At 58.3% G+C, this 229,243-nt stretch carries 208 protein-coding genes, 5 tRNA genes, 3 rRNA genes and 3 pseudogenes (2 of these 219 running past the window's edge); 131 read left to right on the forward strand and 88 right to left on the reverse strand.

All coding sequences use genetic code 11. The annotated features are described in order from the left end of the window. The 6 genes from pqqB to ACJJU9_RS01850 form a co-directional block, all read right to left on the reverse strand. On the reverse strand, nt 1-466 hold the 5' portion of the coding sequence (gene pqqB / locus ACJJU9_RS01825) for a pyrroloquinoline quinone biosynthesis protein PqqB (RefSeq protein WP_048372265.1). 446 nt of this gene lie to the left of the window's left edge; 466 of the gene's 912 nt are visible here — the first part of the coding sequence; its start codon is at nt 464-466; its stop codon lies beyond the left edge, outside the window. A gap of 97 nt (nt 467-563) precedes the next feature. Next, nucleotides 564-638, reverse strand: a complete 75-nt coding sequence (gene pqqA, locus ACJJU9_RS01830) for a pyrroloquinoline quinone precursor peptide PqqA (RefSeq protein WP_003422658.1) — start codon at nt 636-638, stop codon at nt 564-566. 151 nt (nt 639-789) lie between these two features. After that, nucleotides 790-3,228 (reverse strand): pyrroloquinoline quinone biosynthesis protein PqqF, encoded by a 2,439-nt coding sequence (gene pqqF / locus ACJJU9_RS01835; protein ID WP_407729942.1) that lies wholly within the window; start codon nt 3,226-3,228, stop codon nt 790-792. 48 nt (nt 3,229-3,276) lie between these two features. Further along, nucleotides 3,277-4,071 (reverse strand): carbon-nitrogen hydrolase family protein, encoded by a 795-nt coding sequence (locus ACJJU9_RS01840; RefSeq protein WP_048384909.1) that lies wholly within the window; start codon nt 4,069-4,071, stop codon nt 3,277-3,279. Between the two features lie 116 nt (nt 4,072-4,187). Next, complete coding sequence (locus tag ACJJU9_RS01845; RefSeq protein ID WP_331367828.1) at nt 4,188-5,870, reverse strand: FAD-dependent oxidoreductase; 1,683 nt, start codon at nt 5,868-5,870, stop codon at nt 4,188-4,190. Nucleotides 5,871-6,041: 171 nt separating this feature from the next. Beyond that, nucleotides 6,042-6,494, reverse strand: coding sequence for an Lrp/AsnC family transcriptional regulator (locus ACJJU9_RS01850; protein ID WP_048372258.1), 453 nt, complete (start codon nt 6,492-6,494; stop codon nt 6,042-6,044). Between the two features lie 458 nt (nt 6,495-6,952). Here ACJJU9_RS01850 and ACJJU9_RS01855 point away from each other — a divergent pair, with 458 nt between their 5' ends. The 4 genes from ACJJU9_RS01855 to ACJJU9_RS01870 all read left to right on the forward strand — a co-directional run bounded on the left by ACJJU9_RS01855 (nt 6,953) and on the right by ACJJU9_RS01870 (nt 13,161). After that, entirely contained in the window at nt 6,953-9,577 is a 2,625-nt protein-coding gene (locus tag ACJJU9_RS01855) for a plasma-membrane proton-efflux P-type ATPase (RefSeq protein ID WP_273221289.1), read from the forward strand. Nucleotides 9,578-9,602: 25 nt separating this feature from the next. Then, nucleotides 9,603-10,430, forward strand: coding sequence for a polyphosphate kinase 2 family protein (locus ACJJU9_RS01860; protein ID WP_273221292.1), 828 nt, complete (start codon nt 9,603-9,605; stop codon nt 10,428-10,430). 166 nt (nt 10,431-10,596) lie between these two features. After that, nucleotides 10,597-11,823 (forward strand): SLC13 family permease, encoded by a 1,227-nt coding sequence (locus ACJJU9_RS01865; RefSeq protein WP_153331581.1) that lies wholly within the window; start codon nt 10,597-10,599, stop codon nt 11,821-11,823. A 654-nt stretch (nt 11,824-12,477) separates the two neighbouring features. After that, a complete protein-coding gene (locus ACJJU9_RS01870; protein ID WP_407729943.1) occupies nt 12,478-13,161 on the forward strand; it encodes a glycosyltransferase family 25 protein in 684 nt (227 codons plus the stop codon). Nucleotides 13,162-13,206: 45 nt separating this feature from the next. Here ACJJU9_RS01870 and ACJJU9_RS01875 read toward each other — a convergent pair. Next, a pseudogene (locus ACJJU9_RS01875) lies at nt 13,207-13,911 on the reverse strand (hypothetical protein); the annotation flags it as partial. Between ACJJU9_RS01875 and ACJJU9_RS01880 the strand changes: the two are divergent. Then, nucleotides 13,889-14,140: a hypothetical protein gene (locus tag ACJJU9_RS01880; RefSeq protein WP_407731038.1), complete on the forward strand. Its 252-nt coding sequence runs from the start codon at nt 13,889-13,891 to the stop codon at nt 14,138-14,140. The pseudogene ACJJU9_RS01875 and the gene ACJJU9_RS01880 sit on opposite strands and share 23 nt — an antisense overlap. A gap of 143 nt (nt 14,141-14,283) precedes the next feature. On the opposite strand, the gene ACJJU9_RS01885 is transcribed toward ACJJU9_RS01880, so the two are convergent. The 4 genes from ACJJU9_RS01885 to rpsU all read right to left on the reverse strand — a co-directional run bounded on the left by ACJJU9_RS01885 (nt 14,284) and on the right by rpsU (nt 19,084). Continuing rightward, nucleotides 14,284-14,360: transfer RNA gene (locus ACJJU9_RS01885), tRNA-Ile, on the reverse strand. A 164-nt stretch (nt 14,361-14,524) separates the two neighbouring features. After that, a complete protein-coding gene (gene rpoD, locus ACJJU9_RS01890; RefSeq protein WP_153331580.1) occupies nt 14,525-16,372 on the reverse strand; it encodes an RNA polymerase sigma factor RpoD in 1,848 nt (615 codons plus the stop codon). 67 nt (nt 16,373-16,439) lie between these two features. Next, nucleotides 16,440-18,395, reverse strand: a complete 1,956-nt coding sequence (gene dnaG / locus ACJJU9_RS01895; RefSeq protein ID WP_048372249.1) for a DNA primase — start codon at nt 18,393-18,395, stop codon at nt 16,440-16,442. Between the two features lie 473 nt (nt 18,396-18,868). Beyond that, a complete protein-coding gene (gene rpsU, locus ACJJU9_RS01900; protein WP_002551877.1) occupies nt 18,869-19,084 on the reverse strand; it encodes a 30S ribosomal protein S21 in 216 nt (71 codons plus the stop codon). 198 nt (nt 19,085-19,282) lie between these two features. Between rpsU and tsaD the strand changes: the two genes are divergently transcribed. Further along, nucleotides 19,283-20,308 carry a tRNA (adenosine(37)-N6)-threonylcarbamoyltransferase complex transferase subunit TsaD gene (tsaD, locus tag ACJJU9_RS01905; protein WP_048389613.1) on the forward strand — a complete coding sequence of 342 codons (1,026 nt, stop codon included), beginning with the start codon at nt 19,283-19,285 and terminating at the stop codon, nt 20,306-20,308. A gap of 4 nt (nt 20,309-20,312) precedes the next feature. On the opposite strand, the gene plsY is transcribed toward tsaD, so the two are convergent. Next, on the reverse strand, nt 20,313-20,882 hold the full coding sequence (plsY, locus tag ACJJU9_RS01910; RefSeq protein WP_048372243.1) for a glycerol-3-phosphate 1-O-acyltransferase PlsY: 570 nt from the start codon (nt 20,880-20,882) through the stop codon (nt 20,313-20,315). A 74-nt stretch (nt 20,883-20,956) separates the two neighbouring features. Here plsY and folB point away from each other — a divergent pair, with 74 nt between their 5' ends. Together folB and folK are read left to right on the forward strand one after the other, a co-directional pair. Further along, a complete protein-coding gene (folB, locus tag ACJJU9_RS01915) occupies nt 20,957-21,310 on the forward strand; it encodes a dihydroneopterin aldolase (protein WP_048372241.1) in 354 nt (117 codons plus the stop codon). After that, nucleotides 21,301-21,819, forward strand: a complete 519-nt coding sequence (gene folK / locus ACJJU9_RS01920) for a 2-amino-4-hydroxy-6-hydroxymethyldihydropteridine diphosphokinase (protein ID WP_153367688.1) — start codon at nt 21,301-21,303, stop codon at nt 21,817-21,819. Before folB ends, folK begins: the two co-directional genes overlap by 10 nt. Nucleotides 21,820-21,908: 89 nt before the next feature. Here folK and ACJJU9_RS01925 read toward each other — a convergent pair whose 3' ends face one another. The 11 genes from ACJJU9_RS01925 to ACJJU9_RS01975 all read right to left on the reverse strand — a co-directional run bounded on the left by ACJJU9_RS01925 (nt 21,909) and on the right by ACJJU9_RS01975 (nt 35,976). Then, nucleotides 21,909-23,138 (reverse strand): multifunctional CCA addition/repair protein, encoded by a 1,230-nt coding sequence (locus tag ACJJU9_RS01925; protein ID WP_407729944.1) that lies wholly within the window; start codon nt 23,136-23,138, stop codon nt 21,909-21,911. Nucleotides 23,139-23,199: 61 nt separating this feature from the next. Next, on the reverse strand, nt 23,200-24,762 hold the full coding sequence (locus tag ACJJU9_RS01930; RefSeq protein ID WP_048372235.1) for a SpoVR family protein: 1,563 nt from the start codon (nt 24,760-24,762) through the stop codon (nt 23,200-23,202). Continuing rightward, a complete protein-coding gene (locus ACJJU9_RS01935; RefSeq protein ID WP_048372234.1) occupies nt 24,759-26,033 on the reverse strand; it encodes a YeaH/YhbH family protein in 1,275 nt (424 codons plus the stop codon). The genes ACJJU9_RS01930 and ACJJU9_RS01935 overlap by 4 nt, the downstream gene beginning before the upstream one ends. A 103-nt stretch (nt 26,034-26,136) precedes the next feature. Next, on the reverse strand, nt 26,137-28,059 hold the full coding sequence (locus tag ACJJU9_RS01940) for a PrkA family serine protein kinase (RefSeq protein WP_048372233.1): 1,923 nt from the start codon (nt 28,057-28,059) through the stop codon (nt 26,137-26,139). Between the two features lie 311 nt (nt 28,060-28,370). Beyond that, nucleotides 28,371-28,688 carry a thiosulfate sulfurtransferase GlpE gene (glpE, locus tag ACJJU9_RS01945; protein ID WP_407729945.1) on the reverse strand — a complete coding sequence of 106 codons (318 nt, stop codon included), beginning with the start codon at nt 28,686-28,688 and terminating at the stop codon, nt 28,371-28,373. 33 nt (nt 28,689-28,721) lie between these two features. After that, on the reverse strand, nt 28,722-29,603 hold the full coding sequence (locus ACJJU9_RS01950) for a symmetrical bis(5'-nucleosyl)-tetraphosphatase (protein WP_153367682.1): 882 nt from the start codon (nt 29,601-29,603) through the stop codon (nt 28,722-28,724). Next, a complete protein-coding gene (gene apaG / locus ACJJU9_RS01955) occupies nt 29,603-29,983 on the reverse strand; it encodes a Co2+/Mg2+ efflux protein ApaG (protein ID WP_048372227.1) in 381 nt (126 codons plus the stop codon). Before apaG ends, ACJJU9_RS01950 begins: the two co-directional genes overlap by 1 nt. Before the next feature lie 123 nt (nt 29,984-30,106). Then, on the reverse strand, nt 30,107-30,925 hold the full coding sequence (gene rsmA, locus ACJJU9_RS01960) for a 16S rRNA (adenine(1518)-N(6)/adenine(1519)-N(6))-dimethyltransferase RsmA (RefSeq protein ID WP_048372225.1): 819 nt from the start codon (nt 30,923-30,925) through the stop codon (nt 30,107-30,109). Beyond that, nucleotides 30,922-31,911, reverse strand: a complete 990-nt coding sequence (pdxA, locus tag ACJJU9_RS01965; RefSeq protein ID WP_048372223.1) for a 4-hydroxythreonine-4-phosphate dehydrogenase PdxA — start codon at nt 31,909-31,911, stop codon at nt 30,922-30,924. Before pdxA ends, rsmA begins: the two co-directional genes overlap by 4 nt. Continuing rightward, nucleotides 31,908-33,245, reverse strand: coding sequence for a peptidylprolyl isomerase SurA (gene surA, locus ACJJU9_RS01970; RefSeq protein WP_407729946.1), 1,338 nt, complete (start codon nt 33,243-33,245; stop codon nt 31,908-31,910). The genes pdxA and surA overlap by 4 nt, the downstream gene beginning before the upstream one ends. Further along, on the reverse strand, nt 33,226-35,976 hold the full coding sequence (locus ACJJU9_RS01975; RefSeq protein WP_407729947.1) for an LPS-assembly protein LptD: 2,751 nt from the start codon (nt 35,974-35,976) through the stop codon (nt 33,226-33,228). The genes surA and ACJJU9_RS01975 overlap by 20 nt, the downstream gene beginning before the upstream one ends. A 132-nt stretch (nt 35,977-36,108) precedes the next feature. On the opposite strand from ACJJU9_RS01975, the gene ACJJU9_RS01980 reads away from it, so the two are divergent. The 3 genes from ACJJU9_RS01980 to ACJJU9_RS01990 are packed head-to-tail and all read left to right on the forward strand — an operon-like array spanning nt 36,109 to nt 38,571. Then, nucleotides 36,109-37,134, forward strand: coding sequence for an aminoglycoside phosphotransferase family protein (locus ACJJU9_RS01980; protein WP_407729948.1), 1,026 nt, complete (start codon nt 36,109-36,111; stop codon nt 37,132-37,134). Next, on the forward strand, nt 37,131-37,802 hold the full coding sequence (gene murU / locus ACJJU9_RS01985) for an N-acetylmuramate alpha-1-phosphate uridylyltransferase MurU (RefSeq protein ID WP_407729949.1): 672 nt from the start codon (nt 37,131-37,133) through the stop codon (nt 37,800-37,802). Before ACJJU9_RS01980 ends, murU begins: the two co-directional genes overlap by 4 nt. A gap of 1 nt (nt 37,803) precedes the next feature. Continuing rightward, on the forward strand, nt 37,804-38,571 hold the full coding sequence (locus ACJJU9_RS01990) for a TerB family tellurite resistance protein (protein WP_048389624.1): 768 nt from the start codon (nt 37,804-37,806) through the stop codon (nt 38,569-38,571). Here ACJJU9_RS01990 and ACJJU9_RS01995 read toward each other — a convergent pair. Further along, on the reverse strand, nt 38,568-39,560 hold the full coding sequence (locus ACJJU9_RS01995; RefSeq protein WP_407729950.1) for an alpha/beta hydrolase family protein: 993 nt from the start codon (nt 39,558-39,560) through the stop codon (nt 38,568-38,570). The genes ACJJU9_RS01990 and ACJJU9_RS01995 overlap by 4 nt on opposite strands. Before the next feature lie 54 nt (nt 39,561-39,614). On the opposite strand from ACJJU9_RS01995, the gene ACJJU9_RS02000 reads away from it, so the two are divergent. The 6 genes from ACJJU9_RS02000 to ACJJU9_RS02025 all read left to right on the forward strand — a co-directional run bounded on the left by ACJJU9_RS02000 (nt 39,615) and on the right by ACJJU9_RS02025 (nt 47,317). After that, nucleotides 39,615-42,026, forward strand: coding sequence for a PAS domain S-box protein (locus ACJJU9_RS02000; protein ID WP_407729951.1), 2,412 nt, complete (start codon nt 39,615-39,617; stop codon nt 42,024-42,026). 10 nt (nt 42,027-42,036) lie between these two features. Beyond that, nucleotides 42,037-42,666 carry a response regulator transcription factor gene (locus ACJJU9_RS02005; protein ID WP_048372210.1) on the forward strand — a complete coding sequence of 210 codons (630 nt, stop codon included), beginning with the start codon at nt 42,037-42,039 and terminating at the stop codon, nt 42,664-42,666. Between the two features lie 294 nt (nt 42,667-42,960). Continuing rightward, nucleotides 42,961-44,085 (forward strand): ABC transporter ATP-binding protein, encoded by a 1,125-nt coding sequence (locus ACJJU9_RS02010; protein WP_407729952.1) that lies wholly within the window; start codon nt 42,961-42,963, stop codon nt 44,083-44,085. A 40-nt stretch (nt 44,086-44,125) separates the two neighbouring features. Continuing rightward, a complete protein-coding gene (locus tag ACJJU9_RS02015; protein WP_314917086.1) occupies nt 44,126-45,166 on the forward strand; it encodes an ABC transporter substrate-binding protein in 1,041 nt (346 codons plus the stop codon). A gap of 68 nt (nt 45,167-45,234) precedes the next feature. Further along, nucleotides 45,235-46,482 carry an ABC transporter permease gene (locus ACJJU9_RS02020; RefSeq protein ID WP_048372205.1) on the forward strand — a complete coding sequence of 416 codons (1,248 nt, stop codon included), beginning with the start codon at nt 45,235-45,237 and terminating at the stop codon, nt 46,480-46,482. A gap of 10 nt (nt 46,483-46,492) precedes the next feature. Further along, nucleotides 46,493-47,317, forward strand: a complete 825-nt coding sequence (locus ACJJU9_RS02025) for an ABC transporter permease (RefSeq protein ID WP_048372203.1) — start codon at nt 46,493-46,495, stop codon at nt 47,315-47,317. Between the two features lie 3 nt (nt 47,318-47,320). Here the strand turns inward: ACJJU9_RS02025 and ACJJU9_RS02030 are convergent, their stop codons facing one another. After that, complete coding sequence (locus tag ACJJU9_RS02030; RefSeq protein WP_048372365.1) at nt 47,321-47,779, reverse strand: REP-associated tyrosine transposase; 459 nt, start codon at nt 47,777-47,779, stop codon at nt 47,321-47,323. 285 nt (nt 47,780-48,064) lie between these two features. Here ACJJU9_RS02030 and rpe point away from each other — a divergent pair, with 285 nt between their 5' ends. The 7 genes from rpe (at nt 48,065) to ACJJU9_RS02065 (ending at nt 54,335) form a co-directional block, all read left to right on the forward strand. Beyond that, nucleotides 48,065-48,739: a ribulose-phosphate 3-epimerase gene (gene rpe, locus ACJJU9_RS02035; RefSeq protein WP_048372202.1), complete on the forward strand. Its 675-nt coding sequence runs from the start codon at nt 48,065-48,067 to the stop codon at nt 48,737-48,739. After that, entirely contained in the window at nt 48,736-49,554 is an 819-nt protein-coding gene (locus tag ACJJU9_RS02040) for a phosphoglycolate phosphatase (RefSeq protein WP_153367675.1), read from the forward strand. Before rpe ends, ACJJU9_RS02040 begins: the two co-directional genes overlap by 4 nt. 69 nt (nt 49,555-49,623) lie before the next feature. Further along, nucleotides 49,624-51,111, forward strand: a complete 1,488-nt coding sequence (gene trpE, locus ACJJU9_RS02045) for an anthranilate synthase component I (protein ID WP_048389631.1) — start codon at nt 49,624-49,626, stop codon at nt 51,109-51,111. Nucleotides 51,112-51,122: 11 nt separating this feature from the next. After that, nucleotides 51,123-51,716 carry an aminodeoxychorismate/anthranilate synthase component II gene (locus tag ACJJU9_RS02050; RefSeq protein ID WP_048372197.1) on the forward strand — a complete coding sequence of 198 codons (594 nt, stop codon included), beginning with the start codon at nt 51,123-51,125 and terminating at the stop codon, nt 51,714-51,716. 9 nt (nt 51,717-51,725) lie between these two features. Beyond that, on the forward strand, nt 51,726-52,775 hold the full coding sequence (trpD, locus tag ACJJU9_RS02055) for an anthranilate phosphoribosyltransferase (protein ID WP_048372195.1): 1,050 nt from the start codon (nt 51,726-51,728) through the stop codon (nt 52,773-52,775). Then, nucleotides 52,772-53,608 (forward strand): indole-3-glycerol phosphate synthase TrpC, encoded by an 837-nt coding sequence (trpC, locus tag ACJJU9_RS02060; RefSeq protein WP_407729953.1) that lies wholly within the window; start codon nt 52,772-52,774, stop codon nt 53,606-53,608. The genes trpD and trpC overlap by 4 nt, the downstream gene beginning before the upstream one ends. 25 nt (nt 53,609-53,633) lie before the next feature. Next, nucleotides 53,634-54,335, forward strand: coding sequence for a lipoyl protein ligase domain-containing protein (locus ACJJU9_RS02065; RefSeq protein ID WP_153329206.1), 702 nt, complete (start codon nt 53,634-53,636; stop codon nt 54,333-54,335). Here ACJJU9_RS02065 and crp read toward each other — a convergent pair. Then, entirely contained in the window at nt 54,332-54,976 is a 645-nt protein-coding gene (gene crp / locus ACJJU9_RS02070; protein ID WP_048372190.1) for a cAMP-activated global transcriptional regulator CRP, read from the reverse strand. The genes ACJJU9_RS02065 and crp overlap by 4 nt on opposite strands. A 221-nt stretch (nt 54,977-55,197) precedes the next feature. Here crp and ACJJU9_RS02075 point away from each other — a divergent pair, with 221 nt between their 5' ends. Further along, complete coding sequence (locus ACJJU9_RS02075) at nt 55,198-55,620, forward strand: OsmC family protein (protein WP_048372189.1); 423 nt, start codon at nt 55,198-55,200, stop codon at nt 55,618-55,620. Between the two features lie 238 nt (nt 55,621-55,858). Then, on the forward strand, nt 55,859-56,650 hold the full coding sequence (gene speD, locus ACJJU9_RS02080; RefSeq protein WP_048372186.1) for an adenosylmethionine decarboxylase: 792 nt from the start codon (nt 55,859-55,861) through the stop codon (nt 56,648-56,650). Nucleotides 56,651-56,718: 68 nt separating this feature from the next. Here speD and coq7 read toward each other — a convergent pair whose 3' ends face one another. From coq7 to hemJ, 6 genes are all read right to left on the reverse strand, one after another. Further along, on the reverse strand, nt 56,719-57,366 hold the full coding sequence (coq7, locus tag ACJJU9_RS02085; RefSeq protein ID WP_048372185.1) for a 2-polyprenyl-3-methyl-6-methoxy-1,4-benzoquinone monooxygenase: 648 nt from the start codon (nt 57,364-57,366) through the stop codon (nt 56,719-56,721). Nucleotides 57,367-57,488: 122 nt separating this feature from the next. After that, nucleotides 57,489-57,827 carry a histidine triad nucleotide-binding protein gene (locus ACJJU9_RS02090; RefSeq protein ID WP_314917109.1) on the reverse strand — a complete coding sequence of 113 codons (339 nt, stop codon included), beginning with the start codon at nt 57,825-57,827 and terminating at the stop codon, nt 57,489-57,491. 66 nt (nt 57,828-57,893) lie between these two features. After that, nucleotides 57,894-58,682 carry an SDR family oxidoreductase gene (locus ACJJU9_RS02095; RefSeq protein WP_048372181.1) on the reverse strand — a complete coding sequence of 263 codons (789 nt, stop codon included), beginning with the start codon at nt 58,680-58,682 and terminating at the stop codon, nt 57,894-57,896. A gap of 76 nt (nt 58,683-58,758) precedes the next feature. Further along, nucleotides 58,759-59,277: a DUF805 domain-containing protein gene (locus ACJJU9_RS02100; RefSeq protein WP_153390950.1), complete on the reverse strand. Its 519-nt coding sequence runs from the start codon at nt 59,275-59,277 to the stop codon at nt 58,759-58,761. A 60-nt stretch (nt 59,278-59,337) separates the two neighbouring features. Further along, nucleotides 59,338-60,297 carry a nitronate monooxygenase family protein gene (locus tag ACJJU9_RS02105; RefSeq protein WP_048389636.1) on the reverse strand — a complete coding sequence of 320 codons (960 nt, stop codon included), beginning with the start codon at nt 60,295-60,297 and terminating at the stop codon, nt 59,338-59,340. A gap of 30 nt (nt 60,298-60,327) precedes the next feature. After that, a complete protein-coding gene (gene hemJ, locus ACJJU9_RS02110; RefSeq protein ID WP_048372176.1) occupies nt 60,328-60,753 on the reverse strand; it encodes a protoporphyrinogen oxidase HemJ in 426 nt (141 codons plus the stop codon). Between the two features lie 133 nt (nt 60,754-60,886). On the opposite strand from hemJ, the gene argC reads away from it, so the two are divergent. Then, nucleotides 60,887-61,921: an N-acetyl-gamma-glutamyl-phosphate reductase gene (gene argC / locus ACJJU9_RS02115; protein WP_048389637.1), complete on the forward strand. Its 1,035-nt coding sequence runs from the start codon at nt 60,887-60,889 to the stop codon at nt 61,919-61,921. Between the two features lie 147 nt (nt 61,922-62,068). Further along, nucleotides 62,069-62,419, forward strand: a complete 351-nt coding sequence (erpA, locus tag ACJJU9_RS02120) for an iron-sulfur cluster insertion protein ErpA (protein ID WP_048372172.1) — start codon at nt 62,069-62,071, stop codon at nt 62,417-62,419. Between the two features lie 61 nt (nt 62,420-62,480). Here erpA and ACJJU9_RS02125 read toward each other — a convergent pair whose 3' ends face one another. Both ACJJU9_RS02125 and ACJJU9_RS02130 read right to left on the reverse strand, forming a co-directional pair. Continuing rightward, complete coding sequence (locus ACJJU9_RS02125; protein ID WP_048389638.1) at nt 62,481-63,572, reverse strand: anhydro-N-acetylmuramic acid kinase; 1,092 nt, start codon at nt 63,570-63,572, stop codon at nt 62,481-62,483. 3 nt (nt 63,573-63,575) lie between these two features. Next, nucleotides 63,576-64,976, reverse strand: a complete 1,401-nt coding sequence (locus tag ACJJU9_RS02130; RefSeq protein ID WP_407729954.1) for a peptidoglycan DD-metalloendopeptidase family protein — start codon at nt 64,974-64,976, stop codon at nt 63,576-63,578. Nucleotides 64,977-65,188: 212 nt separating this feature from the next. Here ACJJU9_RS02130 and tyrS point away from each other — a divergent pair, with 212 nt between their 5' ends. The 53 genes from tyrS (at nt 65,189) to bfr (ending at nt 107,510) form a co-directional block, all read left to right on the forward strand. Continuing rightward, entirely contained in the window at nt 65,189-66,388 is a 1,200-nt protein-coding gene (gene tyrS, locus ACJJU9_RS02135; RefSeq protein WP_048389640.1) for a tyrosine--tRNA ligase, read from the forward strand. Between the two features lie 478 nt (nt 66,389-66,866). Continuing rightward, nucleotides 66,867-68,403: ribosomal RNA gene (locus ACJJU9_RS02140) — 16S ribosomal RNA — on the forward strand. A gap of 323 nt (nt 68,404-68,726) precedes the next feature. Further along, nucleotides 68,727-71,618 (forward strand): 23S ribosomal RNA (locus ACJJU9_RS02145). A 160-nt stretch (nt 71,619-71,778) separates the two neighbouring features. Continuing rightward, nucleotides 71,779-71,894 (forward strand): 5S ribosomal RNA (rrf, locus tag ACJJU9_RS02150). Together the 16S, 23S and 5S rRNA genes form the textbook arrangement of a ribosomal RNA operon. 196 nt (nt 71,895-72,090) lie before the next feature. Further along, nucleotides 72,091-73,038, forward strand: coding sequence for a bifunctional biotin--[acetyl-CoA-carboxylase] ligase/biotin operon repressor BirA (birA, locus tag ACJJU9_RS02155; RefSeq protein WP_407729955.1), 948 nt, complete (start codon nt 72,091-72,093; stop codon nt 73,036-73,038). Further along, a complete protein-coding gene (locus tag ACJJU9_RS02160) occupies nt 73,028-73,771 on the forward strand; it encodes a pantothenate kinase (protein WP_314917679.1) in 744 nt (247 codons plus the stop codon). The genes birA and ACJJU9_RS02160 overlap by 11 nt, the downstream gene beginning before the upstream one ends. A 7-nt stretch (nt 73,772-73,778) precedes the next feature. Then, nucleotides 73,779-74,258, forward strand: a complete 480-nt coding sequence (locus ACJJU9_RS02165) for a hypothetical protein (protein ID WP_407729956.1) — start codon at nt 73,779-73,781, stop codon at nt 74,256-74,258. 110 nt (nt 74,259-74,368) lie between these two features. Further along, a tRNA-Tyr gene (locus ACJJU9_RS02170) sits at nt 74,369-74,453 on the forward strand. A 24-nt stretch (nt 74,454-74,477) separates the two neighbouring features. Next, nucleotides 74,478-74,551 (forward strand) — tRNA-Gly (locus ACJJU9_RS02175). Between the two features lie 25 nt (nt 74,552-74,576). After that, nucleotides 74,577-74,652: transfer RNA gene (locus ACJJU9_RS02180), tRNA-Thr, on the forward strand. A 241-nt stretch (nt 74,653-74,893) separates the two neighbouring features. Continuing rightward, nucleotides 74,894-74,969: transfer RNA gene (locus tag ACJJU9_RS02185), tRNA-Trp, on the forward strand. Between the two features lie 45 nt (nt 74,970-75,014). Next, nucleotides 75,015-75,383, forward strand: coding sequence for a preprotein translocase subunit SecE (gene secE / locus ACJJU9_RS02190; protein ID WP_016779165.1), 369 nt, complete (start codon nt 75,015-75,017; stop codon nt 75,381-75,383). Nucleotides 75,384-75,392: 9 nt separating this feature from the next. Beyond that, nucleotides 75,393-75,926 carry a transcription termination/antitermination protein NusG gene (gene nusG / locus ACJJU9_RS02195; RefSeq protein WP_026014126.1) on the forward strand — a complete coding sequence of 178 codons (534 nt, stop codon included), beginning with the start codon at nt 75,393-75,395 and terminating at the stop codon, nt 75,924-75,926. 120 nt (nt 75,927-76,046) lie between these two features. Further along, nucleotides 76,047-76,478, forward strand: a complete 432-nt coding sequence (rplK, locus tag ACJJU9_RS02200) for a 50S ribosomal protein L11 (RefSeq protein ID WP_048362305.1) — start codon at nt 76,047-76,049, stop codon at nt 76,476-76,478. After that, complete coding sequence (gene rplA / locus ACJJU9_RS02205; protein ID WP_048373858.1) at nt 76,478-77,173, forward strand: 50S ribosomal protein L1; 696 nt, start codon at nt 76,478-76,480, stop codon at nt 77,171-77,173. Before rplK ends, rplA begins: the two co-directional genes overlap by 1 nt. Nucleotides 77,174-77,368: 195 nt before the next feature. Next, a complete protein-coding gene (gene rplJ, locus ACJJU9_RS02210; protein WP_048373856.1) occupies nt 77,369-77,869 on the forward strand; it encodes a 50S ribosomal protein L10 in 501 nt (166 codons plus the stop codon). An 80-nt stretch (nt 77,870-77,949) separates the two neighbouring features. Continuing rightward, nucleotides 77,950-78,315, forward strand: a complete 366-nt coding sequence (rplL, locus tag ACJJU9_RS02215) for a 50S ribosomal protein L7/L12 (protein WP_048373854.1) — start codon at nt 77,950-77,952, stop codon at nt 78,313-78,315. Between the two features lie 219 nt (nt 78,316-78,534). Then, entirely contained in the window at nt 78,535-82,608 is a 4,074-nt protein-coding gene (gene rpoB, locus ACJJU9_RS02220) for a DNA-directed RNA polymerase subunit beta (RefSeq protein ID WP_048373853.1), read from the forward strand. Between the two features lie 64 nt (nt 82,609-82,672). Next, on the forward strand, nt 82,673-86,872 hold the full coding sequence (rpoC, locus tag ACJJU9_RS02225) for a DNA-directed RNA polymerase subunit beta' (protein ID WP_048373851.1): 4,200 nt from the start codon (nt 82,673-82,675) through the stop codon (nt 86,870-86,872). A gap of 214 nt (nt 86,873-87,086) precedes the next feature. Further along, nucleotides 87,087-87,458, forward strand: coding sequence for a 30S ribosomal protein S12 (gene rpsL / locus ACJJU9_RS02230; RefSeq protein WP_002555494.1), 372 nt, complete (start codon nt 87,087-87,089; stop codon nt 87,456-87,458). A 124-nt stretch (nt 87,459-87,582) separates the two neighbouring features. Beyond that, nucleotides 87,583-88,053 carry a 30S ribosomal protein S7 gene (gene rpsG, locus ACJJU9_RS02235; protein WP_019409900.1) on the forward strand — a complete coding sequence of 157 codons (471 nt, stop codon included), beginning with the start codon at nt 87,583-87,585 and terminating at the stop codon, nt 88,051-88,053. 30 nt (nt 88,054-88,083) lie between these two features. Next, nucleotides 88,084-90,186, forward strand: coding sequence for an elongation factor G (gene fusA, locus ACJJU9_RS02240; protein ID WP_153367761.1), 2,103 nt, complete (start codon nt 88,084-88,086; stop codon nt 90,184-90,186). A 35-nt stretch (nt 90,187-90,221) separates the two neighbouring features. Further along, nucleotides 90,222-91,415, forward strand: a complete 1,194-nt coding sequence (gene tuf, locus ACJJU9_RS02245; protein ID WP_048373848.1) for an elongation factor Tu — start codon at nt 90,222-90,224, stop codon at nt 91,413-91,415. A 143-nt stretch (nt 91,416-91,558) separates the two neighbouring features. Continuing rightward, complete coding sequence (gene rpsJ / locus ACJJU9_RS02250; RefSeq protein ID WP_003186070.1) at nt 91,559-91,870, forward strand: 30S ribosomal protein S10; 312 nt, start codon at nt 91,559-91,561, stop codon at nt 91,868-91,870. An 81-nt stretch (nt 91,871-91,951) separates the two neighbouring features. Further along, the gene (rplC, locus tag ACJJU9_RS02255; RefSeq protein ID WP_019409902.1) at nt 91,952-92,587 is read left to right on the forward strand and encodes a 50S ribosomal protein L3; all 636 of its coding nucleotides are present in this window, start codon (nt 91,952-91,954) and stop codon (nt 92,585-92,587) included. 12 nt (nt 92,588-92,599) lie between these two features. After that, nucleotides 92,600-93,202 (forward strand): 50S ribosomal protein L4, encoded by a 603-nt coding sequence (rplD, locus tag ACJJU9_RS02260; protein WP_048373846.1) that lies wholly within the window; start codon nt 92,600-92,602, stop codon nt 93,200-93,202. Next, nucleotides 93,199-93,498 carry a 50S ribosomal protein L23 gene (rplW, locus tag ACJJU9_RS02265; protein WP_003444375.1) on the forward strand — a complete coding sequence of 100 codons (300 nt, stop codon included), beginning with the start codon at nt 93,199-93,201 and terminating at the stop codon, nt 93,496-93,498. Before rplD ends, rplW begins: the two co-directional genes overlap by 4 nt. Nucleotides 93,499-93,512: 14 nt before the next feature. Continuing rightward, nucleotides 93,513-94,337, forward strand: a complete 825-nt coding sequence (gene rplB, locus ACJJU9_RS02270; RefSeq protein ID WP_048373844.1) for a 50S ribosomal protein L2 — start codon at nt 93,513-93,515, stop codon at nt 94,335-94,337. A gap of 16 nt (nt 94,338-94,353) precedes the next feature. Then, on the forward strand, nt 94,354-94,629 hold the full coding sequence (rpsS, locus tag ACJJU9_RS02275; RefSeq protein ID WP_003232420.1) for a 30S ribosomal protein S19: 276 nt from the start codon (nt 94,354-94,356) through the stop codon (nt 94,627-94,629). Nucleotides 94,630-94,642: 13 nt separating this feature from the next. Next, entirely contained in the window at nt 94,643-94,975 is a 333-nt protein-coding gene (rplV, locus tag ACJJU9_RS02280) for a 50S ribosomal protein L22 (protein ID WP_003444373.1), read from the forward strand. A 13-nt stretch (nt 94,976-94,988) separates the two neighbouring features. Beyond that, nucleotides 94,989-95,675 carry a 30S ribosomal protein S3 gene (gene rpsC / locus ACJJU9_RS02285; protein ID WP_003176422.1) on the forward strand — a complete coding sequence of 229 codons (687 nt, stop codon included), beginning with the start codon at nt 94,989-94,991 and terminating at the stop codon, nt 95,673-95,675. Nucleotides 95,676-95,687: 12 nt separating this feature from the next. Further along, nucleotides 95,688-96,101, forward strand: coding sequence for a 50S ribosomal protein L16 (rplP, locus tag ACJJU9_RS02290; protein WP_019409905.1), 414 nt, complete (start codon nt 95,688-95,690; stop codon nt 96,099-96,101). Beyond that, nucleotides 96,101-96,292, forward strand: a complete 192-nt coding sequence (gene rpmC / locus ACJJU9_RS02295; RefSeq protein WP_003444371.1) for a 50S ribosomal protein L29 — start codon at nt 96,101-96,103, stop codon at nt 96,290-96,292. The genes rplP and rpmC overlap by 1 nt, the downstream gene beginning before the upstream one ends. A gap of 2 nt (nt 96,293-96,294) precedes the next feature. Beyond that, on the forward strand, nt 96,295-96,561 hold the full coding sequence (gene rpsQ / locus ACJJU9_RS02300; protein WP_003176419.1) for a 30S ribosomal protein S17: 267 nt from the start codon (nt 96,295-96,297) through the stop codon (nt 96,559-96,561). 23 nt (nt 96,562-96,584) lie between these two features. Then, the gene (gene rplN, locus ACJJU9_RS02305) at nt 96,585-96,953 is read left to right on the forward strand and encodes a 50S ribosomal protein L14 (protein WP_011063774.1); all 369 of its coding nucleotides are present in this window, start codon (nt 96,585-96,587) and stop codon (nt 96,951-96,953) included. Nucleotides 96,954-96,964: 11 nt separating this feature from the next. Next, a complete protein-coding gene (gene rplX, locus ACJJU9_RS02310) occupies nt 96,965-97,279 on the forward strand; it encodes a 50S ribosomal protein L24 (RefSeq protein WP_048373841.1) in 315 nt (104 codons plus the stop codon). A gap of 22 nt (nt 97,280-97,301) precedes the next feature. After that, nucleotides 97,302-97,841, forward strand: coding sequence for a 50S ribosomal protein L5 (gene rplE / locus ACJJU9_RS02315; RefSeq protein ID WP_003186044.1), 540 nt, complete (start codon nt 97,302-97,304; stop codon nt 97,839-97,841). 13 nt (nt 97,842-97,854) lie between these two features. Beyond that, nucleotides 97,855-98,160, forward strand: a complete 306-nt coding sequence (rpsN, locus tag ACJJU9_RS02320) for a 30S ribosomal protein S14 (protein WP_048373839.1) — start codon at nt 97,855-97,857, stop codon at nt 98,158-98,160. Between the two features lie 212 nt (nt 98,161-98,372). Further along, on the forward strand, nt 98,373-98,765 hold the full coding sequence (rpsH, locus tag ACJJU9_RS02325; protein ID WP_048373837.1) for a 30S ribosomal protein S8: 393 nt from the start codon (nt 98,373-98,375) through the stop codon (nt 98,763-98,765). Between the two features lie 12 nt (nt 98,766-98,777). Next, nucleotides 98,778-99,311, forward strand: a complete 534-nt coding sequence (rplF, locus tag ACJJU9_RS02330; protein ID WP_003176412.1) for a 50S ribosomal protein L6 — start codon at nt 98,778-98,780, stop codon at nt 99,309-99,311. A gap of 10 nt (nt 99,312-99,321) precedes the next feature. Then, nucleotides 99,322-99,672 (forward strand): 50S ribosomal protein L18, encoded by a 351-nt coding sequence (gene rplR / locus ACJJU9_RS02335; RefSeq protein WP_003444364.1) that lies wholly within the window; start codon nt 99,322-99,324, stop codon nt 99,670-99,672. Nucleotides 99,673-99,675: 3 nt separating this feature from the next. Further along, nucleotides 99,676-100,176 (forward strand): 30S ribosomal protein S5, encoded by a 501-nt coding sequence (gene rpsE, locus ACJJU9_RS02340; RefSeq protein WP_003186035.1) that lies wholly within the window; start codon nt 99,676-99,678, stop codon nt 100,174-100,176. A gap of 2 nt (nt 100,177-100,178) precedes the next feature. Next, nucleotides 100,179-100,355 carry a 50S ribosomal protein L30 gene (gene rpmD / locus ACJJU9_RS02345; protein WP_003176408.1) on the forward strand — a complete coding sequence of 59 codons (177 nt, stop codon included), beginning with the start codon at nt 100,179-100,181 and terminating at the stop codon, nt 100,353-100,355. A gap of 3 nt (nt 100,356-100,358) precedes the next feature. After that, nucleotides 100,359-100,796, forward strand: a complete 438-nt coding sequence (gene rplO / locus ACJJU9_RS02350) for a 50S ribosomal protein L15 (RefSeq protein WP_048373834.1) — start codon at nt 100,359-100,361, stop codon at nt 100,794-100,796. Next, the gene (gene secY, locus ACJJU9_RS02355; RefSeq protein WP_003444361.1) at nt 100,797-102,125 is read left to right on the forward strand and encodes a preprotein translocase subunit SecY; all 1,329 of its coding nucleotides are present in this window, start codon (nt 100,797-100,799) and stop codon (nt 102,123-102,125) included. 28 nt (nt 102,126-102,153) lie between these two features. After that, the gene (rpmJ, locus tag ACJJU9_RS02360; protein WP_002555468.1) at nt 102,154-102,270 is read left to right on the forward strand and encodes a 50S ribosomal protein L36; all 117 of its coding nucleotides are present in this window, start codon (nt 102,154-102,156) and stop codon (nt 102,268-102,270) included. A 129-nt stretch (nt 102,271-102,399) separates the two neighbouring features. After that, nucleotides 102,400-102,756: a 30S ribosomal protein S13 gene (rpsM, locus tag ACJJU9_RS02365; RefSeq protein WP_048373831.1), complete on the forward strand. Its 357-nt coding sequence runs from the start codon at nt 102,400-102,402 to the stop codon at nt 102,754-102,756. Nucleotides 102,757-102,786: 30 nt separating this feature from the next. Continuing rightward, a complete protein-coding gene (gene rpsK / locus ACJJU9_RS02370) occupies nt 102,787-103,176 on the forward strand; it encodes a 30S ribosomal protein S11 (protein WP_002555466.1) in 390 nt (129 codons plus the stop codon). Between the two features lie 18 nt (nt 103,177-103,194). Next, nucleotides 103,195-103,815, forward strand: coding sequence for a 30S ribosomal protein S4 (gene rpsD, locus ACJJU9_RS02375; RefSeq protein WP_003444359.1), 621 nt, complete (start codon nt 103,195-103,197; stop codon nt 103,813-103,815). Nucleotides 103,816-103,837: 22 nt separating this feature from the next. Continuing rightward, nucleotides 103,838-104,839: a DNA-directed RNA polymerase subunit alpha gene (locus tag ACJJU9_RS02380; protein WP_003176403.1), complete on the forward strand. Its 1,002-nt coding sequence runs from the start codon at nt 103,838-103,840 to the stop codon at nt 104,837-104,839. A 42-nt stretch (nt 104,840-104,881) separates the two neighbouring features. Then, nucleotides 104,882-105,268, forward strand: a complete 387-nt coding sequence (gene rplQ, locus ACJJU9_RS02385) for a 50S ribosomal protein L17 (protein WP_016779185.1) — start codon at nt 104,882-104,884, stop codon at nt 105,266-105,268. A 173-nt stretch (nt 105,269-105,441) separates the two neighbouring features. Next, complete coding sequence (locus ACJJU9_RS02390; protein ID WP_048373827.1) at nt 105,442-106,890, forward strand: catalase; 1,449 nt, start codon at nt 105,442-105,444, stop codon at nt 106,888-106,890. Nucleotides 106,891-107,045: 155 nt separating this feature from the next. Continuing rightward, nucleotides 107,046-107,510 (forward strand): bacterioferritin, encoded by a 465-nt coding sequence (gene bfr / locus ACJJU9_RS02395; protein ID WP_048373825.1) that lies wholly within the window; start codon nt 107,046-107,048, stop codon nt 107,508-107,510. A gap of 70 nt (nt 107,511-107,580) precedes the next feature. On the opposite strand, the gene uvrA is transcribed toward bfr, so the two are convergent. After that, the gene (gene uvrA, locus ACJJU9_RS02400) at nt 107,581-110,415 is read right to left on the reverse strand and encodes an excinuclease ABC subunit UvrA (protein WP_407729957.1); all 2,835 of its coding nucleotides are present in this window, start codon (nt 110,413-110,415) and stop codon (nt 107,581-107,583) included. Nucleotides 110,416-110,642: 227 nt separating this feature from the next. Here uvrA and ACJJU9_RS02405 point away from each other — a divergent pair, with 227 nt between their 5' ends. Continuing rightward, entirely contained in the window at nt 110,643-112,034 is a 1,392-nt protein-coding gene (locus tag ACJJU9_RS02405) for an MFS transporter (RefSeq protein WP_048373821.1), read from the forward strand. 9 nt (nt 112,035-112,043) lie between these two features. Next, nucleotides 112,044-112,565 (forward strand): single-stranded DNA-binding protein, encoded by a 522-nt coding sequence (locus ACJJU9_RS02410; RefSeq protein WP_048373818.1) that lies wholly within the window; start codon nt 112,044-112,046, stop codon nt 112,563-112,565. A 150-nt stretch (nt 112,566-112,715) separates the two neighbouring features. Here the strand turns inward: ACJJU9_RS02410 and ACJJU9_RS02415 are convergent, their stop codons facing one another. The 19 genes from ACJJU9_RS02415 to ACJJU9_RS02505 form a co-directional block, all read right to left on the reverse strand. After that, entirely contained in the window at nt 112,716-114,293 is a 1,578-nt protein-coding gene (locus ACJJU9_RS02415) for an aldehyde dehydrogenase (NADP(+)) (RefSeq protein WP_407729958.1), read from the reverse strand. 71 nt (nt 114,294-114,364) lie between these two features. After that, nucleotides 114,365-115,789, reverse strand: a complete 1,425-nt coding sequence (locus ACJJU9_RS02420; protein WP_407729959.1) for an FAD-binding oxidoreductase — start codon at nt 115,787-115,789, stop codon at nt 114,365-114,367. Next, complete coding sequence (locus tag ACJJU9_RS02425) at nt 115,786-116,328, reverse strand: permease (protein ID WP_407729960.1); 543 nt, start codon at nt 116,326-116,328, stop codon at nt 115,786-115,788. The genes ACJJU9_RS02420 and ACJJU9_RS02425 overlap by 4 nt, the downstream gene beginning before the upstream one ends. Before the next feature lie 47 nt (nt 116,329-116,375). Beyond that, the gene (locus tag ACJJU9_RS02430) at nt 116,376-117,467 is read right to left on the reverse strand and encodes an ABC transporter permease (RefSeq protein WP_407729961.1); all 1,092 of its coding nucleotides are present in this window, start codon (nt 117,465-117,467) and stop codon (nt 116,376-116,378) included. Next, complete coding sequence (locus tag ACJJU9_RS02435) at nt 117,460-118,455, reverse strand: ATP-binding cassette domain-containing protein (RefSeq protein WP_407729962.1); 996 nt, start codon at nt 118,453-118,455, stop codon at nt 117,460-117,462. The genes ACJJU9_RS02430 and ACJJU9_RS02435 overlap by 8 nt, the downstream gene beginning before the upstream one ends. A gap of 2 nt (nt 118,456-118,457) precedes the next feature. Further along, nucleotides 118,458-119,519 carry a TauD/TfdA family dioxygenase gene (locus tag ACJJU9_RS02440; RefSeq protein ID WP_407729963.1) on the reverse strand — a complete coding sequence of 354 codons (1,062 nt, stop codon included), beginning with the start codon at nt 119,517-119,519 and terminating at the stop codon, nt 118,458-118,460. A gap of 25 nt (nt 119,520-119,544) precedes the next feature. Continuing rightward, the gene (locus ACJJU9_RS02445; RefSeq protein WP_048373904.1) at nt 119,545-120,207 is read right to left on the reverse strand and encodes a class I SAM-dependent methyltransferase; all 663 of its coding nucleotides are present in this window, start codon (nt 120,205-120,207) and stop codon (nt 119,545-119,547) included. A gap of 77 nt (nt 120,208-120,284) precedes the next feature. Beyond that, the gene (locus tag ACJJU9_RS02450; protein ID WP_407729964.1) at nt 120,285-120,764 is read right to left on the reverse strand and encodes a citrate/2-methylcitrate synthase; all 480 of its coding nucleotides are present in this window, start codon (nt 120,762-120,764) and stop codon (nt 120,285-120,287) included. Next, nucleotides 120,719-123,283 (reverse strand): acyl-CoA dehydrogenase C-terminal domain-containing protein, encoded by a 2,565-nt coding sequence (locus ACJJU9_RS02455; RefSeq protein ID WP_407729965.1) that lies wholly within the window; start codon nt 123,281-123,283, stop codon nt 120,719-120,721. The genes ACJJU9_RS02450 and ACJJU9_RS02455 overlap by 46 nt, the downstream gene beginning before the upstream one ends. Nucleotides 123,284-123,318: 35 nt before the next feature. Then, nucleotides 123,319-124,314 (reverse strand): hypothetical protein, encoded by a 996-nt coding sequence (locus ACJJU9_RS02460; protein WP_407729966.1) that lies wholly within the window; start codon nt 124,312-124,314, stop codon nt 123,319-123,321. 4 nt (nt 124,315-124,318) lie between these two features. Continuing rightward, nucleotides 124,319-125,893 carry an acyl-CoA ligase (AMP-forming), exosortase A system-associated gene (locus ACJJU9_RS02465; protein ID WP_407729967.1) on the reverse strand — a complete coding sequence of 525 codons (1,575 nt, stop codon included), beginning with the start codon at nt 125,891-125,893 and terminating at the stop codon, nt 124,319-124,321. A 10-nt stretch (nt 125,894-125,903) separates the two neighbouring features. Then, nucleotides 125,904-127,079: a PLP-dependent decarboxylase gene (locus ACJJU9_RS02470; protein WP_407729968.1), complete on the reverse strand. Its 1,176-nt coding sequence runs from the start codon at nt 127,077-127,079 to the stop codon at nt 125,904-125,906. A gap of 1 nt (nt 127,080) precedes the next feature. Further along, nucleotides 127,081-128,058 carry a hypothetical protein gene (locus ACJJU9_RS02475; protein ID WP_407729969.1) on the reverse strand — a complete coding sequence of 326 codons (978 nt, stop codon included), beginning with the start codon at nt 128,056-128,058 and terminating at the stop codon, nt 127,081-127,083. A gap of 14 nt (nt 128,059-128,072) precedes the next feature. Further along, complete coding sequence (locus ACJJU9_RS02480) at nt 128,073-129,062, reverse strand: ferritin-like domain-containing protein (RefSeq protein ID WP_048373895.1); 990 nt, start codon at nt 129,060-129,062, stop codon at nt 128,073-128,075. Nucleotides 129,063-129,064: 2 nt separating this feature from the next. Continuing rightward, a complete protein-coding gene (locus ACJJU9_RS02485; protein WP_407729970.1) occupies nt 129,065-129,637 on the reverse strand; it encodes a hypothetical protein in 573 nt (190 codons plus the stop codon). After that, nucleotides 129,634-130,512 carry a hypothetical protein gene (locus ACJJU9_RS02490; protein WP_407729971.1) on the reverse strand — a complete coding sequence of 293 codons (879 nt, stop codon included), beginning with the start codon at nt 130,510-130,512 and terminating at the stop codon, nt 129,634-129,636. The genes ACJJU9_RS02485 and ACJJU9_RS02490 overlap by 4 nt, the downstream gene beginning before the upstream one ends. 31 nt (nt 130,513-130,543) lie before the next feature. Further along, nucleotides 130,544-130,795 carry an acyl carrier protein gene (locus tag ACJJU9_RS02495; RefSeq protein ID WP_048373891.1) on the reverse strand — a complete coding sequence of 84 codons (252 nt, stop codon included), beginning with the start codon at nt 130,793-130,795 and terminating at the stop codon, nt 130,544-130,546. A 27-nt stretch (nt 130,796-130,822) separates the two neighbouring features. Next, the gene (locus ACJJU9_RS02500) at nt 130,823-131,752 is read right to left on the reverse strand and encodes a hypothetical protein (RefSeq protein WP_407729972.1); all 930 of its coding nucleotides are present in this window, start codon (nt 131,750-131,752) and stop codon (nt 130,823-130,825) included. 229 nt (nt 131,753-131,981) lie between these two features. Further along, a complete protein-coding gene (locus tag ACJJU9_RS02505; protein WP_407729973.1) occupies nt 131,982-133,709 on the reverse strand; it encodes an AMP-binding protein in 1,728 nt (575 codons plus the stop codon). Nucleotides 133,710-134,376: 667 nt separating this feature from the next. Here ACJJU9_RS02505 and ACJJU9_RS02510 point away from each other — a divergent pair. The 3 genes from ACJJU9_RS02510 to ACJJU9_RS02520 all read left to right on the forward strand — a co-directional run bounded on the left by ACJJU9_RS02510 (nt 134,377) and on the right by ACJJU9_RS02520 (nt 138,443). Beyond that, nucleotides 134,377-136,491, forward strand: a complete 2,115-nt coding sequence (locus ACJJU9_RS02510; RefSeq protein ID WP_407729974.1) for a mechanosensitive ion channel family protein — start codon at nt 134,377-134,379, stop codon at nt 136,489-136,491. 145 nt (nt 136,492-136,636) lie between these two features. Further along, nucleotides 136,637-137,521: a sugar nucleotide-binding protein gene (locus tag ACJJU9_RS02515; RefSeq protein ID WP_123751644.1), complete on the forward strand. Its 885-nt coding sequence runs from the start codon at nt 136,637-136,639 to the stop codon at nt 137,519-137,521. Continuing rightward, nucleotides 137,514-138,443 carry an NAD-dependent epimerase/dehydratase family protein gene (locus tag ACJJU9_RS02520; protein ID WP_407729975.1) on the forward strand — a complete coding sequence of 310 codons (930 nt, stop codon included), beginning with the start codon at nt 137,514-137,516 and terminating at the stop codon, nt 138,441-138,443. The genes ACJJU9_RS02515 and ACJJU9_RS02520 overlap by 8 nt, the downstream gene beginning before the upstream one ends. Nucleotides 138,444-138,517: 74 nt before the next feature. On the opposite strand, the gene ACJJU9_RS02525 is transcribed toward ACJJU9_RS02520, so the two are convergent. From ACJJU9_RS02525 to ACJJU9_RS02545, 5 genes are all read right to left on the reverse strand, one after another. Continuing rightward, nucleotides 138,518-139,216, reverse strand: a complete 699-nt coding sequence (locus tag ACJJU9_RS02525) for an OmpW family protein (RefSeq protein ID WP_048373882.1) — start codon at nt 139,214-139,216, stop codon at nt 138,518-138,520. A gap of 120 nt (nt 139,217-139,336) precedes the next feature. After that, nucleotides 139,337-139,861, reverse strand: coding sequence for a DUF3299 domain-containing protein (locus ACJJU9_RS02530; RefSeq protein WP_153328488.1), 525 nt, complete (start codon nt 139,859-139,861; stop codon nt 139,337-139,339). 10 nt (nt 139,862-139,871) lie between these two features. Beyond that, on the reverse strand, nt 139,872-141,137 hold the full coding sequence (locus tag ACJJU9_RS02535; protein ID WP_407729976.1) for an ABC transporter permease: 1,266 nt from the start codon (nt 141,135-141,137) through the stop codon (nt 139,872-139,874). Nucleotide 141,138: 1 nt separating this feature from the next. Next, nucleotides 141,139-141,849, reverse strand: a complete 711-nt coding sequence (locus tag ACJJU9_RS02540; protein WP_048373878.1) for an ABC transporter ATP-binding protein — start codon at nt 141,847-141,849, stop codon at nt 141,139-141,141. Nucleotides 141,850-141,989: 140 nt separating this feature from the next. Then, nucleotides 141,990-142,547 (reverse strand): DUF2796 domain-containing protein, encoded by a 558-nt coding sequence (locus ACJJU9_RS02545; protein ID WP_407729977.1) that lies wholly within the window; start codon nt 142,545-142,547, stop codon nt 141,990-141,992. A gap of 131 nt (nt 142,548-142,678) precedes the next feature. Here ACJJU9_RS02545 and ACJJU9_RS02550 point away from each other — a divergent pair, with 131 nt between their 5' ends. After that, nucleotides 142,679-143,020, forward strand: coding sequence for a hypothetical protein (locus ACJJU9_RS02550; RefSeq protein ID WP_407729978.1), 342 nt, complete (start codon nt 142,679-142,681; stop codon nt 143,018-143,020). 99 nt (nt 143,021-143,119) lie between these two features. Here ACJJU9_RS02550 and trxA read toward each other — a convergent pair whose 3' ends face one another. The 3 genes from trxA to ACJJU9_RS02565 are packed head-to-tail and all read right to left on the reverse strand — an operon-like array spanning nt 143,120 to nt 145,162. Continuing rightward, nucleotides 143,120-143,995, reverse strand: a complete 876-nt coding sequence (gene trxA, locus ACJJU9_RS02555) for a thioredoxin (protein WP_407729979.1) — start codon at nt 143,993-143,995, stop codon at nt 143,120-143,122. 31 nt (nt 143,996-144,026) lie between these two features. After that, nucleotides 144,027-144,716, reverse strand: a complete 690-nt coding sequence (locus ACJJU9_RS02560) for a class I SAM-dependent methyltransferase (protein WP_407729980.1) — start codon at nt 144,714-144,716, stop codon at nt 144,027-144,029. Beyond that, the gene (locus tag ACJJU9_RS02565; protein ID WP_048367771.1) at nt 144,713-145,162 is read right to left on the reverse strand and encodes a YbaY family lipoprotein; all 450 of its coding nucleotides are present in this window, start codon (nt 145,160-145,162) and stop codon (nt 144,713-144,715) included. Before ACJJU9_RS02565 ends, ACJJU9_RS02560 begins: the two co-directional genes overlap by 4 nt. A gap of 194 nt (nt 145,163-145,356) precedes the next feature. Between ACJJU9_RS02565 and nrdR the strand changes: the two genes are divergently transcribed. From nrdR to ACJJU9_RS02620, 11 genes are all read left to right on the forward strand, one after another. Continuing rightward, nucleotides 145,357-145,821: a transcriptional regulator NrdR gene (nrdR, locus tag ACJJU9_RS02570; RefSeq protein ID WP_048367842.1), complete on the forward strand. Its 465-nt coding sequence runs from the start codon at nt 145,357-145,359 to the stop codon at nt 145,819-145,821. After that, nucleotides 145,818-146,951, forward strand: a complete 1,134-nt coding sequence (ribD, locus tag ACJJU9_RS02575) for a bifunctional diaminohydroxyphosphoribosylaminopyrimidine deaminase/5-amino-6-(5-phosphoribosylamino)uracil reductase RibD (RefSeq protein WP_173430600.1) — start codon at nt 145,818-145,820, stop codon at nt 146,949-146,951. The genes nrdR and ribD overlap by 4 nt, the downstream gene beginning before the upstream one ends. 47 nt (nt 146,952-146,998) lie before the next feature. Next, nucleotides 146,999-147,661 carry a riboflavin synthase gene (locus ACJJU9_RS02580; protein WP_048367769.1) on the forward strand — a complete coding sequence of 221 codons (663 nt, stop codon included), beginning with the start codon at nt 146,999-147,001 and terminating at the stop codon, nt 147,659-147,661. 16 nt (nt 147,662-147,677) lie between these two features. Next, nucleotides 147,678-148,769, forward strand: coding sequence for a bifunctional 3,4-dihydroxy-2-butanone-4-phosphate synthase/GTP cyclohydrolase II (gene ribBA, locus ACJJU9_RS02585; protein ID WP_048367768.1), 1,092 nt, complete (start codon nt 147,678-147,680; stop codon nt 148,767-148,769). 91 nt (nt 148,770-148,860) lie between these two features. Next, nucleotides 148,861-149,337, forward strand: coding sequence for a 6,7-dimethyl-8-ribityllumazine synthase (gene ribE / locus ACJJU9_RS02590; RefSeq protein ID WP_048367766.1), 477 nt, complete (start codon nt 148,861-148,863; stop codon nt 149,335-149,337). Next, a complete protein-coding gene (nusB, locus tag ACJJU9_RS02595) occupies nt 149,334-149,834 on the forward strand; it encodes a transcription antitermination factor NusB (RefSeq protein WP_273220771.1) in 501 nt (166 codons plus the stop codon). Before ribE ends, nusB begins: the two co-directional genes overlap by 4 nt. A gap of 15 nt (nt 149,835-149,849) precedes the next feature. Then, a complete protein-coding gene (gene thiL, locus ACJJU9_RS02600) occupies nt 149,850-150,809 on the forward strand; it encodes a thiamine-phosphate kinase (RefSeq protein ID WP_407729981.1) in 960 nt (319 codons plus the stop codon). 138 nt (nt 150,810-150,947) lie between these two features. After that, entirely contained in the window at nt 150,948-151,565 is a 618-nt protein-coding gene (ribA, locus tag ACJJU9_RS02605) for a GTP cyclohydrolase II (protein ID WP_278942266.1), read from the forward strand. Continuing rightward, on the forward strand, nt 151,562-152,356 hold the full coding sequence (locus tag ACJJU9_RS02610; protein WP_407729982.1) for a cobalamin-binding protein: 795 nt from the start codon (nt 151,562-151,564) through the stop codon (nt 152,354-152,356). The genes ribA and ACJJU9_RS02610 overlap by 4 nt, the downstream gene beginning before the upstream one ends. An 83-nt stretch (nt 152,357-152,439) precedes the next feature. Continuing rightward, the gene (locus ACJJU9_RS02615) at nt 152,440-152,748 is read left to right on the forward strand and encodes a transposase (RefSeq protein WP_076965378.1); all 309 of its coding nucleotides are present in this window, start codon (nt 152,440-152,442) and stop codon (nt 152,746-152,748) included. Between the two features lie 8 nt (nt 152,749-152,756). Next, nucleotides 152,757-153,587 (forward strand): IS3 family transposase, encoded by an 831-nt coding sequence (locus tag ACJJU9_RS02620; RefSeq protein ID WP_407730940.1) that lies wholly within the window; start codon nt 152,757-152,759, stop codon nt 153,585-153,587. A 406-nt stretch (nt 153,588-153,993) separates the two neighbouring features. Here the strand turns inward: ACJJU9_RS02620 and dxs are convergent, their stop codons facing one another. The 3 genes from dxs to ACJJU9_RS02635 all read right to left on the reverse strand — a co-directional run bounded on the left by dxs (nt 153,994) and on the right by ACJJU9_RS02635 (nt 157,151). Further along, entirely contained in the window at nt 153,994-155,892 is a 1,899-nt protein-coding gene (gene dxs / locus ACJJU9_RS02625) for a 1-deoxy-D-xylulose-5-phosphate synthase (RefSeq protein ID WP_048367758.1), read from the reverse strand. 132 nt (nt 155,893-156,024) lie between these two features. Then, entirely contained in the window at nt 156,025-156,912 is an 888-nt protein-coding gene (ispA, locus tag ACJJU9_RS02630) for a (2E,6E)-farnesyl diphosphate synthase (RefSeq protein WP_048367756.1), read from the reverse strand. Next, nucleotides 156,909-157,151: an exodeoxyribonuclease VII small subunit gene (locus ACJJU9_RS02635; protein WP_048367754.1), complete on the reverse strand. Its 243-nt coding sequence runs from the start codon at nt 157,149-157,151 to the stop codon at nt 156,909-156,911. The genes ispA and ACJJU9_RS02635 overlap by 4 nt, the downstream gene beginning before the upstream one ends. Before the next feature lie 409 nt (nt 157,152-157,560). Here ACJJU9_RS02635 and tssA point away from each other — a divergent pair, with 409 nt between their 5' ends. The 16 genes and pseudogenes from tssA to ACJJU9_RS02715 all read left to right on the forward strand — a co-directional run bounded on the left by tssA (nt 157,561) and on the right by ACJJU9_RS02715 (nt 177,707). Further along, nucleotides 157,561-159,111, forward strand: coding sequence for a type VI secretion system protein TssA (gene tssA / locus ACJJU9_RS02640; RefSeq protein WP_407729983.1), 1,551 nt, complete (start codon nt 157,561-157,563; stop codon nt 159,109-159,111). Nucleotides 159,112-159,145: 34 nt separating this feature from the next. Continuing rightward, the gene (gene tssB / locus ACJJU9_RS02645) at nt 159,146-159,652 is read left to right on the forward strand and encodes a type VI secretion system contractile sheath small subunit (protein ID WP_153330184.1); all 507 of its coding nucleotides are present in this window, start codon (nt 159,146-159,148) and stop codon (nt 159,650-159,652) included. A 28-nt stretch (nt 159,653-159,680) separates the two neighbouring features. Beyond that, nucleotides 159,681-161,156: pseudogene (tssC, locus tag ACJJU9_RS02650) on the forward strand (type VI secretion system contractile sheath large subunit). A 12-nt stretch (nt 161,157-161,168) separates the two neighbouring features. Continuing rightward, entirely contained in the window at nt 161,169-161,579 is a 411-nt protein-coding gene (gene tssE, locus ACJJU9_RS02655) for a type VI secretion system baseplate subunit TssE (RefSeq protein ID WP_153392147.1), read from the forward strand. A 73-nt stretch (nt 161,580-161,652) separates the two neighbouring features. Further along, complete coding sequence (tssF, locus tag ACJJU9_RS02660) at nt 161,653-163,434, forward strand: type VI secretion system baseplate subunit TssF (RefSeq protein WP_407729984.1); 1,782 nt, start codon at nt 161,653-161,655, stop codon at nt 163,432-163,434. Beyond that, complete coding sequence (gene tssG / locus ACJJU9_RS02665) at nt 163,398-164,402, forward strand: type VI secretion system baseplate subunit TssG (RefSeq protein WP_153330181.1); 1,005 nt, start codon at nt 163,398-163,400, stop codon at nt 164,400-164,402. Before tssF ends, tssG begins: the two co-directional genes overlap by 37 nt. Before the next feature lie 6 nt (nt 164,403-164,408). Then, nucleotides 164,409-167,015 (forward strand): type VI secretion system ATPase TssH, encoded by a 2,607-nt coding sequence (gene tssH / locus ACJJU9_RS02670; protein WP_407729985.1) that lies wholly within the window; start codon nt 164,409-164,411, stop codon nt 167,013-167,015. A 10-nt stretch (nt 167,016-167,025) separates the two neighbouring features. Next, nucleotides 167,026-168,534, forward strand: a complete 1,509-nt coding sequence (locus ACJJU9_RS02675) for a sigma-54 interaction domain-containing protein (RefSeq protein WP_407729986.1) — start codon at nt 167,026-167,028, stop codon at nt 168,532-168,534. Between the two features lie 37 nt (nt 168,535-168,571). After that, nucleotides 168,572-168,712: a hypothetical protein gene (locus ACJJU9_RS02680; RefSeq protein WP_048367741.1), complete on the forward strand. Its 141-nt coding sequence runs from the start codon at nt 168,572-168,574 to the stop codon at nt 168,710-168,712. Between the two features lie 17 nt (nt 168,713-168,729). Then, nucleotides 168,730-169,929, forward strand: coding sequence for a type VI secretion system-associated FHA domain protein TagH (tagH, locus tag ACJJU9_RS02685; RefSeq protein ID WP_407729987.1), 1,200 nt, complete (start codon nt 168,730-168,732; stop codon nt 169,927-169,929). A 5-nt stretch (nt 169,930-169,934) separates the two neighbouring features. Then, entirely contained in the window at nt 169,935-170,432 is a 498-nt protein-coding gene (gene tssJ, locus ACJJU9_RS02690; RefSeq protein WP_407729988.1) for a type VI secretion system lipoprotein TssJ, read from the forward strand. Nucleotides 170,433-170,434: 2 nt separating this feature from the next. Further along, a complete protein-coding gene (gene tssK, locus ACJJU9_RS02695; protein WP_350576820.1) occupies nt 170,435-171,766 on the forward strand; it encodes a type VI secretion system baseplate subunit TssK in 1,332 nt (443 codons plus the stop codon). 5 nt (nt 171,767-171,771) lie between these two features. Next, the gene (gene icmH / locus ACJJU9_RS02700; protein ID WP_407729989.1) at nt 171,772-172,641 is read left to right on the forward strand and encodes a type IVB secretion system protein IcmH/DotU; all 870 of its coding nucleotides are present in this window, start codon (nt 171,772-171,774) and stop codon (nt 172,639-172,641) included. A gap of 13 nt (nt 172,642-172,654) precedes the next feature. Then, on the forward strand, nt 172,655-176,137 hold the full coding sequence (tssM, locus tag ACJJU9_RS02705) for a type VI secretion system membrane subunit TssM (protein ID WP_407729990.1): 3,483 nt from the start codon (nt 172,655-172,657) through the stop codon (nt 176,135-176,137). Next, nucleotides 176,137-176,865: a PP2C family protein-serine/threonine phosphatase gene (locus ACJJU9_RS02710; protein WP_407729991.1), complete on the forward strand. Its 729-nt coding sequence runs from the start codon at nt 176,137-176,139 to the stop codon at nt 176,863-176,865. The genes tssM and ACJJU9_RS02710 overlap by 1 nt, the downstream gene beginning before the upstream one ends. Beyond that, a complete protein-coding gene (locus ACJJU9_RS02715; protein WP_407729992.1) occupies nt 176,862-177,707 on the forward strand; it encodes a serine/threonine-protein kinase in 846 nt (281 codons plus the stop codon). The genes ACJJU9_RS02710 and ACJJU9_RS02715 overlap by 4 nt, the downstream gene beginning before the upstream one ends. Before the next feature lie 127 nt (nt 177,708-177,834). On the opposite strand, the gene ACJJU9_RS02720 is transcribed toward ACJJU9_RS02715, so the two are convergent. Continuing rightward, nucleotides 177,835-180,543 (reverse strand): LuxR C-terminal-related transcriptional regulator, encoded by a 2,709-nt coding sequence (locus ACJJU9_RS02720; RefSeq protein ID WP_407729993.1) that lies wholly within the window; start codon nt 180,541-180,543, stop codon nt 177,835-177,837. Nucleotides 180,544-180,745: 202 nt separating this feature from the next. On the opposite strand from ACJJU9_RS02720, the gene ACJJU9_RS02725 reads away from it, so the two are divergent. The 6 genes from ACJJU9_RS02725 (at nt 180,746) to ACJJU9_RS02750 (ending at nt 187,053) form a co-directional block, all read left to right on the forward strand. Further along, nucleotides 180,746-181,708 (forward strand): thiamine pyrophosphate-dependent dehydrogenase E1 component subunit alpha, encoded by a 963-nt coding sequence (locus tag ACJJU9_RS02725; protein WP_048389391.1) that lies wholly within the window; start codon nt 180,746-180,748, stop codon nt 181,706-181,708. 11 nt (nt 181,709-181,719) lie between these two features. Continuing rightward, on the forward strand, nt 181,720-182,739 hold the full coding sequence (locus ACJJU9_RS02730; RefSeq protein ID WP_048367731.1) for an alpha-ketoacid dehydrogenase subunit beta: 1,020 nt from the start codon (nt 181,720-181,722) through the stop codon (nt 182,737-182,739). Between the two features lie 2 nt (nt 182,740-182,741). Beyond that, nucleotides 182,742-184,253: a 2-oxo acid dehydrogenase subunit E2 gene (locus tag ACJJU9_RS02735; RefSeq protein ID WP_407729994.1), complete on the forward strand. Its 1,512-nt coding sequence runs from the start codon at nt 182,742-182,744 to the stop codon at nt 184,251-184,253. A gap of 8 nt (nt 184,254-184,261) precedes the next feature. Then, entirely contained in the window at nt 184,262-185,659 is a 1,398-nt protein-coding gene (lpdA, locus tag ACJJU9_RS02740; RefSeq protein WP_407729995.1) for a dihydrolipoyl dehydrogenase, read from the forward strand. A 67-nt stretch (nt 185,660-185,726) separates the two neighbouring features. Beyond that, entirely contained in the window at nt 185,727-186,506 is a 780-nt protein-coding gene (locus ACJJU9_RS02745; protein WP_407729996.1) for an acetoin reductase, read from the forward strand. 280 nt (nt 186,507-186,786) lie between these two features. Then, nucleotides 186,787-187,053: a helix-turn-helix domain-containing protein gene (locus tag ACJJU9_RS02750; protein WP_123751672.1), complete on the forward strand. Its 267-nt coding sequence runs from the start codon at nt 186,787-186,789 to the stop codon at nt 187,051-187,053. Between the two features lie 153 nt (nt 187,054-187,206). On the opposite strand, the gene ACJJU9_RS02755 is transcribed toward ACJJU9_RS02750, so the two are convergent. The 10 genes from ACJJU9_RS02755 to ACJJU9_RS02800 all read right to left on the reverse strand — a co-directional run bounded on the left by ACJJU9_RS02755 (nt 187,207) and on the right by ACJJU9_RS02800 (nt 200,165). Continuing rightward, on the reverse strand, nt 187,207-187,557 hold the full coding sequence (locus ACJJU9_RS02755; RefSeq protein ID WP_048389395.1) for a DUF6124 family protein: 351 nt from the start codon (nt 187,555-187,557) through the stop codon (nt 187,207-187,209). A 534-nt stretch (nt 187,558-188,091) separates the two neighbouring features. Continuing rightward, entirely contained in the window at nt 188,092-188,442 is a 351-nt protein-coding gene (locus ACJJU9_RS02760; RefSeq protein ID WP_407729997.1) for a DUF6124 family protein, read from the reverse strand. Between the two features lie 448 nt (nt 188,443-188,890). Then, a complete protein-coding gene (gene betI / locus ACJJU9_RS02765; RefSeq protein ID WP_153332961.1) occupies nt 188,891-189,538 on the reverse strand; it encodes a transcriptional regulator BetI in 648 nt (215 codons plus the stop codon). A 139-nt stretch (nt 189,539-189,677) separates the two neighbouring features. Further along, entirely contained in the window at nt 189,678-191,123 is a 1,446-nt protein-coding gene (locus ACJJU9_RS02770) for a cytosine permease (protein ID WP_153336521.1), read from the reverse strand. Between the two features lie 65 nt (nt 191,124-191,188). Then, nucleotides 191,189-192,373 carry an iron-containing alcohol dehydrogenase gene (locus ACJJU9_RS02775; protein WP_407729998.1) on the reverse strand — a complete coding sequence of 395 codons (1,185 nt, stop codon included), beginning with the start codon at nt 192,371-192,373 and terminating at the stop codon, nt 191,189-191,191. A 10-nt stretch (nt 192,374-192,383) separates the two neighbouring features. Beyond that, complete coding sequence (locus ACJJU9_RS02780) at nt 192,384-193,880, reverse strand: aldehyde dehydrogenase family protein (protein ID WP_407729999.1); 1,497 nt, start codon at nt 193,878-193,880, stop codon at nt 192,384-192,386. 329 nt (nt 193,881-194,209) lie between these two features. Continuing rightward, entirely contained in the window at nt 194,210-195,856 is a 1,647-nt protein-coding gene (locus ACJJU9_RS02785) for a CapA family protein (RefSeq protein ID WP_407730000.1), read from the reverse strand. A 51-nt stretch (nt 195,857-195,907) separates the two neighbouring features. Continuing rightward, on the reverse strand, nt 195,908-196,990 hold the full coding sequence (locus ACJJU9_RS02790; RefSeq protein ID WP_407730001.1) for a M14 family metallopeptidase: 1,083 nt from the start codon (nt 196,988-196,990) through the stop codon (nt 195,908-195,910). Between the two features lie 44 nt (nt 196,991-197,034). Continuing rightward, nucleotides 197,035-198,327, reverse strand: a complete 1,293-nt coding sequence (locus ACJJU9_RS02795) for an MFS transporter (RefSeq protein WP_407730002.1) — start codon at nt 198,325-198,327, stop codon at nt 197,035-197,037. 26 nt (nt 198,328-198,353) lie between these two features. Further along, nucleotides 198,354-200,165 carry a DUF1302 domain-containing protein gene (locus tag ACJJU9_RS02800; RefSeq protein ID WP_407730003.1) on the reverse strand — a complete coding sequence of 604 codons (1,812 nt, stop codon included), beginning with the start codon at nt 200,163-200,165 and terminating at the stop codon, nt 198,354-198,356. A 329-nt stretch (nt 200,166-200,494) separates the two neighbouring features. Here ACJJU9_RS02800 and ACJJU9_RS02805 point away from each other — a divergent pair, with 329 nt between their 5' ends. After that, complete coding sequence (locus ACJJU9_RS02805; RefSeq protein ID WP_407730004.1) at nt 200,495-201,598, forward strand: GlxA family transcriptional regulator; 1,104 nt, start codon at nt 200,495-200,497, stop codon at nt 201,596-201,598. 229 nt (nt 201,599-201,827) lie between these two features. Then, a complete protein-coding gene (locus ACJJU9_RS02810) occupies nt 201,828-202,865 on the forward strand; it encodes a branched-chain amino acid aminotransferase (RefSeq protein WP_407730005.1) in 1,038 nt (345 codons plus the stop codon). Between the two features lie 84 nt (nt 202,866-202,949). On the opposite strand, the gene ACJJU9_RS02815 is transcribed toward ACJJU9_RS02810, so the two are convergent. Both ACJJU9_RS02815 and ACJJU9_RS02820 read right to left on the reverse strand, forming a co-directional pair. Then, a complete protein-coding gene (locus tag ACJJU9_RS02815; protein ID WP_407730006.1) occupies nt 202,950-204,038 on the reverse strand; it encodes a macro domain-containing protein in 1,089 nt (362 codons plus the stop codon). After that, a pseudogene (locus tag ACJJU9_RS02820) lies at nt 204,035-204,481 on the reverse strand (DUF4433 domain-containing protein); the annotation flags it as partial. The pseudogene ACJJU9_RS02820 and the gene ACJJU9_RS02815, both read right to left, overlap by 4 nt. A 226-nt stretch (nt 204,482-204,707) precedes the next feature. Between ACJJU9_RS02820 and ACJJU9_RS02825 the strand changes: the two are divergent. Next, nucleotides 204,708-205,784, forward strand: a complete 1,077-nt coding sequence (locus ACJJU9_RS02825) for a sigma-54 interaction domain-containing protein (protein WP_407730007.1) — start codon at nt 204,708-204,710, stop codon at nt 205,782-205,784. On the opposite strand, the gene ACJJU9_RS02830 is transcribed toward ACJJU9_RS02825, so the two are convergent. The 4 genes from ACJJU9_RS02830 to ACJJU9_RS02845 all read right to left on the reverse strand — a co-directional run bounded on the left by ACJJU9_RS02830 (nt 205,781) and on the right by ACJJU9_RS02845 (nt 211,355). Beyond that, nucleotides 205,781-206,896 carry an LLM class flavin-dependent oxidoreductase gene (locus tag ACJJU9_RS02830; protein WP_153328156.1) on the reverse strand — a complete coding sequence of 372 codons (1,116 nt, stop codon included), beginning with the start codon at nt 206,894-206,896 and terminating at the stop codon, nt 205,781-205,783. The two genes, ACJJU9_RS02825 and ACJJU9_RS02830, sit on opposite strands and share 4 nt — an antisense overlap. A 1-nt stretch (nt 206,897) precedes the next feature. Further along, a complete protein-coding gene (locus ACJJU9_RS02835) occupies nt 206,898-207,914 on the reverse strand; it encodes an LLM class flavin-dependent oxidoreductase (protein WP_407730008.1) in 1,017 nt (338 codons plus the stop codon). Next, entirely contained in the window at nt 207,904-208,857 is a 954-nt protein-coding gene (locus ACJJU9_RS02840) for an LLM class flavin-dependent oxidoreductase (protein WP_407730009.1), read from the reverse strand. The genes ACJJU9_RS02835 and ACJJU9_RS02840 overlap by 11 nt, the downstream gene beginning before the upstream one ends. Before the next feature lie 62 nt (nt 208,858-208,919). Beyond that, complete coding sequence (locus ACJJU9_RS02845; RefSeq protein ID WP_123751685.1) at nt 208,920-211,355, reverse strand: TonB-dependent siderophore receptor; 2,436 nt, start codon at nt 211,353-211,355, stop codon at nt 208,920-208,922. 370 nt (nt 211,356-211,725) lie between these two features. Between ACJJU9_RS02845 and ACJJU9_RS02850 the strand changes: the two genes are divergently transcribed. After that, nucleotides 211,726-212,718: a P1 family peptidase gene (locus tag ACJJU9_RS02850; RefSeq protein WP_407730010.1), complete on the forward strand. Its 993-nt coding sequence runs from the start codon at nt 211,726-211,728 to the stop codon at nt 212,716-212,718. A 73-nt stretch (nt 212,719-212,791) separates the two neighbouring features. Here ACJJU9_RS02850 and ACJJU9_RS02855 read toward each other — a convergent pair whose 3' ends face one another. Then, nucleotides 212,792-214,171 (reverse strand): tetratricopeptide repeat protein, encoded by a 1,380-nt coding sequence (locus ACJJU9_RS02855; protein WP_407730011.1) that lies wholly within the window; start codon nt 214,169-214,171, stop codon nt 212,792-212,794. Between the two features lie 275 nt (nt 214,172-214,446). Here ACJJU9_RS02855 and ACJJU9_RS02860 point away from each other — a divergent pair, with 275 nt between their 5' ends. The 6 genes from ACJJU9_RS02860 to ACJJU9_RS02885 are packed head-to-tail and all read left to right on the forward strand — an operon-like array spanning nt 214,447 to nt 221,574. After that, the gene (locus ACJJU9_RS02860) at nt 214,447-216,063 is read left to right on the forward strand and encodes an ABC transporter substrate-binding protein (protein ID WP_407730012.1); all 1,617 of its coding nucleotides are present in this window, start codon (nt 214,447-214,449) and stop codon (nt 216,061-216,063) included. Beyond that, nucleotides 216,060-217,052 (forward strand): ABC transporter permease, encoded by a 993-nt coding sequence (locus ACJJU9_RS02865; protein WP_048367699.1) that lies wholly within the window; start codon nt 216,060-216,062, stop codon nt 217,050-217,052. Before ACJJU9_RS02860 ends, ACJJU9_RS02865 begins: the two co-directional genes overlap by 4 nt. Continuing rightward, nucleotides 217,049-217,897, forward strand: coding sequence for an ABC transporter permease (locus tag ACJJU9_RS02870; RefSeq protein WP_153351381.1), 849 nt, complete (start codon nt 217,049-217,051; stop codon nt 217,895-217,897). The genes ACJJU9_RS02865 and ACJJU9_RS02870 overlap by 4 nt, the downstream gene beginning before the upstream one ends. Further along, nucleotides 217,894-219,519, forward strand: coding sequence for a dipeptide ABC transporter ATP-binding protein (locus tag ACJJU9_RS02875; protein WP_407730013.1), 1,626 nt, complete (start codon nt 217,894-217,896; stop codon nt 219,517-219,519). Before ACJJU9_RS02870 ends, ACJJU9_RS02875 begins: the two co-directional genes overlap by 4 nt. After that, the gene (locus ACJJU9_RS02880; RefSeq protein WP_407730014.1) at nt 219,516-220,739 is read left to right on the forward strand and encodes an LLM class flavin-dependent oxidoreductase; all 1,224 of its coding nucleotides are present in this window, start codon (nt 219,516-219,518) and stop codon (nt 220,737-220,739) included. Before ACJJU9_RS02875 ends, ACJJU9_RS02880 begins: the two co-directional genes overlap by 4 nt. Continuing rightward, entirely contained in the window at nt 220,726-221,574 is an 849-nt protein-coding gene (locus ACJJU9_RS02885; RefSeq protein WP_407730015.1) for an alpha/beta fold hydrolase, read from the forward strand. The genes ACJJU9_RS02880 and ACJJU9_RS02885 overlap by 14 nt, the downstream gene beginning before the upstream one ends. Before the next feature lie 77 nt (nt 221,575-221,651). On the opposite strand, the gene ACJJU9_RS02890 is transcribed toward ACJJU9_RS02885, so the two are convergent. Both ACJJU9_RS02890 and ACJJU9_RS02895 read right to left on the reverse strand, forming a co-directional pair. Beyond that, a complete protein-coding gene (locus ACJJU9_RS02890; RefSeq protein WP_407730016.1) occupies nt 221,652-222,311 on the reverse strand; it encodes an ATPase in 660 nt (219 codons plus the stop codon). 93 nt (nt 222,312-222,404) lie between these two features. Next, nucleotides 222,405-222,845 carry a carboxymuconolactone decarboxylase family protein gene (locus tag ACJJU9_RS02895; RefSeq protein WP_407730017.1) on the reverse strand — a complete coding sequence of 147 codons (441 nt, stop codon included), beginning with the start codon at nt 222,843-222,845 and terminating at the stop codon, nt 222,405-222,407. 110 nt (nt 222,846-222,955) lie between these two features. Between ACJJU9_RS02895 and ACJJU9_RS02900 the strand changes: the two genes are divergently transcribed. Beyond that, nucleotides 222,956-223,876, forward strand: coding sequence for a LysR family transcriptional regulator (locus ACJJU9_RS02900; protein WP_123751693.1), 921 nt, complete (start codon nt 222,956-222,958; stop codon nt 223,874-223,876). Nucleotides 223,877-223,925: 49 nt separating this feature from the next. Here the strand turns inward: ACJJU9_RS02900 and ACJJU9_RS02905 are convergent, their stop codons facing one another. The 3 genes in view from ACJJU9_RS02905 to ACJJU9_RS02915 are tightly spaced (at most 18 nt apart) and all read right to left on the reverse strand, a layout consistent with a single transcriptional unit that may run on beyond the window. Then, on the reverse strand, nt 223,926-225,365 hold the full coding sequence (locus ACJJU9_RS02905) for an efflux transporter outer membrane subunit (protein WP_407730018.1): 1,440 nt from the start codon (nt 225,363-225,365) through the stop codon (nt 223,926-223,928). Next, nucleotides 225,358-228,537, reverse strand: coding sequence for an efflux RND transporter permease subunit (locus ACJJU9_RS02910; protein ID WP_407730019.1), 3,180 nt, complete (start codon nt 228,535-228,537; stop codon nt 225,358-225,360). The genes ACJJU9_RS02905 and ACJJU9_RS02910 overlap by 8 nt, the downstream gene beginning before the upstream one ends. Before the next feature lie 18 nt (nt 228,538-228,555). Then, nucleotides 228,556-229,243, reverse strand: the 3' portion of a protein-coding gene (locus ACJJU9_RS02915; protein WP_123751696.1) for an efflux RND transporter periplasmic adaptor subunit. 467 nt of this gene lie beyond the right edge of the window; 688 of the gene's 1,155 nt are visible here — the last part of the coding sequence; its start codon lies beyond the right edge, outside the window; its stop codon occupies nt 228,556-228,558.

Here is a 229,243-nt window from a genome sequence, read left to right on the forward strand (position 1 = left end):
AACGCAGGTTCGGGCAGGCCGGGATGGTGAACGAGCCGTGCAGCTCGATGCGGTTCCAGTTCAGGCCGCCATTCCAGTGCTTGAGCATGTTGAACAGCGGGAAGCCGGTGCTCAGGTCTTCGTGGACCATGTCGGTGCACCACACCTCATGCGGGCAGCCTTCGCGCAGGCTCAGCAGGCCGGTGGTGTGGTCGATCTGGCTGTCCATCAAAATAATGGCGCTGATGCCGGTGTCACGCAGGGCGCGGCCCGGTTGCATCGGGGCGAAGCTCTGGAGTTGCGCGCGGATGTCGGGCGAGGTGTTGCACAGCACCCAGTTGACGCCATCGTCAGAGATCGCAATCGAGGATTGGGTGCGTGCTTTGGCGTTCAGGCTGCCATCGCGAAAACCCGCGCAGTTCACGCAGTTACAGTTCCACTGTGGAAAACCACCGCCGGCGGCGGAACCTAAAATCTGGACAAACATGGCGTGTTCTCTTGCAAATCTGAAAATAAAAACGCCCCGGCGAGCCGAGGCGTTGGGTTGCTCTGCTCAACTCTTGATAACCAAGAGCCGGGACAGATCAACGGCTTGCGAAGTACATGGTCACTTCAAAGCCAATACGCAGGTCGGTGTAAGCAGGTTTAGTCCACGACATAGGGTGTCTCCTTCAGCGGTTGGTGGGGTGTCTCTGGGTTAGTCCCTCTCCCGAAGGAGTGGTTCTGACAACTTGGACGGCTATGTTACTAAAATTGTCTGTTGCTGAGCGCTTCAATGTCGGAGAAAGCTCATTACGCGGTTGGTAAAAATCAGCTTTGTCCGAGAAAAAACGTTTCAGTTTCGGGCTGGGTAGCCAGGCACAGCCAAGCGCACTCAGGCTGATTAATCTGCTGAGCTGCCTGCAGTGTAGTCTGAGGATCCAGCCTTATAAGCGCGGTATAGAGCGCTTTCAAGTCGTCCGACGGGTGGCCACCCATTTTTGCTTGCCACAGCAGTTCGCTCGCTTGAGCCCCGCTCAATGACTCGGGCAAAAACTGCTGCGCCAAGGCGTCTCGCGCCTGGATGAAGGTTGTTTCATCCAGTGCCGTGATGAGCGTCGGCAATTGAGCCAGGAATGCGCGGATGTGCTCGAAGATGTCTGCCACGGGGGCGTGAGGCGATTGCACGCCGAACAGCAGGCCGGTTTGCCCATTGAGCTGGCGCAGCCCGCTGAACACCGCGTAGCCCAATTGCTGCTCAACCCGCAGCTGTTGATAGAACGGCGTGCTTGCCAACTGGGCGAGCAAACGCCATGCGGCCTCGGCCGCCAGATCACCGGCGGGTGCCGGGCAAAACAGCAGCACGGCGTGTTCACTGGAATCGCAGGGTTCTGTGACCCAGCGCCGTTGCGCCGAGTGCGCGGCCACTGGCAAGTGCGCGTCCGGCGTGCCGGGGGCTTTGTTCAAGGCGGCGCTGATCAAGGGCTGCGTGGCCGCAGGCAGGCCGAGCGCGAGGCCGTCCCAGCGTGCCCCCGCCCAGCCTTGGCTGGCATCGCTCAAGGTGGCGTCGGTGGCAGGCTGGCTGCATTGCGGCAGGCGTTTAAGTAACTGGCGAATCGGCATCAACGGCGCCGCTGGCGAGGTGCCCGGCGGTGCGTCCGGTGTTTCGAGGGCGCGCAAAGCGTGCTCCAGAATGGCGGGCATCGGCGTGTGCAAGCCCTGCATTTTCAGCTGCCAGTCATGGCCTGAAGCACTGCATGACAGTTCGACCCCGGCCTCGCGGGCATCCTGTTGCAGCGGGCGCAGGCGGTTCTCCAGTGCGAGCAGCAGGCTGTCGGCCGGGCTGGCCGGCAAGCGCCAGCGCAGGTAAACCGCGGCCTCGTGGCCGGTGGCGGGCAGGTCTGCGCTGAAGCTCATGGCCGAATGATCACGGCGGCTGCGCAAGCGGTCTTGGGCAAAGGTGCGCAAGCCCCGGTGAGCGCTGGTCTGGCCACGGATCAATCCCGCATTGGCTGGCTTTTCGGGGGCGCTCAAAAACGGGTTGGGCGGTGGCAACTGCCAGGCGTGTCCAGTGGCCGGTTGCACCGGTGGCAGCATCTGTTGCAGCAGACCTGCGAGCGCTGCTACGGCTTGATCTGACAACCCAGGCACACGTTGCTCACAATCAGCGCGGGCCAGTTCCAGCGCGCTGTTGACCTCCAGCTGACGCTGGCGCAGCCATTGGAATTCGTTGCGCAGGGCGGGATGGTGTTGCTGCGTGTTGAAATAGGCCAGCCAGTCGTAAAACGCGTCGCGCACGGGCGTGGCGTTTTGCGTCATGTTGCCCGCCGCGCTGAAGGCGATGTGCAGCAGCGCCTGGCCCTCGAACTGGTACAGCACTTCTGCTTTCAGGCCGGTGCACAGTTGCTGCTCGCGCAGGTAGGCGATAAGGCCTCCCGGCTTGTCGACATTGATCCAGCGGCACAAAAAGTCCAGCGCCGTGCTGGAGGCCTCGGGCAGTTGTTCGAAGGCGAACAGCAGGTTCAGATGCTGGCCGTCGAGTTGCTGGTACACGGTTTCGCCGTTTGGCAGCAAGGTCGGTGGGCGGGTTTGCGCCTTCACTGGGCCGGTGGCAAAGGGTTCGGTATAGCGCTCGGCCAGGGCTAGCAGTTCGGCTTCGGGCACCGGGCCGACCAGGCTCAGGCTGATGTTGCCGGCGTGATAAAACGTTCGGTAAAAATCGTGCAGGGCGTGCTGAAATGCAGGGCGCTGGATCGGCAGGCTGTAGCGATTACCGGCGTGAAAAGCCCGCAGCGGGTGGGACGGGTTCAGCGGCTGGAGCAATTCGAACTGGCGCCGGGCCGATGGCTCACGGGCCCAGGCGATAAATTCTGCGTGCAGCACTTCACGTTCGCGCAGTTGGTCTGCCGGGTTCATGCGTGGCTGAGCGAGCATGTCGCACAAACGCGCCAGGCCGCCTTCGAACGCGGCCACCGGCAGTTCAAAAAAGAAGTCGGTGTGGCGCTCGCTGGTGCGGGCGTTAACCTGGCCGCCGTGGCGTTGCACGTAGGCCATCAGGTTGTCGGCGGCGGGGTAGCGCTCGGTGCCGAGGAACAACAGGTGTTCGAGAAAGTGCGCGAGCCCCGGCCAGGCGGCTGGCACGTCGTGGCTGCCTGCGTGAACCCGTAAAAACGCCGCACAGCGCTTGAGGCGCGGCGCGTGGCGCAGTGAAAGAGTCAGGCCGTCAGTGAGGGTCAAACGGCGGGCTTGGGAGGGGTTCAGCGCAGACATGGGCATTTCCGGAACAGAGATGCCCACATGCTAGCGGATTACGGGCGATCAGCGTTTGCTCAGCGCGGTGTAAAGTTCGGGGCGGCGATCGGCCAGGTAGAAGTTGCCGGTACGGGCATCCTCCAATTGTTGGCTTTCAAGGGTGGCGGTAATCAGGGTTTCGTCCTGCTCGGCCACGGCGATTTGCTGGCCGTTGGGGGCGCTAATGCTACTTTGCCCGCAGTAATGGACGTTGCCTTCGTGCCCGCAATAGTTGGCGTAGGCCACATAGCACTGGTTTTCGAAGGCCCGGCTACGCACGGTCACCTCGGCGATAAAGTCGTACGGCGCCATATTGGCGGTGGGGACGACGATCAGCTCGGCCCCGGCGAGGGCCAGACGGCGGGTGTTTTCGGGGAATTCGAGGTCGTAGCAAATCAGCAGGCCGAGTTGCCAGCCATTCAGTTCGAATACCGGAAAGGCGTCCGGGCCGGGGCTGAACATGTCGCGATCGAGTTGGCCGAACAGATGGGTTTTGCGGTAGTTGCACAGGCTTTTGCCGTGGCTGTCGATCACCTGCACGCTGTTGTAGATGTGCCCGTCAAGGTCGCGCTCGGGGTAGCCGTAGGCAATCGCGATGCCGGTGGTTTGCGCCAGCTCGGCAATTTGCAGCGCGGCGTCGCCGTCAGAGGGCTGGGCCAGATCGGCCACCGCTTTGGCGCCAATGTTGTAGCCCGTGAGGAACATTTCGGGCAGGACCAGCAAGTCAATGTCCTGGGCTTGCGAAGCGATGGAAGCCAGGCGCTGGAGGTTGCCTGCCACGTCGAGTGGCAAGGGTTGGCATTGGTAAAGGGCGATGCGCATGGTGGCTCTCCTTATTCACTATCCCTGTGGGAGCGGGCTGGTTTTGCGGTCTTTTCAAGGTCAAAAGATCGCGAGGCGAGCTCGCTCCTACAGGGGGCAGCGGGGTTGCTTTGCGGTCAGTCCGGCAAGGCAATCGGGCCGATGTCTTTGAAGACATCGCCTGGGCCCGGGTTGTCGGCGTGGGTGCTGCCGCCGAAGTGGGTCATGATGCCCCAGACCGCGTTCAACGATGTTTGCACGGCGCCTTCAACCCAGGCCGGTGTCCATGAGACATCATCGCCGGCAATAAAAATCCCGCGCTGTTCGCCGGGCAGGTCTTGCTGCATGAAATGCGCGTACATGCGCTGGTTGTATCGGTAGTGACCCGGCAGCGCACCTTTGAAGGCACCGAGGAAATGCGGGTCGGCTTCCCACGACACGGTGATCGGATCACCGATGATGCGGCTGGCGATGTCGACCTTCGGGTAGATTTTTTTCAGCGAGTCGAGGGCCAGCTTGACGCGTTTTTCCACAGGGTGCGGGAGCATTTTCAGCGCATCGCTCATCCATGAGTACGACAGGCAAATCACCCCCGGCTTGTCGTCGCCGTTGTCGAACAGGTAGGTGCCACGGGTCAGGCGGTCGGTGAGGGTCATGCTCATGAGGTCGCGGCCGGTGTCCGGGTCTTTGTCTTTCCAGAACGGGCGGTCGACCATTACGAAGGTTTTTGACGACTGCATGTAACGGGTACGGTCCAGCGCCATCCATACTTTTTGTGAGAACAGCGATTCTTCGCAGTCGATTTGCGTGGTCAGCAACCAGCTTTGGCACGTCACCAACACGGCTTCGTGGGTGCGAGTGACGCCGAGGTTGTCGGTGACCGAAAACTGCCCGTCGGCGGCACGGGAAATGGCTTTGACCCCGGTGCGCGGCGCGCCGCGATGCAGCGAGCGCAGGCTGGTACCTTCAGGCCAATGGGCGCAGCGCTGCGGCACATGGCTCCAGATGCCCAGCGGCACTTGCTCGACGCCGCCCACCACGAGGTGCTGGTGGTCGTCGCAGTTGGTCATTACTACGCGGAAAATTTCCAGCATCGAGTTGGGGAAGTCCGAGTCCCACCCGCCGGTGCCAAACCCGACCTGACCAAACACTTCGCGGTGCTGGAAAGACAACTTGGCGAAGGCTTTGGAGGTGGCGACAAAGTCATAGAAGGTGCGGTCGTCCCACAACGGAACCAGGGTATTCCACAGCTCTTTCAGGCGCGGGACGTCGCGGTCGCGGATGGCTTGTTGTATATCTCCAAAGCGCGAGCCTTCCTCCAGCGCGTCTGCCCAGGCGTCAGCCACTTCCTGGAACAGGGCGGGTAGATCCGCCAGCTTTTGTGCGTAAAAGGTCTGGCCTTCGAGGTCGATGACGGTGCTGCCGGACGCGGGTGTCAGCGGGTTGGGGAACGGTTTGGTTTCCAGCCCCAGCTTGTCGACGTAATGGTAAAACGCGGTGGAAGACACCGGAAAACGCATGCCGCCCAACTCGGCAATCACCCCTTCGCTGCCCTCGAAGGCTTGCGAACGCAGGCGCCCGCCCATCTTCGACGCTTCATAAACCACGGGCTTGAGGCCCAGTTTCATCAACTCGTAAGCGGCCACCATGCCCGCCATCCCGGCGCCGACAATCGCCACCTCAGCGCCCAGCTTATTGGCCGGAATACTGCCCAGCCCGGCCGGGTGTTCGATCCAGTCATCAAAGGCAAAGGGGAAGTCGGGGCCGAAAATAGTGATCGGTTTTTTGCCGTCGGCAGGGTGGCGATTGTTCTTGTTCATGGCTGACCTTACTGGGCGACTCGCGTTACACGTGAGTATAGGAAAAGACAGTCGCCAGTTTAGGGAGCGCGGAACACGGTAATAAGACGCAAAGTGTCGTCGTTATGACATTTGTTTAGTCAATATGACGAATCTGGCTGACAGAGTGATGTGTGGCGCAGGCATAACGCCTTAGCCGCGGTCGACCTTGCTGCTGAGAATGATCGAAGTGGTGGTTTTTTCGACACCGTCGACGCTGCCGATCTGATCGAGCAACTGGTCCAGTTGCTCGGGGGATTCGCTGCGCAGCCAGGCCACGTAATCGAACTCGCCACTCACGGCGCACAACTGTTGCACCTGGGCCATGCTGCTCAGACGCCGCACCACCTCTTTGCCGGAGCGCGGCTGCACGGTAATCCCGACATAGGCTTGCAGCCCGCCATCCACCAGACGCTGGCTCAAACGCACGCCATAGCCGGTGATGACCCTGGTTTTTTCCAGCCGCGCCAGGCGCGACGTCACCGTGGTGCGCGCAATCCCCAACTGCCGCGCCAACATCGCCACACTCTCACGCGCATTAAGCTGCAAGGCCGCGATTAATTGGCGGTCAATGTCATCCAGTGCAGGCGGGTGGGTATCAGGCACAGGAAGGCTCCGGTGTGGGCAGGGTGGGGCAGGTAGGGTAAGGGACAGGCCGGGTCTTCTCAACCGGCAAAATCTGGCCCGGCAGTGTTGAAATTGATGAGCGTTGATCTACGCTTGCCCGAAGATGCGGGGCGTTACATGAAGTGTGACAATCTGACTATTATCATAAAAAATAATAGGTCTATCTAAAACAAGTTAAAAAACCAATCTATTTCGATACTTTGTAAAGATTGGATAAAAGTTAGTTGCGCCAGCGCTACGTTAAAGAAGTTGTTTAATAGTTGTTATTTAAGCAGGTCAGTCATTAATAGCCACTCTGCAGTCATGGATTATGCAGAGTGGCTTTATTATTAAGTGCGGACCTTAAGATGGATAGGTGAGTGCGCAACTTTATCGGGTTGCGGCACTGGAAGTTTGAGAGTGCTGAATTAGTTAGAGCCGTCTAAGAGGGTAAGGGAATGTCCGACATCACATTGGCAGGCGATGGGTCTACAAGCAGTGACCCGGTGAAAAAAGCTAGCTCGCCCAGTTCATCCAGCTCTTCTGACGCCAAGCCGGCGCGACTGGATGCTGAGGGTATCAAGAAAGAAATAAGCCAACTCAACAGTTCGCCAGATGGCCTTAGTTCGGCAACGGCCAAGAGCCTGCTTGAAAAGTATGGGCCGAACGCCATTGAGGCCAAAGAAGACAGTCGCTGGAAAAAGCTGCTCGGTTATTTCTGGGGGCCTATTCCATGGATGATTGAAATTGCGGCACTTATCTCGTTGGCGCGTCAGGACTGGCCAGACTTTATCGTGATTACCGGCCTGCTGCTTTATAACGCGGCTGTCGGTTTTTGGCAGGACAACAAAGCCGCCAGTGCACTGGCGGCGCTGAAGAAAGGTTTGGCACTTAAAGCCCACGCCAAGCGTGACGGGAAGTTGCAAACCATCGATGCGGCCGAACTGGTGCCGGGGGATGTGGTGACGGTGTCCGGTGGGGAGATTTTGCCCGCCGACTTGCTATTGATCGATGGCGCTTATTTGTCGGTGGATCAGGCGGCGTTAACGGGTGAGTCTTTACCTGTATCGAAGATGGTCGGTGACAGCGGTTATTCCGGCTCTATCGCGCGGCAAGGTTCGATGACCGGTATTGTCACGTCAACCGGTAACAATACGTTCTTTGGTCGCACAGCCAAGTTGGTGGCCAGTGCGGGGGCCAAGTCGCACGCTGAACAAGCGGTACTGCGTATCGGGGATTTCCTTATTATCCTCGCGGCCATTCTGGCGCTGATTCTGGTCGGCACGCAGTTGTACAAAGACATTGTTGTGCAAGGGCATTGGGCGTGGTCTGAAGCCGGTGATATTGCGCAGTTTGTGTTGGTGTTGCTGATCGCTTCGGTGCCGGTGGCCATGCCAGCGGTGATGTCCGTCACCATGGCGCTGGGGGCATTGGCGTTATCCAAACAAAAGGCCATTGTTTCGCGGTTGTCGGCCATTGAGGAACTGGCCGGGGTTGATGTGTTGTGCTCCGATAAAACCGGGACGCTGACGCAAAACCACCTGACCGTTGATAGCGCGATTCCTTTTGACCCTAAAACAACTCCCGATGAAGTGATTCTAGGCGCGGCGTTGGCGTGTCAGCCGGAAAGTACGGATGCCATTGACCAGGCTGTATTGAGTGCGCTGAAAGATAAAAAATCGCTGGATGGCTTTAAACAAGTCAGCTTCACGCCTTTTGACCCGGTCAATAAAAAGACCCTGGCGGTGGTGCAAGACGCTTCGCAAAAACAGACGTCCTATGCGAAAGGGGCGCCGCAAGTGATTGCCACGTTGTGCGGTATCAGTGAAACCTCCAGCGACGATCCGCGCTCCACGGCTTATTTCGGCAAAGTCAGCGAACTGGCCAGCCATGGCACGCGCGCACTCGGTGTTGCACGTTCGGATGATGGCGGCAAAACCTGGGACCTCCTGGGCTTGCTGGCCTTGCTCGATCCGCCACGCCCTGACGCTAAAGAAACCATTGCCCAGGCACGTGCGCTGGGCCTGTCGGTGAAGATGGTCACGGGCGATGACGTGGCGATTGGTTCCGAAATCTCCCGGCAACTGGGGCTTGGGACGCACTTGCTGGTTGCTGATCAGGTGTTCCCAAAAGATACGGACAACAACCATATTCCGATTGATGCGGCCCGTGCAGTTGAGGCGGCCGACGGGTTTGGACGCGTGTTCCCGGAGAACAAATACCAGATCGTTAAAGCGCTGCAAGAGCGTAATCACATTGTTGCAATGACAGGGGATGGTGTTAACGACGCCCCGGCCTTGAAACAAGCTGAATGCGGTATTGCGGTGTCGGGTGCAACAGACGCGGCAAGATCGGCCGCCGCGCTGATTTTGACAGCCCCGGGGTTATCCACGATTGTGAATGCCATTGAAGAAGCGCGGGCTATCTTCGAGCGCATTACCTCGTATGTGTACTACCGGATTGCGATGACGATTTGCATCATGTTTGTGGTGGTGCTGTCTTATTTGGTATTCGGCGTGCGTCCGTTGACCGCCATCATGATTGTGGTACTGGCGTTGCTGGATGATATTCCGATCATGACCATCGCCTATGACAACGTCAAAATAGCCAAGAAACCGGTGCGGTGGGATATGCACCGAATCATCATATTCTCTTCACTGATGGGGTTGATGGCACTGGCGCAGAGCTTTGGTCTTGTTCTGATCTCGATGTACTGGATGAACAACGCAGAACTGATGCATGTGTTTGCACTCGACCTGAGTCATCTACAGACCATGTTGTTCTTGCAGTTGGCAGCGGGCGGCCACTTGTTGCTGTTTGTGGTGCGTAACCGTAACAGCGTGTTCAAACCACCGTTCCCGTCGTTGCCGCTGTTGTTGGCGGTTATCGGTACACAGATTGTCGCGGTGTTTATTTGTGCCTTCGGTATTTTCGTCCCGGCTATTTCGTGGGAACTGATCGGCGTTGTCTGGGTGTACGTCCTTGTCTGGATGGTGATCATCGATATCGTGAAGTTGATCTACTTCTCCGTCGTCGACAAGCGTGAAAAACAAAGCGAAAACCTGACTAAAGCCATCGCATGACTAGGGAAGCCAGACTATGAGCCTTATGAGTAAGTTGATTGTTAAGCCAGGGTCAAAAATTCGCCTCGCTGACGTGGACCCTGACTTTCATGGTCCTTATAAATCGGAAAAGGATGCGCAAAAGCATCTTGATCAACAGTCCGCCAGCATCTCTGACCTGCAAAAGAAGCTCTATGCCGAGCGTAAACATTCCTTGCTGATTGTTTTGCAGGGCATTGATGCGGCCGGTAAAGATGGTACTTGCTGGCATGTGTTGCGTTCGATGAACCCGCAAGGCACCAATGTGCATGGTTTCAAGCAGCCGACAGCCGAAGAAAGCAGCCATGATTTTCTTTGGCGGGTGCATCCCCATGTACCGGCCGACGGCAACGTGGCGATTTTTAACCGTTCGCACTATGAAGACGTGCTTGTGCAGCGCGTGCACAAAATGGCGCCCGGCAAGGTCATTGAAAAGCGCTACGACTTGATCAATGCGTTTGAAAGCACCGTGCATTCGAATAACACGACGATCTTGAAGTTCTTCTTGTACATCTCGCCAGAGGAGCAGTTGAGAAGGTTTGAAGAGCGTCTGGATGATCCGATGCGGCAGTGGAAAATCAGCGAGGGTGACTATTCAGAGCGCGCCCTGTGGGACGACTACATCAAGGCGTATGAGGCGATGTTGAACAAATGTTCGACTGATCATGCGCCCTGGTATGTCATCCCGGCCAACCACAAGTGGTTCCGCAACCTGGCTGTCGGGAGCATTGTTGAGAAGACGCTCAAAGACATGAAGATGCAGTTGCCCAAACCTACGGTTGATCTCAAAGAAATCAGAAGGAAGTACCACCAGGCCAAGAAAGAAAAACTCTAAATCATTAGAGCGCCGCCCTGAAGGTTTTGAACGTTCAGGGCGGCGATGGCCAGGTCTGACATCTCATGGCGTTTCCTGTTGGTTGATCAGAGCAGGAAGCGCTATTGGCATTTAGCGGTTCACCTTATATCGGCCTGTGACGGGCTTCATTGCATTAGGCGTCGTTATGTACACAACCCTGCTCATTTTCTTCATGGTTTATTTGGTAATGGGTGTCGGTAAGCTGCCGGCATTTAACGTGGACAGAACGGGCGCTGCAGTCGTTGGCGCCCTGGCCATGATCGTAGCAGGAAGCCTTAGCCCGCAAGCCGCGTGGGATGCCATCGACTACCGCACCCTTGGGCTGTTGTTTGGCTTGATGGTGGTGTCGGGGGCGTTCACGGTCTCGGGGTTTTATGCCTGGGCTGCGGAGAAAGTCGCAACGCTGAAAATTACCCCGGTCGCGCTGTTGGCAGTCTTTATTGCCGTCAGTGCCGGGCTTTCGTCATTGCTGACCAATGACGTGGTGGTGTTGTCGATGACGCCGCTGCTGGTCAGCGTGGCGCTGGCACGGGGGCTTAACCCGGTGCCGTTTTTGCTGGCATTTTGTTTTGCGGCCAACTCCGGTGCCGCGGGCACTCTGATCGGCAGCCCGCAAAACATGATTGCGGCCCAAGCGCTTGATCTCTCGTTTAACGAATTCATGATTGCTGCAGGGGTGCCGGCGCTTTTATCGCTGCCGATCATCTGGTGCATCATCGCGTGGCAATACCGTGGCAAATGGACGCTGGAGCGTAAGACGGACAAAGCGGTTGTTCACCCTCCCGTACAGCTCGATAAAGTCGAAACGACCAAAGCCATCATCGTCGCCAGCGCCGTGATCATCGCCCTGGTGGCCGACATATGGCCGCGAGAACTGGTTGCCCTGGCCGGCGCGGGCATCCTGCTGGTCAACCGCAGCCTGGCTTCCAAAGACGTGCTCAAGCAAGTTGATGGCAACCTGTTGCTGCTGATTATCGGCTTGTTCATTTGCAACCAGGCACTCGCCAATACCGGACTGCCGCAATCGCTGTTTGACTGGCTGCGCCATGTGGGCATCGACGTTAACGACCCTATTTCGCTGTTTGTGGCCGGTTCATTGCTCAGTGATGTGGTCGGCAACAACCCGGCGGTCATGCTGCTTTCCCCATACCTGCACCCGGACAACAACGCGCAGTCGTTAGGTGCTGCAATTGCGTTGGGTACCGGATTTTCGAGCAACCTTATTATTTTCGGCAGCTTGGCCGGGATCATCGTCGTGGAACAGGCGGCGGGGTGCGGTATCAAGATCTCGTTCGGGTCATTCGCAAAGTCCGGGGTGCCGGTGACCTTGGTGACCTTGCTGATGGCGGGGCTGTGGATTGCGTTTTTGTGACGGGGAGGAGGGATTGCGGGGCTTCAGGGGCGGTCCTGCGGCCCGCATCGCAGCCTCGTGCCTCGGCAGCGACTACAGGGGAGTGGGGCGATGAGCTCTTTGTTAAGGGCACAAAAAAGCCGCGCAGTGCGCGGCTTTTAATGTGGTGGGCCCAGCAGGACTCGAACCTGCGACCAAGGGATTATGAGCCCGACTAAAAGTGCAGTGTTCATTATTTAAAACCAGCAAAATCAGGGTTTTTACTGGGTATTTGTTTATATGTGCAGAATAGAAATACCGGTAAATTGGACGGAAGTTGGACGGAAAAAAACCGAGGTACTGCACAACCTTTCAAAACCTTGTACTCAGTGCAATTGCCTCCGGCCTTACAAGACCCATATACGGCGCGGCTTAGCTACCTGATTGCACTACCCCATGGGTTTGCACAAAAACCCAACGCAAAGCCCGTCGGCGGGAGGGGGATAAGTGCTTTTTCTCCAAGAATTTTTATGGCGAAGCAAATTTTCTATCTCCAGCTCGCAAGTCCCGAATCAGGTCATCTCCCATCGTGGGTGGCTTTGCGCCATCATTTGTCGGACAATATTAAGATCCGATCCTGATACGTTAAGGATCCACAGGATGGGATATTGAATAAACGACGGAGCGGCATTTGGAATGTTAAAAAGCAAGGATCTAAGCCAACTGGATATTGACGGTGTTTTCTGTATAAGCCTTAAAGAACGTACAGACCGTCGTGAGTTGCTGGAAAAGGAATTCGAAGGAAGTGGTTTGCACATTGAGTTCCTGATAGTTGAACGTAACAACGAGAGCCCAGAGCGAGGCTGCTTCGAGTCTCATGTGACATGTGCAAAATTAGCGATTGAACGTAGCTATCGACGTGTGCTCATCCTTGAGGATGACGCAACATTGATGCAGTTCGAATCGGTCCAAGTACAACAGATAAACTCTTTCATGAGCCGTCATGATCCTGACCAATTTTACTTAGGGGCGAATCTCGGAAAGGTCTGGCTCACTTGGAATAAAGGGGTCGCACGGGTTCGCGCTAAGGGCACCCATGCTTACATCCTGTCCCGCAAGGGGTGCGAGCACTTGCTAAGTCATGCCCCCTACTCTGGTGTGGCAATTGACAAGGTGTACTCAAAGCACTTTAAAGCCTATATGTCCTTCCCGATGCTGAGCCAGCAACAGCCTGAAGAGGTAGTCGCAAGTGATGTACTTGCCGCCCGCTCAACCGACGGTACCTTCCCAGATGCCAAGTTCTGGAAGGAGAATTGGCGCAGGCAATACACTCAGGTATTTAAGAACATTGTGAAAACAGTGTTGTACCGTGATATGTAGGCAAAGAAAAACCCGCTTGTAGCGGGTTTTCTTTACTTGTCTAATTCACATTGTGATTGGTTTCAACTGCACTCCCAATGCCCTACTGGCAGTGCCTGCAGCTGCGAATGCGGCAGCGTTGTTAGGGGCTGGACTTGAGCTGTAGAGGTGGCCGGCCAACTGGCTGTTCATCTGTTCCACTAGGTCCAGCAGGTCACATAGCACCTGCAGCACATTGATCCCTTCCGATCCCAGCCAGGTCTTGGGCGCCTGCAGGCGCTGGCCATCCCCGGCCACGCTTTTGCGCAGCCCCTCGATCCGCTCTTGCATATCGCCACTGACGGTGGCGTTGTACTTATCCCCAACCACCAGATTCAGATCCCGGCCCGTGGCTTGGTGTAAATCATCCACAGCCGCTACGCTCATCGATCCGCCTGCTAGCAGTTTCACGGCGCCCATGGCTTCGATGGTTTTGACGCCGCCTACTGTCTCCTTTGAATGGTCGTCCACTTCTTGGATGTGGCTTTGATAGTGCTCCTGGTTGTCCAGGGCCTGGACTTCGCGATCGGCTGAAAAGTCCTGTATGCGACCGTCGGTTTGCCGCGACCAGTTGCCGTCGGCGTCCACGCGCTGCTGGGCGGTTTCGCTGTGCTGCCAGACTTGATCCCCTTTCGGCACTTTGGGCAGGCTCAGGCCGTGGGGCAGGATGGTCTGGATAAAGGGCTTGCTCGGCATGCCGTAGGCGAAGTTGACCACCACCATACTGCTTTCCCCGTACCAGCACCCGGACAACAACGCGCAGTCGTTAGGTGCTGCAATTGCGTTGGGTACCGGATTTTCGAGCAACCTTATTATTTTCGGCAGCTTGGCCGGGATCATCGTCGTGGAACAGGCGGCGGGGTGCGGTATCAAGATCTCGTTCGGGTCATTCGCGAAGTCCGGGGTGCCGGTGACCTTGGTGACCTTGCTGATGGCGGGGCTGTGGATTGCGTTTTTGTGACGGGGAGGAGGGATTGCGGGGCTTCAGGGGCGGTCCTGCGGCCCGCATCGCAGCCTCGTGCCTCGGCAGCGACTACAGGGGAGTGGGGCGATGAGCTCTTTGTTAAGGGCACAAAAAAGCCGCGCAATGCGCGGCTTTTAATGTGGTGGGCCCAGCAGGACTCGAACCTGCGACCAAGGGATTATGAGTCCCCTGCTCTAACCAACTGAGCTATAGGCCCTAAGTAAGCCGGGGATTATAACGATGGTTTCTTAGGAGTGCTATCCGAAAAATCTTAATTAGAGGTACGAAGAATTCTGCGTGCGAATTCTGTCGCATTTGAAGGCGTGCAGGCGCTGTATTGCCCACAAAGCAAAACCCCCGGCAGGGCCGGGGGTTTTGGGATCACTCGTCGAGGAAGGAGCGCAAGTGCTCGCTTCTCGTCGGGTGGCGCAGCTTACGCAGCGCTTTGGCTTCGATCTGACGAATCCGCTCACGGGTAACGTCGAACTGCTTACCAACCTCCTCAAGGGTATGGTCGGTATTCATGTCGATACCGAAACGCATGCGCAGTACTTTGGCTTCACGTGCCGTCAGGCCGCCGAGTACGTCGCGTGTCGCTTCTTTAAGGCTCTCAACGGTGGCTACATCGATTGGCGACTGCATGGTCGAGTCTTCGATGAAGTCGCCCAGATGGGAGTCTTCGTCATCACCGATCGGGGTTTCCATGGAGATCGGCTCTTTAGCGATCTTCAATACCTTGCGGATTTTGTCCTCAGGCATTTCCATGCGTTCGCCCAGCTCTTCCGGGGTCGGTTCACGGCCCATTTCCTGCAACATCTGGCGGGAAATACGGTTGAGCTTGTTGATCGTCTCGATCATGTGCACCGGAATACGGATGGTGCGGGCCTGGTCGGCGATCGAGCGAGTGATCGCCTGACGGATCCACCAGGTGGCATAAGTCGAGAATTTGTAGCCGCGGCGGTATTCAAACTTGTCTACCGCTTTCATCAAGCCGATGTTGCCTTCCTGGATCAGGTCGAGGAACTGCAAGCCACGGTTGGTGTACTTCTTGGCGATGGAGATCACCAGACGCAAGTTCGCTTCAACCATCTCTTTCTTCGCGCGGCGGGCCTTGGCCTCACCGATCGACATGCGACGGTTGATGTCCTTGATCTCAGCAACCGTCAAGCCGGTTTCTGCTTCCAGTGCCGACAGCTTTTGCTGGCAACGGATGATGTCCGGTTGCAGGCGGCCAATGGCTTCAGCGTATTTGCTTTTGCCTTTGGCCAGCGAATCGCTCCAGCTTTCGTCAACTTCGTTGCCCGGGAACAGGCGCAGGAAGTCGGCGCGTGGCATACGTGCATCACGTACGCACAGCTGCATGATGGCGCGTTCTTGTGCACGCAGACGCTCCAGGGCACTGCGAACACGCTCAACCAAACCTTCGAATTGCTTCGGAACCAGTTTGATCGGCATGAACAACTCAGCCAGGGCAACCAGTTCGATGATGGCTTGCTTGCTGTCGCGGCCGTGCTTTTTCAGCGCCTTGCGAGTGATTTCCATCTGATCAGAGACGGCACCAAAACGCTGGGCAGCAATGACCGGATCTGGACCGCTTTCAGCTTCTTCTTCATCGTCTGAAGATTCTGCGTCGTCATCGTCGCTGTCGTCGTCAGCTTTAGCAGCTTTGGCGTCGACAGGTGGCGGAACTTCTGCGGCAGGTGGCGTAATACCGTCGTCCGGGTCGATATAACCGCTCAGAACGTCGGACAGGCGGCCACCTTCGGTGGTGACGCGAGTGTACTCGGAGAGAATGTGGTCAACCGTGCCAGGGAAGTGCGCGATTGCGCTCATCACTTCACGGATGCCTTCTTCGATACGCTTGGCGATTTCGATTTCGCCTTCACGTGTCAGCAACTCTACCGTACCCATTTCACGCATATACATACGTACAGGGTCAGTCGTACGACCAATATCGGTCTCTACTGCCGCCAACGCTGCGGCTGCTTCTTCAGCAGCGGCTTCGTCGGTGTCAGCATCGGCCAACATAAGGGCGTCCGCATCCGGAGCACTCTCGTGTACGGGGATCCCCATGTCATTAATCATGCGGATGATGTCTTCCACTTGCTCCGGATCTGAAATATCTTCGGGCAGGTGGTCGTTGACCTCTGCGTAAGTCAGATACTTCTGCTCACGGCCGAGGGTGATCAACTCTTTGATACGAGACTGCTGTTGCGCTTTTCCGGACATAACACCCTATCCACTGAAGGTCTTGGCGGGCAAAAAACAAGCCGAGGATTATACCTTAGCTGTGACCTCACGCGCCAGTTGAGGTCGGGTTTGATGCAGGATTATTGCGACTCAAGAGGTCGCGTAACTGGTTTTTTTCCTCGGTACTAAGCTCGCCTTGACGTGCTTTTCGAAGAAGTTGCTCTAGATTTCGCTCACGTTGGCGTGCTGACAAGCTAGTTATGGTGTCGAAAAACTGTTGTTCAAGGTTGTCGGCGTCAATTAGCCATTCCTTTTCCAGCAATCGTTGTAACAATCGACCCTGCTCGGTGCCGTGCCAGCGCGACAGCAACTGAATAGAGCTTAGCTTAGGATTTTTCTGTACGGCTTCTACCAGAGCAATCAGTAGCTGATTATTGGTCTGGTCTTCTGCCGCAAAGTGCCCGGCGTCCTCAACTTTTTTTGCCAGTTGGGGATGGTGCAGCAGGGTGCGCAAGGCCGTTAGCGTGGGCGGTTCGACGCCGACGGGCACCCAGGCCTGCTCGCGCTCGGCACCGCGTTTGCCTTTTTTGTCCCAAGGTTTGTTTTCCCACTTTTTACCGCCAGCGCCAGGCTTTTTCGGGGTCCATTCCTGTTGGGGGATGTACACGTCCGGTTGCTGGAAGTCGCTGTAGTCGGGCATTGCGTCGTAATCAATGCCAGGGTCGTAAGCGGGTTGGGCCTGAGGTTTGACGGGCGCGCTTTGTGCCAGTTGGCTGACCATGTCGTGGGTCAGGCCGGTGATTTCGGTCAGGCGCTGACGCATCAGTGTGCGCAGGTTGGCGCCTGGCACTTTGTCGATCAGCGGTGCTGCCAGCGTGACCATGTGGGCTTTGCCCTCAAGCGACCGCGGGTCGGCTTCTTCGGTCAGTTGCTGGAAAAAGTAATCGGCCAGCGGTTGTGCGTGCTGATTGATGCGCGCCTTGAAGGCGTCGGTGCCTTCGGAGCGCACCAATGTGTCCGGGTCTTCGCCCTCGGGCAAAAACAGAAAGCGCGCACGGCGACCGTCCTGCAAGCACGAGAGGGTTGCTTCAAGGGCGCGCCAGGCAGCGTTGCGGCCAGCCTGATCGCCGTCAAAACAGAATAGAACGCTGGGCACCACGCGAAACAAGCGTTTCATGTGCTCTTCGCTGGTGGCGGTACCCAAGGTGGCGACGGCATTGCGCAGGCCTTGCTGGGCCAGCGCGATCACGTCCATGTAGCCTTCAACCACGATGATTTCATCGAGGCTGCGGTTGAATTTGCGTGCCTCAAACAGCCCGTAGAGTTCCTGGCCCTTGTGGAACACAGGGGTTTCCGGGGAGTTCAGGTATTTGGGTTTGTCGTCGCCGAGCACGCGGCCGCCGAACGCAATGATGCGGCCACGGCTGTCGCGGATCGGGAACATCACGCGGTCGCGAAAGCGGTCGTAGCGTTTGCCGGTCTCGGCGTTCTCCACCAGCAGCCCGGCGTCAATCATCGCCTTTTGCTGCAGTGTGTCGTTGCTCAAGTGCTTGAACAGGTTGTCCCAGCCGGGCGGGGCGAAACCGAGGCCAAAGTCGCGAGCGATTTCGCCGGTCAGGCCGCGGCCTTTGAGGTATTCGACGGCGACTTTTCGCGCAGGATGGCTCTTGAGCGCTTGCCGGTAAAAGTCGGCGGCAGCGGTCAGAAGCGGGTAGAGCGGTGAGTCGGTAGGTTGTCGTGGCTTGTGTGAGCGACCGCCTTCTTCTCGGGGGATCTCCATGCCGGCAGCTTTTGCCAGCTCTTCGACGGCCTGGGGGAAGTCCAGGTTGTCGTGGTCCATGATGAAGCCGAGGGCATTGCCGCCTGCGCCGCAGCCAAAGCAGTAATAAAACTGTTTGTCGGGGCTGACACTGAACGAGGGCGTTTTTTCTTTGTGAAACGGGCAGCAAGCCGTGTAGTTCTTGCCTGCTTTCTTCATTTGCACGCGCGAGCTGACGACATCGACGATATCGGTGCGGTTCAGAAGGTCGTCAATAAAGCTCTGGGGGATTAACCCGGCCATGGCGTTCTCGTCATCACGGAGCAGAAATTAACCCAGATGAGTGGCTTGGCATGATGGCGTGCACGCAGGTGCATGGCTCGATCGTGTGGCGTCTGCTCAGTCATTGTGGGGAAGTGTATCTGTCGAATCTCATCTGACTAGGGTTTTAATCAGTACGAATATGTTCGATAGGTGTTGCGCTCTGAGTCCGAATTGACCTGTGGTGGGTCTCGGGTGGCTCATAAGCAGGCACAGGAGAAGTACCTTGGGCTGATTATCTTGGGAGAATCAGGAAAAGTGTGCTCGTCGGTAGCCTTGTAAGGCTCGTCAGTAAAGACGTGCACCGCTGGTTGTTAAAACCAGGTCTGACGTGGTGTTACGCTTTGTCGCGGTCGCATCTGCGGCCTTGACGGTAGAGCATGTAACTTGCTGCAACTGCCTACGGCCCGGCTTTAGGCCGGGCTTGGCAGAAGCTTGCAACGAACGTCTGTGTATTAGTACAGACGAACGGCGCGGCGCTGCTCGCGCTGAACTTTCTTCGCGTGACGCTTAACAGCTGCTGCTGCTTTGCGCTTACGCTCAGAAGTCGGCTTCTCGTAAAATTCGCGGCTGCGAACTTCAGCCAGTACACCGGCTTTTTCGCAGGAGCGCTTGAAACGACGCAGAGCTACGTCGAAGGGTTCGTTCTCTTTTACTTTGACGGCTGGCATCCAGAGCTACCTTCATTCATTACCGGGGTCAACGTCCCAAGGCTAAATTGCGTTGTAAGACGTCGGTTTTTAAGGGTTGCGGATGTTAACCCCTCAACGCCCGGAATGCAAAGCCTCTGATCGAAAACCGCTGGTCGGGGGCGGGAGTGGCGACTATTATGCGCGCCTTCGAATTGAGCCTCAACAAGGCGTAAACCCATGCTAGTACTGGGATTAGAAACTTCCTGCGACGAAACCGGCGTCGCGCTATACGACAGTGAACGCGGGCTTTTGGCCGATGCGCTGTTCAGTCAGATCGACCTGCACCGCGCTTATGGCGGTGTGGTGCCGGAGCTTGCCTCGCGTGATCACGTCAAGCGCATGCTGCCCTTGATTCGTCAGGTGCTGGCTGAAGCCGATTGCGTGCCTACAGAGATTGACGCCATTGCCTACACGGCAGGGCCGGGACTGGTCGGGGCCTTGCTGGTCGGGGCTTCGTGTGCCCAAGCGCTGGCCTTTGCCTGGGGTATTCCTGCCCTTGGCGTGCACCACATGGAAGGCCATTTATTGGCCCCCATGCTGGAAGAGCAGCCACCAGAGTTCCCGTTCGTCGCTTTGTTGGTATCGGGCGGCCATACGCAACTGGTGCGTGTCGATGGCATCGGTCAATACGAGCTCTTGGGCGAGAGTCTGGATGATGCGGCGGGTGAAGCCTTCGACAAAACCGCCAAGATGATGGGGATGCGTTATCCGGGTGGCCCTGAGATCGCGCGGCTGGCTGCACAAGGGGTTGCCGGGCGTTTTGTGTTCCCGCGGCCGATGACTGATCGTCCGGGGCTGCAATTCAGTTTTAGCGGCCTTAAAACCTTCGCGCTGAATACTTGGCAGCGTTGTGTAGACGCGGGCGAGGATACGGAGCAGGCGCGTTGCGATATTTCGCTGGCGTTTCAGCAGGCCGTTGTCGAGACCCTGACCATCAAGTGCAAGCGTGCGCTGAAGGCTGCCGGGATGAAGCGTCTGGTCATTGCCGGTGGCGTGAGCGCGAACAAGGCGCTGCGTGAATCGCTCGAGAAAATGCTCGGCGAGATGAACGGTCAGGTGTACTACGCTCGCCCGGAGTTCTGCACCGATAATGGCGCGATGATTGCTTATGCCGGGTGTCAGCGTTTGCTGGCGGGCCAGCACGAAAGCCTGGCGATCAGCGTGCAGGCACGCTGGCCGATGGAGCAGTTGCCACCGCTGTAAGTGTTCAGAAATGCCGTTCGCGCCCAGCCATCAGGTCGCGTAGATTGCTGCGGTGCCGCCACACAATGAGCGTCGTCAGGGCGCTCATGGGCAGCAGCGCTGCAGGTTCTTGCCAGGCCAGCAAGGGCAGGGTGAGGGGGGCGGCAATCAGTGAGGCTAGCGAGCTCGTGCGGCTGAGCTGGAAGGTCAGCAGCCATGCGACAGCAGCCAGCAGCGCGGCGGGCGGATAAAGGCCCAGCAGCATGCCGGCAGCGGTGGCAACGCCCTTGCCGCCGCGAAAGCGGAAGTACAGTGGGTACATGTGCCCTACAACGGCGCAGGCGCCGATCCAGGCTTGTTGCTGGAGCGTGCAGCCCAGTTGATAGGCCAGCAATACCGGTAAAAGCCCTTTGCACAGATCGCCAAGCAAGGTCAGGATGGCGAGCTTTTTACCGGCCAGGCGCAACATGTTGGTTGCACCGGCATTGCCTGAGCCACTCATTCGCGGGTCGGGGTTTCCCGTCAGGCGGCTGAGCAAAATAGCGAAGGACATAGAACCAAGCAGGTAGGCGAGCATCGCCAGTAACCAAAACATGCTAACTATTCCGGGCAAGGACGCCCTGATTCTAACGGCGCATTGCGCCCTTGTCGTGCTGCGGAGAAGAGTGCTTGGACAGAGTGTTTATCGAAGGCCTGGAAGTTGACACCGTTATCGGTGCTTATGACTGGGAGCGCGGCATCCGTCAGTGCCTGCGGCTAGACCTGAGTTTTGCGTGGGATAACCGCCCGGCAGCGGCCGGAGACGACCTGACCCTGGCATTGGATTACGCCAGTGTGTCAGCGCGCATCCAGGCGTTTGCCGAGCAGGCTCAGTTCCAGCTGGTAGAAACATTTGCCGAGCGTTTGGCGCAGGTGCTGATGAGTGAATTCAATATTCCCTGGTTGCACCTCAAGCTGACCAAGCCCGGCGCCGTTGCGGCGGCCACAGGGGTGGGTGTGGAGATTGAGCGCGGATGCCGCTAACAGAGGTTTATCTCGGGCTCGGTAGCAATACCGAGCGTGAACGGCATTTGTGTGCCGGGCTGGACGCGCTTGCGGGCTTTTTAGTGGGCATGACGTGTTCGGCGGTGTTTGAAAGTCAGCCGGTGGGCATCAAAAGCGGGCCATTTTTCAATCTGGTGGTCGCGGCCAAAACCGATTTGCCACTGATGGAATTAAGCCGACGTTTGAAGTTGATTGAAGCGGATAACGGGCGTTATGCCCCGGATCGCAAAGGGCTGCCGCTGGATATTGACGTGTTGTTTTACGGCGATCTTAAGGGCGACTTTGAGTTCCTGACCTTGCCGCGAGCAGAAATTCTCAAGAATGCGTTTGTGCTTTGGCCGTTGTCGTTGATGGCGCCAGATAAGGTGCATCCGGTCGTGGGTAAAACCCTTGCCCAGATGTGGGCCGAAGCGCAGATCGACCAGGTATTGGCGCCTGTGGCGTTTGAGTGGCGGGGCGTGCAATTGACGCCGGCAGAGATGCTTTGATTTTGTAGGAGCAGCCGCTCGACGCTCGATTGCCTCGCGATCTTTTGATTGTTTAAAAGATCGCGAGGCAAGCTCGCTCCTACAGACGGTCAGTGTTTGGCGGCGTCTTTGTAGGCTTGCAGGGCCTTGAGCCGTTCGTGCTTGAGGGCTTCGCCCAGTTCGGGGCCTTTGAAGCCTTGTTCGATCAGCGGTTGTACGGTCACGCCTTGTGCTGCCAGGGCCGCGCCGCGCAGATAATCCGCCTGTGGGTAAGGGCGGTTTTCCAGGCCTAAACGCCCTCTGGCGTCCATTTCGCAGGCCACCACAAACTCCTCAAAACGCTGAGGGCGACGGTACACATCAAACCGCTGCAGCAACTCCAGCAATGTCGATGCCTTGAGCTCCAGGGCGCGATGGCCATGGGTGTGGTACTCGCCCACCAGCAGCGCCAGTTCCTGGCAATCTCTCGGTACTTTGTAGCGTTCGTTGACGGCTTTTATCAGACGCAGCCCTTTGTGCTCGTGGGCAATGTGTCGTGGCCACTGGCTTTCGGGTGTCAGCCCTTTGCCCAGGTCGTGCAGCAGGCAAGCCCAGCGCACGGTCAGCGGTTGGTGGTGCAAGGCGGCTTGTTCGAGCACGCTCAGCGTGTGCAGGCCGCTGTCGACTTCGGGGTGATGAACGGGAGGTTGTGGCACGCCAAACAAGGCGTTGACCTCTGGCAGCAGCACCTCAAGCGCGTCGCAACTGCGCAGCACTTCGATGAAAACCTGTGGGTGATCTTCCATGAGTGCGCGGGAGATTTCTTTCCAGCAACGCTCGGGCGTCAGGGCCTGCAGCTCGCCAGAGGCGGACAGTTGGCGCATGAGTTCCAGGGTCTCGGGAGCGATGCTGAAACCAAGCCCTGCATAACGGGCGGCAAAGCGGGCAACACGCAGGACTCGCAAGGGATCTTCGGCAAATGCGGTGGAAACGTGGCGCAGAATGCGTGCTTCTAAGTCTCGCTGGCCGTGGTACGGGTCGGTGATGTTGCCATCAGCGTCTTCGGCCATCGCATTGATGGTCAGGTCGCGGCGTATCAGGTCGTCTTCGAGGGTGACGTCGGGGCTGGCATGGAAGACAAAGCCACCATAGCCATGGCCGCTTTTGCGTTCGGTTCGGGCAAGTGCATATTCTTCCCCGGTTTTTGGGTGAAGAAACACCGGGAAGTCCGACCCTACCGGGCGATACCCTTTGGCGAGCATTTGCTCGGCAGTCGCACCCACCACCACCCAGTCGATGTCGGTGACGGGTTTGCCCAGCAAGCGGTCGCGCACCGCGCCGCCCACTTTATAGATCTTCATAAAAAGCCTCCGTTAGCGCGACAGGATAACCCGTGTGCCGCGTTAGCGGAGGCCGAAGTGGTTACAGGTGGACGGCGGACAAGTCCAGACGGCCGTAGTCGTTTTCACCATGCTCGCCTTTGGGCGGTACGTGCTGGACCTTCATGATCTGGTCGCCTTGCAGGGTCTCCAGATGGATATCGAAGCCCCACAGGCGGTGCAGGTGCTTGAGTACCTCGTCGGTGGAGTCGCCCAGTGGTTTGCGGTCATGTTGTTGATGGCGCAAGGTCAGGGAGCGGTCGCCGCGTCGATCAATGCTCCAGATCTGCACGTTGGGTTCACGATTGCCCAGGTTGTATTGCGCCGCCAGTGTTTCGCGGATGGTGCGATAACCGTTCTCGTCATGAATCGCAGGCACCAGCAGGTCGTCTTTTTGATCGTCGTCCATGATGCTGAAGAGCTTGAGGTCGCGAATGACCTTGGGCGACAGGTATTGCAGGATGAAGCTCTCGTCCTTGAAGCTGCTCATGGCAAATTTGATGCTGGTCAGCCAGTCGCTGCCTGCAAGGTCCGGGAACCAGCGCCGGTCTTCTTCGGTGGGGTGCTCGCACATGCGGCGGATGTCCTGGTACATCGCAAACCCCAGTGCATAGGGGTTGATCCCGCTGTAGTACGGGCTGTCAAAGCCTGGCTGGAAGACCACGCTGGTGTGCGAGGTCAGAAACTCCATCATGAAGCCATCGGTGACCAGCCCTTCGTCGTACAGGTCGTTCATCAGCGTGTAGTGCCAGAACGTGGCCCAGCCCTCGTTCATCACCTGGGTCTGGCGCTGCGGGTAAAAATACTGGGCGATTTTGCGCACAATGCGTACGACTTCGCGCTGCCAGGGTTCCAGCAGTGGCGCGTGTTTTTCAATGAAGTACAGGATGTTTTCCTGCGGCTCATCCGGGAAGCGGGCGTTGTCCTTTTCACTGGATTTGCCCACCCCTTTGGGGATGGTGCGCCACAGGTCGTTGATTTGCTTTTGCAGGTGCTCTTCGCGGTCTTTCTGGCGACGGCGTTCTTCTTCGGCAGAAATCGGATAGGGCCGTTTGTAGCGGTCCACGCCGTAGTTCATCAAGGCATGGCAGGAGTCGAGCAGGTCTTCGACGGCATCGATGCCGTGGCGTTCTTCGCACTGCATGATGTACTGCTTGGCGAACACCAGGTAGTCGATGATCGAGCTGGCATCGGTCCAGGTCCGGAACAGGTAGTTGCCCTTGAAGAAGCTGTTATGCCCGTAGCATGCGTGGGCCACGACCAGGGCTTGCATGCAGATGGTGTTTTCTTCCATCAGGTAGGCGATGCACGGATCGGAGTTGATCACGATTTCGTAGGCCAGCCCCATCTGCCCACGGCTGTAGGATTTCTCGGTACTCAAGAAGTGTTTGCCGTAGGACCAATGGTGGTAACCCAGCGGCATGCCGACGGACGCGTAGGCGTCCATCATTTGCTCAGCGGTAATCACCTCAATCTGGTTAGGGTAGGTGTCCAGCGCATAACGTTCCGCGAGGCGGCTGATTTCGCGGTCGTAAGCCTGGATCAGCTCAAAGGTCCACTCGGACCCTGTGGAAATGGGTTGGCGTTTATGCTCTTTGGCGGTCATGTGGCTAACCTGCGCTGGAAGAGTTCACGGAAGACCGGGTAGATATCGCCGGCCGAGACCAGTTGCTGTTGAGCGAACGTGTCGGGGAACGAATCTCTGATGCGCTCGTATTCGAACCAGAGCGCCTGATGCTCGCGCGGGGTGATCTCAACGTAAGTGTAGTACTGCACGAACGGCATGATCTGGTTGACCAGGATGTCGCGGCAAATAGGCGAGTCATCGTTCCAGTTGTCACCGTCCGAGGCCTGGGCCGCGTAGATGTTCCATTCATTGGCCGGATACCGCTCGGCCATGATCTCTTGCATCAGTTTGAGTGCGCTGGACACGATGGTGCCGCCGGTTTCCCGGGAATAGAAAAACTCCTCTTCATCGACCTCTCGGGCGCTGGTGTGATGGCGAATGAACACCACGTCAATCTTGTCGTAGTTCCGTTTCAGGAACAGGTACAAGAGGATGAAGAAACGCTTGGCGATGTCTTTGGTGGCCTGGGTCATGGACCCGGAAACGTCCATCAGGCAGAACATCACCGCCTTGGAGCTGGGGTTGGGTTGTTTGACCAGCAGGTTGTACTTGAGGTCGAACGTATCAAGGAACGGCACGCGGTGTATCCGCGCGCTGAGTTTCTCTATTTCGGCCTCGATGTCTTTGATATCGCCGAAGTTGTCTGGTTCTTCGCGTTTTAGCCGCTCAAGTTCAGCTTTGGCTTCTTTGAGTTTTGCCCGGCTGCTGCCGGACAGGGCAATGCGCCGTGCGTGGGCCGAACGCAGGGTGCGGATGATGTTGATGCGCGACGGGTTGCCTTCGTTGCTGATGCCCGCGCGCACGGTTTTGAAGGTGTCGGTGCCGGTCAGGTGGCGTTTGATCAGGTTCGGGAGTTCGAGGTCTTCGAACATGAATTCGAGGAACTCTTCCTGGGTGATCTGAAAGACGAATTCGTCCATGCCCTCACCGGAATTACCCGCTTTACCTGGACCGCCGCCCCCTCCGCCGCCCCCTTGCGGGCGCTGGATATGTTCGCCGCTGGTGAATTCCTTGTTGCCGGGGTGAACCGTGGTTTGCTTGCCACCACGACCGTGGTGAAGCACGGGCTCATCAATGTCGCGGCCCGGGATGCTGATTTGCTCGCCATGCTCCATGTCGGTGATGGAGCGATGGCCTACGGCCTCTTCGACCGCCTTTTTGATGTGGTCGCGGTAACGCCGCAGGAAACGCTGACGGTTTACCGTGCTTTTATTCTTGCCATTGAGGCGTCGGTCGATCACATAGCTCATAAGGCCCTCCGGGCAGCTTCAAGTTGTCAGCTGCAAGCTGCAAGTCGAAGCACAGCGCGTGTGTTTTCTTCTTGCAGCTTGAGGCTTGAGGCCTACAACTGCCTCACTGCGATTTTCTGACTCGCAGATACCACTCGGAGAGCAGTCGTACTTGTTTGTCGGTGTAGCCGCGTTCGACCATGCGGGTGACGAAGTCGTTGTGTTTTTGCTGGTCCTCTTTGCTCGCTTTGGCGTTGAAGCTGATAACCGGTAGCAAGTCCTCGGTGTTGGAGAACATTTTCTTCTCGATGACCACGCGCAGCTTCTCGTAGCTGAGCCAGGTCGGGTTTTTGCCATTGTTGTTGGCGCGGGCACGCAACACGAAGTTGACGATTTCGTTGCGGAAATCTTTCGGGTTGCTGATGCCGGCCGGTTTTTCGATTTTTTCCAGCTCTTCGTTGAGCGCTACGCGGTTGAGGATTTCGCCGGTTTCCGGGTCGCGGTACTCCTGGTCCTGAATCCAGAAGTCGGCGTACAGCACGTAGCGGTCGAAGATGTTTTGCCCGTACTCGCTGTAGGACTCCAGGTAAGCGGTCTGGATTTCCTTGCCGATGAACTCGATGTAGCGCGGTGCCAGGTATTCCTTGAGAAAGCGCAAATAACGCTCGCGGGTTTCCGCCGGGAACTGCTCTTGCTCGATCTGTTGCTCCAGCACATAGAGCAGGTGCACCGGGTTGGCAGCAATTTCGTGCGGGTCAAAGTTGAACACTTTGGAGAGGATTTTGAACGCGAAGCGGGTCGACAGACCGGTCATGCCTTCATCCACGCCCGCGCTGTCGCGGTACTCCTGAATCGACTTGGCTTTTGGGTCGGTGTCTTTGAGGTTCTCGCCGTCATAGACCCGCATCTTGGAGTAGATGTTGGAGTTCTCTGGCTCTTTGAGGCGCGACAGCACAGTGAACTGCGCAAGCATTTTCAGGGTGTCCGGCGCGCAATGGGCCTTGGCCAGCGAACTGTTGAACAACAGCTTGTCGTAGATTTTGACTTCGTCGCTGACGCGCAGGCAGTACGGGACTTTGACGATGTAAATCCGGTCGATGAACGCTTCGTTGTTCTTGTTGTTGCGGAAGGTGTGCCACTCCGATTCGTTGGAGTGAGCCAGCAGGATACCGTTGAACGGAATCGCGCCCAGCCCTTCGGTACTGTTGTAGTTGCCCTCTTGGGTGGCGGTGAGCAGAGGGTGGAGCACCTTGATCGGTGCCTTGAACATCTCAACGAATTCCATCAGGCCCTGGTTGGCCCGGCACAGTGCGCCCGAGTAGCTGTAGGCGTCGGCGTCGTTTTGCGGGAATTCTTCGAGTTTGCGGATATCGACCTTACCGACGAGGGCCGAAATGTCCTGGTTGTTCTCGTCACCGGGCTCGGTTTTGGCCACGCCGATCTGATTGAGGATCGAAGGGTAGAGTTTAACCACGCGGAACTGGCTGATATCACCACCGAATTCGGCCAGGCGTTTAGTCGCCCAAGGCGACATGATGGTGTTCAGGTAGCGTTTTTGGATGCCGAAGTCTTCTTCAAGAATCGCGCCGTCTTCGGTAGCGTTGAACAGCCCCAGCGGTGATTCAAAGACGGGTGAGCCCTTGATCGCATAGAACGGGACCTTCTCGATCAGTTCTTTGAGCTTTTCTGCCAGCGAAGACTTGCCGCCGCCCACCGGGCCGAGCAGGTAGAGAATTTGTTTTTTCTCTTCCAGGCCCTGCGCGGCATGGCGGAAGTACGACACGATCTGGTCAATGCACTCTTCCATTCCGTGGAAGTCGGCAAAGGCCGGATAGCGGCGAATCACTTTGTTCGAAAAAATGCGCGACAGGCGGGAGTTGGTTGAGGTGTCCAGTAGTTCCGGTTCACCGATGGCCATCAGCAGCCGTTCTGCAGCTGAGGCGTAAGCGCTTTTGTCTTGTTTGCACAGCTCAAGGTATTCCTGGAGCGTTAGCTCTTCTTGGCGTGTGGATTCAAAGCGTTGTTGGAAGTGGCTAAAAATACTCATGACGTCACCTCGCTCGATACGTGGAGCCGGCGATTGATCGGTCAGTTCGAGTGCTGGCATGCAGCAACGTTGCTGTTGCCGTGTACCCCCCAGGACACCATCAAGGCGCTTAACCCCTTGAAGTTACTACTGATGATCCATACACCGGTGTACCGGCTCTCCCCAGATTCGGATGGCCTGCGCTTAAGGATAGTTGGTAATCGGGGAGGTCAAGAAGAGATGCGCGAATAGTTGGCGCGACCGTTGGTCTGCAAGAGCGCCAGCCCGCTCAGGACGCGGGCTTGGGCGGATGAAAATATTTTTCGGGCTACTTATTCGGACGTTTCTGCGGGGTAGGTGGTGCGCCACAGTTCGAAGCCGCCATCGAGGCTGTAAACGTCAGAAAACCCTTGGCTGATCAGGTAAGCCGCTGCGCTTTGGCTGGAGTTGCCGTGGTAGCAGGTGACGATCAGCGGGGCGTCGAGGTCGGCTGCGCGGATGAAGTCAGCGATCGACTGGTTGTCCAGATGCTGTGAGCCGGTGATATGCAGGGCGGCATAGGTGGGCTGGTCGCGGATGTCGACGACAACAGCACCTTTTTCGCGCAAGGCTTGGGCTTGCTCTGGGGGAATGCGTTTGAATTCGGTCATGGGAGTTTCCTTTAGCCAGACAGCGCTTGCGAATCAGGGCGCGAGCGGCGGTTGCGAAGAGGGGGTTGGAGGGCAAAGCAGTTGAGGGGCCGGGTGCCCCTGCTCATCACAGTCGCAGCTCAGGCGCTGGCCGGTATCGACATTGAGCAAGGTCATCGCCCCGCCCCAGACGCAGCCGGTATCGAGTGCGAACACGCCAGGCTCAGAGCATTGGCCTTCAAGTGCCGCCCAGTGGCCAAAGATGATCTTGGTGTCCCGGGTTTTGCGTTCTTTGTAGCTGAACCATGGTGCAAAGCCCGGCGGCGCCGTACCCAGACCTTCTTTGCTCTTGAGGTCGAGTTTGCCGTCTCGGGTGCAAAAGCGCATGCGGGTGAAGTAGTTGGTGATGACCCGCAGGCGGGTGATACCGGTGAGGTCGCTGTCCCATTTGGCCGGATCGTTGCCGTACATGCCGTCCAGGAACGGCTTGATGAGGCTGTCATCGCGCAAGGCGTGTTCAACTTCACCGGCGTATTTTAGGGCTTTTTTCAGTGACCACTGCGGCGGTATCCCGGCGTGCACCAGCGCCGTATTGCGCTCGGCGTCGTAGTGCAGCAGCGGTTGCTGTCGCAGCCAGGTGAGCAGGTCATTGCAATCGGGCGCTTGCAGGATGTCGCGCAGCGTATCGCCCTTTTTCAGGCGTTCGATGTTGTAGGCAACCGCCAGCAGGTGCAGGTCGTGATTGCCCAGGACGCACACCACAGATTCGCGCATGCGGTAGAGAAAGCGCAGGGTTTCGAGTGATTCCGGGCCGCGGTTGATCAGGTCGCCCACCAGCCACAGTTTATCGTTGGCCGGGTCGAAGGCCACTTGCTCCAGCAGGCACTTGAGGGGCTGCAAGCACCCTTGCAGGTCACCCACGGCATAGACCGCCATCAGTGAAGCGCTCCAGGTACGGCCAGACGGAAGGGCTTGATGATAGCTTTGAACTGATGGCCGTCATTTGCCTGCATCAGGTAGCTGCCCTGCATGGTGCCCACTGTGGTGGTCAGCACCGAGCCGCTGCTGTACGTGTGTTGCTCGCCGGGCTCGATCAACGGCTGTTGCCCGACCACTCCGGCTCCGCGCACTTCTTCGACATGCCCGTCGCCATCGGTAATCACCCAATGCCGGGACAGCAGTTTGGCCGCCACGGTGCCTGTGTTGCTTACTGTAATGGTGTAGGCAAAGGCGTAGCGCTGATGCTCGGGTTGAGATTGTTCTGGCAGGTAACGCGTGACGACGCTGACGTCGATCACATAGCGGGGCTCATGCATGCGAGAGGCCTTACTGAAAAGCGCAGACAACGTTCGGAATAAAACAGCTGCCTGAGTCTAGGCTAGAGGGCGGGTGCCCGGCCAGAGGCTATGTCTGGTCCGGGCACCGTTTTTTCTCAGTAATCAGTCAGCAACGGGCGCGTTAGCCGCTTTTTCGCTGAGTGTGTCGGCCAGGCGCACGAAAGCGGCGAGGTCGAGTTGCTCCGGGCGCAAGCTGCCATCGACGCCGGCGGCTTCGATTTCGTCGTTGCTGAGCAAGGCTTTGAGGGTGTTACGCAGCGTTTTGCGGCGCTGGTTGAAAGCCTCACGTACCACGCGCTCCAGCAGGCGATGATCCTTGGCCGGGTGGGGCAGTACGTCGTGTGGCACCAGGCGGACAATCGCCGAGTCGACTTTTGGTGGCGGGTTGAAGGCGCCAGGGCCAACGTTGAACAGGTGTTCGACGCGGCAGTGGTACTGAACCATGATCGACAGGCGACCCCAGTCTCCGCCGCCAGGCCCTGCTGCCATGCGCTCAACCACTTCTTTTTGCAGCATGAAGTGCATGTCGCGGATCAGCTCGGCGTTTTTCAGCAGGTGAAAAATCAGCGGCGTGGAGATGTTATACGGCAGGTTGCCGACGACACGCAGTGTGCGTGGCGCAGCATTGAGCGTGGCGAAGTCAAACTTCAGCGCGTCGCCCTGGTGCAGGTTGAAGTTGCTCATGCCGGCAAATTGCTGATTCAGGATCGGGATCAGGTCTTTGTCCAGCTCGACAACGTCCAGTTGCCCGCCGCTGCTGAGGATGCCTTGGGTCAGTGCGCCCTGGCCCGGACCAATCTCCAGCAGGCGGTCGCCCGACTTGGCATTGATCGCGCGCAGGATGCGGTCGATAACGCCCGCATCGTGCAAGAAGTTTTGGCCAAAGCGCTTACGCGCCTTGTGTTGGTATTGCTCAGTCATAGTTGTGTCTCGGCCATCTGATAGGCGGTTTCCAGGGCGACTTGCAGACTGCCAGTGTCGATCTTGCCGCTGCCTGCCAGATCCAGGGCGGTGCCATGGTCGACAGACGTGCGGATGATCGGCAAGCCCAGGGTGATGTTGACGGCGGCGCCAAACCCTTTGTACTTGAGCACGGGCAGGCCTTGGTCGTGGTACATCGCCAGCACTGCATCGCAGTGCTCCAGATATTTGGGGGTAAACAGAGTGTCGGCAGGCAATGGGCCGCGCAGGTCCATGCCTTCGCTTCGCAGACGCTCCAGGGTGGGTTCGATGATGTCGATTTCTTCAAAGCCCAAGTGTCCGCCTTCACCGGCGTGGGGGTTGAGCCCGCACACCAGGATACGCGGTTGGGCGATGCCGAACTTGTGTTGCAGGTCGGCATGCAGAATTCGGGTTACCCGGGTTATGCGCTCAGGTGTGATTGCATCGGCCACCTGACGCAGCGGCAGGTGAGTGGTCACCAACGCGACGCGAAGCCCGCGCGTGGCAAGCATCATCACGACTTGCTCGGTGCCGGTCAGGTCTGCCAGAAATTCGGTGTGGCCAGAAAACGCGATGCCGCCTTCGTTGATCACGCCTTTGTGTACGGGCGCGGTGATCATGCCTGCAAAATCGCCTGCAACACAGCCAAGGGCTGCACGGGTCAGGGTTTGCAGTACGAACGGGGCGTTGGCTTTGTCCAATGTGCCTGCGGTGACAGGGGCATTGAGCGGCGTGTCCCAGACATAGAGGCTGCCTGCAGGTGCCGGTTGGTCGGGCCAGTTGTCCGGGCTGACGGGCAGCAAACTGACAGCCACGCCCAGTTGCGCGGCCCGCTCATGGAGCAGGTCGCGGCTGGTAATGGCAATCAGGGGATGTGGCTGGCGTTGCGAGGCGAGAAGCAGGCACAGGTCGGGACCTATGCCTGCCGGTTCGCCGGGTGTCAGTGCAAAACGCTGTGTTTTCACTGTGCTGGGTCTGCGCTCTCTGCCTGGTTGGTTGCGCCAGGGAGTTTGATTTCTACGTAGGCTTCGTCACGGATCTGACGCAGCCAGCTTTGCAGCTCTTCGTCGTACTTGCGGTTACGCAAGGCGTTCATGGCTTGCTGCTCGCGGGCCTGGGTGGTGCTGTCAGTGGAGCGACGGCCCAATACTTCCAGAACATGCCAGCCGTATTGAGTACGGAATGGCTTGGACAGGACGCCTTGTGGGGTTTCAGCCATGACTTCACGGAACTCCGGCACCAGCGCGTTCGGGTCGATCCAGTTCAGGTCGCCGCCGTTAAGGGCTGAACCTGGGTCTTCCGAATAGGTTTTGGCCAGGGTGGCAAAGTCTTCGCCCGACTGAATGCGGTCGTAGATTTTTTGTGCCAGTTCCTTGGTTTGCGCTTCCGTGCGGATTTCGCTTGGCTTGATCAGGATGTGACGAACATGAACTTCGTCGACCATCACGGTCTGGCCGCCGCGCTTGTCGAGCAGCTTGAGAATGATAAAGCCGCCAGGCGTGCGGACCGGAGGCGTAATGTCGCCTGTCGGCATGCTGCTCAGCATACGGTCGAACGGAGGTGGCAACTGGCCCGCTTTACGCCAGCCCATGTCGCCGCCATCCAGTGCGGTGTCGCTGCCGGAGCGGGCGATCGCCAGTTGGGCAAAGTCAGCACCTTGCTTGAGTTGCTTGTAGAGGTCTTCAGCCTTCTGGGCCGCCGCCTGGACAGCGCTTGAACTTGCGTTATCAGGCGTAGGGATCAGGATGTTGGCCAGGTGGTATTCCTCGGACAATTGCGCCTTGCCCAGGTCAGAGGCGAGGAAGTTTTTCACTTCCTGATCGGTCACCTGAATACGTTCGGCCACACGGCGTTGACGTACACGGCTGATGATCATTTCGCGGCGAACCTGCTCGCGCGCATCGTCATAGGACAGGCCGTCGTGGGCCAACGCCTGACGGAACTGATCAAGGGTCATGTTATTGCGCTGGGCAATGGTGCCGATGGCCTGGTTCAGTTCTTCTTCAGAGATACGAATGCCCGAACGCTCGCCGATCTGCAGTTGCAGGTTTTCGACAATCAGACGCTCAAGCACTTGTTGGTCCAGCACGCTGGCAGGGGGGACACCCTGCCCGCGCTTGGCGATGGTTTGCTGAACTTCGTGGACACGCTGGTCCAGCTGGCTCTGCATGATCACGTCGTTATCGACGATGGCCACCACCTTATCAAGGGGCTGAACTGCAGCGTGTGCCGCCGCAGTACCCAGGAACAATGCGCCCAATACTAGGGGGCGCAGACACTCAGAAAGCTTGATCTTCACGTTCACGATAACCTTGGATGCCTTTGTCGAGGAAGCTCTCTACTTTGGCGCCTGTAACGCCGCCGAGACCTTTCAGCACAATTTGAAGGAAGATCCCATGGTCGCCCTTTTCGTTTTGCGGGGCTTCTTGGGTGTATTCGTCGTTGGAAACCCAGTAGCGGCTGATCAGGCGCATTTTCCAGCAGCAGTTGTCGTACTCAAAGCCACCGAAGGCTTCCAGGGTACGGTTGCGGTTGTAATCGTACTGCCAGCGGCTGATGACGCTCCATTGCGGCACGAGCGGCCAGATCACCGAGAAGTCGTGCTGCTGGATTTTGTAGTAATCCTTGATGTAGCCAGGATCGCTCGGGGTCAGGTAGTCACCGCCAAACTGCCACTTACCGGTGTACTGGTTGTACACCACCTGGTCGTTGCGATAGCGATAACCCAGGTTGACGACCTTGTTCGGGTTGTCTTCTGGCTGGTAATGCATCATCGCGCTGCCAGAACGTGGGCTACGGGTTTCCGGGTCCCAGTTGTAGTCAGCAGTGGCACGCCAGTCGCGGTTGAAGCGGTAAGCGTATTCCAGTGCATAAGGGGACACACGTGACGTCGAGTCATCGCGATCGTCGCTCACGCCTGGTAACTGAACTTTGCGGTCTTTGAAGTAGTACGCCTGGCCAATGCTCACGCGTTGACGCTCAAAGCCGTTTTCTTCGATCCAGCGGCTGGTCAGGCCCAGCGACAGTTTGTTTTCGTCGCCGATGCGGTCAGAGCCGGTGAAGCGGTTGTCACGCCACAGCGAGGAGTAGCTGAAAGTACTTTCACCGGTGTCGAAAACAGGGATGTTCGCCTGGTCGCGCTCAGGCACATACAGGTAGAACGCCCTTGGTTCCAGAGTCTGACGGTAGTTGGTGCCGAACCAGTTGGTGTTGCGGTCGAAGTACAGGCCGCTGTCAACGCTGGCGATCGGTACGCTGCGGCTGACCGAGCTGTCGAACTTGTCGCCAGCCGTGACCATTTGCGTTTTGCCACGGCCATCAAGATCCAGGTCGTACTGGGTGTACGCGTACTTGAGGGTCGGGTTCACGAAGCCGTAGCTCGAAGTCATCGGCAACGACATGGCCGGCACGAGGTTCAGGCGTGTGCCGTTGGCGCGCGCCAGACCTTGTACGTTGTTATCCAGGCGCGGCGTGGTGACGCCGTATTCGTCGGTGTAGGTGCCGTTTTCCAGGTCGCGCTCAAACCGCACCAGTTCGGTGTTGTAGGAGAAGTTCACGCCACCCGGGTGATACGGCAAGCCACCATTGAAGGTGAGCTGTGGCATCTGGTTGTACGGCGTGACCTGGGTCACGGTCGCCAACTGGTAGGCGTGCACGTTCAGCTTGGCGGTAAAGTCATCGCCACGGTAGCTGACAGCCGCTTGCTGGTTCAGGTAGTCCTGGCTTTCGACGCCGACCTGATCACTTTGCAGATCCTGGAAGTAGTACGGATCGCTGATCTTGGTGTAGTCAACTTCGGTCAGCACGCGCGAATCAAGCCCGCCCTTGTGCTGCCAGTTGTACATGTAGCGGGTTTTTTCGTAGTCGGTCTGCAGCTTGCGATCGTCGTTGTCGTCGTTGAGGTACGCGGCACCGAACTGTCCTTCGCTGGACTCGGTCAGGTAGCGGAACTCACCTTCCATCAACAGACCGCGCTTGGTCATGTAGCGCGGGTACAACGTGGCATCGTAGTTGGGTGCCAGGTTGAAGTAGTACGGGGTCACGAGCGTAAAGCCGGTGTCGGAGCTGCTGCTGAAGGACGGCGGCAGGAAACCGGATTGACGGCGATCATCGATCGGGAAGTAAATGTACGGGGTGTAAAGGACAGGAATGTCTTTAACCCGCAGTGTCACGTTGGTTGCGGTACCGAAACCGGTGGCCGGGTTCAACGTGATGTTGTTGCCTTTGAGCTGCCAGGCGTTGCTGTTCGGTTCGCACGTGGTGTACGTACCGTCCTTGAGGCGGATGATCGCGTCTTCAGCACGTTTGGCGTAGAGCGCGCTGCCGCGAATACGCGACTTGTGCAACACGTACTCGGCGTTGTCGACCTTGGCGGCACCGGTGTCCAGCTGCACATCGGCGTGGTCGCCCACCAGCAGTGCACCGTTGTCACGCAGACGCACATTGCCGCTCAACTCGCCACGGCTCTCGGCCTGGTACAAGTTGGCTTCGTCAGCCTCGACCTGCATGCTGCCCTGGCGCATGACCACATCACCGGCCAGGGTCGCGATTTGCTCTTCCTGCTGGTAGCGGGAAGCTTTAGCGCCAATGAAGGTCGGCGAATCGCTTTTGCTGGTGGTGTCGCGCATGCCGGGACGCGTTGGCTCGATATAGGCGCCAGAGCAATACGGGCCGGTTTCAGCCAGTTGCGCCGGCGTGAGCTTGTCACGCGGGACCCAGTCAAGGTGGCTGTAGTCAGCACTGCGCGCCTTGAGGCCACGACCTTTGGCGGATGTCACCAGCGGGGTTTGCTCACCTTGCTCGCCCGACTCACCATTGGCTTGCGCCACGGTGCCGTTGTGCGACGGGCGTGGTGGCAATTGCGCAGTATTTGCTTTCGGCGCGCAATCCCAGCCACCCGAAGCCGATGCGGAACAGTCATACTGCTCCTCGGCAAATACGAATGGCACGGCTAGAGGTTGCATGGCCAGCAGACTGCCAGTTACCAGCAACGGAAATTTTTTACGAAACGCGGGGGATTTCAATGCCATCTTATTAGTCCGGGCTTCCTGCGTGCCATCAGCCCGCGGTGGGGGGACCGCACGCCTATCGATGGTCTGGAAAAGATTCTGGATAATAAAGCATGACCCGCTTGACGGCTAGCGCCGTCGGAGACCCTTGTAATGCCTGACCAAGATGTACGCTTGCAACACCTGAATGTTTGGCTTGATGAACAGTTGGACACCTTGTTCGAGAACGAGGGGTGGGGTCCCGTGCCCCCGGCCACATTGACTGCGGCCAGCAGTGACGCGAGTTTCCGACGCTACTTCCGATGGGAGGGCGAGGGCCGCAGTTTTATCGTGATGGACGCTCCGCCGCCCCAGGAAAACTGCCAACCTTTCGTCGAAATCGCAGATTTATTGCGTACCAGCTGGATAAATGTTCCAAAAATTTACGCTCAAGACCTGGAGCGCGGGTTCCTTTTGCTCAACGATCTGGGCAATAAAACCTTTTTGGACGTGATCAACAGCAGCAATGCCGATGAATTGTTCAAGGACGCCATCGAAGCCTTGCTGGCCTTCCAGCAATTGCCGATGACGGCCCCTTTGCCCAGCTATGACGTAGCCTTGCTGCGCCGCGAGCTTGAACTGTTCCCGGAGTGGTACGTGCGCCGGCATTTGGGCGTCGAGTTCACGGAGCAACAATTGGCGGCCTGGCAGCGTGTCAGCACGCTGTTGATCGACAGCGCACTGGCGCAGCCCCAAGTGCTGGTGCACCGCGACTTTATGCCGCGCAACCTGATGCTCAGTATTCCCAACCCCGGCGTGCTCGATTTTCAGGATGCCGTGTATGGCCCGGTGACCTATGACATCACCTGCCTGTTCAAGGACGCGTTCCTCAGTTGGCCCGAAGAGCGCGTGCGCGCCTGGCTGGAAGACTACTGGAAGCTGGCCTTGCCACTGGGCATTCCGGTGGGTGCCAATTTTGAAGAGTTCTTGCGGGCCAGTGATTTGATGGGCGTGCAGCGCCACTTGAAAGTGATCGGTATCTTTGCCCGTATCTGCCACCGTGATGGCAAACCCCGCTACTTGGCCGACGTACCGCGCTTCTTCTCTTATATAGAAGCGGTTCTGGCGCGCCGTCCTGAACTGGCTGAGCTGGGTGAATTGTTCGCCAGCCTGCCCCTGTCTGCCGAGGCCCGTGCATGAAAGCGATGATTTTGGCTGCGGGCAAAGGCGAACGCTTGCGGCCGTTAACCCTGCACACGCCCAAACCATTGATTCGCGCAGGTGGTGTGCCGTTGATTGAGTACCACCTGCGTGCACTGGCAGCGGCAGGTTTTACCGAGATCGTGATCAATCACGCCTGGCTCGGCCAGCAGATCGAAGACCATCTGGGCGATGGCGCACGCTTTGGCGTGAGCATTCAGTACTCCGCCGAAGGCGAGCCGCTGGAAACCGGTGGAGGCATTTTTAAAGCCTTGCCGCTGTTGGGCGATAAACCTTTTGTCGTGGTTAACGGCGACATCTGGGCCGATTACGACTTCGCCGGATTGCGCCAACCGCTGGCTGGGCAGGCGCATTTAGTGCTGGTGGACAACCCGGCGCATCATCCCGCCGGCGATTTCTCGCTGAGCGATGGCCACGTTCAGGACGCGCTGCCAGGTGCCGACACGTTGACTTACAGCGGGATTGCGGTCTTGAGCCCGACGCTGTTCGACGGCTCGACAGCGGGGGCATTCAAGCTGGCGCCTTTGCTGCGTACCGCCATGGCTGCAGGTGCGGTGACAGGCGAGCGCTTGCAGGGGCAGTGGGTGGATGTCGGCACACATGAACGGTTGGCAGAGGTTGAGTTGTTGATTAAGGGCAAACACTAAGATGCTGTGGCCAGGGACTCTGATCGGAGCCGGGGCTGGCTTTTTCATCGCCAGCATTCCGGGGGCCATGCTGGGCGCCTTGTTGGGGCAAGCCCTGGACCGGCGCTTGCAGCTTCACAGTTGGGCGCAATTGCGTGAGCGTCTGGGCGGCCGTCCGGCCTTGCGCAATGATGAGCTGCTGTTTGTTTTACTCGGTCGGCTGGCCAAGAGCGGCGGGCGGGTTGTGGATAAACATATCGAACAGGCGCGCCAGGAAATGCGCCAGCTCGACATGAACCCGGCCGCGCAGCAGCGCGCGATTGCCGCGTTTAATCGGGGCAAGTCCGGGCATGACTCGTTGCGCGGTTATCTGCTGCGCCTGCGGGCTCAGCCAGCGGCGGCCGAAGGCGTGCTGCGGGCCTGTTGGCGAATGATTGTGGCGGACGGTCGGGTTGACCCCAAAGAGCGAACATTGATTTTCCAGTGGGGCCGTTGGTTGGGCTGGCCCCCGCAACAAGTGCAGCTGCTGGGGGCCGATTACGAGCCGCAGAAAAAAACACCCGCGACCCGCGGCGGCACGTACCAGCAGGCGCTGGCCTTGCTTGGCGTGACCGCTAGCACCGACCCCGAGCACATCAAACGGGCTTACCGGCGTTTGCTCAGCCGTCACCACCCGGACAAAGTGGCGGGCGCCGGTGCAACCCCGGCGCAGGTGCGTGAGGCCACCGATAAAACCCGCGAGTTGCATCACGCGTATGCGTTGATCCGTGAGTACCGCGGTTTTCGTTAGTCCGGCTTGTCCACTGCCTTCGGGCTGAGCCAGCCGCGAACCCTGCGCAACAGTTGTTCCTGTTCAGCCTCGCGATTGCCGGCAATGGTGTCCAGGCCGATCTGGTTGAAATTTGAGCGATCCATGCGTTTGCTGGCGTGTAGCCGTAGCAAGGCGGCTTTGCGCATAAGCGGTTTGTCTTTGTAGAACACATCCAGAAGTTCAACCGAGAGCGCCGGGGCCAATACATTGATATCGGGTTCGACCTGAGCGGGTGACTGCGCCGACACCAGAATCAGCTTTTGCACCTGCTTGGGCTGCTTTTCGTTCAGGTAACGCGTTGCCCAATAAGCCCCCGTGCCGTGCCCGAGCAGCACAATACTGCGCATGTGTTGCTGTTGAGCGAAGGCAATGGCCGCGTCGATGCGGGCGAAAATGCGCTCGGCGTCAGCGTTGGTCAGCGCTTCCAGGGTTTGCTCGGGTTGCAGCTCGGTGTCCGAGTTCTCGGTACCGACACTGGCGGCCTGCTCGATGGGTTTGGCTGTGGTGCTGGCCTCTTTACTGCTACTGTTCGGCGCGGGCTCTGTAGGAATTTTCTCTGGTTCGGCCGCGCGCGGTTGGCTGGCTTCGCTGCGCAGGTCAGGCAAGCTCAGGCTCAGGCTGGCCCAGTTGGCGTCTGGCAGTTTGTTGCGCAATGGGCCTACGACCCGTGGCCAGTCGGCGTTTTCACCGGCACCGGGGACGATCACCACGACGCCGCTGGGGTCACTGCTGTTGGCCGGTTTCCAGAGCGCCAGAAAAGTATCCTGCGCGGCTTGCAGGTGTTGCTGCTCAGCGGCCGGCACTTGTCGTTCAAGTGCAGTGGCATCTTCCTGGCTGCGTTCAGGCAAGGGTTGACGCACCACGGGTGCGGGTTGCGCGGGTGTGGTGTCGGGAGCTGGCTCGGCCGCCAGGACCGGTAAGGCAGATGACAGGTACAACGCCGCCAACGCCAGGCGCAAAGAAGACATAAGTAATTCCAGGCCAGAAGTTATCCCGGCAGCGTAATGGGTGTGAGTGTTGCGATGAAGCGTTTTTGCTATCTGTTGGTTATCGGCTGGTTGTGGCTGCCCTTGATGGGGCACGCGGCGTCCATCCCGGCTGCGCAATTAAGTCCCGAGCAACAGCAATGGCTGGCGCAGCATAAAGCGCTGCGGGTCGGCCTGGTATTGCAGGCGCCTTATGCCACGTTTGACCAACGCTTGCAGCAGTTGTCCGGGGCCAATGTTGAGCTGATGAAATGGCTGGCGCAGAGCCTGGACATCGACCTGACCTGGCGCACCTACCCGGACCTTGAACAGTTGGAGAAGGCCGCACGTGAGGGGCAAATCGACATCGCGCCGGGGCTCAAGCAAACCCCGGCCGGGCTGCGCGTGTGGATTTTTTCTGACCCTTATATGCGGGTCCCGCAATTGTTGGTCGGTGAACGCAATGGCTCAGGTTCGGTAGACCTTGATCGCATCGACAGCAAAACCCGTGTGGCCGTGCGGATGCCCGGAGCCACGGCAGATTTTTTGCGCTCCAGTTATCCGGGGCTCAATCTGCAAGGCGTGCCGCTGGAGCGTCAGGCCCTGCAACTCTTGCTGAGTCAGCAAGCCACCTATGCGGTGATTGATGAAGCGCAACTGGCGCGGCTTTCTGCCGAGCCTGAGTTCACCGCCCTGGCGGTGGTTGGCGACATTGGCTTGCCGCAGCTTTTGCGGGTGGGTACGCGTCGGGACTTGCCCGAGCTGGCTGGCATCGTGGAGCGCGGGCTCCACGCGATTCCTGCACGGGACATGGAGCAACTGCACACGCGCTGGTTGCAGCCCAAGTTCGCGCGCTCAACCCATTCCCCCGGCTTCTGGCAAAACCTCGTGTTGCTGTTCGGGGCGCTGATGTTGGCCAGCATGGCCATTGTGGTGTGGCAGCGCCGCCAGCAGAGTGTTCTGGAGCAGGCGCTGTTGAAGGCCCGCGAAGACCTCGCCGAGGGGGCCGCCAGCGCCGAGGCCCTGCGCCTGACGCAGTTTTCCATCGACAAAAGCCCGGTGGGCATTTTATGGGTTAACTGGGACAGCCATGTCCGGTATGCCAATCAGGCGGCCGAAAGCATGTTGGGCTATTCGCCTGGCGCGGTGCTCGACCGACCATTGAGTGATTTCGAGCCGGGCCTGGACATGGACCGCTGGTTGAGCTTGTGGCGCCGCGCGCGGGGTAACGAGGACACGGCGCAGCGCATGGAAGCGATTTGCGTGCGGGCTGATGGCAGCGAGTTCCCGGCTGACGTGACGTTGAGTTTCCTGCGTTTTAAACAGGCCGAATACCTGGTGGTTTACCTGCATGACATCACCGAGCGCCGCCGCGTGCAGGCCGCGTTGCAAGAAAGTGATGCGCGCTTGCAAGGCATTGCGGCCAACGTGCCGGGGCTGGTGTTTCGACTGGAGCGCTCGTTGCTGACGGGCGAGTTGGACTTCCCTTATATCAGTGAAGGCAGCGAGAGCCTGGTGGGGTTTTCTCCGGCGACCTTACGCCGGCATGACGTCGGCCTGCGCAGCCTCGTGCACCCGGATGACAGAGCCGATTACCATCGAGTGCAGGACGTGGCCATAGACAGCGACAGCGACTGGTCGTGGCAAGGGCGGATTCTGACCCGCGAAGGGCTGCAACGCTGGGCCGAGATCAAAGCCATTACCCGCCGTCTTGAAGACGGTACGGTGGTCTGGGACGGGATTGTCTGGGACATCAGCGAGAGCAAGCGCATTGAGCTGGAACTGGACAGTTCACGCGGTCAGTTACGTGAGCTGTCGGCGCATCTGGAGAGCGTGCGCGAGGAAGAAAAGGCGCGAATAGCCCGCGAGGTTCATGATGAGCTGGGGCAAATGCTCACGGTGCTTAAACTCGAAACCTCTATGTGTGAGCTGGCGTATGCGGACCTTAATCCGGGGTTGCGCGAGCGGCTCAATAGCATGAAAAAACTCATCGCCCAGTTGTTCCAGCTCGTGCGTGATGTGGCCACGGCCTTGCGCCCGCCGATTCTGGATGCCGGGATCAGCTCGGCGATTGAATGGCAGGCTCGTCGTTTTGAAGCACGCTCGAATATCCCGTGTCTGGTACAAGTCCCTGAACAACTGCCGCCGTTGAGTGCGGCCAAGGAAGTGGGCCTGTTCCGGATTTTGCAGGAAGCCCTGACCAACGTGCTGCGCCACGCCGATGCGCAAACGGTTGAGTTGACCTTGCGTGTCGAAGGTCGGGAGTTGTGCCTGACCATCAGTGATGATGGCCGGGGCTTTGAGCCGACGGCCGGGCGGTCGACCTCCTTCGGCCTGGTGGGCATGCGCGAGCGCGTCCTGATGCTTGGCGGCACCCTGGACCTGCACAGCGAACCGGGCGAGGGCACTAACTTGGCGGTGCGCGTGCCATTGATTCAACGCCAGCCAGACCCAAGTGACTCTGAATAAGGAAGGACCTGTGATTCGTGTACTGGTAGCAGAAGATCACACCATCGTGCGTGAAGGCATCAAGCAATTGATCGGCCTGGCGAAAGACTTGTTGGTGGTGGGCGAGGCGAGCAATGGTGAGCAATTGCTTGAAACTTTGCGCCATGTGCCGTGTGAAGTGGTGCTGCTGGATATCTCCATGCCGGGGGTGAATGGGCTGGAGGCCATTCCGCGGATTCGTGCGTTGAACAACCCGCCGGTTATTTTGGTGTTGTCGATGCACGACGAAGCGCAAATGGCCGCCCGTGCCTTGAAGTTTGGCGCGGCGGGTTATGCCACCAAAGACAGCGACCCGGCACTGCTGTTGACCGCCATTCGCAAGGTGGCGGCGGGTGGGCGTTATATCGACCCGGAGCTGGCAGATCGCATGGTGTTTGAGGTGGGGCTGACGGATGAGCGGCCGCTGCACGCGTTGTTGTCCGAGCGCGAGTTTTCGGTGTTTGAGCGCCTGGCTCAAGGCGCGAACGTCAACGACATTGCCCAGCAACTGGCGCTGAGCAGCAAGACCATCAGCACCCATAAAGCGCGGCTGATGCAGAAGCTCAACGTCACTTCGCTGGCGGAGCTGGTGAAGTATGCGATGGAGCATAAGTTGATTTGAATCGTAGGAGCGAGCTTGCCTCGCGATTTTTAGAAGGCAAAAAAGATCGCGAGGCAAGCTCGCTCCTACAGTTTTTTTGGGAGTGCATATCTGTTTGCGACAGTTTTGTGACGGCTCTCAACGCAGGCGCTGGGCTGGGTGGCTGGGGGCGTTCTGTTTGCGACATCGCTATAGGGCAATCCCTACAAAAAGCCTTCCAGCCTGCTGATGTAAATCTCTCCTGCGCCCCGATTTCTGTGGGCTGGCACCTTCTTTAGTCTTGAACTACAGCAGTCCAAAACAAAAGGTGCGGTTATGAGTGAGGTCGGTGCAAGCGCTGGGGCGAGTGATGTATTGGTCAGCTTCCGTGGCGTGCAAAAGAGCTATGACGGCGAAAACCTGATCGTCAAAGATCTTAATCTGGATATTCGCAAAGGCGAGTTTCTGACCTTGCTCGGACCGTCCGGTTCGGGCAAAACCACCAGTCTGATGATGCTGGCCGGCTTTGAAACGCCGACCGCAGGCGAGATTTTGCTGGCCGGGCGGGCCATCAATAATGTGCCGCCGCACAAGCGCGACATCGGCATGGTGTTTCAGAACTACGCCTTGTTCCCGCACATGACTGTGGCTGAAAACCTCGGGTTTCCGTTGACGGTGCGCGGCCTTAACCGCACCGATGTCAGCGAGCGGGTGAAAAAAGTCCTCAGCATGGTCCAGCTCGAAGCGTTTGCGCAGCGTTATCCGGCGCAATTGTCGGGTGGCCAGCAGCAGCGTGTTGCCCTGGCGCGGGCGCTGGTGTTCGAACCGCAGTTGGTCCTGATGGACGAACCGCTGGGCGCACTGGACAAACAGCTGCGTGAACACATGCAGATGGAGATCAAGCACCTGCACCAACGCTTGGGCGTGACCGTGGTGTACGTGACCCATGACCAGGGCGAAGCGCTGACGATGTCGGACCGGGTGGCGGTGTTCCATCAGGGCGAGATCCAGCAAATTGCCCCGCCGCGCACCCTCTACGAAGAACCTAAAAACACCTTTGTGGCCAACTTTATTGGCGAGAACAACCGCCTCAGCGGCCGCCTGCACAGCCAGAACGGGGAGCGCTGCGTGGTCGAGTTGAGCCGTGGCGAGAAGGTGCAGGCGCTGGCCGTGAATGTGGGCCGTACGGGCGATCCGGTGACGCTGTCGATTCGTCCCGAGCGCATCACCCTCAAGGACGCGAGCGAGTCCTGCGCCAACCGTTTCTCGGGGCGTGTCGAAGAATTTATCTATCTGGGCGACCACGTCCGGGTTCGTCTGGAAGTCTGCGGCAAGACCGATTTCTTTGTGAAACAGCCGATTGCCGAGCTGGACCCCACCCTGGCCGTCGGTGACGTCGTGCCGCTGGGCTGGCAAGTCGAACATGTACGTGCGCTGGACCCTGTATTAGAGGCGAATTGATCGCCCGGCTTCACCCACCCTGCACAGCGGAGAACACACAATGCACAAGACTTTAAAGTTAACGGCTCTGAGCCTCGGCCTGATGTTTGCGGGCAGTGCGCTGGCCGCGACTGACCTGACCGTGGTGTCGTTTGGCGGCGCGAACAAGGCGGCGCAGGTCAAAGCGTTTTACCAGCCGTGGGAAACCAAGGGCGACGGCAAAATCATCGCCGGTGAGTACAACGGTGAAATGGCCAAAATCAAGGCCATGGTCGACACCAAAAGCATCTCTTGGGACCTGGTAGAAGTGGAGTCGCCAGAACTGGCCCGTGGTTGCGATGAAGACATGTTTGAAGCGTTGGACCCTGCACTGTTCGGCAACCCGGACCAGTACGTGAAAGGCGCAATCCAGACCTGCGGCGCGGGCTTCTTCGTGTGGTCAACGGTACTGGCTTACAACGCCGACAAACTGAAAACTGCGCCGACCAGTTGGGCGGATTTCTGGGACACGCAAAAATTCCCGGGCAAGCGCGGTTTGCGTAAAGGCGCCAAATACACCCTCGAATTTGCCTTGATGGCCGACGGCGTGGCGCCGAAAGATGTGTACACCGTGCTGGCGAGCAAGGACGGGCAGAACCGCGCCTTCAAAAAACTCGATGAGCTCAAGCCTAATATCCAATGGTGGGAAGCGGGTGCTCAGCCGCCGCAGTACCTGGCCTCTGGCGATGTGGTCATGAGCTCGGCGTACAACGGCCGGATCGCTGCGGTACAGAAAGAAAGCAATCTGAAGATCGTCTGGAATGGCGGCATTTATGACTTCGATGCGTGGGCCATCCCTAAAGGCCTGAGCAAGGCTAAAGCCGACGTGGCGAAGAAGTTCATGGCTTTCACCTTGCAGCCGCAACAGCAGAGCCTCTACTCGCAAAACATTGCGTACGGCCCGGCGAACAAAGAAGCCATGCCTTTGCTGCCTAAAGACGTGCAGGAAGACATGCCGACCGCCCCGCAAAACATCGTTAACCAGGTGCAAATCGACGTCAGCTTCTGGGCTGATAACGGTGAGCAACTGGAGCAGCGTTTCAACGCCTGGGCTGCCAAGTAAGCAGTACGCAACTGCGGCGTGGCTGATCCGGCCACGCCGCCATCGTTTAAAGATTTCCGGAGTTCGCCATGGCCATCGCCGTTCCCCTGAACGAGGTCTCCAACACGTCGTTGAAAAAACGCCTTAAGCGTGCCGAACGGGTTAATCGCTGGAAAGCGCAGGCCCTGATCGCACCGTTGGTTATTTTCTTGTTGCTGGTGTTCCTGGTGCCCATCGCGGCCCTGCTCTACAAAAGTGTCGGCAACCCGGAAGTGGTGGAAGGCCTGCCGCGTACAGTGGTGGCCGTGCACAGCTGGGACGGTAAGGGTTTGCCCGCTGAGCCGGTGTACCAGGCGTTGAGCGAAGACTTGGCCGAGGCCCGCAAGAATCAAGTGCTGGGTGATTTGTCCAAGCGTCTGAACATGGAATTGGCCGGCTACCGCAGCCTGCTGATGAAAACCGCCAAGGGCTTGCCGTTCAAGGCGCAGCCAGCGTCTTACAAAGACGCAATGGAAGGCCTGGACGAGCGCTGGGGCGACCCGGCTTATTGGCAGGCAATCAAGCGCAATACCTCAAGCGTTACCCCGTTTTACCTGCTGGCCTCGGTTGATCATCGTATCGACGACTTGGGTGAAATAGCCCCGGCCACTCCGGATCAGTCGATCTATCTGGACATTTTTGCGCGTACGTTCTGGATGGGTTTTGTCATCACGTGCATCTGCCTGGTGCTGGCGTATCCGCTGGCGTACCTGTTGGCCAACTTGCCGGCACGCAAAAGCAACCTGTTGATGATTCTGGTGCTGTTGCCGTTCTGGACGTCGGTGCTGGTACGGGTCGCTGCCTGGATTGTCTTGTTGCAATCGGGTGGCCTGATCAATAGCGGGCTAATGAGCCTGGGCATTATTGATAAGCCGCTGGAACTGGTGTTCAACCGCACCGGTGTCTACATCGCGATGGTGCACATCTTGTTGCCGTTCATGATTCTGCCGATCTACAGCGTGATGAAAGGCATTTCTCCGACCTATATGCGCGCTGCGATCTCACTCGGTTGCCATCCGTTTGCCAGTTTCTGGCGAGTGTATTTCCCACAGACCTATGCCGGTGTGGGCGCGGGTTGCTTGCTGGTGTTCATCATTGCGATTGGCTACTACATCACCCCGGCCTTGCTGGGCAGCCCGAACGATCAAATGGTCAGCTACTTCGTGGCGTTCTACACCAACACCAGCATCAACTGGGGTATGGCGACGGCATTGGGCGGCCTGCTGCTGTTGGCGACCGTGGTGCTTTATCTGATTTACAACTGGCTGGTAGGCGCAAGCCGCCTGCGCTTGAGCTAAGGAGACCGCCATGCTGAGTCCTTATATGTCGCCCATTGAGCGGGTGTGGTTTTACAGCTTGCGCATTCTGTGCGGGTTGATCCTGTTGTTTCTGATTTTGCCGGTGCTGGTGATCATCCCGTTGTCGTTCAACTCGGGCAGCTTTCTGGTGTATCCGTTGCAGGGCTTTTCGCTGCACTGGTACCAGGATTTCTTTGGCTCGGCGGAGTGGATGCGGGCCTTGAAAAACAGCGTAATCGTGGCGCCTGCCGCGACTGTGCTGGCCATGGTGTTTGGTACGTTGGCGGCCATTGGTCTGACCCGGGGGCACTTTCCGGGCAAGGCGCTGGTGATGGCCTTGGTCATCTCGCCGATGGTGGTGCCGGTGGTGATTATCGGTGTGGCCAGCTACTTGTTCTTTGCGCCACTGGGCCTGGGTAACAGCTACTTTTCATTGATCGTGGTGCACGCGGTGTTGGGTGTGCCGTTTGTGATCATCACCGTGTCGGCGACCTTGCAGGGCTTCAACCAGAACCTGGTACGTGCTGCGGCCAGCCTGGGGGCTTCGCCGCTGACGGCGTTCCGCCGGGTGACCTTGCCACTGATTGCACCGGGGGTAATTTCGGGGGCGTTGTTTGCCTTTGCGACCTCGTTTGATGAAGTGGTCGTGACCCTGTTTTTGGCCGGGCCCGAACAAGCGACCTTGCCACGGCAGATGTTCAGCGGCATCCGCGAAAACCTCAGCCCGACCATTGCCGCCGCGGCGACGTTGTTGATCGCCTTCTCGGTGGTGTTGCTGCTGACCCTGGAGTGGCTGCGCGGGCGCAGCGAAAAAATGCGCACGGCCCAGGCATAAGGGTTACATCCAGCACGCATCCCATAAGGGATAGTCCCCGATTCGTGTGGCCAGGCCCGCACGGATCGGGTTTTGTACGATGTAGCGGGCGGTTTCTTTGAGGTCATCTTCACGGCGCAATGCCCTGTCGTGATAACCCTTTTGCCATAGTCGACCGCTGGACTGGCTGGCGTTGTTAACGGTCACGCTGCTGCGTGACTTGATACGGCACATTAATTCGCCCAGTGTTTTGTTGTTCAGTTCGACTAACCAATGAAAATGGTCCGGCATCACGACCCATGCCTTTGATGTCACGATGCCTTCGTCATGGGCTTGTTTAAATTGATCGACTAAAAGCCTGCCTAACTGAAAGTCTTCAAAAACTGGACGTCGTTGATCAGTCACCGTGGTGAGAAGATACAGTCGTCCTGGTTCGCAGTAGCGGCCTTTTAATAGGCGATTGCTGGTATAGCAACGCGGCATTCCTTTGCCCTCGTCTAGGTCCGTGTTTTTTAAAACTAGCCGTTGGGCGTAGACGTAGCCGCCTTCTTTATTCGCAAGATATTGCTGGAAGGTCCTTTGGCCCTTATCGCAGCCTTCGGCAGCGACTACATAGGTATGTGCCCTGTAGTCGCTGCCGCAGGCTGCGATCGGGCGCGAAGCGGTCGTGAAGTTGGCTTTAGGCACCAATCATCACGGTGCGGTGGCGCTTCTTGGCAGGGCGTATACAATGCCCGCCACCGTGATTTGCTTATTAAAAGGTGCGTTATGCAGCCCTTCGCTATTGCCCCATCGATTCTCTCTGCCGATTTCGCCCGCCTGGGCGAGGAAGTCGACAATGTGCTCGCCGCGGGCGCTGATATCGTGCACTTCGATGTCATGGACAATCATTACGTCCCCAACCTGACCATCGGCCCGATGGTCTGCGCCGCGCTGCGCAAGTACGGCATCACCGCGCCTATCGATGCCCATTTGATGGTCAGCCCGGTCGACCGGATCATTGGCGACTTTATCGAAGCCGGGGCGACTTACATCACCTTCCACCCCGAAGCCACTCAGCACATTGACCGCTCTTTGCAGTTGATCCGCGAAGGCGGTTGCAAGGCGGGCCTGGTGTTTAACCCGGCCACGCCGCTGGACGTGCTCAAGTACGTGATGGACAAGGTCGACATGGTCTTGCTGATGAGCGTGAACCCGGGCTTCGGCGGGCAGAAGTTCATCCCCGGTACGTTAAACAAGCTGCGTGAAGCCCGTGCACTGATCGACGCTTCGGGCCGTGATATCCGCCTGGAAATCGATGGTGGCGTGAACGTCGGCAATATCCGTGAAATCGCTGAAGCCGGTGCAGACACCTTTGTCGCCGGCTCGGCCATTTTCAACACGCCGAACTACGAAGAAGTCATCCAGAAAATGCGCGCCGAGCTAGCGTTGGCGCGCCCATGAGCCGTTTTGAGCAGTCGCTTCAGGGGCCGCTGCCTAAACTGGTGATGTTCGATCTGGATGGAACCTTGATCGACTCGGTTCCAGATCTGGCCGTCGCCGTTGAGAGCATGCTGCTCAAACTGGGGCGCCCACCGGCGGGCATCGAGAACGTGCGGATGTGGGTCGGCAACGGTGCGCCGTTGCTGGTGCGTCGTGCGCTGGCGGGAAACATGGATGCCAAGGGCGTCGATGACGCCGAAGCCGAGCAGGCGCTGGAGATTTTTATGGAAGCCTACGCGGGCGGCCATGAACACACCAAGGTTTACCCGGGTGTACGCGAAAGCCTCAAGTGGCTGCAAAAGCGGGGCGTTGAGATGGCCCTGATTACCAACAAACCCGAGCGGTTTGTGGCGCCCCTGCTGGATGAGATGAAGCTGGGCCGGTTTTTTCGCTGGATTGTCGGCGGCGATACCATGCCGCAGAAAAAGCCGGACCCTGCAGCGCTGTTTTTTGTCATGAAAATGGCCGGTGTAACCCCGCAAGAGTCGCTGTTTGTCGGCGATTCACGCAATGACGTGCTGGCGGCCAAGGCCGCGGGTGTACGCTGTGTTGCGCTGAGTTACGGCTATAACCATGGCCGACCGATTGCCGAAGAGTCACCGGATGCAGTTATTGATAACCTGCAAGAGCTGATAGCCGGTTGCTTAGATTCGGCGCCTGAGATAACGTTGGGCGCTCCTGTTCACCCCTCTCAAAGAGATTCCATCGTGGTGGTCACTCGCAAACTCTGGATGAAAGTTATCAAGGCCCTGGCCCGTTGGCGTTGGCGCGCCTGACTTTTATCTGGCCGCAGATCCGGCACGTTTGCATACCTGACTGTTTTACCTCAGACCACGAGGCACCTCATGATCCGCGAAGAATTCCTGCGCTTGGCCGCTGCTGGCTACAACCGTATCCCGCTTGCACGTGAAACCCTTGCTGACTTCGACACGCCGCTGTCGATCTACCTGAAACTGGCTGACCAGCCCAACTCCTATCTGCTGGAGTCGGTGCAGGGCGGCGAGAAGTGGGGGCGTTATTCGATCATTGGTTTACCATGCCGCACGGTGTTGCGTGCCCATGAGCAACAGATCCGCATCACCCACGACGGTGTAGAAATCGAAGCTCACGAGGTTGAAGACCCGTTGGCTTTCGTTGAGGCCTTCAAAGCGCGTTACAACGTACCGACCATTGCCGGTCTGCCGCGTTTTAACGGCGGTCTGGTGGGTTATTTCGGCTACGACTGCGTGCGTTATGTCGAGAAGCGTTTGGGTAAATGCCCGAACCCGGACCCGCTGGGTGTGCCGGACATTTTGCTGATGGTGTCGGACGCTGTCGTGGTGTTCGATAACCTGGCCGGCAAGATGCACGCAATTGTGCTGGTGGATCCGTCTGAGGCTGATGCCTATGACCAGGGCCAGGCGCGTCTTGAGGCGTTGCTTGAGCAGTTGCGCCAACCGATTGCCCCGCGCCGTGGCCTGGATTTCACCCAGCAGCAAGCCGCTGATCCGGTGTTCCGTTCCAGCTTTACCCAGGCCGATTACGAAAAAGCCGTCGATACGATCAAGGACTACATCCTGGCGGGCGACTGCATGCAGGTTGTGCCGTCGCAGCGCATGTCGATCGACTTCAAGGCCGCGCCGATTGATCTGTACCGCGCGCTGCGTTGCTTCAACCCGACACCGTATATGTACTTCTTCAACTTTGGTGACTTCCACGTGGTGGGCAGTTCGCCGGAAGTGCTGGTGCGGGTGGAAGACAATCTGATTACCGTGCGCCCGATTGCCGGGACTCGCCCACGCGGCGCCACGGAAGAAGCGGACCTGGCGCTGGAAAAAGACCTGCTGGGGGATGACAAGGAAATTGCCGAGCATTTGATGCTGATTGACCTTGGGCGTAACGACACGGGGCGCGTCTCGGAAACCGGTTCGGTGAAGCTCACCGAGAAGATGGTGATCGAGCGTTACTCCAACGTGATGCACATTGTGTCTAACGTCACTGGCCAGCTCAAAAGCGGCCTGACCGCAATGGACGCGTTGCGCGCCATTTTGCCTGCGGGCACGTTGTCGGGTGCGCCGAAAATTCGCGCGATGGAGATCATCGACGAACTGGAACCAGTCAAGCGTGGCGTGTATGGCGGCGCAGTCGGTTATTTCGCCTGGAACGGCAACATGGACACGGCCATCGCGATTCGGACCGCCGTGATCAAAGATGGCGAATTGCATGTACAAGCCGGCGGCGGCATTGTCGCTGACTCGGTACCGGCCCTGGAGTGGGAAGAGACGCTGAATAAACGTCGCGCGATGTTTCGTGCCGTAGCGCTCGCTGAACAAACCCCCGCATCCGACGCCTGAGGAGCTTTGCCATGTTGCTGATGATCGACAATTACGACTCTTTTACTTACAACGTTGTGCAATACCTCGGCGAGTTGGGTGCCGAGGTCAAAGTGGTGCGCAACGACGAATTGACCGTGGCCCAGATCGAGGCGCTCAAGCCTGAGCGCATTGTGGTCTCGCCCGGCCCGTGCACGCCTAACGAGGCGGGCATTTCCCTTGAAGCGATCAAGTACTTTGCCGGTAAGCTGCCGATTCTGGGTGTGTGCCTGGGCCATCAGTCCATCGGCCAGGCCTTTGGCGGTGATGTGGTTCGCGCCCGGCAAGTGATGCACGGTAAAACCAGCCCGGTCTATCACCTGGACACGGGTGTATTCCAGGGCCTGAACAACCCGCTGACCGTGACGCGTTACCACTCGCTGGTGGTCAAGCGCGAAACCCTGCCGGAGTGCCTGGAGCTCACGGCCTGGACGCAACATGCCGATGGTTCGGTTGACGAGATCATGGGCCTGCGCCACAAAACGCTGAACATCGAAGGGGTGCAATTTCACCCGGAGTCGATTCTGACCGAGCAGGGCCACGAACTGTTCGCTAACTTCCTCAAACAAACTGGCGGCACGCGCTAAGGACTTCTTATGGATATCAAAACAGCCCTGAGCCGTATCGTCGGTCACCTTGATTTGAGCGAAGCCGAGATGCGCGATGTAATGCGCGACATCATGACCGGCAAATGTACCGAAGCGCAGATTGGCGCGTTCATGATGGGCATGCGCATGAAGAGCGAGAGCATCGACGAAATCGTCGGTGCCGTCACGGCCATGCGTGAGTTGGCGGACAAGGTCGAGCTCAATACCCTGGACGGCGTTGTAGATATCGTCGGCACCGGGGGCGATGGCGCTAACATTTTCAACGTCTCCACGGCGTCTGCCCTGGTGATTTCTGCTGCCGGTTGCACGGTGGCCAAACACGGTAACCGTGCGGTGTCGGGCAAGAGCGGCAGTGCCGACCTGCTCGAGGCCGCCGGGGTGTACCTGAACCTGACACCTGTTCAGGTGGCGCGTTGCATCGACAGCGTCGGCATTGGCTTTATGTTTGCCCAGTCCCATCACGGCGCCATGAAGCACGCGGCAGTCCCGCGTCGCGACCTGGGGCTGCGCACCCTGTTCAACATGCTTGGCCCGCTTACGAATCCGGCTGGTGTGTTGCATCAAGTGGTCGGGGTGTTCAACCAGGCGCTGTGCCGTCCGCTGGCTGAAGTGTTGCAGCGTCTGGGCAGCAAGCACGTGCTGGTGGTGCATTCGCAAGACGGTCTGGATGAGTTCAGCCTGGCCGCACCAACGTTTGTGGCTGAGCTGAAAAAGGGTGAAATCACTGAGTACTGGGTTCAGCCAGAAGACTTGGGTATAAAGAGCCAGAGTTTGTTTGGCCTGGTGGTGGATAGCCCGGCGCAATCATTGGAGTTGATCCGCGATGCCTTGGGCCGTCGCAAAACTGAGGCGGGCCAGAAGGCCGCTGAAATGATCGTACTCAATGCCGGCGCTGCGCTGTATGCCGCTGACCTTGCCTACACGCTCAAAGAGGGTGTGGCCTTGGCCCACGATGCGTTGCACACAGGTCTGGCGCGAGAAAAACTCGAAGAGCTGGGCGCCTTTACCGCGATCTTCAAGCAGGAGAATGAAGCATGAGTGTGCCTACCGTTCTGGAAAAAATTCTGGCGCGTAAAGTTCAAGAAGTTGCCGAGCGCAGCGCACGCGTGAGCCTGGCGGAGCTTGAAGGTCTGGCGGCTCAGGCAGATCCTGTACGCGGTTTTGCCAATGCATTGCTGGCCCAGGCCAAACTGAAGCAACCGGCGGTGATTGCCGAGATCAAAAAAGCATCGCCGAGCAAGGGCGTGATCCGTGAAGACTTTGTTCCGGCCGAGATTGCGCAGAGTTACGAAAAAGGCGGCGCTACGTGTTTGTCGGTGTTGACTGACGTTGATTACTTTCAGGGTGCTGATGTTTACCTGCAACAAGCACGTGCTGCGTGCAAGCTGCCGGTGATCCGCAAGGACTTCATGATCGATCCTTATCAGATCGTTGAAGCGCGCGCATTGGGGGCGGACTGCGTTTTGCTGATCGTCTCTGCGCTGGATGACGTGAAGATGGCCGAGCTGGCTGCCGTTGCCAAAAGCGTCAACCTGGATGTGCTGGTTGAAGTGCACGATGCCGATGAACTGGAGCGTGCCTTGAAGACCCTGGATACCCCGCTGGTGGGTATCAACAACCGCAATTTGCACACCTTTGAGGTCAGCCTGGAAACCACGCTGGACTTGTTGCCACGGGTGCCGCGAGATCGCTTGGTGGTAACCGAGAGCGGGATTCTCAACCGCGCCGACGTTGAGCTGATGGAAATCAGCGGGGTGTATTCGTTCCTCGTCGGAGAGGTGTTTATGCGCGCTGAACAGCCAGGCGCTGAGCTGCAACGTTTGTTTTTTCCGGAGCGTAGCGTGCACGTGACAGGCTCGACGCTGGACTAACCCTTTTTGTGTCAGGCAGGTCTCTATGGCGCTTATCCGGCAACTCACCGTCGAAGCAGGTCTTAAAGCCGAGCAGGATTTACTGGCCTCGGTGTGTGCTGGGAATGAGGAGGCGGGTTTGCTGTTATGGCAGCCTACTGACCGGGCGCTGGTGATGCCTCGGCGCTTGAGCCGGTCGGCCGGGTTTGATGAGGCCAGTGTTGAATTGGCCGCCAGTGGGTGGCCGATTCTGCTGCGTGAGACGGGCGGAGAGCCTGTTCCTCAATCGCCTTCTACGGTCAATATCGCGCTGGTGTATGCACCGCCCCGCAGCGAAGGCGATCACGGTCGTATCGAAACGGCCTATCGCCGCTTGTGTGACCCTATCTGTGATCTGTTGACGGCTTTGGGCGGCACGGCGTCTTTAGGCGAAGTCGAAGGCGCCTTTTGTGATGGCCGTTTTAACGTCAATCTCAATGCCCGCAAACTGGTTGGCACGGCTCAGCGCTGGCGCCAAAGCCAGGGCGGCCAACGGCCTGTAGGTCTGGTGCACGGTGCATTGCTGGTTGAGGATGAGCGTGAGTCGATGGTGGCTGCCGTCAATCGTTTCAATCAGCGCTGTGCGCTGGATCAACACTGCCTCGCTGACAGCCATATTGCCTTGCATGAAGTGTTTGCCGCGCCCGATTTCTTCGAGCGCCTGGGTGCCAGTTATCAACAGATTCTGGCGCCTCTGCTGCGCCCTTAGCGGGTGCCGTACACCACCATGGTTTTGCCTTTGACGCTGACCAGGTTTTGCTCTTCAAGACCTTTGAGCACACGGCCGACCATCTCACGTGAACAGCCGACAATTCTGCCGATTTCCTGACGCGTGATTTTGATCTGCATCCCGTCCGGGTGGGTCATGGCGTCGGGTTGTTTGCACAGGTCCAGCAGGCAGCGTGCGACTCTGCCGGTGACATCAAAGAACGCCAAGTCTCCCACCTTGCGGGTGGTATTACGCAGACGCTGAGCAATCTGGCCGCTCAGGGAGTAAAGAATCTCGGGTTCTTGTTGTGCGTACTCTCGGAACTTTACGTAGCTGATTTCTGCGACTTCACATTCAGTCTTGGCTCGAACCCAAGCGCTGCGGGGTTGTTCTTGCCCTGCCTGTTCAAACAAACCCAGCTCGCCAATGAAGTCGCCTGAGTTGAGGTAGGCAATGATCATCTCGCGCCCTTCGTCGTCCTCAATCAGGATGGTGACAGAGCCTTTGAGGATGAAAAACAGCGTGTGTGAGTGTTCGCCTGCGCAGATGATATTGCTCTTGGTTGGATAGCGTCTGCGTTGGCAATGAGTCAAAAATTTGTCGAGATTCTTGATCTTGGATAGAGGGGTAATAGCAACCATGGTTGTATCCCGAAAGCGTACACAGTAAGGGGCAGATCTAATTTTATATAGAGCGCTGGCTGGCTGGCGCCAGTGATTTGGCGCCAGCTTAACAGACAGATTCTGTATGGTTTGTAGATTTTTTATTATGGGCTGACGGATAAAGCCTTTGGTGCGGTGAGTCACCGCTTTCAGGCCCTGTGCTAAGCTGGCGCCCCTTTTAGAACAGTGGAGTCTGGGTGATGAAGGCACGCATTCAATGGGCTGGTGAAGCCATGTTTCTGGGCGAATCAGGGAGCGGCCATGTGGTTGTCATGGACGGCCCTCCTGAGAGTGGCGGTCGCAACCTGGGCGTACGGCCTATGGAAATGCTCCTGCTTGGGCTCGGTGGCTGCAGTAACTTTGATGTCGTCAGTATCCTTAAAAAGTCGCGTCAGCCGGTTGAAAGCTGTGAGGCTTTTCTGGAAGCGGAACGCGCCACTGAAGACCCAAAAGTGTTCACCAAAATTCACCTGCACTTTGTCGTCAAGGGCCGCGGCTTGAAAGAAGCTCAGGTCAAGCGTGCGATCGAGCTGTCTGCCGAGAAATATTGCTCGGCGTCGATCATGCTGGGCGCCGCAGGTGTAGCTATCAGCCACGACTATGAAATTGTTGAGCTAGGCTGAGCCGACATCCAATTTACATAAAAGCATTGCAGACTCTGGCGATCAGAAGCTGACGTCTGCATAATGCGCCACTTTTTTAAGGGCAGTAGCAGGGAATAACCCCGGCTCACGTCCGAACAAATAACCAAAATCGCCATCGCGAAGAGGTGTTAACCGTCCTACGCAGGTGCGTCCACGCACTTGACGGGCATGCTGGATCACGCGGCCGAGCCGCATCGACATAGAGAGTTTTATAACGGTGAAAAGCAAACTCAAGCTCCACGGGTTCAATAACCTGACAAAGACCTTGAGCTTCAACATCTATGACATCTGCTACGCGGAAACCCCGCAAGACCAGCAGGCATACGTTGAGTACATCAATCAAGAGTACGACGCAGAACGCCTGACGCAGATCCTCACAGATGTGGTCGATATCATTGGGGCCAATATCCTGAACATCGCTCGTCAGGATTACGATCCACAAGGCGCCAGCGTCACTATTCTGATTTCTGAGCAGCCGGTAACGCCTACCGAAAGCCAAATTGAAGAATCCCCTGGCCCGCTGCCAGAGACCATTTTGGGTCATCTCGACAAAAGTCATATCACGGTGCACACCTATCCAGAGATTCATCCTGTGGACGGTATTGCGACTTTCCGTGTGGATATTGACGTGTCGACGTGCGGCGTTATTTCACCGCTTAAAGCTCTCAACTATCTGATCCATCAGTTTGATTCGGATATCGTGACGGTCGACTATCGTGTGCGTGGTTTTACCCGTGACGTAGAAGGCAAAAAGCACTTTATCGATCACGAGATCAACTCGATCCAGAACTACCTCTCCGAAGACACCCGCGACGGTTACCAGATGACCGACGTGAACGTGTACCAGGAAAACCTGTTCCACACCAAGATGCTGCTCAAGAACTTCGAACTGGATAATTACCTGTTCGGCGACGCGACCAGCAATCTGTCGGTTGAACAACGTGCGCAGGTCACTGAGCGCGTGAAGCACGAAATGCTCGAAATCTTCTACGCCCGCAATATGGGGTAAGGCTTCGCGCAACAAAAAAAGGCGGCTACCGAGAGGTAACCGCCTTTTTTATGGCCCGCATGCCGGGATCAGATGCGATAGGTGCTTTTGGTCATGACTTTCGCCAGCAGGCTCATGCCAAATTTTACCGGCGCCGGGAAGCGGTAGCCGCCCGCATTCAATGCTGACTCGGCGTGTTGTTCTTCGTCGAGGCGCATCTGCTCGAGGATGGCGCGGGATTTTTCATCTTCGGCAGGCAGTTGCTCAAGGTGCTCGTTGAGGTGTTTGCACACTTGGTCTTCAGTCGCGGCAACAAAGCCGAGGCTGACTTTGTCACTGATCAGGCCGGCGACGGCACCAATGCCAAATGACATGCCGTAGAACAGCGGGTTGAGCACGCTGGTATGGCTGCCCAGTTGGTGGATACGGTGTTCGCACCAGGCCAAGTGGTCGATTTCTTCTTCAGCGGCATGTTCCATCGCTTCGCGCACGTGTGGCAATTTGGCGGTCAAGGCCTGCCCTTGGTACAGCGCTTGGGCGCATACCTCGCCGGTGTGGTTGATGCGCATCAGCCCGGCCACGTGGCGGGCGGTTTTTTCATCGAGCGGCTTTTCGGTCTTGACAATGGCCGGGGAAGGGCGATGCGGCTGACCACTGAAGGGCAGCAGGGTGCGCATGGCGGTATCGGCTTGCAACAGGAGACGGTCAATCGGCGAGTAGTGACGTTGGGTAGTCATGCTTACCTCCGGAAAAAATCACGGTGGCCAGTTTACCTCAAACGCGCAGGCAGGGTTTGCGTTGGATCATGCGTCGGCGTGGGAGCGGTGGCTCCCACGGTGTGTACGGTCGGGCAGGGCGATCAGCCCGGCGGCCAGTTCATCTGGCGTTGACCCAGAACGTGCATGTGAATGTGGTAAACCGTCTGGCCTCCATTTTCATTGCAGTTCATCACTACGCGAAAACCGTCTTCGCAGCCCAGCTCTTTGGCCAGGCGCTGCGCGGTAAACAGAATGTGCCCGGCCAGCGGTTTATCTTCTTCGGTCAGGTCATTGAGGGTGGCGATGTGTTTTTTTGGAATGACCAAAAAGTGAACCGGCGCTTGGGGGGCAATATCGTGAAAAGCCAGCACTTGATCATCCTCGTAGATGATATTGGCCGGTATTTCACGGTTGATGATTTTGGTGAACAGAGTATCCAAAGCGTTGTCTCCGTGAGTGAAGTCCGGTCTGAGTGTACTCACGGACACCGATTACGCCCAGTCTCGTTAACGCGGGCAGTAAGATTTGTTCACTGAGGCTGCGATTTTGCGGGTTAGCCAGCGAGAAAGCAGGCGTGGCATACGCGTGAGCCATCGGTTGCGCCAGCCGGGCATGATAATCGCCTTGTTCTTGTCGAGTGCGCGCACGGTGTAAAGAGCAACTTCTTCGGGGCTCAGGGCACTTTTATTACGTTTGACGGCTTCCGGGTTCATGTTTGCCGCGTCGAAAAAGCCGGTGCGGGTAACTCCGGGGCACAGCACCGAGACTTTGATGCCGGTTTTTTTCACTTCTTCGCGCAAGCCTTCGGAGAAATGCAGGACATACGCTTTACTCGCGAAGTAGGTGCTGAGCCACGGGCCGGGCTGGTAGGCGGCGATTGAGGAGACATTGAGGATTTGCCCGCCACCCTGCACGGCCATCATGTTGCCAATGGCATGGCACATGCGGGTCAGGGCCAGGATGTTGAGCTCGATCAGATCTTGCTCGGCGCTCCAGTCATGGGCGAGGAATGGCCCGCAAGTACCAATGCCGGCGCAGTTGATCAGCAGGTCGATTTGCCGGTCACCTTCCTCCAGCTCCAGCAAAAAGCCGGACAGGCGCAGGGGTTCGCCCAAGTCACAGGCGCGGAACAACACTTCGACACCAAAGCGCTGAGTCAACTCAAGCGCAATGCTTTCCAGTGCATCGCGCTGACGCGCTACAAGGATGAGGCTGCGCCCGCGGCGGGCAAGCGCTTCTGCCAGGGCCAGGCCAATGCCGCTGGAAGCACCAGTGATCAAAGCGTAACGGGTCATGTTTCTCTCCATCGCAACGGTACAGTCCGGTGACAATGATGTCCCTGGCGTTAACGCGTTCATTTAGCTGCGCAGTTTACAGGGTGTTGCTGGTGGCTGCGTTGATCAACGTTGCCATTAAGCCTAAAGCGAAGAGCGCCGCCATCACGAACAGGCTCAAACCGATGAAGAAAATGATGATCCACGCGCCGATGGTGACTGAGCGGCTGTTGGGCGGTGGCGGCGGGCCGTATTTGTTCGGGCCTTCTGTGCCGGGCATCAGGAGCATCATGACCGCGAGTACCAGGTTGGCCATCGGTACCAGATGAAGCAGCAACATCCAGGCGGACCAATTGAGGTCATGCAGGCGCTGGGCGCCAATTCTCAGGCTAATGAACGCATAAGCAATGGCCAGTGTTGCGCCGCAGGTAATACCCAATGTGGGTGAAACATTGACGGCCAGCAGTACCAATACCCCGGTCACGATAGCAATGAGGGTGATCACGGTGCTCCAGACCAAAAAACGCAAACGGCCGATGCGACCGTCGAACCCCAGAGGGTCCAGCGTGGCGAAAGGTGTTTCTGAGGGTGTATTGCCCAGGCTCGGTTCTGGCATGGAGGCTTCCTTGTCGGTGTGTCTTTAAAAAAGCCCGCCGGGTGGGCGGGCTTCGAGGTGTCAGTGTCGCGGCCAATGCTGGGCCAGTTGTGAGGTAAGGCTTAACGCTGTGCGGTACTCCTCGTCCATGCGGGTAATTAATTGCTCGGTTGTCGGGAGATCGGTGATTTCTCCTACACCCTGACCCGCGGACCATACGGTTTTCCAGGCTTTGGCTTCGTCGGTGAGCGGCTTGAGTTTTACTTCGCCTTGGGTTTTAAGGGCTGCCAGATCAAAACCTGCATTCTCAAGGCTTTGACGCATGAAACTGGCGGGTACGCCCGATACCGCAGCAGTGTGAATGATGTCGGCGGCATGGGAGGCCACTAGCATCTCTTTGTATGCGTCAGGGGCATGGCTTTCTTGGGTGCTGATAAAGCGTGTACCCAAGTAAGCGAGGTCTGCGCCCAGCACCTGAGCGGCCAAAATTTCGTGGCCGTGGTTGATGCAACCGGCCAGCAAAAGGGTTTTGTCGAAGAACTGACGAATTTCTGCCACCAGCGCGAGCGGGCTCCAGGTGCCGGCATGGCCACCAGCACCTGCCGCCACAGCAATCAGGCCATCAACGCCCGCTTCTGCGGCTTTTTCGGCATGGCGGCGGGTGGTTACATCGTGGAAAACCAGCCCGCCATAGCTGTGGACGGCATCAACGACCTCTTTTACCGCGCCCAGGCTGGTGATGACGATGGGCACTTTATGCTCGATGCAAATTGCCAGATCTGCCTGCAGCCGTGGGTTACTGTTGTGCACAATCAGGTTAACGGCGTAGGGCGCCGGATTGTCCAATGTCGTCAGCCCGGCTTCGATCTCTTCAAGCCAGGCTTTGAAACCAATGCTGTCACGTTGATTGAGCGCCGGAAAGCTGCCCACGATGCCATTGCGGCAACACGCCAGGACGAGTTGCGGGTTGGAAATCAGAAACATGGGCGCGGCAACTACCGGCAGGCGCAAGCGTTGATCCAGCAAGGCAGGCAGTGACATTGGATAACCTCAAGGTTGGGAGAGTTGAATTCAGAACGGTTTGACCACCACCAGGATGACGATGGCCAGCAGGAATAAAACAGGGACTTCGTTGAACCAGCGATAAAACACGTGGCTGCGAGTGTTCTCGCCACGGGCAAAGCGTTTTACCTGAGCGCCACACATGTGGTGATAACCGATCAGCAGAAACACCAGGGTCAGTTTGGCGTGCATCCACCCTTGGCTGAGAAAGCCCGGGGTCAGGTAGAGCAGCCAGCCGCCGAAGATCAGTGTGGCGATCATTGCGGGGCCCATGATGCCGCGATACAGCTTGCGTTCCATGAGGCTGAATCTTTCTTTGCTGACGGAATCTTCGCTTTGTGCGTGGTAAACAAAGAGGCGAGGCAGGTAAAACAGGCCTGCAAACCAACAGACGATGCTGATGATGTGGAAGGCTTTGATCCATAGATAAAGCATTTTTAGTTATTCCCAGGTTCACGGTAGATCAAATAGTAGTAGTAGAGCGTCTGAGAGTCACCTTGACGGTTGTCGCAGGGGCGCGGTGTCCCTATTATCGAGGGCTTTCCAGTGGGTTCGTTGAGGGCAGGTTATGGTCAAGGTCGGTATTGTCGGCGGCACGGGTTACACCGGTGTCGAATTACTGCGTTTGCTGGCACAGCATCCGCAAGCTGAAGTGGTTGCCATCACTTCTCGATCCGAGGCGGGCCTGCCAGTTGCCGATCTGTACCCGAACCTTCGCGGTCACTATGACGGCCTGGCGTTCAGCGTGCCGGACACTCAGACACTGGCGGCCTGCGATGTGGTGTTTTTCGCCACGCCTCACGGCGTTGCTCACGCACTGGCTGGCGAATTGCTGGCGGCTGGCACCAAGGTGATAGACCTGTCTGCAGACTTCCGCTTGCAGGACGCGGATGAATGGGCCAAGTGGTACGGTCAGCCGCACGGCGCGCCAGAGTTGTTGAAGGAAGCTGTTTATGGTTTGCCTGAGGTTAACCGCGAGCAAATCAAACAGGCCCGCCTGATTGCGGTGCCGGGTTGCTATCCAACGTCCGCACAGCTGGGCTTTTTGCCGTTGCTGGAAGCCGGGCTGGCTGATACCTCTGTGCTGATTGCTGACTGTAAGTCGGGTGTCAGCGGTGCCGGGCGCGGTGCCAGTGTTGGCTCGTTGTATGCCGAGACGTCCGAAAGCATGAAAGCCTATGCGGTAAAAGGGCATCGCCATTTGCCAGAAATTCGTCAGGGCCTGCGTCGTGCTGCGGGTAAAGACGTGGGTTTGACCTTTGTCCCACACCTGACGCCGATGATTCGCGGTATTCACTCCACGCTTTACGCCACTGTGGTTGATCGTTCGGTCGACTTGCAGGCGTTGTACGAAAAGCGTTACGCCAACGAGCCTTTTGTTGACGTGATGCCTGCCGGCAGCCACCCGGAAACCCGCAGTGTGCGCGGGGCGAACGTGTGCCGTATCGCGGTGCACCGCCCGCAGGACGGCGACTTGGTCGTGGTGTTGTCGGTTATTGATAACCTGGTTAAAGGGGCTTCTGGCCAAGCGGTGCAGAACATGAACATTCTGTTCGGTCTGGATGAGCGCCTGGGCTTGTCTCACGCCGGGATGTTGCCGTAAGAGCAGCTGTAAGCTTCACGTTGTGCGCAGCAAGCCTGTAGCTTGAAGCTTGCCGCTGCTCCCTTAATAGTTGACCGCTTTTCTAGGAGAAGCGGATAATGCGCTTCATCACGCATTATGGCGGCATAGCGCCGGGAGATAGTCAGCATGAGCGTCGAATCCTTCACCCCCACGGCTTTGCAATTCACCGAAGGTGCTGCGCACAAGGTGAAGAGCTTGGTCGATGAAGAGGGTAATGATCGTTTGAAGTTGCGCGTATTTGTAACGGGCGGCGGTTGTTCCGGTTTTCAGTATGGTTTTACTTTCGATGAAGACGTTGCCGACGATGACACCATCGTTGAGCGCGAAGGCGTAAGCCTGGTGGTCGATCCGATGAGCTTCCAGTACTTGGCAGGTGCCGAGGTGGATTATCAGGAAGGCCTGGAAGGTTCGCGCTTTGTCATCAAGAACCCGAATGCAACCACGACCTGTGGTTGCGGATCATCGTTCTCGATTTAATTGCGCAGTACCGGTTACACCCTTAACGCCGCGTCGAATCGCGGCGTTTTGCTGTCTGCGATCAGGCGGGGTATATAGCGCCCAGAACACGCAGGCCGCGTGCCCCGGTGACGCTTGGGCGGTTGGTGGGGATGTTTTCAAGGCAGCAGTGCGCAAGCCATGCAAAGGCCATCGCCTCAACCCAGTCTGGGTCAACGCCTTTGGCCTGGGTGCTGCTGACCTGTGTTTGCTCCAGTAACTGAGCGAGGCGGGCCATCAATGCACCGTTATGCGCGCCACCCCCGCAGACTAACAGTTCGCTGGTACGCGCTTGGGCTGCCTGCAGTGACTGCACGATAGTCTGCGCGGTGAGCTCCAGCAGGGTGGCCTGAACATCTTCTGCGGCAAAGGCGGGAAGCGCGCTCAGGTGATTCTGCAACCATGGGAGGTTAAACACCTCGCGGCCTGTACTCTTTGGGCCCTTTGTTAGGAAGAAAGGGTCACTCAGCAAGGTGCTAAGCAGAAGAGGGGCGACCTTGCCGCTGGCTGCCCATTGACCATTTCGGTCATAGAGTTCGTTGCGTTGCGTTTGTATCCAAGCATCCAGCAGAACATTCCCCGGGCCGCAGTCGAACCCTGCGACGGGGTTTTCAGGAGTAATCAGACTTAAATTGCTGAAGCCTCCTACGTTCAATACGGCCCGGTAGCCTACATCATCGGTAAACAAGGCTTCATGGAAGGCTGGAACCAGTGGCGCGCCTTGGCCGCCAGCGGCTACGTCGCGACGGCGGAAATCACTCACTACACAAATATTGGTGAGCTCTGCCAGCAAGGCAGGGTTACCGATCTGGACGGTGAAGCCTTGTGCGGGTTCGTGCCGGATCGTTTGGCCATGGCTGCCAATGGCGCGGATGGCATTGGGCGATAGCTGCTGCTGCTTGAGCAGGCTATTGATGCCCTGAGCGGCCAGTTCGACCCAATGGTTTTCAGCGATGGCACAACGGGCTATTTCGTCTGGTCCGCTGCTGCACAAGCCCAGTAGTTCACTGCGCAGTGCGTCTGGCATGGGCGTGTAGTGGGTGGCGAGCAGTTTAATGCTCGCTCCCAGCTCTATAAGTGCAATGTCCAGACCGTCCAGGCTGGTGCCGGACATTACGCCTATATAGAGGGCCATGGCTTAGCGCTTGCTCGAAGCCAGGAGAGTGGCTTTCTCTTGGTTCATGCGGGCCATCAACGGTTGGCTTTGTTGCAGGAAGCGGGTGCGCTCTGCTTTTGCGATCGGGTCGGCCATTGGCAGCTTTTGGCCAAGCGGATCTACGTGAACGCCATTGACCTGGAACTCGTAATGCAGGTGTGGGCCGGTGGAGAGGCCTGTTGTACCGATGTAACCAATCACTTGGCCTTGCTTCACTGTGCCACCGGTTTTAATGCCTTTGGCGAAGCCTTGCATGTGCCCGTACAGGGTGCGGTAAGTGTTGCCGTGCTGGATGATGACGGTGTTGCCGTAACCACCTTGGCGACCTGCAAGGAAGACTTTGCCATCGCCGGTTGCCTTGATCGGGGTGCCGCGCGGAGCCGCGTAATCGACGCCTTTGTGGGCGCGGATTTTGTTCAGGATGGGGTGCTTGCGGCCTGAAGAGAATCGCGAGCTGATACGGGCAAAATCAACCGGAGTACGGATGAATGCTTTGCGCATGCTGTTGCCGTCAGCGGTGTAGTAATTGCTGATGCCTTGCTTGTTGGTGTAGCGCACTGCGGTGTAGGTTTTGCCGCGGTTGGTAAAGCGGGCAGACAGGATGTTGCCGGTGCCGACGCTCTTGCCGTTAATCACTTTTTGCTCGTAGATGATTTCGAACTGGTCGCCAGGGTGGATGTCCTGGGCGAAGTCGATGTCGTAGCCGAACACCTTGGCCATTTGCATGGTCATGCTGTGCGGCAAGCCTGCGCGTTGGCCGGAGGCAGACAATGAGCTGGTGATAACGCCGTGTACGTAGGCGGATTTGAGAGTCGGTTGTGCGGTCACGCGGCGAAACGTGTAGCCCTTGGCACTTTTGGTGAGGGTAATGGTTTCAAGATCACTTACCTGGCTGTGCAGGTTGTTTAGCTGACCGTCAGGGCCCATTTCAAACTCAAGTTTCTGGCCGTGCTTGAGCTGGCTGAATTGCTTGGCTTGTTTGTCGCTGGCCAAAATTTCATGAACGGAGGACGCGGGCAGGCCTACTTTTTCGAATAAAGTAGACAGCGTATCGCCTTTGGTGACGACCACTTCACGATGGTTTGGGGCTTTGGGTTCTTCGACTTTGGCGGTGGCTTCGGGGGTGCTGTCTGGCTGTTCTATTTGAGCAAAAGGCGCTGGGGTAGCGTCGTTGGTCGTCTGGACCAGCTTTTCGCTGCCTTGGTCTTGCTTGAGTTGCTCGGCAGGGGTTTCCAGTTCGAGGCTCAGGGTTGTTCTTTTTGCTTCTACTTCGCTCGATGGGAAAACCAACAGGGCCAAGCTTAAAAGGGCGGCGATACCACTTGCGGCAAGCAGGTGGGTCTTCGGATAAAGCGGTGGCGCTTTAGGCGGTTGACTGGTCATAGATAGTTTGACTTTGAATAAAGGATGAATTGGAAAAGATGACTGACACGGTAAAGATGAAATAACTGTATAAAATATAACCAAATCACCCTTGAAGCAAGTCGACGAGCCTTTCCTGGGCGGATGGTCGCCATATGCCGGGCAGAACTTGTAATTAGTCTCTGATCTTGTATGGTTGGTTCCTTTTTGAATTTGAGCCTTACGGGTCTGATATGAAGTCGGTTGAAGAGCAGCTAGCGCTAATCAAGCGTGGTGCCGAAGAGGTGCTGGTCGAGTCTGAATTGGTCGAGAAACTCAAGCGCGGCCAGCCGTTGCGTATTAAGGCAGGTTTCGACCCGACGGCGCCGGATCTGCACTTGGGGCACACCGTACTTATTAATAAGCTGCGCCAGTTCCAGGATCTGGGGCATCAGGTGATTTTCCTTATTGGGGACTTCACCGGGATGATTGGCGATCCAAGTGGCAAGAGTGCTACGCGTCCTCCGCTGACGCGTGAGCAAGTACTCGATAATGCCGAGACTTATAAAACCCAAGTCTTCAAGATTCTTGATCCGGCCAAAACCGAGGTGGCGTTCAACTCCACCTGGATGGATCAAATGGGGCCTGCTGACTTTATCCGTCTGACGTCTCAATACACCGTTGCTCGTATGCTCGAGCGCGATGACTTCGACAAGCGCTACACCACCAACCAGCCAATCGCTATTCATGAGTTCCTTTATCCGTTGGTGCAAGGTTATGACTCTGTTGCTCTGAAGGCTGATGTTGAGCTGGGTGGTACTGACCAGAAGTTCAACTTGCTGATGGGGCGAGAGTTGCAGCGCGGCTACGGCCAGGAAGCTCAGTGCATCGTGACGATGCCGCTGCTTGAGGGGTTGGACGGTGTTAAGAAGATGTCCAAGTCTTTGGGTAACTACGTCGGGATCCAGGAAGCGCCGGGCGTGATGTATAGCAAGCTGGTTTCTATTCCGGATGCGTTGATGTGGCGTTACTTCGAATTGCTGAGCTTCCGTTCGATGGACGAAATCAATGCTTTGCGTGCTGATGTTGAGGCGGGGGCTAATCCGCGTGACATCAAGATCAAGCTGGCTGAAGAGATTGTGGCGCGCTTCCATGGTGAAGAGGCGGCAGCTAATGCTCATCGCGGTGCGGGTAACCGGATGAAGGATGGCGAGTTGCCGGATGACTTGCCTGAGATTGAACTCGTGTCGGCAGAAGACATGCCGATTGCGGCCGTCCTTAATAAAGCAGGCTTGGTGAAGAACTCTGCGGTTGCGCGGGATTTGCTGGGCTCGGGTGGTGTGCGTATAGATGGTGAGGTGGTTGATCGCTCCTATATATATGCAGTGGGTTCGACTCACGTTTGCCAGGCTGGCAAGAAGTCTTTTGCGCGAATTACGCTAAAAGCTGAATAAGTCTGAAATTAGTGCTGGACGGCGCATTTTATTAGCCTATAATGCGCCCACTTCCGGCGCAGTCGAAACGGAAAACTCCTTGAATATCAATGAGTTGGATTGTTTTGACGGTGCGAGCTTCAATTCATCGAAGCAGGAAATGAGGTGTTGACAGCAGCGTGTAACGCTGTAGAATTCGCCTCCCGCTAACGAGAGATCGAAAGCGCAAGTGGTTGATGTTACAGAGGAAACTTTGAAAACATCTTAAAATAACCGCTTGACAGCAACAGAGGCTGCTGTAGAATGCGCGCCTCGGTTGAGCGAAAGCTTAACCAACCGCTCTTTAACAACTGAATCAAGCAATTCGTGTGGGTGCTTGTGGAGTCAGACTGATAGTCAAAAAGATTATCAGCATCACAAGTTACTCCGCGAGAAATCAAAGATGTAACCAACGATTGCTGAGCCAAGTTTAGGGTTTCTTAAAAACCCAAAGATGTTTGAACTGAAGAGTTTGATCATGGCTCAGATTGAACGCTGGCGGCAGGCCTAACACATGCAAGTCGAGCGGTAGAGAGAAGCTTGCTTCTCTTGAGAGCGGCGGACGGGTGAGTAATACCTAGGAATCTGCCTGGTAGTGGGGGATAACGTTCGGAAACGGACGCTAATACCGCATACGTCCTACGGGAGAAAGCAGGGGACCTTCGGGCCTTGCGCTATCAGATGAGCCTAGGTCGGATTAGCTAGTTGGTGAGGTAATGGCTCACCAAGGCTACGATCCGTAACTGGTCTGAGAGGATGATCAGTCACACTGGAACTGAGACACGGTCCAGACTCCTACGGGAGGCAGCAGTGGGGAATATTGGACAATGGGCGAAAGCCTGATCCAGCCATGCCGCGTGTGTGAAGAAGGTCTTCGGATTGTAAAGCACTTTAAGTTGGGAGGAAGGGCAGTAAATTAATACTTTGCTGCTTTGACGTTACCGACAGAATAAGCACCGGCTAACTCTGTGCCAGCAGCCGCGGTAATACAGAGGGTGCAAGCGTTAATCGGAATTACTGGGCGTAAAGCGCGCGTAGGTGGTTTGTTAAGTTGAATGTGAAATCCCCGGGCTCAACCTGGGAACTGCATCCAAAACTGGCAAGCTAGAGTATGGTAGAGGGTAGTGGAATTTCCTGTGTAGCGGTGAAATGCGTAGATATAGGAAGGAACACCAGTGGCGAAGGCGACTACCTGGACTGATACTGACACTGAGGTGCGAAAGCGTGGGGAGCAAACAGGATTAGATACCCTGGTAGTCCACGCCGTAAACGATGTCAACTAGCCGTTGGGAGTCTTGAACTCTTAGTGGCGCAGCTAACGCATTAAGTTGACCGCCTGGGGAGTACGGCCGCAAGGTTAAAACTCAAATGAATTGACGGGGGCCCGCACAAGCGGTGGAGCATGTGGTTTAATTCGAAGCAACGCGAAGAACCTTACCAGGCCTTGACATCCAATGAACTTTCTAGAGATAGATTGGTGCCTTCGGGAACATTGAGACAGGTGCTGCATGGCTGTCGTCAGCTCGTGTCGTGAGATGTTGGGTTAAGTCCCGTAACGAGCGCAACCCTTGTCCTTAGTTACCAGCACGTAATGGTGGGCACTCTAAGGAGACTGCCGGTGACAAACCGGAGGAAGGTGGGGATGACGTCAAGTCATCATGGCCCTTACGGCCTGGGCTACACACGTGCTACAATGGTCGGTACAAAGGGTTGCCAAGCCGCGAGGTGGAGCTAATCCCATAAAACCGATCGTAGTCCGGATCGCAGTCTGCAACTCGACTGCGTGAAGTCGGAATCGCTAGTAATCGTGAATCAGAATGTCACGGTGAATACGTTCCCGGGCCTTGTACACACCGCCCGTCACACCATGGGAGTGGGTTGCACCAGAAGTAGCTAGTCTAACCTTCGGGAGGACGGTTACCACGGTGTGATTCATGACTGGGGTGAAGTCGTAACAAGGTAGCCGTAGGGGAACCTGCGGCTGGATCACCTCCTTAATCGACGACATCAGCTGCTCCATAAGTTCCCACACGAATTGCTTGATTCATTGTAGAAGACGATAACTGCAGAGTTACTCTGTGGTTTTTCTGTCGTAAAGCTTAGAAATGAGCATTCCATCAAATGATGGTGAATGTTGATTTCTGATCTTTTGATTAGATCGTTCTTTAAAAATTTGGGTATGTGATAGAAAGATAGACTGAATGACACTTTCACTGGTGTTTATTCAGGCTAAGGTAAAATTTGTGATTCTCTTAATTGAGTGTGCGAATTTTCGGCGAATGTTGTCTTCATAGTATAACCAGATTGCTTGGGGTTATATGGTCAAGTGAAGAAGCGCATACGGTGGATGCCTTGGCAGTCAGAGGCGATGAAAGACGTGGTAGCCTGCGAAAAGCTTCGGGGAGTCGGCAAACAGACTTTGATCCGGAGATGTCTGAATGGGGGAACCCACCTAACATAAGTTAGGTATCTTAAGCTGAATACATAGGCTTAAGAAGCGAACCAGGGGAACTGAAACATCTAAGTACCCTGAGGAAAAGAAATCAACCGAGATTCCCTTAGTAGTGGCGAGCGAACGGGGACCAGCCCTTAAGCTGTATTGATGTTAGCGGAACGCTCTGGAAAGTGCGGCCATAGTGGGTGATAGCCCTGTACGCGAAAACATCTTTGCAGTGAAATCGAGTAGGACGGAGCACGAGAAACTTTGTCTGAATATGGGGGGACCATCCTCCAAGGCTAAATACTACTGACTGACCGATAGTGAACTAGTACCGTGAGGGAAAGGCGAAAAGAACCCCGGAGAGGGGAGTGAAATAGATCCTGAAACCGTATGCGTACAAGCAGTGGGAGCCTACTTTGTTAGGTGACTGCGTACCTTTTGTATAATGGGTCAGCGACTTATTTTCAGTGGCAAGCTTAACCGAATAGGGGAGGCGTAGCGAAAGCGAGTCTTAATAGGGCGTCTAGTCGCTGGGAATAGACCCGAAACCGGGCGATCTATCCATGGGCAGGTTGAAGGTTGGGTAACACTAACTGGAGGACCGAACCGACTACCGTTGAAAAGTTAGCGGATGACCTGTGGATCGGAGTGAAAGGCTAATCAAGCTCGGAGATAGCTGGTTCTCCTCGAAAGCTATTTAGGTAGCGCCTCATGTATCACTGTAGGGGGTAGAGCACTGTTTCGGCTAGGGGGTCATCCCGACTTACCAAACCGATGCAAACTCCGAATACCTACAAGTGCCGAGCATGGGAGACACACGGCGGGTGCTAACGTCCGTCGTGAAAAGGGAAACAACCCAGACCGTCAGCTAAGGTCCCAAAGTTATGGTTAAGTGGGAAACGATGTGGGAAGGCTTAGACAGCTAGGAGGTTGGCTTAGAAGCAGCCACCCTTTAAAGAAAGCGTAATAGCTCACTAGTCGAGTCGGCCTGCGCGGAAGATTTAACGGGGCTCAAACCATACACCGAAGCTACGGGTATCACTTAGGTGATGCGGTAGAGGAGCGTTCTGTAAGCCTGTGAAGGTGAGTTGAGAAGCTTGCTGGAGGTATCAGAAGTGCGAATGCTGACATGAGTAACGACAATGGGTGTGAAAAACACCCACGCCGAAAGACCAAGGTTTCCTGCGCAACGTTAATCGACGCAGGGTTAGTCGGTCCCTAAGGCGAGGCTGAAAAGCGTAGTCGATGGAAAACAGGTTAATATTCCTGTACTTCTGGTTATTGCGATGGAGGGACGGAGAAGGCTAGGCCAGCTTGGCGTTGGTTGTCCAAGTTTAAGGTGGTAGGCTGGAATCTTAGGTAAATCCGGGATTCTAAGGCCGAGAGCTGATGACGAGTTGTCTTTTAGACAACGAAGTGGTTGATGCCATGCTTCCAAGAAAAGCTTCTAAGCTTCAGATAACCAGGAACCGTACCCCAAACCGACACAGGTGGTTGGGTAGAGAATACCAAGGCGCTTGAGAGAACTCGGGTGAAGGAACTAGGCAAAATGGCACCGTAACTTCGGGAGAAGGTGCGCCGATGAGGGTGAAGCATTTACTGCGTAAGCTCACGTCGGTCGAAGATACCAGGCCGCTGCGACTGTTTATTAAAAACACAGCACTCTGCAAACACGAAAGTGGACGTATAGGGTGTGACGCCTGCCCGGTGCCGGAAGGTTAATTGATGGGGTTAGCTAACGCGAAGCTCTTGATCGAAGCCCCGGTAAACGGCGGCCGTAACTATAACGGTCCTAAGGTAGCGAAATTCCTTGTCGGGTAAGTTCCGACCTGCACGAATGGCGTAACGATGGCGGCGCTGTCTCCACCCGAGACTCAGTGAAATTGAAATCGCTGTGAAGATGCAGTGTATCCGCGGCTAGACGGAAAGACCCCGTGAACCTTTACTATAGCTTTGCACTGGACTTTGAATTTGCTTGTGTAGGATAGGTGGGAGGCTTTGAAGCGTGAACGCCAGTTTGCGTGGAGCCATCCTTGAAATACCACCCTGGCAACTTTGAGGTTCTAACTCAGGTCCGTTATCCGGATCGAGGACAGTGTATGGTGGGTAGTTTGACTGGGGCGGTCTCCTCCTAAAGAGTAACGGAGGAGTACGAAGGTGCGCTCAGACCGGTCGGAAATCGGTCGTAGAGTATAAAGGCAAAAGCGCGCTTGACTGCGAGACAGACACGTCGAGCAGGTACGAAAGTAGGTCTTAGTGATCCGGTGGTTCTGTATGGAAGGGCCATCGCTCAACGGATAAAAGGTACTCCGGGGATAACAGGCTGATACCGCCCAAGAGTTCATATCGACGGCGGTGTTTGGCACCTCGATGTCGGCTCATCACATCCTGGGGCTGAAGCCGGTCCCAAGGGTATGGCTGTTCGCCATTTAAAGTGGTACGCGAGCTGGGTTTAGAACGTCGTGAGACAGTTCGGTCCCTATCTGCCGTGGACGTTTGAGATTTGAGAGGGGCTGCTCCTAGTACGAGAGGACCGGAGTGGACGAACCTCTGGTGTTCCGGTTGTCACGCCAGTGGCATTGCCGGGTAGCTATGTTCGGGAAAGATAACCGCTGAAAGCATCTAAGCGGGAAACTTGCCTCAAGATGAGATCTCACTGGAACCTTGAGTTCCCTAAAGGGCCGTCGAAGACTACGACGTTGATAGGTTGGGTGTGTAAGCGCTGTGAGGCGTTGAGCTAACCAATACTAATTGCCCGTGAGGCTTGACCATATAACACCCAAGCAATTTGAGTAGGCTTTGTAAGCAAAGCGACCAGATTGCGGTGTGTGAAGACGATACAAACCGAAAGTTTGCAACTCACAAAACACCGACTCTATTACATACCCATTCGCTGGAGCGTTACGTAAGTAACGACCTGGCTACCGAATTTCTTGACGACCATAGAGCATTGGAACCACCTGATCCCATCCCGAACTCAGTAGTGAAACGATGCATCGCCGATGGTAGTGTGGGGTTTCCCCATGTGAGAGTAGGTCATCGTCAAGATTAAATTCCAAAATCCCTGTCTGCTCACGCAGACGGGGATTTTGTTTTTGTGCTCGAAAAAACACTGTCGACGGGGCAAGGCGCGTTACAGCGTTGCGTTGCTTGTCAGTGTTGTACAGTCCTTCTCTTACAGGGTTTCTATGCAATAGCGTGGCTCGTCGTTATTATGCGTGCCTGATTGTGAGGCGTAACTTGCATGCTGACGTTGTTGAAGCTTCTTAAAGATGGTCGTTTTCATTCTGGGCAAGCGCTGGGTGCTGCGCTCGGCATAAGCCGTAGTGCGGTCTGGAAGCAGTTGCAGCGTTTGGAAGCTGACCTGAACCTGTCTATCCATAAAGTTCGTGGTCGTGGCTATCAATTGGCCGCGCCGCTTGAGCTTCTCGAACGCGATCAGCTCGCTGAAAGCCCTTATCCTGTTTTCATTCATGAGTCCCTGGATTCTACGAACGCAGAAGCTTTGCGCGAAATTTCGGGAGGAGCTCAGGCGCCTTTTGTAATTCTGGCCGAGCAGCAGAGCGCAGGTCGAGGACGCAGGGGGAGAAAGTGGATTAGCCCGTTTGCCGAAAATATTTATTACAGCCTGGTACTTCGAATTGATGGTGGCATGCGTCAGCTTGAAGGACTGAGTTTAATTGTCGGTCTGGCGGTTTTGAGTTCACTTCGTGAATTTGGGAGTTGCGATGCGGGTTTAAAGTGGCCCAACGATGTACTGGTGGGCAATAAAAAAATCGCCGGTATTCTGCTGGAGTTGGTGGGTGATCCAGCTGATGTGTGTCATGTCGTTATAGGCATCGGTATCAACGTTAATATGATGGTCGCCAGTGATGTCGATCAGTCCTGGACATCCGTTCGCTTGGAAGCGGGTCAGGCGATCAATCGGAACGAGCTGATTGTTGCCTTGGGTCGCAATTTGCAGGGTTATCTGATTCGCCACGAGGCTGAAGGATTTGCTGCTATTCAGGCAGAGTGGGAGTCCAATCATTTGTGGCAAGGGCGTGAGGTTACGTTGATTGCGGGTACACACACTGTTGATGGAGTGGTCGCTGGTGTGGATCAGCAGGGGGCATTGCGTCTTAACGTCGCGGGGCAGGAGAAGGTTTTTAGTGGTGGCGAGCTGAGCTTGAGGTTGCGCCATGATTCTTGAAATGGATTGCGGTAACAGTTTTATCAAGTGGCGAGTACTTGATAGCGATACTGTGGTCGACGGTGGCGTTGTAGATTCCGATGTTGGTCTCATAGCCGCGCTCTTGGCTAGCCCGTTGCTGCGCATCACGCGCTGCCGTTTAGTGAGTGTGCGCAGTGACGATGAAACTGCGAGTCTGGCTGCTCTTTTGTCGTCCACATTCTCGGTAGAAGTAGTGTGTGCAAGCCCGGCAAGAGTGATGGCGGGAGTAACGAACGGCTATGAGGACTTTGAGCGTCTAGGCTTGGACCGCTGGCTAGCCTTGATCGGCGCTTATGAGCTCTCCAGACGCGCCTGTCTTGTCCTGGATCTGGGGACTGCTGTCACAGCCGATTTTGTGGCTAAAGACGGTAAGCATTTGGGTGGGTTCATATGCCCTGGATTACCGTTAATGCGTAACGAGTTGCGCACGCATACCCGGCGAATCAGATATGACAATCTTTCGGCTGAGCAGGCGTTGTTGCGAAATAGCCCTGGACGGACGACTGTTGAAGCTGTGGAACGTGGCTGTCTAATGATGTTGCGCGGGTTTGTCCTGAGTCAGTTGCAATTGGCACGTGATTACTGGGGGGATGATTTCGAGGTGTTTCTCACGGGCGGTGATGCAGATCTCGTGGCTTGTGCTGTACCTGAGGGGCGCTTGGTGAAAGACCTTGTGTTCATAGGCTTGGCTGCAGCTTGTCCTATTTATTGAGGTTTCTATGCGCTGGTTGTTTCTGCTGCTGGTTGTATTAAATATTTTCTACTTTGTATGGAATCAGCAAGAGGCTCCTCTTAAAGCGAAGGAGGTTGTATCTCTATCGCTGTACAAAGGAAGCAAGCAGGAAATACAGCTGCTGAGTGAAACGCGAACGGGGCTTGTCCCTGTACAGTCTGGAGAAGGCGCGAGCAGTGATAAGGGTGTCTGCTTCTACCTGAGCGGGTTGATCCGCTCTGACGCTGAGGTCAAGATTAAAGAAAGTTTGTCAGATGCAGGCATAAAGAGTGGTTTGGATAGCCTGGAGGGTGCGGGCGCAGGTGATTTTGTCCTGGTCCTTTCTCCATCGGACAATGTGCAGGCTGTTGAAAAGGTTCTACAAAGTCTTCTCAATGAATTCAATGAGTTGAAATACGAAAAAAAGCAGTGCCAGGGGTTGCAGGCGTCCGATAGTTTGCATAGAATGGCGCCCGCTCCACAGTGAACACCGGGAACGGTTTTAAATGTGAAGTGAGTCATCAAGCTAACTTAATGATTTAATTGAGAAAAGCGGTTGACAAAGAGTTGGGATGCTGTAGAATCCAGCTCAGCTCAGGAGGGGTTCCCGAGCGGCCAAAGGGATCAGACTGTAAATCTGACGTCTACGACTTCGAAGGTTCGAATCCTTCCCCCTCCACCATATTTGCGCAAATCAGCATGATTTGCGGGTGTAGTTTAGTGGTAGAACCTCAGCCTTCCAAGCTGATGATGCGGGTTCGATTCCCGCCACCCGCTCCATTCGCGCTGGTTTCAATGGTGTTTTGCTCTTGTAGCTCAGTTGGTAGAGCACACCCTTGGTAAGGGTGAGGTCAGCGGTTCAAATCCGCTCAAGAGCTCCATATAAACAAGGCAGATATGAAAATATCTGCCTTTGTTTTAACGGGCTGAAAAGCTTGTCCGGAGTGTTTGCTGGTGGCGCTGTTGAGAGGTGTTGCTGCTCTGGTTGGCGATTGCTGTCGTTGGTGGCCTGCATTCTGCTGCTGACGTGTCGTTAGGTTTTGGGCTTGGCGATAAAGTAATTGCAAAGGTTGTTGAAAAGTCTCTCTCGGGTCTGCATAATCGGCGGCTCGATAATGTTTTAGGTCAGTAGCTCAATTGGCAGAGCGACGGTCTCCAAAACCGTAGGTTGGGGGTTCGATTCCCTCCTGACCTGCCAGATTCGCTCAATGCGTCTGGCTTTCTTTTCACAGGATCCTCTTTGATGACTCCCAAGGCTGAAGTTCAAGGCTCTCGCTTCGATCTCCTCAAGTGGCTAGTAGTGGTTGCCCTTGTGGTAGTTGGCGTTGTTGGGAATCAGTATTATTCTGGTTCGCCGATCCTGTATCGCGTCATTGCACTTCTTGTGATTGCTGCTGTTGCTGCCTACGTAGGTTTGCAAACCGCAAAAGGCAAGTCGTTTGCTGTCTTGGTAAAGGAAGCTCGTACTGAGATTCGTAAAGTCGTATGGCCGACTCGCCAAGAAACTACGCAGACTACGTTGATCGTAGTGGCTGTTGTTCTTGTTATGGCGTTGCTGTTGTGGGGTTTGGATTCCCTGCTCGGCTGGCTTGTTTCCTTGATTGTTGGCTAAGGGTGTCCCGTGGCTAAGCGTTGGTACGTAGTGCATGCTTATTCGGGTTACGAAAAGCATGTTATGCGCTCTTTGATTGAGCGTATTAAGCTGGCAGGCATGGAAGATGGCTTCGGCGAAATTCTGGTTCCCACTGAAGAAGTGGTTGAAATGCGTAATGGCCAGAAACGCAAAAGCGAACGCAAGTTCTTCCCTGGTTATGTGCTAGTCCAGATGGACATGAGCGAAGGTACTTGGCACTTGGTCAAGGATACCCCTCGTGTCATGGGATTCATCGGTGGTACTGCTGATAAGCCTGCACCGATTACAGACAAAGAGGCAGAAGCAATTCTGCGTCGCGTTGCTGATGGCAGCGACAAGCCCAAGCCGAAGACACTGTTCGAGCCGGGTGAAGTTGTTCGCGTCACCGACGGTCCGTTTGCCGACTTTAACGGCACGGTCGAAGAAGTTAACTACGAAAAGAGTCGCATCCAGGTGGCTGTGCTCATTTTCGGACGTTCCACTCCGGTGGAGCTAGAGTTTAGCCAGGTCGAAAAGGTCTAGCTGAACACGCATCCCAACCCCACGGCTTCGGTCGTGGGGTTTTGTCGTCACTGGGATAAACACGCAAGTAACCGGGGAGCCTTTTAAGTTAGGCGTCTGAACCCGTAATTGGAGTGCCTCATGGCCAAGAAGATTACCGCTTACATCAAGCTGCAAGTGAAGGCCGCTCAGGCCAATCCAAGCCCACCTGTTGGTCCAGCTTTGGGTCAGCACGGTGTGAACATCATGGAATTCTGCAAAGCTTTCAACGCCCGTACTCAGGGTATTGAGCCAGGCCTGCCGACTCCAGTGATCATCACTGTATACAGCGACCGTAGCTTCACATTCGAAACCAAGTCGACCCCTGCTTCGGTTCTGCTGAAGAAGGCTGCTGGTCTGACTAGCGGTTCGGCTCGCCCTAACACCGTTAAGGTTGGCACCGTTACCCGTGCTCAGCTGGAAGAAATCGCGAAAACCAAAAACGCGGATCTGACTGCAGCTGATTTGGATGCAGCCGTGCGTACCATCGCCGGTTCTGCTCGTAGCATGGGCCTTAACGTGGAGGGTGTGTAATGGCTAAGCTGACTAAGCGTCAAAAGGCAATCGCCGGTAAAATTGAAGCTGGCAAGTCTTACAACTTTGTAGACGCTGCTGCTCTGCTGGCTGAGCTGTCGACTGTTAAGTTCAGCGAGTCTTTCGACATCGCTGTTAACCTGGGCGTAGACCCACGTAAATCTGACCAGGTTGTTCGTAGCGCAACTGTGCTGCCACACGGCACTGGCAAGACTGTACGTGTAGCTGTGTTCACCCAGGGTCCAGCTGCTGAAGCTGCTTTGGCTGCTGGCGCTGATCGCGTTGGTATGGACGACCTGGCTGCCGAAATGAAAGGCGGCGACCTGAACTACGACGTAGTTATTGCTTCCCCGGACGCAATGCGTGTTGTAGGTCAGTTGGGTCAGATCCTCGGTCCACGTGGTCTGATGCCTAACCCTAAGGTTGGTACTGTAACTCCAGACGTAGCAACTGCGGTTAAGAACGCAAAAGCTGGTCAGGTTCGTTATCGCACCGACAAAAACGGTATCATCCACACTTCCGTTGGCAAGGTCGGTTTCGACGCTGTTCAACTGAAGGAAAACGTTGAAGCCCTGATCGCTGATTTGAAGCGTATCAAGCCAGCTTCCTCGAAAGGTATTTATGTTAAGCGCGTTACTCTGAGCACCACTATGGGCCCAGGCCTGGTCATCGACCAAGGTTCGTTGAACGCGTAAGACAAATTGGCGCAGCATGCTGCGCCAATGAAAGATTGGGGTCCCTGCCTGGCGGGGGCTATCCAAGACCGTAGGCGGCGCAAGTCTTAAACCTCAAGCCTACGCAGATGGTGCTCCCGGTTCCTTACCGAATCAGACACCAAAACGACATCCGACTCAGGTCAGATGAAACGGTAACAAGCAGGAGTTAAACCCGTGGCAATTAAACTCGAAGACAAGAAGGCCATCGTCGCTGAAGTCAACGAGGCTGCCAAAGTTGCCCTGTCTGCTGTTGTGGCTGATGCCCGCGGCGTGACAGTTGGCGCTATGACCGGACTCCGTAAAGAGGCTCGTGAAGCTGGCGTATACGTACGTGTTGTACGTAACACCCTGCTCAAGCGCGCTGTTGCTGACACTGAATACAGTGTTCTCAACGACGTGTTCACTGGCCCGACCTTGATCGCATTCTCCAACGAACACCCAGGCGCTGCTGCCCGTTTGTTCAAAGAGTTCGCTAAAGGTCAGGATAAGTTCGAGATCAAGGCAGCTGCGTTCGAGGGCAAGTACCTCGCAGCTAATCAGATCGACGTACTGGCAAGCCTGCCGACCCGTGACGAAGCAATTTCTCAGCTGATGAGCGTGATTCAAGGCGCTACCAGCAAATTGGCTCGTACTCTGGCGGCACTTCGCGACCAGAAAGAAGCAGCTGCAGCTTAAGGCTGAGCAACTCCTTTCAGCGTTTATTGTTTATTTCGATGGCCGCATAGGCTGTCACCCCAATACAGGAATTTATAGTCATGTCTCTGACTAACGAGCAAATCATCGAAGCAATCGGCGAGAAATCCGTTCTGGAAATCGTTGAGCTGATCAAAGCAATGGAAGAGAAGTTCGGCGTTTCGGCTGCTGCTGCTTCTGCTGGTCCTGCTGTTGCTGCTGCTGTCGTTGAAGAGCAAACTGAATTCAACGTCATGCTGCTGGAAGCTGGCGAGAAGAAAGTAAACGTGATCAAGGCTGTTCGTGAACTGACTGGTCTGGGCTTGAAAGAAGCCAAGGCAGTAGTTGACGGCGCTCCAGCAATGGTTCTGGAAGCTGTTGCTAAAGACGCAGCTGACAAAGCCAAAGCTGCTCTGGAAGAAGCAGGCGCTAAAGTCGAGCTGAAGTAAGCATCGACCTTGCGTCTCCAGCCCAAGCGTTAAGCTGAGGCTGATGGCTGGTGGCTCATGCCACCGGCCTTTTTCCGTTCTTGGCAGCCGACTGGGTTGGCGCCATAAACGAGCTGTAACCACCCTGTGCGGTGGAGCAAACCAAGGGGTTTGCACGATTTTCTGGCTGCTCCCGTCGGGAGAGGCCAAACAAGCAGGTGACCAAGCTGGGGAACGCTGATGGCTTACTCATATACTGAGAAAAAACGTATCCGCAAGGACTTTAGCAAGTTGCCGGACGTCATGGATGTGCCGTATCTCTTGGCAATCCAGCTGGATTCGTATCGTGAATTCTTGCAGGCGGGAGCGACTAAAGATCAGTTCCGCGACGTGGGCCTGCATGCGGCCTTCAAATCCGTTTTCCCGATCATCAGCTACTCCGGCAATGCTGCGCTGGAGTATGTCGGTTATCGCCTGGGCGAACCGGCATTTGATGTCAAAGAATGCGTGTTGCGCGGTGTGACTTACGCCGTACCTTTGCGGGTGAAGGTTCGTTTGATCATTTTCGACAAAGAATCGTCGAATAAAGCGATCAAGGACATCAAAGAGCAAGAAGTCTACATGGGTGAAATCCCCCTGATGACTGAAAACGGTACCTTCGTAATCAACGGTACCGAGCGTGTAATTGTTTCCCAGCTGCACCGTTCCCCGGGCGTGTTCTTTGACCACGACCGCGGCAAGACGCACAGCTCCGGTAAGCTGCTGTATTCCGCGCGTATCATTCCTTACCGTGGTTCGTGGTTGGACTTTGAGTTCGACCCTAAAGACTGCGTGTTCGTACGTATTGACCGTCGTCGCAAGCTGCCTGCGTCCGTATTGCTGCGCGCGCTCGGCTATAGCACTGAGCAAGTACTGGAAGCGTTCTACACCACTAACGTTTTCCACGTTCAAGGCGAAAGCATCAGCCTGGAACTGGTACCTCAGCGCCTGCGCGGTGAAATCGCGGCCATCGACATTACCGATGACAAAGGCAAGGTGATTGTTGAGCAGGGCCGTCGTATCACTGCTCGCCATATCAACCAGCTGGAAAAAGCCGGTATCAAAGAGCTTGTTATGCCTCTGGACTATGTCCTGGGTCGCACAACGGCCAAAGCTATCGTGCACCCGGCGACTGGCGAAATCATTGCTGAGTGCAACACCGAGCTGACCACTGAAATCCTGGCAAAAGTTGCCAAGAGCCAAGTCGTTCGCATCGAAACGTTGTACACCAACGATATCGACTGCGGTCCGTTCATTTCGGACACGCTGAAAATTGACTCCACCAGCAACCAACTGGAAGCGCTGGTTGAGATCTATCGCATGATGCGTCCTGGCGAGCCTCCAACCAAGGATGCTGCCGAGACTCTGTTCAACAACCTGTTCTTCAGCCCTGAGCGCTATGACCTGTCTGCGGTCGGCCGGATGAAGTTCAACCGTCGTATCGGTCGTACCGAAATCGAAGGTTCGGGCGTGTTGTGCAAAGAAGACATCGTCGCGGTACTGAAGACTCTGGTCGACATCCGTAACGGCAAAGGCATCGTCGATGACATCGACCACCTGGGTAACCGTCGTGTTCGCTGCGTAGGCGAAATGGCTGAAAACCAGTTCCGCGTTGGCCTGGTACGTGTTGAGCGTGCGGTCAAAGAGCGTCTGTCGATGGCTGAAAGCGAAGGCCTGATGCCGCAAGACTTGATCAACGCCAAGCCAGTGGCTGCGGCAGTGAAAGAGTTCTTCGGTTCCAGCCAGCTGTCCCAGTTCATGGACCAGAACAACCCGCTGTCCGAGATCACCCACAAGCGCCGTGTTTCTGCACTGGGCCCGGGCGGTCTGACGCGTGAGCGTGCCGGCTTTGAAGTTCGTGACGTACACCCGACTCACTACGGTCGTGTATGCCCGATTGAAACGCCAGAAGGTCCGAACATTGGTCTGATCAACTCCTTGGCTGCCTATGCGCGCACCAACCAGTACGGATTCCTCGAGAGTCCGTACCGTGTAGTGAAAGACGCGTTGGTTACCGACGAGATCGTGTTCCTTTCTGCTATTGAAGAAGCGGATCACGTTATCGCTCAGGCTTCGGCCACCATGAACGACCAGAAAGTCCTGGTTGATGAACTGGTAGCTGTTCGTCACTTGAACGAATTCACCGTTAAGGCGCCGGAAGACGTCACCTTGATGGACGTTTCGCCGAAACAGGTAGTTTCGGTTGCTGCGTCGCTGATTCCGTTCCTCGAGCACGACGACGCCAACCGTGCGTTGATGGGTTCGAACATGCAGCGTCAAGCTGTACCAACACTGCGCGCTGACAAGCCGCTGGTAGGTACTGGCATGGAGCGTAACGTAGCTCGTGACTCCGGCGTTTGCGTCGTGGCTCGTCGTGGCGGCGTTATTGATTCCGTCGATGCAAGCCGTATCGTGGTTCGTGTTGCTGATGATGAAGTTGAGACCGGCGAAGCTGGTGTTGATATCTACAACCTGACCAAATACACCCGCTCCAACCAGAACACCTGCATCAACCAGCGTCCGCTGGTGCGTAAAGGTGATCGGGTTCAGCGTAGCGACATCATGGCCGATGGTCCGTCCACCGATATGGGTGAATTGGCTCTGGGCCAGAACATGCGTATCGCCTTCATGGCATGGAACGGCTTCAACTTCGAAGACTCCATCTGCCTGTCGGAACGTGTTGTTCAAGAAGACCGTTTCACCACGATCCACATTCAGGAACTGACCTGTGTGGCCCGTGACACCAAGCTTGGCCCTGAAGAAATCACTGCAGACATCCCGAACGTGGGTGAAGCTGCACTGAACAAGCTGGACGAAGCCGGTATCGTTTACGTCGGCGCCGAAGTTGGCCCGGGCGACATCCTGGTAGGTAAGGTCACTCCGAAAGGCGAGACCCAGCTGACCCCGGAAGAAAAACTGCTGCGTGCAATCTTCGGTGAAAAAGCCAGCGACGTTAAAGACACCTCCCTACGCGTACCAACCGGTACCAAAGGTACTGTCATTGACGTACAAGTCTTCACTCGTGATGGCGTAGAGCGCGATGCTCGTGCCCTGTCGATCGAGAAGACTCAGCTGGACGAAATCCGCAAGGATCTGAACGAAGAGTTCCGCATTGTTGAAGGCGCTACTTTCGAACGTCTGCGCTCTGCCCTGGTCGGTCAAATTGCCGAAGGTGGTGCCGGTCTGAAGAAAGGCCAGGAAATCACCAATGAAGTCCTGGACGGTCTTGAGCACGGTCAGTGGTTCAAGCTGCGCATGGCTGAAGATGCTCTGAACGAGCAACTTGAGAAAGCTCAGGCTTACATCATCGATCGCCGTCGTCTGCTGGACGACAAGTTCGAAGACAAGAAGCGCAAACTGCAGCAGGGCGATGACCTGGCTCCAGGCGTGCTGAAAATCGTCAAGGTTTACCTGGCAATCCGTCGTCGCATCCAGCCGGGTGACAAGATGGCCGGTCGTCACGGTAACAAAGGTGTGGTCTCCGTGATCATGCCGGTTGAAGACATGCCGTACGATGCCAATGGCACCCCGGTTGATGTTGTCCTTAACCCGTTGGGCGTACCTTCGCGTATGAACGTTGGTCAGATTCTCGAAACCCACTTGGGCCTTGCAGCCAAAGGTTTGGGCGAGAAGATCAACCTCATGATTGAAGAACAGCGCAAGGTTGCTGACCTGCGTAAGTTCCTGCATGAGATCTACAACGAAATTGGCGGTCGTCAAGAAAGCCTGGATGACTTCTCTGATCAAGAAATCCTTGATCTGGCGAAGAACCTTCGCGGCGGTGTACCGATGGCTACCCCGGTGTTCGACGGTGCCAAAGAAAGCGAAATCAAGGCAATGCTTCGTTTGGCAGACTTGCCAGACAGCGGCCAGATGGTGCTGACTGATGGTCGTACCGGCAACAAGTTCGAGCGTCCGGTTACCGTTGGCTACATGTACATGCTGAAGCTGAACCACTTGGTAGACGACAAGATGCACGCTCGTTCTACTGGTTCTTACAGCCTGGTTACCCAACAGCCGTTGGGTGGTAAGGCGCAGTTCGGTGGTCAGCGTTTCGGGGAGATGGAGGTCTGGGCGCTGGAAGCTTACGGCGCGGCATACACTCTGCAAGAAATGCTCACAGTGAAGTCGGACGATGTGAACGGTCGTACCAAGATGTACAAAAACATCGTGGACGGCGATCACCGTATGGAGCCGGGCATGCCCGAGTCCTTCAACGTGTTGATCAAAGAAATTCGTTCCCTCGGCATCGATATCGATCTGGAAACCGAATAACACGTGACGCGAATCGAGAGCGGGGCTGCACTGCCCGCTCTCTGCTCCGCCAGGAGGAAAGGCCTTGAAAGACCTACTGAATTTGCTGAAAAACCAGGGTCAAGTCGAAGAGTTCGACGCCATCCGTATTGGATTGGCATCGCCTGAGATGATCCGCTCGTGGTCGTTCGGTGAAGTTAAAAAGCCGGAAACCATCAACTACCGTACGTTCAAGCCTGAGCGTGACGGCCTGTTCTGCGCCAAAATCTTTGGCCCGGTAAAGGATTACGAGTGCCTGTGCGGTAAGTACAAGCGCTTGAAGCACCGCGGTGTGATCTGTGAGAAGTGCGGCGTTGAAGTTGCACTGGCCAAGGTCCGCCGTGAGCGCATGGCTCACATTGAACTGGCTTCGCCAGTTGCCCATATCTGGTTCCTGAAATCGCTGCCGTCCCGTATCGGCTTGCTGATGGACATGACCCTGCGTGATATCGAACGCGTTCTCTACTTCGAGAGCTATGTTGTTATCGATCCAGGCATGACCACCCTTGAAAAAGGTCAGCTGCTGAACGACGAGCAGTATTTCGAAGCGCTGGAAGAGTTCGGCGACGACTTCGATGCCCGTATGGGTGCCGAGGCTGTGCGTGAGCTGCTGCACGCTATCGATCTGGAACACGAGATTGGCCGTCTGCGTGAAGAAATTCCGCAAACCAACTCCGAAACCAAAATCAAGAAGCTGTCCAAGCGCTTGAAGTTGATGGAAGCCTTCCTGGGCTCCGGCAACCTTCCTGAGTGGATGGTGCTGACCGTTCTGCCGGTTCTGCCGCCAGATCTGCGTCCGTTGGTTCCGTTGGACGGTGGTCGTTTCGCGACTTCCGACCTCAACGATCTGTATCGTCGAGTGATCAACCGTAACAACCGCTTGAAGCGCCTGCTTGATCTGTCCGCTCCGGACATCATCGTGCGTAACGAAAAGCGTATGTTGCAAGAAGCTGTCGACGCCTTGCTGGACAACGGTCGTCGTGGCCGCGCCATCACGGGTTCGAACAAGCGTCCTCTGAAATCCTTGGCTGACATGATCAAGGGTAAGCAAGGTCGTTTCCGTCAGAACTTGCTCGGTAAGCGTGTTGACTACTCGGGTCGTTCGGTAATTACCGTAGGTCCGACCCTGCGTCTGCACCAGTGCGGTCTGCCTAAAAAAATGGCACTCGAGCTGTTCAAGCCGTTCATCTTCGGCAAGCTGGAAATGCGTGGTCTTGCTACCACCATTAAAGCCGCCAAGAAAATGGTTGAGCGTGAGCTGCCAGAGGTTTGGGACGTTCTCGCTGAAGTAATCCGCGAACACCCGGTGCTCCTCAACCGTGCGCCAACGCTTCACCGTCTGGGTATTCAGGCATTTGAACCGGTACTGATCGAAGGTAAAGCTATCCAGCTGCACCCTCTGGTCTGTGCTGCGTACAACGCCGACTTCGACGGCGACCAGATGGCTGTACACGTACCGCTGACACTGGAAGCCCAGTTGGAAGCCCGTGCGTTGATGATGTCGACCAACAACATTCTGTCGCCAGCGAACGGTGAGCCAATCATCGTTCCTTCGCAGGACGTTGTATTGGGTCTGTACTACATGACCCGTGAAGCGATCAACGCCAAAGGCGAAGGTCGTGTATTCGCGGATCTGCAAGAAGTTGACCGTGTGTTCCGTGCCGGCGAAGCCGCACTGCACGCCAAGGTTAAAGTACGGATCACCGAAACCGTTAACGACCGTGATGGCGGCAGCGTGACCAACACCCGTATCGTCGACACCACTGTCGGCCGTGCGCTGTTGTTCCAGGTTGTTCCAAAAGGCCTGTCGTACGACGTCGTCAACTTGCCAATGAAGAAAAAGGCAATCTCCAAGCTGATCAACCAGTGCTACCGCGTGGTTGGTTTGAAAGAGACTGTGATCTTCGCTGACCAGTTGATGTACACCGGTTTCGCTTACTCGACTATTTCCGGCGTTTCGATCGGTGTTAACGACTTCGTTATCCCGGATGAAAAAGCGCGCATCATCGGTGCTGCTACCGACGAAGTGAAAGAAATCGAAAGCCAGTACGCCTCGGGCCTGGTAACACAGGGCGAGAAGTACAACAAAGTAATCGACCTTTGGTCGAAAGCTAACGATGAAGTTTCCAAGGCGATGATGTCGAACCTCTCGAAAGAGAAGGTTATCGACCGTCACGGTGATGAAGTTGAGCAAGAGTCGTTCAACTCCATGTACATGATGGCCGACTCCGGCGCACGGGGTTCTGCTGCGCAGATCCGTCAGCTGGCCGGTATGCGTGGTCTAATGGCCAAGCCGGACGGTTCCATCATCGAAACGCCGATTACTGCGAACTTCCGTGAAGGTTTGAGCGTACTTCAGTACTTCATCTCTACTCACGGTGCTCGTAAGGGTCTTGCGGATACGGCCTTGAAAACGGCTAACTCCGGTTACTTGACGCGTCGTCTGGTAGACGTAGCGCAGGATCTGGTAGTAACTGAAGTCGACTGCGGTACCGAACACGGTCTGCTGATGACTCCGCACATTGAAGGCGGCGACGTTGTAGAGCCGTTGGGTGAGCGCGTACTGGGCCGAGTAATCGCCCGTGACGTATTCAAGCCAGGTACTGATGAAGTTATCGTTCCTGCTGGCACCCTGGTTGACGAGAAGTGGGTTGAGTTCATCGAGCTGAACAGCATCGACGAAGTGATCGTACGTTCGCCAATCAGCTGCGAAACCCGTTTCGGTATCTGCGCCAAGTGCTACGGTCGCGATCTGGCTCGTGGTCACCAGGTGAACATCGGTGAAGCTGTCGGCGTAATCGCTGCTCAGTCGATCGGTGAGCCAGGTACACAGCTGACAATGCGTACGTTCCACATCGGTGGTGCGGCAAGCCGGACCTCTGCTGCTGACAGCGTTCAGGTGAAGAATGGCGGTACTGTCCGTCTTCACAACCTGAAGCACGTTGAGCGTGTAGATGGTTGCCTGGTAGCCGTATCGCGTTCGGGTGAGCTGGCAATCGCTGATGACTTCGGTCGTGAGCGTGAGCGTTACAAGCTGCCGTACGGTGCCGTAATTTCGGTTAAAGAAGGTGACAAGGTTGACGCTGGCTCGATCGTAGCCAAGTGGGATCCGCACACTCACCCAATCGTTACCGAAATGAAAGGTACCGTGACCTACGTGGGCATGGAAGAAGGCATCACGATCAAGCGTCAGACTGACGAATTGACCGGTATGACCAACATTGAAGTGCTTGACGCCAAAGACCGTCCAGCAGCCGGCAAAGAAATTCGCCCGGCCGTTAAGATGGTAGGTGTTGATGGTAAGGATCTGCTGTTGCCAGGTACCGACGTACCGGCCCAGTACTTCCTGCCAGCCAACGCATTGGTTGGTGTAGCGGATGGTGCGGAAATCGCGATCGGTGACGTTATCGCTCGTATTCCGCAAGAGACTTCGAAAACTCGAGACATCACCGGTGGTCTGCCACGCGTTGCTGACTTGTTCGAAGCGCGTCGTCCGAAAGAAGCCTCTATTTTGGCTGAAGTCAGCGGCACCATCGCGTTCGGTAAAGAAACCAAAGGCAAGCGCCGCCTGGTTATTACGCCGAACGACGGTACCGATCCGTACGAAGAGCTGATTCCAAAGTGGCGTCACCTGAACGTCTTCGAAGGCGAGCAAGTGAACCGCGGCGAAGTTATCTCCGACGGTCCAAGCGATCCACACGACATCCTGCGTTTGCTGGGTGTGAGTGCGCTGGCCAAGTACATCGTTAACGAGATTCAAGACGTTTACCGTCTGCAAGGCGTGAAGATCAACGATAAGCACATCGAGACCATCCTGCGTCAGATGTTGCGTAAAGTTGAAATTTCCGAGTCGGGTGATTCCTCCTTCATCAAGGGCGACCAGATGGAGCTGACGCAGGTACTGGTCGAAAACGAGCGCCTGGGTAACGAAGACAAATTTGTCTCCAAGTTCACTCGCGTTCTGTTGGGTATCACCAAAGCGTCGTTGTCGACTGAATCGTTCATCTCCGCGGCCTCTTTCCAAGAGACAACCCGCGTACTGACCGAAGCAGCGGTAACTGGCAAGCGCGACTACCTGCGCGGCCTGAAAGAAAACGTTGTCGTGGGTCGTTTGATCCCGGCAGGTACTGGTTTGGCCTACCACAGCGAGCGTAAGCGTCGCCGTGATGCAGACAAGCCATTGCGCGTAAGCGCCAGTGAAGTGGAAGCTGCACTGACCGAAGCGCTGAACTCTAGCGGTAACTGAGTTCTGCGATAAATAAGGGTAGGCCCCGGTCTTTCCGTTCATCGAATCAAGACAATTAGTCGAGCTTTGATGGGGGAGGGGTCGGGGCTTTGCCTTGACTGGGGGCAGGATCCTCTTTAGACTCTTGTACCCCTAAATTTGGCGGGGATTCGTTCCTGCCATTTTGCTTTTCTTGCAAGACAATAGCGTCGCAAGACAACAGTGGAGCTAGTAGATGGCAACTATCAACCAGCTGGTACGTCAGCCGCGTAAGCGTATCGTCGAGAAATCCGACGTACCTGCGCTGCAAAACTGCCCGCAACGTCGTGGCGTATGCACCCGTGTGTATACAACTACGCCGAAAAAACCTAACTCGGCACTGCGTAAAGTATGCCGTGTGCGCCTGACCAACGGTTTCGAGGTTTCCTCGTACATCGGTGGTGAAGGTCACAACCTGCAAGAACACAGCGTGGTACTGATCCGTGGCGGTCGTGTAAAAGACTTGCCAGGTGTTCGTTATCACACCGTTCGCGGCTCTTTGGATACTTCCGGCGTTAAAGGTCGTAACCAAGGTCGTTCGAAGTACGGTACCAAGAAGCCGAAGTAGTCTTCGGTCGCTGGTAAATAAATGCAGATTTCTTTTTTTCTGAGTCGATAAGAGTAAGGTCGGGCGTGCATCCACAGGGTGTAATGGTCCCGAGCTAACCTGAAGACCGTTTGAGGGCTTATCCATGCCAAGAAGACGCGTAGCAGCCAAGCGCGAAGTGCTTGACGATCCAAAATACGGAAGCCAAATCCTGGCCAAGTTCATGAACCACGTGATGGAAAGCGGTAAAAAAGCCGTTGCCGAGCGTATCGTTTATGGCGCGCTGGAAAAGGTTAAAGAACGTAAGAACGGCGATCCCCTGGAACTCTTCGAGAAAGCACTCGACGCCATCGCTCCGCTGGTCGAAGTGAAGTCGCGCCGTGTAGGCGGTGCTACTTACCAGGTTCCGGTCGAAGTTCGTCCTTCCCGTCGTAACGCTTTGGCAATGCGCTGGTTGGTAGACTTCGCACGTAAGCGTGGCGAAAAGTCTATGGCTTTGCGCTTGGCTGGCGAACTGCTGGACGCTGCTGAAGGCAAGGGCGCAGCAGTTAAGAAGCGTGAAGACGTGCACCGTATGGCTGAAGCTAACAAAGCTTTCTCGCACTACCGCTTCTAATTTCAGCGCTATTCACTTTGCGAGGGCTTTATGGCTCGTACTACACCGATTAACCGCTACCGTAACATTGGTATCTGTGCACACGTGGACGCGGGTAAAACCACGACTACTGAGCGGGTACTTTTTTACACTGGCAAAAGTCACAAGATGGGCGAGGTGCATGATGGCGCCGCGACCACAGACTGGATGGTGCAGGAGCAGGAGCGTGGTATTACCATTACTTCTGCTGCGATCACTACCTTTTGGCAGGGTTCTAACAAGCAGTACGATAACTACCGCTTCAACGTAATCGATACCCCGGGCCACGTAGACTTCACTATTGAAGTTGAGCGTTCCCTGCGTGTACTCGATGGCGCGGTTGTTGTGTTCTGCGGCACCTCGGGTGTTGAGCCTCAGTCCGAAACCGTATGGCGTCAAGCCAACAAGTACGGCGTTCCACGTCTTGTTTACGTAAACAAGATGGACCGTGCTGGTGCGAACTTCCTGCGCGTGATCGGTCAGATCAAAACTCGTCTGGGTCACACTCCGGTGCCTATCCAGTTGGCTATCGGTTCCGAAGACAACTTCCAGGGTCAGATCGATCTGATGTCCATGGAAGCGGTTTACTGGAGCGATGCTGACAAGGGTATGACTGCTCGTCGTGAAGCTATTCCTGCAGAACTGCAAGAGTTGGCTGAAGAGTGGCGCAGCAACATGGTTGAGGCTGCGGCTGAAGCCAGCGAAGAGCTGATGAACAAGTACCTGGAAGGTGAAGAACTCACCGTCGAGGAAATCAAAGCGGCTCTGCGTCAGCGTACTATCGCTGGTGAGATCGTTTTGGCTGTTTGCGGTTCTTCCTTCAAGAACAAGGGCGTTCCCCTGGTTCTCGACGCCGTGATCGACTACCTGCCGGCCCCGGTAGATATTCCTGCCATCAAGGGTACTGACCCGGATGACGAGACTATCGAGCTGGAGCGTCATGCAGACGACAACGAGCCGTTCTCGGCTCTGGCGTTCAAGATCGCGACAGACCCATTCGTGGGTACTTTGACCTTCGTCCGCGTTTACTCGGGCGTGTTGAACTCCGGTGACGGCGTAATCAACTCGGTTAAAGGCAAGAAAGAGCGCGTGGGTCGTATGGTGCAAATGCACGCTAACGCCCGCGAAGAGATCAAGGAAGTACGCGCTGGTGACATCGCGGCCTTGATCGGCATGAAGGACGTCACCACTGGTGAAACCTTGTGCAACGCTGACAAGCCAATCATCCTGGTTCGCATGGACTTCCCGGAGCCGGTTATTTCGGTTGCCGTTGAGCCAAAAACCAAGGATGACCAGGAAAAAATGGGTATTGCACTGGGCAAACTTGCTCAGGAAGACCCGTCTTTCCGCGTTAAAACTGATGAAGAGACTGGTCAGACGATCATCTCCGGCATGGGCGAATTGCACCTCGACATCCTGGTTGACCGGATGAAGCGTGAGTTCAACGTTGAAGCCAACATCGGTAAGCCTCAGGTTTCTTATCGTGAGCGCATCACGAAGAACTGTGAAATCGAAGGCAAGTTCGTTCGTCAGTCCGGCGGTCGTGGTCAGTTTGGTCACTGCTGGATCCGTTTTGCACCTGCTGACGAAGGTCAGGAAGGTCTGCAGTTCGTGAACGAAGTGGTAGGTGGTGTGGTTCCTAAGGAATACATCCCGGCTATCCAGAAGGGTATCGAAGAGCAGATGAAGAACGGTGTTGTTGCCGGCTATCCGCTGATCGGCCTGAAGGCTACCGTGTTTGATGGTTCTTACCACGACGTCGACTCCAACGAGATGGCGTTTAAGGTGGCTGCTTCCATGGCTACCAAGCAACTGGCCCAGAAGGGCGGTGGTGAGTTGCTTGAGCCGATCATGGCGGTAGAGGTTGTTACACCTGAAGACTATATGGGTGACGTGATGGGCGACTTGAACCGTCGTCGCGGCATGATCCAGGGTATGGAAGATACGGTCTCCGGCAAAGTTATTCGTGCTGAAGTTCCGTTGGGCGAGATGTTCGGTTATGCGACCGACGTTCGTTCCATGTCTCAGGGTCGCGCAAGCTACTCTATGGAATTCAAAAAATACGATACAGCGCCGTCGCACATCGTCGATGCTGTTACTAAAAAACAAGGCTGATTTAGTTCAGTCCTTTAGGCAAGGAGTTAATTGTCGTGGCTAAAGAAAAATTTGATCGTTCCCTACCGCACGTCAACGTTGGCACTATCGGTCACGTTGACCATGGTAAAACCACGCTGACCGCAGCTCTGACTCGTGTTTGCTCCGAAGTTTTCGGTTCTGCTCGTGTTGACTTCGACAAGATCGACAGCGCGCCAGAAGAAAAAGCTCGTGGTATCACCATCAACACTGCTCACGTTGAGTACAACTCGACTATTCGTCACTACGCTCACGTTGACTGCCCAGGTCACGCTGACTACGTGAAGAACATGATCACTGGTGCTGCCCAAATGGACGGCGCGATCCTGGTTTGTTCGGCCGCTGATGGTCCGATGCCACAAACTCGTGAGCACATCCTGCTGTCCCGTCAGGTAGGCGTTCCGTATATCGTGGTTTTCCTGAACAAGGCTGACCTGGTAGACGACGCTGAGCTGCTGGAACTGGTTGAGATGGAAGTGCGCGATCTGCTGAGCACTTACGACTTCCCAGGCGACGACACTCCGATCATCATCGGTTCTGCTCGTATGGCTCTGGAAGGTAACGACGAAAACGAAATGGGCACCACTGCCGTTCGTAAACTGGTTGAAACTCTGGATACCTACATCCCAGAACCAGTTCGTCTGACCGACAAGCCGTTCCTGATGCCAATCGAAGACGTATTCTCGATCTCTGGTCGCGGTACTGTTGTGACTGGTCGTATCGAGCGCGGTATCGTTCGCGTTCAAGATCCACTGGAAATCGTTGGTCTGCGTGACACAACTGTTACCACTTGCACCGGCGTTGAAATGTTCCGCAAACTGCTCGACGAAGGTCGTGCTGGCGAGAACTGCGGCGTTCTGCTGCGTGGTACCAAGCGTGACGACGTTGAGCGTGGTCAGGTTCTGGTTAAGCCAGGCACTGTTAAGCCTCACACCAAGTTCACCGCAGAAGTATACGTTCTGAGCAAAGAAGAAGGCGGCCGTCATACTCCGTTCTTCAAAGGCTACCGTCCACAGTTCTACTTCCGTACTACTGACGTGACTGGTAACTGCGAGCTGCCAGAAGGCGTTGAAATGGTAATGCCAGGTGATAACATTCAAATGACTGTTACCCTGATCAAAACCATCGCAATGGAAGATGGTCTGCGTTTCGCTATCCGTGAAGGCGGTCGTACCGTCGGCGCTGGCGTCGTAGCCAAAATCATCGAGTAATCGATGATTGCATGAAAAAGCCCCCGCTCAGCGGGGGCTTTTTTTATTGAGTTGACACCTAGTGGGGTCGTCTATAGAATTGCGCCTCCTTTAAACGGGCGTATTGCGCTCGGTGGGAACAGCAATCTGGAGTCTGAAATCCAATGCAAAATCAGCAAATCCGTATCAGGTTGAAGGCTTTTGACCATCGCCTGATCGACCAATCAACCCAGGAAATCGTGGAAACCGCGAAACGTACTGGTGCTCAAGTGCGTGGTCCAATTCCACTGCCTACCCGTAAAGAGCGGTTCACCGTTCTGGTCTCCCCGCACGTCAACAAAGACGCGCGTGACCAGTACGAGATCCGTACTCATAAGCGCGTTCTGGACATCGTTCAGCCAACGGATAAAACCGTTGATGCACTTATGAAGCTTGATCTTGCGGCCGGTGTGGAAGTGCAGATCAGCCTCGGCTAAGACTTGGGTCTTAGTCGTGTAACGCTCTGAAATGGGCGGCCATAGCGGGTGAAAGCCCCGTACACTCATGAGGTTTACAACATGACTATTGGTGTAGTCGGTCGTAAATGCGGTATGACCCGTATTTTCACCGAAGAAGGTGTCTCCATTCCGGTCACGGTCATTGAGATCGAGCCGAATCGCGTCACCCAGTTCAAAACTGAAGAAACCGATGGCTATCGTGCAGTGCAAGTCACTGTCGGCGAGCGTCGCGCTTCGCGTGTAACCGCTGCTCAGGCGGGTCACTTCGCCAAGGCAAACGTTGCTGCTGGTCGTACCGTGCTGGAATTCCGTCTTGAAGAAGGCGAGTACCAAGCTGGCGATCTGATCAACGCTGAAATCTTCGCTGCTGGTCAACTGGTTGATGTAACCGGTCAGTCCAAAGGTAAAGGCTTCCAGGGTACGATCAAGCGTTGGAATTTCCGTGGCCAAGATAACACTCACGGTAACTCCGTTTCCCACCGCGTCCCGGGCTCTATTGGCCAGTGCCAGACTCCTGGTCGTGTATTCAAGGGCAAAAAAATGTCCGGTCATATGGGCGCTGAGCGCGTGACCGTGCAGTCCCTCGAAGTAGTGCGCGTCGACGCTGAACGCAATCTGTTGTTGGTCAAGGGTGCTGTTCCTGGCGCTACTGGCGGCAACCTGGTTGTACGTCCAGCGGCCAAGGCTCGCGGTTAAGGGGAAGCTGACATGCAATTAAACGTAAATGACGCTCAGGCGATCGAAGTTTCCGAACTGACTTTCGGCGGCGAATTCAACGAGACGCTGGTTCACCAAGCAGTCGTGGCCTACATGGCCGGCGGCCGTCAAGGTAGCAAGCAGCAAAAGACCCGTTCTGATGTTCGTGGTGGCGGTAAGCGCCCTTGGCGTCAGAAAGGTACTGGCCGTGCTCGTGCTGGTACTATCCGTAGCCCAATCTGGCGTGGCGGCGGTACCACTTTCGCAGCTCGTCCACAGGATCACTCTCAGAAGCTCAACAAGAAGATGTACCGCGCAGCACTGCGCTCCATCCTTGCTGAACTCGTGCGTACTGATCGTCTGGTCGTGGTTCAGGACTTCGCTGTTGAAGCGCCAAAAACCAAAGATCTGCTGAACAAACTGAATGGCATGGGTCTGACTGACGTCCTGATCGTGTCCGAAGTTGTTGATCAGAACCTGTACCTGGCTGCTCGCAACCTGCCACACGTTGATGTACGTGACGTGCAAGGTTCCGATCCAGTTAGTCTGATCGCATACGACAAGGTGTTGATCACCGTGTCGGCCGTGAAGAAATTCGAGGAGCTGCTGGGATGAACCAGGAACGCGTATTTAAAGTTCTGCTTGGCCCGCACGTTTCCGAGAAGGCTACGGTTCTGGCAGACAAGAAAGGCCAGTTCGTTTTCAAGGTTGCTACAGACGCAACCAAGCTGGAAATCAAGAAGGCCGTCGAAAGCCTGTTCAGCGTGAAAGTTGAGCGTGTTACTACCCTGAACGTTCTGGGTAAGAGCAAGCGCACCGCTCGCGGCGTGGGCAAGCGTAATGACTGGAAGAAGGCAGTAATCTCCCTTCAGCCAGGCCAAGATCTCGATTTCAGCAGCAGTGCTGAGTAAGGAAGGGGTGCATCATGGCAATCGTTAAATGCAAACCGACTTCCCCTGGCCGCCGTCATGTGGTCAAGGTGGTCAACAAGGAGCTGCACAAAGGCGCTCCTCACGCACCGCTGCTCGAGAAAAAATCGAAGTCTGGTGGTCGTAACAACAATGGCCGCATTACCACGCGTCACATTGGTGGTGGTCATAAGCAGCATTACCGTATGGTCGACTTCCGTCGCAACGACAAAGATGGCATTCCAGCCACTGTTGAGCGTATCGAATACGATCCAAACCGTACTGCTCACATTGCTCTTATGCTGTACGCAGACGGCGAACGCCGTTACATCATCGCCCCTAAAGGCGTGAGCGCTGGTGACCAGCTGATCTCGGGTGCTTTGGCCCCGATCAAGCCAGGTAACTCGCTGCAACTGCGCAGCATTCCAGTAGGTAGCACCGTACACGGCATCGAATTGAAGCCAGGTAAAGGCGCGCAAATCGCTCGTTCCGCTGGTGCTTCGGCTCAGCTGGTAGCTCGCGAAGGTGTCTACGTGACCCTGCGTCTGCGTTCTGGTGAAATGCGTAAAGTATTGGCTGAATGCCGTGCAACGCTGGGCGAAGTCTCGAACTCCGAGCACAGCCTGCGTTCGCTGGGTAAAGCTGGTGCCAAACGCTGGCGTGGCGTTCGCCCAACCGTTCGTGGTGTTGCCATGAACCCGGTTGACCACCCACATGGTGGTGGTGAAGGTCGTACCTCTGGTGGTCGTCATCCGGTATCGCCATGGGGCTTCCCGACTAAGGGCGCGAAGACTCGTGGTAATAAGCGTACCGACAAAATGATCGTCCGTCGTCGCAAGTAAATAGAGGGATACGACAGTGCCACGTTCTCTGAAAAAAGGTCCTTTTATTGATCTTCACCTACTGAAGAAGATCGAAGTGGCGGCGGAAAAGAACGATCGCAAACCGGTGAAAACCTGGTCGCGTCGTTCGATGATCCTGCCACAAATGGTCGGTCTGACCATCGCTGTGCATAACGGTCGTCTGCATGTTCCAGTTCTCGTGAACGAAGACATGGTTGGCCATAAACTAGGCGAGTTTGCCGGTACCCGCACTTATCGTGGGCACGTGGCTGACAAGAAAGCCAAGCGTTAAGGGGTAAGGAACGATGGAAGTAGCCGCTAAGTTGTCGGGCGCTCGAATCTCCGCCCAGAAAGCCCGCTTGGTCGCCGACCAGATCCGCGGGAAGAAGGTGGGCGAAGCGCTCAACCTGTTGGCTTTCAGCAACAAGAAAGCCGCCGAGATCATCAAAAAAGTGCTGGAGTCGGCCGTAGCCAACGCCGAGCATAACGAAGGCGCTGACGTTGACGACCTGAAAGTCGCCACCGTTTTCGTCAACGAAGGGCGTTCGCTGAAGCGCATCATGCCGCGTGCCAAAGGCCGCGCTGATCGCATCGTCAAGCGGTCTTGCCATATCACTGTCAAGGTTGCTGACAAGTAACGGAGTCGAAGAGATGGGTCAGAAAGTACATCCCATTGGCATTCGCCTGGGAATCGTCAAGGAGCACACCTCCGTCTGGTACGCAGACGGCCGGACTTATGCGGACTACTTGTTCGCTGATCTGAAGGTGCGTGAATACCTCCAAGACAAACTAAAAAGCGCGTCCGTAAGCCGTATCGATATCCATCGTCCGGCCCAAACTGCACGCATCACCATCCACACCGCTCGTCCAGGTATCGTTATCGGGAAGAAAGGTGAAGATGTTGAGAAGCTGCGTCAGGACCTGACCAAGCAAATGGGTGTGCCTGTGCACATCAATATCGAAGAGATCCGCAAGCCGGAACTCGACGGTATGCTGGTTGCGCAGAGCGTAGCTCAGCAGCTGGAGCGTCGTGTAATGTTCCGTCGCGCGATGAAACGCGCTGTACAGAACGCTATGCGCATTGGTGCCAAAGGCATCAAAATCCAAGTGAGCGGTCGTCTCGGCGGTGCTGAAATCGCACGTACTGAATGGTATCGCGAAGGTCGTGTGCCATTGCACACCCTGCGTGCCGACATCGACTATGCCAACTACGAAGCTCACACCACTTACGGTGTGATCGGTGTAAAGGTTTGGATCTTCAAAGGCGAAGTAATCGGTGGTCGCCAAGAAGAGCTGAAGCCACAAGCACCAGCGCCTCGTAAAAAAGCTGCTAAGTAAGGGGTACGCAAAATGTTACAACCTAAGCGTACGAAGTTCCGCAAGCAAATGACTGGCCACAACCGTGGCTTGGCACTGCGCGGTAGCAAAGTCAGCTTCGGCGAGTATGCGCTGAAGTCTGTTGCTCGTGGTCGTCTCACCGCTCGTCAGATCGAATCAGCGCGTCGTGCACTGACCCGTCACGTTAAGCGTGGCGGCAAGATCTGGATCCGTGTATTCCCGGACAAGCCTATTTCCAAAAAGCCTCTCGAAGTTCGGATGGGTAAAGGTAAGGGTAACGTGGAGTACTGGGTTGCCCAGATTCAGCCAGGCAAAGTCCTGTATGAAATCGAGGGTGTTTCTGAAGAGCTGGCGCGTGAGGCTTTCGCCCTGGCTGCTGCAAAGCTGCCGCTCGCCACCTCCTTTGTTAAGCGGACGGTGATGTGATGAAAGCGAATGAACTTCGTGAAAAATCCGCACAGCAGCTGAACGAGCAACTGCTCGGCTTGCTGCGCGACCAGTTCAATCTGCGCATGCAGAAAGCAACTGGCCAGTTGGGGCAGTCGCATCTGCTCTCGCAAGTTAAGCGTGACATCGCTCGCGTGAAGACTGTGCTCAAACAGCAGGCAGGTAAGTAATCATGGCTGAAGCCGAAAAAACTGTCCGTACGCTGACTGGCCGTGTTGTCAGCGACAAGATGGACAAGACCATCACCGTTCTGATCGAACGTCGCGTTAAGCACCCGATCTACGGTAAATACGTTAAGCGTTCGACTAAGCTGCACGCGCACGACGAAACCAATCAGTGCCACATCGGCGACAAAGTCACTATTCGTGAAACTCGTCCGCTGGCCAAGACTAAGTCTTGGGCTCTGGTTGATGTTCTCGAACGCGCTGTGGAAGTCTAAGGACTAGGGGTCGGAGAAATTATATGATTCAGACTCAATCCATGCTCGATGTGGCCGATAACAGCGGCGCACGCCGTGTTATGTGCATCAAGGTGCTGGGTGGCTCCCATCGTCGTTACGCTGGTATCGGTGACATCATCAAAGTTACCGTCAAGGAAGCAATTCCTCGCGGTAAAGTGAAAAAAGGCCAAGTGATGACTGCTGTAGTAGTCCGCACTCGTCACGGCGTACGTCGTGCTGATGGCTCCATTATCCGCTTTGATGGCAACGCTGCTGTTCTTCTGAACAACAAGCAAGAGCCGATCGGCACCCGTATCTTTGGGCCAGTGACCCGTGAACTTCGCAACGAGAAGTTCATGAAGATCGTCTCGCTCGCCCCAGAAGTGCTGTAAGGAGATCCGACATGCAAAAGATTCGTCGTGACGACGAGATCATCGTGATCGCCGGCAAAGACAAAGGTAAGCGCGGTAAGGTGCTTAAGGTTCTCGCTAACAACCGTCTGGTTGTTGGTGGTCTGAACCTGGTTAAGCGTCATACCAAGCCTAACCCGATGTCGGGCGTGCAAGGCGGTATCGTCGAGAAAGAAGCTCCACTGGACGCTTCTAACGTGGCCATTTTCAACGGCGAAACCAACAAGGCTGACCGCGTTGGTTTCAAAGTAGAAGAAGGCAAAAAAATTCGTGTCTTCAAGTCGACCCAAAAAGCGGTTGATGCTTGAACACTGCTAGGTAGATGAGACCATGGCACGACTAAAAGAGATTTACCGGAAGGAAATCGCTCCGAAACTTAAGGAAGAACTTAAGCTTTCGAACGTGATGGAAGTTCCGCGCGTTACCAAAATCACCCTGAACATGGGCTTGGGCGAAGCGATCGGCGACAAAAAAGTCATCGAGCACGCAGTAGCTGATTTGGAAAAAATCACCGGTCAAAAAGTTGTTGTGACCTACGCTCGCAAATCCATCGCTGGCTTTAAAGTCCGTGAAGGTTGGCCGATCGGCGTCAAAGTAACTCTGCGCCGTGAGCGTATGTACGAATTCCTGGATCGTCTGCTGTCGATCTCCCTGCCTCGGGTTCGCGACTTCCGCGGCCTGAATGCCAAGTCCTTCGATGGTCGTGGCAACTACAGCATGGGCGTTAAAGAGCAGATCATTTTCCCGGAAATTGACTACGACAAAATCGATGCTCTTCGCGGTCTGGACATCACCCTGACCACCACTGCTCGGACGGATGACGAAGGTCGCGCATTGCTGCGTGCTTTCAAATTCCCGTTCCGCAACTGATTGGAGTAGGACCATGGCCAAGATGAGCATGAAAAACCGCGAGCTGAAGCGTCAGCTCACGGTTGCCAAGTTCGCCAAGAAGCGTGCTGAGCTGAAAGCTATCATCGTTGATCTGAACGCAAGTCCAGAAGCACGTTGGGAAGCTCAAATCGCTCTGCAGAAGCAGCCACGTGACGCAAGCGCTTCGCGCATGCGTAACCGCTGCCGCCTGACTGGTCGTCCGCACGGTGTTTACCGCAAGTTCGGCCTGGGCCGTAACAAATTGCGTGAAGCAGCAATGCGCGGTGACGTACCAGGTCTGGTTAAAGCTAGCTGGTAAGGCGTACCGACAAAGTTATCGCTGTCGGGGTCGCAAGATCCTGACAGCCGGTGACCTTGTACTTGAATCAAGCCCCTATTGGGGCTTGATTCATTTCTGGCGTGTGTCTAGAATGACCGGCTCGCCAGAGCCTGTGCTTTTTGAGCACAGAGTCACTCGGTGACAGTTGTAGCCGCAAGGCTAATTCTTTTTGTATCAGGAGCGTCTAGCCCATGAGTATGCAGGACCCGTTAGCGGACATGCTAACTCGAATCCGTAATGCCCAGATGGCTGAAAAGTCTGTCGTAAGCATGCCGTCTTCCACGTTGAAGGTAGCTGTAGCCAAAGTTCTGAAGGACGAAGGTTACATCGCGGATTTTCAGATCAGCAGCGAAATCAAACCACTGCTGTCTATCGAGCTGAAGTACTTCGAAGGCCGTCCGGTTATCGAAGAAGTTAAGCGCGTTAGCCGTCCAGGTCTGCGTCAGTACAAGTCCTCCGATGATCTGCCAAAAGTTCGTGGCGGCCTCGGTGTGTCCATCGTCTCCACCAACAAAGGTGTGATGACGGATCGTGCTGCGCGCGCTGCCGGTGTCGGCGGCGAAGTTCTTTGCACAGTGTTCTAAGGGGGGATAAGCATGTCACGCGTCGCTAAGAACCCCGTTAAGCTGCCAGCTGGTGTCGAAGTTAAATTCGCCGGCCAACAGCTTTCGGTGAAGGGTGCTAAAGGCACTCTAGAACTGAACATCCATTCGTCGGTTGAAATCGTTGAAGAAGCTGGTGAGCTGCGTTTCGCTGCTCGCAATGGCGATCAACAAACTCGCGCAATGGCTGGTACCACTCGTGCGTTGGTAAACAACATGGTCCAAGGCGTAAGCCAAGGCTTCGAGCGCAAGCTCCAGCTGGTAGGTGTTGGTTACAAAGCGCAAGCAAAAGGCACAGTGCTGAACCTGGCTCTTGGCTTCTCGCACCCAGTGGATTACGAACTGCCGGAAGGCATCACCGCTGAGACTCCTAGCCAGACCGATATCCTGATCAAGGGCATCGACAAGCAGCTGGTAGGTCAAGTGGCCGCTGAGATCCGCGACTTCCGTCCACCAGAGCCTTACAAAGGTAAAGGTGTGCGTTACGCGGACGAAGTCGTCCGCCGTAAAGAAGCCAAGAAGAAGTAGGGCCTAGCAAATGACCGACAAAAAAGTTACTCGACTGCGTCGCGCTCGCAAAGCACGTCTGAAAATGCACGAACTAGAAGTCGTGCGTCTCTGCGTGTTCCGCTCTTCGCAGCACATCTATGCCCAGGTCATCTCGGCCGACGGCAGCAAAGTCCTGGCAAGCGCCTCGACTTTGGACAAAGAACTGCGTGATGCTGCCACTGGCAACATCGACGCGGCCACAAAGGTTGGCCAGCTGGTCGCTACGCGTGCAAAAGCCGCTGGCGTCTCGCAGGTGGCTTTCGACCGCTCTGGCTTCAAGTACCACGGCCGCGTGAAAGCGCTGGCTGAGGCTGCTCGTGAAGCTGGGCTGGAGTTCTAAGTTATGTCAAATAACGACCAAAAGCGCGACGAAGGCTACATTGAGAAGCTGGTTCAAGTTAACCGCGTAGCCAAAACCGTTAAAGGCGGCCGTATCTTCACTTTCACCGCGTTGACCGTGGTTGGTGATGGTAAAGGGCGCGTTGGCTTCGGCCGTGGCAAGTCACGTGAAGTGCCTGCTGCGATCCAGAAGGCAATGGAAGCTGCTCGCCGCAACATGATTCAAGTTGACCTGAACGGCACAACTCTGCAGTACGCAATGAAGTCCGCTCACGGCGCTTCGAAGGTGTACATGCAGCCTGCTTCTGAAGGTACCGGTATCATCGCTGGCGGCGCTATGCGTGCTGTCCTCGAAGTTGCTGGCGTTCAGAACGTTCTGGCTAAGTGCTACGGCTCGACTAACCCGGTAAACGTGGTTCACGCCACTTTCAAAGGTTTGAAAGCTATGCAATCTCCTGAGTCCATCGCTGCTAAGCGTGGCAAAAGCGTCAAGGAGATCTTCTGATCATGGCTACCGTAAAAGTAACGCTGATCAAAAGCATGACCGGCCGCATCCCTAACCACAAACTGTGCGTTAAGGGTCTGGGTCTGCGTCGCATCGGTCACACTGTAGAAGTCCAGGATACTCCCGAGAATCGCGGGATGATCAACAAGGCTTACTACATGCTGCGTGTCGAGGGTTAATCGATGAAACTCAATGATCTGAGTCCAGCGCCGGGTTCCCGTCGCGAAAAGCATCGTCCGGGCCGTGGTATCGGTAGTGGTTTGGGTAAGACTGGTGGCCGTGGTCACAAAGGTCAAACTTCCCGCTCCGGTGGCACTATTGCTCCAGGCTTTGAAGGCGGTCAACAGCCGCTGCATCGTCGTCTGCCTAAGTTCGGTTTCGTTTCCCTGAAAGCTATGGATCGCGCAGAAGTGCGTCTGTCCGAGCTGGCTAAAGTGGAAGGCGACATCGTAACTCTGCAGACCCTGAAAGATGCCAACGTGATCAACGTCAACGTACTGCGTGTGAAAATCATGCTGTCCGGTGAAGTTACTCGCGCTGTCACAATCGGCAAGGGAATCGGCGCCACCAAAGGTGCGCGTTCGGCTATCGAAGCAGCTGGCGGCAAGTTCGAGGAATAAATGGCTAAGCAAGGTGCTCTCTCAGCGCTCAGCAAAGGCGGGTTATCCGAGCTCTGGGCTCGTCTGCGTTTTCTATTCCTGGCGATTATCGTCTACCGGATAGGCGCACACATTCCAGTTCCAGGCATTAACCCCGACCGGCTGGCGGACCTGTTTCGACAGAATGAGGGGACCATACTTAGCTTGTTCAACATGTTTTCCGGCGGTGCGCTGGAGCGGATGAGTATTTTTGCGCTGGGGATCATGCCGTACATTTCGGCATCGATCATCATGCAGCTTATGTCCGCTGTCAGCCCACAGCTGGAGCAGTTGAAGAAGGAAGGTGAAGCTGGTCGTCGCAAGATAAGCCAGTACACCCGCTACCTCACTGTCGCTCTCGCTCTCGTCCAGGCCATTGGCATGTCCATTGGTCTGGCAGGGCAGGGCGTAGCGTTCACTGGTGATCTAGGCTTCCATTTCGTTGCAGTAACCACATTTGTGGCAGGTGCAATGTTCATGATGTGGCTGGGTGAGCAGATTACTGAGCGTGGTGTTGGCAACGGTATCTCGATGTTGATTTTTTCGGGTATCGTCGCCGGTCTTCCGAGAGCAATTGGGCAGTCTTTTGAGTCTGCGCGTCAGGGCGATATCAATATCTTCGCCTTGGTTGCTATCGGTTTGCTGGCAGTAGCGATTATCGGTTTCGTGGTGTTCATTGAGCGTGGTCAGCGTCGTATTGCTGTTCACTACGCCAAGCGTCAGCAAGGCCGCAAGGTGTTTGCTGCGCAGACTAGCCACCTACCGCTGAAAGTGAATATGGCCGGTGTTATTCCGGCTATTTTTGCGAGCAGCATTTTGCTGTTCCCGGCTTCGCTGGGTGCCTGGTTCGGTCAGTCTGAAGGTATGGGCTGGTTGCAGGACATCTCGCAGTCGATCGCTCCTGGTCAGCCGTTGAATATTCTGCTGTTTAGTGCAGGGATTATTTTCTTCTGCTTCTTCTATACGGCGTTGATGTTCAATCCGAAAGACGTAGCGGAAAACCTGAAGAAGTCCGGTGCCTTTATTCCGGGTATCCGTCCAGGTGAGCAGTCGGCACGCTATATTGATGGCGTTTTGACTCGTTTGACTCTGTTCGGTGCTCTTTATATGACGGCCGTATGTCTGTTGCCCCAGTTCCTGGTGGTTGCGGCAAACGTTCCGTTCTACCTTGGCGGGACCTCGTTGCTGATCGTGGTCGTGGTTGTTATGGACTTTATGTCGCAAGTACAATCGCACCTCGTTTCGCACCAGTACGAATCCCTGATGAAGAAAGCCAACCTGAAGGGCTACGGCAGCGGCATGCTGCGCTGAAGTTCCCATAAGGTTAGAGGAGTTGGTGATGAAAGTTCGTGCATCGGTGAAAAAGCTGTGCCGTAACTGCAAGATTATTCGCCGCGAAGGTGTTGTTCGGGTAATTTGCAGCGCGGAACCACGTCACAAACAGCGCCAAGGCTGAGTGTGATCTGTTTGAAGCCCAGCAGCTAGTGCGCTGCTGGGTTGATTATTTGTTATTACAGCGATATTATCTCGCGCCCTATTTCTTGGCTTCCGGGGCGTAGGTAGCTGTCAATTGGAGTCCCACTGAATGGCCCGTATTGCAGGCGTTAACATTCCAGATAACAAGCACACTGTTATCTCGCTGACCTACATCTTTGGTGTTGGTCGCACTACTGCACAGAAAATCTGTGTGGATGCTGGTGTAAACCCAGCCGCTAAGATCAAGGATCTGAGCGACGAGCAGATTGAGTTGCTGCGTGGCGAAGTGGCAAAGTTCACCACTGAAGGTGACCTGCGTCGTGAAGTCAACATGAAAATCAAACGCTTGATGGACTTGGGCTGCTACCGCGGTCTGCGCCATCGTCGTGGTCTTCCAGTGCGCGGTCAGCGTACCAAGACCAACGCGCGTACTCGCAAAGGTCCGCGTAAGCCGATCCGCAAGTAATCGCACCAGCGAATCGACAGGAATTTAGTCATGGCAAAACCTGCTGCTCGTCCTCGTAAAAAAGTAAAAAAGACAGTGGTTGATGGCATCGCCCACATCCACGCGTCTTTCAACAACACAATCGTGACCATCACCGACCGTCAGGGTAACGCGCTTTCTTGGGCTACCTCCGGTGGTTCGGGTTTCCGCGGTTCTCGCAAGTCCACCCCGTTCGCTGCTCAAGTAGCTGCTGAACGTGCTGGTCAAGCTGCGCTGGAATATGGCCTGAAAAACCTTGACGTTAACGTTAAGGGCCCAGGTCCAGGTCGTGAGTCCGCTGTCCGTGCTTTGAACGGCTGTGGCTATAAGATCGCCAGCATCACCGACGTGACGCCAATCCCGCACAACGGGTGCCGTCCGCCGAAGAAGCGCCGCGTGTAATCCAGGAGACTGTAAAGAATGGCTCGTTACATTGGTCCAAAATGCAAACTGGCACGTCGTGAAGGCACTGATCTCTTCCTGAAGAGTGGTGTGCGCGCTATCGAATCGAAGTGCAATATTGAAGCTGCTCCAGGCATCCACGGCCAACGCCGCGGTCGCCAATCCGACTACGGCACCCAACTGCGTGAAAAGCAGAAGGTCCGTCGTATCTACGGCGTTCTCGAGCGTCAATTCAGCGGCTACTACAAACAAGCTGCTGGCAAGAAAGGCGCAACTGGCGAAAACCTGTTGCAACTGCTCGAATGCCGTCTGGATAACGTCGTATACCGTATGGGCTTCGGTTCTACTCGTGCCGAATCCCGTCAGTTGGTATCGCACAAGTCGATCAGCGTAAACGGTCAAACCGTTAACGTTCCGTCCTACCAGGTTCGTGCTGGTGACGTGGTCGCTATCCGCGAGAAAGCAAAGAACCAGCTTCGCATTGTCCAAGCTCTCGATCTGTGTGCCCAACGTGGCCGCGTAGAATGGGTAGAAGTAGACACTGAGAAGAAGTCGGGCGTTTTCAAGAACGTTCCAGCTCGCAGTGATCTGTCCGCCGACATCAACGAAAGCCTGATTGTCGAGCTCTACTCCAAGTAAGGGCTAGAAAATAGGTGCATCCATGCAGATTTCGGTAAATGAGTTCCTGACACCCCGCCACATTGATGTGCAGGTTGTCAGTCCAACCCGCGCTAAAATCACTCTCGAGCCTCTCGAGCGTGGTTTTGGCCACACCCTGGGCAACGCGCTGCGCCGCATCCTGTTGTCCTCAATGCCAGGCTGTGCAGTAGTCGAGGCCGAGATTGATGGTGTGCTCCACGAGTACAGCGCCATCGAAGGTGTACAGGAAGACGTAATTGAAATCCTGTTGAACCTTAAAGGTCTGGCTATCAAGCTGCACGGCCGTGACGAAGTTACGCTGACCTTGTCGAAGAAGGGTTCGGGGGTGGTTACCGCTGCCGATATTCAGCTGGATCATGATGTCGAGATCGTTAATCCCGATCACGTAATCGCCAACCTGGCGTCTAACGGCGCCTTGAACATGAAGCTCACCGTAGCTCGTGGTCGTGGTTATGAACCAGCCGACTCGCGTCAGAGCGATGAAGACGAAAGCCGCAGCATCGGTCGCTTGCAGCTCGACTCTTCGTTCAGCCCGGTTCGCCGTATCGCATACGTGGTGGAAAACGCCCGTGTCGAGCAGCGTACTAACCTGGACAAGTTGGTAATTGATCTGGAGACCAACGGTACACTGGATCCTGAAGAGGCTATCCGTCGTGCTGCAACCATCCTGCAACAGCAGTTGGCTGCATTCGTCGACCTCAAAGGTGACAGCGAGCCAGTGGTTATCGAACAGGAAGACGAGATCGATCCGATCCTGCTTCGTCCGGTTGACGATCTGGAACTGACCGTGCGTTCGGCCAACTGCCTTAAGGCGGAGAACATTTACTACATTGGTGACCTGATTCAGCGCACCGAAGTAGAACTGTTGAAGACTCCGAACCTGGGCAAGAAATCCTTGACCGAAATCAAGGACGTTCTGGCCTCCCGTGGTCTGTCCCTCGGCATGCGCCTCGACAACTGGCCGCCTGCAAGTCTTAAGAAGGACGACAAGGCGACTGCCTGATCGTCGTAATCACCGAACGTTGTGTTTGGTAAGGAATGAACCATGCGTCATCGTAAAAGTGGTCGTCACCTGAGCCGCACTAGCTCGCACCGCAAGGCTATGTTTCAAAACATGGCAGTGTCGCTGTTCGAGCACGAGCTGATCAAAACGACTCTGCCGAAAGCCAAAGAACTGCGTCGCGTTGCTGAGCCGCTGATTACTCTGGCCAAGATTGATTCTGTTGCTAACCGCCGTCTGGCTTTCGACCGTACTCGTTCGAAAGCTATGGTTGGTAAGCTGTTCAACGATCTGGGCAAGCGTTATGCAACTCGTGAGGGTGGCTACCTGCGCATCCTCAAGTGCGGTTTCCGCGCTGGCGACAACGCGCCTATGGCGTACGTCGAGTTGGTTGATCGTCCAGTTGGCGGTGAAGCTGTATCCGCTGAGTAAGACGTCAGTCTCTACAAAGAACCGGGCCTAGTGCCCGGTTTTTTGTGTCTGTTCGATTGTAAAAAGCTATTGAGTTCGACAATTTAATGCATTTGCCCACACAGGTATCGTGGTCAATACTCTTCCTCAGCCGATTAGCCGGCAGCATCAAGACTGACTGAGGAAGGATTAGCATGAGCCAGACCAAAACCCTGACGACCGCCAGCGGCGCCCCTGTTGCTGACAACCAGAACTCTCGTTCGGCTGGGCCTCGGGGCCCGTTGTTGCTCGATGACTTTCACCTGATCGAAAAACTCGCGCACTTCAACCGCGAAAATATTCCAGAACGTCGCGTGCACGCCAAAGGTTCGGCTGCCCATGGCACGTTCACACTGACCCGTGACATCAGCCAATACAGCAGCGCCAAGCTGTTTGACACCGTTGGCAAGCAAACCCCGACCTTCTTGCGCTTCTCAACCGTCGGCGGTGAACGTGGCTCTGCTGACACCGAGCGCGACCCGCGTGGTTTTGCCCTCAAGTTCTACACCGAAGAAGGCAACTGGGACATCGTGGGCAACAACACCCCGGTTTTCTTCATTCGTGATCCGCTGAAATTCCCTGACTTTATCCATACCCAAAAACGCTTACCGCAAAGCAACTTGAAAAGTGCGCAGATGAAGTGGGATTTCTGGTCGCATTCACCAGAATCGCTGCACCAGGTCACCATCCTGTTCTCGGACCGCGGCATTCCTGATGGCTACCGCCATATGCACGGTTTTGGCAGTCACACCTACAGCCTGATCAATGCGGCCGGTGAGCGTCATTGGGTTAAGTGGCATTACAAAACCAAGCAAGGCATCAAGAACTTGCCACCAGAAGAAGCCGCACGTCTGGCAGGTACTGACCCGGACTACGCCCAGCGCGACCTGTTCGAAGCCATCGAGCGTGGTGACTATCCGAAATGGCGTGTATGCATCCAGATCATGACCGAGGCCCAAGCGGCAACGCATCGCGATAACCCGTTTGATGTGACTAAAACCTGGTCGCAAAAAGAGTTCCCGTTGATCGAGATCGGCGAACTTGAGCTCAACCGCAACCCGCTCAACTACTTTGCAGAAGTTGAACAGGCAGCGTTTGGCCCAAGCAACATGATCCCGGGTGTAGGTCTCTCCCCTGATCGCATGCTCCAAGGCCGTGTATTCGCTTACGCGGATGCGCACCGCTACCGTGTCGGCACCAACCACCAGCACCTGCCCATCAACGCCCCGCGTGTGCCTGCGCACAACTATCAGCGTGACGGTTCGATGGCCTATGGCAACAATGGTGGTGCTGCGCCTAACTACGAACCCAACAGCTACGCTGACGCGCCCAAGCAGGCCCCGCAGTATGCTGAACCACCCTTGGCGCTCAGTGGCGCAGCAGACCGCTACGACCACCGTGAAGACACCGACTACTACAGCTACGCCGGTGCTCTGTTCCGCTTGATGAATGATGACCAGAAAGCCCTGCTCATCAACAACATCGCCGGTGCGATGGAAGGCGTGACCGACGACGTTGTTCAGCGTCAGTTGCAACACTTCCTCAAAGCAGACCCGGCCTACGGTCAAGGCGTTGCCAAAGCCTTGGGTGTAACGGTGAAGTAAGTCTAAGTGAGAAGCAGAACCGCCCTCAAATGGGCGGTTTTTGCGTTATTTAGACGTGTTTTCTGTGCAAATTAGCGTTTTTATTGCGATTGATCCGTGACCTCTCAGTCAGCTTGGTTCAAACTACAGCCTTTCAAGCAGGGAGATGTGGGGCGATGCTAGGGCACCCGGACGTAATCGATTACCTCAACACGTTGTTAACCGGCGAGCTGGCTGCACGTGACCAATATTTTGTCCATTCCCGTATGTACGAGGACTGGGGCTTCACCAAGTTGTACGAGCGTATCAACCACGAAATGGAAGAAGAGGCACAACACGCTGATGCGTTGATGCGCCGGATTCTCATGCTCGAGGGGACGCCACGCATGCGCCCGGACGATCTGGACGTCGGCACCACCGTGCCAGAGATGCTCGCCGCCGATTTGCGCCTGGAATACAAAGTGCGTGCTGCACTGTGCAAAGGCATCGAGTTGTGTGAGCTGCACAAAGACTACGTAAGCCGCGACATCCTGCGCATTCAGTTGGCAGACACCGAAGAAGACCACACCTACTGGCTGGAAAAACAGCTGGGCCTGATCAAGTCCATCGGTCTGCAGAACTACCTGCAATCGCAGTTCTGATCGGCAGTCTTCACGCCCAACAAAAAGCCCCTGTCATTTCGCAATGACAGGGGCTTTTTAATACCGCGATTTAAGCGCGGTCGCGGATCAGTAACGGCTTCAGGTAGAAGCCGGTGTGAGACTGGGTCATCTCAGCCACTGCTTCCGGCGTGCCGGTCGCAATGATCTGCCCACCTTTCGAGCCGCCTTCCGGGCCGAGGTCCACCAGCCAGTCTGCGGTTTTGATCACATCCAGGTTGTGCTCAATCACCACCACCGTGTTGCCGTGGTCGCGTAGCCTGTGCAGCACTTCCAGCAATTGCTTGATGTCCGCAAAGTGCAGGCCGGTAGTCGGCTCATCAAGGATGTACAGCGTTTTGCCGGTGTCGCGCTTGGACAGCTCGCGAGACAACTTGACCCGCTGTGCCTCACCGCCTGACAGCGTCGTGGCGGACTGCCCGAGCTTGATGTACGACAAACCTACGTCCATCAACGTTTGCAGCTTACGCGCCAGTGCAGGGACTGCATCGAAGAACTCACGCGCTTCTTCGATCGTCATCTCCAGCACTTCATGGATGCTCTTGCCCTTGTACTTGATCTCAAGGGTTTCGCGGTTATAGCGCTTGCTCTTGCAGACGTCGCACGGCACGTAGATATCCGGCAGAAAGTGCATTTCTACCTTGATAAGGCCATCGCCCTGACACGCCTCGCAGCGCCCGCCTTTCACGTTGAACGAGAAACGCCCCGGACCATAACCCCGCGAGCGAGATTCAGGCACACCCGAAAACAGCTCGCGGATCGGCGTAAACAGCCCGGTATAGGTTGCAGGGTTGGAACGCGGCGTCCGGCCAATCGGGCTTTGATCAATGTCGACGACTTTGTCCAGGTGCTCCAGCCCCTTGATGCTGTCATGGGCAGCAGGTTCCAGGGTGGTGGCGCCATTGAGTGCGGTGGCACTCAGCGGATACAGCGTGTTGTTGATCAGCGTCGATTTGCCCGACCCCGAAACACCGGTCACGCAGGTCAGAAGACCAATCGGGATCTCAAGATCGACGTTGCGCAAGTTGTTGCCGCGGGCGCCCTTGAGCGACAGGGTCAGCTTCTTGTTGCGTGGCGTACGTTTGGCAGGAACTTCAATTTTCACCCGGCCAGACAAGTACTTGCCCGTGAGCGAGTCAGGGTGCGCCATCACTTCGGCAGGCGTACCCTCAGCCACGATATGCCCGCCATGCACCCCGGCACCCGGGCCGATGTCCACCACGTAATCCGCCAGACGAATCGCGTCTTCGTCGTGCTCAACCACAATCACCGTGTTGCCGATATCGCGCAGGTGCTTGAGCGTGCCCAGCAAACGGTCGTTATCGCGCTGGTGCAAACCAATCGAGGGTTCGTCGAGGATGTACAGAACGCCCACCAAACCCGCGCCAATCTGGCTGGCCAGACGAATCCGCTGCGCTTCACCGCCCGACAGCGTGTCGGCACTGCGGTCCAACGACAGGTAGTCGAGGCCCACATTCACCAAAAACTGCAGGCGCTCGCGGATTTCCTTAAGAATTTTGTCCGCGATTTCACCACGCCGTCCGGTCAGGCTCAGGCTAGTGAAATACTCAGTAGCATCACCAATCGGCATATTGGTCACGGCCGGCAGGTTTTTCTCACCCACCCACACATGACGGGCCTCGCGGCGCAGGCGGGTGCCACGGCAATCCGGGCAAGACTGCGTGCTAAGGAACTTGGCCAGCTCTTCACGCACCGTGGCGGACTCGGTTTCCCGATAACGGCGCTCAAGGTTCGGCACAATCCCTTCAAACGGATGCGCGCGCTTCACGATGTCGCCGCGATCATTCAGATAGCGGAAATCCACGTTCTGAGAGCCACTGCCGTACAGAATGACTTTCTGCTTGTCGGCAGGCAGTTCATTGAACGGCACTTCAAGGCTGAAATCGTAATGCTTGGCCAGCGCCCCGAGCATCTGGAAGTAATAGACGTTACGCCGGTCCCAACCGCGGATGGCGCCCTCGGCCAGGGTGAGCTCACCGTTAACCAGGCGCTTGATATCAAAGAACTGCTTCACCCCCAGGCCGTCGCACGTCGGGCACGCGCCAGCCGGGTTGTTAAAGGAGAACAGCTTGGGCTCAAGCTCACTGATGGCATGGCCGCAGATCGGACAGGCGAAGCGCGCAGAGAAGATGATCTCTTCACCCGGCTCATCGTCCATCGGCGCGACCAGCGCAATACCGTCGGCCAGCTTCAGGGCCGTTTCAAACGACTCCGCCAAGCGCTGTTGCAGGTCAGCACGCACTTTAAAGCGGTCAACCACCACATCAATGGTGTGCTTCTTCTGCTTGTCGAGTTTAGGCAGCTCATCCAGCTCACAGAGCTTGCCGTCCACACGGGCCCGCACAAAACCCTGCGCACGCAACTCCTCAAACACCGACAGGTGCTCACCTTTACGCTCGCGGATCACCGGCGCCAGCAGCATCAACTTGCTGCCTTCGGGCTGAGCCAGCACCAGGTCAACCATCTGGCTGACCGTCTGGGCTTCCAGAGGGATGTCGTGGTCCGGGCAACGCGGGATACCGACGCGGGCGTAGAGCAGGCGCAGGTAATCGTAAATCTCGGTAATCGTACCGACCGTAGAGCGCGGGTTGTGCGAGGTCGACTTCTGTTCGATCGAAATCGCCGGTGACAACCCTTCGATGGTATCGACGTCGGGCTTTTCCATCATCGACAAGAACTGGCGGGCATAAGCCGACAAGGACTCGACGTAACGCCGCTGGCCTTCGGCATACAACGTGTCAAACGCCAGGGATGATTTGCCGGAGCCAGACAGTCCGGTGATGACGATCAGTTTGTCCCTTGGCAGGGTCAGGTCGATGTTCTTCAGGTTGTGGGTTCGTGCCCCACGTATCAGGATCTTGTCCACTGCGGCCTCGCTTGGCGGGCATAACGTAAACGACTGAGTATACGTATCTGCGGGAAAACTGTGCAGGTCCTTGATGGCTGCATGTCATCAGCGGCTGCTGACGTTGGGTGTGTGTTCTGTCAGGCGTTTCTTAACTTTTACGTGACAAAGCGTCGCGGCCCGCTCCTGTGTGTGCTGTTACTCGATGGGACTGATAGAATCGCCGCCGGTTCACATGAGGTTTTTCCATGCACGATCCCCAAAGCGAACGCATGAGTGGCAGCGAGACCCGCGCAGCCAGCGGTCTGGCACTTGTGTTTGCGTTCCGAATGCTTGGCATGTTTATGGTGTTGCCGGTTCTGGCGACCTATGGCATGGACCTGGCAGGCGCTACACCTGCACTGATTGGATTGGCGATAGGCGCTTACGGCCTGACTCAGGCGCTCTTTCAAATCCCTTTCGGGATCATTTCCGACCGCATTGGCCGACGCCCGGTCATCTACCTCGGGTTGATCGTGTTTGCCCTGGGCAGCGTGCTGGCGGCTCAATCGGACTCTATTTGGGGCGTGATTGCAGGGCGCGTCCTGCAAGGCGCTGGCGCCATTTCGGCGGCCGTGATGGCGCTGCTCTCAGACCTCACCCGCGAACAGCACCGCACCAAGGCCATGGCCATGATCGGCATGACCATCGGCTTGTCGTTTGCCGTTGCCATGGTCGTCGGGCCGCTGCTGACCCGCGCCTTCGGCCTGTCCGGGTTGTTCCTGGCCACGGGGGCGATGGCGCTGCTGGGCATCGTGATCATCCGGTTTATGGTGCCGCGTTCTACCGACACCTTGCAGCACCGCGAATCCGGTGTGGCCAAGCAGGCCTTGTTGCCGACCTTGCGCCATCCCGACCTGCTGCGCCTGGATTTGGGCATCTTTGTGTTACACGCCATGTTGATGTCCAGCTTCATTGCCTTGCCGCTGGCGCTGGTCGAAAAAGCCGGCCTGCCCAAGGAGCAGCACTGGTGGGTGTACCTCACCGCGCTGCTGATTTCTTTCTTCGCCATGATCCCGTTCATCATCTACGGCGAAAAGAAACGCAAAATGAAACGAGTTTTGCTCGGCGCCGTCAGTACGTTGATGCTGACTGAGCTATTCTTCTGGCAGTTCGGTGACAGTTTACGAACGTTGGTGATCGGCACGGTGGTGTTCTTTACCGCGTTTAACCTGCTGGAGGCGTCATTGCCTTCATTGATCAGCAAGGTGTCACCGGCGGGCGGCAAAGGGACGGCGATGGGGGTGTATTCCACCAGCCAATTCCTCGGTTCGGCACTGGGCGGCATACTCGGCGGCTGGTTTTTCCAGCATGGCGGTTTGTCGGCTGTGTTCCTGGGATGCGCAGCTCTGGCTGCACTCTGGCTGGTCTTTGCTGTTACCATGCGCGAACCACCTTACGTAACAAGCCTGCGCTTGCCGTTGTCACCTCAAGCGTTGCGCGAAGCAGGTCTGGCAGAGCGTTTAAAGGCCGTTAAGGGCGTTACAGATGCAGTGGTCGTGACTGAAGAGTCTGCGATTTATATCAAATTGGACACCGAACTATTGGATCGCGCGACACTTGAGCAGCTGGTTAACCCGGCGCCGGTGCGCGAAGCCTAGGAGAACGTTATGGCCCGTGGGGTTAACAAAGTTATATTGGTCGGCACATGCGGCCAGGATCCCGAAGTTCGCTACTTGCCTAACGGTAATGCCGTGACCAACTTGAGTCTGGCAACCAGCGAACAATGGACCGACAAACAAACCGGTCAGAAAGTCGAAAAGACTGAATGGCACCGTGTATCGATGTTCGGCAAAGTGGCCGAAATCGCTGGCGAATACCTGCGCAAGGGTTCGCAGGTGTACATCGAAGGCAAGCTGCAAACCCGTGAGTGGGAAAAAGACGGTATCAAGCGTTACACCACCGAAATCGTGGTCGACATGCAAGGCACCATGCAGCTGCTGGGTGGCCGTCCACAGGGCGACCAACAAAACCAGGGCGGTGGTAACAACTACCAGCAATCCGCTCCGCGTCAGCAGGCACAACGCCCTGCGCCGCAGCAACAGCAGCAACAGTCGCGTCCAGCGCCGCAACAGCAGGCTCCACAGCCAGCCGCTGACTTCGACAGCTTCGACGACGATATTCCGTTCTAAGAATTACCCGGAACTTGATCGTAAAGTTTCATAAGAAAGCCCCTGAAAAGGGGCTTTTTTTATGGTTTTGCGACGCGAAGTTTTTAACCTTGCAGTGTTATTCTCATCAGGAAAATGCTCCGACGTGAGAGCGCCGACTCTCTCCTCGACTCAGGCAAGCACACATTCACCATTGACCGTCCGCCAGAGTTCTAACGGATTGCCATCCTGTAGCGCTGCCGGCATCAAAGCCGCAGGCAGGTCCTGATAACACACAGGCCGCAAGAACCTGTCGATGGCGCTGGCGCCGACCGCGCTGCTGCGACTGTCCGAACTGGCCGGGAACGGGCCGCCGTGCACCATCGCGTGCGAGACCTCGACGTTGTTCGGGTAACCGTTCGCCACAATCCGCCCCGCCTTGCGCTCAAGGATGGGCAACAGTTTTCTTGCCAGCCCATGATCAGCGTCATCCAGTTGCAAGGTCGCCGTCAGTTGGCCTGACAGGTGCTCGGCGACCGCCAGCATTTCTTCTTCATTCTTGCAGGCGACGATCAGTGAGCTGGGGCCGAATGTTTCGTCGCCCAGTCGTCCTGTCGTCACAAAGGTGGCTGCATCTGTGACGAACAATGCGGCTTGCGCTGCACATGGCTTTTGCGCGGGACCACCTTGCCCCAGCGTCGTTACACCGTTGATAGTGGCCGTTTCCTCGACACCGGCGAGGTAAGCCTGATGAATGCCCGGCGTCAGCAGGGTTGCCGCCGCCTTTGTGCGCAGGGTATCCAGGGCTGTATCGCAAAACTGCGTCAGAGACGGGCCTTCCAGGGCAATCACCAAGCCCGGATTGGTGCACAGTTGCCCCGCGCTCATTGTCAGCGCCTCGACGAATCCGCGGCCGATTTCGCTGGCGCGCATCGACAGCGCATACGGCAACAGGAACACGGGATTGATGCAGCTCATTTCGGCGTACACCGGAATCGGTTCGCTGCGTTGCGCCGCCGTACGCATCAGCGCCAGGCCGCCTTGTCGCGAACCTGTAAAGGCGACGGCCTTGATCGCGGGATGGCTGACCAGGGTTTGACCGAACAGATGACCGTCGCCTATGAGCAGGGAAAACACGCCCTCCGGTAACGAGTGGGCAGCGGCTGCTTGCTGAATCACCTGGCCAACCAGTTCAGACGTACCCAGATGAGCCTCGTGCGCCTTGACCACGATCGGGCAGCCAGCGGCCAGGGCGGCGGCGCTGTCGCCGCCGGCAACCGAAAACGCCAAGGGAAAATTGCTCGCACCAAATACGGCCACCGGTCCGAGGGCGATCTTGTGCAACCTCAGGTCGGGGCGAGAAGGGAGGCGCGTCGGCAACGCGCTGTCCAGGGTGGCGCCGAGGTAATGGCCATCGCGAACAACCTTCGCAAACAGTCGCAACTGGCTGACGGTACGGCCCCGCTCAATGATCAGGCGCGCGGCAGGCAATCCTGACTCCAGAGACGCGCGCTCGATCAGCGCAGCCCCCAGCGCCAAAATGCCCGTGGCAATCGCTTCCAGAAATTGAGCACGCTGCTCTGCCGTGGTCGCGCGGTAGCGATCAAAGGCTTGCTGCGCCAGCGTGCAGGCCTGATCAATCTCAGTCATACCGCCGACGCCGAAGTCGGGGCTCAGCGTTTCATGGGTGGCCGGGTTGATTGCACACAGCGATCCGTTGTCGCCACGCACAGCCGACTGGCCGATGAGCATTTTGCCGGTAATCATCATGTTTCCTATCGCTTGCTGTGCCATTGTCAGGCCTGATTTTTCGTTGAAATGAACTGTGCAGGCGGCTCGCTCTAGGTATAGCGGTAGCGGCCCAGCACAGCCTGCGGGTCCATCAACTGCTGCATGGCCCTGCTGATGTGCTGCACCTCAGGCGTCGTGTACTTGCTGTAATAAGCGGCATTCATTGGCCCGACACCATGCTCTGCACTGAAGCAGCCGCCGTTTTCGGACACCCGCTTATAAATGCCGCTACGCACAGCGACTATTTTGGCGATGCCGTACTGGGCGATATGCGCGTGCGGGACAAGCACAATCAAATGGCAGCCGCCGTCTGCAAAATGGCCGAAATCGTAAAGCTGTAGCAGCGGATGTTCCTGCGCTAGCCACTGCGCAGCCTGATCTCTGAAAGCCACTAATTGTGAGCGCGAAAACGCCACGTCGAACGAGAGCGGGATACCTTCTTTGGCGATGGCCAACGGCAGGTTGTCTCGCAGTGGCCAAAAGCTGCTGGTGTTACCCAGAACAGCGTCGAGAACTTGGCCGTTTTCATACAGCGCTTCCAGCACCTGTTCGGTTCGTTGCGCAAAAATCGTGTGCAAGCCAGGCATGCTGCTGGCGATCTCAATCAGGGCATAACAGCTTGCCGACGATTGGCTGAACGGGTGGCGTAGGGTGGGGAAGTTGCGCAACGTAATGGCAAGCGCCGCCTCGGAGATCACTTCGAACGCGCACAGCAGATCGCCAAATTGCAGTTCGAAGGCGTGCAGCACCTCAAGCGCTGTCCCATGGTCAGGCAAGGCAACAAACATGCTCTGTGTCGACTGGTCGATGCGTTTGAGCTCAAGCGTCGCCGCCGTGATGATCCCGAAGGCACCGCCGGTGCCGACAAACATCTGCTTGAGGTCGAGCCCGGTATTGTTCTTGCGCAACGGCGCGAGCAGCTGCACCACGGTGCCGTCACCATCGGCCAGCACCACTTCAATGCCGAGCAAGTTATGGCGCACGTCGCCATGCTTGAGCAAGCGACTGCCGCCGGCATTGGCGCCGATCAGTCCGCCTATCGCCGGATCGCTGCCGACATCGATAGGGAAGCACAGCGAATGGGGCTCCAATTGGCGATTCAACTCAGACAAGAGCACGCCAGCGTCGACAATGACCGTGCGGTTCAAGGGATCAACCTCGCGCACTCGGCGTAAGCGCGAAAGGGACACGATCACTTGCCTGCCGGAGTTGTCGGTGACGGCGCCGCCCACCAACCCGCTGCGGTTACCTTGGGCGATCAGCCGTATGCGATGGCGCACCGCGATGCGCATCAGCGCGCTGACAGCCTGGGTATCACGCGGGAGGACAACCGCCGCCGCCTTGCCCCGGCACTGCGCGACGTCGATTTCATAAGGTGCACAGGCCGCCCCGGTCAGCAGCGACGCTTGCCCCAGCACGTCGGCGACTTCGGTCAGGAACGCGTGGAGTCCCGATGCAGGTTCCAGATCGCTCATGGCGTCGCAACCACGCGTTTGAGCAACTGACTGCGTGTGAGCACCAGCGCGACGATCGGCAATACGCCTCCCAGCAACGTGTTATGGCGAAAAGCCAATGACACCGCGACGGCGACGGCAGCCGCAACCAACAGCATCACCGAAAGTTTTCTGATCAACCCATGATCGCTGCTGGCTTCGCCGATAAAACCCAGTGGCGAAAGCCGGGTAGCGCCCAAGCCAATCACCAAGACGCACGCCAGCACGGGTGCAGCCCCCAGCTCCTGCCCCCACACTTGCAACGCAGCGGTAGAGACCCACGCCAGCAGGGCGCCAATCATCAGGTACAGATCCACGCCCAGCGCGATCCAGTGACCTGGACGGTACTTGAACAGCCAGAACACGTGCGCAATGCTCAGCATACCGCTGACCACATACGCGGTATCCCAGCGCACGCCTGCCTCACCTGGGCCAAAACGGCCATACAAAAGGAACACGATAACTGGAATGAATGCGCTGGCATTCGACAAATAGGCACGGCCTAGCTTGCTGATAGACATGCTGGTTTCCTTGAATAGAGATGCAATGAAATGCCCGGGGTCGGGGCTTAACTTTTGTGCCAGCGGAACATGAAGGTCGCGGCGCTGAGGAACAAAGCGGTCCAGCCTGCCAGGGTCATCAAGGGCAGCCACAGCGAAGGCAGGGACGCGCCGTCGAGCATCACTTGGCGCAGTACCGAGACAAACTGGTTGATCGGAATCACCGAGAGAAAGTTTTTGATCCAGGCGGGCGCATCGTTCAACGGGATGGTCAGGTTGCCGAAGAACAGGGCCGGGTAATGGATCAGATGGCAGAGCAATTCGGTTTCTTTTATCGAGGCAGTACGGCTGGCCAGCAGGGTGCCGAGGCACAGCAACATGACGCCGCCCAGCACAATCACCGGCAACGCACGCAAGGTCTGCACACTCCACAGCGAGAGGTCGATGCCGAATCCATACCGCGCCACCAGCAGCAAGGAGCCCACCGAAATCAGCATCATGACCACCCGCGACACGACGATAGAGGCCAGAAAAACCAGCTTCGGCACAGGAAAGCAGGCGTAGATCTTGAGCGCGTTATGTTCACGCAAGCTGGCAATCGACAAGGCGGTGGACATGATGCCGAGCGACATCAAACAGATGACCAAAATGCCGGTGGTAAAAAACTGGCCGTAGTCGAAGGGCTTGGCGCCGGAGGTCGTGTCTTCGAAATGCACCAGATCTGCCGAGACAATGCCGCGCTTGGCCGCCGAACACCTGACCGCAGCAATCTCGATCACACGTGCGGCGGCGCGTACCGCGAGCTGGCCGTTGAAGTCGTATTGCACCTGCAACGGGCCATCGCCTGCCGGGAATACAATGCGCACCGTGTCTGCTGCGATGGCGGCAGTGTTGCTGACGGTCGAAAAATCGGCCTTTACAGGATCACCGCCCGCAAATGCCTGCTGGATTGCCACCTGGCAGTTGGTGTCCGGGCTGGCCTGGACGCCTGCCTCCACAAGCTCGATCTTGACCGTACCGAGTGAGCCTCGATGACCGAAAGCCATCAGCATCACGGTCAGCAGCAGGATGGGGAAGGCCAGTGCCCAGAACAGCGCCGACTTGCTGCGAAAAAAACCCAGCAGTTCGTTGCGCGTCAATATCGCCAGTACGCTAAGCATCCAGTTCTCCTTGGGCGCAGAGGTGCAACATATCGCGGTAGTGGGTGGGGCCGAATTCACAGTGCTGGAACGCAACGTTGCCGATCAGGCGGCGTATCAACGGCTCCAGCTCCTGCGTGCCATACACGCTGATTTCATTGCGTGATGGCATCGACAACCGCAGCGTGGTGTTTTCGCGTTGCAACTGGTGATAGATGGCGTTGACCTGATCAACATCGTCCAACTGCAAATAGGCATGAAAGGCGCCAACCAGGCTGTTCTTCAGTGACTCTTTATCGCCTCGATACTCAACCCCGCCGTTGCACACCCACACCACGTCGCTGGCGGCATCCAGTTCTTCTGCCGAGTGGCAAATCATGATGATCGTCAGGCCGGTCAGGTCGTAGCGCAGCAGGTGTGCGACGCGCTCGATATACGCGCGGTCAAGCCCGGTAAACGGCTCGTCAAGGATTGCAAGTTCCGGGTGGTGGGCCAGCGCCACGAACAAATCGAGCCGCTGTTTCTGGCCGCGTGACAGTGCCCGATAAGGCAGTTTGCGCAGCGCTTCGATATCCAGAGCCTGCGCCACCTGCGGGTCTTGCTTGCCGTACAGGGCCAGATGCAAATCGAGGATCTCCCGCACATTCGACGAGTCTTCATACTCGACCCGCTGCAATTGCACCCCCAGTCGCTTGCGGTGCCGGGTGCTTTGCAGAAAACGCGTCGCCGCCACCCCCAGAATCTGCGCTTCTTCCAGATGCGCCTGACGGAACCCGAGCAAGGCTTCGATCAGCGTGGTCTTGCCGGCACCATTGGGGCCGATGATGGCGGTATGCAGGCCGCGTCGGAAATGCAGATCGCGGACCTCGAAGCGGAAACTGCCGGCGCTGACCCGGATCAGTTTGGCTTCCATCGCATAAGTGGGCGTGGGTGCCAACTGCACCTCACGGTGCACGGCAGGTTCAGGCAGCCCGTGTTTGTCGTCTGTCAGCAGGATTGGACTGTTCATGGTCAATCGAACAACGCGACTTGGACATCGCGTTGGCCTTTGAAAGGATTGCGGCCATGGGCAACGGCAATGTTATCGATCAACAACAGGTCACCGCTGCGCCAGGGAAAAGCGATCTCCTGCGCCTCCAGCGCGTCGTAGATTGGCGCGATGTCAGCCTCCGGGATCGGCGTGCCGTCGCCCAGCCGCACATCGTAAGGGCGGGCCGGTTTGTCCTGATAGGCGTGCTGAATGTAGGCGTAACCCGGTTTGCCGAGGGAGCGGGCATTGTTGTGTTGGGTCGACAGTTGGTTGAACCAGATGGACTCGCCCGTCAGCGGATGTTTCAAGACGGCGTCACCGGTATGCGACACCGTGATGCTGCCGTCTTCGAGCCACTGGTAATCGAGGTGTGTCTCGCGGCACAGCTGTTCCACCCGCTGCGGATCATCGGTCAGAAACGCCTCATCCCAGGGCCGGTGGTATTCGCGCATATGGGTGTTGCGCGGTTCATTCTCAGGCGTGCTGGGTGCCCGGAAGTTGCGCACATACTGAATGCGCGCGGCGCTAAAGCGTTCGATCAATGGCGCTGGCAAGCGGCGAGTAACGGCTCGCATGTCACACAGAATGGTTTCGCCGCCTTCTACCGAGGGCTGTTTGCAAAAGAAGGCGAGTTTTAGTGGGTAGTGCGCCATGTAGGCCTTTTCCTGATGCAGGCCGATTTTCAGGGTGGGCGGGATACGGGTCGATTCGTAGACTCTGCCCTCGATATTTTTACGTGGCGTGGCGCCGCCGATATAACCGAACGCGTGCTCAGGATAGTTTTGCGCAATCACCTGGAAGTCCGCGTTTTCGCGCAAAGCAAAACCACGGAACAACAGGCAGCCGAATTCCAGCAGCAGGCTGTCAAAGATCGCCCGATGCTGGCGATACCACGTCGCAAACGCCTCGCTGTCATCGCTTAGCGTGTAGTCCACAGGCGTTATGACCAGCGGCATGGGCCCGTGTGACAGGAACCCGCACTGCACCTGCGAGCTGCTCAACAATGCCTGAAATTGTTCAACCCGATCTGTACGTTGATCCATAGCCTTGTCCCCGGCGAGTTGCCTATCAAGCCAACAAAGGTTTTTTAATAAGGATTTCAAAACCCAGTGCGCCCATGCCCGAACGAGGGCTGGTCACCACCGTGCAATGCTCCAGGCCCGCCTCGATAACCAGCTCGCGGGCTTCTTGCAGGGTGACTTTTTCTTCAACATGGGTCGGTGGATACCCCACCGAAGCGCGCATTTGAGTGAATTTTTCCAGCAACTCGGGGGCGACGTCGCGGCGCATGTCGTGCACCAAACCGACGCCGCCGGGCTGCAGTACGCGGTACATCTCGGTCAGGCTTTTCACCTTGTCCGGCAAGTGATGCAAGGTGGCGCGGCTGACCGCCATGGTCAGGCTGTTGTCCGCAAAGGGCAGGTCCAGGGCGTCGCCCACCTTGAGCTCGATGGTGTCGCTCAGGCCGAGCGCTTCGATGCGCGGTCGGCCACCCTCGAGCATGGTTTCGTCCAGATCCAGGCCGATGAAATGCCAGCCTTTCAATACAGGGTCTGCCGCCAGCCGTACCGGCACCACGACGGTGGCCGTGCCGATATCGACCAGGGCGCCGGGCGGCAGGTCGCGGGCAATCTGGCGGATGCGGGTAACAAACATCACGTCCCAGGGTTCCAGTGCTTGCGAGGCAAAGCGGTCGTATTCGTCGGCAGGCCGCAGGTTTTTCAATAACATTTTTAAGCTCCAGCAGTAGAGGGCGTTAAAAGAGGTTTCGGCGTTGGCATAGCCAGGGCGGTGTGCGTCTGGCTGTCTTACAGCCACCCCACTGGAACGGTGGCCAATAACGTGCGGGCGGCTTTGCTGCCGACCCCGAAAGCAGGACGATCACGCCGTTCGATGGCATGCGCGACCATGGCCGTCACCCGGCCACAGAGCCCCAGGCCGACACCCCAGCGGGCTTGCGTCACACCGAGATCGAGCAAGGCTGCGGCGGTGATGAAGTCAATGTTCGGACGCAGGCCTTTACGCTCCAGGACGTGGGCACACACGACGTCGAAAACCTCCAGGTAGCGCCCCCCGAATCCCCATTCTGCAAACAGGGCTCTGAGGTGCGGCGGCCGTGGGTCCTGCACGAACAGCTGATGGCCGAAACCAAACAACAGGTTGCCGGGCTGATCCAGCGCGTGATCGACCGCCTGGCGTATGTCCGCAGGGCTGGCTTGCGCACTGATGGTCTTGAGCCAGGTCATCGCTTCTTCGGCTGCGCCGACATGGTTAGGTCCGCTGGCCATAAACCCGGCGCCACGGCTTGGGCAATGCTGACACCGGTGCCGATGGCGGTACGGGGAACCAGCACTGTTGGCGTGATGTAGCCGAACCCGGCGTGCCAGGCCACCAGCAGGGCGTCGATGACACGAATGGACAGGGCGTCGATGCGCGTCGCGCCCATGGCAGCCAGCACGGCCTCGGCGTGTTTGTTCGGTACTGCGCCGTGGGCGGCATAACCGAGCGCCGCGTGTAGAAAGTGCGGTGTCGAGGCAATGCTGACCAGGCCCTGGATAAAGTCTGCATGCGTGGGCAAACCGTGCGCGCTCGCTTCGATCAGGGCGATATTTTCCAGCGTTGCCAAATCGCCGAGCAGGCCACAGGCTGCTGCCTGAACGATGCCGGCACCGCTGGCGGCCACGGCTTCGATGCCACGCCGGTAGGCGGGCTCCTGCGACAGGTGGCTGGCAATGCGGACCAATACCGCGTCAATGGCCTGGCTCTGCGTCGTGGACGGCAGGTTGCCAAACCATGCCAGCCACGCCGTGGGGAAGTCGACGCTGCCGATCAGGTCATTGAGGTTGCGACCCCTGACCCACAGGCCTTCATTGGGCTCCAGTGTGGCGCCGTCGATATTGGTGCCGCGATACAAGGTGCGCGGTCCGCCAAACAGGCTCTGCGCCGGTGCGGGTGCGGGCGTGTCGGCCTGGACCAACTCATCCAGCGTAATGCTGCTGTGGGCGACCAGCAGATTTTCTATGGCGTGGGCGTGCTGCGTCACGGTCGGCAGGATGTTGGCGAAAAAATACTGGGCGGTCTTGACCTTGCCACGGTAAAAAGCCGCTTCTTCAGCGCTTTGTGGCTGGCGCAACTGACGCTCTGCCAGGCAGGCCGATTCCAGCAAGACCCAGGCGCTGGCGGTGAGGCCGAGCATTTCCAGGAAGCGCGTATAAAACTGGCTGGTTTCGTGTGTGCGACCGGCACGCACGTGCTCATTGATACATGAGAGCGCCTGCTCAACGGCGACCATGGCGTTTTCCAGCAGCGGGAATTGGCCTTGCAGCTCAGTACCGGCACCCAGTGTGCTGTTCAAGAAGGCGTCCAGCTCTTCGCGCAGAAACTTGATCAGGCGTGAGTTCCTGCCAAAACCCAGCTTGTCGCGCACCAGGTCCTGGGACTGGATGTAATTGGTGCCTTCCCAGATCGACAGGATTTTCACGTCGCGGGCATTTTGCTCCACAGGGTAAGCATCGGTGTAGCCGATACCGCCATGCACCTGGATCGCCAACTCGCAGATTTTCCAGGCCTGGTCCGAGACGAAAGCCTTGCAGATCGGCGTGAATAGCAGCACCAGCTTGCGGAATTTTTCGACCTGGGCTTCGTCCAGTACCGGCTCGGCTTCCAGGGCAAACGCCTGGGTCGATGCGCCGGTCAATTTGCCGAGCAGCCCACGGCAGCCTTCTACCCGCGCCTTCATTTCCAGCAGCATGCGCTGCACGTCGGCGTGTTCGATGATGGGCACAGCAGGGGCGCTGGCATCGGACGTGCGGCTGATGGCTCGCCCTTGCAGCCGTTTGCCGGCGAAATCGGCTGAGTGCAGATAGGCGCTGGAAGCCAGGCCCAGGCCGATAATCGCCGTGCTCATACGCGCCTGGTTCATCAAGGGCACCAGTTGCAGCAACCCGGCATTCTTGCGATCGCCCAGCAGGACGGCGCGGGTGGTGCCGCTTCGACCAAACACCAGTTGGGTGTTGGCGCAGCCCTTCAAGCCCATTTTGCGCAGCAAGGACGTGCACTCGACATGGTTGTCTTCCAGCTCTCCCGTTTCCGGGTTAGGCCAGAAGCGCGGCACCAGCAGACAAGACAGCGAGTAGGAGGTCGAGGTGGTGGTATTAATGCGACCCAAGACAAAGTAAACGGTGTTTTCGGTCAGCGTATGCATGCCCGCCGAGATGTAGACCTTTTCGCCGCTGACGGCGTATTCGCCGTTTTCAAGAGGCTTTGCGACGGTGGTGACAGCCGTCAGGTCGCTGCCCGCCTGCTGCTCTGTGGCACAGAAGCACGCGTCCCAGTCGTAGTGCTGAAGCTTGCGCAGGTACGTTGCCTTTTGCGCTGCGGTACCGTGCAGCTTCAACAGTTTGATGGCCGGAAAATTGAAGCCGCCATAGGTCATGAACGCCGGATTGGCGCCCATGAACATTTCCTGGATGGCTTGCCGGATCAGCGGTGGCAATGCTGGTTGCTGCGATTCGCTGTCGTTGCCCAGTACCTGAATCCACTCATCCTTATAGCGTTGCCAAAGCCCGTGGAACTCTTTGGGGATCTCGACTGTGCCGTTTTCCAGCAAGCGGCACTCCTGCCGGTCGGAGGCTTGATAGGCTTTGCCCAGCTCATAAGCGAACGCTCTGGCGCGCTCCAGCAAGGCATCGTAGTAGGCACGGTTCTTGTCGTTGAACGGCGCCCGAGCGAGAAAAGTCTGGTCGGTTTTATGCAGTTCCCATAAAAAAAAGCGAAGCTCACGCAGGCTGACTTTATAAGCAGACATAGGTTTTCCTGATTAATAAGCGGTGTGATCTGGGGTCAGGCGCCAGCCTGGATCTCGGCCACAATGGCCCCGGCGGTGCCGCACAAGGCTGCATCCCACAGCAAGACGGTGGCTGTTTTACCGGGGGGGAGGCTGGCACGCAGGCGCATGAGCGACAGCAAGGGCGCCGCGCTCGAGTGGTGAGGCCGAGCACCGAATTCAAAATGCCGGTCTTGCGCAATGCCCAGTTCGCGGCTGACGCCCAGGGTGAAGCTGTCGCCGAACCCGGACGGCAGCACCCAATCGATATCGCTGGCATTCAGGCCAGCCCGCTCGATCGCCGTTTGCGCGGCGCTCACCGCCAGCGGATGCAGGCGTTCAGCCAAGGCGGCGGGCGTCAGCCCCCAAGGGTTGTCGATGGCCGCGCCATAGTGCACCGCCGAGGCGCGGATCGACCCCCAGCCTGGCCCGGCCTCACCGTCGCTATCGAGCAAGATGGTCGCTGCGCTGTCGCCGTACACCACTAGGTCACCCCAGGCGCGAAAGAAGGGGTAAAGCCACTTATCGGACGCCACCAACAGCACCTTGCCGCCAAGGCTGACCAGCGCTTCGATCATGCTCAGAGCGTTGAACACACCCGCCGTCCCCGCTTGGCCGATGGCGAAAGGCAAGGCTTTGGGCAAACCCAGTGCATGCTGGATACGGCCTGCGACCGATTCATTGATGCGTTGGTTAAGGGCGGCATTGGTCACCACAATGTGGGTCACTTGTGCCAGCGTGTCTGCCGGAATCTGTTCACGCAACAGCGCGACCGCTTCCAGCGCCAGGTCGGCGCCGCTTTGCACAGGGGGCGCTACCGGCAGTTCGATGCTCGCCGTGGGAAGCAGCCGCAGCGCCTCTTCGGCGTCGATCCTGCCTTTGCCGCGCGGCATGGAAAAGACCGCTGACTTGTACAGCAGATGGCCATAGCCGATGTTTTTTTCCCGGGCCTGTACCGCCTGGAACGGGGTCGTGTCGGGAACGTGAGAAGCGATAGCGCGAATTCGAAGCATGGTGCTATTCCGTGACCGTAAGTGAGGTAGAGAAAAACTCGGAAAACTGCTGCTTCAACTGCTTTCGGTCGATCTTGCCGTTCGGGTTGCGCGGTAAAGGCGAGTCATGGAAGGACACATGCAGCGGCACCATGTAGGTCGGCAGTTTTTCCCTGCACAGCTTGATCAATGCCTGGGCGGTGGTCTGAATGTGCGGATGGGCGAACAGGCTGATGATGATGGCTTCGCCCTGTTGCGGATGCGGTACACCAAACGCTGCTGCCTCGGCCACGTCATCCACGGCAAAGAGGACTTCTTCGACTTCGGTGGGGCTGACGCGATAGCCGGAGGTCTTGATCATGTCGTCGCTACGCGCAACGAAATACAGAAAGCCGTCGCTGTCGCGGTAGACGATATCGCCCGACCAGACCGCTGTTTCGGTGCGTGAAATCTGCGAGTCAGGGCGTGGCCAAGGACGAAAGCGCTGAGCGGTCAGCTCGGGATCATTCCAGTACCCGAGCGTGACGAATGCCCCGCGGTGCACCAATTCGCCGTGCTCTCCAGCCGCACATTCGGTGCCGTCCGGGCGCATCACGCGGATATCGGCGTTGGGCACCGCCTTGCCGATGGAGTCGGGCCGTGTGGCGGCTGCTTCCGGTGTCAGGTAGGTCGAGCGGAAAGCCTCGGTCAAGCCGTACATCAGGTAGGGCAGCGCATGGGGGAATGCGCTTTTGAGTTTTCCCAGCAAAGGCGGTGGCATATGCCCGCCGGTATTGGCAAAGCAGCGAAGGCGTGCGCCGGTAGGCTGCGGCCACTGCACTGAGGCCAGTTGCATCCAGAGGGGCGGCACGCCGGTAATCACGGTGACGCCATGGGCTTCGCAGAACGTCGGCACTTCGCTCGCTTGCAGGAAGTCCAGCGGCGCGTAGCACGCAGCGCTGGCCAGCGCCGTGGTCAGTTGGCTGAGCCCGGCATCGAAGCTCAGCGGTAATATGCCCAGGATCACGTCATCGGCCCGTAAGCCCAGATAGTGAGCGACGCTATGGGCGCCAGACACCAGGTTACGCTGCGACAGCACCACACCTTTGGGCCGTCCGGTTGAACCGGAGGTATACAAAATGGCCGCAGGGTCACTGTCGGTGACGGCGCTGTGTGCGTCAGCAAGCGCGGCATCGGTCGGCGTATCCGGGTGATCGTGCTGCAGTCTTTCCAGCGGCCAGGCATCGATTTCGATGTCCTTGACCATCGCCTCGATACGTCTGAGGCGTGGGCCTGTACTGACGAGCAAGCACGCACCGCTGTCCAGCAGGATATGGCGCACCTGTTGCTCTTTGAGCTGCGGATTGATGGGCACCAGGATCGCACCCCGGGCATTGATCGCCAGGAACATGACCACGGTTTCGTACTGCTTGCCCGCATAGACCGCGACGCGTTCGCCCGCTTGCACGCCGCTATCGGCCAGCCTCTTTGTCGTCAGGCGCACGTCTTGCAGCAGTTCGGAATAAGTCGCCATCTTTGCGCCCTGCGCGAACGCTCGGCAGTCGCCATGGTGGTGCGCGCTGTCTTTCAACAGGTCGTACAAACTGATGTGGGCGGTCATGGTGACGTCCCTAGGATTGGTGGATATAGGTGTGTGCGGGGCTCTGCGAGAGAAAGGCGCTGACGCTGTACGTCTGGTTGTAGGCGCCGCAGTTCTCGAAGATCACCAGATCGCCCACGCTTGGCGGCGCTGAAGCGTCATGGCTCCAGCCGATCACGTCGGCGCGGCTGCAGGTGCTGCCCACGAACTGGGTCGGCAACGGTGGCGCATCAACCGGCGCCTGCTGGCGCCGCAGCAGACGCGGCTGCGCGTAGTGCTTCAACATGGATTCAGTTTTGGCCAGCAAGAAGTTGTGGCTCAGGCCACCGTCGCAGACAGCAACGTAGCGCTCACCCAAGGCTTTGACTGAACGCACACGGGTCACGAAAGTGCCTGCACCCGCGAAGACGCCGCGCCCGGACTCATGGACGACCTTGAAGTCTTTGTGCAGCGGGGCAATACGCTGGCGATACGCGTCAAACGTCTGCGCCTGGCTAGGGAAGTGCTCGGAGAAACCGCCACCGACGTTAAGAAACTCAACCGGCATGCCGGTAATGTGTGCGACCTGCGGCGCAAAGGCCGCGAGTGCGTGGGCCAGGGCGGCAGCATCGGCACCCTTGTCATCGATGTGAAAACTGTTGGAGCCCGCAAACGTATGGAGGCCGATGACGGGCACGTTGGCCTGGGTCAATGCAGTCGTCGTCAGCAAGGCGTCGTGGCGGCTCATGCCGAAATGGTCCGCCGGGTGTTTGCCCGAACTCACCAGTTGGCCCGCGTTCAGGCGCAATACCGTGTGCGGCGCGGCCTGTTTACCGATGACGTTAATCAATCGCTGCGCCTGCTCAAGGCTGTCGATAATGAACGTGCAGCGTGAAGCCAGGGCCGCGCGCATGAAATCTTCATCCATGGACGGGTTGTTCACGTATTTGGGGGCGTTGATGCGGCCCGCCACAATATCGAGTTCGCCCAGGCTGGCCAGCTCCACACCGTCGATGAACGCGTGGCCGCAACGGATCAACAGATCCAGGTTGGGGTTGGCCTTGAGCGACACAATCAACGGCGTACCCAACCGTTCGCGTAAATCCGCGTAACGGGCCATTACGACAGTAGGGTCCAGTACATAGCACGGCGTTTTAAGACTCAGCAGCCATTGATCGGTCGCTGCTGCGTCGTCCCGAACCGGCGGGGAGGCGTGAGTGGTTGTCATGTCAATTCACCGGATGAAGGGTCAAGGCCGAAAATGAACCGTTGTCCGATTCCGTGATGTTCATCAGGTGTGCCCCGGCATCGACCTTGCTCAAGCCCCTGTCGGCCAGGTTGATCGCCAGGTCCGAACCAAAGGAGTGACCTTTGTTCAGGATGTTGTCGGTATAGAGCGTGGTGGCGGGAATCGCCATGGCGCTACAGAAGGCGTTCCAGCCAGAGTGGTTGGAGTTGTAAGGCAGAATGCAGGTGAAATCGCGGAGCGCGATGCCACAGTCGGCCACGGCTTCCATCATGACTTTGCGGGTGTAGTGCCACTCCAGGTTGAACATGGCCTGTTTCACCGCGTTGTTGGTCACGGAGCCCAAATACCAACTGCCATAATTGCGCACGGCCGTCGCGCCGACCCGGTTACGGCGGCTGTTACGGGTCACCAGCAAGCACCCCGCGCCATCACTTAAAATGCTCGCCTGCAACACTCGGTAACGCTCAATGAAGACGCGGTCGGACGAGACGATCAGCACCGAGTGCAATTGGCTGTGCACTTTCATCAGCGCCTGGGCCATCTGAATGGCGACGCTGATCGAGGAGCAATTGAGCTGTGCGATTGACCCGGCCCACACAGGCTTTATGCCGAATGCCGTGGCCACTTCCAGCGGCAGGCTGCGTGGTGCTGGCGGTACGCTGAACAGCCCGGTATGCACGTGGATCACCGCCCCGATGTCGCTGCCTTTAAAGCCTTGCTCGTCTTGCAGGCGAGCGACTGCGCGCTTGGCCAGCTCGACCTCGTCGATGTCCGGTGACACATGGAAGTAACGGCAGCCCGCATTGCGGATCATCTCAAAGCGCTCGGCGGGCAACTTGTGCTGCTGAGCCCAGTCATGAAGGTCCTGGCGTTCGCCGGGCAGTTCGTAAGCGGCGGCGTCAATACCGATGGTGAAGGGGGCGGGGCTGTGTGTTGCCGCAGTAGTTGGGGGCATCATGACTGTCTTCCTTGTTAAGCCGGCATCGGCATGGCGGCGTAGTCCAGCACTCTGAGCTTTTCAAAGGCATCGCTCACACGGGGCGTCAGCAAACCCATTTCGCGGATGGTCGGTACCAGCCGCCGGAAAATGGAGCGGCGCATGGAGTTGGCCACTTCCGAACTCCTGACCAGGTGGCTGCACTCTCTTTTGGATAAGCCCATCGGCTCCCATATGTCGTCGGCGCACAGGTGCTCGTACAAGGTGTAAGCCCCTTCCACCACAAACTCTTCGCGTTCCTTGCGTTCAGTGCTGCTCATTTCTTTGTACACACTGCCCAGGGTGATACGGCCAATGGCGAAGTGGCGCGCTTCATCGCGCTGGATACGCGTCATCAAGTCTTTGATGAACGGGTCTTTGGTGTAGGCGACCATGCTTTGAAACAGTGACAGCGCAATGCCCTCCACCAGCACTTGCATGCCCAGGTTGGTCATGTCGAGTTTGTTGGTGGTAATGGTCTCTTCCAGCAGGCCTTTGAGCGCCTTGCTCATGGGGTAGCTGATGGGCAGCTTGCTATTGACCAAGCGACCAAAGGCTTCGATATGACGGGCTTCATCGATGATTTGCCCGGCGGCGCAGAGTCGGGCCGAGAGGCTTTCTTCGGCCACCGCCAGTTTCGATGCGCAGATCAAGGCCGCCTGTTCACCGTGCAGCACCTGTGACAGGGTCCAGCCTTGAGAGTGATGGCGAATTTCGGCACGGTTTTTTTCATTCATTTTGTTCCAGACATCGGTGCCGTAGATCAGCAACGTGCCGTCCGGCATGCCCAGAGGGTTGTCCGGGTTGAGCTCGTAGCTCCAGTCGATGTCGGTATTGACATCCCATTGGTTGGCCTTGGTCTTCTGATACAGCGCATTCAAGCTGTCATCGCTGAAGTCGTAGGTTTGCGACATGAACGCATCGACCGAGAAGTTCCACTTGATCGGCTGGCCATCATCGAGTGTCTGTTCGTGCTCTGTTTGCATGATCACCCCTGTACGTGCGTGCATTTCGGTTGAGATGTGGTGAACGGCTCATGCACAGGTGATGGGTGCACCTGCGCTGTTAAGCAGTCCAGTTCGGGTAAGAACCACTCGGAGATGGCTGGCGTTGGTGGGCAATTCCAGGCTGTGATGTGCAGGCGGTTATCGCCGCCGTCCCACAGGTCGCGCCGAATCTGTTCGGCGCTGATCCAGACCACCGGTGTCGGTATCTGGCGTGCCCAGAACAAGGCTTCATTGCTTAAGTGGGCGCCCAGCGTTACGCGTGGATCGAGCAGGTTTTTTGGCAACGCAAGGTCGATGGACGGCATGCGTACCTGCGCCAGGATCAGCGTTTGTTCGCCGCAGCTGTCCCAAATGTGCCGGGCCAGCGTCGACAGAAGGGTGTAGTACTGCGGGTTGTTGACCAGCACCGGCGTGGGGTTGTCGTGTGCGTACACGCTGCGGCGTGCATAGTCGTGGGTTTCGAACAGTGGCAGGTTGCGAGCCGAACAGGGAATCGCCCGGTTGTGATCCGGATTGCGCTGCAACAGCAGCGAACAGGTGTGTGCGTTCTTCACATTTCACCTTCCAGTGCAAAGTGCAGATCGGGCGCGAGCGTTATCTGGGCAATCGAGAAATAGCCGTTCATTGCCAGCGAAGACACGATGCAGTCGCTGCCGGGGTGCGCGGAGCCTGCGCCCAGCTCGGCCAGTAGCGAAAGCCAGGGGTCGCTGCCGAAGGAATGACCGAATCGCTGATAATGGTCGGCGTGCACGCAAGCCGTGTCGAAACACTTGAACAGGGCGCGGCGCGACATCTCGGGAAAAAACGGTACCGCGACGCCTAAGCCAGGCCGGCTTTCGGTGAAACTGCGCAGGCTTCGCCCTAATTGCAGCAGGGCATTAGCCTGGCTTGCAGTGCCGATGAGCAGCATGTTGTTGGGCTCTGGCATCACATCAATCACTAACGTGCAGATGCCAAAACCGGATTTGCCCCAACGGTTGTTGCCTAACCAGTAAGTAAAATTGTGGATATCAGTATCAACAATCTGCAGCAACAGCCTGCGACGACCGTTGAACTGAGCCTTGCCCTGGATATACCGCAGGATGAAACCCCAGCCCGTGCATTCGTAGGCATTGGTGACCCAGTCAGGGTGGCGCCCGTAACGGCTGGCGAGCGCCTCCTGGAAATAGCCTGCATGGGGTGAACCGTCAGCCAAAAACTGCGACAACACGGTAGAGCTCACCACGTAATCGTCGATGGGGCCTGCGTCGCTTGCATAACGGCAAGCCTCATCGCCGACCCGCTGCCCCAGCGCCAACGCCGCATCTTCCAGGCTGACCTGGGGCGACACAAAGGGCGTTTCGGTGCGCCGGTAAGCAACCGTATGGACCCTGAAAGCCGGAACGGTGCCAAGCGACGGCGTTGATGCAAAGGGCGGCGAGTTCGACATGGTGAGCTTCTGGTATGAGGGTGGCTGGCGATCAGGCGACTTGTTGCTGCTGCAACTGGCTGTCGATTTGCTCCAGGGTGGTGTACTGCGTGATGTTGAGTTGCTCAGGATCAATGGATCCGTAGAGCTGTTCGCAATAGACGATCAGCTCAACCACGTTGAGTGAATCGATACCCAGTTCGCCCAGGCCGACATGGGTGTCGACGGATTCGATATTGAGAATCTTGGCGGCTTCCTTTTTCAGAAGTTCCAGCGTGTTGAGGGTGTCAGTCGTCGTTGTCATAGGTGCTTCTCCTGGGGGTACAGCGGGTTAAATTGACTCGGGTTCAGGCTTGGCCACGCGCATGCTTGCGCGCAATTCGTGATAACAGCGGTAAGAGCTGCCTTCCATTTTGGTAAACGCCAACAGGTCACGCTGGTCGAGAAAACTCGCCACGGCGCCGCGGCTGACCAGATGCAAAAGCAGTTCATTGGAGGCGAGTTTCAGTGCCAGCACGCGGTGTACGTCTTCGCTCTCGTAGCGGTCGGCGAGCGTCTTGGTGCGTGCGGCAGCGGCGATGAAGTCGCGAGACGCGCGCTCGTCTGGCGTGAGTTCGAGGCGCCCCTGACTTGCCAGCCATTCCAGATGGGCCATCAGTGCGCGCACCAGAAAAGGTCGTACTGTCGTCAGGTATTTATTGAGTACCGCAGGCCCGCCCACTTTCAGGCGATCTTCCTGGGCAACCTGCACCGTGCCCTTGACGTTCCCCAACTGCACGACATCGCCCAGAAAGGGCTCGCCGCAGAGCGTTCGCTTGAGGGTTTTGTATTGCTCGGGCCAGACCAGGAAGGCCGACGGGAAAAACGAGCCAGGTGTGCGGGCGGCAACGATTGCCATGCCATCTAGGTTGGCGTACATGCCCCAGACCTTGTCGATGTGCAGCTTGAAACCATCCCCTTCCGGCTGGGCGATCGTGCGCCAGCTCGTGAGGGTAGGGCCGCCGGCATCACTCATCAGGAAGCGCAGGGCGCTGCCTGCATCAATGCTGGCGCGTGCCCGTTCGTATTGATCCGGTGTCAGAAACAGCGAAAACAAATGGGCGAAGTTCTGCATGAAGGATCGGTAGTGCAACGCCAGACCGTCTTGCTCAATGCGCTCCAGAATAGTTTCCAGATCATGGGTCGGCTGCGACAGAGCCACCGAGGGCCGGTTTAATTGTTCGGCAGCCTCATAGTTGTGCATCGTCTGCGAAATCAACATGTCTGAATCCATCAGTCGCACTGAGGCGCGCGAAATAATCTGGATCAACTGAGCAGGAAGTTCGCCATAGAGGGATAAGCGGTGAAGAACCGGTTGCGCACACACATTCAATAATGAATGGCATGACGAACCCGTCTCCCCACCTTGCATCAAAGTGTGCATAGTGAGTGACCCAGTAATTAAAAGGTGCAGTGCGTCAGCGTGTCGATGTCACAGCGTTGCTTGTGCGTTAACTAATAAGTTGCGCTGTCTCGGATTTATCTGTGTTGTCCAATGCCAGTTGGAGATAAATGCTGCGGCATTCCAGACGCTTAAGTTTGTTGCTGGTGGTGCGTGGCAAACTTCCGGGAGGGACGAAGGTAATGGCGTGAGCACCAAATCCAAACTTGTCGCGTAATTGGTTTTGAAGTTGAGTACGCAGTTCTATTTGATCCTGTTTGGCATCAAGCTCGATCAGAATCGCCAAGCTCTCGGTTCTTTGTGTTTCGTCGTAGATACCGAAAGCCGCTATTGCATTGCCACCGCTGGCCAGTAAAGGGTGTGATGCAATAACGTCTTCAATTTCATGCGGGAAATAATTACTGCCCCGAATAATGATGAGTTCTTTCTTGCGGCCAAGGACAAACAAGTGTTCATCCACTCGATAACCAATATCACCGGTGGCAAACCAGTCGCCGCTTTGGTACTGCTCGGTCTGGCCTTCAGCGGGCAAATAGCCGGACATGACTGACGTACCGCGTATAAAGATTTCGCCGACTTCACGGTCCTTGGCGTCAGAACGGTCCAGCGCCTTCACGGCAACCTGCATACCCTCAATCGGGCGCCCCATCGACAGCACGGTTTCTACCCTGCGAGTGTTGGCGTCGGCGCGGCGAGCCTGCCAATGGTCGATCACTGCGCCGGAGTCGATACGGTCAGCAATGACGTAGGAGAGCGCCTGCTTGTCGTAATTGAAGTTTGTGTTATGCATGGTCACCGCCAGCGTCGATTCCGCCATGCCGTAACACGGTTGCAGCGCAGAACGTGAAAGGCCGTGCGGTGCAAAAGTCTGTGCAAACTCCTTCAGGCAGGCTTCATCGACCCTTTCGGCGCCGACAAAGATATTGCGCAACTTGCTCAGGTCGACGTCTTTCATTGACGCTTCGCGGTAACGGCGAATGCAATACTGCAGGGCGAACGTCGGCGCAGCCGTGGTAGTTGCGCCAAAACTGGACATGCGCTTGAGCCAGCCAAGCGGGTTGCGAATAAAACTGGCCGGTTGCATCAACAGCAGGGGCGCCTGGTAATACAGGTTCGACAATAGCGTCACCAGGCCCATGTCGTGATGCAGCGGCAGCCAGGACGCAGAGGCGTCGCCACGCTCAACACTGTAACCCACCACGCCGCCGATACCGCGCACATTGGCGATGACATTCTGATGACTGAGGATGGCGGCCTTGGGGCGACCGGTCGAGCCCGAGGTCAGTTGCACATGATGGCCGCTATCTGCCTGGCAGCGCTCCACGCGCACTGGAAACCCTGCACTGGCTGCAACCCTCACTTCTGCGCTCGAGAACACCCGTACAGGCAGGTGGGCAAGCAAGCTCTGGAGTGCGGGGGTGTTGCTCTCGGATGCGATCAGCAAGCGTGGTGCAAACAACTGACAGGCCACGTAGATCTGGTTGCGCGGGGAGTCGGCCATCAGCCTTCCGGGTAGCGCTACCGTGCAAGGCAAAGCGCCAATCAAAACGCACCCGGTCAGTAACACTAATTGATCGATGGAAGCCGGCAGGGCAAGGATAACCAAATCATTACGAACAACCCCCAGTTCGATCAGGGCTGAAGAGACTGCCAACGCTTGTTGTGCCAACGCCGCATAGGAAATGCTTTTTTCTTCCCCGTTCTCTTCTGTAACCGTAATGTGGCGCAGTGCACTTTGCTGTGGGTTATCCAGGGCGCACAAAATAGCATCGATCATTGTTTCCAATTTCCGATCTCCGGGCAGTCAGACAAACAAGGCTATTAAATAGTGAAAGTGCAGTGTGGTACTCGAATGAGGGTTCAAGCCTGTAATGCCCTATTCGAACGACTCTAATAGATGAAATTATGTTTGTAAATATGTCAGGAAAACTTTCATTTACGTAAACATGGGTATGTGCACTGCGTTGTTGTTTTGTTTTGAAGTGGGTTTGTAGTTGTTTAATCGTCTAAACATTAGGTGTGCTATGTAGGGTGTTTTGTATTTAAACAGTCTGCGCGTTTTTTGCTTTTTGTAAGGGGTGCCGGCTTTGAATCGTGCGTGTTGCCTTGATAAAGTTGTTGGGTTTATGGGTTTAAGCTTGTTTTAAAGTTGTCGTTTATTCGCTCTTGTATGAAGTTCTAATAATAGTGATGCTCTTCACATATTGAGAACTTGTATCGCTGTTTGGTGCGTATGAAGTTTCTGGCGTCTGATCTTCGGGTTACACATTTTGTCTGGCCGTGTATTTTATGGCGGTCACTTCAGGCAGCCCCCGGTCGATGATTGCTGGCGCCAGAGGTGGCATTGACTACGCTGTAGGTGATCGAAAACACAGACGTGCCCTGTATCGAACCTGATCATTTGGTACGGTGGGTCTATCAAGGATGTGCATGGGGCCCCGGGTTTGTCCAAATTCAAAACAGTTTTTGTGTTCCTCATCCTGTTGCTGTCAGGCAACGGCATGCTTCAAGCGGCACCCACCCTGGCCTCGGTCATCAAAGCTGAAGAGACCGACGGCAAACCGCCGGTGCTGGTAGACGGCGGGCTGCTCGGGGTGTTGGGTTCCAGCATTGATGATGTGCAGGACCAGTTGGGGCTGAGCAAGCACTTGCTGGATATCTGGCGCCTGCGTGCTGAGCGGGCAGCCCATGAAGCCGGGGTGCTGGCCGACAAGGTGGTCGAGCAGCCCGATAAAAATGGTGTGGGCGACTTTTTTGTGTTGCTGGTCATCTGGTCTGCTGTTTTTGCCGGGCTGATGCTGGCGGGCAGACTGCTGGTGCGGTCTTTGAACAACACTCGTGTCGTGCAAGCACGTCCGCGCATGCAAAGGCTGTTGCGCGCCGGGTTACCGTACTTGCTGCCCGCGCTGCTGTCGTTGGTCGTTATTGTGTTCGGCAGCCGCTTGCTGCCCAGCTCAATTGGTCGTTCTCTAGCAGTCTGTTTGACCTATGCCGGCAGCAGCGGGGTGTTTTGTGCGGCGTTGGTGATGTTGTTGATCGCGATGCTCGATGCCGGTCTCAAACGGCCCGCCGTGCAGATTATTCGTCAGCACTGCGTGCGTCCGTTGTTTGCGATGGGATTCTTTGCCGCGTTGAGTGACGGGATGGACACCCCGCAGGTCAGGCTCACGCTGGGCGCCAATGTCGCCAGTTGTATCTCTATATTCTCGGGGTTGGTCGCGTGCGCCGTCTTCGCTTATCTGGTGATCAAGTTGCGTCGTCCAGTGGGGCAACTGATTCGCAATCGAGCACTGGGGCAGCGCATGGGGCAGCCTGCTTTCCAGGAATCGCTGCGGATTTTTTCGGTGCTCTGGTATTGGCCCATTCTGCTCATGCTGCTGGTCTCGGCGCTGGACCTGGTGGGCATCGGTGAGGACAGTGGGCGGGCGCTGCGCAGTGCACTGCTGACCTCAGGCTTGCTGATTGCAACGGTGTTTCTGGGTTCTCTTTTGCACCACTCATTCACCACACTCCTGCGCTCCAACGGCGCCTATCGGGTGCGTTTGATGATGGTGATGTATGTGTTGTTGCGCATTCTGCTGGCCGTGGCCTTCATCGAATTGCTGGCGCAAATCTGGGGGTTTTCCGTGCTGGCGTTTGCCTCCGATAGCCACACGGGGCAAGTGATCAGTGATTCGCTTGGGCACATCCTGCTGATTTTTCTGGTCACCTGGCTGGCCTGGGTGGTGATGGATACCGCCATTCAGCAAGTTCTGGAGCCTCCGGTCACACGGCGCGGCACTCATGCACCGAGCACCCGCATCAAAACCATCCTGCCGTTGATCCGCAATGCGATAAAAGTGGTGCTGGTGGTGATCTTCACCATCACCACCCTGGCCAACCTGGGCGTGAACGTGACCCCGTTTCTGGCGGGCGCGGGAGTAATTGGCCTGGCGATCGGTTTTGGCTCCCAGCAACTGGTGCAAGACGTCATCACCGGGCTGTTCATCCTTATAGAAGACACCATCTCTGTGGGCGATTGGGTCGAGATCGACTCCAACCACGCCGGCACGGTCGAAGGGCTGACTATCCGTACCTTGAGGCTGCGCGATTCGCGCGGTTATGTGCATTCGGTGCCCTTTGGTCAGATCAAGGCGGTGATCAACCATTCGCGGCAATTTGCCTACGCGTATTTCGCCGTCCAGTTCACCTATGACAGCGATATGGATAAAGCCTCGGACTTGATCAGCGAGGCAGGGCGACAGATCAGCGACGACCCGTTGCTCAGCCTCAGTTTGCAGGGGGCGATGAGCGTGTACGGGATCGACAGCATGAACCTCGACGGGGTCACGATTACCGCGCAGTTCAGAACCATGTCCGGTGCGCAGGGCTCTATTACGCGGGCATTCAATGAGCGGCTGAAAAAGCTTGTGGATAATTCAGCCGATGTACATTTTGCACAACATTATCCACAGGGCTTTTTGATACCTGCGCGTGACACCGGGCAAACCGCGCAAGCGGCAGCCGAACCGCCGCGTTCTACGCTTTTGTTGCCTGATATGCCGCCTTCATCACAGTGATGGCAAATAACCAGCTGCGCAGTTTGTCAGTGACGACACGCACAGAAACCCGCAAAATGGTGGGGTCTTGATCATGGCCAACAGCTTCCACGGTTGGTTTTCTGGTATATATCACCGTTCTGAATAGACTGAGCCTGCACACTCTATGCGAATGCGCCTTATGTTATTGGGCGGCGGAAATGCTCTCGGGCAGGCGCTGATTCGTCTGGGTGCCGAGGAAGACATCAATTTCCTCGCCCCGCGTCCGCCGCAAGACGGCTGGGACGCCGCGAGCCTGACGCAGCTGCTGGACGAGACCCGTCCGGATGCCGTCATCAACCTTGCGTACTACTTCGACTGGTTTCAGGCGCGGAGCGTGAGCGAAACACGCCTTGCCGACCAAGAACGGGCGGTCGAGCGGCTCTCTGAGTTGTGCCAGCACCACGGCATCACCTTGCTTCAGCCCTCCAGCTACCGAGTGTTTGACGGATCGCGGGCCACGGCCTACAGCGAAAAAGACGAACCCGTCCCGCTCGGCCTGCGCGGTCAGGCATTGTGGCGTATTGAACAAAGCGTGCGTGCCATCTGCCCGCAACATGTTCTGCTGCGTTTCGGCTGGTTGCTCGATGACAGCCCCGAAGGCAGTCTGGGCCGGTTTTTGGCTCAGGCAGAAAAGCCCGGCGAATTGTTCAAGGCCGATGATCGACGCGGCAACCCGACGCCGGTCGATGACGCTGCCCGGGTCATTATTTCGGTGCTCAAACAACTCGATTGCGCGGCGCCGCTGTGGGGCACTTACCACTACGCCGGGCATGAGGCCACAACGCCGCTGGCGCTGGGCCAGGCCATCCTGGATGAAGCGCGTCACTTGCACCCGCTGGCCGTCCAGGCGCCAACCCCGCAGGCACACGCTGCATGCCCTGATGCCTCTGAAGAGCCACAGCATGCAGTACTGGCCTGTAAAAAAATCCTTCACACCTTCGGGATCAAACCTCGCGCCTGGCGTGCAGGGCTCCCTTCTTTACTGGACAGGTTTTATCGTCATGGTTGATGCTCCCGTTTTAATCACCGGCGGTGCCGGCTTTATCGGTTCCAATCTGGTGGACCGCTTGCTGGCCAAAGGTTATGCCGTGCGGATCCTCGACGACCTGTCGACGGGTAAACGCAGCAACTTGCCTCTGGATAACCCCAAGGTCGAACTCATCGAAGGCAACGTCGCCGACGCGGCCCTGGTCAAGCGTGCCATGGCCGGCTGCAGCGCAGTCGTGCACCTGGCCGCGGTGGCCTCGGTGCAGGCCTCGGTAGACGACCCGGTAAGCACCCACCAAAGCAACTTTGTCGGCACGCTCAATGTGTGCGAAGCCATGCGCGAAGCGGTCGTCAAACGTGTGGTGTTTGCCTCCAGTGCTGCGGTCTATGGCAACAACGGTGAGGGCGAGTCGATTGTTGAAGACACACCCAAAGCGCCGCTGACCCCTTATGCTTCGGACAAGCTGGCCAGTGAGTACTATCTGGATTTCTATCGCCGCCAGCACGGGCTGGAGCCGGTGGTTTTCCGCTTCTTCAACGTCTACGGGCCGCGCCAGGATCCATCCTCGCCGTATTCGGGGGTGATCAGCATTTTCAGCGAGCGCGCTGTAAATCGCCTGCCAATCACCATCTTTGGCGATGGCGAGCAAACCCGAGACTTTATCTACGTGGGCGATCTGGTCGGCATTCTGGTGCAGGCCATTGAAGCGCCACAGGTTGAAGAGGGCGCCATCAACGTGGGCCTGAACAAAGCCACCACCCTCAAGCAAATGCTCCAAGCCTTGAGCGAAGTGGTCGGCGAGCTGCCACCAATCAGCTACGGCCCGGCTCGTGCGGGTGATATCCGTCACTCGCGTGCGAACAACAGTCGCTTGCTGCAGCGCTTCACCCTCGATGAAACCACACCGATGAACATCGGTCTGACCCACCTGCTGGGGCGTTAATGCTCTGACACACAACCAAAAAAGGCGCCTTCAAAGGCGCCTTTTTTTGTGGCTTTTAGCCAAGCGCTGCGCGCTTAAAACTTATAACCCAAGCCGACCATGTACACGAAAGGATCAACGTCGACGTTGACCTTGGCGCGGGTACCATCGCCTACGGCGCTGTTGTTGACGTAGGCGTGCGTGTCGATATCGATGTAACGCGCCTGGGCGTTGATCATGATGTTGTCGGTCAGCATGTAGTCAGCACCGATCTGCCAGGCCACGCCCCACGAGTTGGATGCGCGGAAATTGTCGAAACCTTCAGCCGATGCGCGGCTGCCCACGTGCTCGTCGTAGATCCAGGTGTAGTTGATACCGGCACCCACGTACGGTTGGAACACCGACTTGGAGTCCAGCGGGTAGTACACAACGCTCAGGGTTGGCGGCAAGTGCTTGAGGGTACCCAGCTTGCCGTTGGCTTGTGGCAGGCCAGTGTTTTTGAGTTTCACGTCATGCTCAAACGGCGTCGCGGCCAACAGTTCGATACCCACGTGATCGGTGATCATGTAGGCAAAGTTAAGGCCCAGTTGCGTGTCGCTGCTCATGGTCGCCTTGCCGCCCAGATCGGTCCCGCCCAACGAGCCGCGGTCCACTTTGACGTGGGAGCTATCGGCTTTTGGGTTTACCGTAATGGCACCGGCGCGGAGGATGATGTCACCCTCGGAATGCGCGTGGGCCAACGGTGCGACAACGGCAAGCGCAAGCGCGGCGGCGCTAAGCAGGGACTTTTGCATGGGAGCTCCATTGGGATATTTAAAATTTATATAACCAATGGTAATGAGCAGCCGGGCCCGTTCTGTTGACCCAGCTCAATGAAAAGTGAAGACGTGAAAATTTCGTGAACAGCTGCCGGGTTAGTCCGGCAGTTCGTAGACCACGATCTTTTGTGCATCCATCTGATAGCCCGCGTCAGCCAAATCGCTGGTGCTGGGCTTGACCTGCAAGGCACCGACAATCCAGTACGGTTGATACAACTCGTCAACCTGAACCCCGACTTTACTGGTCACATGCACGATCTGGTTGGACGGCGGAGGCGGCACGTGGATGCACGCGCCAAAGTACGGCACCAGCAGAAACTCCGTGGTACGCCCCTCTTCATTGACTTCCAGCGGCACGATGTACCCCGGCAGGCGAATCAGTTGGCCATCGAGTTGCGTGACCACGGGGGCGTTGGGCAAGTCCTGCTTGGCCGCCGGAGCGGCCTCCATATCGCCCATTTGCGACAGGTCATGCAGCGGCGTCATGTTCGGCACTTCTGGCGGCGCGTCTGGCGGAATCATCTCTGACCACGTCAGCTCTTTCGGCTCGGCCGCCCACAAGGGCATGCACACCCAGAGAAACAGCGCCAGCAGCACACCAGACTTCGCAGCTTTTTTCATTAACCTGAGCTCATAAACGAATGGACAGACCATCGGCCAGCGATTGTCGGTAAGCGCGCCATGCCGGTACGCAGCCCATCAGCAGGGCGGCTGCCAGAATACCGCCGAGCAGCGTCCATTCATATTCACTTGGCCAGGCCAGCGGCAAATAGATCCCGTAATTCGATTGCACATACCCCTGTGCCAGCGCGATGCATACGTACAGCAAGCCGACGCCTGCCACCACGCCTGCCAAAGCCAGGGCCAGGGCTTCAAACACCAGCAGCGTGGCGATATGCCAGGGCCGTGCACCGACCGAGCGCAGGATCGCCATCTCGCGGCGGCGCTCATTAAGGCTGGTCAAAATGGCCGTCAGCATGCCGATCAATCCCGTCAGCACCACAAACAGCGACACCACGAACAGCGCCTTTTCGGCGGTGCTCATCAGGCTCCAGAGTTCCTGCAACGCCACACCGGGCAGAATCGCCATCATCGGCTCACCGCGAAACTCATTGATCTCGCGTTGCAGGGCAAAGGTCGAAATCTTGCTGTTCAGGCCGAGCATAAACGCCGTGATGGCCTGAGGCGTCAGGTCCAGATTGCGCGCCTGGTCGGCCGAGACCCGCGCAGCGCCCTGGGCAGGCACGCCGTTGTGCCAGTCGATATGGATCGCCTCCATGCCGCCAAGGCTGATATGCAGCGTGCGGTCCACGGGCGTACCGGTGCGCTTGAGGATACCGACCACGGTGAAGGGTTTGTCGTCGTGTTTGACCAGGCTGACCGCAGCCACGCCATGGGCCAGCACCAGCTTGTCACCCAGCTTGTAATGCAGCGCTTCGGCCACTTCGGCGCCTAGCACGACCTCGAAAGGATCGGTCTGGAAGGCACGACCGCTGGCCAACTGAAGGTTTTGCCGATGGCCGTATTGATAGTGCTCGAAGTACGCCTCGCTGGTGCCCATCACCCGGTAGCCGCGGTGCGAGTCACCCAAGGACATCGGGATCGCCCATTTCACTTTCGGGTTATTGGCGAAATGCTCGAAGCTGTCCCAGCGAATATTGTTGGTGGCATTGCCAATACGAAACACCGAATACAGCAGCAAATTGACCGACCCCGAACGCGCACCCACGATCAGGTCGGTGCCGCTGATGGTGCTGGCAAAGCTGGCGCGAGCTTCGGTGCGCACCCGCTCCACTGCCAGCAGCAGGCACACTGACAGGGCGATGGCGAATGCGGTGAGGATCGCGGTGAAGCGTCGGTTGGCCAGACTGGCCAGGGCTAGGCGAAACAAATACATCTCAGACCTCTGCCGGTGTAGCGGCGCGATTAAGTTCAGACAGCGACAGGTTGCGGTCGAAGAGCGTGGCCAGGCTTTGGTCGTGGCTCACAAACAGCAAGCTGGCACCGGCCTCCCGGCACTCGGCAAACAGCAACTGGATAAACGCTTCGCGGGCGTCCGCATCGAGGGCAGAGGTGGGTTCATCGGCGATCACCAACTCGGGCTGGCCGATCAGCGCGCGGGCGGCGGCAACACGTTGTTGCTGGCCGATGGACAGCGAGTCGGCACGGCGCTCCAGCAGGGCCGGGTCTTTGAGGCCCAAATGCGCAAGCAGGGTTTGCGCGGCTTTGGCAACGCTGCCGTGGCGCTGGGCGGCGCGGCTGGCGCGCAATTTAGAAAAGTGACACGGCAGTTCAACGTTCTCGCGCACGGACAAAAACGGCAGCAGGTTGAACTGCTGGAAAATATACCCCGTGTGATCAACCCGAAACCGGTCCCGGGCGCCTGAGCCCAATTCACTCAGTTCTTGCCCCAGCAAACGGATCGTCCCCTGACTGGCTTTTTGCACGCCGCCCAACAAACCCAGCAAGGTGGTTTTACCGCTGCCGCTGGGGCCTTTCAGAAACAGCGTTTCGCCGGGTTCAAGACGGAAGGCCGGAATATCCAGCAGCACCGGTTGCCCGGGCCAACTGAAACTCAGGTCATTGAGTTCGATAAGTGCTTGGGTCATGGGGAAGGGTTATCACCTGCCAATAAGAATGTTGACGTTGTAGTCGCTGCCGAAGGCTGCGATAAGGGCCGCAGGACCTTCAACAGCAGGGTTGCTGCGCACCCCATCGCAGCCTTCGGCAGCGACTACAAAGTGGGAGTTTAGAACTTCAGGGTTGGCGCTTTAGGCGTCAGCTCAGAACCTTGCTGGCCGCTGCCACCAATCAATTGCACCTTGAGTTTGTGGGTGCCCGGGAAGGTCTTGAAGAACTGGGCCAGGTCCAGTGCTTTCAACGCGTCGGGGTTGGCGCAGGTGAATGCATAGCGCGCGTTTATGTCGCTGTGGTGGTGTTTTGTTTTTGCCGCACCAGCTTCTTCAGGGGCAGCTTCGAACAACGGGCTGTCCAGATCCTGGGCTTCAACCACACACCCAGCCGCCTTTGGCAGGCTGAACAGGGTCAGCGGGTTTTCCAGTTGAGTGCGTGCGGAATCGACCTTGGATTTGTCGGTGTCCGTGGTCGCAATATGCTCGAAACCCACGAGGTTGACGGACGGACCGTCGAGGTCCAGCTCCAGGGTAGGGCCGTCCAGAGCCACATCCAACGTTCCGACACCGTGCTCATGGGCACCCAGGCTGTCGTGTTCATGGTCATGATCGGCGGCGTAAGCCATGGTCAGCGGCAACAGAGCAAACGGCAAAGCAAGAAGCAAACGGCGCATACCACGACTCCAGCAAAAATGTAATTAAATGTTATGTAATCTTATAACAATCAATTCGAGATTTTGCCCGTGTGCTTGGCGTTCTGCAAGCCGCATGGGAGCATGCCCCATGAAATTTAAGGAGCAGGACGATGGTGCGAATTCGCGGAACGATAGGTGATTGGCCGGTTGACCTGACCGTAGAGCTGGATGAGGGCGACTGGGCGAAGCTGGGCGCACAACTCAATGTGAGCGAAGCTCCAGTCGCTGCGACGCCCGCCAGGCCCGTAAGCCAGGACGATGCGCTGTGGGAAACCACCAAAGACCTGCTGCGCAACGCCGGGCAAATCACCGGCCCGGAACTGCTGAGCCAGCTCGAAGCCCTGACAGGCAGCACCGGCGCGGGCAAACGCTTGTTGGTGCGCCTGCGCCACAGCAGCCAGGTCAAAGTCGTCAGCGGCGTCGACTCACCGCTCTACAGCTGGATCGAATAATCCCGCCCCCCCCTGTAGGAGCGAGCTTGCTCGCGATCTTTTGATCTTAAAAGATCGCAGCCATCGTGCCTCGGCAGCTCCTACCAGAGATTTTTGACCTTAGTACAACGCCGCAAACAGCTTGCGGCGGTAGGTCGTCACCAGCGGGTGGTCATTGCCCAGCAACTCAAACACTTGCAACAAGGTTTTGTGGGTGATGCCTTCGTTGTAGCTGCGGTTGCGGATGAACAACTTCAGCAGGCCCTCCAGAGCACCTTCATATTGCTGGCGGGCCAATTGCTGAATCGCCAACTGATACGCCGCCTCATCATCCTGCGGGTTTTGCGCCACGCGGGTTTTCAAATCAGCCGCGTCTGGCAGCTCTGCCGCCTGGCGCAGAAACGTCAATTGCGCCTTGGCACCCGCCAGTTCGGCTTTGTGCTCGTCGCTTTTAACCGCGTCCAGCACCGCTTGGGCTTCGGCCAGTTCATTGCGCTCAGCCAGGCAGCGACCATACAAAATCAGCGCTTTGGCGTTGGTGTTGTCTTCAGTCAGGATGCCTTTGAGCAACGCTTCAGCATCGGCAAAACGGCTCTCGTCAAACAGCGCCTGCGCTTGCTCCAGAGGGTCTGCTTCTTCAGGCTCTGGCATCACAACGTGCGGCTCAAGCATGGCGCGAATGGCTGACTCGGGCTGTGCGTCCTGGAAGCCATCGACCGGCTTGCCGTCTTTGAACAACACCACGGTCGGCAGGCTCTGAATACCGAAGTGTTGAACCAATGCGTGTTCAACGTCGCAGTTCACCTTGGCCAGCAGCAACTCGCCCTGATAACTCTCGGTGATTTTTTCAAGGATCGGCAGGATCACCTTGCACGGTGCGCACCACTCGGCCCAGAAATCCACCAGAACCGGTTGCTCGTGAGAAGCGTCGACCACCAGCTTCTGAAAATCGGCTGCGGTCACGTCGAAGCTGTAAGAAGGTGTAGGCTGATTCATCAAGAGTCTCGAAACAGGTAAATGAAGGCAACTATAAAGGCTGCACAGGCAGGCTTAAAGCCGCGTGCGTACGTTGCGCGTGATACAGGCTGACGTTGCGAAACTCGTGGGGTTCGGCCAGGTCCGGCAAGGTCAGCGCCTTGAAGCTGCCCAGTTGTTGGTACAGCGGATGCTGGAAATCGCGCACCCGGGAATCAGCGACCAGCGTTTGCTGGCCGCGAGTCAAAAACTGATCCAGCAACGGCAAGTTCTCGCGGTCGTACAGTACATCTGCCACCAGGACGAGATCGAAGCGGTCAGCTTCGGCAAAAAAGTCACTTGAATAATGCAGCTGAACGTCATTGAGTTCGGCATTCGCCCTGCAGGCCGCCAGCGCCAGAGGGTCCAGGTCGCAGGCCACCACTTCCAGCGCACCCGCCTTTGCCGCCGCTATCGCAGCAATCCCCGAACCGGCACCAAAGTCCAGCACGCGCTTGCCTTGTACCCACTGCGGTTGCTCGTCCAGGTAGCGCGCCAGCGCCAGGCCGCTGGCCCAGCAAAAGGCCCAATACGGGGGCTCATAGAGAATACGCCGGGTCTCATCGGGGGTGAACTCACGGTCCATGTTCTGCGCATCAATCAGCCAGAGCTTGAGTGCCGTGCCTGGCAGCTCGGTGATGACCAGGCGCGCATCGCCGAGCAATGCGCGTAAAGACTGTTGCAGGTCGAGCGGTGTGTTCATGGCGCGCTGACAAAGGCCAGGGTGCCCACATTCTGCGTCGACGGCTGGCTGATGATGCGCGAGGGCAGGTGCAGGATCAATTGCCCGGACTGGCTGGCCCGCCCGCGCAACTCAACCCGTGCCCCGGCAGGAAAAGCTTCGGGGTTAAAGCGCAGTTTGAAGGGCAACGGCTGGTTATTGCCGATGATCTTGCTGCTGGCCATCAGCCCCTGCGGGCGGCCGCGTTCGTCAACAATCAGGATCGCCAGTTCCACCTCGGCGCCTTTCGGTGCCCCGGTCAGCACGCCGCTGAGTTCACGCTGATACGCCGGCAGCGGCCCCAGATCAGCCGGTGCGTCGGTTTCTGGCTGGGCCAGCACTTGAGTCTGTGGCGGTTTGGCAGGCTCGCTGCTGCAAGCGGCCAGCAAACCGACGAAACACAGCAAAACACACGTTCGTAGTGACATGAGAAGCTCCAGCGGCAGGTCAATCGACGTCAAAAATTGTGTAAAAAGGTAGTCGGCGGACTGTATACCGTAAAGCCTATGGCTTGTCTTGCCACCGGGATGCACCAGGGTCTGTCCCCGCTTCATTGCGTCGCGGTTGCATTGACACGGGGACAGACCCTACCATGGCCCTCCCATTTTTTGTTGCCGCCACCATGCACTGTCCATTCTGCGGTGCCAACGACACTAAAGTCATCGACTCGCGTCTGGTCGCCGAGGGCGATCAGGTGCGCCGCCGGCGTGAATGCCTGGCCTGTGGTGAGCGTTTCACCACCTTTGAAACAGCCGAGTTGGTGCTACCGCGACTAATCAAGCAAGACGGCAGTCGTCAGCCCTTTGACGAAGAAAAACTGCGCGCCGGCATGCAGCGAGCACTGGAAAAGCGCCCGGTCAGTGTCGAGCGCCTTGAAGCTGCGCTGGCCCATATCAAAAGCAAGCTGCGCGCCACCGGCGAACGCGAAGTCAAATCGCTGGTCGTCGGTGAGCTGGTCATGACCGAGCTGCAAAAGCTCGACGAAGTGGCCTATATCCGATTCGCCTCTGTCTACCGACGCTTCCAGGACCTCAACGAGTTCCGCGAAGAGATCGATCGACTCGCCCGTGAGCCTTCCAAAGAATGACCCTGACCGCCGAACAAGCTGTTTTAGACGCCCATTACATGGCGCGAGCCATCGAACTGGCGCGCAAAGGGCTGTACACCACTCACCCTAATCCACGGGTCGGTTGCGTGATCGTGCGCGACGGGCAGGTAGTGGGCGAAGGCTGGCACGAGCGTACGGGCGAGCCCCACGCAGAAGTCCACGCCCTGCGTGCTGCAGGCGCGTTGGCCCGTGGTGCTACCGCCTACGTCACCCTCGAGCCGTGCAGCCACCACGGGCACACGCCGCCATGTGCCGATGGCTTGCTGCATGCGGGCATTGCCCGAGTGGTTGCAGCCATGCAAGACCCCAACCCGGAAGTCGCCGGGCGCGGGCTCAAGCGGCTGGCCGATGCGGGTGTTGACGTGCGCAGTGGCGTGCTTGAGCAAGAAGCGCGGGCGCTCAACCCCGGCTTCCTTAAACGCATGGAACACGGCCTGCCGTTTGTGCGGGTCAAAATGGCCATGAGCCTGGATGGCCGCACCGCCATGGCCAACGGTGAAAGCCAATGGATCACCGGCCCGGCTGCGCGCTCGGCCGTGCAGCGCCTGCGCGCCGAAGCCAGTGTGGTGCTGACCGGCGCTGACACCGTGTTGGCCGATGGTGCGCGCCTGACCGTGCGCGGGCCTGAGCTGGGCTTAAGCCCCGAACTGACCGCGCTGGCGCTCAGCCGTCCGCCGCTGCGGGTATTGATTGACGGGCGTTTGCGCGTGCCGCTGGATGCACCGTTTTTCAAGGCCGGCCCGGCCTTGGTCGCCACCTGCGTGCCGCCCGCCGAGCAATACCGCACCGGCCCCGAGTGCCTGGTGATCCACGGTGCCAACGGCCAGGTCGATTTGCGCAAACTGCTGGTGGCGCTGGCCGCCCGTGGTGTCAATGAGGTGCTGGTTGAAGCCGGTCCGCGTCTGGCTGGCGCTTTTGCCGAGCAAGGCCTGGTCGATGAGTACCAGATATTCATCGCCGCCAAGTTTTTGGGGTCGACCGCGAGGCCGTTGCTTGAGCTGCCGCTGACCCACATGAGCGAAGCGCCGTTGCTCAAAATCACAGAAATGCGCGCCGTAGGGGATGACTGGCGAGTCACAGCCATACCTGTGTCGCCCGCAAGCGTATAATTCTCAGCCTTCGTTTAGCGCAGGTTTTGTTCTCAAGGGGAACGCCCATGTTTACCGGCATTATCGAATCCATCGGCAACATCCGCGCACTGACCCCAAAGGGTGGCGATGTGCGGGTTTATGTAGAGACCGGCAAGCTCGACCTGAGCGACGTCAAACTCGGCGACAGCATCGCGATCAACGGCGTGTGCCTGACCGCAGTAGAGCTGCCGGGCAACGGTTTTATGGCTGACGTCAGCCGCGAAACCCTTGATTGCACCGCGTTCAACGACCTTAAAAGCGGTAGCCGGGTCAACCTGGAAAAGGCCCTGACCCCGACCACGCGTCTGGGCGGCCACCTGGTCAGCGGCCACGTTGACGGCGTAGGTGAAGTGATTTCCCGCGAGGAAAACGCCCGTGCCATAGAGTTCCGCATCCGTGCACCCAAGGAACTGGCCAAGTACATCGCCCATAAAGGCTCGATCACCGTCGACGGCACCAGCCTGACGGTCAACTCGGTCAATGGCGCCGAGTTCTCTTTGACCATCATTCCGCACACCCTGAGCGAAACCATCATGGACGACTATCGTCCAGGTCGCCGGGTCAACCTTGAAGTCGACTTGCTGGCGCGCTACCTCGAACGCCTGCTGCTGGGCGAAAAAGCCGCCGAGCCGACCTCGGGTGGTATCAGCGAAAGTTTTCTGGCCGCCAACGGCTACCTAAAATCCTGAAATAAGGGGGTGCCGCGTGGCGCTCAACAGCATCGAAGAACTGGTTGAAGACATCCGCCAAGGCAAGATGGTCATCCTGATGGATGACGAAGACCGCGAAAACGAAGGCGACCTGATCATGGCCGCCGAGTGCTGCCAGGCTGAGCACATCAACTTCATGGCGCGTTTCGCCCGTGGCCTGATCTGCATGCCGATGAGCCGCGAGCGCTGCGAAACGCTCAAGTTGCCATTGATGGCGCCGCGCAATGGCTCCGGCTTTGGCACCAAGTTCACCGTGTCCATCGAAGCCGCCACCGGCGTGACCACCGGCATTTCGGCTGCCGACCGTGCCCGCACAGTACAAGCCGCCGCTGCCAAAGACGCCAAGGCCGATGACATCGTCAGCCCGGGCCACATCTTCCCGCTGATGGCACAAGCGGGCGGCACCCTGGCCCGTGCTGGCCACACAGAAGCCGCCTGCGACCTGGCGCGCATGGCCGGTTTCGAGCCAAGCGGCGTGATCTGCGAAGTGATGAACGACGACGGCACCATGGCCCGTCGCCCTGAGCTGGAAGCATTTGCCGCTGAACACGGCATCAAAATCGGCACCATCGCCGACCTGATCCACTACCGGATGATCCACGAACGTACCGTTCAGCGGATTGCCGAGCAGCCACTGGACAGCGAACTGGGCCAATTCAACCTGGTGACCTATCGTGATTCTGTTGAAGGCGACGTGCACATGGCACTGACCCTGGGCAAGATCTGCGCCGAAGAACCGACGCTGGTACGGGTGCACAACATGGACCCGCTGCGCGACCTGTTGCTGGTCAAACAGCCCGGCCGCTGGAGCCTGCGCGCCGCCATGAGCGCCGTGGCAGAGGCGGGCAGCGGTGTGGTGCTGTTGCTGGGCCACCCGTTGGATGGCGATGTATTGCTGGCGCACATCCGCGAAACCGCCGATGCCGCACCGGTGAAAAAGCCGACCACCTACAGCATCGTCGGAGCAGGCTCACAGATCTTGCGTGACCTCGGAGTACGCAAAATGCGCCTCATGAGTTCACCAATGAAGTTCAATGCCATATCCGGTTTTGATCTGGAAGTTGTAGAATACGTGCCCGCCGAATAATGACCGGACATTTCCAGTCCCGATTCGTGGCCCAATATCCTTAAAGAACGCACGCAAGTGCGTTCTGGCTCTTTAATACGAGACATACCGAATGACCCTGAAGACCATCGAAGGTACCTTCATCGCCCCCAAAGGTCGCTACGCACTCGTCGTCGGCCGTTTCAACAGCTTCGTCGTCGAAAGCCTGGTGAGTGGTGCTGTTGATGCCCTGGTTCGCCACGGTGTAAGCGAAAGCGACATCACCATCATCCGTGCACCGGGTGCGTTCGAAATTCCGCTGGTTGCGCAAAAAGTTGCCCAGCGCAACGAATTCGCCGCCATCATCGCCCTGGGCGCTGTTATCCGTGGCGGTACTCCGCACTTCGAATACGTGGCTGGCGAGTGCACCAAAGGCTTGGCTCAGGTGTCCATGGAGTTTGGCGTACCGGTTGCATTCGGTGTGCTGACCGTTGACTCGATCGAGCAGGCCATCGAACGTTCCGGCACCAAAGCTGGCAACAAAGGCGCTGAAGCTGCACTGTCCGCTCTCGAAATGGTCAGCCTGCTGGCAGCGTTGGAGGCCAAGTGATTTCCGACGAAAGCGATCGTTTCAACCCGCGCGATCCTAAACCTGCGGATGCTGGCAAGCCCTCCAAGAGCGCCAAGCGTCGCGAAGCGCGTCAGCTCGCGACCCAAGCGCTGTATCAGTGGCACATGGCCAAGCACTCGCTGAACGAGATCGAAGCCCAGTTTCGCGTGGACAACGACTTCACTGACGTTGACGGCGCTTACTTCCGCGAAATCCTGCACGGCGTACCGGCCAATCGTACCGAGATCGATGCTGCCCTGGTGCCATGCCTGGACATCACCATCGAAGAGCTGGACCCGGTTGAACTGGCGGTTCTGCGCCTGTCCACCTGGGAGCTGATCAAGCGTGTCGACGTGCCTTACCGCGTTGTGATCAACGAGGGTATCGAGCTGGCAAAAGTCTACGGTTCCACTGACGGTCACAAGTTCGTCAACGGTGTTCTGGACAAACTGGCACCCCGCCTGCGTGAAGCTGAAGTCAAGGCGTTCAAGCGCTAACCCGCGCTGTTGGCCATGGGCGAGTTTGAGCTGATCCGCAACTTCTTCGCTGCCGCGCCCTGTGCGCAAGGCGGCGTGGGCGTTGCTTTAGGCATTGGCGACGACTGCGCCCTGCTGGATGTTCCCTTCGGGGAACAGCTGGCGATCTCCACCGACACCCTGGTAGCCGGTGTGCACTTCGCAGATCCTTGCGACCCTTTCTTGCTCGGTCAGCGTGCGCTGGCTGTGGCGGCCAGTGATTTGGCGGCCATGGGCGCCACCCCTGTTGCGTTTACCCTTGCCCTGACGTTGCCGACGGTTGAAGCCGCCTGGCTGGACGCGTTTGCCCGTGGCTTGAACGTCATGGCCCAGGCGTGCGACCTGCGGCTGATCGGCGGCGACACCACGCGCGGTCCACTGTGCCTCACCTTGACCGTATTTGGGCGCGTGCCCACGGGCCAAGCCTTGAGCCGCAGCGGCGCGCGCCCCGGCGATTTGCTATGCGTGGGCGGTGAGCTGGGCAATGCAGCGGGCGCATTGCCGCTGGTCCTGGGCCAATGCAGCGCTGCCCCGGCAATTGCCGAGCTTTTGCTGGCGCATTACTGGTCACCGCAACCGCAATTTGCCCTGGGCCAGGCCCTGCGTGGCAAAGCGACCTCGGCCCTGGATATTTCAGACGGTCTTTTGGCTGACTGCGGGCATATTGCGCTGGCTTCGCGTGTGGGCCTGCAGATCGAAAATGACCGCGTGCCGATGTCGCTGGCCCTGCAAGAGTTTTTGGGGGATGCGGGCGCGCGAAAAGCGGCCTTGAGCGGCGGTGACGATTACGTGCTGGCCTTTACCTTGCCAGCCGTTGAACTGCCGACCTTGCTCGCTGACGGCTGGCCGATCCACGTCATCGGCCGCGTAATTGAAGGGCAGGGCGTCAGCCTTGTCGACGAGCACGGTCAGGACATCACCCCGGCAATCCGTGGTTACCAGCACTTTCACGCGTGATGTGAAGGTTCGCGGGGCCTGAGCTATCAAACTTTTTGATATTTATCTCCGATAATTCAGCCTAAGCGTCTGTAGGAACGTCCTGTTACAATGTCGACTCTGCGAATTTCCAGTCCTCAAACTGATCAGGAGCACATGGTGCCCGTCGTTTTCGTTGCTGCTTGCAAGCTCCCAACCCCCTTTGCCGAATTCACCATGCATGGCTTTTTAGAACAAGCCACGGGTCGTGAACACGTTGTGCTCAGTTTGGGCGACGTGGCAGACGGTGCTCCGGTATTAGGCCGGGTGCACTCCGAATGCCTGACCGGTGATGCCTTGTTCAGCCAGCGCTGTGATTGCGGCTCACAACTGGAAGCCGCTTTGCAGGCCATCGCCCGCGAAGGTCGTGGCGTGTTGCTGTACTTGCGTCAGGAAGGCCGTGGCATTGGTCTGTTGAACAAAGTGCGCGCTTACGCACTGCAAGATGGCGGGGCCGACACCGTTGAAGCCAACGAGCGTCTGGGCTTTGCTGCGGATCAGCGCGATTACGCCATCTGCCTGCCGATGCTTGAGCACTTGGGCGTCAAATCGCTGCGCCTGATGACCAACAACCCGCGCAAGGTCAAAGCCTTGACCGACATGGGCATCACCGTGGCGGAGCGCGTACCGCTGCACACCGGGCACAACCCGCACAACAAACTGTACCTGGCAACCAAAGCCAATAAGCTTGGGCACATGATGGGCAACCAGCACCAAGGCGAGACAGATCCGGCGTGAAGCGCTACTGGCTGGCAATCCTGTTGCTGGCCGTGGGTTTACCCTGCATGGGCGCCAGCCGAGTGATCAGCCTGGCGCCATCGCTGTCTGAAATCGTTGTTGAACTGGGGGCCACCGACCTGCTGGTCGGGCGCCTCGACGCTGGCGAGTCACTTCCCGAACTGGCCGCTGTGCCCTCTGTGGGCCGCTATGGCCAATTAAACATCGAGCGTTTACTCAGCCTGCAACCCGACCTGATTCTGCTCTGGCCGGGCAGCGTGGGCGTTGCCCAGCGCGAGCAACTGCACCGCTTCAACATCCCGACCTACACCGCCGACCCTCAAACCCTTGATCAACTGATTGAGCAGATCCAGACCCTTGCCGTCGCCTTGGGGCGCCCGGAGCGCGGTCAGGAACTGGCCGATCAACTGCGCGCCCGTCTGGCCGAGCTGCGCACCCGCTACCACCGTGACAAGCCGCTGCGGGTGTTTTACCAAGTGTGGGATCAACCGCTCTACACCCTGGGCGGCGGGCAAATCATCAGCGATGCGTTGGCCGTGTGCGGAGCGAGTAACGTGTTTGCCGACCTCAAACTCCCGGCCCCGCAAGTCAGCGTCGAGTCGGTATTGCAGCGCAATCCACACATGATCATTGCGAGCACCCAGGCGCAACTCGACGCCTGGAAAGCCTGGCCGCAACTGGATGCGGTCAAACACGGGCGTTTAGTGCTGTTGAGTGATAAAGGTCTGGAACGCCCGAGCGGGCAAATGGTGCAAGCAACCGGCAGGTTGTGCGAGCAGATCGCCCCCTGATCCCTGTAGGAGGGGCCGTGAACTGGCCTAATGCTCCCGGACACCTCTTAAGGGCGATATGATTCGCCCAATCAGGAGGTTCCATGCAAGAGCGAAAGACCTACACCCGCGAGTTCAAGCAACGTGCTGCAAGCATGGTTCTTGATGATAGCTGCTCAGTTCCTGACGTCTGTGCATCGATGGACGTTGGGCCTACCGCTCTGCGCCGCTGGATTGATCAGGTTCGCAAAGAGCGTCAGAAAGGGCAGCCAGTGGCAGGTACCAAGGCAATCAGCGACGAACAACGAGAGCTTCAACAGCTGCGAGCCAAGGTCAAGCGCCTGGAGACCGAGGCTGAAATCTTAAAAAAAGCTACGGCTCTCTTGATGTCGGATCCCGATCGTTTTTCCTGATCGAAGAGCTGAGAGAGTCGACCTCATATCCGACCCGCCTCCTTTGTAGTGCTTTGAGCGTTTCCCGCAGCGCGTTTTATGACTGGCTTAAGCGTCGTTCAGCGCCGAATACCAAGCGTGACGCGCTCAGAGCAAAAGTCGTGCAACTGCATGACGAAAGCCGGGGAAGTGCAGGCGCGCGGATGATCTCTCAGCACTTGAAGGCCCAGCAGATCAAAGTGGGGCGGCATCTGGCCGGAAAACTCATGGCGGAGGCAAATTTGGCCAGCAGACAGCGCCGTCGCCATCAGTATCGCTCTAGAGGCGTCGAAGCATTTGTGGCCAAGAACCTGCTCAAGCGTAACTTCGAGCCAACCGCAATCAATCAGGTCTGGTGCGGCGACGTTACCAGCCTGATGGTTGGTAAACGCTGGTATCACTTGGCAGCAGTCATTGATCTGTTCGCCCGCCGAATCGTTGGCTGGGCGTTCTCTCTGATCAATGACGCCAACCTGGTTAGCAGAGCGCTGAGAATGGCGGTGGAGGTTCGAGGTAAACATGCAGGCTTGATGTTTCATTCGGATCAAGGCTGCCAATACACCAGCCAGCTCTTTCAGTCCGCGCTGCTGGAGCATGGGATAAAACAAAGCATGAGCCGCAGAGGGCAGTGCTGGGACAACGCGCCAACAGAGCGTTTCTTCGGGACACTCAAATCAGAGTGGGTGCCCAATAAGGGCTACACGACAGTTGAAGAAGCCAGGCAGGATATAACTAGCTTCTTCATGCGATACAACCGAATCAGGCTCCACAGCTACAACAACTACCTGTCGCCAATAGCCATGGAGCAAAAAGCGGCATAAACACCGTAATCGGTGTCCGGGATTACTTGACCAGTTCACCGCCCCGTCTTCGACGCCGCGCTGTCGCGGAGCAAACAGGACAGCGAGTATCTTCAGCATCCCCCAATCGGTTCCCTCTCCTTCGGGAGAGGGCTAGGGTGAGGGGGGCTCTTAGATCAAGATCAAAAGATCGCGAGCAAGCTCGCTCCTACAGTGTCTTTAGAATCAATCACTTATTTTGTGTTTGATAAGAGGGGCCGCCCCATCTTCGACGCCGCGCTGTCGCGCAGCAAACAGGACAGCGAGTATCTTCAGCATCCCCCAATCGGTTCCCTCTCCTTCGGGAGAGGGCTAGGGTGAGGGGGCTCTTAGATCAAGATCAAAAGATCGCGAGGCAAGCTCGCTCCTACAGTCGATCCGGGTGGGCTTAGAGGCCCAGCAACTGCATCCGCTGGCGAACCGAGGCTTCGATGCCGGCTTCATCCAGGCCGCATTCAGCCAACATCTGGCTCGGCTTGGCGTGCTCGACATAAATGTCCGGCAAGCCCAGGTGCAGCACCGACTTCAGCACGTTTTCACGGGCCAGGAACTCACTGACCGCCGCGCCAGCGCCACCCATGATGGCGTTTTCTTCGATGGTCACCAGCAACTCATGGCTGTCAGCCATTTCGCGTACCAAGGCTTCGTCCATCGGCTTCACAAAACGCATGTCGACCACGGTCGCGTCGATCTTTTCAGCCACTCGCAGGGCTTCGGCCAATTGCACGCCAAATACCAGGATTGCCACCTTGCTGCCTTGACGGCGCACGATACCTTTGCCGATTTCCAGCGGCTCAAGGGTCTTCTCGATTGGCGCGTCAGGGCCGGTGCCGCGCGGGTAACGCACTGCCGCCGGGCCGTTGTACAGGTGGCCGGTGGTGAGCATTTTGCGCAGTTCGTTCTCATCGCTCGGGGTCATGATGACCATGCCCGGGATGCAACGCAGGTAAGACAGGTCGTAGCTGCCGGCGTGGGTCGGGCCGTCTTCGCCCACCAGACCGGCACGGTCGATGGCAAACAGTACGTCCAGGTTCTGCACCGCAACGTCATGCACCAATTGGTCGTAACCACGCTGCAAGAACGTTGAATAAATCGCCACCACGGGTTTGGCGCCTTCACAGGCCATACCGGCGGCAAACGTGACCGCGTGCTGCTCGGCAATCGCCACATCGAAGTAGCGCGACGGGTACTGCTCGCTGAACTTGATCAGGTCCGAGCCTTCTTTCATGGCCGGGGTAATGCCGACCAGACGCTCATCGGCCGCCGCCATGTCACACAGCCACTCGCCAAACACGGCCGAGTACTTCGGCCCGCTGGCAACCTTGGGCGCCACTTTCGGTGCGTCCAGCGGCTCAAGCTTGGTGATCGCGTGGTAACCAATCGGGTCGGCTTCAGCCGGGGCGAAACCTTTGCCTTTCTTGGTGACGATGTGCAGGAACTGCGGGCCTTTGAGGTCGCGCATGTTACGCAGCGTGGCGATCAAGGTCGGCAGGTCGTGGCCATCAATCGGCCCGATGTAGTTCCAGCCCAACTCTTCGAACAGGGTGCCGGGGACCAGCATGCCCTTGGCGTACTCTTCGGTGCGGCGGGCAATTTCCCAGGCGCCCGGCAGGCGTGACAGCACTTTTTTGCTGCCTTCGCGCATGCTGGCGTAGGTACGGCTCGACAGGATTTTGGCCAGGTAGTTGGACAACCCGCCGACATTGCGCGAAATCGACATGTCGTTGTCGTTGAGGATCACCAACATGTTGGCATTCACTTCGGGGGCGTGGTTCAGCGCCTCAAAGGCCATGCCCGCCGTCAGTGCGCCGTCACCAATCACCGCAATGGCCTTGCGCTCGCTGTTTTGCAGGCGGGCGGCAATGGCCATGCCCAGCGCAGCGCTGATCGAGGTGCTGGAATGGCCGACGCCAAAGGTGTCGTACTCACTTTCGGAGCGGCGCGGGAAGGCCGCAATGCCGTCCTTTTGGCGCAACGTCGCCATTTCATCGCGACGGCCGGTGAGTATTTTGTGCGGATACGCCTGATGACCCACGTCCCACACCAGCCGGTCATCCGGGGTGTCGAAGACGTAGTGCAGCGCGATGGTCAGCTCAATGACCCCAAGCCCGGCACCAAAGTGCCCGCCTGTCTGGCCAACGGTATAGAGCAATTCCAGGCGCAACTCATCGGCCAGGGTTTCCAGCTCGGCTTCGGCTAATCTGCGCAGGCCAACAGGCGTGCCCGCTCGGTCGAGCAGGGGCGTAGTCGGGCGCTTGCGGGGAAAATCTTGAAACGTCGTTGGCATCAGGCGAATCGTTATAGGTATATAAAAGAGGCGGCAGTTTACCTTATGGAACGTAAGCTGCCCACGCAGTGTGACATTCGTTAGTCAGACCTTGGCATTACACGCCGTGCGAAATATCTATTTGTCACCGTATTAGTGGCGGCGATCCACGATATAACGCGCCAGTTCTCGCAAAGGTTCTGCTGCTGCATCAAAAGGTCGCAGGGCATTGAGCGCCTGATCACGCAGCTCCAGCGCATAGCTTTTGGCCCGCTCCAGACCCATCAGTGCCGGGTAGGTCGGTTTATCCCGTGCAATGTCGGCGCCTTGGCGTTTGCCCAGGGTCGCGGTGTCACTTTCAACATCCAGAATGTCGTCCTGGACCTGAAACGCCAAGCCAATGGCCCGGGCATAAACGCTCAACGCCTGCAGATTGTCATCCGTTGCCTGGCCGCTGGCCAGTGCACCCAGCTGTACGCTGGCTTCAATCAGGGCGCCGGTCTTGTGGCGGTGCATGTATTCCAGCGCAGCCTGATCCAGTTTCAGCCCCACCGAGCCCAAGTCGATGGCTTGCCCGCCAACCATGCCGGCAGGGCCCGCCGCGAATGCCAGGCCATTGACCATGCGCAAACGTGTTTCGGCATCCAGAGTGGTCAGCGTCGGGTCGAGCAGGGCGCTGAACGCCAGGCTTTGCAGGCCGTCACCGGCCAGAATGGCGCAGGCTTCATCAAACGCCTTGTGGGTGGTCGGCTGACCGCGGCGCAAATCATCATCGTCCATGGCCGGCAAATCATCATGCACCAGCGAATAGGCGTGGATCAGCTCCACCGCGCACGCCGCGCCATTGGCTTGTTCGGGGGCCGCGCCCAGCGCTTCGCAAGCGGCATAGGCCAATAGCGGTCGAACCCGTTTGCCACCATTCATCACGCTGTAACGCATGGCCTCGTACAGACGGGCCAACTCCGGGGCAGGAGCGACAAACAAGCGCTCAAGTGCCGCGTTGACGCGTGCCTGGCTGCTGGTCTGGTAGGCATCAATCATTCTGGCTGTTCCGCATCAAAAGGCTCTTGAGCGAGCTCACCATCGCGCTCAAGCAAAATTTGGACTTTCTGCTCCGCTTGCGCCAGTGCGCCCTGGCAATCACGGGTCAGACGAATGCCTTGTTCAAAGGCGGTCAATGAGTCTTCCAGTGACAGTTCGCCGTTTTCCAGGCGCTCGACCAATGTTTGCAGGTCGGCGAGGGACTGCTCGAAATCCAGGGAAGCTTTTTTGCGGGCCATGGCGGCATTCTCGGTAGGCGTTAAAACCGGCTGACACTAGCAGACAGCAGGTTTTGGGGCAAATAAGGCGGCAGTTTAAGCCACTGCCATGAAAGGTGAATCTGTTAACTGCATGACTTTAGTCGACATGTATAAGGCGATTTTTTCAGCCGTTCGTGTCAGAGCTGACTGTTTGGGTGTAGTCCAAATCCTTGGTATGTCAGGTTTCGTAACGCGTGTGTGAGGCGATTTCTTTACCTTTTTTTAAGCGAAGACATTTCGCGGCCTATTGAGGAAACGTCTGACATTTTTCCCTTTTCCATTCAAATAAGGTTTCGCCACTTGAATGGAATCGGTAATGCGCTGTGATCCTCCCCCTTGATACCTCTATGACGTACGTGGTGCCCACTGCAGTGGGCGGCGTGCTGTCATGACGTATTCCAGCCAATTATTTGCCCGCCTCATCGAGTTGGGCAAAGCGCCGGTGTTCAAGGATAGCTTTGCGGGCAATGACGCGCGCTTTTCGAACCAGTTCGAAGCCCTTGAGCGAGAAATCGGCAAGTCGCAGTCGATGTCAGAAAACAACCAGATCGACTGGTACGTGGTGCATGAGCAAAGCGAGGCGATGCTGCGCGATCAGTCCAAAGACCTGCGTGCCGCCGTCTGGCTGACATGGGCGCTTTATCAGCGCGAATCGTTCCCGGGGTTGCTGGCGGGGCTGGGGTTGTTACACCACCTGTGTACGGAGCGCTGGGCGCTTGTATACCCGCTCAAATTGCGTACCCGTGCCGCCGCTATCAGTTGGTTGGTAGGGCGCCTTGATCGGGCCCTTAACGAAAACGTGCCGATTAAAGAACAACTGCCGCTGTTTCAGCACATGGTTGAACTGTTGCTGGCGCTGGAAAGCGCGCTGGCCAAGCATTTGGGCGATGACGTGCCGCTGTTGCTGCCGATTTGCCGTCGACTGGCCCGAATGGTCCAGCGGGCCGTCGACAGCCAGCCCGAGAAGGGCGTTATTGCCACGGCGGTGGCGCAGGTCAGGCATGTGGCCACCCAGTTGATCGAGCCCAATACGCACATCGACAACGAAAAAGACGCTCACAAAGCCTTGCGTCAGCAACAGGACAGCGCCCGGGCCTTGTGCGGCTGGTGGCTAAAACAGAAAGCCACCGACCTGCGAGCGCTGCGCCTGAACCGCGTGCTGACGTGGCTGGCCGTAGAACTCCTGCCCGAGCGCAATGGCGAGCTGATCACCCCGCTGCGCGGCATCCCGGCCGACAAGCTCATCAGCTACGCGGATCGTTTCACCCAGGGGCAGTTTGCCGATTTGCTGGTGGAGCTTGAAGCCAGCGTTGCCAAATCACCGTTTTGGTTCGACGGCCAGCGCCTGGTCTGGGAATGCCTGAACGCCCTTAAAGCCGAGCCGGCCATGCGCGAGGTGGAGGTCCATTTCGCCTTGCTGCTGCAACGGCTGCCGGGGCTGGTCGAGCTGCGTTTCAGTGACGGCACCGCGTTTGCCGACCCGCAGACCCGCGCCTGGATCGACGCACAGGTGCTGCCCCATCTGAGCCGAAGCGAGCCCGAAGCGCCGGTCGCAACTGTACGCCCGGCCTGGGACTTGGCCCTCGATGAAGCGCAAGAGCTGTTGCGAGTCAGCGGTTTCAAACCCGCTGTGCAGTGGCTCAAGCGCGGATCGGGTAGCGCCCACGGCGAGCGGGTGCGGTTTTTCTGGCAGTTGACCCTCGCCCGGTTGTGCTTCCACGCCAAGAAATACGAACTCGCCAAAACCCAGCTCGAAATGCTCGATGAGGTTCTTCACCGCTCAGGTTTACAGGCCTGGGAGCCGGATCTGGTGCTTGAAGTTTTGCGTCTTTTACATCGCTGCTGCGAGCTCTTGCCGCAGAACCACGAAGTGCGAGAACGCAAGGACGAGATGTATCGCAGGTTGTGCCACCTCGATCTTGAAGTGGTACTCGAATAGGCCTCAGGGCCACACACACGCAAGGAAAAACATCATGGCCAAAGAAAGCTCGGTAGCCCCCAAGGAACGGATCAACATCACGTTCAAACCAGCGACTGGCGGGGCTCAAGAAGAGATCGAACTGCCTTTGAAGCTGTTGGTGGTGGGTGACTATATCCAGCGCTTTGACGGGCGAAAGCTTGAAGACCGCAAGCCTATTGCCATCGACAAAATGACCTTCGATGAAGTGCTTTCCAAGCAAGGGCTGGAGCTGGCCCTGAATGTGCCCAACCGCTTGCACGGCGAAGACAGCACCGATGAGCTGGCGATTGCGCTGCGCGTCAGCGCGATGAAGGACTTCAACCCGGCGAGCCTGGTTGAGCAAATCCCTGAGCTGAAAAAACTGATGGAGCTGCGTGATGCCCTGGTCGCACTTAAAGGCCCATTGGGCAACGCGCCGAGCTTTCGCAAGGCGATTGAAGGCGTCCTGGCCGACGACGTCTCACGCGCTCGGATACTGAGCGAACTGGATCTGCTTGTCGCTCCGGCAGCGGACGTTTGAGCCCCCCATCAGTCAAGGAAGCCACACAATGAGCAGCAGCGCCGCACAACTAAAAGACGATAAAAGCACTTCTTACAGCGTTCTGGACGACATCATTGCGCAAACCCGACTCACGCCCGAAGACGACGCCTATGGCATCGCCAAGCGCGGCGTAGCGGCGTTTATCGAAGAACTGCTGAAACCGCAAAACCAGGGTGAGCCGGTCAAAAAAGCCCTGGTTGATCGCATGATTGCCGAGATCGACGCCAAGCTCAGCAACCAGATGGACGAAATCCTCCACCACCCGTCCTTCCAGTCGCTGGAGTCCGCGTGGCGTGGCTTGCAGCTGTTGGTCGATCGCACCAACTTTCGCGAAAACATCAAGATCGAAATCCTCAACGTCTCGAAGGAAGACCTGCTGGACGATTTCGAAGACTCGCCCGAGGTCATGCAATCGGGCCTCTACAAACATGTGTACACCGCTGAATACGGGCAGTTCGGTGGTGAGCCGGTGGGCGCCATCATCGCCAACTACTTCATGACCCCAAGCTCGCCGGACGTGAAGCTGATGCAGTACGTGTCCAGCGTTTCGTGCATGTCCCACGCGCCGTTTATTGCCGCCGCCGGGCCGAAGTTTTTCGGCCTCGAAAGCTTCACTGGCATGCCAAACCTTAAAGACCTGAAAGACCACTTCTGCGGTCCGCAATTTGCCAAATGGCAGAGCTTTCGCGAGTCCGAAGATTCGCGCTACATGGCGCTGACCGTGCCGCGCTTCTTGCTGCGCAACCCGTATGACCCAGAAGAAAACCCGGTCAAATCATTCGTCTACAAAGAAACCGTTGCCAACAGCCACGAGCACTACCTGTGGGGCAACACCGCCTACACCTTCGCTTCCAGGCTCACCGACAGTTTTGCCAAGTTCCGCTGGTGCCCGAACATCATCGGCCCGCAAAGCGGCGGCGCGGTTGAAGACCTGCCCCTGCACCACTTCGAAAGCATGGGCGAAATCGAAACCAAGATCCCCACCGAAGTCCTGGTCTCTGACCGCCGTGAATACGAACTGGCCGAGGAAGGTTTCATCTCCCTGACCATGCGCAAAGGCAGCGACAACGCCGCGTTCTTCTCGGCCAACTAGGTACAAAAACCCAAGTTCTTCGGCATCAGCGCTGAAGGCAAGAATGCCGAGCTGAACTACAAACTCGGTACCCAACTGCCGTACATGATGATCGTCAACCGCCTGGCGCATTACCTCAAGGTATTGCAGCGCGAGCAGTTGGGTTCGTGGAAAGAGCGTACCGACCTTGAGCTTGAGCTCAATAAGTGGATCCGCCAGTACGTTGCCGACCAGGAAAACCCTGCCGCCGAAGTCCGTGGCCGTCGCCCTTTGCGTGCCGCCCATATCACCGTCAGCGACGTTGAAGGCGAGCCTGGCTGGTACCGCGTCAGCCTCAACGTGCGCCCGCACTTCAAGTACATGGGGGCTGACTTCACCTTGTCGCTGGTCGGCAAGATGGAAAAAGAGTAACGGGAGGCGGGCATGAGCGCATATGGCAGCCTTTTTGAACGCCTGGCGGGCGATGTGGATAAACGCCGGGGCTTGAGCCCCGTTGCCTGCGCCCAGGCGTCCGTGGCTGCCCACTTGGCAAAAATGCTCAGCACCCGGGCGGGCAGCGTGCAAACGCTGCCCGACTACGGCCTGCCCGATTTGAACAACATGCGTTTGAGCCTGCATGACGCGCTGACCCAGGCGCGCGCGGCCATCGAAGTATTTATTGAACGTTATGAACCGCGTCTGAGCCAGGTCCGCGTCAGCGCCTTGCCCCGAGACGGCGACCCGCTGCGGCTCGCCTTCAGTCTCGACGGCTGGCTGGACGTGGCGGGCACCAAGCGTCAGGTCAGTTTCACCGCGCACCTGGATGGCAGTGGCCAGGTCAGGGTCGGGACTTAAAGCCGGCACGCGTGACGTTCAACCCCTATGTGTTTCCCGTATTCCGTGCCGTCGACAACTAACAGGTAGCGCCGTGTCCTTTAACCATTACTACCAAAGCGAACTCACTGCATTGCGCCAGTTGGGCAGCCGCTTCGCTGAACGTAGTCCTGCGTTGGCGCCATTTTTGGGCCAGGCCGGGCGTGATCCTGACGTCGAGCGGTTGCTTGAAGGGTTTGCTTTTTTAACCGGGCGCCTGCGCCAGAAACTGGACGATGAACTTCCCGAACTGAGCCATTCGCTGATGCACCTGCTATGGCCCAATTACATGCGGCCACTGCCGGCATTCAGCCTGTTGCAGTTCGACCCGCTGGACCGTCCGGGCCCGGCGCTGCGGGTCGAGCGCGAAACCCGGGTGGCGAGCAAGCCGATTGACGGCGTGAGTTGCCAGTTCAGAACCTGCTACCCGACAGACGTGCTGCCATTGGCCCTGGTTGAGCTAAAACACTCGGTCAACGCCCAAGGCACGCTGCTCAGCCTGCGTTTGAACATGACCTGTGACGGTCATTTGGGCGAGCTGGCGCTGAGCCAGTTGCGCTTACACCTGGCGGGTGAGCGCTACGTCAGCCAAATGCTCTACCTCGGCTTGTTGCGCCATTTGCACGGCGTCACCGTGGTGCCGCTCGATGGCAACGGCAAAGCCCTGGAGGCCAGCGAAAACCCGGCGTTCACCCTGGCGCCCACTTGCGTACAACCAGTGGGGTTTGCCGAAGAAGAATCCTTGATCCCTTACCCGCTGAACACCTTTCGCGGCTACCGCTACTTGCAGGAATACTTCGCCTTTCAGGACAAGTTTCTGTTCGTTGATTTCAGCGGTCTGGAGCGCCTGAGCACGCTGCCTGAAGACACCCTCAAGCAGGTGCGCGGTCTGGAGTTGCGCTTTGATATTCGCCAGAGCAACGCCCAGCGCCTGCGCCCGACGCTGGACAACGTGAAGCTCTATTGCACGCCCATCGTCAACTTGTTCCAGCACGACGCCATGCCCGTGCGCCTGGACGGCAAGCAGGACGAATACCTGCTGATGCCCTCACGGCTGGCGCTTGAACACTGCGCGGTGTTCTCGGTAGACAGCGTGACCGGCTGGCGCGTCGACGGCACGGGCTCCCAGCGGTATGTGCCGTTCGAATCATTCGAACACGACCCCAGTTTTGATGTGGCGGTCGAGCAAACGCATTACAGCGTTCGCCAGCGCACAGCGTTGCTGCATGAAGGGCTCGACACCTACCTCAGTTTTGGCACCCGCCAGCCCGAGGCGGGCGAAACCCTGTCCATTGAGCTGACGTGCACCAATCAGAACCTGCCCCGGCGCCTTGGCCAGGGCGATATCTGTCTGCCTTGCGAAGGGACGCCCGAGTTCCTGGTGTTTCGCAACATCGGGCCGGTGACGCCCAGCTACGCACCGCCGCTCAACCGCGACTTCCTCTGGAAGCTGATCAGCAACATGTCACTCAACTACCTGTCGCTGGCCAACGTGGATGCCCTGAAGGTGATCCTCGAAACCTACGACTTGCCGCGCTACTACGACGAGCACGCCGAGCGGGTTAGTAAAAACCTGCTCAACGGCCTCAAGTCGATCCGCCATGAGCACGTTGACCGCCTGCACCGCGGCTTGCCGCTGCGTGGCCTGCGCACCGAACTGACCGTTGATACCCAGGGCTATGTCGGCGATGGCGACCTGTTTGTATTTGCCTCGGTGCTCAACGAGTTTTTCGCGCTTTACGCCAGCCTCAATTCGTACCACGAACTGCGGGTCCACAGCACACAGGGAGAGACCTACCAATGGACACCCCGCATGGGCCTGCAGCCCCTGCTCTGAGCGTGTTGGCTCGCACTGTCCGGGAGTACTCGCTGTTTCAGGCCGTGCTGCTGGTCATCGACCGCCTGCGTGACGGCAACACCGACATCAGCGAAGACGAGCTCTACGACCGGGTGGAGTTTGTGGCCAACCCGAGCCTGGGTTTTCCGGGCTGCGACGTTGATGCGGTGGAGTTCTTTGTCGAGCACGGGCAACGCCGTGCGCGGCTGCGTTTCAACCTGATGGGCCTGGTGGGTTCCGCGTCGCCGTTGCCGGCGTTTTATGGCGAGCAAGCGCTGGGCGACGGCGATGCACAGAACACCACGCGGCAGTTTCTGGACCTGTTCAACCACCGCTTGCAACGGCTGCTGCTGCCGATCTGGCGCAAATACCGCTATCGCGCCCGATTCGAAAGTGGCGCCAACGATCCGTTTTCCAGCCACTTGTTTGCCCTCATCGGGCTGGGTGGTCAGACCATCCGCGACGCTCAAGAGCTGAACTGGAAGCGCCTGTTGCCTTACCTCGGTTTGTTGAGTTTGCGCGCGCATTCGGCCGCCCTGATCGAGTCCGTGCTGCGTTACTACTTCAAGCACGCCGAGCTGACGATTGAGCAGTGCATCGAGCGCCGCGTCGAGATTCTCCAGGAACAGCGCAACGCCCTTGGGCGCGGCAATCATCAACTGAGTGAAAGCCTGGTGCTGGGCGAGCGCGTTCGCGATTGCAGCGGCAAGTTTCGCATCCACATCCGCCAACTGAGTTGGGAGCGTTTTCATGAACTTCTGCCGATCGGCACGGGGTATCAGCCGCTGTGCGCGCTGGTGCGCTTCACCCTGCGTGATCCGCTGGAGTACGACATCCGGCTGGTGCTGCGCCACGAAGAAATCCGTGAGCTGCGCATTGCCGAGCACAACCCCTGCCGACTCGGATGGACCAGTTGGCTGGGCCGCGAATACGCGGACGGCGTCGTCACCCTTGGTAAAGCACATTAAGGAGCAATGGCCATGATCAACGTAGACCTGCAACAACTGATACAGGCACTCGACGCCGACACCCGGCGCGACCTTGAGGGCAGTGCCGAACGCTGTGTAGCACGTGGCGCGAGCCAGGTATTGGTAGAAGACCTGCTGCTGCAACTGCTGGAGCGACCGCAAGGCTTGCTCGCACGTGCGCTGCAAGACGCCGCCATCGATGCGGGCCACTTGAGCGCTGCCTTGCAGCCGCGCAGTGAAAACAGCGCCTCACGCAACCCGGTGTTTGCGCCGGAACTGGTGCAATGGCTGCAAGATGCGCTGCTGGTCGCCAGCCTTGAACTGGGGCAGACCCAGATTGATCAGGCCGCCTTGATCCTCGCCTTGTTGCGCAACCCGCTGCGTTATGCCGGGAGCGGCTATCAAACCCTGCTGGCCCAGCTCGATATCGAACGCCTCAAAGGCTTTGCCCTGTCGCAACAAGCACAACCCGCCAGCGACCGCGCTCCTGCGTCGGGCGAGGTGTTATTGCCGCGCTTTACCCACAACCTGACGGAGCAAGCGCGGGCCGGGAAACTTGACCCGGTGTTGTGCCGCGATGACGCCATCCGCCAGATGATCGACATCCTCGCCCGCAGGCGCAAAAACAACCCGATTGTGGTGGGCGAGGCCGGTGTCGGCAAAACCGCTATCGTCGAAGGCCTGGCCTCGCGCATCGCCGCCGGTGAAGTACCGCCGGTGCTGCTCGGGATTGAACTGCTGTCGCTGGACATGGGCCTGCTGCAAGCCGGGGCCAGCGTTAAAGGTGAATTCGAACGCCGCCTCAAAGGCGTCATCGACGAAGTCAAAGCCTCGCCCAAGCCTATCATTCTGTTTATCGACGAAGCCCACACCTTGATCGGCGCCGGTGGCAACGCCGGAGGGTCCGATGCGGCCAACCTGCTCAAGCCCGCATTGGCCCGTGGCGAGTTGCGCACCATTGCCGCCACCACGTGGGGTGAGTACAAAAAATACTTCGAAAAAGACCCGGCGCTTGCCCGGCGTTTTCAGCCGGTGCAACTGCATGAGCCTACCGTCACTGAAGCGGTGACCATTCTGCGTGGTCTGGCCCACGTGTATGAAAAGAGCCACGGTATTTATTTGCGTGACGACGCGGTGGTGGCCGCCGCGCAATTGTCAGCCCGTTATCTGGCCGGGCGCCAGCTCCCGGACAAAGCCGTCGATGTGCTCGACACCGCCTGCGCCCGCGTGCGCATCAGCTTGGCCGCCGCGCCGCAAAAGCTTGAGCAACTGCGCGGTGAACTGGCCGAAGGCGGGCGCCAACGTCAAGCCATGCGCCGTGATGCCGAAGCCGGTTTGTTGATTGATCACGCGCAGCTGCTGACGCTGGAAGCGCGCTTGATCGAAGCCGAAAGCGAACAGCTTGCCCTTGATGCACGGTGGGTTGAGCAACGCACCTTGGCCGAACGCTTGCTGGCGCTGCGCCAACAACTGGCTCAGGCCCGTGAGGCCAGCGAACCGAACCTTGACCCAGAAAACGAGCAAAGCGTGCCCTCACTGGAGGCGCAGCTCAACCTCACTCACGCTGCCCTGAGCGAAGCCCACGGCCTTGAGCGGCTGGTCAGTTTTGAAGTGTGCCCGCGTCTGGTCGCAGAAGTCATCAGCGCCTGGACCGGCGTGCCCGTGTCGCAATTGGCCCGCAAGCACAGCGCCAAGGTCAGCAGTTTCGGCGCCGATTTAAGCGCGCGTATTCGTGGGCAAGACCAGGCCATTCATGCGCTGGACCGCTCCATGCGCGCCACGGCGGCGGGCCTCAACAAGCCGGATGCGCCGGTGGGGGTGTTCCTGCTGGTGGGCCCGAGCGGCGTCGGAAAAACCGAAACAGCACTGGTTCTGGCTGACCTGCTATACGGCGGCGAGCGCTTTATCACCACCATCAACATGTCCGAGTTCCAGGAAAAACACACCGTCTCGCGGTTGATCGGCGCACCACCGGGTTACGTCGGTTATGGCGAAGGCGGCATGTTGACCGAGGCCGTGCGGCAAAAACCGTATTCCGTGGTGCTGCTGGACGAGGTCGAAAAGGCTGACCCGGATGTGCTCAACCTGTTCTATCAAATCTTCGACAAAGGTGTGGCCAACGATGGCGAAGGGCGCGAGATCGACTTTCGCAACACCCTGATCCTGATGACCTCCAACCTCGCCAGCGACCGCATCAACGCCTTGTGCGCCAACGGTGCGCGGCCGAGTGCCGAAGACCTTGAGCAGAGCATTCGTCCGGTGCTCAGCAACCACTTCAAACCCGCCTTGCTGGCGCGCATGCGCGTGGTGCCGTACTACCCGGTCAGCGGGCCGGTGCTGCGTGAACTCATTGAAATCAAACTTCAACGCCTGGGTGAGCGTCTGCAACGGCGGCAACTTTCGTTCAGCCACTGCCAGCGTCTGGTCGACCATCTGGCCGAGCGCTGCACCCAAAGCGACAGCGGTGCGCGACTCATCGACTACTTGCTCGACACCCACGTCTTGCCACTGATCGCTGACCGCTTGCTGGACGCCATGGCCAACGCGCAAACCCTCAAGAGCGTGCACGTCACTCTCGACCCGCAGGCCCATGTGCTGTGTGAGTTTGCTTAAGGTGGAGCCGATGTTTGTTCGCGTAGCGGACCCTCTGGCGTATGCCGAGTCGTTGCTCCAGCACTTTGCCAGCGTGGCGCGCTGCACTGACAGCGCCAGCGTGGTCGGCCAGTGCGTGTGTGCCGTGGCCCAACTCAGTGGCTGTGAATTGAGCCAGCTGTATGTACTCGATGCCACGCACAAGCGCCTGGAACTGACCGCAGAATGGCTCGACGGGCTTGTGCAAGCGCCCCGCGAACAGGGGTTGCCAACAGATTACGCGGGTCAGCACCTGTTGCAGTTTGCCGTGTGCCAGAACAGGGTTATCAGTGTCGATGACCTCAGCGACGGGCTGTATGACATCGGATTTTTGCCCAGCCAAGGCCTGCCGTGGCGGGCGTTGCTGTGCGTACCGCTGCTCAATGCGCAGCAGTCTGTTGCGGGCGTGTTGCTGGTCGCCAGTCGTCAAGCGCTTGAGCTGTTGGCTTATGCGCCTTCTGTTGGAGTCTTCGGGACTTTTGTCGGGGCGCAGTTGCGTTTGCATCAGCAGGACGCCACCTCGGTAATGCCCTCAGACCTGACCGGCAGTACGAGTGGGCTGATCGGCAAAAGCCGGGCCATGCGCCAGACGTACCACCTGATCAACAAAGTGCTGAACAGCCCCTATACCGTGTTGCTGATGGGCGAAACCGGCACCGGCAAAGAAGTCGTCGCCCGGGCGATTCATGACGGCAGCTCGCGCCGTGACCGGCCCTTTATCGTGCAGAACTGCGCAGCCTTCCCTGAAGCTCTGCTGGAAAGCGAGCTGTTCGGTTACCGCAAAGGCGCCTTTACCGGTGCCAACCGTGACCGCGCCGGGCTGTTTGACAGTGCCAACGGCGGCACTTTGTTGCTGGACGAAATCGGTGACATGCCGCTGTCGTTGCAAGCCAAGTTATTGCGCGTGTTGCAGGAGGGCGAGATCCGCCCCTTGGGCTCAAATCACACGCATAAAATCGATGTGCGAATCATCGCCGCCACCCATCGCGATCTGGCGCAATTGGTCAGCCAGGGGCTGTTTCGCGAAGACCTGTATTACCGCCTCGCACAATTCCCCATCACCTTGCCGGCCTTGCGTCAGCGCGAGGGCGACATCCTCGATCTGGCCCGGCATTTTGCCGCGCAGACCTGCGCGTTTTTACAGCGCCAGCCGCTGCTCTGGTCCGAGCAGGTGCTGGAACAACTGGCGAGCTACGCCTTCCCCGGCAACGTGCGCGAGCTTAAAGGGCTGGTGGAGCGCGCGGTGTTGCTGTGCGAAGGCACTGAGTTGCGGCCGGAACATTTCTCGCTGTTGCGCGATGCGCCCAACGGTGCCGACACCCTCAACTTGCGCGAGCGTCTGGAGCAGGTTGAACGGGGGTTGCTGCTCGACTGCCTGCGCAAAAACGCCGGTAACCAGACCCGCGCCGCCCATGAACTGGGCGTCGCCCGGCGCACGCTGCTGTACCGCCTGGAGCGCCTGAATATCCGTTTGGACGATCTAAAAAGGAAGGCCTCGTGAGCCCCTTTCATTCTTTGTGCCTGTGGAGACTCTCCTGATGACTGCTCGTCTCTGGTGCGCCGTGTTGCTGACTGTCGCCGTGCTCTGCGGCGCCAGTGGGTGCAGCGCCAATTACAAATTCAACGACAACAGCTATCGCCCATTGGGTGATCCGCAAGCGGTCAATCGCGGTAAGTGACCGTAAGGAGCCACACTATGGAACTGGTATTCGATCTGCTCGACACTCGGTCGCGGGACGCTACGCAGGTGATGCGCAAAACCTTCACCGAGCAAGGCGGCACCATCGGGCGCAATGCGGCCTGCGAGTGGGCGCTCGTGGACAGCACACGCAGCGTCTCCAATTACCACGCGCACATCAGCTATCGGGACGGCACGTTTTTTTTCACTGACACCAGCACCAACGGCAGTCGCTGCAACCGCTCCGAGGCTTGGCTGAACAAGGGCCAGGCTCAGCGCATTGAACATGGCGATGTGTTTTACATCGGTGACTTCCAGTTGCGTGCGCAACTGGAGCACGAGCTGCAAGCGATGCTGGAGCAGGTCGGGCGCCCTCAACCGGCGGGCAGCATCATCCCCGACGATGCTTTTTTGGCCATGGACCCGCTCGATCCGATCAAACTACCCGCCGCTGTCTTTGCCGTGCTGGAGGAACCAGAGCCACGCCCCGGCCAGCCAACGGACTGGGAGCAGCGTGTCGACTTCGCCCGGATCGACTACGAAAACCTGCGGGTCCCGCATCTGATCGAAGCCCCGAAGGCGCCACTGCCCGAGCCGATTGCGGCCATGGGACCACCCAGTGACGAGGCCTTTTGGCTGGCGTTTGGCGCGGTGCTGGGTGTTGACCTTGCGCAGCAAACACGCGAAGACCGCGAAGCGCTGGCGCTCAAAGCCGCCCACTTGCTCAAGCACAGCATCGGCGGTTTGCAGCAAAGCCTGTGGACCCGCAGCGAGCTTAAAAACCAGTTGCGACTGGCCCGTACCGCCGCCCCGGACACCCGGCAAAACCCGCTCACCTCCAGCCAGGATGCCACCGAAGCATTGGGCCTGTTGCTGGCTCCGAAAAAGCCCCATCAGCCCTCGGCCGAGCAGGTGGTTGGGCGTGCCTTTCGGGATGTACAGGCGCATCAGGTCGCGCTGTTGAGCGCCAGCCGTGCCGCAATACGCAGCAGTCTTGAGCACTTCTCCCCGCAGCAATTGGTCTTGCGCTTTGAGCGTGATGGCTATCAGCCGTGGCTCAAGACATCGGCCAGCCGCTGGCGGGCCTTCAGTCGCTATCACCAGGCCCTGCAACGGGACGATGACTGGTGTGAGCGCGTGCTGGCGCGTGATTTCGCTCAGGCCTACGACGTGCAAGTACGCATGATTTCCACCCTCCACAATGACCCTCAAGGATGATGCGCATGTCGCGTAGTACACCCCTTTATCGCAACCTTCTGCTGGCACTGACGGTGTGGCTGCTGGGCGGATGCTCGGCGTTGTCGCCGTACTCCAGCCTGACCAAGCTCGACCTGACGTTAAGTGCCAGTGATCAGGTCAATCTCGACCTCAACGGCCGCCCGTCGCCGCTGGTGGTTCGGTTGCTGGAACTCAAACACCCGGTTGCCTTTGAGAACGCCGATTTCTTCAGCCTGTACGAGCGGCCCAAAGCTTCGCTTTCACCGGATCTGGTTACCAGTGAAGAGCTGGAGGTGCGCCCCGGCGAGACCGTCGACCTCAAGCTAAGCGTCGAGCCCGGCAGCCGCTATGTCGCGGTGCTGGCCGCGTATCGCGACCTGCCGCAAACGCAATGGCGCTATGTGGTGCCGCTGGCTGCCGGTGACTTGACTACGGCCCACTTGGTACTCGATCAGGCGGGCATTCATAACGCCGCCCGGGCCTCTGCACAGGCGGATGATTGAGCATGAATGCACACAAAGTTATCTGGCGCGAAGGCATGTTGCTGCGCCCGCAGCACTTCCAACAGAGCGACCGTTATTACCACCACCAAATGAAAGCCCGCACCCAGTTACTGGGCCGCTACACCTGGGGCTTTCTGGGGCTGGACATCGACATGCAGTTTCTCAATATGGGCAAACTGGTGATCAGCCAGGCGGCGGGTGTGTTGCCGGACGGTAGCCTGTTCGAGCTGAGCGGCAGCACCCAGGCATTGGTCCTCGATGTGCCGCGCCACACCGCCAACACGGCGGTTTACCTGGCCTTGCCTCTGGTCACCGGCAACCACATCGAAACCCGCCGTGTGGATCAGGCCGATGTGCTGGCGCGCTACACCGCGTTCGACATTGACGTGTCCGACTCAAACGCCGGTGACGACGCCAGCAGCCAGGTCAGTTGCGCCCGCCCGGATTTTCGTCTGGTGCTGGGCGAGCAACAGAACGATCAAGCCTGCATCAAGTTGCAGGTGTGTCAGATCCTCGACACCACCTCAGACGGCGTGATCCGTCTGGATGAGCAATTTGTGCCGACCTTTATCCACGCCCACGCGTCGGGCTATGTGCTGTCGTGTCTCAAAGAAGTCATCAGCATGATCGCCAATCGTGGCGAGGCGTTGGCGCAGCGTATCAGCTCCAATGGCAAGGTCGGCGGGGCAGAGGTCGGTGACTTCATGATGCTCCAGCTGATCAACCGCACCGAACTGGTGTTGCGCCACTATTTGAGCCTTGAGCACCTGCACCCCGAAGAGCTGTATTGCGCGTTGCTGGCGATGCTCGGCGACCTGGCGACCTTTGGCAGCGAGAGCAAACGCCCGCAGGTGCGCAGCGCCTACCAGCACAGCAATCAGGGCGAAAGTTTTCGCAGCTTGATGGACTCGATTCGCCAAGTGCTGTCGATGGTGCTGGAGCAACACGCCATGGAGCTGGTGCTGGAAAGCCGTCAGTACGGTGTGCTGGTGTCGCCATTGACCGACCACGCATTGCTCGCCACCACCTCGTTTGTTCTTGCCGCTCAGGCCCATTGCGACAGCGAGGAACTGCGCCATCGCTTACCCGCGCACCTCAAGGTCGGGGCCGTCGAAAACATCCGCCAACTGGTCAACCTGCACCTGCCGGGCTTCAAGGTCAAACCCTTGCCGGTGGCGCCCCGGCAGATCCCGTTTCACTCCAACAAGACCTATTTCATCCTCGAACTGGGCAGCGAAGAGCTTGCGCAACTGGAGCGCTCCGGTGGCTTTGCCTTCCATGTTTCGGGCGAGTTTTCAGCGCTTGAACTGCAATTTTGGGCCATCAGGAACTGACCGCCATGCGTACGGATTCACAACACCCAACAGATGACAGCACGGTGATGGTTTTTCGCGATGGCCACACGCCGGCGACGGCAGCCCTGACCGACGTGCAGGCCCCGCCAAAAATCGAGCAACTTGCCGAGCGCATGATCTATTCGGCGCGGGTAAAACCTGCCGACGCGTTCAGCGTCAGTGTTAACCCGCTGGTGGCTGCGGCCAGTGAAGTGCTGTCGTTCGTGGTGCACATCAAGCACAGCACCTCGCCAGACACGTTGGTGGGCCTGCATGGGCAGCTCACCGCCGTCATCAAGGCGTTTGAGGCCAATGCCCTGTGCCGGGGCGTTGACAGCCAGCACATGATGAAAGCCCGTTACGTGCTGTGCACGGTAGTCGACGAGGCCGTGGTGACCACCCGCTGGGGCAAGGAAAGCGAGTGGTCGCAGCAGAGCCTGCTGAGCAGCTTTCACAACGAAACCTTTGGCGGCGAGAAGGTCTTTCAGGTGCTCGACCAACTGTGCAAAGACCCGGTGTACAACCTCTCGCTGCTGGAGCTGATTTACCTGTGCCTGGCCTTGGGCTTTGAAGGCAAGTTTCGCGTCATCGAGCGCGGCATTCATGAACTCGACGGCATTCGTGATGCGTTGTACCGGCAGATCCGGCACTTGCGCGGGGACGTTGCGCGTGAGCTTTCACCGCACTGGCAAGGGCTCAAGTCACGCCGCCACCGCCTCACCCGCATCGTGCCGGGGTGGTTGCTGGCGACCTTCACGGCGGGATGTCTGGTGGTCATGTTTTCGGGCTTTGCCTGGGTTTTGGGTGAGCAGCGCGACGTCGTCTTGCAGCCGTATCAACAGCTCGACACTCCGGTTGTACGAGCGCAGTTGTAATTAGGGATAGGTCATGAAAAACGTGTTTAAAAAGGTCGGTGCCTTTGTGTGCCAGACCTGGGTGTGGACGCTGTTACTGCTGCTGTCGATTGCCCTGCTGGTGTGGTGGGTGGGGCCGCTGTTGGCGGTCAATGAGCATAAATTCTGGGCGGACGCCACGGCGCGGCTGTTGACCATCAGTACGCTGTGCCTGATCTGGGGCCTGACCATGGTCTTTGTCAGTTGGCGGGCCGGGGTGCGTAAAAAAGAGGCCGAAGACAACGACGTCGGCCAAGAGCGCGAGCGCCGGGAAGCGCTGATCAATGCCAGCCATAAAGAACTGCGCGCACGCTTCAAAGACGCGTTGCGCACACTCAAAACCTCCAGCGTGTACCGAGGTCGCAGCGAGCGCTGGCGCGATGAACTGCCTTGGTACGTGCTGATCGGCCCCAGGGGCAGCGGCAAAACCAGCTTGCTGGATTTTTCGGGGCTGGATTTTCCGCTCAATAAAATTGATCGCAAGCTCACTCGCGACACCAGCGGCACCCGTGATTGCGATTGGTATTTTGCTGAAAACGGCGTGTTGATCGACACCGCCGGGCGCTTCCTTACCCAAGACGCCACCCACGCCGATGCCAACGGCTGGCGCACCTTGCTCGACCTGTTGCGCAAGCGCCGACGCGAGCGCCCGCTCAATGGCGTGCTGGTGACCTTGCCGGTTGATGCACTGTTTTCTACCGATGAAACCCGTTTGTCTGACCTGGCCGAACAGGTTCGCCTGCGTCTGCAAGAACTGCATCAAACCTTGCACATCGAGGTGCCGGTGTATCTGGTGCTGAGCCAGGCCGACAAACTCATGGGCTTCACCGAGTTCTTCGAGCAACTGAGCCGCGAAGAGAGCGATCAGGTGTTTGGTGCCAGCTTTGGCGAAGGGCAGAGCGGTGCCGATGTGGCCTTGCTGCGCGCCGAGTTCGAAGCGTTGTTGGGACGTCTCAACAGCCAGGTCATCACGCGCATGCACCAAGAGCGCGACAGTCTGCGACGCGGACGCATTCTCGATTTCCCGCATCAACTGGGCAGCATTGGCGAGCGGTTGTGCCTGTTTGTCGACATGGCGTTCACCGGCAATCGTTACCAGCGTGCCAGCCCGCTGCGTGGCTTTTACCTGACCAGCTCGCCTCACGTGAAACAAAAACTGAACCCGACCACCGCCGATGTCGGTGCCCGCCTGGACATGAAAGCCCAGGTGCTGCCGACCTTGCACAGTGGCCGCTCGCACTTTGTTCATCACCTGTTAAGCCGGGTTATTTTCCCCGAGGCAGAACTGGCGGGGCTGGATAAACGCGAGCGTCGGCGCCTGCACTGGGGTCAGCGCGGCATGTACGTAGGCGCGCTGGCGGTACTCGGTGGCGTAGGTCTACTGTGGACAGCGAGCTTTTCGGCCAACCATGAGCGGCTGGACACACTGCGTGAACTGGCCCAGCAATCAAACCGGCAGCGCTCACTGTTGAGCCCGCGTGATGATGCCCGGGCCATTCTTGGCACGCTCGACACGCAATACGCCGCGACGCAGGTGTTCCCGTCGCTGATTGACGTGTCGCTGCATGAACGCACGGGTTTGTATCAGGGCGGCGTCAGTCACCCGGTGGTGATCCAGGCCTATGAGCGCGAGCTTCAGGCGCAATTGCTGCCCCGTGTGGCTCAGCAACTTGAAAGTCAGATCCGCGCTAGCCTCAACAACCGCGACCGCCTGCTCAACAGCGTGCGCGCGTACCTCATGCTGGGCACGCCCGAACGTCGCGACAATGCCTGGCTCAAAGCGTGGGTGGCTACCGACTGGTCAGCGCGCTACCCCGGCAATAGCGCCGTGCAGAATGGGCTCAACCAGCACTTTGGTCGATTGCTCGGCCTCACGCTGAACTACCCGCTCAACGACACTTTGATCGCCCAGGCACGTCAGGCCTTGCGCAGTGAGTCGCTGGCCTCAGTGGTGTATCGCATGTTGCGCGAGCAGGCGCACACCTTGGCGCCTTACAGCTTTGATCAGCATCTGGGGCCGCAAGGCAGCGTGTTCAGCGGCGCGGGTTATGTGATCCCGGGGTTCTACACCCAACAAGGCTACAAGCAGTATTTCTCGGTGCAGGGCGCGACGCTGGTCAGTGACATCCTGCGTGACAACTGGGTACTGGGTGAGGGCAACACCCTCAGCGCCATGGACCTGCGCAAGCTGATGGTCGAACTTGAGCAACTGTACTTTCGCGATTACGCCACGCACTGGAGCGAAGCGGTCGGGCAGTTGGCGCTACAGCCTTTCAACACCGCCCGTGAAGGCGCCGAGCAGTTTGCCGGGCTGACCTCGGCCAACTCTGCGGTGCTGCACTTGTTGCTCCAAGTGCGAGAAAACACGCGCTTCCCAAGTGTGGCCGAGGCCCTTGAAACCCTGCCGGAGGCCGCCGAAAAAGCCACTCAAGCCCTGGACGCTGTAGCGGCAAACGTACCGGATACCGCCAAAAAAGCCTTGCAGCGCCGCTTCGAGCCTTTGCACCGTTTGCTGGATGAAAACGACGGCCCGGCCGCAGACCTCATTCCTGCCTTGCAGGGGCTTAACGACGTGCAGCTGCAACTGGCCGGCCTGGCCCGTGCCAGCACACCGGACCAGGCCGCCTTCGACATGGCCGCGTCGCGCATGACCGGCCAGCGCGATGCCCTGAGCCAACTGCGTCAGGCGTCGCAACGCTTGCCGAGCCCGCTCAACGGGTGGTTTAACGGGGTGACTGAGCACACCTGGCGTCTGGTGCTCAGCGACACGTATCAATTTATCAACCAGCGTTATCAGCGCGAGTTGTACGGCTTCTACGTGCGGGCGATCAAACAGCGTTATCCGTTTAACGCCCATAGCCACAGCGACGTGGCCCTGAATGACTTCCGCGAGTTCTTCCGTGGGCAAGGCATCAGTGATCGCTTCTTCGACACCTACATGCGGCCTTTTGTTAGCGGTGAAGCGGGTAATTACCGTCTGCGCAGCATGGACGGGCAAGGCTTGCCGATGGCCAGAACCTACCTGGATCAAATGGCCGCGGTGCACGTCATTCGTCAAAGCTTCTTTGCGCAAAACCCGGCAGAGCCGCAGGTGCAGTTCACCCTCGAACCCTACAACCTGGACTCCAGCGTCAGCCGCTCCGAGTTTCGCTTTGGCAATCAGTCCATCGAATACCGGCATGGTCCGATCGTTCCGGTGACCTTGCAGTGGCCCACCGAAGCCGAAAACGGCCGCACCAGCCTGGTCATGGAAAAAACCGTCGGGCGCCCGGTGGGCATTGAAAAAAGCACCGGGCCCTGGTCGTTGTTCCGCTTGCTGGACCTGATGCAAACCGACTACCTGAGCGGGCGCGATGTGATGGTGCTCAAGGCCGATGTGGGCGGGTTACGCGCCAACTACCTGTTGATGAGCCAGCGCACACCCAACCCGTTTGATATGGACGTGCTGCGCAGCTTCCGTCTGACCGAGCAGCTGTGATGGCGCCAGCACTGCCATGGCGCAGCGCGGCGTGCACTGATCAGGGCAAGGTCCGTGAGCGCAATGAAGACGCTATTCTCGATTGCCCACAGCAAGGGCTGTGGGCCGTGGCCGATGGCATGGGCGGCCATCGGGCGGGCGACATCGCCAGCCAGATGATCGTCACCAGCCTGGGGGAACTGACCCAGGTGCAGACCTTCGATCAGCGCCTGGACGCCGTGCGTCAGTGCCTGCACTGGCTCAATCGGCGCATGGGCCAGGAACTCACCGTCAGCGATCAACATGCTGACAACCTGATGGGCAGCACCGTGGTCGCGTTGCTGCTGGAGGGCCAGCGGGGCGCCTGTGTCTGGGCGGGCGACAGCCGTTGCTACCTGTGGCGTGGGCGGCAGTTGTACCAACTGTCGCGGGACCATTCGTTGCAGCAACAACTGATGGATGAACACGCCATGAGCAGCGAGCAGGCGCTCGCCCAACCCGGCGCCCGTGCGCTGACCCGCGCCATTGGCGCCAGCGAGCATTTGAACTTGAGCGTGGTCGAGCTTGAAGTGCTGCCCGACGATGTGTTTTTGCTGTGCAGCGATGGCTTGTACCAGAACCTCAGCCACAGCGAGATGGGCAACGCGCTGAGCCTGATCTCGCCGCAGGTGGCGCTGGCGAGATTGTTTGACGGCGTGCTGCGCGGTGATGCGCGCGACAACATCAGCGCCGTGGTGATCCGCCAATGAGCGCACTGCCAACCGTGCTCGGCGGGCGTTACTGCATCGAGCGCTTGTTGGGCGCGGGTGGCATGGGCACGGTGTATCGGGCGCGTGATCTGCTTCAGGAACAGTTCGGTGACCCGCAGCCTTACGTCGCCCTTAAAGTGCTCAGCGAAGCTTATGAACAGTCACCGGATGCCAGCGCCTTGCTCTTCAATGAGTACGCGCTGATGCGCCATTTGCACCATCCCAACGTGCTGCGTATCTACAGCTTTGACGTCGATACGACGCACCAGCGGGTGTTTATGGTGATGGAATTATTGCGCGGCCCGACCCTGGACCGTTTGTTGTGCGAGCGCCCGTTGGGGTTGGGGTGGTCTGCGTTACAGGAGATCGCCTTGCCGCTGCTCGATGCCGTGGCTCATGCCCATGAGCGCGGCGTGCTGCACGGCGACCTCAAACCGAGCAATGTGTTGCTGAGCGAAGACGGCGTGCGCTTGTTCGACTTTGGCCTTGGCCAGGCGCAGGCCGGAACGCTGGACGGCTTGGCGCCGGTCAGCCGAAGCCGCGTCAACGCCTGGACACCGGGGTATGCCGCGCCTGAAATCCTTGAAGGTGCGGCGTTAACCTGCGTTGCCGACGTGTATGCGCTGGGGTGTTTGCTGTATGAACTGGCCAGCGGCAAACACCCGTTCAACCGACAGCCCGCCAGCCGCACGCGGCTCAAACGCCCAAAAAACCTGCCCCGCCACGCCTGGCACGCCGTGCGCAAAGCCCTGGCATTAGACCCAACCAAACGCACCATAAGCGCCGCCCAACTGCGAACAGCCCTGGCAACCCAACCCGGTTTTTTCGCAAAACTCTTGTAGTCGCTGCCGAGGAACGAAGGCTGCGATACGGTCCCGGACAGCCGCCTGGGGCCGCTGCGCAACCCATCGCAGCCTCATGCTTCGGCAGCGACTACAGGGCTCAACCGGCTGTTGTAGCGATACGGGCCTACCCCAACAAACACAACTTCTGCGCCCTGGTGATCGCTTGGATGCGGCTGGTGACGTGCAATTTGCTGAACAGGTTTTTCAGGTGCCATTTCACGGTCTCTGCCGAGATGTCGAGGCTGCGGGCGATTTCTTTGTTGGCCTGGCCTTGGGCAATCAAACGCAAAATCTGCAACTCACGCTCACTCAAACTCGGCTCGCGGCTGTCGAGGTCTTCGTTGCCAATCCGTGGATCGAGGTTTTCCTGCAGGCCGCGCAGGTATTGCGCAACTTCACCCCGCGCCGTTTTCACCGTGGCTTCAAGCAACACCGGCATGGCGTCACCGGCATCCAGCACACTGCGCCGCAAATATTGCCGACACGCCAGGTTAAGCAGCGGTTGCAAGGTGTTGACGGCGCCCGCCTGATCGCTTGGCCATAACGCACACGCCAGCGCAGCGCGGCTGCGGGCGGCGCGCAACAGTTGGCCCTGACGCTCGTCGTCTTGCAGCAGGGCTTGCCACAGGGTAGCCGCCAGGCTCCAGTTTTTTTGCGCCGCGGCGATATGGCAGTGCGCTTCAGTGCGTGCACGGGTGATCTCGGCATGTGCCCGCTGCGGGTCCAGCGCCTCGAACTGCGCCTGTAACTCCAACGCCTGCGGCAATTGCTCACTCGCCAGGTGAATGCGTATTTCCTCCACCAGCAGCCAGGCTTGCAAACGGGGCCAGCGGCGCAGGGTTGCCAGTTGCTGCGCATGCTCCAGCAGGTAGCGCGCCTGCGTCGGTTCGCCCATCAGCAGCGCCCGGCGGGCCAGGCTGGCGTAGGCGCCAAACAGCGCGTCCAGCGGGGCGTTGGCGTCGATCTGGCTCAAGCGCGGTGTCACCAGCGTTTGCAGCGCTTGCCACTCACCGCGCTCGTACAGCACCTCGCCCAAGAGTGCCGCCAGCGTCGCGCTGCCACTCGATTGCGGGCCGGTGAGGTCTTCAGTCGGGGTCAGCGCCAAGCGGTAATACTGCTCGGCACTGTGTAAATCGGCTTGGCGAAAGTGGCTCAGCCCCAGCACAAAAGCACGGTAAACCGTCACAAAGAGATTGTGCGAGGGTGTGGTCGGGCACGGCATATGGCGCTGCACCGCTTGCGCCTGAGGGAAATGACCCTCGGTCATGTAGCCATAACTGAGGATGTTGCAGATCAGCCCGTCAACCCAGGTATCGCCGCACGGCACCTGCGCCAGCAACGGCTCAACGCGTTCGATGCTTTGGCTGATATTTTCAGCGAAGGCCTCGGTAATAGCGCCGATCACCTGGTATTTGATGGTCAGCCGCGAGCAGGGCTGCGGCGTGTTGAACAGCGGCCGCAAGCTGTCGAGCAAGCCCCTGGAAGCATCGAAATGAAAATGATGGCCCAACGCCCACGCGAGGTTCAGTTGCAGGTCGATGCGCTGCTCGTCCAAGGGCAGGCTGGCGATTTCGGGCATCTGCTGCAACCAGCGCACCAGCGTCTCGACATCGCCTTCTTCGGCCAGCGATTGCGCGCCTTGATGGGCGCAATCGTTGCGGCTGCCCAGTTGGCCAGCGGCCAGCGCATGGCGAATCGCCTCGGCCCAGTACTGGTGTTTGGCCAGCCAGTTGCTGGCGCGCTCATGCAGGTGCACCACGTCAATATCGCTGTGTTGCAAGCGCTCGCTCAGGGTTTCGACAAACAGGGCGTGGTAACGAAACCAGTGGCCCTGGCTGTCCAGCGAAAACAAAAAAAGATTGTGCCGTTCAATCTCGGCCAGCATGTCATCAGCGTCGTCGTGCTCTGTCACGGCATTGCACAGCGACGGCGTCAGGCGTCCGAGGATCGAGGTCTTTAACAAAAATTCTTGTAGGCACAACGGCAGCGGTGCCAGCACCACGTCGTACAGATAACGGCCGATTTGCCGACTGCCCAGGTGCATACGGCTGAGGTTGCGCAAGGGATCGCTGGGGGCCAGTGCGGCCATCTGAATCCCGGTGATCCAGCCTTCTGTCACGCTCAGGACCCGCTGCAACTCGGTCGCGGGGAAGCGCTGGGGGTTGGCGCTGGCCAGATAGCTTTGAGTTTCTTCGACGTTGAAACGCAGGGCGTTGGTGTCGATTTCAAGCAACTGATTGTGCGCCTGCAAACGGCTCAGCGGCAGCGCCGGAACACTGCGGCTGCCCACCAGCAAGTGGAAACAGTCGGGGGCATGCTGCAGCAACTGCTCAAGGTCGCTGACGATGCCGGGATGGTTGAGCAGGTGCAGGTCATCGAGCACCAGATACAAGGCGTTTTGCCGGTGCTGCATCAGGTTGATCAGCTCGCGGATAAACCGGCTGTCGGCCAGCGCGAGGCTCTCGGTCAGGGCTGCCACCGGCTCCAGCGGTTCGCCACTGGCCTGGCTCAGGGCGGCCAGCATATAGCGGCGAAAGGTCTGCGGGGTGTTGTCCTGCTGATCCAGGCTGAGCCACGCCACGCTGTGGCCCTGCTCCAGCAAATGCTGGCGCCATTGCCCCAGCAACGTGGTTTTACCAAACCCGGCGGGCCCGCACACCAGCGCCATGCAGCGCTCTTGCATCAGGCTGACTTTTTCCAACAGGCGTGTCCGTGCCAGCACCGTACGCGCCGAGCGCGGCGGTACCAGTTTGGTGCCGATCAGCGGTAAGCCGTGGTCAAGACCAAAGGCCGTATGGCGCTCGATCGGGTTGGAAAAATTGGCCTGGGTCATTGTTGTTATACATCCCTCTAGCGTTTGGATGACGCCGTCCCTGGGGGGCTCAAGAGTACCCCCCCGGGGGAGTGAGTGGCGCCCCCCCATCCGGGTAGTTATGGCTGCGACTTTAGACTCTTACCGTAAGGGAACGCCATCGTCGATCACTACAAGGTGTTCGATAAACCCAATAAAAAAGCCAAGACAAGAGGGCGAACCCATGTCGCTTAGCAAGTCAGAACTGCTCAAGGCCTACCGCAAAATGCGCGAAATTCGCGTGTTCGAAGAACGCCTCCATCAAGAGAACACAACGGGTGATATCCCCGGTTTTATTCACCTTTACTGCGGTGAAGAGGCCATTGCGGTGGGGGTGTGCGAGAACCTCAAAGACACCGATTACATCGGCTCCACTCACCGTGGTCACGGCCATTGCATTGCAAAAGGTTGTGACATTCACGGGATGATGGCAGAAATTTTTGGCAAGGATTCTGGCCTGTGCCGAGGCAAGGGCGGCTCGATGCACATCGCCGATTTGAGCAAAGGCATGCTCGGCGCCAACGCCATTGTTGGTGGCGCGCCCCCCTTGGCCATCGGCGCGGCTCTGACGGCAAAAACCTTGGGCAACGGCGGCGTGGCCGTGTCGTTCACCGGTGATGGCGGTTCTAACCAGGGCTTGGTGTTCGAAGCCATGAACATGGCCGTGGTTCTGCAACTGCCGGTCATCTTCATGTTTGAAAACAACGGCTTCGGCGAAGCCACCGGCCACGACTATGCGGTGGGTGGGCGCAACATTACCCAGCGCGCGGCAGGTTTCGGCATGCCGGCGGTCAAGGTGGATGGCACGGACTTCTTTGCGGTGTACGAGGCGGTGAGCGAGGCCGTCGAGCGGGCGCGCAACGGTGGCGGCCCCACCGCCATCGAAGCCATTGCCCATCGCTGGTACGGGCACTTTGAAGGTGACCCGATGCTGTATCGCGCAGACGGCGAAGTCGAGCGTCTGCGCCAGGAAAGCGACCCTTTAAAAATCTTCAGTCAACACGTTGCCGGTCAAATTTCCCCAGAAGAACTGCAAGCCATCGACGACGAGGTCACGGCCTTGGTCGATGACGCCGTGGCCAAGGCCCGCGCAGCTGAGTTCCCTGCGGTAGAAAACCTGCTGACCGACGTTTACGTGTCTTACTGAGGAGTTGAACCATGGCAATTCGTACTTATCGTGAAGCGGTCAAAGAAGCCCTGGCTCAAGAAATGGCGCTCGATGATCGTGTGGTGCTGATCGGCGAAGACGTATGCGGCGGTCAGGCCGGTACTGCCGAAGTGGGCAGCAAGGGCGAAGCGTTCGGCGGCGTACTGGGCGTGACCAAAGGCCTGTGGACCGAGTTCGGTTCGTCGCGGGTGATCGACACCCCGATCACCGAGTCGGCGATTATCGGCATGGCGGCGGGCGCAGCAATGACCGGGCTGCGGCCAGTGGCCGAGCTGATGTTCATGGACTTTTTCGGCGTGTGCCACGACATGCTCTACAACCAGGCGGCCAAGTTCCGCTACATGTTCGGCGGCAAGGCCAAAGCGCCGATGGTGGTGCGCGGAATGATCGGCGCGGGCTTCTCGGCCGCGGCGCAACACTCGCAGTCGCCGTACCATATTTTTGCCACCACGCCGGGCCTCAAAGTGGTGGTGCCGTCGACGCCTTACGACGTCAAAGGCTTGTTGATCCAGGCGATCCGCGACGACGACCCGGTGGTGTTCTGTGAACACAAAGCGCTTTACGACATCAAGGGCGAAGTGCCTGAAGAGCCCTACACCATCCCGTTCGGCGTAGCCAACTACACCCGCGAAGGCACCGACGTGACCATCATCGCCCTGGCGGCCATGGTCCACAAAGCCAACCAGGTAGCCGACAAATTGGCCGCCGAAGGCATCTCGGTTGAAGTGGTCGACCCGCGCACCGTATCGCCGCTGGACGAAGACGGCATTCTGGAATCCGTGACCTCCACTGGCCGCGTGGTCATTGTCGATGAGTCGGCGGCGCGCCTGGGCTTTGCCCACGACCTGGCCGCCCTGATCGCCACCAAAGCGTTCTACCAGCTCAAAGCGCCGATCATCATGGTCACGCCGCCCCACACGCCCGTGCCGTTCTCGCCGGTGCTGGAGCAGGCGTGGATCCCGAGTGTCGACCGCATCGAGGCCGCCGTACGTAAAGTGATGGAGGCCTGACCATGAGCGAGATCAAAATCATCGAGGTGCCTAAATGGGGCCTGTCGATGGAAGAGGGCACCCTGAACAACTGGCTGATTGAAGAGGGTGACAGCTTCAAACAGCATCAGGAACTGTGCGACATCGAGACCAGCAAAATCTCCAACGTGCTGGAAGCACCGTTCGACGGCGTGCTGCGGCGCAAAGTGGCGCAGCCGGGGCAAACCTTGCCGGTGGGCGGGTTGCTGGGCGTGGTGGCCGATGCGTCGGTGAGCGATGCCGAGATTGACGCCTTTATCGCCCAGCGGGGCGTGGCTCCAGCCGCTGCGCCAGAGCCGCCACCTGTGGCCGCCACAGCGCCTGCCGCGCCTGCTGCCCCCGCCGTAGCGGCTAAAGCGCCTGCACCTGCACCGGCGGCCAAAACCAGCAATGGCTGGCAAGTACCGCAAACCTTGCTCGGTGCCAGCGCCGAGTCGGTGTTCGCCACCCCGCACGCCACCCGTTTGGCCAAAGAGCTGGGCATCGACTTGAGCCGTGTCACCGGCACCGGCCCCACCGGGCGCATCAGCGTGGCCGACATCGAGCAGGCCGTGAAGGACCACGGCGGCCAGGTCGCCACGCTGCAACCGGTGCAGCGGGCAGACAGCCCTGCGCGTTCGCGGGCCGATGACAGCCAGATCGTGGCAACCCCGTTGGCGCGGCGTCTGGCCGCCAAACTGGGGGTTAACCTCAACGATTGCCGTGTGACGGGTAGCCGTGGCCGGGTCAGCAAGGTCGACGTACTGGAAGCCCACGCAGCGCAAAACCCTGTGGTTGCGGCACCCGCACAAGCGGTTGAGCAGGCCCCGGAGGCCGAAGTGCTGCCCATGAACGGCATGCGCAAAGCCATTGCCGCGCGCCTGCAAGGATCCAAACGCACGGCGCCGCACTTTCGCTTGCAGGCCGATCTGGACCTTGAAGCGCTGCTGGCGCTGCGCAGTGAAATCAATGCCTCGGCCCCGGCGGTCAAACTGTCGGTCAACGACCTGTTGATCAAGGCAGTTGGCCTGGCGCTGGTCAAAGTGCCCGACGTTAACGTGCAGTTCGACGAAGCGCGCCAGGCCGTGCTGCGCTTCAAAGACGCCGATGTGTCGGTGGCGGTGGCGCTGCCCGGTGGCTTGATCACGCCGATCGTGCGTCAGGCCAATCGCAAAAGCCTGTCGAGCATCTCGCTAGAAATGCTCGACCTGGTGACCAAGGCCAAGGCAGGCACACTCAAGCCCGAAGAGTTCCAGGGCGGCACGTTCAGCATCTCCAACCTGGGCATGCTCGGGGTCAGCCAGTTCGACGCCATCATCAACCCGCCCCAAGGCGCGATTCTGGCCATTGGCGCAGGCGAGCAGCGGGTGGTCGCGCACAACGGCCAACCCGCCGTGCGCACGCAAATGACCGTGACCTTGTCGTGTGATCACCGGGTGATTGACGGTGCGCTGGGGGCCCTGTTCCTCAAGGAACTCAAGCGTCTGGTGCAGACCCCCAGCCTGATGATGCTCTAGGAGCCACCATGACCGATAAATACGATGTACTCGTCATCGGCGGTGGCCCCGGCGGTTACGTGGCGGCTATTCGCGCCGCCCAACTGGGCCTGAGCACAGCCTTGGTCGAGCAGCAGCACTTGGGCGGCATCTGCCTGAACTGGGGCTGCATCCCCACCAAAGCCATGCTCAAGGGCGCTGAAGTCGGACACACCTTGAAGCACCTCGACACCTTCGGTTTTAGCGCTGACAACATTCAGTTCGACATTGCCCAACTGGTCGCGCACAGCCGTGGGGTGTCGCGCAAATTGACCGGGGGCATTGCCTACCTGCTGAAGAAAAACGCCGTTAAGGTCATCGACGGGCGTGGCCGCGTCAGCGCCAAGGGCGTGGTCACCGTCAGCAGCGACACCGGCGAGGCGCAGTACCAGGCGCGGCACATCATCCTCGCCACTGGTGCACGGCCAAGGCCGTTGCCGGGGCTGGTGGCCGACGGGCAAAAAGTCTGGAGCTACTTCGACGCCCTCGTGCCCAAGACCGTGCCCGAGTCGCTGCTGGTGATTGGTTCGGGCGCCATCGGCGTCGAGTTCGCCAGCCTGTACAGCGACCTCGGCAGCCAGGTGACGCTGGTCGAAGTGGCCAAGCAGATCATGCCGGTCGAAGACCACGACGTCGCCAGCCTGGTGCAGCGCGAGTTCGAACAACGCGGCATTCGTGTGCTGACCCAAACCAAGGTTAGCGCGGTGCAAGGCGAGGTTGGCGCGCTGCAATGCCGCCTCACCCTCAGCGATGGCAGCGAGCAGACCGTGCACGTGGCGCAAGTGTTGTTGGCGGCGGGCATTCAACCCAATACCGAAGACATGGGCCTGGAAGCGCTGGGCGTGGAGTTCGACAAAGGCTTTATCAAAACTGATGCGTGGTCGCGCACCAGCGTGGCCGGGTTGTATGCCATCGGCGATGTGGCGGGGGCGCCGTGCCTGGCGCATAAGGCCAGCCATGAAGGGGTGATCTGCGTCGAGAAACTGGCGGGCGTAGACGGCGTGCACCCGCTCAACAAAAGCCGCATTCCCGGCTGCACCTATGCCCGGCCCGAAGTCGCCAGCCTGGGGCTTACCGAAGCGACAGCGCGCAGCAAAGGCCACAGCATCAGCGTCGGCCGTTTCGACTATCAGGCCAACGGCAAAGCGCTGGCCATGGGCGAAAGCACCGGCTTTGTGAAAACCATTTTTGACAGTGAAACCGGTGAATTGCTGGGCGCCCACATGGTGGGCCCGCACGTGACCGAACAGATCCAGGGCTTTGGTATCGCCCAGGCGCTGGAGGCCACCGACGCGGAGCTCAGCGAGGTCATCTTTGCCCACCCGACGCTCAGCGAAGCCATGCACGAAGCCGTGCTGGCGGCCAGAGACCGTGCGCTGCATCAATAGACACGCCAGCGGTCTGGGCTATGGTTCAGACCGCTGATCTTGCTAACGGTTGAAAGGAGTCCAACGAATGAAACTCAGTGGAAAAGTTGCATTGATCACCGGCGCGGCACAAGGCATTGGCCGTGGCATCGCCTTGCGTCTGGCCAAAGAAGGCGCCGACATCGCGCTGGTCGACCTCAACCCGGAAAAACTGCGCCACGTGGCCGAAGAGGTCCAGGTGCTGGGCCGCAAAGCCAGCACCTTCGTGGCCGACGTGGGTGACCGCGAACAAGTCTTCCAGGCCGTTGAACATGCCCACAGCACGCTGGGCGGGCTGGACATCGTGGTCAACAACGCGGGCATCTCGCAGGTCAAGCCGCTGCTGGACGTGACCGCCGAAGAAATCGAACGCATCTACCGCATCAACGTGCAGGGCACTTTGTGGGGCATTCAGGCGGCGGCCGAGAAATTCCAGGCGCTTAAACGCACCGGCAAAATCATCAACGCGTGCTCCATCGCGGGCCATGAAGGCTATGCCTTGCTGGGCGTTTACTCCTCCACCAAATTCGCCGTCCGTGCCTTGACCCAAGCGGCGGCCAAAGAACTGGCGGTACACGGCATCACCGTCAACGCCTACTGCCCCGGCGTAGTCGGGACTGACATGTGGGTCGACATCGACAAACGCATGTCCGAAATCACCGGCGCGCCGATTGGCGCCACCTACGATAAATTCGTCAACGGCATCGCTCTGGGCCGTGCCGAAACCCCGGAAGACGTCGCAGCGTTCGTCGCCTACCTGGCCAGCCCGGACGCCGACTACATGACCGGCCAAGCCCCGCTGATCGACGGCGGCTTAGTGTTCCGCTAACCCCACAGGCTGTCACTCGCGATCTTTTAAAAGATCAAAAGATCGCGAGGCAAGCTCGCTCCTACAGAAAAGCCTTTGAAATTAACGCGCCTGCTTAAACCATTCCCCGCCTCACCACCTGCCCTCGCAGCCATGGTGCTCCAAGGCTATAAAATCAGCAGATTTAGCTTGTTTTGATGCTCAAGGGCTACAGCGATGAGCAGATAAGAACTTGTTGGTTTGTATCTCTGGGGCTACATTTAAGCCTGTCATTGCTATTTTTGATGCCCGAGGGCTACAAATGTCTACTCTGTACGATATCGCCGAAATGCTTAAACAAGCCCGCAGCGAAGCTCGATTGAGCCAAGAGGCTTTGGCTCACCGTGCGGGTGTATCGCGCTCGACAGTTGCGCGCATGGAAACCCTGGCCAAGGGCGACATGAGTGTGTCAGCACTTGTTCGGCTACTGGAGGCGGCAGGGTATGACTTGAAGCTGGTTAAGGCCGGGCATATGCGAACCGTTGAAGACATTCTGGCCGAGCAGCGCTCAGGAGTGTCAGGGCCATGATGCGCTTCAGCCAAGGACTCTTAACTGTTCGCTACCTTGGTGCTGCCGGCAACAGATAGGGCTTTGCGTGTACCACCAATCTGTAGGAGCGAGCTTGCCTCGCGATCTTTTGATCTTCAAAACGCGCCTGCTTGCACTCAGGCGCGTGCTGCTTTAGTGCGTCGTTACACCATCCAGCGACTTGTCCACATACGCCTTGGCCAGCTCCACCAGGTGCATGCAGGACAACACCAAACTGCGCGAATGCCCGCTCAAGCCATTCCCCGCCTCACTCGCCGAAGCTCCCGCGCAGCGCAACAAGTCTGACGCCTGGGCCAAAGCCGCTTCTAAATTGACGCTGTCCGGGATGGCATACGTGGCCTGATCCACGTGCCGTGGAGGCTTTTGGTTAAGCAGGTAGTAATCGAGGGCGCGTTCGGTGGCTGCACGGTCTAACGACAATGCCTCGCACTGAGCAGCAGTTTGCGGGGTTAAAGCTGGGGGATCAGGAACAATTTTTTTCATGGGTACAACTCCATGTGGACATAAGGAGCTGTCACCTGTCGCGACTAAACGAATGGGTGGCAGCCATGCGCAGGTTAGTCGACCGGTCACACGGAAACCCGGCGCGCCACGAAGGGCGCCCTGCGCACGGCCACCATAAAACGCAGGCCGAAAAAAAGCGCCTCGCGGAGGTGGCGCCATGCGCCGTGTGACACGTCGGGCGACTAAACCCAACCGCTGATTTGCAGCGATGGGCCGAGACTATTCCCCGAATGGCACAGGCACAAGCGAACGGAAGTTTCTAGGATGTTTCACCGGATTGAAAGGGAAGCGTCGTACGAAATGGCTGATTAGCAACCTCTGTAGTCGCTGCCGCAGGCTGCGATAAGGTTCGCAGGCCCTTCAAAAGCGGTGTCGCTGCGCAACCCATCGCAGCCTTCGTGCCTCGGCAGCGACTACGGGGTTTGTGGGGGCAGTTCAATCTGTAGGAGCGAGCTTGCCTCGCGATCTTTTGATCTTCAAAACGCGCCTGCTTGCACTCAGGCGCGTGCTGCTTTAATGCGTCGTTACACCATCCAGCGACTTGTCCACATACGCCTTGGCCAGCTCCACCAGGTGCATGCAGGACAACACCAAACTGCGCGAATGCCCGCTCAAGCCATTCCCCGCCTCACTCGCCGAAGCGCCCGCGCAGCGCAACAAGTCTGACGCCTGGGCCAAAGCCGCTTCTAAATTGACGCTGTTCGGGATGGCATACGTGGCCTGATCCACGTGCCGTGGAGGCTTATGGTCGTGCAGGTAGTAATCGAGGGCGCGTTCGGTGGCCGCACGGTCTAACGACAATGCCTCGCACTGAGCAGCATCTTGCGGGGTTAAAACTGGGGGATCAGGAACAATTTTTTTCATGGGTACAACTCCGAGGCTTAAATGGAGCTGGCCCTATCGCGACTAAACGAATGGGTGGCAGCCATGCGCAGGTTAGTCGACCGGTGCACTCGGAAACCGGCGCGCCACGAAGGGCGCCCTGCGCACGGCCACCATAAAACGCTGGCCGAAAAAAAGCGCCTCGCGGAGGTGGCGCCTTGCGCCGAGTACATGTCGGGCGACTAAACCCAACCGCTGATTGACAGCGATGGGCCGAGACTATTCCCCGAATGGCACAGGCACAAGCGAACGGAAGTTTCTAGGATGTTTCAGCGGATTGAAAGAGAAGCGTCGTACGAAATGGCTGATTAGCAACCTCTGTAGTCGCTGCCGCAGGCTGCGATAAGGGCCGCAGGCCCTTCAAAAGCGGGTCGCTGCGCACCCCATCGCAGCCTTCGTGCCTCGGCAGCGACTACATGCAGTTCGGCTGTTAAACCGTCAGCGGTTGGGCCGCTTTCACAAACATCTGCGCGGTGGTGATGCAGCATTTTTCGGCTTTTTTGGAGCTGAAGGCTTTGTGGTCCAGGGCCCATTCCAGCCAAAAACCGTCTATCAAGGCGGTGATGGTCAGGGCCGCGCTTTTAGCGTCGATGTGGGTGCCGTTTTCACGGGCGATGTCGTTGAATACCGCTTCGAGTTCTTTGCGGTAGTCGGCGTAGAGCTTTTTGTTCAGCGCCCGCAGTTGCTCCGATGACACCGCCGCCCCCCAGAAGCCCAGCCAGGTGGTGAGGATGAATTCGTTGAAGATCTGCCCCCGGAACGAGGAGCGAATAATCGCCAGCAAGCGGTCTTCGGATGAGCCGTTCTGGTTGGCCAAATATTTGCGGGTTTCTTCGCGTAGCTGGTCGGTCAGCGCCTGGTAGGTCGACAGCATCAGCTCTTCTTTGCTGGAAAAGTGATGGCCGATCAAACCAATGGAAATACCCGCCTGTGCGCAGATACGCTCCAGCGTGCAGCCGCTGTGGCCGTACTGCGTGATGCATTGCATGGTGGCTTCGATGATCGCCTTGCGCCGCAACTCCGGGTCTATGCGGGTTCGGCGCTTTTTGAGCTCAGGCACTGCGGCGTCACCACTCATTCATCCATTCTCCGACACTAAAATCGACGCTTAAAAACAGGGCGCCAATTTAGCAACTTTTTGTCGGGCGAGTGGCAGGAATTAGTCGCGGTGGCGGTTCACGGCCCGTGGCGGGCAGTGAACCGTGTGCACGCGGCGATCAGTGGGCGGGTAAACCGGCTTCGAGGTCCTTGTCCAGATGGTCGATTTGCGACAGTTCCTGCTGGATGTTCTGCGAGCGGCACAGCCACCAGTACACCACGCCCGAAACGACCAGCCCGACGATCATGCTCACGTCCGCACCGTCGAGCAGGGTGGTGACGTAGCCGGTGTACAGGCCGGTGCTGGAGAACGGCAACATGGCCACAAAGCCCGCGACGTAAGCGCCGATGCCTCGCCAGTTCCAGCGCCCGTAAATGCCGTTGGGCTTGAAGATCTCGGTGATCGAGAACTTGCCGTGGCGCACCTTGTAGAAGTCCACCAAATTGATGGCCGTCCACGGGGTGAACAGGTACAGCAGGATTGCCAGGAAGTCACCGAAGTCCTTCACGAAGTTATCCGACGCGGTCATGGCGATGGCGATGGCGGTGCCGCCCACGATCAGCATCGACACGATACGTTTGAGCAACGTCGAGGTCTGGCTTTTAACCGTGTCGGCAATGCTCAGCAGGGTGATCGAGGCGCCGTAAAAGTTCTGTGCCGCGCTGGTGACCAAACTGAGTACGGCCAGAATCAACAGGATCTCGCCAAAGCCGCTGAACAGCGTGTTCCCCAGCATGACCAAGCCCTTGGCCAGGTTCTGCCCAGGGCTCAAAGCGGCAGCCAGGGCGCCGATCAGCATCATCCACACGCCGCCAATCATGGCGCCCATGTAGGTCCACCAGAACGACGATTTGACGCTGATATTGGCCGGCAAGTAGCGCGAGTAGTCCGACACGTAAATCGCCCAGCTCAACTGGTACGCGGCGGCCACAAAGAACTGCGCAAGGAACGGCGTGGCCTTGAAGCCCGACATGCTCAACTGTTCGGCAGGCAGTTTGACGAAGAAAAACAGCCCGATGGTGAACACCACCATCACCGCGATCAGCACAAACGCGAGAAACCGCTGCACCTTGTGGAAGGTGTTGTACCCGGCAATCGCCATGACAATCGCCAGCAGCGAGAAGGCAATGGCCGAGCCGTGTTCCGGTGCGTTGAACAGCTCGTGCAGGGTTTGCCCGACCAGCAACTGGTTGAAGGCGTTGTAGCCCACGTACGTGGCGATGGCCACGACATACACCAGCAGCGCGCCCAGATAGCCGAACTGCGGTCGGGACTGGATCAGTTGTGGCAGGCCCATTTGCGGGCCCTGGGTGGAATGCCCGGCCATGAACAATGTGCCGAATGCGCACCCGAAAAAGATGGCGATGGCCGACCAGAACAGGTTGGCGCCCATGCCCACACCGATGATGCCCACCGCGAGGGTGGTCAGGTGGGCTTCGCCGCAAAACCAGATCGGCCACAAGTGCCAGGCTTTGCCGTGCCGCTCGGCCAGCGGCACATAGTCGATGGAGCGTGTTTCAAGATTGAGCCGTCCTTTGGACGCAGCTTGGGTTGAGTCAGACATCGCGGTGGCACCTTTTTTATTTATTGTGGTTACACGACAAAGCAGGATTTCGGTGTGTCAGGTCATCAGTCGCGAGCGTGGTCGATGGCGTGTGCCAGCAGGGTCTTGAGTTGCTCAAGGGAGCTGTCGCGGGGGTTGGTCAAGCGTGCGGGGTCGCCGAGCGACTTGGTGGCGAGCGCGTCGATGTCAGCGTGTTTCACACCCAGTTCCGCCAGGGATTTGGGGATGTTAAGGCTGTCGAGCTTGGCGCAGATGGCGGTGTAGAAGGTTTCAAATTCGGCATCGGGCAGGTCCAGCACCTGTGCCACGGGCTTGAGCCGCGGGCTGATCTCGGCCTGATTGAAGCGCAGCACTACCGGCAAAATAATCGCGTTGGTCAGCCCGTGATGGGTGTTGTAGGTCGCGCCCACCATGTGGCTCAGCGCGTGCACCAGGCCCAGGCCCTTAAGAAATGCCACGCCCGCCAGGCACGAACCGATGAGCATTTTGCCCCGGGCTTCGAGGTCCTGGCCTTGCTGCACGGCGGTGTCGATGGAGTGCCAGAGCAAGTCCAGCGCCTGCAACGCCGCGCCGTCGCTCAGCGGGTTAAAGGTGGGCACAAAGTAGGCTTCCAACGCATGGATGATGGCGTCGAAACCGGTCCAGGCGGTGAGGTTGGCGGGCAGGCTGCGGGTCAGTTCCGGGTCCAGAATGACCGCCGACGGCCGCGCCAGCGGGTGCCAGACACAGCCTTTAATGCCGCGCCGAGTGTCGGTGACCATGGCCGTGCTTTCGGTTTCTGCGCCGGTGCCTGCGGTGGTCGGCAGGGTAATGACCGTCGGGAAGTCTTGCGCACGAAACCCTGTGGGCACCGGCTGATCGAAGTCAAAGGCCCACAGCTCGCAACGCTTTTGGCGGGCAATCAACGCGATGGCTTTGGCGCCGTCCAGGCCGCTGCCGCCACCCAGGGCGATGATGCCGTCTGCGTCCCAGGCCTGATAAGCCTGCGCACCGGCAACAATGGTGCTGTCGGTCGGGTTGGGCTCAATGCCGCCGTACAGGCCGCAGGCCAGGCCCGCAGCGTTCAAGGCGTGCTGCAACTCGGCCACGAACGGCAGGTTCAACGAGCCTTGGTCGGTGATGATAAAAGGCCGCGAGATGCCGAATTGTGTACACAGGGCGGCCAGTTCATGACGGGCGCCGGGGCCGTATTCCATCGGCAATGGCACGGTCCACTTTTGTGGGAGTAACGCTGAAAGAGTGTTTTGCACAGGACTCACCTTAACGGCAACGCAGGATGGTGGATTTCAACTCGGTGTATTTGCTGAGCGCGTGAACCGAGTTGTCCCGGCCATTTCCCGACTCTTTAAAGCCGCCGAACGGGAAGTTCATGTCCACCAGTTCGTCATAGCAATTGACCCACACGGTGCCCGCTTTCAAACGGCGCGTGGCGCTGTGAATGGTGTGGATGCTGGACGACCAGATCGCCGCCGCGAGGCCGTATTCGGTCTGGTTGGCGATGGCGATGGCTTCGTCCAGCGTGTCGAACACAATCACCACCAGTACCGGGCCGAAGATTTCTTCGGTGGCGATGCGTGCCGAGGCGTCCTTGGCCAGGAAGATTGTCGGCTCCAGGTACGCGCCCGTCCCGGCCAGTTGCAGGGTGCGGCCGCCCCGCAGCAACGTGGCTTCTTGCCGGCCGATGTCCAGGTACTGGTTGATCTGCTGGAGCTGCCTGCCGTCAATGATGGCGCCGGTGACGGTGGCAGGGTCCAGCGGGTGGCCCGGCTGATACGCCTGCGTGGCGTGCATCAATTCGCTGAGCAGGGTGTCGGCAACGGAGCGCTGCACCAGCAGGCGAGAGCCTGCGCTGCACACTTGGCCCATGTTGGCGAAAATGGCGGCGGCGGACGAGCGGGCGGCTTGGGGGATATCGGCGCAGTCGGCCATGACGATATTGGCCGACTTGCCGCCCAGCTCCAGCCACACGCGCTTGAGGTTCGATGCGGCGGCATTTTTGGCGATTTCGCGGCCCACCTTGCCCGAGCCGGTGAAGGCGATGCAGTCGACGTCCGCGTGCAGGCTCAAGGCCCTGCCGGTGTGGCCGTCGCCACTGAGCACGTTAAACACACCCGCCGGGATGCCCGCTTGCAGGGCGAGCGCGGCAATGCGCAACGCGCTGAGCGGGGTTTTTTCTGAAGGCTTGAGCACCACGCTGTTGCCTGCGGCCAGGGCCGGGGCGAACTTCCAGGCGGCCATCAACAGCGGGTAGTTCCATGGCACAACGGCTGCGACAACGCCCATGGGTTGCTGGGTCACGGTGCCGAAAAACTGCGGGTCGGTGGCCGGTACTTCGCCGTGCACCTTGTCGATCAGTTCGGCAAACCAGCGCAGGCAATAAATCGTGCCGGGCAGGTCACCGCCCAGGGTGTCAGCGATGGGTTTGCCGCTGTCCAGGGACTCCAGCAAGGCCAGCTCTTGGGTGTGTGCTTCGAGCAACTGCGCCCAGTTGAGCAGCAGTGCTTTGCGTTCACGGGCAGAAAGGGCCGACCACACCCCGGCTTCAAAACTGCGACGGGCAGCGGCCACGGCCAGGTCGACATCGGCACTGGCGCACTGCGCCACCGACGCCAGCGGCGCGCCGTCGATGGGGCTGAACGAGGTAAACGTGGCACGGTTTTGGGCATCGACATAAGCACCATCAATAAACGCCCTACCTTCAATGGGCAGCGTTTGGGCTTTGTCGAGCCAATAGGTTCGATCTTTTGACTCAGGCACAGCAACACCTCGATTTATTCTTGTCAGGCTGAGGCAATGCTAGGCAATACTGAAAATATCTTCAATAGTGGTTTGGTGCTTTACTGAAATTATTTTCAGTTGTTTCTTACGTAAATACAGGCCAAAACCTTCCTGTAGGAGCGAGCTTGTCTCGCGATCTTTTGAGTTTTCAAGGGGATATGACGACTGCTGCGCAGCCGATCGCAGCCTCGCTCCGCTCGTCAGCTCCTACGGGTTTGTGGGGGCAGTTCAATCTGTAGGAGCGAGCTTGCCTCGCGATCTTTTGATTTTTAAAAGATCGCGAAGCAGCGCGGGCTTAGAGGAGGGCGTTACGCGTCAAAACGTTGGGCAATGCTCGAAAGCGGCGACAGGATGTCGTTCCACACTTTGTCGCGCAGGTGCGGCAACTGGCTTATTTCCAGCTCGGTCAGGCCAAACTCAGTCGGCCTTTCCAGCACGTCGAAGAACTTGACGATGCGGCAGTCGAAACGCTTTTTCCCTAGGTCTTGATTGACGATATACAGCGGCAACGCCTGCAAATTGAACAGCCCGGTGGAGCCCTTCACCTTGCCGATGTTGAACTTCACGCTGTAGGCCAGTTTGGAGTTGCGGCTTTCGGGGTGGTAGCTCACAAAGTCGCCGAACGCGTAGATCACCAGCGCGTCCTGTTTGCCGGTGCGCGGGATCAACTGCGCGGGCTGGCTGACATGCGGGTGGTTGCCCAGAATCGTATCGACGCCGCACTCAATCACCTTGTGCGCCGCATCGACGATGTTGACGTGGGGGTACATCTCGAACTCCCAGCCCCAGTGGCAGTAAGCGATGATCCAGTCCGCGCCCTTGGCCTGCGCCGCCGCGACCTGCTTTTTGATCAGGGTGTAATCAGGTGGCGGGTTTACATCGTTAAAGCGCACTTCGTTGGCCAGGTAAGACTTGCCCTCGGGCACCAAGTGGCCGTTGAGGTCAAAGGTGTAGGCCAGCAGCGCCACCTTGATGCCGTCTTTTTCGAAGATCACCACCTCGTTCTGCTCGGCTTGGCTGGCGGCCGTACCGGCATACAGCGCGCCCGACCTTTTGAGCACGTCGAGGGTGGCCAGCACGCCCGATTCGCCATAGTCCATGGCGTGGTTGGTCGCGGTGCTGAAGAAGTTGATTTTGGCCTCGTGGCGGAACTTGTCGAACATGGCCTCGGACGTGTTCATCCGCGCCGGTTCGCCGGGCTGCTGGTTACGGCCGGGCTTGTGGTTTTTATCCACCGTGGATTCGAGGTTGGCGCTGACAATGTCGGCGCTGCTGTAAAAGTCGGTGATCGCATCGAACAAGTGCTCGGTGTTTTCTGGCGTCAGCACATCCACCGCAAGCAAATCCCCGGCGCACGACACCGACACCGAAGCAATCGTGCTGTCAGGGTCCGGCGTCGGGTCGGTCAGGTTGAAAAACTCTAAGCGCTGGGACGCGAAAAACGCTTCCAGCCCCGAGCCCAGTTCAGCGACTTCCAGCTGATTGAACCAGTACCGGTACACCCACTTGAGCTTTTCGAATGCACTGCCCGAAATGTTGTACACCCCGGTTTCAGGCTGCGGGTAGTGGAACTGGTCATAGCAGATGTAGCTCGCCAACAACACGCCAAGCCGGGCCAGGGTGCGCTTGTCCTTGAGTTTTTTAAGCGAAGGCGGCAGCTCGCCGAAGCCCGGATCGACAAAAATCTCATCCAGGGCGATGTCTGCGGCCGAGCCGATCAGTTCCGGCAGCAGCGGCTCAACCTTGGCCCAGACCTTCAGCGGGTCATGTTGCGCCACCCAGCCAAACAGCTCACGCGCGCACTCAAGCTCTTCGGGGGTGAGCGTCTCTACAGGCTTTAACTCCCCCAGCGCCACACGCTGAAGGGTGGTGGTGATCTCATCGCCATGCTCATCAAGTGTGGTCTTGATCTGTTGCATGATCTGTCTTAACGCTTCCATCAAATATGCATTCATCCTGAATATCCTTTTTGTCTTGAGGGGTGACTCTATCGACGGCGCAGAGTGCTACGTCATGGAAAGCCCTTTGAGGGTCTGTGCCGTGACCTCTCGCGCTTGTTCCAGCACGCGTCGTTTCCAGTCATCGCTATCAATGTAGAAGGCATCGCGAAGTTGTCGCTTGATTTGAGTGCGTTGGGTGTCATTAGCCTGTGGATTGTTCTGCAACCATTGATCGGCGCGCAGTGCGTTGAGCACGGCCGGGCCGGGTTTGGTGCCGTATTCCAGGGTCAAGCCGTTGTACTGGGCCAGCGGGCACTCTTGCATCACGGCCAGGTCCAGCGTGCCGTTGAGCACGGCAGAGGACGACGAGCCGTCTTCGCTGGAGGTGACCTGCGGCCCCCACCATTCGCGCGCCCGGGCAATATCGTTTGAGGTGGTGTGCCCTTTGTAAATGCGCTCGCCCACGCCATAAGGGCCGAGCCCCGTGTGCACGTCGATCCAGCCGATGCGTTGGCAATGGCTGCCCAGGCGGCGGATGATCTGGCGCAGTTGCAGGTTGCTCCAGGTGGGTTGAGTGCCCGCAAAAAACAGACCGCGCGGGTCGATGTGCTGGCCACTGGTGATGGCTGTTTGCAGCGCTTTAGGCCCGTGACGCAAGGCGTAACCCGCCAGCCCCAGGGTGCTGAGCAGCGTCGGCGGCTGGCGCTTTGGCACTAGCCACGAGGCGAGGGCGCGGTAAGGGGAATGAGCGGGCAGCGGCTGACTGAAGTCATTGAAGTTGCGATTGAGGTCGACGTTGTCTTCGTTGACCCGGCGCAGCCAAGAGAAGCCATAAGGGTTGAGCGCGTGCAGATACAGCACGGCCACATTCTCTCGGTGGCTGTCATGCAGCCAGTTGCGGTCACGCAGGTGATCGACTTGCACCGCCGAGCCGCAAAAGCCTTCAACGCCGTGGACGCCGCTGCTCACGACCAGCAAATTGGCCGCACAGGGCGAGCCTGAAAGCGCCACATCAATGGCCAGTTCTTCTCCCTCCTTACCGGTCAGCGGATGAAGGTGAGACTCCACCTTGAGATCCGCATTGGAGCAGGCCTCAAGGAATTTTTGCCGCGCTTGGGCGTAGCTCTGTGAAAAGCAGGATAAGTCCATCAAGCAGTTCCTATGCAAAGTCGGGAGGTGTCATGACGCGCAGGCTAGGCCGGGCTGGCGGCCGCTAAACCTGCAAGCGGGGTGTTGGCATTGAGCTCGCGGCGGGTGCGCTCCGGGTCGATCAACAGCAGCCCAAGTACGCTGAAGACCAACAGGGTGATGCCAAACAGGCCGATGGCCAGTTCGAAGCCGTTCACCAGATCGCCGTGCTGCCAGCCAATGGCTTGTCCGACCACCAGGGGCGCGAGCATGCCGGCCGTGGTCATCAAGGCGATATGGATGGCCAGCATGCTGCCGCGTTGGCGGGCCGGTGCGATGTGGGCAACGATGCTGAAACCAAACGCAGACAACAGGTTGAGCAGAATGCTGCCCAGCAAAAACAAGCCCAGCGTCACGGTCAGGGCCGTGGTGGTAAAGCCCATGACGATGTACGCCACGCCCGCAATCAGGCAGGCCAGCAGCGGTGGCACCACCATCGCCTTGCGGATGCTGGCGCCGCGTTTCATGGCGCGTTGGGCCAGGCTTGAGACCAGCAGGTTGATGGCAATTACCCCCAGCGTGGTGGCAAGCACCAGGTAGCCGGATTGCATGGGCGTCATGCCCAACCCTTTTTGCAGGTACGTCGGCAGCCAGCTGTAGAGCAGGGCGTTGGGCAAGTAACTGCAAAAGGCGACCAGAGTGATGCAGACAAAGGTGCGATTGAGCAACAAGCGGCCATAAGGCAGCGTTGGCAAGGCCTCGCCGTTAACGGTCTTGGTGTCATCGTGCTGCCCCTCGCGGCCATAAAGCTGCCACAACAGCAGCCAGATCAGGCCGATCCCGGCCAGCAGCACATACCCTGTGCGCCAGCCGTAATGCTCTATCAGTTTGGGCAAGGCCAGCGCCCCGGCGATGGCACCGAGCATGATTGCCACTTGAATCAGCGCGGCCGGCAAGACCCGTTCGCGGGTGGCATACCATTTGAAGCAGGCGTGCTGGGTGACCGCGGTGCCCGGCCCGCAACCGGCACCGAGCAGCACGCGGCTGGCCAACAGGCTGATAAACGTCGTGGACAGAGCCGCGAGCAATTGCGCGGTCATCCACACCAGGGCCATGCCTGACAGGATCCAGCGGCTGGGCATGCGGTTGGCCACAAAGCCCACCAGCACGCCGGAGATCGAATACAAAAAGAAAAACGCGCTGCTGATAAAGCCGAACTGCTCGGCGGTGAGCTTGAGTTCGTCAATGATCTGCGGGCCGGCAAAGGCAAAAATGGTTTTATCCAGCACGCTGATAATGACCACGGTCATCAGCAGCGCGACCACCAGCGGGCGGCGTTTATCGGTCAATGAGTGCATGGGGATGGCCTTTTCAATAGGGGCGCTCAGAAGCGGATGCCGACACTGGCCTCAAACATGCTGCGATCGGCGACCAGGTTGTAATCGCCGCCACCGGTGTTCAGGTAGCTGACGTTGAAGGTGTAGGTTTTTTGGTATTCGCCATGCACGCCCAGCACCTGCGCGTAACGGCCTTCGGAAAACACGCCGTCATAGGCATGCCCTTTAACGTCATAGAGCACCGCCAGCGAAGGGGTCAGGTCGAGCCCCGGCAACACATTTTTATAGTGGATTTCGGCTTTGGCGCGGGTGCCCCAGGAAAACGCCGTGACAAACCCGTCCATTGAGCATTTAGCCGCCGGGCCCGTGCATTTCGCGTTCTCACCGTAGGGCGCGCTGCCAAAACCGGGGCGGCCGTAGCGGCGCTCGTCGGTGTCCGGCAGGTCGTGCACATATTTGAACCCGGCTTCGGCCGACAGCTTCATGTCACCGCCCAGCACGTGGCCGAACGGGCGGCTGGCGCCAAGGTTGAATTGGCTGACGCGAAAGCGGTCGTAACCGGGCGCCAGATAGCCGGTCGGGGTTTTAGTCAGGTACGCAAAGGGGCCGCTGCCGCCCAGCAAACCGGTGATAAAGTCCGAGCCGTTCCAGGCAATGGGCTGGTTGGGCCGGTAGCTGTATTCGGCATAAATCCCGGTGCCGTCCGGGAGGCGGGTCTTGAAGTTAAGGGCGTACAGGCGGATGTGGGTCGGGAAGGCGCGCTGGTAATACGCGGCCACGCCGGTGGGGGTGGCCTGGCCCAAGTTGGCGGCCGGAGGTGTCAGCACGCCGGGCCCTGTGCGCACCACTTGGGTGATGGCATCGCGGCTGGTGTAGTCGGCGAAATACAAGCCGAACATGCCGACGTTGTCCCACAAGTAGTGCAGGCCTGCGCCGTATTGGTTGTCGCTGGGCCGATGGTCGGGGCCACGGGCCACGCTGTCCAGGGGGTTATTCAGGGCCTGGCCGTCGGGGGTAAAAATCGGCCGGCCGGCCAGCGAGCTGAGAATGCTGCCGTTGAGTAAAAACTGGTTGCACCCGGGTTGCGCGTAATCGCTGGTCGACAGGAACGTGCCGCAACCGGGGTAGGCATTGGGGCGCAACTCAAACTGATTAAAGGCATCGACGCTCAGGTTGTCGGTCAGGGCCAGCTTGGCGTAAAGCGCGGGCATCGCCACGGTGCGGGCTTCGGCAATCGAGGTGCTGCGCCGGGCGGCGGCCCAGTCGAATGCGTTCACGGCCTGCAGGCCGCCGCCGATGGTGGTCGGTGTCACCCAAGGGATCGCCTGATCGCCAAGCCGCACCAACAGGTCATGCCCGCCCGGCTGGAAGTTGCCATACACATAGGCATCGTCGATGACCGCGTTGGAAAACCGCGCCAGCGAGTCGAAACCGTCATCGCTCAAGGGCTTGCCGGGGCGATAGCCGTTCGGGACGCTGCCATAGTCCACGTCCTGGTTTTTTTGTGCGTAGTCGTACCAGCCTTTGGCGCTGACAAACACGCCGAGGTTGCGGTGGCTGAGGTCGGCTTGCAGGTAGGTTTCCAGCGACGTCGACACGGCATCGCCGCGCTTGTAGTTGAGGTCGCCGTCGTTGAACAGGTTCATGCCGTATTCGGTGCTGGTCAGGCGGTGGCTCGGGTTGTCCATGCGCCGCACCGTGCCCAGTTTCACGGCGCCTTTTACGGTCAGGCGGGTGTCGTCCTGCTGCCATTCGATCCCTGGGCCGAGCCCGGATCGCAAGTCGCCGAACACCAGTTCGCCCCCTGATACCGGGGCTGTCATGCCTGCGCTGAGCAGCGCCGTGGAGAGTCCCGTCATAACGGGTTTGCCAGCCTTGGCCCACGCTTTTCTTATTGTTGTGTTCACTGAGCACTACCTTCGTTTTGTTTTTGTGGGATGCCAGGCGTTTTCAGTCTATCGCCCAAGGTCGGGCGGTAATACGGCGAATACCGACAGCGATAGGGCCAATATCGCCAGCCAAAACACGAGGTAAACCGCCCGCGCAGCGCTTGGCGTGCGCTGTGTCCGGCTGTTTTGAACTGGCAGGAATAAGGTGCGGGGCAGGGGCGGCGAATGCCGCTGGCAGACAAGGCACAGAGGTAAGGCTAATATCGCCAACAATAAGTCCAATATCGCCGGGTTAGTCCATGAACGTCCGTATTGATTTGCTCCACGGCCCGCACAGCATGGCCGGGACGCTGTTCAGCGTTATCGATATTCTGCGCACCTTCAACACGCTCTGGCAGATGCGTAACCCCGACAAGCGCGGGGCGTTCTTTCATTGGCGGCTGATTGATGCGCCAGGCAATGAGCTGCCACTGCCCGACTGGATGACGGCCATGCAGTCGCCTGTCGGGGGGCGCAAAACCTTGCGGCCCTCGCAAACCGCGCTGTTTGTTCCGGGCGTGCAGATGAAAAGCGTCCCTGACCTCAACCATGTGCTCGACCAATGCAGCGAAGAGCTGGACTGCATCGCCCGCTACCACTCACAGGGCCGGGTGATCGCTGCCAGCTTCAATGGCCCGGTGATGCTGGCGCGTGCCGGGGTGCTTAATGGTCGGCGCGCCACGGTCACGTGGATGATTGCCAACTGGTTTGCGTCCAGCTTCCCCGCCGTGCAGATGGCGATGGAAGGCCCGGTTGTGGTGGATGGCCCGGTTTTTACTGCCGGGGCACCGGCGGCGGTCTGCGACTTGGTGGTTGAACTGATTCGCCATTTCGCGGGCGAAGAAATGGCGCAAATTGCGACCAATGGGCTGCTCTATCACCCCATGCGTTTTGAGCAGTCGGGCCTGAACTTTCCCGGCATCTCGGTGAAAACCCGCGACAGTGTGGTGTTTCGCGCCAAGCACTGGCTACAGCAGCATATTCAGACGCCCTACAGCCTTGAGCGCGTGGCCCAGGCCGCGACCGCCAGCCCGCGTACCTTGTTGCGCCATTTTAAGGAAGTCGAAGGCATGACCCCGCTGGACTACCTGCACCGCCTGCGTGTGGAACGGGCCAAACAGCTGCTGGAAGTGACGCTGATCGACCTGACTGAGGTTATGGAGTATTGCGGTTACCAGGATGCCAGTGCCTTCCGCCGCCTGTTTCGGCGCGCCACCGGGGTCACGCCCTCTGAATATCGGCGCCGCTACACCATGCGTGTTTCCAGCCGTTGGTGGCGCGCCGATGAGCCGGGTGCCGATGAGCGGGCAGATGACCTGATCAAGTCCTTGGGGATTGAACCGGACGACAACGCGGGCCATTGATGGCAGGCAGCCGCCATCGAGACACTTGCCTAACCGGTTTTTACGTGCAATAAAAATGGCCACTTTGGTTCGGCCTTCAGGGCTCAACGCGACGAACCGCACGTTATTTTTCGCAAATACTGAATGACCCCGGTGCGCTGGCCGTGAGTGGCTGGCACACTGGCCCGTGATAAAGGCATCGACCTTGCCGATGCCGCATAACCTGCCAAGAACAGCTTTCGAGGTAATCATGTCTGTCCCGAGTATCGACTGGAGCACATTGGGCTTCAATTACATCAAAACCGACTATCGCTACCTGTCTCGCTGGAGCGACGGCAAGTGGGACAACGGTGTTCTGACTGAAGACAACGTGCTGCACATCAGCGAAGGGTCCACCGCCCTGCACTATGGGCAACAGTGCTTCGAGGGCCTGAAGGCCTATCGCTGCAAAGACGGTTCGATCAACCTGTTCCGCCCGGACCAGAACGCCCTGCGCATGCAACGCAGCTGCGACCGTCTGATGATGCCGCGTGTGTCGGTTGAGCAGTTCATCGACGCGTGTACCCAGGTTGTCAAAGCCAACGAACAGTTCATCCCGCCGTACGGTTCGGGTGGCGCGCTGTACCTGCGTCCGTTCGTGATTGGTGTGGGCGACAACATCGGCGTGCGCACGGCCCCTGAATTCATTTTCAGCGTGTTCTGCATCCCGGTGGGTCCGTACTTCAAAGGCGGCATGAAGCCTTGCAACTTCATGATCTCCGACTACGACCGCGCCGCGCCAAATGGCACCGGTGCTGCCAAAGTGGGTGGTAACTACGCGGCCAGCCTGCTGCCGGGTTCCGAAGCCAAAAAGGCCGGTTTTGCAGATTGCATCTACCTGGACCCGCTGACCCACACCCACATTGAAGAAGTCGGCTCGGCCAACTTCTTTGCCATCACCAAAGACAAACAATTCGTGACCCCGCGTTCGGCCTCGGTACTGCCGGGCATCACGCGTTTGTCGTTGATCGCACTGGCCAAAGAGCGTCTGGGCCTGACCGTGGTTGAAGGCGATGTACGCGTAGACGAACTGGACCGCTTCACCGAAGCGGGCGCGTGCGGCACCGCTGCCGTCATCACCCCGATTGGTGGCATCAAGTACCTCGACAAATTGCACGTCTTCCACAGTGAGACAGAAGTAGGTCCGGTGACACAACGTCTGTACAGCGAACTCACCGGCATCCAGTCCGGCGACGTCGAAGCCCCGGCTGGCTGGATCGTCAAGGTCCCAGGCTCGCAACAGGCTTAAACCCGCCTGCCTCGCGATCTTTTAAAAGATCAAAAGATCGCGAGGCAAGCTCGCTCCTACAGGGGGCTAGTAGATGAGCAAACCTCAGCAGAGCGCCATTTGCGGTTTGAAGTGACTGGACGTGAGTCGTTTGAGGGCAATAGAAAGCGACTGATCGTCGAACAACCGGCTTTTACGAGCAGCAGCATCAGCCCCGCCATCCCAATGCTTTAATGCTTCGCGCACGGCTGGAAGCGTCGGGGAGACATCTTCCTGGCTCAGCAACCAATCGACTGTCGCCAACAACTCCATACCGAACGGTGACTCAAAGCCATCGATTAATTCGGCAGTGTATTCCAGGACTTGAGAATATTCCTTGGCCTCTGTTTTGAGATAAGCCTGCAAAAAGTCTTTTCGGTCTTGGTCAAACCAGATCACATCATTGATTCCCGCATCACTGATGCGCTTGTTGCAATGAAGGTAGCTGCCATCCAGATTGTTGAGCAGATGCTCCAACCGATTGGCGTAGGGACCATAGGTATGAGCAATGAACTTCAGTTTCAGCGGGTTTTGTGTGTCTGGCAGTTTTTCAATAATGCGCTCAAGGAACCATGCCAGTTTTTGGATCTCCAGCAGGCTGCATTCCATCCCTAGAACCCAATAACGCCGTACCAGTTCGGCAATAAGTGCCCGAGCTGGCGTTAGCTTTTCCACACCACTGCGTTTAGCGACGTTCAGATACTGGCTGGAGGGTTCAAACACCAGTACCTCTACATCCAGATCACTCAAAACATTAACGATCTGATCGCGGACTTCAGGCCATTTCAAGCCACCATTACCAGCACCCAGCGGTGGAATTGCTATGGATTTGACCTGGTTTTCAATCAGGAAACGGCGTAAATCATGCAAGCCTTCAGTGACCCAGGCCATCTGCGAAGGTGAGCGCCAGTGACGTTTGGTGGGGAAGTTTACGATCCACCTGGGGCCTTCAAGCTCGTTGACTTCGGTGACGTGAACCTTGCCTGTTTCTACTTCGCCAGCTTTGCAGGCGGCCGCATACAGACGATAGTTTTGTGCAAAGCGCTCTTTGAACATCAGCGCAATACCTTTGCCCATCACCCCGACGGTATTGACCGTGTTGACGAGGGCTTCGGTTTTGGCTTCCAGAAGGTTGCCTTGGGTAAATGTGATCATTGGAAATACCATCCCGGCCGGGCATGCACAGCTAGCGTCAGGCCCCTGGCGGCCACGTCCTGCTCTATGCGTGCTTTCACTGCATCGGTGTAGCACATGATGCCAAGGAGTCCTGTAATCGGTAGGTGGTGGTGAATCAGCGCTTCGGCCTGATACCGCTCCATTTTTCGGGGGTCATCAGGGTCACGTTTAAAGTCGCGTCGTTGAAGGATAGGCCAGTCAATCTCATTCAGGCTGTCCAGATCGCTGTAATAGTCTGTCCAATCCGGGTAGGCGTGTGCATTTGTAAAGACGAACGGTAACCCTAGCTCGGCGACGCGGTGCAAGCTGGAGACCAGAATCACGATCTCATCGTTGCCGCGCTGCTGAACGCTCCATCCTGAGTGAATGTTTTGCATCATCACAGAGAAGGGCGTGAAGTAGAAGGGTACGTAATTGTCCAACAGGCTGTTGGACTTATTGGGCTTGGGAGCCGTAGCCGACGGCCAACGAATGTTGCATGCGCTAAAAACTGTAGGAGCGAGCTTGCTCGCGATCCTTTGATCTTTCTTGTATCCACCAATATCCAGAAAAGTTTGGTCTTAATTCTTTTTAAGTATTTCTGGCTATAACCCGCGCTCGGTAAAGTATCGCTACCTTCGATCGTTACCTACGCTGGAATTCCTTGCCATGAGCGGCCCCCTGGGACATTCGACCCCGATTTTGACGTTCCCTCAGGGTGAAAAGGACCCCCTGTCTATCCGGGCCAAGGCCCTGGTGTTTGCCGACCCGCGTTCGCGCCAGTTGCTGGATTTTTTGCAGCAGGTGGGGCCGAGTGAGGTGCCGGTGTTGATCAATGGCGAAACCGGTACCGGCAAGGAGCTGGTTGCCCGTTATCTGCACGCGGCCAGTGGCCGGCGTGGCGCCTTTGTTGCGGTTAACTGCGGGGCGATCAGTGAGACCCTCGCCGAGAGTGAGTTTTTCGGCCACGAAGCCGGGGCCTTTTCCGGGGCCACCGGGCGGCGCGCAGGCTGGTTCGAAGAGGCCGATGGCGGCACGCTGTTTCTCGATGAAATTGGTGATCTGCCGTTGCCGTTGCAGGTCAAGCTGCTGCGCGTGTTGCAGGAGCAGGAGGTGGTGCGCGTCGGTTCGCGCAAGCCGGTGAAGATTGATGTACGGCTGGTGACCGCCACCAACGTCGATCTGGAGCAAGCGGTGGAGGCGGGTAATTTCCGTCTCGATTTGTTTTACCGGGTCAACGTCGCCCAAGTCTCGGTGTTGCCGCTGCGTGAGCGCCCGCTGGACATCCTGCCGCTGGTGGAACACTTCCGGCGTCTTTACAGCGCGCGCTTGAATATCAATGAACCGATGCTCTCCGAATCCGCGACGCAAGCGCTGCTGGATTACCCGTGGCCGGGCAATATCCGCGAGCTGGAAAACGTCGTGCACCTGGCGTTGCTGGTGGCCGGTGACAAGCCGATCCGCCCGGAGCACTTGAAGTTTTCAGGTGGGCTCAGCGTGGCCAAGGCCGGGGCGAGTACGCTGAGCAAGCTGCCGCAAGAGGTGATGCGTGAGCAGTTGCTGCGTTTGTTCGAGGTGCCGGGGGACACGCTGCTGCATGACATTGAAGACTTGATCGTGCGCGAGGCCTTTGCCTTTTGCGGTTTCAACCAGTTGCGCACCGCCGCGCTGCTGGGCATCACCCGTAATGCCATGCGCACCTTGCTGGTCAATCACGGGATGCTCAAGGGGCGCGCACCGAGCTAAGTGCGGCCGATGCGTCGTAACAGTGGCAGCAACTCCGCGCCTTGGTGGATGGCCTCTTCCAGGTGCGGAAAACCCGACAGCACAAAACACTCCACGCCCAGTTGGTAGTACTCCTCGATGCGCTGGGCGACGTGTTCATAGCTGCCCACCAGCGCAGTACCCGCACCGCCACGCACCAGGCCGACACCGGCCCAGAGGTTGGCCGACACTTCCAGTTCCCGCGCGCGCCGTCCGCGACCTTTGACCAGCCCCGTCTGGCGGGACTGGCCCACCGACTCATACGCGGCCATCTGCAACTGCGCCCGTTCGATGGCCTCTTTGGGGATCTCTTCCAGCAACCGCTCGACGTGCGCCCAGGCCTCATCGTCAGTGGGGGCGGCGAACACGTGCACGCGCAGGCCAAAGCGCAGAGTGCGGCCGCGGGCGGCGGCGCGTTCGCGCATGTGCAGGATGCGTTCAGCGATCATCGCCGGGGGCTCGCACCACATCAGGTAGGTTTGCGCATGGGCCGCGCCGACCTGTTCGGCGGCCTGCGAAGCACCACCAAAATAGATCGCGGGCGCTGGCGCCTGAGGCGCGATGGGGGCGCCGCCTGCGCTGCGGTAATAGCGCCCGTGATAGGGCTGGCTGCGGCCGCTCCACACCGACTGGAACACTTCAAGAAACTCGGCGGTGCGCGCATAGCGTTCGTCATGCTCCAGAAAGTCCCCCAGCGAGCGCTGCTCAAACCGGCTCGAACCGCTGACCACATGCAAATCCAGACGCCCGTCGCTAAGCAACTGCAAGGTCGCTGCACGGTGGGCGCTGTAGGCGGGCAGTTCGAGGCCGGGGCGCACGGTCAGCAAAAAGCGCAGGCGACGCACTTCTTGGGCCAGCACGGCGGTGATCAACCACGGGTCTTCGAAACCGCTGGCGGTCGGCACCATGATGCCGTCGAAGTCACCGAGTTCGGCCGCCCGCACCACTTGGCGCAGGTAGTCGAGGGTGGGCGCGCGTTCGCCCTGCTGGAACAGCCCGACACTGGGCAGGCCGCTGCTGGTCAGGTGGCGGCCGTCGCCGTTGGTGGGCAGGAACCAGTCAATCTCGATGGCCCCGTTAGCGGGTGTGGGCATGTCAGACGTTCTCCTTGCGCAGGCCCTGAGCTGCCAGCAGGGGCAGGACCTGTTCACCAAAGCGCAGCACGTCGCTGACCGACGGCTGGCTCTGAATCACGATATGTTCGATCCCCAGCCCATGCAGTTCTTGCAGGCGGGTGGCGAGTTGTTGCGGGGTGCCAATCAGGTAGGCCGGTTGCCCCGGCGCCGTTTGCAGCAGATTGGGATGGACCTCGAAATGGCGCAGCGGGTGGCCGCCGCGTTGCAGGCGCAGCACGCTGTCAGCCTCGCTGGTTGGGGCGGCCGGTAGCGCTGGCAGTTGTCGGGCGGCGGCCTCCCAGGCCTGCGCTTCGGTGTCGGCGAGGATCAGCCCGAAGGTGCAGGCAAACGCGAGCGGTGTTGACGGCTCAATGCTGGCGGCGCGCTGACGCTCGATGGCCTGGCGCAACTGTGCAGGCGGCGCCGCCCGTAACAGGCAAACCTGTGCCTGGCTGGCAATCAGCGCCGGGCTTTGGCTGTCGTTGAGGACGATGGCCGGGGCGGGCAAATCGCGGCGGGCATAACCGGCGTTTTCCAGTTGGAAGTAGCGGCCGCTGTAAGTAAACCCCCCGTCGCCGCCGCGCAACAGGCGCCCGAGGATATCGAGGTATTCGCCGATGCTTTCGCTGCGCTGGTCACGGTTGAGCCAGTCGTCGAAGGTGTGACGCGCGGTGCTTTGCTGGCTGTCCGGTAGGTGCAGGCGCACGCGGTTGCTGCTGATCGATTGCAGGCTTTGCACGGTGCTGGCCAGCGCGGCGGGGAGCATCACTTGCGGCGGCACGCTGACCGTCAGTTGCAGCTGGCGGGTATGTGCGCACAGCGCGGCGGCCACGCCCAGGCTGTCAGCACACTGGGAGCCGCCGGGTATCCACAGGCCATCAACGCCTGCGTATTCGACGGCCTGGGCCAACTGAATCCAGTGCCCTGGCTGCGCCGTCCAGTCGGGCGCCGCGCCCGCTGCGCAGAGCGGCAGTTGCCAGCTGAATTCAAGGGGCATGGGCAGGTTCCGTTACGGAGTGGACGCTGGCGCTGAAACGGTTGCTCGGTCGCGGCAGGCCCAGGTGTTCACGCAGGGTGCTGCCGCTGTAGCCGTGGCGCAACAGCCCGCGGTGTTGCAGCAATGGAATCACATGCTCGACGAAGGTGTCGATGGCGTCGGTCGAGTCGGTGAACAGCACATTAAAACCATCGCAGGCGCGGGTCTGGAACCCGTGTTCGAAGCGCTCGGCGATGTCATTGGGCGTGCTGCCCAGCGGGTTGATCGTGGTCAGAATCTTGAGGTGTTCAGGGTTGCGGCCCAAGGCAGCGGCACGCTGTTTGATGTCGTGATAGAAGGCTTGGGCAGCGGGCAGGTCGCGGTACTCGGCGATGATCACGTCGGCCACGCGGATGGCCAAGGCTGTGTCCGCTTCTGATGCGAGGGTGTGCACCCGCAGCGGGTGGCCTTGCGGCGGGCGGGCGACGTTCAGCGGGCCGCGCACCGAGAAGTGCTCGCCCTTGTGGTTGAGGGTGTGCAGTTTGCCGGGGTCAAAATAGCGGCCGCGGGCTTTGTCACGGATAAAAGCGTCGTCGTCCCAGCTGTCCCACAGGTCGTTAACCAGGTCGTGGCGTTCGATTGCGCGCTGGCTTGACGGCTCGCTGGCAACGCCCCAGGCGGCGCGGCCGTTGGACAGGTGGTCGAAGGAGGCGAGTTTACGGGCGATATGGTACGGCTCGGGGTCGTTCGGGCTGGCGATGAGGCCGATGCGCTCGGTGACGGCGGCCAGGGCCGACATCAAGGTCAGCGCTTCAAACTGTTCGGGTGGTTCGTTGAAGCTCAGGGCGGCGAATGTGCCGCGCTCGGCGCTGCGGGCGAGGGCCTTGAGGCGCTCGAAGTCCGGGCGACGGGTGTTGGCGGTGAAACAGGCACCCAGTATCAATGGGTCGGTACGGCGGGTCATGACAGCCTCCGTGCAAGTGTTCGGCAAAGCCCTGCCGCCGCTGGGGGCGGCAGGGCGATGGGTCAGAAGTTGTACGTCACGCCGGTGTACCAGTAGCCGCCGGTGGTGCCGTACGGCGAGAAGTTGCCGTACGGGAAGGCGCCTGAGCTGCTCGGCAGGTTTGTGCGTTCCGGGTAGATGTTGAACAGGTTGTTGGCGCCCGCCGTCAGGGTCAGGCTGGAGGTCAGGTGGTAGTCCACGTTGAGGTCGGTGATCCAGGCTGGCGAGAACGTGCGGTCGTAAATTTCTGCGGTGCCGTACTGGGTGTACTCGCCGTAGCGGGTCAGGTTGAGGCCGATATCAAACTTGTTGATGGTCCAGGTGGTGCCCAGAATCAGCTTGGACTCCGGGTTGCCGTGCTTGAGGTTGCCCTGGCGCTGACGGTTGTAGCCGCCGTCCGGGCCGAGGGTGGCCTGGGCCAGGGGCGAGGCGTGGATGTCATCAATTTCAGTGGTGTTCCAGTTGAAGCCCAGGGTGTAGCGCAGGTTCCCGTAGGCGCCCAGGTTCTGGCGGTAGTCGCCGATCAGGTCGATGCCGCGGGTGGTGGTGTCCAGTGCGTTGGTGAAGTAAGTCACCGCCTGGTTGGTCGGCAGCCCGGCGGCGCCGAGGATGGCGTCGATTTGCGGCGTGCCGCCCAGGTAGCCGGTCTGGTCGATGCGGTCCTTGATTTTGATCTGGTAGGCATCGAGGGTGATGCTGGTGGCATCGGTCGGTTGCAGGGTCAGGCCGAGGGCGAAGTTGGTGGATTTCTCCGGCTTGAGGGTGGTGGCCCCCAAGGCCTTGGCCACTTCAGAGTCGACCGCCACGTTGCGGTAGTTGAACAGGTTGCCGTTGACGCTGGTTTGCGAGGTGGAGCTGTAGATCTGCTGGGCCAGCGACGGCGCACGGAAACCGGTGCTGACGCTGCCGCGCACGGCGAGGATCGGCGTCAACTGATAACGGGTGGCGATTTTGCCGTTGGTGGTGGTGCCCGAACCGTCGTTGTAATGCTCGTAACGACCGGCCAGATCGACGTGCCATTTGTCGGTCAGGTCCTGACCGATCTCGCCGTAAGCCGCCAGGCTGGTGCGGCCTTTTTGGTCAGCATCGGCAGGCGTGGTGCCAGCACCGGAGATAGTCCCCGGCGCAATCGGGTTGCCGCTGACGCCCGTATCAAACGGGCCGCTGGCGTAAGAGGCGTAGTCGCCCTTGCCGATTTTGTAGTTCTCGTAGCGTTGCTCCAGGCCCCATGAAATCTGCGTCGGCTTGGCCAGACCAAAATCGAAGGCGCGGGTCAGGTCGAGGTTGTTGGTCCACTGGCTGAAGGTCTTCACCCCGGTGTCGACCGAGGTCGGCGAATCAGGCCCGTAGCTCAGGTTGTAGGTGTGGCGCAGGGTGGCTTCGGCGTGGTCCTGGCCGTAAGTACTGGACAGGTCGTAGTCCCAACCGGCGACGGTGCCTTTGCCACCGAAGGCCACCTGAAAGTCGTTTTCGATAAAGCGCAGGGTGTCTTCGATCCCTTCCGGGAACGGTGTGGCAATGCCGTCAAAGCTGGCGGGCTGGTGGAAGGCCAGAGGCTTTTCCGAGTTGCGCCGGGTGTAGGTCGAGAACGAGTACAGGGTCAGGTCATCGCTGACTGGCAGCTCGGCGTTGTATCCCAAACTGAAGTTGCGCGCCTCGGGCAGGCCGGTGCCGTAATAGGTGTGCTCCAGGCTGGTGTTGCCCGCGCTGTCGGTGTACGGGGCTTTGTCGGAGCGGTCGGAGACCTTCTGGTGGCGCACGTCCAGGCCAAAGTTGATAAAGCCGTCATTGGGCAGGGCAAGGCCGACGTCGCCGGTCTGGCGGATGGTTTCGCCGTCACCGTTTTGGTAGTTCTGGCCGTAGGTGGTTTTCAGGCTGCCACCGTGGTCGGTCTGTTTGAGGACGATGTTGATCACCCCGGCGATGGCGTCCGAGCCGTACTGGGCCGAGGCGCCGTCACGCAGGATCTCGACATGATCGATCAACGCGGTGGGGATCATGTCGAGGTCGACCGGCTGCGAGCCGGAGTTCAGCGACGTGCCGTTGTTGAGCAGGGCGCTGTTGTGGCGGCGCTTGCCGTTGACCAGCACCAGCACCTGGTCGCCGTTCAAGCCGCGCAGGCTGATGGGCCGCACCACCGACGCGGAACCGTAGCCGGACGACGCCGGCAGGTTGATGGACGGCAGCACGCGGTTCAGGGCGCGGGTCAGGTCAGGCTCGCCGGTGGCCAGTAACTGCTGGGACGAGATCACGTCCACCGGCGCGGTGCTTTCGGCCAGGGTGCGGGCCTGGCCACGGTTGCCGACCACCACGACGGTGTCCAGCGGGTTGTCGCTCTTGCTCTCGGCGGCCAGCAGCGGGCTTGCGGCCGTCGCGGCTTCGCACACGGCGAGAAACAACAGGCTGCGGGCGAAGATCTTGCGCGGCTGGGGTAAACCCGTGATGCGTGAAGAAGTCATGGTACGAAGGCTCCAGTGTGTTCCCCGGTTCGCGCCCTGCTGGGTGGCCAACCTTGTCGGGTAAGGCGACGGCATTGGCGTCGCGAAAAAGTGGTGAGTAGCGGCTTGTTGCCGGATGCTCTGGGGCATCAGTCTCAAGCTCTGGTGCAAAGGCCTTGAGCAAGGGCTGTGCCATTGTTGAAAAGCCTTTGTTAACAACGGCTTGCACGGCGGGTGTGAGCGGGGTTGGTGTTTTTGTAGCAATGCCCGATCAGGGTGTTGATTTTTCTACAGGGGCATTGGATGGCGAACCGGCTATTGACGGCGCTCTCGGCCTTGGCACATCACTTGCTCCACATCGGGTACCACCACCTTTTCAGGAAGCGATTGAATGCCACATCCCGGACCCCGCAATTTGCTCACCGACATCCCCGGCCTGTTGGTCGGCCACGCCATCGATGAACGTGTCGATACGGGCGTCACGGTGATCCGCACCGATCGCCCGTGGACTGCCAGCGTCGACATTCGTGGCGGCGGCCCGGGCGGGCGCGAGTCGGCGGCGCTGGAGCCGGAGAACATGGTCGGGCAGTTGCATGCGCTGGTGTTCTCTGGCGGCTCGGTGTTTGGCCTGGGCGCTGCGGATGCGGTGACGGCGGCGTTGTCGGTGCAAGGTGTTGGCCTGCATTTGAAGGCGGGCGCGCCGGCCATCCCCATCGTCCCGGCTGCCGTGTTGCACGACCTGTCCAATGACGGCGACAAGGACTGGGGGCTGGAGCCGCCTTATCGTCGTCTGGGCTTTGAAGCACTGAACAACTGCGCCGAGGATTTCGATCTGGGGGCGGCAGGCGCGGGGCGGGGCGCCATGGCGGGCGTGCTGCAAGGCGGTCTGGGTTCGGCCTCGCTGGATTTGGGCGACGGCCTGATGGTTGCCGCGCTGGTGGTGGCCAACCCGATCGGCTCGGTGTACATGCCTGATGGCGAAACCTTCTGGGCGTGGCCGTGGGAAATCGCGGGGGAGGCGGGCGGTACACGGCCGCAGGGCGAACAGGACTGCAATGATCCGATGCCTGAACTGTCGCGGCTCGATTCCATGGGCCGCCTGCAAGCCGGTGCGAACACCACGCTGGTGGTGGTCGCCAGCACCGCGCAGATGAGCACCGCCGATTGCAAACGCGTGGCCATCATGGCCCAGGACGGCATCGCCATGGCGGTGCGCCCGGCGCACTTGCCGTTCGATGGCGATACCGTGTTCGCCCTGGCCAGCGGCGAGGTTGAACTGAGTGCTGGCGCCCGCCGTCAGGTCGATATCGGCCGTATCGGCTCGGCGGCGGCCACCTGCGTGGCCCGCGCCATCGCCCGTGGCGTGTACCAAGCCCGCCGTTGAAACACCCCTCTGTAGGAGCGAGCTTGTCTCGCGATCTTTTGATCTTTTAAAAGATCGCGAGGCAAGCTCGCTCCTACAGAGGGGTGTTTGGGGTGTTAAGCACCACCTCAATCCGCGCTGCGGCGGCTTGCGCCAATGTCGGTAGGCCCAGCGCTTGGTACACCCGCTCCAGCGCCCGGTTGGTCGGTACGTCCTGTGCGTCATAACGACGACGCAATTCCAGCACCTGCTGCGCTCCGGCCCAGTCTTGCGCGTGCAGGCGAGCATCCAGTTCGATCTGGGCGAACAGGTCGCGCTGGGCATGGCTGCCGCCAATGTCGTTCAACCGGGGCAGGGCCACGCCCAAACGTTCCAGCGCCACTGGGTGTTCACCACGGGCATGGGCCAGCAACCCTTCGGCCAGCGGCAGAGTAACCTCGGCCCAGACCGCCCGGCTGAACACTGGCGCTTCACGCGCATGCTCGCGCAATGCGTGCAGTAATTGATCGGCCTCGGGCTTGCCTGCGCGGCCCAGCCCATACAGGTATTGCACGCTCAAAAACGGCTGCACGGTATCGCGATGGCGGGCTTGCAAGTACGGCGCGAGGGCCTGCCAGCGCTGGCCCACATCGATCCCGGCCAGCTCCAGACGGGCCAGCAGCGATACGGCGCCGATCTGGTCCTGGGAGTACGCCGGCAGCACGCCCCAGACATGCTGGTCGTAGATCTCCAGCACCCGCGCCTCATCGCCACGGGCCAAATAAAACAGCGCCAGATGCCACCAGTTGTGGGTGTACATAAACGAGTTGAGCCCCTGCCAATGGTGGCTGACGCTTTCCAGAAAACCGATGCCTTCTTCAATGCGCCCTTGGGTCAGCATCACGTGGGCCAGCGCATGTTGTGCCCAAGGCTCGCTCGCTTGCAGTTGCAGGGCGCGGCGCGCACTGGCTTCGGCCTCATCCAGCAAATGGCATTGCTCGTAGGCGAACGCCAGCATGCCGTGGCTCTGGGCGATATCGTCGTTGGCCGCCACGGCCTTGAGGGCGATGCGCAGCAGCGCCGGCCAGTTGCCGCGATTGAACTCTACGTACTGGTTGAGCTTGGCCGCGAACAGGTCGCGGGGGTACTGGTCGAGCAGCATTTCGCTGAGGTGCAGCACCTGGTCGAGGTCTTCGTTAATCCACGCCTGCAACAGCGCCACATACAGCGCTGCCCGTGGCTGCGGGTCGGCCACCTGCGCGGCGATTGTGCGAAAGCGCTCGGCCAGCACCGGGCCTTCGGGTGATTCGCTAAACATCATCAGGATGCCGGCCAGGGCATTGCTCAGCGCCGATTCCGGGTGGCGCTCGGCACTGGCCACAATCCCCTCGGCACGCGGGTGGTAGCTGAGAAAACCCGAGGTGAAATCGTCCAGCGCCTGACGCGCCAAGGGGTGGTCGGTGTCGATGGGGTTGCCGAGGTAGTCGTGTGACATGCGAGGTGTCCGCTCAAAGGTCGATCCGTTGTACAGGGCAAGGGCTGTGCCAGTTCGTGCGGCTGCGCAGTCAGGCGCACTGGGGGGAAAACAACACGTTGGCCACTGTTGCTTTTTCCACAGTCAGGTCCGGGGCTGTGGTTTTTTCATCAATGCGCCAGCGCCGCAGACCGCCGCGCCGCCGGTTCAGCGGCCGGTGGGGGAGTGGCACACCCCTTGCAAAACTGCTTGGCAGTGGGGCCGCATGCCCCGAGCAATTAACGCCAGGAGTTCGCATGTCCAGTCCAGCCCATCGTCATCCGCCTCGCCCCGGGCCGCTGCGCCTTGCCCTCAAACGCCTGGGCCTGCTGGCCAGCGCCGCGGTGTTTGCCGCCAGCGTTCACGCCGCCCCGCAAGACGGCGGTGTGCTCAACCTGATCGCCCAGCCCGAGCCGCCGTCGCTGATGCACGGCGTGGTCACCCATGTCTCGACCCAATACGTCAGCGGCAAGATCCTCCAGGGCTTGCTGACCTTTGACACCGATCTCAAGCCCAAGCCGGTGCTGGCGCGCAGCTGGACGGTGTCGCCGGACGGCCTCACCTACACCTTTGAATTGCAGCCCGACGTGCAATGGCACGACGGCAAGCCGTTCACCGCGTCTGACGTTAAGTTCAGCTTCGGCACCTTCTACCCTGAAGTCGATAAACGCATTGCCAGCGTGTTCGAGGAGTACCTCGACAACATCGACGCCAGCCAGCCGCACCAGGTGGTTTTCCACCTGAAAAAACCTTTCGCGCCGTTTCTGTCGTTGCTCGGCAGTGGCCTGCGCCCGATTGCCCCTGAGCACCTCTACGCGGGCACCGATTTTCGCAGCAACCCGTACAACCTCAAGCCGGTGGGCACCGGGCCGTTCAAGTTTGCGGAGTGGAAGCGCGGCGCTTACATCAAGCTGGTGAAGAACCCTAACTACTGGAAGAAAGGCTTGCCGCACCTGGACGCGATTGTCTTTCACGTGATCCCGGACGGCTCCTCCCGTGCTGCCGCTTTTGAGCGCAACGACGTGCAGGTGCTGCGCAGCGGCGATGCCGACTACTCCGATCTCAAGCGCCTGGGTGCACTGCCGGGCGTGGAGTCTTCGGACAAGGGCTGGGAGCTGTACTCAGGGCTGGCCTACTTGCAGTTCAACACCCGCAAGCCACCGCTGAACAACCCCAAGGTTCGTCAGGCGATTCTGTATGCGCTGAACCGTCCGTTTATCGTCGACAACATCTTCTTTGGTGCGGGCAAGGTCTCGCCCGGTGCTTTCGCCTCCAGCTCGCCTTATCACGACCCGCAACTGCCGCAGTACGGCTATGACCTGGCCAAAGCCAAGGCGCTGATCGCTGAGTCCGGGGTGGACGTGGGTGCGGTGCGTATTCGTTTGCTCAACGGTGAGAAAGGCGGCGCCTGGGAGCGTCTGGCGGAGTACACCCGACAGGCCTTGCAGCCGCTGGGTTTCAAAGTGCAGGTGGTGACGTCGGACGCGGCGACCTGGTTCCAGCGCGTCAGCGATTGGGACTTTGACCTGACCTACAACTTTATCTTCCAGATCGGCGACCCGTACCTAGTCAACGCCTACCTGTACCGCACCGACTACATCCTCAAAACCTCGCCGTTCGCCAACGTCGGCGGCTACAGCAACCCGGACGTCGACAACCTGTGGAGCAAGGTTGCTGACACCCCTGAAGGCGCGGAGCGGACTCGCGTGTACAGCGAGCTGGAGCACAAACTCAACGACGACCTGCCGGTGGCGCCGATCTTTGAGATGCGCTACCCGACGCTGTTCCACAGCCAGGTGAAGAACCTGCTGCAAACCGCCACCAGCCTTAACGAAGACTACGAGAGCGTCTACCTGGACGCCCCGGCGCCATGAGCGGCGTGTGGTTCCTGGGCGCACGCCTTGGGCGTGCGCTGCTGATGATCTTAGGTGTGCTGGTGCTGAGCTTTTTGCTGGTGCGTTTGGCACCGGGGGATCCGGCGCAACTGATGGCCGGTGAGGCGGGCGTGGACGATGCCCAGTACATCGCCAAGTTGCGCAGTGAGATGGGGTTGGATCAGCCGTTGCCCCAGCAGTTATTGCACTACTTGGGGCAGGTGGCGCACCTGGATCTGGGATATTCCTATCGCAATCAGGCGCCGGTCTGGGACTTGTTGTCCGAGCGCTTGCCCGCCACCTTGAGTCTGATGGGCTCGGCGTTTGTCATCTCGTCACTGTTCGGCGTGGCCCTTGGCGCGCTGGCTGCGCTCAGCCGCCAGCGCCGCCGCTGGCTGGACGGGCTGATTTCCAATGGTGCGCTGTTGTTGTACGGCACGCCGCCGTTCTGGTTGGCGATGCTGTTGATCGTGTTGTTCTCGGTCAAGCTCGACTGGCTGCCCGCGTTCGGCATGCAGACCGTCGCCGCCGACCTGAGCGGCTTCGCCTGGCTGGGCGACCGGCTGCGCCATCTGGTGCTGCCGTGCCTGTCGCTGAGCTTTCTGTTCCTCGCTTTGTACGTGCACCTGACCCGCGCCGCCACCCTGGAGGCGCTGCAACAGGAGCATGTTTACACGGCCCGTGCCAAAGGCCTGGCGCCGTCACGGATCGTCTTCGCCCACGTGCTGCGCAACGCGCTGCTGCCGGTGGTGACCTTTGCCGGGTTACAACTGGGGCAACTGGCCAGCGGCGCCTTGCTGATTGAAGTGGTGTATTCCTGGCCGGGCATCGGCCGCTTGATGTACGACGCCCTGTCCCAACGTGATTACAGCGTGTTGCTGGGCGGCTTTTTGCTGATCTCGGTGTTGGTGGTCGGTTTCAACCTGCTCACGGATTTGGCTTGCCGCCTGATCGACCCGCGCATCGGCGCCGAAGGGGCAGCACGATGAGGGATTCCAGTGTGTGGCAACGTTTTATCGGGCAACCTGCGGCGCTGATCGGCGCGCTGTTTTTATTGCTGCTGGGCCTGCTGGCCGTGGCGGCACCGTGGCTCTGCCAGGGCTCGCCCTGGGAAATGAACACCACGCCCATGCTCGCGCCGTTTACCCAGGCCGGGCATTGGCTGGGCAGCGACATGTTGGGCCGCGACCTGGCCACCGGCTTACTGTACGGCGCCCGGGTGTCGCTGTCGGTGGGCGTGTTGGCGACGCTGGCCACCTTGCTCACCGGCTTGCTGGTGGGGGCATTGGCCGGTTACTTCGGCGGCTGGCTGGACGCGGTGCTGATGCGCGTGGCCGAGTTCTTCCAGATCATTCCGCAACTGGTGCTGGCGGTGATTCTGGTGGCGGTGCTGGAGCCGTCGCTGGGCACCATCGTGTTGGCCATCGCGCTGGTCGCCTGGCCTGCGGTGGCGCGGTTGGTGCGCAGCGAGTTCCTCAGCCTGCGCCAGCGTGAATTCGTGCAGGCTGCGCGGGTGCTGGGGCAAGCGCCGTTGGCCATCGTGTTCCGGCAAATCCTGCCCAATGCCTTGGCGCCGTTGCTGGTGACGCTGAGTTTTGTGATGGCCACGGCGATTCTCACCGAAGCCGCGCTGGCCTTTCTCGGCCTTGGCGACCCGGATGCCATGAGCTGGGGCTACATGATCAACGCCTCGCGCGGGATGCTGCGCGACGCCTGGTGGATGAGCCTGATGCCGGGGCTGGCGATTCTGTTTTGCGTGCTGGCGGTTAACCGTGTGGGCGAAGGCCTGCGCATTGCTTTTGAACCTGCCCGTCGCCCTGGAGACTCTGCATGAGCGCAGCCCAACCGATTTTGCTCGACGTCGAGCACTTGCGCATCGCCTTGCCGTCGGGCGGCGACCGCAGCCACGCACTGCATGACGTGTCGCTGCACGTGCGCGAAGGCGAATGCCTGTGTGTGGTGGGCGAGTCCGGCTCGGGCAAGTCGATGCTGGCCAAGGCTCTGCTGCGCCTGCTGCCAGCACCTCTAAAAATCGAGCACGGCACCCTGCGCTGGCGTGGTGAAGACCTCGCCAACCTGGATGAACCGGCCATGCGCGCCTTGCGCGGGCGCGACATCAGCATGGTGTTTCAAGAGCCGATGAGCGCGCTCAACCCGTTGCTCAGTGTGGGTCGACAGATCGACGAAACCTTGCAGGCCCATGGCGTGAAAGACCGCGCCCAGCGCCGCGCTCGGGTTGTCGAACTGCTCGGCTATGTCGGCCTGCCGGACCCGCAGCGGCTCTACCATGCCTACCCGTTTGAATTATCCGGTGGCCAGCGTCAGCGCGTGGTGATCGCCATGGCGCTGGCCTTCGCGCCGAAGTTGCTGATCGCAGATGAGCCGACCTCGGCATTGGACGTGACCACGCAACGGCAAATCCTCGATTTGCTGCGGCGCATCCAGCGTGAGCAGGGCATGGCCATGCTGTTTATCACCCACGACTTTGCTGTGGTCGAGGCCATTGCCGACCGCGTGCTGGTGTTGCAAAAGGGCCATTACGTCGAAGCAGGCACAGCGGCTCAGGTACTGGGTGCGCCGCAGCAAGACTACACACGGCAGTTGATTGCGGCGGTGTCTGCGGCACCCGATCACCCGCGCCCGACCCTGGCGCCGGGAAAGCCGGTGTTGCAGGCGCAGCAGCTGGAAAAACACTTCAGCCGCCGCCTCGGTTGGTGGGGGCGGCGCACCACGCGGGCGCTGGCGGGTGTCGACCTGCAACTGGCCGAAGGCGAAACCCTGGGTATCGTCGGTGAATCCGGCTCGGGCAAATCGACCTTGGGCCGCTGCCTCGTGCGTTTATTGCGCAGCGATGGTGGCAGCTTGCACTGGCACGGGCGTGACGTCACCGACCTGCCTGAAGCGCGGTTGCGCGGGCAGCGTGGCGAGGTGCAAATGATCTTTCAGGACCCGTTCGCCTCGCTCAACCCGCGCCAGCGCATCGGCACGCAACTGATGACCGGGCCGCTGGCCCAAGGTCGCAGCCCGGCGCAGGCGGCAGAAAAAGCACGAGAAGTGCTGGGCTTGGTGGGCCTGCCAGAAACCGCGCTGGAGCGTTATCCCCATGAGTTTTCCGGCGGCCAGCGCCAACGTATCGGCATCGCCCGGGCCTTGGCGGTGGAGCCCAAAGTGCTGATCGCGGACGAATGCGTGTCGGCACTCGATGCGCTGATTCAGGTGCAAATTCTTGAATTGCTTGAGGACCTGCAACGGCGGTTGAAGCTGAGTATTGTCTTCATCACCCACGACCTGCGCGTGGCGGCGCGCTTGAGTGACCGCATCGCCGTGATGCAGGCCGGGCAAGTGGTGGAGCAGGGCGCGACCGCCGCGTTGCTCGGCCAACCCAACCACCCTTACACCCGCAGGCTGCTGCAAGATTTTGCGCTGCATACCCAGGTGCTGGAGGCCACACCATGAGCCAACGGATGATGAGCCTCAACGCGTTTTTGATGGCCACCGGGCACCATATCGCGGGCTGGCGCCACCCCGAGGCGCAGGCCGATGGCGGCCTGAACTTCGCCCACTATCAGCAACTGGCCCGCACTGCCGAGCGCGGTTGTTTCGATGCGTTGTTCCTCTCCGACACCTTGGCCATGTTGCCGGGCAGCGTTGAGGCGCTGAGCCGCATGTCGCGCACCGAGCACTTCGAGCCGCTGACGTTATTGGCGGGGTTGGCCGCCGTCACCGAGCGCATTGGCCTGGTGGCGACGGTGACCACCTCTTACAACTCGGTTGAGTCGCTGGCCCGGTCCTTCACTTCCCTTGAAGCCCTCAGCGGGCAGCGCAGCGGCTGGAATCTGGTGACCTCCAGCAATGCCAACGAAGCCTTCAACTTTGGCCGCGACGGCCACTTCGAACACGCCCGACGTTATGAACGGGCCCACCGCTTTTTGGCCGAGGTGCAGCAACGCTGGGCCAGCGCCGGTGTAGCGCCGGTGCAAGTGCTGGCCGGTGCCTCACGGGAAGGCTGCGAGCTGGCAGCGGCCCATGCCGAAGTGGTGTTCACCGCACAACCTGAGCTGGCGGGCGCCCAGCGTTTTTACCGTGACCTCAAGGCCTTGTTGCCCAAATACGGGCGTAGCGCCGAGCAGGTCAAAATCATGCCGGGGGTGATGCCCATCGTCGCTGACACGGCGGATGAAGCGCAGGCCTTGTTTGATCAGTTGCAAGGGTTGGTGCAGCCCGAAGTCGGTCTGTCGCTGCTCGCAGATATTGCCGGTGGCACCGACCTGTCGGCCTTCGCGCTGGATGGACCGCTGCCTGAACTGCCCGCTACCGAGTCCGGGGTCAGCCGTCGTGACCTGCTGATCCGTGTGGCCCGAGCAGAAGGCTTGAGCATTCGCCAGCTTTACTTGCGCATGGCAGCGGCACGCGGGCATCTGGTGCTGGTGGGCGATGCGCGGCACGTGGCCGACACACTGGAGCAATGGTTTGTCGAAGGCGCCGCCGATGGCTTTAACGTGATGCCGCCGTATTTGCCCGGTTCGCTGGATGCGTTTGTCGACAAGGTGGTGCCTGAGTTGCAGCGCCGTGGCTTGTTCCGCCGCGCTTATCAGGGCCGCACCTTGCGTGATCATCTAGGCCTGCCCCGTCCCGATTATTTTGCCGCTCAGGAGGCCAAAAGTGCCCAAGGCTGACCCCAACCGATTCGCTCACTTGCCGCTGGTGCGTGGCCAATTGATAGACGTGCGCCCCGGACGACGGCTGAGCGTGGCCGTGCATCAGGGCAATCGCGACACCGTGGTGTTTTTGGGCCATGGCAGCGGCGGCAACAAAGACCAGTGGCGCGAGCTATGGCGCAACTTGAGCGAGCAGGGCTACACCTTGGTGGCTTGGGACCTGCTCGGCCATGGCGACAGCGACAAACCGCGCGACGCCAACGCCTACGCCTGGGACGAACTGGTGGCCGATAATCTGGCGGTGCTCAAGCGCTATGCCGGGCCGCGCAATCTGTACGTGGCGCACTCCTACGGCACCGGCTTGGCCATGAGCACTTTGCTTGCATTGCCGAGCCAGCAACCGGCGCTGCGCATCGACGGCGCGTTGCTGCTGGGCAGCGTCTTGCATCGCCCGGTGGGGACGGGTGGGTTGTTGAGTTTGCCGAACTGGCTGCTGACGTTATTACGGCCGATCTTGGCCAAAGACTTTCGCGCCCGCGCCTGGCACCCCGAGGCTGATCCTGCGTTGGTCGACTACGAGGACGGCCTGGCCCAGTGCAACCGCCTGGACGTGTTCAAAGCCCTGATGAACAACGCCCAATGGCCCGACGCCCAGGCGTTAGCCGGGCTGGATGTGCCGGTGTACGTGGTGTCTGGCGAAACCGACGGCCTGACCCCCGCCAGCGGCGGCGAAGCCCTTGCCCGCCACCTGCCCAACGCGCACTACCAGTTGTTGCCCTGCGGCCACCAACTGATGCTCGAATGCCCGGAGCAAGTGCTGCAAGCCTTTGAGCGTTTAGCGGCCAACTGTTGACCTCTGTAGGAGCGAGCTTGCCTCGCGATCTTTTGATCTTTTAAAAGATCGCGAGGCAAGCTCGCTCCTACAAGGCATTACCGGCTCAGCACGTCATTTAAAGACCGGTCAAAGTTGTGCAGTGCATTGATTTGGACGTTTTGTTGCTGGGTGATGTCGCGAACAATGTCTTCACTGCGTTTGTTACCCGCCCACACGGGCGTCAGGGATGTCGCATCATGACCGGTTGCCGTGGCGATGTAGTTCAAGTGCTTGTCATAGAAGTAAGCCGTTGTGGTCGATTCAATATCAGAACTGCGCGGCGTGATTAGCTGGCTATGTGTGTCAATCACCACGATCACGTCAGGTTTGGCCGCCTTCAGGGCTTCGACGTCCGGATAGACGGTGACAGTGCCAAATCGACGTTGCAGGGCGCTTTTTACCCAATCGACAGCAAGGTCAGGATTGGACGTGGCGATGTACGCATCACGAATCGCCGGGACCAGCAGGCTTTGGCCAAATCCCGTGCCTGCGTTGGCCTGGTAATGCTCAAGGTAGGCCCGATTGGTCTGGGTGTTCTGGCTGTAAAGGATGCCGAGAGTCAGCTGTTGGCCTGTTTCGACCGTGGCCCCGGTGTTGCCGCTTTCAGGTGGGCCATAAAGGCCACTCAATGATGAAACGGCTGACGGTGCAGCAGGAATCGAGCACCCGGATAACAGGGCTACGGCCGTCAATGTCATGACAAACCCCAGTTTCATGGCGGTTCTCCAAGGGTACTTAACACTCAGTCATTAATGGCTGGGCGGGAGCAAGACAGTAAGGCGATGACCTGGCCCCCGCGACAGAGGCATTTAGTGCGGTTGCATGGCGAAACCAACGCCAAAGCGGTTCCAGGCGTTAATCGCAGCGATTACAAAGGTCAGCTCTGAAAGCTCTTGCTCGTTAAACTGCGCCGCCACGGCGTGGTAAATGTCATCAGGTGCGTGTCGCTCTGCGACCAGGGTTAGGGTTTCGGTCCACAGCAACGCGGCGCGTTCACGGGCGTCGAAAAAAGGCGTTTCTTTCCAGGCGCTGATAGCCATCAGGCGGCGGGGTGTCTCACCGGCTTTCAATGCGTCTGCTGTGTGCATATCGATGCAGTACGCACAGCCGTTGATTTGCGAAGCACGAATGCGCACCAGCTCTCGCAGCGAAGCAGGCAGGATCGATTGAGAGGCGGCTTTCTCCAGGCCCATCATTGCTTTCATGGCGTTGGGGGCGGCTTCGTAGTAGTTGATGCGTTTGTTGCTCATGGGGTTTTCCTCTAAATGTCGCCACTTGCCGTGGCATGGGCAAATTGTAGGAACTCCAAAAGCTCGGATAAACTAGCCGAAATCGTTTTGTTCTTACGGGAATTCGTACAATGGCGCTCGACCGTTTAGAGGCAATGCGTGCGTTCTGCCGCATTGTCGAAGTGGGGAGTTTCAGCGGGGCGGCCGAGTCTTTGGGGCTGGCTAAAACCACTATTTCGGGGCAGGTGCAGGCGCTGGAGCAATTGCTTGGCATCAAGCTGTTGCACCGCACGACCCGCAAGGTTTCACCCACCACCGAAGGCACGGCTTATTACAGCCGGGCCCGAGCGCTGATTGACGAGGTAGACGAGCTGGAAGCGTCTGTTTCCAAAAGCCGCAACATCGTTCGCGGTCGGGTTCGAGTCGAAATGCCTTCCCCGGTTGGCATCCTGCTGATTGTGCCGGCGCTGCCTGATTTCGCGGCCAGGTTCCCGGATATCCACCTTGATATCGGCTGCAGCGAACGGGTGACGGATCTGGTGCAGGAGGGCGTGGATTGCGCCATTCGCGGCGGTACGGTGTCGGACCCGGATCAGGTCTGCCGACCCGTAGGGCAAATGCATTTTTGCTTGTGCGCCTCCCCGGCGTACCTGGCAAAAGCGCCGCCCCTCAAGGTGCCCGCCGACCTGGCCGGGCATCAGCATCTGGGGTTCAAGTTTCCGGCCACTGACAGGCGTTTTGTGCCAACCCTGCAGCGGGGTGAGGAACGCTATGTGCTGGATCTCCCGCCGACCATGTACTTCAACAATGGCACTGCCACCGCCGCTGCGGCGGTCGCAGGGCTTGGGGTCGCCTTTATCCCCACGGCAGAAGCCGTGGCCCACTTCAGCAGTGGTGCGCTGGTAGAGGTGCTGGCGGACTGGACAATGCCGAGCATGCCGATGTCCATTGTTTACCCTTACACGCGGCACTTGTCGGCCAGGGTCCGGGTGTTCACAGACTGGGTGGCGGCCTTGATGGCTGATGATCCGTTATGGGCTCTGCCCTATTAGAGTCATGACTTCGCCAGACGCCGGGTTAACCCGGCGTCTGGCGTATCGGTCACTTTATGGGGGCGGGCGGAGCAGGCGCATGTTCTGGCCAGCCTCCGGCCAGGGAGGCATACAGGTCCACTGCGCTGGTGGTGCTGCGGGCCTGACTGTCGGCTTGGGAGATCTGTGCGGTGTACAGCGCTCGCTGCACATCGAGCAGTTCGAAGAGCTCAATGGCGCCAGCCTGGTAGCGGGCGCTGGCAATGCTGGACGCGGTGTTCAACTCGTTGGCCGCACTCGTCAGCCGGGCATTTTCAGCCTGGCTGCGGCTGAGGCGAACCAGTGAGTTCTCGACGTCTTCCAGCGCTTTGAGCACCGTTTGTTGATATATCGCCAAGCGGGCCGCGGCTTCGGCGTCGGAGGCGGCGATGCGGCTTTTGACTCGGCCTACGTCCAGAAAGGACCAGTCAATGCCCAATAGCGCCAGGTTCGACTCGGCACCTGCCGAGTAAAGCCCGCCGCCATTGAACGCGAACGTCCCGATGGCCGCGCCCAGGCTGACCCGCGGAAACAGGTCGGCCGTGGCGACGCCCACGCGTGCGGTGGCGGCATGCAACTGCTGCTCAGCTGAGGCGACATCCGGGCGCCGCCGGATGACTTGCGCAGGCGTGCCGGGCTCGATGACCTGCGGCGCCGTCGGCAGCGCGGCATCGGCTTGCAGTCGTGCATCCAGCGCGGTGGGCGGCAAGCCGGCGAGTACGGCCAGGCGGTGCCGGTCCACGGCCACTCGCGCCTGAAGGGGCGGCAGGCGTGACAGTAATATCTCAAGCTGGGCCTGTGCCCGGGACAGGTCGTAAGTCGACCCGCGCCCGGTTTGCAACCGCCCCTGGACGATCTCCAGTGTTTGCTTCTGGCTGTCGGCATTCGCTTGCGAAAGCCTGAGCATCTTCTGTGCAGCACGCAGGTCGATGTAGGTAGACGCGACCTGGCTGACCACTGCAACTTGCATGGCGTACAGGTCGCTGGCTTTGGCCTGTGCGGCGGACCTGCTGGATTCTACCGAGCGCCGTACCCGGCCCACGAGGTCCAGCTCCCAGCTCAGCGAAGCCTTGTTGGCATACACATCATTGCTGCGGGGCGCACCGTTGGCTTCGTCGGTGCTGGCTCTCTGGTGACCCGCTTGTCCGGACATCGTGACGGTCGGGATCTGGTCGAACCGGGCGAGGCGCAGTAGCGCATTCGCCGCATCGTAGTTGGCCAGCGCTGTTTGCAGGTCATGGTTGGCGGCCAGAGTGGTCTCTATCAGCGCGGTGAGCTGAGGGTCTTCAAAACGTTCCCAGAACGCAGCGCTGGCCGCGTTTGCCTGCGCTTGTCCGGTCTCTTGATCCTGTGTCCGGGTAAAGGTCGCAGGCAGGTCGGGTGTCTGTGGTCGATGAAAGTCAGGCCCGACGGTGCAACCTTGCAAGAGTGCCAACAGGACGGGCAGGGGCCAGTTTTTTAGCTTAATCATGGTGCAGGGCCTCCGCTGCATGGGGTGACAGGTGCGAGGGATGGGCTGGGACACGGGCGCCCAGTTTTCTCAGGACCACGTAGAACACCGGTGTCAGGAACAGTCCGAAGATCGTCACCCCGAGCATGCCGAAGAACACGGTCACGCCGGTGGCATGCCGCACTTCACTACCGGCCCCGGCTCCGATCAGCAGCGGGACGGCCCCGGCAATAAAGGCCACTGAGGTCATGACGATCGGGCGCAGGCGCAGGCGGCAGGACTCCAGTGCTGCCTCCAGGGTGCTGCGGCCTTGCATCTCCAGTTCACGCGCGAATTCCACGATCAGGATGGCGTTTTTGCACGCCAGCCCCATCAGCACCACCAGGCCTACTTGCACGAACACATTGTTGTCGCCGCCCGCCAGCCATACCCCGCTCAGGGCTGCAAACATGCACACCGGCACGATAAGAATCACGGCCAGAGGCAATGTCCAGCTCTCGTACAGGGCTGCCAGCACCAGGAACGCGAGAATCACGGCAATCGGGAAAACGATGATGGCGGTGTTGCTTTGGGTGACCTGCTGGTAGGTCAGATCGGTCCATTCCAGTTCGATACCGCGCGGTAGCGTACGGGCAGCGATCTCTTCCAGTTTTTTGATGACTTCCCCTGACGACAACACGCGCGGGTCGGCATCGCCAATCAGGTCGGCGGCCGGGTAGCCGTTGTAACGCATGACCGGATCCGGGCCGAAGGTCGACACGATGTCCACCATCGAGCTGATTGGCACCATCTCACCGTGCACGTTGCGCACGCGCAAATTGCCGATGTCTGCAGCGCTCTGCCTGAAGCCGGTATCTGCCTGAGCAATAACCCGGTACACGCGGCCCAGCATGTTGAAGTCATTCACATAGACGGAGCCCAGATAGGTCTGCAAGGTGTCGAAGACCGCTGTGGGGTCGACGCCTTGGGCCTGGGCTTTGGTTCGATCCAGTTTCACTTCCAGTTGCGGTATGTCGGACTGGTAAGAACTGACCGGGAACGTCATGCCCGGGGTGCTCGCCACTTCGGCCTGAAATGCCTCCAGCGCTTTTTGCAACGCGGCATATCCGAGCCCGCCGCGATCGGTCAAAAACAACGAGTAGCCTGAGCCATTCCCCAAGCCTTGAATCGGCGGGGGCAGCAGTGCATAGGCGGAACCGTCCTTGATGGCGGCAAACTTGACGTTGAGCTCGGCATTGATTTGCTCGGCGCTGCGTGAGCGCTGCGAAAACGGCTTGAGCAAGATGTAGGAGGTCACAAGGTTAGGCGTTGTGGTGCTTTGCAAGGCGTTCAAGCCGACATAGGAGTTGGCGAAGTCCACGCCTTCGACGGTCAAGGCAATGGCTGACATTTCACGTGCGACCGCCTCGGAGCGCGCCAGTGAAGCACCGGGCGGCAGCGTTGCGCCTGCAAAGAGGTAAAGCTTGTCCTGGTTGGGAATAAAGCCGCTGGGGATCGTGTTGAACAGCATTCCGGTTGCGCCCAGCAACAAGGCATACATCACAAAGACCACACCACGGCGTGGCAACAGCCGCGCGATGCCACTTTCATAGCGCTCCGAGCTGCGATTGAAGAACCGGTTGAACGGACGCAGCAACCAGCCCAACGCACTGTTCATCCAGCGCGTCAGCCTGTCAGGCGGTGAGTGGTGATGACGCAGCAGCTTGGCCGCCAACGCGGGCGACAAGGTCAGCGAGTTGATGGTCGAGATGACCGTCGAGATGGCGATGGTTACTGCGAACTGTTTGTAGAACTGGCCGGTGACACCACTCATGAAGGCCATCGGAATGAAGACGGCACACAAGACCAGCCCGATGGCCAGAATAGGCCCCGAAACTTCACGCATGGCCTGGTGGGCTGCCTCCAGCGGGCTGAAGCCCAGCTCGATATTGCGTTCAACGTTTTCCACCACGACGATGGCATCGTCCACCACGATACCGATGGCCAGGACCAGGCCGAACAGGGTCAGGGTATTGATCGAGTACCCCAGTAAATACAGAAAGGCGAAGGTCCCGACGATGGACACCGGGACGGCAATCAGCGGAATGATCGAGGCGCGCCAGGTTTGCAAGAACAGCACCACGACCAGGACGATGAGCACCATCGCTTCGAGCAGGGTGTGTTGCACGGAGTTGATGGACTCACGCACAAAGACGGTCGGGTCCCAGACGCTGACGTAACTCACGCCCTCCGGGAAGTCCTTGGACAGGCTGTCCAGCTTGGCGTAGACCGCGTTTGCAACCTCGATGGCATTGGCGCCGGGGGTGAGGAAAAAGCCGATGGCGACTTCCGGGTTTTTGCCTCGAAATACCCGCAGCGTGTAGTCGTTGGAGTCCAGTTGCACACGGGCCACATTTGACAGGCGGGTGACCTGCCCGTCGCTGCCGGTCTTGAGGATGATGTCGCCAAATTCCTGTTCGGTTTTCAATCGCCCTTGAACGTTGATCGAAATGAGAAATTCGTTATTTTGCGGCGAAGGCTCTGCCCCCAACTGGCCTGCCGACACCTGGACGTTCTGTTGGCGAATCGCTGCGATTGCGTCTTGAGCGGTAATCCCGCGTGCTGCGAGTTTGTCCGGGTCGAGCCAGACGCGCATCGCGTAGTCGCCTGCGCCGTACAGAATGACGTCACCAATGCCGGGGATGCGTGACAGCTCATCTTTGACATGCAGGCGCAGGTAGTTACGCAGGTACAGGGCATCGAACTGGTCGTTGCTCGAATACATGTCGACGAACATCAAGGGTGTCGGTGATTGCTTCTGGGTGGTAATGCCGTACTGGCGAACCGACTCGGGCAGGCGCGAAAGGGCCTGGCTGACCCGATTCTGCACGCGCACCGCAGCCGTGTCAGGGTCGACCTTGGCGTTGAAGGTGACCACCACTTGCAGGGTGCCGTTGGAGCTGGCAACCGACTTCATGTAGATCATGTCTTCTACACCGGTGATCGCCTCTTCCAGCGGGACGGCGACCGAATCGGCGATTTCTTTGGGGTTGGCGCCCGGATACGTGGCTTTCACTACCACGGTGGCAGGCACTACTTCCGGGTATTCGCCGACTGGCAGCAGCGGAATTGCGACCAGGCCAGCGGCGAAAATAATGATCGACAGCACCATCGCGAAGATGGGTCTGTCGATAAAAAACTTGGAAAAGTCCATAACAGGAGCCTTTGGCGATTAGTGATCGTTTATTACGAGGCTGGGCACATGAAGTGTGTTGTTACCCGGGGAGTGTGATTGGGGAGTGACCGGTGTATCAGTGGCATGGATGTTTTGCAGGCCGGAGACAATCAGGGTGTTATCGTTTTCCAGCCCTGAAGTAATCACGCGTTGTTGGTCGATCAGTTGGCCTGTTTCGACATAACGCTTGATGGCTTTATTGTCGTTGCTCAGCACATAGACGTACTTTTTGTTTTGGTCGGTCAATATTGCCCGTTCGGGTATTAGCAGCGCCGGTGTCGGTTCGCCCACCGACAGTTGAACTTTTGCAAATAAACCGGGGGTAAATAAACGGTCGCTGTTATTCACCGTGGCGCGCGCCCGAACAGTGCCGGTTGTTGCATTGACCTGGTTATCCAGGAAGGTGAGTTCGCCGGTGTAAGGGTGGCCTTCATCGTTTGCCAAGCCGATGCGCACGGATGTGTCTTGGGATTGTTTCAGGGTCTTCTGGTAGTTCAGAAAACTGTGTTCATCCGGGTCAAAGTAGACATAGACCGGGTTCTGCGAGACCACGGAGGTCAGGGCGGATTGGTCAGCGACGGCGAGGTTGCCCAGGGTCAATTGCGCGCGACTGGTGCGCCCGTCAATGGGTGAGCGAACCTCGGTGAAGGCCAGGTTCAGCGTGGCCGCCTCCACTGCAGATTCG

It is taken from the genome of Pseudomonas helleri (assembly GCF_045830615.1).
In the GTDB taxonomy this organism is placed as follows: Bacteria; Pseudomonadota; Gammaproteobacteria; order Pseudomonadales; family Pseudomonadaceae; genus Aquipseudomonas; species Aquipseudomonas helleri.

Coding starts and splice junctions, on each gene's coding strand:
- pqqF (WP_407729942.1), bottom strand. CDS start 3,228: ATGTCTGCGCTGAACCCCTCCCAAGCCCGCCGTTTGACCCTCACTGAC.
- ACJJU9_RS01840 (WP_048384909.1), bottom strand. CDS start 4,071: ATGCGCATCGCCCTTTACCAATGCCAACCCTTGCCACTCGACGTGGCA.
- ACJJU9_RS01845 (WP_331367828.1), bottom strand. CDS start 5,870: ATGAACAAGAACAATCGCCACCCTGCCGACGGCAAAAAACCGATCACT.
- ACJJU9_RS01855 (WP_273221289.1), top strand. CDS start 6,953: ATGTCCGACATCACATTGGCAGGCGATGGGTCTACAAGCAGTGACCCG.
- ACJJU9_RS01860 (WP_273221292.1), top strand. CDS start 9,603: ATGAGTAAGTTGATTGTTAAGCCAGGGTCAAAAATTCGCCTCGCTGAC.
- ACJJU9_RS01865 (WP_153331581.1), top strand. CDS start 10,597: ATGTACACAACCCTGCTCATTTTCTTCATGGTTTATTTGGTAATGGGT.
- ACJJU9_RS01870 (WP_407729943.1), top strand. CDS start 12,478: ATGTTAAAAAGCAAGGATCTAAGCCAACTGGATATTGACGGTGTTTTC.
- rpoD (WP_153331580.1), bottom strand. CDS start 16,372: ATGTCCGGAAAAGCGCAACAGCAGTCTCGTATCAAAGAGTTGATCACC.
- dnaG (WP_048372249.1), bottom strand. CDS start 18,395: ATGGCCGGGTTAATCCCCCAGAGCTTTATTGACGACCTTCTGAACCGC.
- rpsU (WP_002551877.1), bottom strand. CDS start 19,084: ATGCCAGCCGTCAAAGTAAAAGAGAACGAACCCTTCGACGTAGCTCTG.
- tsaD (WP_048389613.1), top strand. CDS start 19,283: ATGCTAGTACTGGGATTAGAAACTTCCTGCGACGAAACCGGCGTCGCG.
- plsY (WP_048372243.1), bottom strand. CDS start 20,882: ATGTTTTGGTTACTGGCGATGCTCGCCTACCTGCTTGGTTCTATGTCC.
- folK (WP_153367688.1), top strand. CDS start 21,301: ATGCCGCTAACAGAGGTTTATCTCGGGCTCGGTAGCAATACCGAGCGT.
- ACJJU9_RS01925 (WP_407729944.1), bottom strand. CDS start 23,138: ATGAAGATCTATAAAGTGGGCGGCGCGGTGCGCGACCGCTTGCTGGGC.
- ACJJU9_RS01930 (WP_048372235.1), bottom strand. CDS start 24,762: ATGACCGCCAAAGAGCATAAACGCCAACCCATTTCCACAGGGTCCGAG.
- ACJJU9_RS01935 (WP_048372234.1), bottom strand. CDS start 26,033: ATGAGCTATGTGATCGACCGACGCCTCAATGGCAAGAATAAAAGCACG.
- ACJJU9_RS01940 (WP_048372233.1), bottom strand. CDS start 28,059: ATGAGTATTTTTAGCCACTTCCAACAACGCTTTGAATCCACACGCCAA.
- glpE (WP_407729945.1), bottom strand. CDS start 28,688: ATGACCGAATTCAAACGCATTCCCCCAGAGCAAGCCCAAGCCTTGCGC.
- ACJJU9_RS01950 (WP_153367682.1), bottom strand. CDS start 29,603: ATGGCGGTCTATGCCGTGGGTGACCTGCAAGGGTGCTTGCAGCCCCTC.
- apaG (WP_048372227.1), bottom strand. CDS start 29,983: ATGCATGAGCCCCGCTATGTGATCGACGTCAGCGTCGTCACGCGTTAC.
- rsmA (WP_048372225.1), bottom strand. CDS start 30,925: ATGACTGAGCAATACCAACACAAGGCGCGTAAGCGCTTTGGCCAAAAC.
- ACJJU9_RS01975 (WP_407729947.1), bottom strand. CDS start 35,976: ATGGCATTGAAATCCCCCGCGTTTCGTAAAAAATTTCCGTTGCTGGTA.
- ACJJU9_RS01980 (WP_407729948.1), top strand. CDS start 36,109: ATGCCTGACCAAGATGTACGCTTGCAACACCTGAATGTTTGGCTTGAT.
- murU (WP_407729949.1), top strand. CDS start 37,131: ATGAAAGCGATGATTTTGGCTGCGGGCAAAGGCGAACGCTTGCGGCCG.
- ACJJU9_RS01990 (WP_048389624.1), top strand. CDS start 37,804: ATGCTGTGGCCAGGGACTCTGATCGGAGCCGGGGCTGGCTTTTTCATC.
- ACJJU9_RS01995 (WP_407729950.1), bottom strand. CDS start 39,560: ATGTCTTCTTTGCGCCTGGCGTTGGCGGCGTTGTACCTGTCATCTGCC.
- ACJJU9_RS02000 (WP_407729951.1), top strand. CDS start 39,615: ATGAAGCGTTTTTGCTATCTGTTGGTTATCGGCTGGTTGTGGCTGCCC.
- ACJJU9_RS02010 (WP_407729952.1), top strand. CDS start 42,961: ATGAGTGAGGTCGGTGCAAGCGCTGGGGCGAGTGATGTATTGGTCAGC.
- ACJJU9_RS02015 (WP_314917086.1), top strand. CDS start 44,126: ATGCACAAGACTTTAAAGTTAACGGCTCTGAGCCTCGGCCTGATGTTT.
- ACJJU9_RS02020 (WP_048372205.1), top strand. CDS start 45,235: ATGGCCATCGCCGTTCCCCTGAACGAGGTCTCCAACACGTCGTTGAAA.
- ACJJU9_RS02025 (WP_048372203.1), top strand. CDS start 46,493: ATGCTGAGTCCTTATATGTCGCCCATTGAGCGGGTGTGGTTTTACAGC.
- ACJJU9_RS02030 (WP_048372365.1), bottom strand. CDS start 47,779: ATGCCGCGTTGCTATACCAGCAATCGCCTATTAAAAGGCCGCTACTGC.
- rpe (WP_048372202.1), top strand. CDS start 48,065: ATGCAGCCCTTCGCTATTGCCCCATCGATTCTCTCTGCCGATTTCGCC.
- ACJJU9_RS02040 (WP_153367675.1), top strand. CDS start 48,736: ATGAGCCGTTTTGAGCAGTCGCTTCAGGGGCCGCTGCCTAAACTGGTG.
- trpE (WP_048389631.1), top strand. CDS start 49,624: ATGATCCGCGAAGAATTCCTGCGCTTGGCCGCTGCTGGCTACAACCGT.
- ACJJU9_RS02050 (WP_048372197.1), top strand. CDS start 51,123: ATGTTGCTGATGATCGACAATTACGACTCTTTTACTTACAACGTTGTG.
- trpD (WP_048372195.1), top strand. CDS start 51,726: ATGGATATCAAAACAGCCCTGAGCCGTATCGTCGGTCACCTTGATTTG.
- trpC (WP_407729953.1), top strand. CDS start 52,772: ATGAGTGTGCCTACCGTTCTGGAAAAAATTCTGGCGCGTAAAGTTCAA.
- ACJJU9_RS02065 (WP_153329206.1), top strand. CDS start 53,634: ATGGCGCTTATCCGGCAACTCACCGTCGAAGCAGGTCTTAAAGCCGAG.
- crp (WP_048372190.1), bottom strand. CDS start 54,976: ATGGTTGCTATTACCCCTCTATCCAAGATCAAGAATCTCGACAAATTT.
- ACJJU9_RS02075 (WP_048372189.1), top strand. CDS start 55,198: ATGAAGGCACGCATTCAATGGGCTGGTGAAGCCATGTTTCTGGGCGAA.
- coq7 (WP_048372185.1), bottom strand. CDS start 57,366: ATGACTACCCAACGTCACTACTCGCCGATTGACCGTCTCCTGTTGCAA.
- ACJJU9_RS02095 (WP_048372181.1), bottom strand. CDS start 58,682: ATGACCCGTTACGCTTTGATCACTGGTGCTTCCAGCGGCATTGGCCTG.
- ACJJU9_RS02100 (WP_153390950.1), bottom strand. CDS start 59,277: ATGCCAGAACCGAGCCTGGGCAATACACCCTCAGAAACACCTTTCGCC.
- ACJJU9_RS02105 (WP_048389636.1), bottom strand. CDS start 60,297: ATGTCACTGCCTGCCTTGCTGGATCAACGCTTGCGCCTGCCGGTAGTT.
- hemJ (WP_048372176.1), bottom strand. CDS start 60,753: ATGCTTTATCTATGGATCAAAGCCTTCCACATCATCAGCATCGTCTGT.
- argC (WP_048389637.1), top strand. CDS start 60,887: ATGGTCAAGGTCGGTATTGTCGGCGGCACGGGTTACACCGGTGTCGAA.
- erpA (WP_048372172.1), top strand. CDS start 62,069: ATGAGCGTCGAATCCTTCACCCCCACGGCTTTGCAATTCACCGAAGGT.
- ACJJU9_RS02125 (WP_048389638.1), bottom strand. CDS start 63,572: ATGGCCCTCTATATAGGCGTAATGTCCGGCACCAGCCTGGACGGTCTG.
- ACJJU9_RS02130 (WP_407729954.1), bottom strand. CDS start 64,976: ATGACCAGTCAACCGCCTAAAGCGCCACCGCTTTATCCGAAGACCCAC.
- tyrS (WP_048389640.1), top strand. CDS start 65,189: ATGAAGTCGGTTGAAGAGCAGCTAGCGCTAATCAAGCGTGGTGCCGAA.
- birA (WP_407729955.1), top strand. CDS start 72,091: ATGCTGACGTTGTTGAAGCTTCTTAAAGATGGTCGTTTTCATTCTGGG.
- ACJJU9_RS02160 (WP_314917679.1), top strand. CDS start 73,028: ATGATTCTTGAAATGGATTGCGGTAACAGTTTTATCAAGTGGCGAGTA.
- ACJJU9_RS02165 (WP_407729956.1), top strand. CDS start 73,779: ATGCGCTGGTTGTTTCTGCTGCTGGTTGTATTAAATATTTTCTACTTT.
- secE (WP_016779165.1), top strand. CDS start 75,015: ATGACTCCCAAGGCTGAAGTTCAAGGCTCTCGCTTCGATCTCCTCAAG.
- rplK (WP_048362305.1), top strand. CDS start 76,047: ATGGCCAAGAAGATTACCGCTTACATCAAGCTGCAAGTGAAGGCCGCT.
- rplA (WP_048373858.1), top strand. CDS start 76,478: ATGGCTAAGCTGACTAAGCGTCAAAAGGCAATCGCCGGTAAAATTGAA.
- rplL (WP_048373854.1), top strand. CDS start 77,950: ATGTCTCTGACTAACGAGCAAATCATCGAAGCAATCGGCGAGAAATCC.
- rpoB (WP_048373853.1), top strand. CDS start 78,535: ATGGCTTACTCATATACTGAGAAAAAACGTATCCGCAAGGACTTTAGC.
- rpsL (WP_002555494.1), top strand. CDS start 87,087: ATGGCAACTATCAACCAGCTGGTACGTCAGCCGCGTAAGCGTATCGTC.
- rpsG (WP_019409900.1), top strand. CDS start 87,583: ATGCCAAGAAGACGCGTAGCAGCCAAGCGCGAAGTGCTTGACGATCCA.
- fusA (WP_153367761.1), top strand. CDS start 88,084: ATGGCTCGTACTACACCGATTAACCGCTACCGTAACATTGGTATCTGT.
- rpsJ (WP_003186070.1), top strand. CDS start 91,559: ATGCAAAATCAGCAAATCCGTATCAGGTTGAAGGCTTTTGACCATCGC.
- rplC (WP_019409902.1), top strand. CDS start 91,952: ATGACTATTGGTGTAGTCGGTCGTAAATGCGGTATGACCCGTATTTTC.
- rplD (WP_048373846.1), top strand. CDS start 92,600: ATGCAATTAAACGTAAATGACGCTCAGGCGATCGAAGTTTCCGAACTG.
- rplW (WP_003444375.1), top strand. CDS start 93,199: ATGAACCAGGAACGCGTATTTAAAGTTCTGCTTGGCCCGCACGTTTCC.
- rplB (WP_048373844.1), top strand. CDS start 93,513: ATGGCAATCGTTAAATGCAAACCGACTTCCCCTGGCCGCCGTCATGTG.
- rplV (WP_003444373.1), top strand. CDS start 94,643: ATGGAAGTAGCCGCTAAGTTGTCGGGCGCTCGAATCTCCGCCCAGAAA.
- rpsC (WP_003176422.1), top strand. CDS start 94,989: ATGGGTCAGAAAGTACATCCCATTGGCATTCGCCTGGGAATCGTCAAG.
- rplP (WP_019409905.1), top strand. CDS start 95,688: ATGTTACAACCTAAGCGTACGAAGTTCCGCAAGCAAATGACTGGCCAC.
- rpmC (WP_003444371.1), top strand. CDS start 96,101: ATGAAAGCGAATGAACTTCGTGAAAAATCCGCACAGCAGCTGAACGAG.
- rpsQ (WP_003176419.1), top strand. CDS start 96,295: ATGGCTGAAGCCGAAAAAACTGTCCGTACGCTGACTGGCCGTGTTGTC.
- rplN (WP_011063774.1), top strand. CDS start 96,585: ATGATTCAGACTCAATCCATGCTCGATGTGGCCGATAACAGCGGCGCA.
- rplX (WP_048373841.1), top strand. CDS start 96,965: ATGCAAAAGATTCGTCGTGACGACGAGATCATCGTGATCGCCGGCAAA.
- rplE (WP_003186044.1), top strand. CDS start 97,302: ATGGCACGACTAAAAGAGATTTACCGGAAGGAAATCGCTCCGAAACTT.
- rpsN (WP_048373839.1), top strand. CDS start 97,855: ATGGCCAAGATGAGCATGAAAAACCGCGAGCTGAAGCGTCAGCTCACG.
- rpsH (WP_048373837.1), top strand. CDS start 98,373: ATGAGTATGCAGGACCCGTTAGCGGACATGCTAACTCGAATCCGTAAT.
- rplF (WP_003176412.1), top strand. CDS start 98,778: ATGTCACGCGTCGCTAAGAACCCCGTTAAGCTGCCAGCTGGTGTCGAA.
- rplR (WP_003444364.1), top strand. CDS start 99,322: ATGACCGACAAAAAAGTTACTCGACTGCGTCGCGCTCGCAAAGCACGT.
- rpsE (WP_003186035.1), top strand. CDS start 99,676: ATGTCAAATAACGACCAAAAGCGCGACGAAGGCTACATTGAGAAGCTG.
- rpmD (WP_003176408.1), top strand. CDS start 100,179: ATGGCTACCGTAAAAGTAACGCTGATCAAAAGCATGACCGGCCGCATC.
- rplO (WP_048373834.1), top strand. CDS start 100,359: ATGAAACTCAATGATCTGAGTCCAGCGCCGGGTTCCCGTCGCGAAAAG.
- secY (WP_003444361.1), top strand. CDS start 100,797: ATGGCTAAGCAAGGTGCTCTCTCAGCGCTCAGCAAAGGCGGGTTATCC.
- rpmJ (WP_002555468.1), top strand. CDS start 102,154: ATGAAAGTTCGTGCATCGGTGAAAAAGCTGTGCCGTAACTGCAAGATT.
- rpsM (WP_048373831.1), top strand. CDS start 102,400: ATGGCCCGTATTGCAGGCGTTAACATTCCAGATAACAAGCACACTGTT.
- rpsK (WP_002555466.1), top strand. CDS start 102,787: ATGGCAAAACCTGCTGCTCGTCCTCGTAAAAAAGTAAAAAAGACAGTG.
- rpsD (WP_003444359.1), top strand. CDS start 103,195: ATGGCTCGTTACATTGGTCCAAAATGCAAACTGGCACGTCGTGAAGGC.
- ACJJU9_RS02380 (WP_003176403.1), top strand. CDS start 103,838: ATGCAGATTTCGGTAAATGAGTTCCTGACACCCCGCCACATTGATGTG.
- rplQ (WP_016779185.1), top strand. CDS start 104,882: ATGCGTCATCGTAAAAGTGGTCGTCACCTGAGCCGCACTAGCTCGCAC.
- ACJJU9_RS02390 (WP_048373827.1), top strand. CDS start 105,442: ATGAGCCAGACCAAAACCCTGACGACCGCCAGCGGCGCCCCTGTTGCT.
- bfr (WP_048373825.1), top strand. CDS start 107,046: ATGCTAGGGCACCCGGACGTAATCGATTACCTCAACACGTTGTTAACC.
- ACJJU9_RS02405 (WP_048373821.1), top strand. CDS start 110,643: ATGCACGATCCCCAAAGCGAACGCATGAGTGGCAGCGAGACCCGCGCA.
- ACJJU9_RS02410 (WP_048373818.1), top strand. CDS start 112,044: ATGGCCCGTGGGGTTAACAAAGTTATATTGGTCGGCACATGCGGCCAG.
- ACJJU9_RS02415 (WP_407729958.1), bottom strand. CDS start 114,293: ATGATGATTACCGGCAAAATGCTCATCGGCCAGTCGGCTGTGCGTGGC.
- ACJJU9_RS02420 (WP_407729959.1), bottom strand. CDS start 115,789: ATGAGCGATCTGGAACCTGCATCGGGACTCCACGCGTTCCTGACCGAA.
- ACJJU9_RS02425 (WP_407729960.1), bottom strand. CDS start 116,328: ATGTCTATCAGCAAGCTAGGCCGTGCCTATTTGTCGAATGCCAGCGCA.
- ACJJU9_RS02430 (WP_407729961.1), bottom strand. CDS start 117,467: ATGCTTAGCGTACTGGCGATATTGACGCGCAACGAACTGCTGGGTTTT.
- ACJJU9_RS02435 (WP_407729962.1), bottom strand. CDS start 118,455: ATGAACAGTCCAATCCTGCTGACAGACGACAAACACGGGCTGCCTGAA.
- ACJJU9_RS02440 (WP_407729963.1), bottom strand. CDS start 119,519: ATGGATCAACGTACAGATCGGGTTGAACAATTTCAGGCATTGTTGAGC.
- ACJJU9_RS02445 (WP_048373904.1), bottom strand. CDS start 120,207: ATGTTATTGAAAAACCTGCGGCCTGCCGACGAATACGACCGCTTTGCC.
- ACJJU9_RS02450 (WP_407729964.1), bottom strand. CDS start 120,764: ATGGCCAGCGGACCTAACCATGTCGGCGCAGCCGAAGAAGCGATGACC.
- ACJJU9_RS02455 (WP_407729965.1), bottom strand. CDS start 123,283: ATGTCTGCTTATAAAGTCAGCCTGCGTGAGCTTCGCTTTTTTTTATGG.
- ACJJU9_RS02460 (WP_407729966.1), bottom strand. CDS start 124,314: ATGCTTCGAATTCGCGCTATCGCTTCTCACGTTCCCGACACGACCCCG.
- ACJJU9_RS02465 (WP_407729967.1), bottom strand. CDS start 125,893: ATGACCGCCCACATCAGTTTGTACGACCTGTTGAAAGACAGCGCGCAC.
- ACJJU9_RS02470 (WP_407729968.1), bottom strand. CDS start 127,079: ATGACAACCACTCACGCCTCCCCGCCGGTTCGGGACGACGCAGCAGCG.
- ACJJU9_RS02475 (WP_407729969.1), bottom strand. CDS start 128,058: ATGATGCCCCCAACTACTGCGGCAACACACAGCCCCGCCCCCTTCACC.
- ACJJU9_RS02480 (WP_048373895.1), bottom strand. CDS start 129,062: ATGCAAACAGAGCACGAACAGACACTCGATGATGGCCAGCCGATCAAG.
- ACJJU9_RS02490 (WP_407729971.1), bottom strand. CDS start 130,512: ATGTCGAACTCGCCGCCCTTTGCATCAACGCCGTCGCTTGGCACCGTT.
- ACJJU9_RS02495 (WP_048373891.1), bottom strand. CDS start 130,795: ATGACAACGACGACTGACACCCTCAACACGCTGGAACTTCTGAAAAAG.
- ACJJU9_RS02500 (WP_407729972.1), bottom strand. CDS start 131,752: ATGTTGATTTCGCAGACGATGCACAACTATGAGGCTGCCGAACAATTA.
- ACJJU9_RS02505 (WP_407729973.1), bottom strand. CDS start 133,709: ATGATCGATGCTATTTTGTGCGCCCTGGATAACCCACAGCAAAGTGCA.
- ACJJU9_RS02515 (WP_123751644.1), top strand. CDS start 136,637: ATGCGAATGCGCCTTATGTTATTGGGCGGCGGAAATGCTCTCGGGCAG.
- ACJJU9_RS02520 (WP_407729975.1), top strand. CDS start 137,514: ATGGTTGATGCTCCCGTTTTAATCACCGGCGGTGCCGGCTTTATCGGT.
- ACJJU9_RS02525 (WP_048373882.1), bottom strand. CDS start 139,216: ATGCAAAAGTCCCTGCTTAGCGCCGCCGCGCTTGCGCTTGCCGTTGTC.
- ACJJU9_RS02530 (WP_153328488.1), bottom strand. CDS start 139,861: ATGAAAAAAGCTGCGAAGTCTGGTGTGCTGCTGGCGCTGTTTCTCTGG.
- ACJJU9_RS02535 (WP_407729976.1), bottom strand. CDS start 141,137: ATGTATTTGTTTCGCCTAGCCCTGGCCAGTCTGGCCAACCGACGCTTC.
- ACJJU9_RS02540 (WP_048373878.1), bottom strand. CDS start 141,849: ATGACCCAAGCACTTATCGAACTCAATGACCTGAGTTTCAGTTGGCCC.
- ACJJU9_RS02545 (WP_407729977.1), bottom strand. CDS start 142,547: ATGCGCCGTTTGCTTCTTGCTTTGCCGTTTGCTCTGTTGCCGCTGACC.
- ACJJU9_RS02550 (WP_407729978.1), top strand. CDS start 142,679: ATGGTGCGAATTCGCGGAACGATAGGTGATTGGCCGGTTGACCTGACC.
- trxA (WP_407729979.1), bottom strand. CDS start 143,995: ATGAATCAGCCTACACCTTCTTACAGCTTCGACGTGACCGCAGCCGAT.
- ACJJU9_RS02560 (WP_407729980.1), bottom strand. CDS start 144,716: ATGAACACACCGCTCGACCTGCAACAGTCTTTACGCGCATTGCTCGGC.
- ACJJU9_RS02565 (WP_048367771.1), bottom strand. CDS start 145,162: ATGTCACTACGAACGTGTGTTTTGCTGTGTTTCGTCGGTTTGCTGGCC.
- nrdR (WP_048367842.1), top strand. CDS start 145,357: ATGCACTGTCCATTCTGCGGTGCCAACGACACTAAAGTCATCGACTCG.
- ribD (WP_173430600.1), top strand. CDS start 145,818: ATGACCCTGACCGCCGAACAAGCTGTTTTAGACGCCCATTACATGGCG.
- ACJJU9_RS02580 (WP_048367769.1), top strand. CDS start 146,999: ATGTTTACCGGCATTATCGAATCCATCGGCAACATCCGCGCACTGACC.
- ribE (WP_048367766.1), top strand. CDS start 148,861: ATGACCCTGAAGACCATCGAAGGTACCTTCATCGCCCCCAAAGGTCGC.
- thiL (WP_407729981.1), top strand. CDS start 149,850: ATGGGCGAGTTTGAGCTGATCCGCAACTTCTTCGCTGCCGCGCCCTGT.
- ACJJU9_RS02615 (WP_076965378.1), top strand. CDS start 152,440: ATGCAAGAGCGAAAGACCTACACCCGCGAGTTCAAGCAACGTGCTGCA.
- dxs (WP_048367758.1), bottom strand. CDS start 155,892: ATGCCAACGACGTTTCAAGATTTTCCCCGCAAGCGCCCGACTACGCCC.
- ispA (WP_048367756.1), bottom strand. CDS start 156,912: ATGATTGATGCCTACCAGACCAGCAGCCAGGCACGCGTCAACGCGGCA.
- ACJJU9_RS02635 (WP_048367754.1), bottom strand. CDS start 157,151: ATGGCCCGCAAAAAAGCTTCCCTGGATTTCGAGCAGTCCCTCGCCGAC.
- tssA (WP_407729983.1), top strand. CDS start 157,561: ATGACGTATTCCAGCCAATTATTTGCCCGCCTCATCGAGTTGGGCAAA.
- tssB (WP_153330184.1), top strand. CDS start 159,146: ATGGCCAAAGAAAGCTCGGTAGCCCCCAAGGAACGGATCAACATCACG.
- tssE (WP_153392147.1), top strand. CDS start 161,169: ATGAGCGCATATGGCAGCCTTTTTGAACGCCTGGCGGGCGATGTGGAT.
- tssG (WP_153330181.1), top strand. CDS start 163,398: ATGGACACCCCGCATGGGCCTGCAGCCCCTGCTCTGAGCGTGTTGGCT.
- tssH (WP_407729985.1), top strand. CDS start 164,409: ATGGCCATGATCAACGTAGACCTGCAACAACTGATACAGGCACTCGAC.
- ACJJU9_RS02675 (WP_407729986.1), top strand. CDS start 167,026: ATGTTTGTTCGCGTAGCGGACCCTCTGGCGTATGCCGAGTCGTTGCTC.
- ACJJU9_RS02680 (WP_048367741.1), top strand. CDS start 168,572: ATGACTGCTCGTCTCTGGTGCGCCGTGTTGCTGACTGTCGCCGTGCTC.
- tagH (WP_407729987.1), top strand. CDS start 168,730: ATGGAACTGGTATTCGATCTGCTCGACACTCGGTCGCGGGACGCTACG.
- tssJ (WP_407729988.1), top strand. CDS start 169,935: ATGTCGCGTAGTACACCCCTTTATCGCAACCTTCTGCTGGCACTGACG.
- tssK (WP_350576820.1), top strand. CDS start 170,435: ATGAATGCACACAAAGTTATCTGGCGCGAAGGCATGTTGCTGCGCCCG.
- icmH (WP_407729989.1), top strand. CDS start 171,772: ATGCGTACGGATTCACAACACCCAACAGATGACAGCACGGTGATGGTT.
- tssM (WP_407729990.1), top strand. CDS start 172,655: ATGAAAAACGTGTTTAAAAAGGTCGGTGCCTTTGTGTGCCAGACCTGG.
- ACJJU9_RS02710 (WP_407729991.1), top strand. CDS start 176,137: ATGGCGCCAGCACTGCCATGGCGCAGCGCGGCGTGCACTGATCAGGGC.
- ACJJU9_RS02715 (WP_407729992.1), top strand. CDS start 176,862: ATGAGCGCACTGCCAACCGTGCTCGGCGGGCGTTACTGCATCGAGCGC.
- ACJJU9_RS02720 (WP_407729993.1), bottom strand. CDS start 180,543: ATGACCCAGGCCAATTTTTCCAACCCGATCGAGCGCCATACGGCCTTT.
- ACJJU9_RS02725 (WP_048389391.1), top strand. CDS start 180,746: ATGTCGCTTAGCAAGTCAGAACTGCTCAAGGCCTACCGCAAAATGCGC.
- ACJJU9_RS02730 (WP_048367731.1), top strand. CDS start 181,720: ATGGCAATTCGTACTTATCGTGAAGCGGTCAAAGAAGCCCTGGCTCAA.
- ACJJU9_RS02735 (WP_407729994.1), top strand. CDS start 182,742: ATGAGCGAGATCAAAATCATCGAGGTGCCTAAATGGGGCCTGTCGATG.
- lpdA (WP_407729995.1), top strand. CDS start 184,262: ATGACCGATAAATACGATGTACTCGTCATCGGCGGTGGCCCCGGCGGT.
- ACJJU9_RS02745 (WP_407729996.1), top strand. CDS start 185,727: ATGAAACTCAGTGGAAAAGTTGCATTGATCACCGGCGCGGCACAAGGC.
- ACJJU9_RS02750 (WP_123751672.1), top strand. CDS start 186,787: ATGTCTACTCTGTACGATATCGCCGAAATGCTTAAACAAGCCCGCAGC.
- ACJJU9_RS02755 (WP_048389395.1), bottom strand. CDS start 187,557: ATGAAAAAAATTGTTCCTGATCCCCCAGCTTTAACCCCGCAAACTGCT.
- ACJJU9_RS02760 (WP_407729997.1), bottom strand. CDS start 188,442: ATGAAAAAAATTGTTCCTGATCCCCCAGTTTTAACCCCGCAAGATGCT.
- betI (WP_153332961.1), bottom strand. CDS start 189,538: ATGAGTGGTGACGCCGCAGTGCCTGAGCTCAAAAAGCGCCGAACCCGC.
- ACJJU9_RS02770 (WP_153336521.1), bottom strand. CDS start 191,123: ATGTCTGACTCAACCCAAGCTGCGTCCAAAGGACGGCTCAATCTTGAA.
- ACJJU9_RS02785 (WP_407730000.1), bottom strand. CDS start 195,856: ATGAATGCATATTTGATGGAAGCGTTAAGACAGATCATGCAACAGATC.
- ACJJU9_RS02790 (WP_407730001.1), bottom strand. CDS start 196,990: ATGGACTTATCCTGCTTTTCACAGAGCTACGCCCAAGCGCGGCAAAAA.
- ACJJU9_RS02795 (WP_407730002.1), bottom strand. CDS start 198,327: ATGCACTCATTGACCGATAAACGCCGCCCGCTGGTGGTCGCGCTGCTG.
- ACJJU9_RS02800 (WP_407730003.1), bottom strand. CDS start 200,165: ATGACGGGACTCTCCACGGCGCTGCTCAGCGCAGGCATGACAGCCCCG.
- ACJJU9_RS02805 (WP_407730004.1), top strand. CDS start 200,495: ATGAACGTCCGTATTGATTTGCTCCACGGCCCGCACAGCATGGCCGGG.
- ACJJU9_RS02810 (WP_407730005.1), top strand. CDS start 201,828: ATGTCTGTCCCGAGTATCGACTGGAGCACATTGGGCTTCAATTACATC.
- ACJJU9_RS02815 (WP_407730006.1), bottom strand. CDS start 204,038: ATGATCACATTTACCCAAGGCAACCTTCTGGAAGCCAAAACCGAAGCC.
- ACJJU9_RS02825 (WP_407730007.1), top strand. CDS start 204,708: ATGAGCGGCCCCCTGGGACATTCGACCCCGATTTTGACGTTCCCTCAG.
- ACJJU9_RS02830 (WP_153328156.1), bottom strand. CDS start 206,896: ATGCCCACACCCGCTAACGGGGCCATCGAGATTGACTGGTTCCTGCCC.
- ACJJU9_RS02835 (WP_407730008.1), bottom strand. CDS start 207,914: ATGCCCCTTGAATTCAGCTGGCAACTGCCGCTCTGCGCAGCGGGCGCG.
- ACJJU9_RS02840 (WP_407730009.1), bottom strand. CDS start 208,857: ATGACCCGCCGTACCGACCCATTGATACTGGGTGCCTGTTTCACCGCC.
- ACJJU9_RS02845 (WP_123751685.1), bottom strand. CDS start 211,355: ATGACTTCTTCACGCATCACGGGTTTACCCCAGCCGCGCAAGATCTTC.
- ACJJU9_RS02850 (WP_407730010.1), top strand. CDS start 211,726: ATGCCACATCCCGGACCCCGCAATTTGCTCACCGACATCCCCGGCCTG.
- ACJJU9_RS02855 (WP_407730011.1), bottom strand. CDS start 214,171: ATGTCACACGACTACCTCGGCAACCCCATCGACACCGACCACCCCTTG.
- ACJJU9_RS02860 (WP_407730012.1), top strand. CDS start 214,447: ATGTCCAGTCCAGCCCATCGTCATCCGCCTCGCCCCGGGCCGCTGCGC.
- ACJJU9_RS02865 (WP_048367699.1), top strand. CDS start 216,060: ATGAGCGGCGTGTGGTTCCTGGGCGCACGCCTTGGGCGTGCGCTGCTG.
- ACJJU9_RS02870 (WP_153351381.1), top strand. CDS start 217,049: ATGAGGGATTCCAGTGTGTGGCAACGTTTTATCGGGCAACCTGCGGCG.
- ACJJU9_RS02875 (WP_407730013.1), top strand. CDS start 217,894: ATGAGCGCAGCCCAACCGATTTTGCTCGACGTCGAGCACTTGCGCATC.
- ACJJU9_RS02880 (WP_407730014.1), top strand. CDS start 219,516: ATGAGCCAACGGATGATGAGCCTCAACGCGTTTTTGATGGCCACCGGG.
- ACJJU9_RS02890 (WP_407730016.1), bottom strand. CDS start 222,311: ATGAAACTGGGGTTTGTCATGACATTGACGGCCGTAGCCCTGTTATCC.
- ACJJU9_RS02895 (WP_407730017.1), bottom strand. CDS start 222,845: ATGAGCAACAAACGCATCAACTACTACGAAGCCGCCCCCAACGCCATG.
- ACJJU9_RS02900 (WP_123751693.1), top strand. CDS start 222,956: ATGGCGCTCGACCGTTTAGAGGCAATGCGTGCGTTCTGCCGCATTGTC.
- ACJJU9_RS02905 (WP_407730018.1), bottom strand. CDS start 225,365: ATGATTAAGCTAAAAAACTGGCCCCTGCCCGTCCTGTTGGCACTCTTG.
- ACJJU9_RS02910 (WP_407730019.1), bottom strand. CDS start 228,537: ATGGACTTTTCCAAGTTTTTTATCGACAGACCCATCTTCGCGATGGTG.